The 228,059-nt window shown below is 54.7% G+C and carries 242 protein-coding genes, 10 tRNA genes, 1 other RNA gene, 1 pseudogene, 2 riboswitches and 2 other annotated features (2 of these 258 cut by a window edge); of the genes and pseudogenes, 214 read left to right on the forward strand and 40 right to left on the reverse strand.

Going from position 1 to position 228,059, the window contains the following annotated elements:
* A protein-coding gene (locus KP626_RS00765) for an MFS transporter (RefSeq protein WP_395977392.1) crosses the window boundary here: on the reverse strand, positions 1–28 show its 5' portion. 1,226 nt of this gene lie to the left of the window's left edge; only the first 28 of its 1,254 coding nucleotides appear in the window; it begins with the start codon at positions 26–28; its stop codon lies off the left edge, out of view.
* A gap of 208 nt (positions 29–236) precedes the next feature.
* Here KP626_RS00765 and KP626_RS00770 point away from each other — a divergent pair, with 208 nt between their 5' ends.
* The 5 genes from KP626_RS00770 to KP626_RS00790 are packed head-to-tail and all read left to right on the forward strand — an operon-like array spanning position 237 to position 2,980.
* A complete protein-coding gene (locus KP626_RS00770; protein ID WP_395977394.1) occupies positions 237–1,250 on the forward strand; it encodes an FAD:protein FMN transferase in 1,014 nt (337 codons plus the stop codon).
* The gene (locus KP626_RS00775) at positions 1,247–1,603 is read left to right on the forward strand and encodes a NusG domain II-containing protein (protein ID WP_395977396.1); all 357 of its coding nucleotides are present in this window, start codon (positions 1,247–1,249) and stop codon (positions 1,601–1,603) included. The genes KP626_RS00770 and KP626_RS00775 overlap by 4 nt, the downstream gene beginning before the upstream one ends.
* Positions 1,604–1,609: 6 nt before the next feature.
* Complete coding sequence (locus tag KP626_RS00780) at positions 1,610–2,125, forward strand: Gx transporter family protein (RefSeq protein WP_395977398.1); 516 nt, start codon at positions 1,610–1,612, stop codon at positions 2,123–2,125.
* A gap of 19 nt (positions 2,126–2,144) precedes the next feature.
* Positions 2,145–2,606, forward strand: a complete 462-nt coding sequence (gene tadA / locus KP626_RS00785; protein WP_395977400.1) for a tRNA adenosine(34) deaminase TadA — start codon at positions 2,145–2,147, stop codon at positions 2,604–2,606.
* On the forward strand, positions 2,603–2,980 hold the full coding sequence (locus tag KP626_RS00790; RefSeq protein WP_395977402.1) for a RidA family protein: 378 nt from the start codon (positions 2,603–2,605) through the stop codon (positions 2,978–2,980). The genes tadA and KP626_RS00790 overlap by 4 nt, the downstream gene beginning before the upstream one ends.
* A gap of 52 nt (positions 2,981–3,032) precedes the next feature.
* On the opposite strand, the gene KP626_RS00795 is transcribed toward KP626_RS00790, so the two are convergent.
* The gene (locus KP626_RS00795) at positions 3,033–4,145 is read right to left on the reverse strand and encodes a M15 family metallopeptidase (RefSeq protein ID WP_395977404.1); all 1,113 of its coding nucleotides are present in this window, start codon (positions 4,143–4,145) and stop codon (positions 3,033–3,035) included.
* A gap of 379 nt (positions 4,146–4,524) precedes the next feature.
* Between KP626_RS00795 and KP626_RS00800 the strand changes: the two genes are divergently transcribed.
* A tRNA-Ser gene (locus KP626_RS00800) sits at positions 4,525–4,613 on the forward strand.
* A 116-nt stretch (positions 4,614–4,729) separates the two neighbouring features.
* Here the strand turns inward: KP626_RS00800 and KP626_RS00805 are convergent.
* A pseudogene (locus tag KP626_RS00805) lies at positions 4,730–4,948 on the reverse strand (tyrosine-type recombinase/integrase); the annotation flags it as partial.
* A gap of 12 nt (positions 4,949–4,960) precedes the next feature.
* Here KP626_RS00805 and KP626_RS00810 point away from each other — a divergent pair.
* Genes KP626_RS00810 through KP626_RS00820 form a run of 3 tightly spaced genes read left to right on the forward strand, consistent with a single transcriptional unit; the run spans position 4,961 to position 6,778 of the window.
* On the forward strand, positions 4,961–5,428 hold the full coding sequence (locus KP626_RS00810; RefSeq protein ID WP_395977406.1) for a hypothetical protein: 468 nt from the start codon (positions 4,961–4,963) through the stop codon (positions 5,426–5,428).
* A 13-nt stretch (positions 5,429–5,441) separates the two neighbouring features.
* On the forward strand, positions 5,442–6,326 hold the full coding sequence (locus tag KP626_RS00815) for a hypothetical protein (RefSeq protein ID WP_395977408.1): 885 nt from the start codon (positions 5,442–5,444) through the stop codon (positions 6,324–6,326).
* The gene (locus KP626_RS00820; protein ID WP_395977410.1) at positions 6,323–6,778 is read left to right on the forward strand and encodes a hypothetical protein; all 456 of its coding nucleotides are present in this window, start codon (positions 6,323–6,325) and stop codon (positions 6,776–6,778) included. Before KP626_RS00815 ends, KP626_RS00820 begins: the two co-directional genes overlap by 4 nt.
* 100 nt (positions 6,779–6,878) lie before the next feature.
* Here KP626_RS00820 and KP626_RS00825 read toward each other — a convergent pair whose 3' ends face one another.
* The 3 genes from KP626_RS00825 to KP626_RS00835 form a co-directional block, all read right to left on the reverse strand.
* Positions 6,879–8,567: an FAD-dependent oxidoreductase gene (locus KP626_RS00825; protein WP_395977412.1), complete on the reverse strand. Its 1,689-nt coding sequence runs from the start codon at positions 8,565–8,567 to the stop codon at positions 6,879–6,881.
* Between the two features lie 97 nt (positions 8,568–8,664).
* Positions 8,665–8,970, reverse strand: a complete 306-nt coding sequence (gene trxA / locus KP626_RS00830) for a thioredoxin (protein ID WP_395977414.1) — start codon at positions 8,968–8,970, stop codon at positions 8,665–8,667.
* A gap of 112 nt (positions 8,971–9,082) precedes the next feature.
* Entirely contained in the window at positions 9,083–9,745 is a 663-nt protein-coding gene (locus KP626_RS00835; protein ID WP_395977416.1) for a Crp/Fnr family transcriptional regulator, read from the reverse strand.
* A 276-nt stretch (positions 9,746–10,021) separates the two neighbouring features.
* Here KP626_RS00835 and KP626_RS00840 point away from each other — a divergent pair, with 276 nt between their 5' ends.
* From KP626_RS00840 to KP626_RS00910, 15 genes are all read left to right on the forward strand, one after another.
* Entirely contained in the window at positions 10,022–10,903 is an 882-nt protein-coding gene (locus KP626_RS00840; protein WP_395977418.1) for an aminoglycoside phosphotransferase family protein, read from the forward strand.
* A 221-nt stretch (positions 10,904–11,124) separates the two neighbouring features.
* Positions 11,125–11,565 carry a MarR family winged helix-turn-helix transcriptional regulator gene (locus KP626_RS00845; RefSeq protein WP_395977420.1) on the forward strand — a complete coding sequence of 147 codons (441 nt, stop codon included), beginning with the start codon at positions 11,125–11,127 and terminating at the stop codon, positions 11,563–11,565.
* A 65-nt stretch (positions 11,566–11,630) separates the two neighbouring features.
* Positions 11,631–13,391 (forward strand): ABC transporter ATP-binding protein, encoded by a 1,761-nt coding sequence (locus KP626_RS00850; protein WP_395977422.1) that lies wholly within the window; start codon positions 11,631–11,633, stop codon positions 13,389–13,391.
* On the forward strand, positions 13,388–15,244 hold the full coding sequence (locus tag KP626_RS00855; RefSeq protein WP_395977424.1) for an ABC transporter ATP-binding protein: 1,857 nt from the start codon (positions 13,388–13,390) through the stop codon (positions 15,242–15,244). The genes KP626_RS00850 and KP626_RS00855 overlap by 4 nt, the downstream gene beginning before the upstream one ends.
* Before the next feature lie 122 nt (positions 15,245–15,366).
* Positions 15,367–16,563: an MFS transporter gene (locus tag KP626_RS00860; protein ID WP_395977426.1), complete on the forward strand. Its 1,197-nt coding sequence runs from the start codon at positions 15,367–15,369 to the stop codon at positions 16,561–16,563.
* Positions 16,564–16,731: 168 nt separating this feature from the next.
* Entirely contained in the window at positions 16,732–17,022 is a 291-nt protein-coding gene (locus KP626_RS00865; protein WP_395977428.1) for a hypothetical protein, read from the forward strand.
* The gene (locus tag KP626_RS00870) at positions 17,012–17,914 is read left to right on the forward strand and encodes a F0F1 ATP synthase subunit A (RefSeq protein ID WP_395977430.1); all 903 of its coding nucleotides are present in this window, start codon (positions 17,012–17,014) and stop codon (positions 17,912–17,914) included. The genes KP626_RS00865 and KP626_RS00870 overlap by 11 nt, the downstream gene beginning before the upstream one ends.
* Positions 17,915–17,947: 33 nt before the next feature.
* Entirely contained in the window at positions 17,948–18,178 is a 231-nt protein-coding gene (gene atpE / locus KP626_RS00875; RefSeq protein WP_395977432.1) for an ATP synthase F0 subunit C, read from the forward strand.
* A gap of 18 nt (positions 18,179–18,196) precedes the next feature.
* On the forward strand, positions 18,197–18,673 hold the full coding sequence (atpF, locus tag KP626_RS00880; protein ID WP_395977434.1) for a F0F1 ATP synthase subunit B: 477 nt from the start codon (positions 18,197–18,199) through the stop codon (positions 18,671–18,673).
* A 4-nt stretch (positions 18,674–18,677) separates the two neighbouring features.
* Positions 18,678–18,896, forward strand: a complete 219-nt coding sequence (locus KP626_RS00885; protein ID WP_395977436.1) for a F0F1 ATP synthase subunit delta — start codon at positions 18,678–18,680, stop codon at positions 18,894–18,896.
* Positions 18,897–18,912: 16 nt separating this feature from the next.
* A complete protein-coding gene (atpA, locus tag KP626_RS00890) occupies positions 18,913–20,433 on the forward strand; it encodes a F0F1 ATP synthase subunit alpha (RefSeq protein WP_395978903.1) in 1,521 nt (506 codons plus the stop codon).
* Positions 20,426–21,307, forward strand: coding sequence for an ATP synthase F1 subunit gamma (atpG, locus tag KP626_RS00895; protein ID WP_395977438.1), 882 nt, complete (start codon positions 20,426–20,428; stop codon positions 21,305–21,307). Before atpA ends, atpG begins: the two co-directional genes overlap by 8 nt.
* 4 nt (positions 21,308–21,311) lie before the next feature.
* Positions 21,312–22,685, forward strand: coding sequence for a F0F1 ATP synthase subunit beta (atpD, locus tag KP626_RS00900; protein WP_395978905.1), 1,374 nt, complete (start codon positions 21,312–21,314; stop codon positions 22,683–22,685).
* 3 nt (positions 22,686–22,688) lie between these two features.
* Entirely contained in the window at positions 22,689–23,105 is a 417-nt protein-coding gene (gene atpC / locus KP626_RS00905) for an ATP synthase F1 subunit epsilon (RefSeq protein ID WP_395977440.1), read from the forward strand.
* 190 nt (positions 23,106–23,295) lie between these two features.
* Positions 23,296–23,907: a superoxide dismutase gene (locus KP626_RS00910; protein WP_395977442.1), complete on the forward strand. Its 612-nt coding sequence runs from the start codon at positions 23,296–23,298 to the stop codon at positions 23,905–23,907.
* Between the two features lie 52 nt (positions 23,908–23,959).
* Here KP626_RS00910 and KP626_RS00915 read toward each other — a convergent pair whose 3' ends face one another.
* Positions 23,960–24,682, reverse strand: coding sequence for a hypothetical protein (locus KP626_RS00915; RefSeq protein WP_395977444.1), 723 nt, complete (start codon positions 24,680–24,682; stop codon positions 23,960–23,962).
* 115 nt (positions 24,683–24,797) lie between these two features.
* Here KP626_RS00915 and KP626_RS00920 point away from each other — a divergent pair, with 115 nt between their 5' ends.
* The 5 genes from KP626_RS00920 to KP626_RS00940 all read left to right on the forward strand — a co-directional run bounded on the left by KP626_RS00920 (position 24,798) and on the right by KP626_RS00940 (position 29,423).
* Positions 24,798–25,151 (forward strand): arsenate reductase family protein, encoded by a 354-nt coding sequence (locus KP626_RS00920; protein WP_395977446.1) that lies wholly within the window; start codon positions 24,798–24,800, stop codon positions 25,149–25,151.
* 53 nt (positions 25,152–25,204) lie between these two features.
* Positions 25,205–26,968 carry a DUF885 domain-containing protein gene (locus KP626_RS00925; RefSeq protein ID WP_395977448.1) on the forward strand — a complete coding sequence of 588 codons (1,764 nt, stop codon included), beginning with the start codon at positions 25,205–25,207 and terminating at the stop codon, positions 26,966–26,968.
* A 116-nt stretch (positions 26,969–27,084) separates the two neighbouring features.
* Positions 27,085–27,717 (forward strand): CpXC domain-containing protein, encoded by a 633-nt coding sequence (locus KP626_RS00930; RefSeq protein WP_395977450.1) that lies wholly within the window; start codon positions 27,085–27,087, stop codon positions 27,715–27,717.
* Positions 27,718–27,729: 12 nt separating this feature from the next.
* Positions 27,730–28,722 (forward strand): helix-turn-helix transcriptional regulator, encoded by a 993-nt coding sequence (locus tag KP626_RS00935; RefSeq protein WP_395977452.1) that lies wholly within the window; start codon positions 27,730–27,732, stop codon positions 28,720–28,722.
* A 71-nt stretch (positions 28,723–28,793) separates the two neighbouring features.
* Positions 28,794–29,423 (forward strand): flavin reductase, encoded by a 630-nt coding sequence (locus tag KP626_RS00940; RefSeq protein ID WP_395977454.1) that lies wholly within the window; start codon positions 28,794–28,796, stop codon positions 29,421–29,423.
* Positions 29,424–29,479: 56 nt separating this feature from the next.
* Here KP626_RS00940 and KP626_RS00945 read toward each other — a convergent pair whose 3' ends face one another.
* The 5 genes from KP626_RS00945 to KP626_RS00965 all read right to left on the reverse strand — a co-directional run bounded on the left by KP626_RS00945 (position 29,480) and on the right by KP626_RS00965 (position 35,147).
* The gene (locus KP626_RS00945; RefSeq protein ID WP_395977456.1) at positions 29,480–30,124 is read right to left on the reverse strand and encodes an ECF transporter S component; all 645 of its coding nucleotides are present in this window, start codon (positions 30,122–30,124) and stop codon (positions 29,480–29,482) included.
* A gap of 97 nt (positions 30,125–30,221) precedes the next feature.
* Positions 30,222–30,336, reverse strand: a riboswitch (FMN riboswitch).
* Positions 30,337–30,422: 86 nt separating this feature from the next.
* Positions 30,423–32,780, reverse strand: coding sequence for a cation-translocating P-type ATPase (locus KP626_RS00950; protein ID WP_395977458.1), 2,358 nt, complete (start codon positions 32,778–32,780; stop codon positions 30,423–30,425).
* 132 nt (positions 32,781–32,912) lie between these two features.
* The gene (locus tag KP626_RS00955; protein WP_395977460.1) at positions 32,913–33,989 is read right to left on the reverse strand and encodes a folate family ECF transporter S component; all 1,077 of its coding nucleotides are present in this window, start codon (positions 33,987–33,989) and stop codon (positions 32,913–32,915) included.
* 67 nt (positions 33,990–34,056) lie between these two features.
* Positions 34,057–34,155: riboswitch (THF riboswitch) on the reverse strand.
* Between the two features lie 354 nt (positions 34,156–34,509).
* On the reverse strand, positions 34,510–34,725 hold the full coding sequence (locus KP626_RS00960) for a hypothetical protein (RefSeq protein ID WP_395977462.1): 216 nt from the start codon (positions 34,723–34,725) through the stop codon (positions 34,510–34,512).
* A gap of 11 nt (positions 34,726–34,736) precedes the next feature.
* Complete coding sequence (locus tag KP626_RS00965; protein ID WP_395977464.1) at positions 34,737–35,147, reverse strand: hypothetical protein; 411 nt, start codon at positions 35,145–35,147, stop codon at positions 34,737–34,739.
* A 190-nt stretch (positions 35,148–35,337) separates the two neighbouring features.
* Here KP626_RS00965 and KP626_RS00970 point away from each other — a divergent pair, with 190 nt between their 5' ends.
* The 3 genes from KP626_RS00970 (at position 35,338) to KP626_RS00980 (ending at position 37,471) form a co-directional block, all read left to right on the forward strand.
* Positions 35,338–35,673, forward strand: a complete 336-nt coding sequence (locus KP626_RS00970; protein WP_395977466.1) for a helix-turn-helix domain-containing protein — start codon at positions 35,338–35,340, stop codon at positions 35,671–35,673.
* 140 nt (positions 35,674–35,813) lie between these two features.
* Complete coding sequence (locus KP626_RS00975) at positions 35,814–36,548, forward strand: ABC transporter ATP-binding protein (RefSeq protein WP_395978907.1); 735 nt, start codon at positions 35,814–35,816, stop codon at positions 36,546–36,548.
* Positions 36,545–37,471, forward strand: a complete 927-nt coding sequence (locus KP626_RS00980) for a SufB/SufD family protein (RefSeq protein WP_395977468.1) — start codon at positions 36,545–36,547, stop codon at positions 37,469–37,471. The genes KP626_RS00975 and KP626_RS00980 overlap by 4 nt, the downstream gene beginning before the upstream one ends.
* A 42-nt stretch (positions 37,472–37,513) precedes the next feature.
* Here KP626_RS00980 and KP626_RS00985 read toward each other — a convergent pair whose 3' ends face one another.
* Positions 37,514–38,512: an aldo/keto reductase gene (locus KP626_RS00985; protein WP_395977470.1), complete on the reverse strand. Its 999-nt coding sequence runs from the start codon at positions 38,510–38,512 to the stop codon at positions 37,514–37,516.
* 252 nt (positions 38,513–38,764) lie between these two features.
* Here KP626_RS00985 and KP626_RS00990 point away from each other — a divergent pair, with 252 nt between their 5' ends.
* The gene (locus KP626_RS00990) at positions 38,765–40,666 is read left to right on the forward strand and encodes an ABC-F family ATP-binding cassette domain-containing protein (RefSeq protein WP_395977472.1); all 1,902 of its coding nucleotides are present in this window, start codon (positions 38,765–38,767) and stop codon (positions 40,664–40,666) included.
* 34 nt (positions 40,667–40,700) lie between these two features.
* Positions 40,701–41,048: a TIGR04076 family protein gene (locus KP626_RS00995; RefSeq protein WP_395977474.1), complete on the forward strand. Its 348-nt coding sequence runs from the start codon at positions 40,701–40,703 to the stop codon at positions 41,046–41,048.
* 74 nt (positions 41,049–41,122) lie between these two features.
* Here KP626_RS00995 and KP626_RS01000 read toward each other — a convergent pair whose 3' ends face one another.
* Together KP626_RS01000 and KP626_RS01005 are read right to left on the reverse strand one after the other, a co-directional pair.
* A complete protein-coding gene (locus tag KP626_RS01000) occupies positions 41,123–41,581 on the reverse strand; it encodes an ImmA/IrrE family metallo-endopeptidase (RefSeq protein ID WP_395977476.1) in 459 nt (152 codons plus the stop codon).
* A gap of 294 nt (positions 41,582–41,875) precedes the next feature.
* Entirely contained in the window at positions 41,876–43,000 is a 1,125-nt protein-coding gene (locus KP626_RS01005; RefSeq protein WP_395977478.1) for a DUF4203 domain-containing protein, read from the reverse strand.
* 158 nt (positions 43,001–43,158) lie between these two features.
* Here KP626_RS01005 and rsxC point away from each other — a divergent pair, with 158 nt between their 5' ends.
* The 28 genes from rsxC (at position 43,159) to purD (ending at position 70,752) form a co-directional block, all read left to right on the forward strand.
* The gene (gene rsxC, locus KP626_RS01010; protein WP_395977480.1) at positions 43,159–44,496 is read left to right on the forward strand and encodes an electron transport complex subunit RsxC; all 1,338 of its coding nucleotides are present in this window, start codon (positions 43,159–43,161) and stop codon (positions 44,494–44,496) included.
* Between the two features lie 3 nt (positions 44,497–44,499).
* Positions 44,500–45,465, forward strand: coding sequence for an RnfABCDGE type electron transport complex subunit D (locus KP626_RS01015; protein WP_395977482.1), 966 nt, complete (start codon positions 44,500–44,502; stop codon positions 45,463–45,465).
* On the forward strand, positions 45,458–46,060 hold the full coding sequence (locus KP626_RS01020) for an RnfABCDGE type electron transport complex subunit G (RefSeq protein ID WP_395977484.1): 603 nt from the start codon (positions 45,458–45,460) through the stop codon (positions 46,058–46,060). Before KP626_RS01015 ends, KP626_RS01020 begins: the two co-directional genes overlap by 8 nt.
* Complete coding sequence (rsxE, locus tag KP626_RS01025; RefSeq protein WP_395977486.1) at positions 46,057–46,671, forward strand: electron transport complex subunit RsxE; 615 nt, start codon at positions 46,057–46,059, stop codon at positions 46,669–46,671. The genes KP626_RS01020 and rsxE overlap by 4 nt, the downstream gene beginning before the upstream one ends.
* Positions 46,672–46,674: 3 nt before the next feature.
* Positions 46,675–47,268 (forward strand): electron transport complex subunit RsxA, encoded by a 594-nt coding sequence (rsxA, locus tag KP626_RS01030; protein WP_395977488.1) that lies wholly within the window; start codon positions 46,675–46,677, stop codon positions 47,266–47,268.
* 15 nt (positions 47,269–47,283) lie between these two features.
* The gene (locus tag KP626_RS01035) at positions 47,284–48,099 is read left to right on the forward strand and encodes an RnfABCDGE type electron transport complex subunit B (RefSeq protein WP_395977491.1); all 816 of its coding nucleotides are present in this window, start codon (positions 47,284–47,286) and stop codon (positions 48,097–48,099) included.
* An 86-nt stretch (positions 48,100–48,185) separates the two neighbouring features.
* Entirely contained in the window at positions 48,186–48,755 is a 570-nt protein-coding gene (locus KP626_RS01040; RefSeq protein WP_395977493.1) for a Maf family protein, read from the forward strand.
* 26 nt (positions 48,756–48,781) lie between these two features.
* Positions 48,782–49,480, forward strand: a complete 699-nt coding sequence (locus tag KP626_RS01045) for a YitT family protein (RefSeq protein WP_395977495.1) — start codon at positions 48,782–48,784, stop codon at positions 49,478–49,480.
* A 488-nt stretch (positions 49,481–49,968) separates the two neighbouring features.
* Positions 49,969–50,991, forward strand: a complete 1,023-nt coding sequence (locus tag KP626_RS01050) for a rod shape-determining protein (protein WP_395977497.1) — start codon at positions 49,969–49,971, stop codon at positions 50,989–50,991.
* 102 nt (positions 50,992–51,093) lie between these two features.
* Positions 51,094–51,948 (forward strand): rod shape-determining protein MreC, encoded by an 855-nt coding sequence (mreC, locus tag KP626_RS01055; protein WP_395977499.1) that lies wholly within the window; start codon positions 51,094–51,096, stop codon positions 51,946–51,948.
* The gene (gene mreD, locus KP626_RS01060) at positions 51,945–52,460 is read left to right on the forward strand and encodes a rod shape-determining protein MreD (protein ID WP_395977501.1); all 516 of its coding nucleotides are present in this window, start codon (positions 51,945–51,947) and stop codon (positions 52,458–52,460) included. Before mreC ends, mreD begins: the two co-directional genes overlap by 4 nt.
* 27 nt (positions 52,461–52,487) lie before the next feature.
* Complete coding sequence (locus tag KP626_RS01065) at positions 52,488–54,950, forward strand: penicillin-binding transpeptidase domain-containing protein (RefSeq protein ID WP_395977503.1); 2,463 nt, start codon at positions 52,488–52,490, stop codon at positions 54,948–54,950.
* Between the two features lie 17 nt (positions 54,951–54,967).
* Positions 54,968–56,125, forward strand: coding sequence for a rod shape-determining protein RodA (gene rodA, locus KP626_RS01070; protein ID WP_395977505.1), 1,158 nt, complete (start codon positions 54,968–54,970; stop codon positions 56,123–56,125).
* A gap of 103 nt (positions 56,126–56,228) precedes the next feature.
* Positions 56,229–56,954 (forward strand): peptidoglycan DD-metalloendopeptidase family protein, encoded by a 726-nt coding sequence (locus KP626_RS01075; protein WP_395977507.1) that lies wholly within the window; start codon positions 56,229–56,231, stop codon positions 56,952–56,954.
* Entirely contained in the window at positions 56,955–57,833 is an 879-nt protein-coding gene (locus tag KP626_RS01080; RefSeq protein ID WP_395977509.1) for a M50 family metallopeptidase, read from the forward strand. It abuts the gene before it with no gap.
* 68 nt (positions 57,834–57,901) lie between these two features.
* Positions 57,902–59,728, forward strand: a complete 1,827-nt coding sequence (locus KP626_RS01085; protein WP_395977511.1) for a TIGR03960 family B12-binding radical SAM protein — start codon at positions 57,902–57,904, stop codon at positions 59,726–59,728.
* Positions 59,725–60,387, forward strand: a complete 663-nt coding sequence (locus KP626_RS01090; protein WP_395977513.1) for a TIGR03936 family radical SAM-associated protein — start codon at positions 59,725–59,727, stop codon at positions 60,385–60,387. The genes KP626_RS01085 and KP626_RS01090 overlap by 4 nt, the downstream gene beginning before the upstream one ends.
* Positions 60,388–60,418: 31 nt before the next feature.
* Positions 60,419–61,948, forward strand: a complete 1,530-nt coding sequence (locus tag KP626_RS01095; RefSeq protein ID WP_395977515.1) for a ribonuclease E/G — start codon at positions 60,419–60,421, stop codon at positions 61,946–61,948.
* A gap of 41 nt (positions 61,949–61,989) precedes the next feature.
* Positions 61,990–62,062: a sequence feature (ribosomal protein L21 leader region), on the forward strand.
* A 19-nt stretch (positions 62,063–62,081) separates the two neighbouring features.
* Positions 62,082–62,387 (forward strand): 50S ribosomal protein L21, encoded by a 306-nt coding sequence (rplU, locus tag KP626_RS01100; RefSeq protein WP_395977517.1) that lies wholly within the window; start codon positions 62,082–62,084, stop codon positions 62,385–62,387.
* Between the two features lie 29 nt (positions 62,388–62,416).
* The gene (rpmA, locus tag KP626_RS01105; protein ID WP_395977519.1) at positions 62,417–62,686 is read left to right on the forward strand and encodes a 50S ribosomal protein L27; all 270 of its coding nucleotides are present in this window, start codon (positions 62,417–62,419) and stop codon (positions 62,684–62,686) included.
* A gap of 68 nt (positions 62,687–62,754) precedes the next feature.
* On the forward strand, positions 62,755–63,135 hold the full coding sequence (locus KP626_RS01110) for a cytidine deaminase family protein (RefSeq protein ID WP_395977521.1): 381 nt from the start codon (positions 62,755–62,757) through the stop codon (positions 63,133–63,135).
* 95 nt (positions 63,136–63,230) lie between these two features.
* The gene (locus tag KP626_RS01115; protein ID WP_395977523.1) at positions 63,231–64,127 is read left to right on the forward strand and encodes a DNA-3-methyladenine glycosylase family protein; all 897 of its coding nucleotides are present in this window, start codon (positions 63,231–63,233) and stop codon (positions 64,125–64,127) included.
* A gap of 127 nt (positions 64,128–64,254) precedes the next feature.
* Positions 64,255–65,706, forward strand: a complete 1,452-nt coding sequence (guaB, locus tag KP626_RS01120) for an IMP dehydrogenase (RefSeq protein WP_395977525.1) — start codon at positions 64,255–64,257, stop codon at positions 65,704–65,706.
* A gap of 63 nt (positions 65,707–65,769) precedes the next feature.
* Positions 65,770–66,267, forward strand: coding sequence for a 5-(carboxyamino)imidazole ribonucleotide mutase (purE, locus tag KP626_RS01125; RefSeq protein ID WP_395977528.1), 498 nt, complete (start codon positions 65,770–65,772; stop codon positions 66,265–66,267).
* 10 nt (positions 66,268–66,277) lie between these two features.
* On the forward strand, positions 66,278–67,309 hold the full coding sequence (purM, locus tag KP626_RS01130; protein WP_395977530.1) for a phosphoribosylformylglycinamidine cyclo-ligase: 1,032 nt from the start codon (positions 66,278–66,280) through the stop codon (positions 67,307–67,309).
* Positions 67,306–67,935: a phosphoribosylglycinamide formyltransferase gene (purN, locus tag KP626_RS01135; RefSeq protein WP_395977532.1), complete on the forward strand. Its 630-nt coding sequence runs from the start codon at positions 67,306–67,308 to the stop codon at positions 67,933–67,935. The genes purM and purN overlap by 4 nt, the downstream gene beginning before the upstream one ends.
* Before the next feature lies 1 nt (position 67,936).
* On the forward strand, positions 67,937–69,481 hold the full coding sequence (gene purH / locus KP626_RS01140; RefSeq protein WP_395977534.1) for a bifunctional phosphoribosylaminoimidazolecarboxamide formyltransferase/IMP cyclohydrolase: 1,545 nt from the start codon (positions 67,937–67,939) through the stop codon (positions 69,479–69,481).
* A gap of 17 nt (positions 69,482–69,498) precedes the next feature.
* Positions 69,499–70,752 carry a phosphoribosylamine--glycine ligase gene (gene purD, locus KP626_RS01145; RefSeq protein ID WP_395977536.1) on the forward strand — a complete coding sequence of 418 codons (1,254 nt, stop codon included), beginning with the start codon at positions 69,499–69,501 and terminating at the stop codon, positions 70,750–70,752.
* Between the two features lie 81 nt (positions 70,753–70,833).
* On the opposite strand, the gene KP626_RS01150 is transcribed toward purD, so the two are convergent.
* The gene (locus KP626_RS01150) at positions 70,834–71,361 is read right to left on the reverse strand and encodes a DUF4364 family protein (RefSeq protein WP_395977538.1); all 528 of its coding nucleotides are present in this window, start codon (positions 71,359–71,361) and stop codon (positions 70,834–70,836) included.
* Positions 71,362–71,502: 141 nt separating this feature from the next.
* Between KP626_RS01150 and KP626_RS01155 the strand changes: the two genes are divergently transcribed.
* The 14 genes from KP626_RS01155 (at position 71,503) to spoIVA (ending at position 85,259) form a co-directional block, all read left to right on the forward strand.
* Positions 71,503–71,578 (forward strand) — tRNA-Val (locus tag KP626_RS01155).
* A gap of 366 nt (positions 71,579–71,944) precedes the next feature.
* Positions 71,945–72,126, forward strand: a non-coding RNA gene (gene ssrS / locus KP626_RS01160) — 6S RNA.
* 14 nt (positions 72,127–72,140) lie between these two features.
* Positions 72,141–72,214 (forward strand) — tRNA-Gln (locus tag KP626_RS01165).
* A gap of 415 nt (positions 72,215–72,629) precedes the next feature.
* A complete protein-coding gene (locus KP626_RS01170) occupies positions 72,630–74,930 on the forward strand; it encodes a hypothetical protein (protein WP_395977540.1) in 2,301 nt (766 codons plus the stop codon).
* Positions 74,931–74,996: 66 nt separating this feature from the next.
* On the forward strand, positions 74,997–75,413 hold the full coding sequence (locus KP626_RS01175) for a nucleoside recognition domain-containing protein (RefSeq protein WP_395977542.1): 417 nt from the start codon (positions 74,997–74,999) through the stop codon (positions 75,411–75,413).
* A 12-nt stretch (positions 75,414–75,425) separates the two neighbouring features.
* On the forward strand, positions 75,426–75,908 hold the full coding sequence (locus KP626_RS01180; protein WP_395977544.1) for a nucleoside recognition domain-containing protein: 483 nt from the start codon (positions 75,426–75,428) through the stop codon (positions 75,906–75,908).
* Positions 75,909–76,034: 126 nt separating this feature from the next.
* Complete coding sequence (tig, locus tag KP626_RS01185) at positions 76,035–77,357, forward strand: trigger factor (RefSeq protein ID WP_395977546.1); 1,323 nt, start codon at positions 76,035–76,037, stop codon at positions 77,355–77,357.
* A 62-nt stretch (positions 77,358–77,419) separates the two neighbouring features.
* Positions 77,420–78,004, forward strand: a complete 585-nt coding sequence (gene clpP, locus KP626_RS01190) for an ATP-dependent Clp endopeptidase proteolytic subunit ClpP (RefSeq protein ID WP_395977548.1) — start codon at positions 77,420–77,422, stop codon at positions 78,002–78,004.
* Between the two features lie 13 nt (positions 78,005–78,017).
* Entirely contained in the window at positions 78,018–79,298 is a 1,281-nt protein-coding gene (gene clpX, locus KP626_RS01195) for an ATP-dependent Clp protease ATP-binding subunit ClpX (RefSeq protein ID WP_395977550.1), read from the forward strand.
* 154 nt (positions 79,299–79,452) lie between these two features.
* Positions 79,453–81,762, forward strand: a complete 2,310-nt coding sequence (gene lon, locus KP626_RS01200; RefSeq protein ID WP_395977552.1) for an endopeptidase La — start codon at positions 79,453–79,455, stop codon at positions 81,760–81,762.
* A gap of 12 nt (positions 81,763–81,774) precedes the next feature.
* Positions 81,775–82,392 (forward strand): ribosome biogenesis GTP-binding protein YihA/YsxC, encoded by a 618-nt coding sequence (yihA, locus tag KP626_RS01205; protein ID WP_395977554.1) that lies wholly within the window; start codon positions 81,775–81,777, stop codon positions 82,390–82,392.
* A gap of 56 nt (positions 82,393–82,448) precedes the next feature.
* Positions 82,449–82,898: a hypothetical protein gene (locus tag KP626_RS01210; RefSeq protein WP_395977556.1), complete on the forward strand. Its 450-nt coding sequence runs from the start codon at positions 82,449–82,451 to the stop codon at positions 82,896–82,898.
* Positions 82,899–82,912: 14 nt separating this feature from the next.
* Positions 82,913–83,611, forward strand: coding sequence for a metallophosphoesterase (locus KP626_RS01215; RefSeq protein WP_395977558.1), 699 nt, complete (start codon positions 82,913–82,915; stop codon positions 83,609–83,611).
* Positions 83,612–83,780: 169 nt separating this feature from the next.
* Positions 83,781–85,259: a stage IV sporulation protein A gene (gene spoIVA / locus KP626_RS01220; protein WP_395977560.1), complete on the forward strand. Its 1,479-nt coding sequence runs from the start codon at positions 83,781–83,783 to the stop codon at positions 85,257–85,259.
* 32 nt (positions 85,260–85,291) lie between these two features.
* Here the strand turns inward: spoIVA and msrA are convergent, their stop codons facing one another.
* The 3 genes from msrA to KP626_RS01235 all read right to left on the reverse strand — a co-directional run bounded on the left by msrA (position 85,292) and on the right by KP626_RS01235 (position 86,876).
* Positions 85,292–85,807 carry a peptide-methionine (S)-S-oxide reductase MsrA gene (msrA, locus tag KP626_RS01225; protein WP_395977562.1) on the reverse strand — a complete coding sequence of 172 codons (516 nt, stop codon included), beginning with the start codon at positions 85,805–85,807 and terminating at the stop codon, positions 85,292–85,294.
* A 154-nt stretch (positions 85,808–85,961) separates the two neighbouring features.
* Positions 85,962–86,038, reverse strand: a tRNA-Pro gene (locus tag KP626_RS01230).
* Between the two features lie 136 nt (positions 86,039–86,174).
* Positions 86,175–86,876 carry an SGNH/GDSL hydrolase family protein gene (locus tag KP626_RS01235; protein ID WP_395977564.1) on the reverse strand — a complete coding sequence of 234 codons (702 nt, stop codon included), beginning with the start codon at positions 86,874–86,876 and terminating at the stop codon, positions 86,175–86,177.
* Positions 86,877–87,052: 176 nt separating this feature from the next.
* Here KP626_RS01235 and KP626_RS01240 point away from each other — a divergent pair, with 176 nt between their 5' ends.
* A complete protein-coding gene (locus KP626_RS01240) occupies positions 87,053–87,625 on the forward strand; it encodes a DUF1836 domain-containing protein (RefSeq protein ID WP_395977566.1) in 573 nt (190 codons plus the stop codon).
* A 52-nt stretch (positions 87,626–87,677) separates the two neighbouring features.
* On the opposite strand, the gene KP626_RS01245 is transcribed toward KP626_RS01240, so the two are convergent.
* Positions 87,678–88,511, reverse strand: a complete 834-nt coding sequence (locus KP626_RS01245) for a DegV family protein (RefSeq protein ID WP_395977568.1) — start codon at positions 88,509–88,511, stop codon at positions 87,678–87,680.
* Between the two features lie 137 nt (positions 88,512–88,648).
* Between KP626_RS01245 and KP626_RS01250 the strand changes: the two genes are divergently transcribed.
* The gene (locus KP626_RS01250) at positions 88,649–89,254 is read left to right on the forward strand and encodes a DUF1836 domain-containing protein (RefSeq protein ID WP_395977570.1); all 606 of its coding nucleotides are present in this window, start codon (positions 88,649–88,651) and stop codon (positions 89,252–89,254) included.
* A 69-nt stretch (positions 89,255–89,323) separates the two neighbouring features.
* Here KP626_RS01250 and KP626_RS01255 read toward each other — a convergent pair whose 3' ends face one another.
* From KP626_RS01255 to KP626_RS01275, 5 genes are all read right to left on the reverse strand, one after another.
* Positions 89,324–90,241 (reverse strand): CorA family divalent cation transporter, encoded by a 918-nt coding sequence (locus tag KP626_RS01255; RefSeq protein WP_395977572.1) that lies wholly within the window; start codon positions 90,239–90,241, stop codon positions 89,324–89,326.
* A gap of 12 nt (positions 90,242–90,253) precedes the next feature.
* Entirely contained in the window at positions 90,254–91,525 is a 1,272-nt protein-coding gene (locus KP626_RS01260) for a hemolysin family protein (RefSeq protein WP_395977574.1), read from the reverse strand.
* Positions 91,515–92,837 carry a hemolysin family protein gene (locus KP626_RS01265; RefSeq protein WP_395977576.1) on the reverse strand — a complete coding sequence of 441 codons (1,323 nt, stop codon included), beginning with the start codon at positions 92,835–92,837 and terminating at the stop codon, positions 91,515–91,517. The genes KP626_RS01260 and KP626_RS01265 overlap by 11 nt, the downstream gene beginning before the upstream one ends.
* A gap of 221 nt (positions 92,838–93,058) precedes the next feature.
* Positions 93,059–94,663, reverse strand: a complete 1,605-nt coding sequence (locus KP626_RS01270; RefSeq protein ID WP_395977578.1) for a potassium/proton antiporter — start codon at positions 94,661–94,663, stop codon at positions 93,059–93,061.
* A 146-nt stretch (positions 94,664–94,809) separates the two neighbouring features.
* Positions 94,810–94,884 (reverse strand) — tRNA-Glu (locus tag KP626_RS01275).
* A 436-nt stretch (positions 94,885–95,320) separates the two neighbouring features.
* Here KP626_RS01275 and mgtE point away from each other — a divergent pair.
* Positions 95,321–96,661, forward strand: a complete 1,341-nt coding sequence (mgtE, locus tag KP626_RS01280; RefSeq protein ID WP_395977580.1) for a magnesium transporter — start codon at positions 95,321–95,323, stop codon at positions 96,659–96,661.
* Between the two features lie 40 nt (positions 96,662–96,701).
* On the opposite strand, the gene KP626_RS01285 is transcribed toward mgtE, so the two are convergent.
* Positions 96,702–97,622, reverse strand: a complete 921-nt coding sequence (locus KP626_RS01285) for a hypothetical protein (RefSeq protein WP_395977582.1) — start codon at positions 97,620–97,622, stop codon at positions 96,702–96,704.
* Between the two features lie 140 nt (positions 97,623–97,762).
* Positions 97,763–97,995 (forward strand) — a binding site (T-box leader).
* A 47-nt stretch (positions 97,996–98,042) separates the two neighbouring features.
* On the opposite strand from KP626_RS01285, the gene KP626_RS01290 reads away from it, so the two are divergent.
* Positions 98,043–99,722, forward strand: coding sequence for an AMP-binding protein (locus tag KP626_RS01290; RefSeq protein WP_395977584.1), 1,680 nt, complete (start codon positions 98,043–98,045; stop codon positions 99,720–99,722).
* A gap of 123 nt (positions 99,723–99,845) precedes the next feature.
* On the opposite strand, the gene KP626_RS01295 is transcribed toward KP626_RS01290, so the two are convergent.
* The gene (locus tag KP626_RS01295) at positions 99,846–100,379 is read right to left on the reverse strand and encodes a GNAT family N-acetyltransferase (RefSeq protein WP_395977586.1); all 534 of its coding nucleotides are present in this window, start codon (positions 100,377–100,379) and stop codon (positions 99,846–99,848) included.
* Positions 100,380–100,389: 10 nt separating this feature from the next.
* Positions 100,390–101,352, reverse strand: a complete 963-nt coding sequence (locus KP626_RS01300; RefSeq protein ID WP_395977588.1) for an NAD(P)H-dependent glycerol-3-phosphate dehydrogenase — start codon at positions 101,350–101,352, stop codon at positions 100,390–100,392.
* A gap of 197 nt (positions 101,353–101,549) precedes the next feature.
* Here KP626_RS01300 and lgt point away from each other — a divergent pair, with 197 nt between their 5' ends.
* The 5 genes from lgt to KP626_RS01325 are packed head-to-tail and all read left to right on the forward strand — an operon-like array spanning position 101,550 to position 105,803.
* Positions 101,550–102,395, forward strand: a complete 846-nt coding sequence (gene lgt, locus KP626_RS01305) for a prolipoprotein diacylglyceryl transferase (protein WP_395977590.1) — start codon at positions 101,550–101,552, stop codon at positions 102,393–102,395.
* Positions 102,396–102,430: 35 nt separating this feature from the next.
* Complete coding sequence (locus tag KP626_RS01310; protein ID WP_395977592.1) at positions 102,431–103,876, forward strand: nicotinate phosphoribosyltransferase; 1,446 nt, start codon at positions 102,431–102,433, stop codon at positions 103,874–103,876.
* A gap of 1 nt (position 103,877) precedes the next feature.
* Positions 103,878–104,450, forward strand: coding sequence for a hypothetical protein (locus KP626_RS01315; RefSeq protein ID WP_395977594.1), 573 nt, complete (start codon positions 103,878–103,880; stop codon positions 104,448–104,450).
* 1 nt (position 104,451) lies between these two features.
* A complete protein-coding gene (sfsA, locus tag KP626_RS01320; RefSeq protein WP_395977596.1) occupies positions 104,452–105,180 on the forward strand; it encodes a DNA/RNA nuclease SfsA in 729 nt (242 codons plus the stop codon).
* On the forward strand, positions 105,177–105,803 hold the full coding sequence (locus KP626_RS01325; RefSeq protein WP_395977598.1) for a flavodoxin family protein: 627 nt from the start codon (positions 105,177–105,179) through the stop codon (positions 105,801–105,803). Before sfsA ends, KP626_RS01325 begins: the two co-directional genes overlap by 4 nt.
* Before the next feature lie 80 nt (positions 105,804–105,883).
* Here the strand turns inward: KP626_RS01325 and KP626_RS01330 are convergent, their stop codons facing one another.
* Positions 105,884–106,867, reverse strand: a complete 984-nt coding sequence (locus KP626_RS01330) for a Gfo/Idh/MocA family protein (RefSeq protein WP_395977600.1) — start codon at positions 106,865–106,867, stop codon at positions 105,884–105,886.
* Positions 106,868–106,890: 23 nt separating this feature from the next.
* Positions 106,891–107,856, reverse strand: coding sequence for a D-2-hydroxyacid dehydrogenase (locus KP626_RS01335; protein WP_395977602.1), 966 nt, complete (start codon positions 107,854–107,856; stop codon positions 106,891–106,893).
* Between the two features lie 229 nt (positions 107,857–108,085).
* Between KP626_RS01335 and KP626_RS01340 the strand changes: the two genes are divergently transcribed.
* Entirely contained in the window at positions 108,086–108,652 is a 567-nt protein-coding gene (locus KP626_RS01340; RefSeq protein ID WP_395977604.1) for a YbjQ family protein, read from the forward strand.
* Between the two features lie 38 nt (positions 108,653–108,690).
* Here the strand turns inward: KP626_RS01340 and groL are convergent, their stop codons facing one another.
* The gene (gene groL / locus KP626_RS01345) at positions 108,691–110,313 is read right to left on the reverse strand and encodes a chaperonin GroEL (RefSeq protein WP_395977606.1); all 1,623 of its coding nucleotides are present in this window, start codon (positions 110,311–110,313) and stop codon (positions 108,691–108,693) included.
* Between the two features lie 14 nt (positions 110,314–110,327).
* Positions 110,328–110,615, reverse strand: a complete 288-nt coding sequence (locus tag KP626_RS01350) for a co-chaperone GroES (RefSeq protein ID WP_395977608.1) — start codon at positions 110,613–110,615, stop codon at positions 110,328–110,330.
* A 287-nt stretch (positions 110,616–110,902) separates the two neighbouring features.
* On the opposite strand from KP626_RS01350, the gene KP626_RS01355 reads away from it, so the two are divergent.
* The 16 genes from KP626_RS01355 (at position 110,903) to KP626_RS01430 (ending at position 126,072) form a co-directional block, all read left to right on the forward strand.
* Positions 110,903–111,154, forward strand: coding sequence for a kinase to dihydroxyacetone kinase (locus KP626_RS01355; protein ID WP_395977610.1), 252 nt, complete (start codon positions 110,903–110,905; stop codon positions 111,152–111,154).
* A gap of 50 nt (positions 111,155–111,204) precedes the next feature.
* Positions 111,205–111,660 carry a deoxycytidylate deaminase gene (locus tag KP626_RS01360; RefSeq protein WP_395977612.1) on the forward strand — a complete coding sequence of 152 codons (456 nt, stop codon included), beginning with the start codon at positions 111,205–111,207 and terminating at the stop codon, positions 111,658–111,660.
* 134 nt (positions 111,661–111,794) lie between these two features.
* A complete protein-coding gene (locus KP626_RS01365; RefSeq protein WP_395977614.1) occupies positions 111,795–112,646 on the forward strand; it encodes an SPOR domain-containing protein in 852 nt (283 codons plus the stop codon).
* Positions 112,647–112,704: 58 nt separating this feature from the next.
* Positions 112,705–113,076, forward strand: a complete 372-nt coding sequence (locus KP626_RS01370) for a DRTGG domain-containing protein (RefSeq protein ID WP_395977616.1) — start codon at positions 112,705–112,707, stop codon at positions 113,074–113,076.
* Positions 113,069–113,497, forward strand: coding sequence for an ATP-binding protein (locus tag KP626_RS01375; RefSeq protein WP_395977618.1), 429 nt, complete (start codon positions 113,069–113,071; stop codon positions 113,495–113,497). The genes KP626_RS01370 and KP626_RS01375 overlap by 8 nt, the downstream gene beginning before the upstream one ends.
* Before the next feature lie 66 nt (positions 113,498–113,563).
* Positions 113,564–114,868, forward strand: coding sequence for a [Fe-Fe] hydrogenase large subunit C-terminal domain-containing protein (locus KP626_RS01380; protein ID WP_395977620.1), 1,305 nt, complete (start codon positions 113,564–113,566; stop codon positions 114,866–114,868).
* 29 nt (positions 114,869–114,897) lie between these two features.
* Positions 114,898–115,245 carry an AraC family transcriptional regulator gene (locus KP626_RS01385; protein ID WP_395977622.1) on the forward strand — a complete coding sequence of 116 codons (348 nt, stop codon included), beginning with the start codon at positions 114,898–114,900 and terminating at the stop codon, positions 115,243–115,245.
* The gene (locus KP626_RS01390; RefSeq protein WP_395977624.1) at positions 115,242–115,943 is read left to right on the forward strand and encodes a PHP domain-containing protein; all 702 of its coding nucleotides are present in this window, start codon (positions 115,242–115,244) and stop codon (positions 115,941–115,943) included. The genes KP626_RS01385 and KP626_RS01390 overlap by 4 nt, the downstream gene beginning before the upstream one ends.
* 224 nt (positions 115,944–116,167) lie before the next feature.
* Positions 116,168–116,647 carry an NADH-quinone oxidoreductase subunit NuoE gene (gene nuoE / locus KP626_RS01395; protein ID WP_395977626.1) on the forward strand — a complete coding sequence of 160 codons (480 nt, stop codon included), beginning with the start codon at positions 116,168–116,170 and terminating at the stop codon, positions 116,645–116,647.
* A gap of 33 nt (positions 116,648–116,680) precedes the next feature.
* Positions 116,681–117,208: an ATP-binding protein gene (locus tag KP626_RS01400; protein WP_395978909.1), complete on the forward strand. Its 528-nt coding sequence runs from the start codon at positions 116,681–116,683 to the stop codon at positions 117,206–117,208.
* 1 nt (position 117,209) lies between these two features.
* The gene (locus KP626_RS01405; RefSeq protein WP_395977628.1) at positions 117,210–117,590 is read left to right on the forward strand and encodes a (2Fe-2S) ferredoxin domain-containing protein; all 381 of its coding nucleotides are present in this window, start codon (positions 117,210–117,212) and stop codon (positions 117,588–117,590) included.
* Between the two features lie 41 nt (positions 117,591–117,631).
* Positions 117,632–119,428, forward strand: a complete 1,797-nt coding sequence (gene nuoF / locus KP626_RS01410; RefSeq protein WP_395977630.1) for an NADH-quinone oxidoreductase subunit NuoF — start codon at positions 117,632–117,634, stop codon at positions 119,426–119,428.
* A gap of 204 nt (positions 119,429–119,632) precedes the next feature.
* Positions 119,633–120,151 (forward strand): hypothetical protein, encoded by a 519-nt coding sequence (locus tag KP626_RS01415; RefSeq protein ID WP_395977632.1) that lies wholly within the window; start codon positions 119,633–119,635, stop codon positions 120,149–120,151.
* A gap of 7 nt (positions 120,152–120,158) precedes the next feature.
* Positions 120,159–122,138 (forward strand): type IIA DNA topoisomerase subunit B, encoded by a 1,980-nt coding sequence (locus KP626_RS01420; protein WP_395977634.1) that lies wholly within the window; start codon positions 120,159–120,161, stop codon positions 122,136–122,138.
* A complete protein-coding gene (locus tag KP626_RS01425) occupies positions 122,128–124,557 on the forward strand; it encodes a DNA topoisomerase (ATP-hydrolyzing) subunit A (protein ID WP_395977636.1) in 2,430 nt (809 codons plus the stop codon). Before KP626_RS01420 ends, KP626_RS01425 begins: the two co-directional genes overlap by 11 nt.
* A 75-nt stretch (positions 124,558–124,632) precedes the next feature.
* Positions 124,633–126,072, forward strand: a complete 1,440-nt coding sequence (locus KP626_RS01430) for a polysaccharide deacetylase family protein (RefSeq protein ID WP_395977638.1) — start codon at positions 124,633–124,635, stop codon at positions 126,070–126,072.
* Between the two features lie 38 nt (positions 126,073–126,110).
* On the opposite strand, the gene KP626_RS01435 is transcribed toward KP626_RS01430, so the two are convergent.
* Positions 126,111–127,241, reverse strand: a complete 1,131-nt coding sequence (locus KP626_RS01435; RefSeq protein ID WP_395977640.1) for an N-acetylglucosamine-6-phosphate deacetylase — start codon at positions 127,239–127,241, stop codon at positions 126,111–126,113.
* Between the two features lie 194 nt (positions 127,242–127,435).
* Here KP626_RS01435 and KP626_RS01440 point away from each other — a divergent pair, with 194 nt between their 5' ends.
* The 16 genes from KP626_RS01440 to KP626_RS01515 all read left to right on the forward strand — a co-directional run bounded on the left by KP626_RS01440 (position 127,436) and on the right by KP626_RS01515 (position 140,648).
* Positions 127,436–128,647: an HlyD family efflux transporter periplasmic adaptor subunit gene (locus KP626_RS01440; protein WP_395977642.1), complete on the forward strand. Its 1,212-nt coding sequence runs from the start codon at positions 127,436–127,438 to the stop codon at positions 128,645–128,647.
* Positions 128,644–129,330, forward strand: a complete 687-nt coding sequence (locus tag KP626_RS01445) for a YggS family pyridoxal phosphate-dependent enzyme (RefSeq protein WP_395977644.1) — start codon at positions 128,644–128,646, stop codon at positions 129,328–129,330. Before KP626_RS01440 ends, KP626_RS01445 begins: the two co-directional genes overlap by 4 nt.
* A gap of 24 nt (positions 129,331–129,354) precedes the next feature.
* On the forward strand, positions 129,355–130,002 hold the full coding sequence (locus KP626_RS01450; RefSeq protein ID WP_395977646.1) for a cell division protein SepF: 648 nt from the start codon (positions 129,355–129,357) through the stop codon (positions 130,000–130,002).
* A gap of 76 nt (positions 130,003–130,078) precedes the next feature.
* Complete coding sequence (locus KP626_RS01455) at positions 130,079–130,663, forward strand: DivIVA domain-containing protein (protein WP_395977648.1); 585 nt, start codon at positions 130,079–130,081, stop codon at positions 130,661–130,663.
* A gap of 124 nt (positions 130,664–130,787) precedes the next feature.
* Positions 130,788–132,029 (forward strand): M24 family metallopeptidase, encoded by a 1,242-nt coding sequence (locus KP626_RS01460; protein ID WP_395977650.1) that lies wholly within the window; start codon positions 130,788–130,790, stop codon positions 132,027–132,029.
* A gap of 70 nt (positions 132,030–132,099) precedes the next feature.
* Positions 132,100–132,420: a DUF3784 domain-containing protein gene (locus KP626_RS01465; protein ID WP_395977652.1), complete on the forward strand. Its 321-nt coding sequence runs from the start codon at positions 132,100–132,102 to the stop codon at positions 132,418–132,420.
* A 70-nt stretch (positions 132,421–132,490) separates the two neighbouring features.
* The gene (locus KP626_RS01470; protein ID WP_395977654.1) at positions 132,491–132,835 is read left to right on the forward strand and encodes a DUF5665 domain-containing protein; all 345 of its coding nucleotides are present in this window, start codon (positions 132,491–132,493) and stop codon (positions 132,833–132,835) included.
* A 63-nt stretch (positions 132,836–132,898) separates the two neighbouring features.
* Positions 132,899–133,366: a signal peptidase II gene (gene lspA, locus KP626_RS01475; RefSeq protein WP_395977656.1), complete on the forward strand. Its 468-nt coding sequence runs from the start codon at positions 132,899–132,901 to the stop codon at positions 133,364–133,366.
* Entirely contained in the window at positions 133,359–134,312 is a 954-nt protein-coding gene (locus KP626_RS01480) for an RluA family pseudouridine synthase (RefSeq protein WP_395977658.1), read from the forward strand. The genes lspA and KP626_RS01480 overlap by 8 nt, the downstream gene beginning before the upstream one ends.
* Positions 134,313–134,457: 145 nt before the next feature.
* Positions 134,458–135,390, forward strand: coding sequence for an aspartate carbamoyltransferase catalytic subunit (locus KP626_RS01485; protein WP_395977660.1), 933 nt, complete (start codon positions 134,458–134,460; stop codon positions 135,388–135,390).
* A complete protein-coding gene (locus KP626_RS01490) occupies positions 135,387–136,676 on the forward strand; it encodes a dihydroorotase (RefSeq protein WP_395977662.1) in 1,290 nt (429 codons plus the stop codon). Before KP626_RS01485 ends, KP626_RS01490 begins: the two co-directional genes overlap by 4 nt.
* Positions 136,673–137,596, forward strand: coding sequence for an orotidine-5'-phosphate decarboxylase (pyrF, locus tag KP626_RS01495; RefSeq protein ID WP_395977664.1), 924 nt, complete (start codon positions 136,673–136,675; stop codon positions 137,594–137,596). The genes KP626_RS01490 and pyrF overlap by 4 nt, the downstream gene beginning before the upstream one ends.
* A 12-nt stretch (positions 137,597–137,608) precedes the next feature.
* Positions 137,609–138,397: a dihydroorotate dehydrogenase electron transfer subunit gene (locus KP626_RS01500; RefSeq protein ID WP_395977666.1), complete on the forward strand. Its 789-nt coding sequence runs from the start codon at positions 137,609–137,611 to the stop codon at positions 138,395–138,397.
* Positions 138,390–139,298: a dihydroorotate dehydrogenase gene (locus KP626_RS01505; protein WP_395977668.1), complete on the forward strand. Its 909-nt coding sequence runs from the start codon at positions 138,390–138,392 to the stop codon at positions 139,296–139,298. Before KP626_RS01500 ends, KP626_RS01505 begins: the two co-directional genes overlap by 8 nt.
* A gap of 17 nt (positions 139,299–139,315) precedes the next feature.
* Complete coding sequence (pyrE, locus tag KP626_RS01510; RefSeq protein ID WP_395977670.1) at positions 139,316–139,897, forward strand: orotate phosphoribosyltransferase; 582 nt, start codon at positions 139,316–139,318, stop codon at positions 139,895–139,897.
* Between the two features lie 196 nt (positions 139,898–140,093).
* The gene (locus KP626_RS01515; RefSeq protein ID WP_395977672.1) at positions 140,094–140,648 is read left to right on the forward strand and encodes a biotin transporter BioY; all 555 of its coding nucleotides are present in this window, start codon (positions 140,094–140,096) and stop codon (positions 140,646–140,648) included.
* Positions 140,649–140,676: 28 nt separating this feature from the next.
* On the opposite strand, the gene KP626_RS01520 is transcribed toward KP626_RS01515, so the two are convergent.
* On the reverse strand, positions 140,677–142,425 hold the full coding sequence (locus KP626_RS01520) for an NFACT family protein (protein WP_395977674.1): 1,749 nt from the start codon (positions 142,423–142,425) through the stop codon (positions 140,677–140,679).
* An 83-nt stretch (positions 142,426–142,508) separates the two neighbouring features.
* Between KP626_RS01520 and rph the strand changes: the two genes are divergently transcribed.
* The 7 genes from rph (at position 142,509) to KP626_RS01555 (ending at position 144,768) form a co-directional block, all read left to right on the forward strand.
* Positions 142,509–143,222 carry a ribonuclease PH gene (rph, locus tag KP626_RS01525; RefSeq protein ID WP_395977676.1) on the forward strand — a complete coding sequence of 238 codons (714 nt, stop codon included), beginning with the start codon at positions 142,509–142,511 and terminating at the stop codon, positions 143,220–143,222.
* On the forward strand, positions 143,219–143,803 hold the full coding sequence (gene rdgB, locus KP626_RS01530; protein WP_395977678.1) for an RdgB/HAM1 family non-canonical purine NTP pyrophosphatase: 585 nt from the start codon (positions 143,219–143,221) through the stop codon (positions 143,801–143,803). Before rph ends, rdgB begins: the two co-directional genes overlap by 4 nt.
* Complete coding sequence (locus tag KP626_RS01535; protein WP_395977680.1) at positions 143,803–144,303, forward strand: metallophosphoesterase family protein; 501 nt, start codon at positions 143,803–143,805, stop codon at positions 144,301–144,303. Before rdgB ends, KP626_RS01535 begins: the two co-directional genes overlap by 1 nt.
* A 58-nt stretch (positions 144,304–144,361) precedes the next feature.
* A tRNA-Arg gene (locus tag KP626_RS01540) sits at positions 144,362–144,437 on the forward strand.
* A gap of 11 nt (positions 144,438–144,448) precedes the next feature.
* Positions 144,449–144,525: transfer RNA gene (locus KP626_RS01545), tRNA-His, on the forward strand.
* An 89-nt stretch (positions 144,526–144,614) separates the two neighbouring features.
* Positions 144,615–144,689 (forward strand) — tRNA-Gln (locus tag KP626_RS01550).
* Between the two features lie 3 nt (positions 144,690–144,692).
* Positions 144,693–144,768: transfer RNA gene (locus tag KP626_RS01555), tRNA-Lys, on the forward strand.
* A 114-nt stretch (positions 144,769–144,882) separates the two neighbouring features.
* Here the strand turns inward: KP626_RS01555 and KP626_RS01560 are convergent.
* Positions 144,883–146,043, reverse strand: coding sequence for a tyrosine-type recombinase/integrase (locus KP626_RS01560; protein ID WP_395977682.1), 1,161 nt, complete (start codon positions 146,041–146,043; stop codon positions 144,883–144,885).
* A 117-nt stretch (positions 146,044–146,160) separates the two neighbouring features.
* Positions 146,161–146,691, reverse strand: a complete 531-nt coding sequence (locus KP626_RS01565; protein WP_395977684.1) for a hypothetical protein — start codon at positions 146,689–146,691, stop codon at positions 146,161–146,163.
* Positions 146,692–146,693: 2 nt separating this feature from the next.
* Here KP626_RS01565 and KP626_RS01570 point away from each other — a divergent pair, with 2 nt between their 5' ends.
* The 14 genes from KP626_RS01570 (at position 146,694) to KP626_RS01635 (ending at position 154,241) form a co-directional block, all read left to right on the forward strand.
* Positions 146,694–147,356 carry a DUF2800 domain-containing protein gene (locus tag KP626_RS01570; protein ID WP_395977686.1) on the forward strand — a complete coding sequence of 221 codons (663 nt, stop codon included), beginning with the start codon at positions 146,694–146,696 and terminating at the stop codon, positions 147,354–147,356.
* Positions 147,357–147,545: 189 nt separating this feature from the next.
* Complete coding sequence (locus tag KP626_RS01575; RefSeq protein ID WP_395977688.1) at positions 147,546–148,142, forward strand: DUF2815 family protein; 597 nt, start codon at positions 147,546–147,548, stop codon at positions 148,140–148,142.
* Positions 148,120–148,494, forward strand: coding sequence for a hypothetical protein (locus tag KP626_RS01580; protein ID WP_395977690.1), 375 nt, complete (start codon positions 148,120–148,122; stop codon positions 148,492–148,494). Before KP626_RS01575 ends, KP626_RS01580 begins: the two co-directional genes overlap by 23 nt.
* Positions 148,495–148,500: 6 nt before the next feature.
* The gene (locus KP626_RS01585) at positions 148,501–148,677 is read left to right on the forward strand and encodes a hypothetical protein (protein ID WP_395977692.1); all 177 of its coding nucleotides are present in this window, start codon (positions 148,501–148,503) and stop codon (positions 148,675–148,677) included.
* Positions 148,662–149,480, forward strand: a complete 819-nt coding sequence (locus tag KP626_RS01590; protein WP_395977694.1) for an N-acetylmuramoyl-L-alanine amidase family protein — start codon at positions 148,662–148,664, stop codon at positions 149,478–149,480. The genes KP626_RS01585 and KP626_RS01590 overlap by 16 nt, the downstream gene beginning before the upstream one ends.
* Positions 149,481–149,493: 13 nt before the next feature.
* The gene (locus tag KP626_RS01595) at positions 149,494–149,841 is read left to right on the forward strand and encodes a hypothetical protein (RefSeq protein ID WP_395977696.1); all 348 of its coding nucleotides are present in this window, start codon (positions 149,494–149,496) and stop codon (positions 149,839–149,841) included.
* Between the two features lie 13 nt (positions 149,842–149,854).
* Complete coding sequence (locus tag KP626_RS01600; RefSeq protein WP_395977698.1) at positions 149,855–150,118, forward strand: phage holin family protein; 264 nt, start codon at positions 149,855–149,857, stop codon at positions 150,116–150,118.
* A gap of 131 nt (positions 150,119–150,249) precedes the next feature.
* A complete protein-coding gene (locus tag KP626_RS01605) occupies positions 150,250–150,438 on the forward strand; it encodes a type II toxin-antitoxin system HicA family toxin (RefSeq protein WP_395977700.1) in 189 nt (62 codons plus the stop codon).
* Between the two features lie 39 nt (positions 150,439–150,477).
* Complete coding sequence (locus KP626_RS01610) at positions 150,478–150,894, forward strand: type II toxin-antitoxin system HicB family antitoxin (RefSeq protein WP_395977702.1); 417 nt, start codon at positions 150,478–150,480, stop codon at positions 150,892–150,894.
* A 335-nt stretch (positions 150,895–151,229) separates the two neighbouring features.
* Positions 151,230–152,324: a DUF5780 domain-containing protein gene (locus KP626_RS01615; RefSeq protein WP_395977704.1), complete on the forward strand. Its 1,095-nt coding sequence runs from the start codon at positions 151,230–151,232 to the stop codon at positions 152,322–152,324.
* Positions 152,325–152,364: 40 nt separating this feature from the next.
* Positions 152,365–152,451 (forward strand) — tRNA-Leu (locus KP626_RS01620).
* A gap of 464 nt (positions 152,452–152,915) precedes the next feature.
* Positions 152,916–153,440, forward strand: a complete 525-nt coding sequence (locus tag KP626_RS01625) for a DNA topology modulation protein (RefSeq protein WP_395977706.1) — start codon at positions 152,916–152,918, stop codon at positions 153,438–153,440.
* Entirely contained in the window at positions 153,397–153,813 is a 417-nt protein-coding gene (locus tag KP626_RS01630; protein WP_395977708.1) for a DUF2752 domain-containing protein, read from the forward strand. Before KP626_RS01625 ends, KP626_RS01630 begins: the two co-directional genes overlap by 44 nt.
* Before the next feature lie 92 nt (positions 153,814–153,905).
* The gene (locus tag KP626_RS01635) at positions 153,906–154,241 is read left to right on the forward strand and encodes a TM2 domain-containing protein (RefSeq protein WP_395977710.1); all 336 of its coding nucleotides are present in this window, start codon (positions 153,906–153,908) and stop codon (positions 154,239–154,241) included.
* A gap of 32 nt (positions 154,242–154,273) precedes the next feature.
* Here KP626_RS01635 and KP626_RS01640 read toward each other — a convergent pair whose 3' ends face one another.
* Positions 154,274–155,122 carry a phosphorylcholine transferase LicD gene (locus KP626_RS01640; protein WP_395977711.1) on the reverse strand — a complete coding sequence of 283 codons (849 nt, stop codon included), beginning with the start codon at positions 155,120–155,122 and terminating at the stop codon, positions 154,274–154,276.
* Between the two features lie 183 nt (positions 155,123–155,305).
* Here KP626_RS01640 and KP626_RS01645 point away from each other — a divergent pair, with 183 nt between their 5' ends.
* From KP626_RS01645 to KP626_RS01700, 12 genes are all read left to right on the forward strand, one after another.
* Entirely contained in the window at positions 155,306–156,247 is a 942-nt protein-coding gene (locus tag KP626_RS01645) for a DUF2156 domain-containing protein (protein WP_395977713.1), read from the forward strand.
* Positions 156,222–157,334: an enhanced intracellular survival protein Eis gene (gene eis, locus KP626_RS01650; protein WP_395977715.1), complete on the forward strand. Its 1,113-nt coding sequence runs from the start codon at positions 156,222–156,224 to the stop codon at positions 157,332–157,334. Before KP626_RS01645 ends, eis begins: the two co-directional genes overlap by 26 nt.
* Before the next feature lie 117 nt (positions 157,335–157,451).
* The gene (locus KP626_RS01655) at positions 157,452–158,756 is read left to right on the forward strand and encodes a phenylacetate--CoA ligase family protein (protein ID WP_395977717.1); all 1,305 of its coding nucleotides are present in this window, start codon (positions 157,452–157,454) and stop codon (positions 158,754–158,756) included.
* A gap of 2 nt (positions 158,757–158,758) precedes the next feature.
* Entirely contained in the window at positions 158,759–160,480 is a 1,722-nt protein-coding gene (gene iorA / locus KP626_RS01660; protein WP_395977719.1) for an indolepyruvate ferredoxin oxidoreductase subunit alpha, read from the forward strand.
* 1 nt (position 160,481) lies between these two features.
* Complete coding sequence (locus KP626_RS01665; protein ID WP_395977721.1) at positions 160,482–161,054, forward strand: indolepyruvate oxidoreductase subunit beta; 573 nt, start codon at positions 160,482–160,484, stop codon at positions 161,052–161,054.
* Between the two features lie 23 nt (positions 161,055–161,077).
* Positions 161,078–162,373, forward strand: a complete 1,296-nt coding sequence (locus KP626_RS01670) for a phenylacetate--CoA ligase family protein (RefSeq protein WP_395977723.1) — start codon at positions 161,078–161,080, stop codon at positions 162,371–162,373.
* A 14-nt stretch (positions 162,374–162,387) separates the two neighbouring features.
* The gene (locus tag KP626_RS01675) at positions 162,388–162,831 is read left to right on the forward strand and encodes an ACT domain-containing protein (protein ID WP_395977725.1); all 444 of its coding nucleotides are present in this window, start codon (positions 162,388–162,390) and stop codon (positions 162,829–162,831) included.
* The gene (gene alr / locus KP626_RS01680; protein ID WP_395977727.1) at positions 162,828–163,952 is read left to right on the forward strand and encodes an alanine racemase; all 1,125 of its coding nucleotides are present in this window, start codon (positions 162,828–162,830) and stop codon (positions 163,950–163,952) included. Before KP626_RS01675 ends, alr begins: the two co-directional genes overlap by 4 nt.
* The gene (locus KP626_RS01685; protein ID WP_395977729.1) at positions 163,942–164,529 is read left to right on the forward strand and encodes a 5-formyltetrahydrofolate cyclo-ligase; all 588 of its coding nucleotides are present in this window, start codon (positions 163,942–163,944) and stop codon (positions 164,527–164,529) included. The genes alr and KP626_RS01685 overlap by 11 nt, the downstream gene beginning before the upstream one ends.
* A 21-nt stretch (positions 164,530–164,550) precedes the next feature.
* Positions 164,551–165,099 carry a 16S rRNA (guanine(966)-N(2))-methyltransferase RsmD gene (gene rsmD, locus KP626_RS01690; RefSeq protein ID WP_395977731.1) on the forward strand — a complete coding sequence of 183 codons (549 nt, stop codon included), beginning with the start codon at positions 164,551–164,553 and terminating at the stop codon, positions 165,097–165,099.
* A complete protein-coding gene (gene coaD, locus KP626_RS01695) occupies positions 165,100–165,594 on the forward strand; it encodes a pantetheine-phosphate adenylyltransferase (RefSeq protein ID WP_395977733.1) in 495 nt (164 codons plus the stop codon).
* Positions 165,591–166,160 carry an ATPase gene (locus tag KP626_RS01700; protein WP_395977735.1) on the forward strand — a complete coding sequence of 190 codons (570 nt, stop codon included), beginning with the start codon at positions 165,591–165,593 and terminating at the stop codon, positions 166,158–166,160. The genes coaD and KP626_RS01700 overlap by 4 nt, the downstream gene beginning before the upstream one ends.
* 128 nt (positions 166,161–166,288) lie before the next feature.
* On the opposite strand, the gene KP626_RS01705 is transcribed toward KP626_RS01700, so the two are convergent.
* The gene (locus tag KP626_RS01705; RefSeq protein ID WP_395977737.1) at positions 166,289–167,443 is read right to left on the reverse strand and encodes a nucleoside recognition domain-containing protein; all 1,155 of its coding nucleotides are present in this window, start codon (positions 167,441–167,443) and stop codon (positions 166,289–166,291) included.
* A 49-nt stretch (positions 167,444–167,492) separates the two neighbouring features.
* On the opposite strand from KP626_RS01705, the gene KP626_RS01710 reads away from it, so the two are divergent.
* The gene (locus KP626_RS01710) at positions 167,493–168,293 is read left to right on the forward strand and encodes a patatin-like phospholipase family protein (protein ID WP_395977739.1); all 801 of its coding nucleotides are present in this window, start codon (positions 167,493–167,495) and stop codon (positions 168,291–168,293) included.
* Here the strand turns inward: KP626_RS01710 and KP626_RS01715 are convergent.
* Positions 168,283–169,410, reverse strand: coding sequence for a nucleotidyltransferase family protein (locus KP626_RS01715; protein WP_395977741.1), 1,128 nt, complete (start codon positions 169,408–169,410; stop codon positions 168,283–168,285). The two genes, KP626_RS01710 and KP626_RS01715, sit on opposite strands and share 11 nt — an antisense overlap.
* A 155-nt stretch (positions 169,411–169,565) precedes the next feature.
* Here KP626_RS01715 and pta point away from each other — a divergent pair, with 155 nt between their 5' ends.
* The 38 genes from pta to KP626_RS01905 all read left to right on the forward strand — a co-directional run bounded on the left by pta (position 169,566) and on the right by KP626_RS01905 (position 208,532).
* Positions 169,566–170,561 (forward strand): phosphate acetyltransferase, encoded by a 996-nt coding sequence (pta, locus tag KP626_RS01720; protein ID WP_395977743.1) that lies wholly within the window; start codon positions 169,566–169,568, stop codon positions 170,559–170,561.
* A gap of 13 nt (positions 170,562–170,574) precedes the next feature.
* The gene (locus KP626_RS01725) at positions 170,575–171,765 is read left to right on the forward strand and encodes an acetate/propionate family kinase (RefSeq protein WP_395977745.1); all 1,191 of its coding nucleotides are present in this window, start codon (positions 170,575–170,577) and stop codon (positions 171,763–171,765) included.
* A gap of 10 nt (positions 171,766–171,775) precedes the next feature.
* On the forward strand, positions 171,776–172,690 hold the full coding sequence (locus KP626_RS01730) for a sugar phosphate isomerase/epimerase family protein (RefSeq protein ID WP_395977747.1): 915 nt from the start codon (positions 171,776–171,778) through the stop codon (positions 172,688–172,690).
* Between the two features lie 60 nt (positions 172,691–172,750).
* Entirely contained in the window at positions 172,751–173,218 is a 468-nt protein-coding gene (locus KP626_RS01735) for a YceD family protein (RefSeq protein WP_395977749.1), read from the forward strand.
* 28 nt (positions 173,219–173,246) lie between these two features.
* Positions 173,247–173,450: a 50S ribosomal protein L32 gene (rpmF, locus tag KP626_RS01740; RefSeq protein WP_395977751.1), complete on the forward strand. Its 204-nt coding sequence runs from the start codon at positions 173,247–173,249 to the stop codon at positions 173,448–173,450.
* Between the two features lie 71 nt (positions 173,451–173,521).
* Complete coding sequence (locus KP626_RS01745; protein WP_395977753.1) at positions 173,522–174,202, forward strand: gamma-glutamyl-gamma-aminobutyrate hydrolase family protein; 681 nt, start codon at positions 173,522–173,524, stop codon at positions 174,200–174,202.
* 60 nt (positions 174,203–174,262) lie between these two features.
* Positions 174,263–175,294, forward strand: a complete 1,032-nt coding sequence (plsX, locus tag KP626_RS01750; protein WP_395977755.1) for a phosphate acyltransferase PlsX — start codon at positions 174,263–174,265, stop codon at positions 175,292–175,294.
* A 45-nt stretch (positions 175,295–175,339) separates the two neighbouring features.
* Positions 175,340–176,032, forward strand: coding sequence for a ribonuclease III (gene rnc / locus KP626_RS01755; RefSeq protein WP_395977757.1), 693 nt, complete (start codon positions 175,340–175,342; stop codon positions 176,030–176,032).
* A 43-nt stretch (positions 176,033–176,075) separates the two neighbouring features.
* Entirely contained in the window at positions 176,076–176,405 is a 330-nt protein-coding gene (locus tag KP626_RS01760; protein ID WP_395977759.1) for a hypothetical protein, read from the forward strand.
* Between the two features lie 55 nt (positions 176,406–176,460).
* A complete protein-coding gene (smc, locus tag KP626_RS01765) occupies positions 176,461–179,991 on the forward strand; it encodes a chromosome segregation protein SMC (RefSeq protein WP_395977761.1) in 3,531 nt (1,176 codons plus the stop codon).
* A gap of 11 nt (positions 179,992–180,002) precedes the next feature.
* Positions 180,003–180,872, forward strand: coding sequence for a signal recognition particle-docking protein FtsY (gene ftsY, locus KP626_RS01770; RefSeq protein ID WP_395977763.1), 870 nt, complete (start codon positions 180,003–180,005; stop codon positions 180,870–180,872).
* Positions 180,873–180,985: 113 nt separating this feature from the next.
* Complete coding sequence (locus tag KP626_RS01775) at positions 180,986–181,312, forward strand: sigma factor-like helix-turn-helix DNA-binding protein (protein ID WP_395977765.1); 327 nt, start codon at positions 180,986–180,988, stop codon at positions 181,310–181,312.
* Positions 181,312–182,631, forward strand: a complete 1,320-nt coding sequence (gene ffh, locus KP626_RS01780; RefSeq protein ID WP_395977767.1) for a signal recognition particle protein — start codon at positions 181,312–181,314, stop codon at positions 182,629–182,631. Before KP626_RS01775 ends, ffh begins: the two co-directional genes overlap by 1 nt.
* A gap of 49 nt (positions 182,632–182,680) precedes the next feature.
* Positions 182,681–182,926 carry a 30S ribosomal protein S16 gene (rpsP, locus tag KP626_RS01785; protein WP_395977769.1) on the forward strand — a complete coding sequence of 82 codons (246 nt, stop codon included), beginning with the start codon at positions 182,681–182,683 and terminating at the stop codon, positions 182,924–182,926.
* A 10-nt stretch (positions 182,927–182,936) separates the two neighbouring features.
* Complete coding sequence (locus KP626_RS01790) at positions 182,937–183,170, forward strand: KH domain-containing protein (protein ID WP_395977771.1); 234 nt, start codon at positions 182,937–182,939, stop codon at positions 183,168–183,170.
* On the forward strand, positions 183,154–183,690 hold the full coding sequence (gene rimM, locus KP626_RS01795; protein ID WP_395977773.1) for a ribosome maturation factor RimM: 537 nt from the start codon (positions 183,154–183,156) through the stop codon (positions 183,688–183,690). Before KP626_RS01790 ends, rimM begins: the two co-directional genes overlap by 17 nt.
* Entirely contained in the window at positions 183,680–184,435 is a 756-nt protein-coding gene (trmD, locus tag KP626_RS01800) for a tRNA (guanosine(37)-N1)-methyltransferase TrmD (RefSeq protein WP_395977775.1), read from the forward strand. The genes rimM and trmD overlap by 11 nt, the downstream gene beginning before the upstream one ends.
* Before the next feature lie 42 nt (positions 184,436–184,477).
* Positions 184,478–184,819 carry a 50S ribosomal protein L19 gene (gene rplS, locus KP626_RS01805; RefSeq protein ID WP_395977777.1) on the forward strand — a complete coding sequence of 114 codons (342 nt, stop codon included), beginning with the start codon at positions 184,478–184,480 and terminating at the stop codon, positions 184,817–184,819.
* Between the two features lie 160 nt (positions 184,820–184,979).
* Entirely contained in the window at positions 184,980–185,837 is an 858-nt protein-coding gene (ylqF, locus tag KP626_RS01810) for a ribosome biogenesis GTPase YlqF (RefSeq protein ID WP_395977779.1), read from the forward strand.
* A complete protein-coding gene (locus tag KP626_RS01815) occupies positions 185,834–186,466 on the forward strand; it encodes a ribonuclease HII (protein WP_395977781.1) in 633 nt (210 codons plus the stop codon). Before ylqF ends, KP626_RS01815 begins: the two co-directional genes overlap by 4 nt.
* On the forward strand, positions 186,459–186,815 hold the full coding sequence (locus KP626_RS01820; protein WP_395977783.1) for a YraN family protein: 357 nt from the start codon (positions 186,459–186,461) through the stop codon (positions 186,813–186,815). The genes KP626_RS01815 and KP626_RS01820 overlap by 8 nt, the downstream gene beginning before the upstream one ends.
* A gap of 61 nt (positions 186,816–186,876) precedes the next feature.
* Complete coding sequence (locus KP626_RS01825; protein WP_395977785.1) at positions 186,877–190,647, forward strand: glycosyltransferase family 39 protein; 3,771 nt, start codon at positions 186,877–186,879, stop codon at positions 190,645–190,647.
* An 18-nt stretch (positions 190,648–190,665) separates the two neighbouring features.
* Positions 190,666–192,195, forward strand: a complete 1,530-nt coding sequence (locus tag KP626_RS01830; protein ID WP_395977787.1) for a YifB family Mg chelatase-like AAA ATPase — start codon at positions 190,666–190,668, stop codon at positions 192,193–192,195.
* Positions 192,196–192,198: 3 nt separating this feature from the next.
* Positions 192,199–193,302 carry a DNA-processing protein DprA gene (dprA, locus tag KP626_RS01835; RefSeq protein ID WP_395977789.1) on the forward strand — a complete coding sequence of 368 codons (1,104 nt, stop codon included), beginning with the start codon at positions 192,199–192,201 and terminating at the stop codon, positions 193,300–193,302.
* 15 nt (positions 193,303–193,317) lie between these two features.
* The gene (topA, locus tag KP626_RS01840; protein ID WP_395977791.1) at positions 193,318–195,570 is read left to right on the forward strand and encodes a type I DNA topoisomerase; all 2,253 of its coding nucleotides are present in this window, start codon (positions 193,318–193,320) and stop codon (positions 195,568–195,570) included.
* Positions 195,563–196,873: a methylenetetrahydrofolate--tRNA-(uracil(54)-C(5))-methyltransferase (FADH(2)-oxidizing) TrmFO gene (gene trmFO, locus KP626_RS01845; protein WP_395977793.1), complete on the forward strand. Its 1,311-nt coding sequence runs from the start codon at positions 195,563–195,565 to the stop codon at positions 196,871–196,873. Before topA ends, trmFO begins: the two co-directional genes overlap by 8 nt.
* Before the next feature lie 13 nt (positions 196,874–196,886).
* Complete coding sequence (gene hslV / locus KP626_RS01850) at positions 196,887–197,417, forward strand: ATP-dependent protease subunit HslV (protein WP_395977795.1); 531 nt, start codon at positions 196,887–196,889, stop codon at positions 197,415–197,417.
* A gap of 2 nt (positions 197,418–197,419) precedes the next feature.
* Complete coding sequence (gene hslU, locus KP626_RS01855; RefSeq protein WP_395977797.1) at positions 197,420–198,850, forward strand: ATP-dependent protease ATPase subunit HslU; 1,431 nt, start codon at positions 197,420–197,422, stop codon at positions 198,848–198,850.
* Positions 198,851–199,335: 485 nt separating this feature from the next.
* Positions 199,336–200,991, forward strand: a complete 1,656-nt coding sequence (locus tag KP626_RS01860; protein WP_395978911.1) for a ribonuclease J — start codon at positions 199,336–199,338, stop codon at positions 200,989–200,991.
* A complete protein-coding gene (locus KP626_RS01865) occupies positions 200,988–201,335 on the forward strand; it encodes a YlbF family regulator (RefSeq protein WP_395977799.1) in 348 nt (115 codons plus the stop codon). Before KP626_RS01860 ends, KP626_RS01865 begins: the two co-directional genes overlap by 4 nt.
* Before the next feature lie 27 nt (positions 201,336–201,362).
* The gene (gene mltG / locus KP626_RS01870; RefSeq protein ID WP_395977801.1) at positions 201,363–202,568 is read left to right on the forward strand and encodes an endolytic transglycosylase MltG; all 1,206 of its coding nucleotides are present in this window, start codon (positions 201,363–201,365) and stop codon (positions 202,566–202,568) included.
* A 298-nt stretch (positions 202,569–202,866) separates the two neighbouring features.
* Positions 202,867–203,592, forward strand: coding sequence for a WecB/TagA/CpsF family glycosyltransferase (locus KP626_RS01875; RefSeq protein WP_395977803.1), 726 nt, complete (start codon positions 202,867–202,869; stop codon positions 203,590–203,592).
* The gene (gene wecB, locus KP626_RS01880; RefSeq protein WP_395978913.1) at positions 203,592–204,701 is read left to right on the forward strand and encodes a non-hydrolyzing UDP-N-acetylglucosamine 2-epimerase; all 1,110 of its coding nucleotides are present in this window, start codon (positions 203,592–203,594) and stop codon (positions 204,699–204,701) included. Before KP626_RS01875 ends, wecB begins: the two co-directional genes overlap by 1 nt.
* Before the next feature lie 135 nt (positions 204,702–204,836).
* The gene (sigK, locus tag KP626_RS01885; protein ID WP_395977805.1) at positions 204,837–205,520 is read left to right on the forward strand and encodes an RNA polymerase sporulation sigma factor SigK; all 684 of its coding nucleotides are present in this window, start codon (positions 204,837–204,839) and stop codon (positions 205,518–205,520) included.
* Between the two features lie 61 nt (positions 205,521–205,581).
* Positions 205,582–206,439, forward strand: a complete 858-nt coding sequence (locus tag KP626_RS01890; RefSeq protein WP_395977807.1) for a TIM barrel protein — start codon at positions 205,582–205,584, stop codon at positions 206,437–206,439.
* Positions 206,436–207,506 (forward strand): M24 family metallopeptidase, encoded by a 1,071-nt coding sequence (locus KP626_RS01895; protein ID WP_395977809.1) that lies wholly within the window; start codon positions 206,436–206,438, stop codon positions 207,504–207,506. Before KP626_RS01890 ends, KP626_RS01895 begins: the two co-directional genes overlap by 4 nt.
* A gap of 42 nt (positions 207,507–207,548) precedes the next feature.
* On the forward strand, positions 207,549–208,106 hold the full coding sequence (gene efp, locus KP626_RS01900) for an elongation factor P (RefSeq protein WP_395977811.1): 558 nt from the start codon (positions 207,549–207,551) through the stop codon (positions 208,104–208,106).
* A gap of 39 nt (positions 208,107–208,145) precedes the next feature.
* On the forward strand, positions 208,146–208,532 hold the full coding sequence (locus KP626_RS01905) for a CD1247 N-terminal domain-containing protein (protein WP_395977813.1): 387 nt from the start codon (positions 208,146–208,148) through the stop codon (positions 208,530–208,532).
* 44 nt (positions 208,533–208,576) lie between these two features.
* Here the strand turns inward: KP626_RS01905 and KP626_RS01910 are convergent, their stop codons facing one another.
* Complete coding sequence (locus KP626_RS01910) at positions 208,577–209,341, reverse strand: MerR family transcriptional regulator (RefSeq protein WP_395977815.1); 765 nt, start codon at positions 209,339–209,341, stop codon at positions 208,577–208,579.
* Positions 209,342–209,487: 146 nt separating this feature from the next.
* Here KP626_RS01910 and spoIIIAA point away from each other — a divergent pair, with 146 nt between their 5' ends.
* The 24 genes from spoIIIAA to KP626_RS02030 form a co-directional block, all read left to right on the forward strand.
* Complete coding sequence (gene spoIIIAA / locus KP626_RS01915; RefSeq protein WP_395977817.1) at positions 209,488–210,456, forward strand: stage III sporulation protein AA; 969 nt, start codon at positions 209,488–209,490, stop codon at positions 210,454–210,456.
* On the forward strand, positions 210,453–210,965 hold the full coding sequence (locus KP626_RS01920; RefSeq protein ID WP_395977819.1) for a hypothetical protein: 513 nt from the start codon (positions 210,453–210,455) through the stop codon (positions 210,963–210,965). Before spoIIIAA ends, KP626_RS01920 begins: the two co-directional genes overlap by 4 nt.
* A 13-nt stretch (positions 210,966–210,978) precedes the next feature.
* A complete protein-coding gene (gene spoIIIAC / locus KP626_RS01925) occupies positions 210,979–211,176 on the forward strand; it encodes a stage III sporulation protein AC (RefSeq protein WP_395977821.1) in 198 nt (65 codons plus the stop codon).
* A 12-nt stretch (positions 211,177–211,188) separates the two neighbouring features.
* Complete coding sequence (locus KP626_RS01930; protein ID WP_395977823.1) at positions 211,189–211,572, forward strand: SpoIIIAC/SpoIIIAD family protein; 384 nt, start codon at positions 211,189–211,191, stop codon at positions 211,570–211,572.
* Entirely contained in the window at positions 211,569–212,771 is a 1,203-nt protein-coding gene (gene spoIIIAE, locus KP626_RS01935; protein ID WP_395977825.1) for a stage III sporulation protein AE, read from the forward strand. The genes KP626_RS01930 and spoIIIAE overlap by 4 nt, the downstream gene beginning before the upstream one ends.
* A gap of 3 nt (positions 212,772–212,774) precedes the next feature.
* Positions 212,775–212,948 carry a stage III sporulation protein AF gene (locus KP626_RS01940; RefSeq protein ID WP_395977827.1) on the forward strand — a complete coding sequence of 58 codons (174 nt, stop codon included), beginning with the start codon at positions 212,775–212,777 and terminating at the stop codon, positions 212,946–212,948.
* A 48-nt stretch (positions 212,949–212,996) separates the two neighbouring features.
* On the forward strand, positions 212,997–213,572 hold the full coding sequence (locus tag KP626_RS01945) for a hypothetical protein (RefSeq protein ID WP_395977829.1): 576 nt from the start codon (positions 212,997–212,999) through the stop codon (positions 213,570–213,572).
* Positions 213,573–213,589: 17 nt separating this feature from the next.
* Positions 213,590–214,141, forward strand: a complete 552-nt coding sequence (locus tag KP626_RS01950) for a SpoIIIAH-like family protein (protein WP_395977831.1) — start codon at positions 213,590–213,592, stop codon at positions 214,139–214,141.
* Between the two features lie 73 nt (positions 214,142–214,214).
* Positions 214,215–214,640 carry an Asp23/Gls24 family envelope stress response protein gene (locus KP626_RS01955; protein WP_395977833.1) on the forward strand — a complete coding sequence of 142 codons (426 nt, stop codon included), beginning with the start codon at positions 214,215–214,217 and terminating at the stop codon, positions 214,638–214,640.
* A gap of 69 nt (positions 214,641–214,709) precedes the next feature.
* The gene (locus tag KP626_RS01960) at positions 214,710–215,264 is read left to right on the forward strand and encodes a hypothetical protein (protein WP_395977835.1); all 555 of its coding nucleotides are present in this window, start codon (positions 214,710–214,712) and stop codon (positions 215,262–215,264) included.
* 18 nt (positions 215,265–215,282) lie between these two features.
* Positions 215,283–215,510 carry a DUF2273 domain-containing protein gene (locus KP626_RS01965; RefSeq protein ID WP_395977837.1) on the forward strand — a complete coding sequence of 76 codons (228 nt, stop codon included), beginning with the start codon at positions 215,283–215,285 and terminating at the stop codon, positions 215,508–215,510.
* 2 nt (positions 215,511–215,512) lie between these two features.
* Entirely contained in the window at positions 215,513–215,950 is a 438-nt protein-coding gene (nusB, locus tag KP626_RS01970; protein WP_395977839.1) for a transcription antitermination factor NusB, read from the forward strand.
* Positions 215,928–216,869 carry an O-sialoglycoprotein endopeptidase gene (locus KP626_RS01975; protein WP_395977841.1) on the forward strand — a complete coding sequence of 314 codons (942 nt, stop codon included), beginning with the start codon at positions 215,928–215,930 and terminating at the stop codon, positions 216,867–216,869. Before nusB ends, KP626_RS01975 begins: the two co-directional genes overlap by 23 nt.
* The gene (gene xseA, locus KP626_RS01980) at positions 216,854–218,080 is read left to right on the forward strand and encodes an exodeoxyribonuclease VII large subunit (protein ID WP_395977843.1); all 1,227 of its coding nucleotides are present in this window, start codon (positions 216,854–216,856) and stop codon (positions 218,078–218,080) included. The genes KP626_RS01975 and xseA overlap by 16 nt, the downstream gene beginning before the upstream one ends.
* 121 nt (positions 218,081–218,201) lie before the next feature.
* Positions 218,202–218,426 carry an exodeoxyribonuclease VII small subunit gene (gene xseB, locus KP626_RS01985; RefSeq protein ID WP_395977845.1) on the forward strand — a complete coding sequence of 75 codons (225 nt, stop codon included), beginning with the start codon at positions 218,202–218,204 and terminating at the stop codon, positions 218,424–218,426.
* Positions 218,407–219,300 carry a polyprenyl synthetase family protein gene (locus KP626_RS01990; protein ID WP_395977847.1) on the forward strand — a complete coding sequence of 298 codons (894 nt, stop codon included), beginning with the start codon at positions 218,407–218,409 and terminating at the stop codon, positions 219,298–219,300. Before xseB ends, KP626_RS01990 begins: the two co-directional genes overlap by 20 nt.
* A 126-nt stretch (positions 219,301–219,426) precedes the next feature.
* On the forward strand, positions 219,427–221,286 hold the full coding sequence (gene dxs, locus KP626_RS01995; protein ID WP_395977849.1) for a 1-deoxy-D-xylulose-5-phosphate synthase: 1,860 nt from the start codon (positions 219,427–219,429) through the stop codon (positions 221,284–221,286).
* Complete coding sequence (locus KP626_RS02000; RefSeq protein ID WP_395977851.1) at positions 221,283–222,080, forward strand: TlyA family RNA methyltransferase; 798 nt, start codon at positions 221,283–221,285, stop codon at positions 222,078–222,080. The genes dxs and KP626_RS02000 overlap by 4 nt, the downstream gene beginning before the upstream one ends.
* 96 nt (positions 222,081–222,176) lie before the next feature.
* A complete protein-coding gene (locus KP626_RS02005; RefSeq protein ID WP_395977853.1) occupies positions 222,177–223,031 on the forward strand; it encodes an NAD(+)/NADH kinase in 855 nt (284 codons plus the stop codon).
* Between the two features lie 9 nt (positions 223,032–223,040).
* Entirely contained in the window at positions 223,041–223,490 is a 450-nt protein-coding gene (gene argR, locus KP626_RS02010) for an arginine repressor (protein WP_395977855.1), read from the forward strand.
* Positions 223,491–223,493: 3 nt separating this feature from the next.
* Positions 223,494–225,218: a DNA repair protein RecN gene (gene recN / locus KP626_RS02015; RefSeq protein ID WP_395977857.1), complete on the forward strand. Its 1,725-nt coding sequence runs from the start codon at positions 223,494–223,496 to the stop codon at positions 225,216–225,218.
* 124 nt (positions 225,219–225,342) lie between these two features.
* The gene (gene spoIVB / locus KP626_RS02020; protein WP_395977859.1) at positions 225,343–226,629 is read left to right on the forward strand and encodes a SpoIVB peptidase; all 1,287 of its coding nucleotides are present in this window, start codon (positions 225,343–225,345) and stop codon (positions 226,627–226,629) included.
* Positions 226,630–226,724: 95 nt separating this feature from the next.
* Positions 226,725–227,486, forward strand: a complete 762-nt coding sequence (locus KP626_RS02025) for a sporulation initiation factor Spo0A C-terminal domain-containing protein (RefSeq protein WP_395977861.1) — start codon at positions 226,725–226,727, stop codon at positions 227,484–227,486.
* A 63-nt stretch (positions 227,487–227,549) separates the two neighbouring features.
* Positions 227,550–228,059, forward strand: partial view of a stage II sporulation protein M gene (locus tag KP626_RS02030; RefSeq protein WP_395977863.1) — the 5' portion only. The gene runs 96 nt beyond the window's last position; only the first 510 of its 606 coding nucleotides appear in the window; it begins with the start codon at positions 227,550–227,552; the stop codon falls past the right edge of the window.

A 228,059-nucleotide genomic window follows, 5' to 3' on the forward strand; every position in this document is an offset into this window, starting at 1 on the left:
TGCGCAGGTCCATAGACTGGATTTCCATGGGTACTCCTGACTCTCCGCCAAGACGGAATAAAAATTTTGTTGAAAACAGTATATCGCCCCCCGAGAGAGGGAGGCAAGGGAAGAAACACTTTTTTTCCATAGAACCGGAAATAGAAACGCTTTTTGCGGAGAAATGCCGGATGGGGCCTTTTACTTGCGGGGCGGTATCCCTTGTGATAGAGTAATAACATCTAAAGGAGTATGCCATGAGACGGTACTTTGCCGCCCTTGCGGGGGCTTTATTATTGATGGGATCCCTTGGAGGCTGTGGAAACGGCCGGCAGGAGCGGGTGGATCAATCCCACTTTGCGATGGATACCTATATCAACATCAGCGTATATCGAGCCGAGGATAAGGCCGCTGCCGCTGCCTGCTTTGATTTGATGGATCGATGGGATCAAATGCTTTCCGTCACCAGTGAAACAGGGGAGATTGCAGTTCTCAATCGGGATGGACATGCCCGGCTTTCCCATGATACCATCGCTTTGGTGGAAAAGGCCTTGGAATGTGCCGATCTGACCAACGGCGCCTTTGATCCCACGCTCCTGCCTTTGAAGAACCTATGGCGTATCGGTGAGCGAAGCGCAGATGAGCCGCTTCCCTCTCGGGAGGAGATCGCTGCTGCCCAAGGGGCTACCGGTTACGGAAAGGTTGCGCTTTCGGGGGATGCTATCACCCTGTCCCCTGGGATGGGATTGGATCTAGGCGCCATTGCCAAGGGGTATGTGGCGGATCTCTGCGCCCAGTATCTTTTGGATCATGGGGTTAGCATGGGCATCATCAACATGGGAGGCAACGTACGTCTGCTGGGTGGCAAGGACTACAACGTTGGGGTTCGGGATCCGCGGGGAAGCGAAAACCAACTGCTTCTCACCATCAATACCCGGGATTGCAGCATCGTGACTTCGGGGGACTATGAGCGGTATTTTGAAAAGGACGGAGTTCGATATCACCACATTTTTGATCCCAAACGGGGTTATCCGGCCGATACGGATCTTATGGCCGTGACGGTGATTGGTTCCGATGGCGCCCTGTGCGACGCGTTGTCCACCGCCTTCTTTGTCATCGGGCTGGATGGCAGCGTGACGCTCATGGAGCATAAAGGCCTGGATGTGGATGTGATTTTTGTTACAACCGATCAACGGGTTTTGGTTACCCCGGGGATTCGGGACCGGATTACTATGGTGAACAACACCTATACCCTGGAGACCCTTCCATGAAGAAGTTGGACTATCTGGCCCTGGCATTGATCCTTCTTGTGGGGATTGGAAGCATTCTTGTTTTTACCCTGGGTAGGGAACCGGGAAGCAGGGCCCTCATTGTTACCCGGGAAGGGGAATGGGAGGTCTCCCTTTCTCAAAATCTGACTATCCGGATGGAAACCGGAGAAGGATACAATCTGGTCGAGATAATGGATGGAGGAATCCGGGTATTGGAGGCCGATTGTCGGGATCAGCTCTGTGTGCATCAAGGGGAGGCAAGAGACGCTGGCCAAACCATCGTTTGCTTGCCCCATGAGCTGGTGATCCGAGTTCAGGGTACGGCGGGGGATGTGGACACCATTGCGGAGTAAAGGACGATGAAAGAGGATACCAAACGGCTGGCGACCCTGGCTATGATTGTAGCCATGGCATCGGCAGTGCATTATCTGGAGGGGCTGCTGCCCCCTATCCTGCCTGCGGTACCGGGCACCAAGCTGGGATTGGCCAATATCTTCAGTCTATTTGCGCTTGTCACCATGGGGGTAAAGGAAGGCTATGCCGTGGTGGTGCTCCGCTGCTTGGTGGGGACGCTGATCGGCGGGTCGGTGACGGGTCTCCTTTATGCTGTTTCCGGCGGGCTGCTTAGCTACACCGTTATGGCTCTATGCCGCCGCTTGCTGAAGGGCCGTTTGAGCCTTTATGGCCTCAGCGCCATGGGAGCCTTCTTTCATAATCTGGGTCAAATTTTGGCCGCTTGCCTTGTGATGGGCAACACCTATGTGCTGTACTATTTTCCCTATCTTGCCCTAGTGGCGATCCCAACTGGACTGTTGACGGGATTTGCCACAAACCTATGTATCAAGAGTCTAAAAAGGGGAGGGGTGCTCCATTAACCGATCCGATCAATTTTATATGGCGAAAGCCCTATGCCAGGCCCAGGCTGCGGCGCGGAAGGGAGAAGTGCCGGTAGGAGCCGTGGTAGTTCGGGAAGGAAGTATTGTTGCCCGAGCGCATAATTTGCGGGAGACCCGGAGAGATCCCGCTGCGCATGCGGAACTCATCGCTCTGCAGCGGGCGGCAAAAAAACTGGGGGGATGGCGCCTTATGGACTGTACGGTTTACGTTACTTTGGAACCCTGCCCTATGTGCGCAGGAGCCATGATCAATGCCCGGGTAGCCCGGGTGGTGTTTGGGGCTTTTGATCCCAAGGCGGGTTGCTGTGGCACCCTATACCAGTTGATTCAAGATGGGCGATTTAATCATACGTGCCCGGTTACAGGCGGTGTTTTAGAGGCGGAGTGCGCCGGAATTTTAAAAGAGTTTTTCGCACGGAAGCGGAGAAACAATAGAGATACGAGGAGAGATGATCCATGAAGCAGATTGTACACACTGAAAAAGCCCCTGGAGCCATCGGCCCTTATTCCCAGGCCAACTGCGGCAACGGCATGGTCTTTGTTTCGGGCCAGCTTGGTCTGGATCCTGCCTCCGGTGAGCTGGCAGAAGGGGTGGAGAAACAGGCCGTTCAGGCGTTGGAGAATCTGAAAGCCATTCTTACAGAGGCTGGCAGTTCCCTGGAGCGCGTGGTAAAAACGGTGGTATACCTTCAGAGCATGGAGGATTTTGCCGCTGTTAATCAGGTATATGCCACGTATTTTACGCAAAATTATCCCGCCCGTTCCTGCTTTGCTGTAGCGGGATTGCCCAAAGGCGGCTTGGTGGAAATTGAGGCTATCGCCCTCCAAGACTGATCAAAACAATCCCCCGGAGCAATAGCTTCGGGGGATTGTTTTTCCGGGGAAATTATTCCGTTATCGTAACGATATATCCGTCCACGTTGTTTCCTGAGACGGCGTAGCCTTTTCCATTGGGGATGGGGATGCCGTTTTTTGCAACATCCTCTTTTATAAAATAAACTTGATAGGTTTTACCATCGCTGGCGGAATAAACAAGGGGATTCTCGGGAGAGAAGCTTCTCAGGGAATCGATATATTCCTCTAAGCAGTATCCCTTTTCCACCATGATCTCTGCGTGGGGAAGGCCCACATAGCGAAAATGCCAGGGTTCATGGTTCACGTTGGTGATGTTGGCTTTGTCCTCAGGATATCGGACCACAAAACCGTACTTCTGGCAATTCTGGTTGATCCAACTATAAATTCCCGTGCCGTCATAATCATCTGATAGGCCGGTATCCACATAAAAGATGGTGAAATCCAGGGCGAGCCCGGTGTGGTGTTCGCTATAACCCGGCCGACTTACCCACATGGCGCCGGCGCTGCCCAAAGCCGCTATTTCATCCTTATAGAGCTGGTTTTGCTTGATTAGATCCCGATAGGCGCTAGCGATCAGAAGATCGCTGGGCCCCTTGGCGCGATGAAAATCCTGGAGCATTTGGTTGAGTAGATCCACGATGCGTTTTTCGATGGTAAGGTTTTTATCCTTTACATTATAGGAATCCTGTTTGTAATCATAAAGGCTTACCAGGTTTTGGTTGGGATCCTCCTGATAGGGGGCCTCTCGATTGACCAATACCAGATCCCCCTGATGAATGGTAATATCGGGAATGATGGTATTGCCATCCTGGGCGACGGGCGCTCCAGCCTGTATCGACGGGTTGTCCGCTTTGGTAGGGCCATCATGATGAAATAGGAACTTGAATCCAACGCAGCCTAGGGCAAAGATGGCACAAAGAAAAAATATGGCGCGCCCAAGCCCTCTTTTTCTAGCTGGGCTGCCATAATATCCTGATCTTCCTTGAAAAGGCTGTCGTTGATTGACGGCTGGTCGGTTCGTTGAGCGAATGGTTTGCCTGTTCTGATTCTGAATAGGCTGTCTCCTTTGTGTGGAGGCTCTGCCTTTCTGGGGCGCAAACCCGCCCTTTCTGTTGGTAGAATATTTAGAATTGCGATACCGCATATAAGCAGCTCCCTTTACGCTCATCGATTTTTCTTAGCTTATACAAAAACATAGCAAAATATAATTGCGATTCAATGACTATATTATTACAATTATATAATATTCTAGCATAAAAGCCCCTCTTGTACAACCTGGGAAAATAGGCTATACTACCCTCACAAGCCAGCTAGCCTTCACTTGGAGTGGTATCGAAGTGGTCATAACGGGGCGCACTCGAAATCTTGCGGGGAGTTGTCCGTTTCGTCCAGCCGGAACCTTGTAACCATGCGGGTTTTACCCGGTTCGAAAATTGAATAAGTTTGCTGTTCTTTCCGTCAGTTCTTTCCAAAGCCCTTTTTCACCGGAAAAAGGCGGGAAAAAACGACGGCTGAGCATATAGGGAGCGGTATCGAAGTGGTCATAACGGGCCTGACTCGAAATCAGGTAGTCCTCACGGGCTCGTGGGTTCGAATCCCACCCGCTCCGCCATCGAAAAATCCAGTAACCATGCGGGTTTCTGGATTTTTTCTTTTTTGTACCCGCTCTAAAAATCACCCGGTTTTAGGCTGTTCTTTCCATAATTTTGGAAAGAACAGCTTTTTGCTTTATTCCCCGCTTTTTTCTGCGCTTTGCTCCCATCTGCTGCCGAAATCTCCCGCTTCGGGAAGGGGCATACCGCTCACCATCGCCTGCGCCGAGGAGAGTTTCGAACTGTAATCCAGATGGGCGTAAATGTTTGCCGTGGTGGAAAAATCCGAATGCCCCAGCCAGTCCTGAATCTGCTTAAGCGGTACGCCGTTGGCAAGCAAGAGGGAGGCGCAGCTAAGAGTAGCCGTTTGGAACAATGGGGATTTATTGCGGAGGTCGAACAAAGTGGCAGATTGCGCACATATGCAAAATCACAGGAATATAGCGGAGATAGCTTTGAAGCACAGAGTGATATAATAGATCAAAGACGGGATGACTATGAAGAAGATCTGAATAGGAATGGCTATAAAGTAGTGGGCATGGCCTTCTACCATACCCATATTTCCGATGAGATAGGAGGAATCTGTGCCATTTGTGGGCAGCCAATCTATCCCTCCAAAAAGGACGCAGGATTTTACTACGACCATAGAAAGACGTATTCAACCCAGTATGTTATCATTCCGAATGGGGGAAGGGTGCTTGTACAGAGGGCAGATATGTCCACCTATGCAGGAGGAAAAGCGACCTATAAGGAAAGCACCGATCCAGATTATCAAACCAATGAGGACATCTATTTGGGTGAGTTTGGACACCATGTTCAAACGATTATGAAGTAAAGGGGTGAAGACCATGAAAAAATGGATGCTGATGATTCTATTGCTGCTTTTAGTCCTGCCATTCCAGATGGCGTATGCTGCACCAGTCAATGAAGAGGAAGATCTACCTTTGATCTTATACGAGATAGAAATGGCAATCGTGGCACGAACGGCGGAGATGCATGGGCAATATGTCTCTGTTGCAGGAACTGCAAACGAACTCACGAAAGAAGGCATGTGCCTATACTTTGATAACCCTGACTTTATCTTTGATATTAAGGAGAACGCGGTTTGGCTGGACAGGTCCTTTATCGACGCTGGGGGAGTGGACGTCCCAATTTCAGAAGGAGAAGAGACGCTTTCCAGGACATTTTTAGCAGAAGGCTATGTGAACCTAAATAACCGAGGGCCAGGAGGAAGATATGCTGCAACGATTCAAGCGGAGCCTGTAACGGAGCCGTTTCTGGGCGACGCCACCAGAACAGGAGGATTGGGAGGAGACCAACGGGAGGATGCGGTGGAGGTTTCCATCTTCCGTCTGATGGCAAATATATGGGAATACCAGGGGAAGTGGGTTAAAACACAGGGAATATGGCGACTAAGTTCACAATCAACGGAAAGTTATGATGTTACGTATTGTTTCAAGCCCTTTATTAGCTCTGGGGTCCCGAGCATAGAGTTTTTACGAGATACCCAGGAAAGCACGCCCATTTTCTATGATCTGCTTCCCTTTATAGAGAACCGTGATGAGCGCCTGATGTCAAAGATAGCCCCTATTGCGGCGGAGGTAACTGGGAAAGTGGTATTGGCAGAGTATCCTTGGAAAAAGCAAATAGAATTTGAAGAAATCATGAGGATCCGGCTGCATCCATTGCGGAAGCAGGAGTTACAGCAAGAGAAAAAAGGAGGCGTCCAATGAAACAGAAAACGCTGATTTTGATTATTATAGCGGTATTCTGCGGGTGCCTTGCGGGGTGTACGGTGGAACCGGTTAAGTTGGAGGCAACGCCGGTTTCGTTTGTCGAAGTGATTGCGCATCCTGAGCGGCATTCGGGAGAGAGTATTGCGGTAAAAGGAGTGTTGAGGAAAGAAGCCGGAGGATATTGTTTGTACTATTCCAGATTAAGCGCGAAGTACAGCAACCCCTTGGATGGTATTTGGCTGGGAGATCTCTCGGATATTGCAACACCAGAAGAATTAGAGGCATGGGATACCTGGTATGTAGAAGTAATAGGAATTGCGGATCATCAAGAACAGGGGCCTGACGGAGTCTATAGCAGTGGAATTCGAGTGAATAAGGTGGACAAACTAGAGCAGATAAACAAAGTAAATTATGAGAATCCCTTAGGGGAGGACATTGTGTTTGAATAAAGAAGTGAGTGCACCGTTTTATAAGCCAAAGTATCCTGTCACTCACCCAGTGACAGGATACTTTGGCTTATATAGACCCTACAATCTAACTTCTCTTTTTTTATATTCCGCAGTCTGTACAGCAATGCTCGTTAAAACGATCTTCATGAACGCTCTCATAAAAGCGATAGCCGCCTGCAAAGTTATAGCATTGAAATCCCTCTTGGGTAAGAATACGACAGGCGAGGTAACTGCGAAGGCCGGATTGACACATGACATAGATGGGTTTTTCCCGATCCAACTCCCCAATCCGCTCCCGCAAATCGTCTAGGGGGATGTGGGTGGTAAAGCCCTGAGCGTGGCCGGATTGATATTCCCAATCGGTGCGGGTGTCCAAAAGGATGACGCTTCCGTCCTGGGGAAGGCCATCGATATCCTCGTAGAAAAACTGCCGAACCTTTCCGCTCAGTACGTTTTCCGCGATAAACCCAGCCATATTGACCGGATCCTTGGCGGAAGAATAGGGCGGCGCATAGGCGAGATCCAAGTCCCGCAAGTCCGTCACCTTCATGCCGGCCTGCATGGCGGTGGAGATGACGTCCAGCCGTTTGTCCACCCCATCAAAGCCAACGATCTGCGCTCCTAGGATTTGCTCGCTTTGCGGATTAAACAACAGTTTTATGGTCATCACCCTGCCGCCGGGATAGTAGGAGGCATGGGAAGCGGGGGAAAGGATGACCTTATCATAGGCGAGCCCCGCTGCTTGAGCTCCTTGCTCGTTGATACCAACAAAAGCGGCAGTCATATCAAAGACCTTCAAAACGGAAGCGCCGGGGGAACCCTTATAACGGCTAGGGATTCCCGCAATGTTGTCAGCCGCGATTCGGCCCTGCTTGTTGGCGGGCCCTGCTAGAGCAATGACCGCCTTATGCTCCGTTACAAGATTGGAGATGGATACCGCATCTCCAACGGCGTAGATGTCCGGATCAGAGGTCTGCATGTGTTCGTTTACCATAATGCTTCCCTTCACGCCAAGCTCCAGCCCTGCTTCCTTTGCCAGAGTGGATTCCGGCAGAACGCCTACCGCGAGAATTCCCATATCCACCTCTATGGGTTCTTGGCCGCTCAAGAGGATCCTGAGCCCATCCGCCGTTTCTTCAAATCCCGCTACATCCTTTTGCAGCAGCAACTCTACGCCGTTTGCCCGCATATGTGCGTGTAAAAAGCTGGCCATATCCCTATCCATAGGAGGGAGGATATGATCCCCTCGTTGGATAAGGTGCACCTGGATACCAAGCTCCCGGAGGTTTTCTGCGGCTTCCACGCCAATGAATCCTCCGCCAATGACGGCTGCCGATTTGACATTTTCCTTGACCGCTTCTTCCCGGATGCGAAGGGTATCCTCCACCGTACGGAGGGTGTGGATTTTGCGGCAATCGATACCGGGCAGGCTGGGCTTTATTGGCAGGGCCCCGGGAGAGAGAAGAAGCTTGTCGTAGCTCTCCTCATAAACGCGCTGAGAGGCAAGGTCTCGGACGGTGACCGTTTTTCGATCCCGGTTGACGGCGGTGACCTCATGGCGCACGCGGGCGTCAATGCGAAAACGCTCCCAGAATCCTTGGGGGGATTGGAGCGTTAAGCTGTTTTTATCCTCTATAACGCCGCCGATATAATAGGGAAGGCCGCAGTTGGCGTAGGAGATATATCCGGAACGCTCAAAGATGATGATCTGCGCCTTTTCATCAAGTCTACGGAGCCTTGCGGCTGCGGTAGCGCCGCCTGCCACTCCGCCAACGATAACAACTTTCATCTGGGGAACCACCTTTCCAATTTCATTTGCCGCAGCGATCCACCTTTTTCCATGCTTTTCAACCAATGGAACCGCCTGCGCTTTCAAAAAGTATGGGCTAACCCTCCAGCATGGCGGTGATCTGCTCTTTGGGTCTGTAACCTACGCTGGCTTTGACCACCTTGCCGCCCTGGACTACCATCACAGACGGGATGCTGACCACCCGGAAAGCCGATGCCAATTCCGGCTCCTCCTCCACATTGATTTTACCAACCTTTGCCTTGCCTTCATATTCCTTTTCGATTTCTTCAATAATGGGGGAAAGCATGCGGCAGGGTCCGCACCAGGCCGCCCAGAAATCCAATAGTACGGGCAGATCAGACTGCAATACTTCCGCTTCAAAATTCTGCTTTGTAATTTTCATATGGTTTCTCCTTTCAAGTACCTTGTACCGATATCATAGGGGAAACGCAGGGTCTTTACCGTGACCAAGTCACAATTCAAAAAGTTTTTGGATGAAGAGTGTAAGGAAGAGATCAGATGTTCCGTAACCCGTCTATATCCTTCAGTAGAACGGAACCCCGCTTGGACTGCACCAGGCCATCGGCGGAAAAACGTTTCAGCATTCGAGCGACGACCTCCCGGGCGGAATTGATCCGTATGGCGATCTGCTCGTGCGTCATGGGAACTTCCAATTTCCCCGTTCGGTCATATTCGCTTAATAGGAAGCGGGAAAGTCGCTGATCCATCTTTGCGAATAGGATCTGTTGCATCGTCCACATCACCGAGGAAAAGCGTTCCGTAGCAAGCTCATAGAGAAAACACCTAACATGAATATTTTCCTGGACCATCTGATGAAACATGGCGGAGTGAATGACCAGAAGATCGCAATCACTTTCCGCCACCATCTGGGTATCAAAGGTAATCTGACGGATGACGCAGGAAGCTGAGAGAACACAGAGTTCCCCCTGGGTTAGTCGGAACAGCGTGATCTCCCGTCCCTCCTCTGAGAGCAAATAGGTCCGAATATCCCCCGCAAGGAGAAGCACCATTCCAAGACAGGCACTTTCGCTGCCAAAGATGACGGCGCCCTTTTGGTAGTGAAGGACAACAGCGCTGTTGGATAGACACTCCTTTTGATCTGGATCGAGATGCTCCCAAAATGGGAGCTTTAAAAGGTGGCTCTTTACGTCGTGCATGGCGTCACTTCCTTACCGATTGTTGTCCTCCGTAAAGCGGCGACGAAACCGCTCGCCGCCACATGGAGATACTGGTTAAACTATTTAAAGAATATTATATATCAAATTATACACCAAAACTCTTTCCGCAAGAATAGGCGTGCCAAGGATGCAACTGGGCGTGGGAAGGGAAACCCAGCATAGAAAAAAACCACCGATCGCTTGTATTTGCTAAAGATAGGCAATATAATGCCGCTCAGAATGGATGGATGTGTGTCGATTCGCGGGGAGGACAGAATGAAGCCAGAAAGACAGACGACGAGCGAACAGAAGGAGCAGGAGAATGCCGCCATTTATGCGAGGCGATGGGAACTGGATCTTTTGGGAAGGGTAACCTATGCTTCCCAGGTGGGTAGTTTGTTTTGGTGCCGGTCTCCCCGATATGGGGAATGTGTGCTGAAAATCGGCAAGGCTCCCGAGGAAACATGGACGGAATACTATGCCCTTTCGGCGGACCGGGAAGGGATCTTCTGCCGGGTATATGAGGCGGATTGTCCCAATGGAGCGCTGCTTTTAGAGCGTATCTCGCCGGGAACACCCCTACGACAGGAGCCGGATCCTTGCCGGCGGATGGATCGCTACTGCACGCTGATCTCCTCTTTGCACCGCCCCTGCAGGCATCCGGAGCGCTTCCCGACCTATACCCAATGGATCCGGCGAGCAGCCCGATCCATAGAGCGGATCAAGGAGTATGGGGAACTGTCCCACCACATGCGGATGGCTCGAGCGCACTATCTGGGGCTGCGGCGGCGATACCGAAGAAACCTTTTGCTGCACGGCGATCTGCACCACGACAACATCCTTCTTGGGGAGAGCGGCTATCGGCTCATCGATCCCAAAGGCGTGATAGGGGATCCGATTTTTGAGATCGGACGGTTTTTGATCAACGAGCCCTATTCGCCATCCGCCGATCCTACCGGGGAAGCTCTGCGGCTGGTTCAGGGCATATCCCGCCGGCTGGCCATTCCTGCCGTCCACGTCCTGGAGGTGTTTTATGTGGAGCTTTGCATGACTACCTGCTGGTTTGTGGAGGACGGCCAAACGCAACAATACGAGGAACGTCTGAAACACATCGATTTTTTGCGGTCCCTTTTGGACGGCCAAAGTAACTGGTCCTAAAGGCTAAGTTGCCTTAAATGGAGCAGAACCATTGCCCCGGTGGAAAGAAGGGAATGGGAGGTTCCTCAACACCATGCTTTGATCAAAGCATGGTGTTTTTTATGAAATCCCCAGGGGAGCTACATATTAATTTATTATTAATTCATAAAATTTCTGTTGACAAAACTATGAGGGACGACTATTCTACTAACAATATTAGCAAAATGCCTAGGAGGTAGGGGATGGAGTATACGGAGCTGGCCGCTCAATTCATGGAGCAGATGGCTGTGCTGGGGCCGGGCCGGCCTCATAAACGGATCAACGAATCCATGCGGGGAGAAGCCTTTGTTTTGCAGTATCTGGATACCCACCAGGGCCCCATTCCGCCTGGGGAGATCAGCGGCGCTATGGGCATCAGTTCAGCTCGGATGGCCACCGCCCTCAATAGCTTGGAACGAAAGGAACTGGTGATCCGAAAGGAGGATCCCAGGGATCGCAGGAGGATCCTGGTGTATATGACGGCCAAGGGGAAAGCTCTTGCGGAGGAACGGTATCGGGAGGTTCTGCAGCTTACGGCGGAGATGCTTTCCCTTTTGGGTGAGGAGGACGCCAAAGAGCTGGTGCGTATTATGGGCAGACTGGTAAACCTTTTGCCGCTGCCCGGAAAGGAAGGGCGTTTTTGATGGGAATCTGGTAATCCTATTTTTACGCCCTGTCTTTCACCGGTCATGAATGGAGGAAATTTGATATGCTAAAAATTCTAAAGCGCCTAAACGCAAAGGAATGGGCGCAGGTGGGGATCAGTTTGATCTTCATCGTTCTGCAGGTCTGGCTGGATCTGAAGCTGCCGGACTATATGTCTGAGATCACCCAGTTAACCCAAACCCCGGGCAGCGCCCTAGGGGAGATCTGGACGGCGGGAGGCAAGATGCTGCTATGCGCCTTAGGGAGCCTAGCTTCGGCCATTGCCGTGGGATTTCTCGCTTCCCGGATCGCGGCGTCCCTGTCCCGACGGCTGCGGAGCATGCTGTTCAATCAGGTGGATTCCTTCTCCATGGAGGAGATCAACCGGTTTTCCACCGCCAGCCTCATCACCCGCTCCACCAATGATGTCACCCAGATTCAGATGCTGGTAACCCTGGGCCTTCAGATGATCGTAAAGGCCCCCATCATGGCGGTTTGGGCGGTGACCAAGATCGCTGGCAAAGGGATGGAGTGGACCATCACCACCGGAATCACCCTGGCGCTTTTAATGGGGCTTATCGCGCTTGTGATGATCTTCGTGATGCCAAAATTTCGGAAGATGCAGGTCTTGACCGACAACCTCAACCGGGTAACCCGGGAAAACCTCACCGGGCTGCGGGTGGTCCACGCCTACAACGCCGAGGGCTACCAGGAGGAAAAGTTTGAAAAGGCCAATCAGGAGTTGACCGCCACCCATCTGTTCACCAGCCGGGGAATGGCTATCCTGATGCCGGTGATGACCACCATGATGAGCGGCCTGTCCCTGGCCATCGACTGGATCGGCGCCTATCTCATCAACGCGGCGGCTATGACCGAGAAACTGACTCTGTTTTCCAACATGGTGGTGTTCTCCTCCTATGCCATGCAGGTGATTATGGCCTTTGTGATGATGGTGATGATCTTCATTATGCTGCCCCGGGCCGCGGTATCCGCCCGCCGGATCAACGAGGTTTTGGATACCGAGCCCACCATCCGGGATGGCCATGCAACGGAGGGCAAACCGGGGATGGAGGGGGAGATCGCTTTTCGCCATGTGAGCTTCCGGTACCCAGGCGCGGCGGACTATGTTCTCCACGATGTGAGCTTTCAGGTTCATCAAGGGGAGACGGTGGCCTTCATCGGCTCTACCGGCAGCGGAAAAAGCACCCTTATCAACCTGGTACCCCGATTCTTTGACGTTACCGAGGGCGAAGTTCTTGTGGATGGTGTAAACGTTAAGGACTATAAGGAAGAAGCCCTATACAATAAGATTGGCTATGTACCGCAGAAGGCGGTGCTGTTCAAAGGAACGGTTGCATCCAATGTTGGTTATGGAGACAATGGCCGGGAGGAGCCCACGGAGGAGGATATCCGCACCGCGGTGCGGATCGCACAGGGCGCGGACTTTGTAGAAAAGATGGAGGGCCAGTATCACGCAGATATCTCCCAGGGAGGCACCAACGTGTCGGGCGGGCAGAAGCAACGCCTGGCCATCGCCCGGGCGGTCTGCCGAAAGCCGGAAATCTATATCTTTGACGATAGCTTTTCCGCTCTGGATTATAAGACCGACCGGATCCTGCGCTCGGTTTTAAAGCAGGAAACCGCCGGAGTTACCAGCATGATCGTGGCCCAGCGTATCGGAACGATTATGGATGCCGATCAGATTATCGTGCTGGATGAAGGCAGGGTAGTGGGAAAGGGGACCCATCGGGAGCTGCTGGATACCTGCGATGTCTATCGGGAGATTGCCATGTCCCAGCTAAGCGAGGAGGAACTTGTATCATGAGCGAGCGGAAAGAAAGACGGCATGGAAGGGGACCCATGGGCGGAGGGCCGCCCCATATGCGGGGACCTGGAGAAAAGCCGAAGAATTTTAAGAAAACAATGGGGAAATTGATCCGCCACTGCAGAAAATACCTTCCAGCCATGCTGATCGCACTGGTGGCGGCCGCTGCGGGCACGGTGCTGCAGATCATTGGTCCCGACTGGATTAAGAGCCTGACCAATGAGATCAGCAAGGGATTACCGGCTTTGGTGAACGGCGTACCGGTGGCAAACAGCATCGATATGACCGCCGTGGCCAATATCTGCTGGACGCTAGTGTTCTTCTATGCTGGCGCTATGTTGCTAAACTTTATCCAGAGTTTTATCATGGCGACGGTGACCCAGAAGGTAAGCCGTGGTCTGCGCACCGACATCTCCAAGAAGATCAACAGATTGCCCCTTCGGTACTTTGATCAAACCAGCTACGGTGACGTGCTGAGCCGTGTGACCAACGACGTGGACACCATCGGCCAGACCATGAACCAGAGCGTCAGTACCCTGGTGACCTCCGTTACCATGTTCTTTGGCGCCCTCTTTATGATGTTCTACAATAGCTGGATTCTGGCGCTGACGGCGGTGGGAGCCAGCCTCATTGGATTCGTGCTGATGATGATCATCATGCGGAGGTCTCAGAAGTACTTTGTGGCACAGCAAAACGAGTTGGGGAACATCAACGGCCATATAGAGGAAATCTACTCCGGGCACAGCGTGGTTAAGGTATACAACGGCAGCAGAGAGGCCCGGAAGACCTTTGAGGAGATCAACAGCAAACTCTATAACAGCGCTTGGAAGTCCCAGTTCCTATCCGGCCTTATGATGCCTCTGATGAACTTCGTAGGCAATTTGGGATATGTGGCGGTATGTGTGGTGGGTGCGACCTTGGCTATGAACGGAGCCATCTCCTTTGGCGTGATCGTAGCGTTTATGATCTATATCCGCCTGTTCACCCAGCCTTTGAGCCAGATCGCCCAAGCCTTCAACAACCTGCAGCGGACGGCCGCCGCCGGCGAGCGGGTATTTGCCTTTTTAGGAGAGGAGGAACTATCGGACGAGAGCGGCAAGGCCCAGCGGCTAACGGACGTAAAGGGCGCCGTGGAATTCCGCCACATGAAGTTTGGATACACCCCTTATAAGACCGTAATCCACGACTTCTCCGCCAAGGTGGAGCCCGGCCAGAAGATCGCCATCGTGGGGCCCACCGGAGCCGGAAAGACCACCATTGTCAACCTGTTGATGCGGTTTTATGAACTGGACGACGGCGAGATTCTCCTGGATGGGGTTCCCACCAACCGAGTCCCAAGGGAGAACGTGCATGAGCAGTTCGGCATGGTGCTTCAGGATACCTGGTTGTTTGAAGGAACCATCCGGGAGAACATCGTCTACTGCAAACCCGGTGTAACCGATCAAGAGGTGGAGGATGCCTGCAAGACGGTTGGATTGCATCATTTCATCATGACCCTGCCCGACGGCTATGACACTGTTCTAAACGACAAGGCCAGCCTATCCGAGGGACAGAAACAGCTCATTACCATTGCGCGTGCCATGATCCAGAACGCCCCCCTTCTGATCCTGGATGAAGCCACCAGCTCGGTAGATACCCGGACGGAGCGGATCGTTCAGGCGGCCATGGATCAGTTGACGGTTGGACGCACCTCCTTTGTTATCGCGCACCGGCTGTCCACCATTAAAAACGCCGATTTGATCCTGGTCATGCGGGATGGCGATATCATCGAGAGCGGCAGCCATGAGGAACTGCTGCAAAAGGGCGGCTTCTATGCCGAACTCTATAACAGTCAATTTGAGGACGCGGCATAACGGCCGTTCAGCAAACGAAAAGCCACGGGTTATAGGGCCGTGGCTTTTTCCATTTTCCCCGCTGTACATATTTCTTCTCCTGGGATAGACACTAGCAAAAACGAGATTCCAAGGAGTGTAATATGGAGCAAAAGCAATCCCTGTACCGCTACGCGGTGCTGGCGGGCAGTTTCTTTCTTATGGCGGTGCCCTTCAGTATTGTAAACACCATCCACAGCCTGTTTATCGTTCCGGTCACCGAGGCCATGGGCATTTCCACGGGGACGTTTTCCCTGCTGTTTACCATCGGCTCTTTGACGGTAGCGGCAACCTCTCCCTTCATCGGGAAACTGCTGGACCGAGTCAATGTGAAGCTGATCATGGGAGCGGGCGCCCTTTTTACCGGTCTGGGCTTTCTGGGCTACGGATACGCCGTGGCCTTATGGCAGATCTATCTTCTTTCGGCGGTCATCGCCCTGGGGCTGACGGCGCTTACCACCATTCCAATTTCCACCCTGTTGACGGACTGGTTTCCCGAAAAGCGGGGAACCGCCATGGGATTCGCTTTTTCGGGAGCGGGGACCGGCACCTTCCTTTGGATGCAGATGGTAAGCCGGATGTTGAGCGGCAGAGGATACCGGTACAGCTATATCACCCTGGGAATCATTATTCTGGCGGTTTCCCTTCCCATTGCCATCCTACTGATGAAACGACGCAGGGGGAATCTGACCAATTCCAAGCTTATGCCGGATCGAAAAGGCGTCCGAAGCATATTTCAGGACCAAACCTTTTTTCGGTTTTCGCTGGGCCTGTTACTGCTGGGGCTGACCATAGCGGGTACCCAGATCCATATCCAGCCCTATCTGTCGGCCAGCGGCTATCCCCTGTCATATAACGCCAACGTAGGTTCCGCTCTGGCCGCCTTTGCGCTGATGGGCAGCCTTGTGGGAGGATTTCTGTTCGACAAGCTGAAGAGCGCCAAGTCGGTGCTCATATTGGGAGGGCTCGCCATAATCAGCTATGTCCTGCTGATGGTATTCCATATCCCGTATGTACCCTTTCTTTTTGCCGGAGTTTACGGTCTCTGTCTGTGCATGCCCTCCCTGCTGCCCTCCTATGGGGTAGGAGAGCTGTATGGCCAGGAGGCATACGCCCAGCGGCTGGGGATGGTCAACCTGGTCTTCACCCTGGGTGGGGCGGGGGGGCCTTTGCTATCGGGGGTTTTAGCGGACAATCTGGGTTACTCCGCGGTATGGATTGTGTATCTGATCCTGGCCGCCGCGTATCTTTTCCTCTTCCAAAGGGCCTTTGAAGGAAATGCAGGAAAAACTGCAAGTTGATTGCAGGATCGGGCAAAAAACCGGAAAAATCCCTGGGACAAGGGGATGATTTTTTTGTTTCATGTAGGATGAAAAATATAAAATTGCAAAAGGCTGTTGCATTCTATGTGGAAGAGGACTAGAATACATATTTAGACCGGGACGCAGTCCAGAAAAGGAGGGAGCAATATGCTGGGATTTGCCATGGGTTTGGTTTGCGGCGTGATAGAATTCCTCCTTCTCCGGCGGTTTGTAGCCGGGATCTCCCAAGGCACGATGCCTCTGTCTTTGATTGCGTACAAATTATTGGTCCTCGCGGTGACGCTGACGGCCTGTGTGCTGCTGGCTCGGGATCAGTTGATCTGGGCGGCCTGCGGAATCGCGGCGCCTTTGATCATCGGCTCCATCGGTCAGATGGTGGTGTCCATTGCGAGCAAGAAAAAAGAGGACCTGGAAAGGGATGTAGAACATGACGGGTAGCGAAACCGTGACCCTGGCCATTGTGCTGGGGTCCCTTGTATTGGCGGTTCTGTGCTTTTTCTGGCGGCGGAAGCTGGTACAAAAGCTGAATGCCCAAGAGGAACCCGATAAGAAGACCAAGCGGAAGAAGCTGTGGGCCACCATTCTGATGGTAGCCATGGGTTGGCTGTTTGCCACCCAGCTCTTGACCTTCCTGTTTGGTCCCGCCGAGGGCGAAGGACTCCATGTGGAGATCGCCGCCAGCCGGGTGGAATTGTTGGGTTTTAGCGTCAGCTCTACGGTAATCACCACTTGGATTGCCATGGGCGGTATTCTGTTGGGGGCGCTGGCCATTCGGCTATTCCTGATTCCACGGATGAAGGATCAGCCTCGGGGACTCCAAAATGTGCTGGAGATCGCCGTGGAAAGCGTGTCCAAATATACCGATGAAAAGAGCGGTCATCTGGGGGAAAACCTGGCTGCCTATATCTTCTCGGTAGCGACGCTGATGATCGGTTGTGCCGTCATCGAGCTCTTTGGCGTGCGGGCACCCACGGCGGATATCACCATGACTTTCGCCATGGCTCTGATTACCTTTATTCTCATCAACTATTACGGCATCAAGAAGAAGGGGGTAGGCGGCCGGATCAAGAGCCTGGCGGATCCCACGCCGGTGGTATTGCCCCTGCGGATGATTTCGGACATCGCGGTGCCGGTTTCTCTGGCTTGCCGGCTGTTTGGCAACATGCTGGGCGGCATGATCGTCATGGATCTGCTGTACAGCGCCATGGGCAATTTGGCGGTGGGCGTTCCCAGCCTGGTTGGGCTGTATTTTAACGCCTTCCACCCTCTGATTCAGGCCTATATCTTTGTTACCCTCACCCTCACATTTATCAATGAGGCTGTGGAATAAAACCATTGAAATTTATTTTAGGAGGCATTTGATATGAATATTGGACTTGTTGCCATCGGAGCCGCTCTCTGTCTGCTTTCCTGCGCCGCCGCCGGTCTTTCCATGGGTCTGGCTACCGGTAAAGCGGTGGATGCCGTTGCTCGCCAGCCGGAAGCGTCCGGCAAGATCAACTCCATCCTTCTGCTGGGCTTGGCGTTGACGGAATCCACCGCCATCTACGGCTTTGTAAGCGCGTTGATCATGATGTTTACCCTGGGCGCATAACCCGAAGGAGTTGTTATAATGGATATTAACCCTGTGGATATTCTCATCCATATCATCAATATCCTGGTGCTGTTTGTGCTGCTTCGGCTTTTGATCTATAAGCCGGTGAAGAAGTTCATGGACGAGAGAAGCCAGCGGATCCAGAAGGAGATGGACCACGCCAGCGAGATCTCCGCCCAGGCCGAGGAGCTTCACGCCCAGTACCAGGCGGATCTTGCTGACGCCGACGCCACCGCGCAGCAGGTGGTGCGGGAGGCCGCTCAGAAGGCCAACGAAACGGCCCAGGAAATCCTTCGCGATGCGAAAGCCCAGGCTGGGCAGATGGTGGAGGACGCCCGGGTAAAGGCCGAGGCCGAGCGCGCCCGTGCCCTTTCGGATATGGAGGACCAGATCGCCGACCTGGCGGTGGATATGGCCGGCCACATTCTGCAGCGTGAGGTCAAGCTGGAGGACAACAAGGCCGTTGTCAAGGATTTCTTCCAGAAGGTAGGGTGATGGTATGCTGACTGGAACCCTGAAAATCGCGCCGCCCTATGATGAGGCGGAGCTCCAGTCCATCCAGGAGGGTTTTGAAACGCTCCTGGGGACGGCCATCCAATTCCGGGTGGTGGAGGATCCATCCTTGATCGGCGGGTTCTCCGCGTTTATCGACGGCAAGGTGTACGATGGCAGCCTGTCCGCCCAGCTGGGCGGCATGCGCCGGCATCTGGCCCACTGAGGACGGTGAAACTATGCTGGATTTTAATCCCGGTTCCATCGGCTCCTTTTTGAAGGAGCGGATCGACCGGTTTGAGGTTGCGCCCCAGATTTACGAATATGGCACGGTAAACCGCAGCGCGGACGGCGTCGTCCACGTGGACGGCCTAAGCCATAGCCGTTACGGGGAGTTGCTTGAGTTTGAGAACAACGCCTATGGTCTGGCTTTGGATCTGGATCTAAACGGCGTGGCGGCGGTATTGCTGTCGGGGAGCACCGGGGTTACGGCAGGCTCCACGGTAAAGGGTACCGGCCATGTGGTGGATATCTGCGTGGGCCCGGAACTACTGGGCCGGGTGGTGGATCCCATCGGCCGTCCCCTGGACGGTAAACCGCTGGACGTGAAGAAATTCCGCCCGGTGGAAAACCATGCTCCGGCCATCATGGACCGGGCTCCCGTGAACCAGCCCTTGGCCACTGGCGTGCTGTCCATCGATGGCATGATTCCCATCGGCCGGGGCCAGCGGGAATTGATCATCGGGGATCGGCAGACGGGGAAGACCGCCATCGCTCTGTCCGCCATGCTGAACCAGAAGGATACCGGTGTAATCTGCGTTTACTGCGCCATCGGCCAGAAGGCGTCCACCATAGCACAGCTGGTGGAGACCCTGACGGAAAACAACGCTATGGAGCATTCGGTGGTGGTGGCTTCCACCGCCAGCGATTGTGCCGCCATGCAGTATATCGCCCCCTATGCCGCCTGTTCCATTGCCGAGGAGTTCATGTATGCTGGCAAGGACGTTTTGGTGGTGTACGATGATCTCAGCAAGCATGCGGTGGCCTATCGAGCCATGTCTTTGCTGCTTCGGCGGCCGCCGGGACGGGAAGCGTACCCGGGCGACGTGTTCTACCTCCACAGCCGTTTGCTGGAGCGGGCCGCTAAGCTGAGCCCCGAGCTGGGAGGAGGCTCTATGACGGCGCTGCCCATCGTGGAGACCATGGCAGGGGACATCTCCGCCTATATTCCCACCAACGTGATCTCCATCACCGATGGTCAGATCTATCTGGAGTCCGAATTGTTCCATGCCGGCGTACGTCCTGCGGTTAACGTGGGCCTGTCGGTATCCCGCGTGGGTCGGAGCGCCCAGCACGATGCCATGAAAAAGGTATCGGGCAGCCTTCGTTTGGAGCTGGCCCAGTACCGGGAGATGGCGGTATTTGCCCAATTTGGGTCGGATATCGATGCCTCTACCGCGGCTCAGCTTCGCCGGGGCGAGCGGCTTACCGAGCTGCTCAAACAGACCCAGAGCAATATCATGCCTCTATCCCGTGAGGTGGCTACCCTGATCGCCTTCCTGGACGACGCGTTCCTCAATATTCCGGTGGGGAGGATTCGGGAGTGCAGAAACCGGATGCTGGAATACCTTTCGGCAAATGCCGGGGCCACCATGGCCAGTATCGATAACACCGGCAAGCTGATGGATGGAGACCGGGAGGAGCTTTCGGCCTGTATTCAGCGCTTTGTGCGTCAGGAATGCGGTGAATTGACAAATGGCTAACGTAGCTGAGATCCGCCAACACATCCGCGCGGTGGATCAAACCCGGAAGATTACCCATGCCATGCATCTGGTGGCCAGCAGCCGTATGAGCCGGGTGATGAGCCATATCGAGTATAACAACGCCTATTTTTCCAGGGTACAGTCCACCATGAAGGACATCCTTCTGGGCTCCGAGGCCATCTCCCATCCCTATCTGACCGAGCGCCAGGGGGATCGGAGAACCTTTGTCGTGGTATCGGGGGATAAGGGCATGGCGGGAGGCTATAACAACAACCTTACCCGTTTTGCCATGGAGCAGATTCGAGGGCATGAGAATTACCACCTGATCACGGTAGGGATGGTGGCCAGCCATTTCTTTCTGGAAAATGGCATCAAACCGGATATCGAGCTGGCGGGAGCCTCCCAGGATCCATCCTTGGTCAACGCCCGGGAGCTGGCCTTTGATATTTTCGACCTCTTTAACGAAGATGAGACCAATGACGTCTACATCATCTATACCAGCTTTTTGGGCGATACCAAGGCTCAGCCGGTGATGCGGCGGCTGCTGCCCATCCATTTGGATGATTACGATCATGTGGAGCCAGGGGATCCTAGCCGGGAGATTCTATATGAGCCCTCCCCCCAGGAGGTGTTCAACGTCCTGGTACCCCAGTATACCAGCGGCATCATCTTTGGCGCCTTGATGCAGGCCTATGCCAGCGAGCATTATGCACGGATGAACGCCATGGAGAGCGCGACCCGCAACGCCGATGAGATGCTGAAGAAGCTCCAAACCCAATACAACATCGCCCGTCAAGCCGCGATTACCCAGGAGATCACCGAGATCGCCGGCGCGGCGGAAGTTCTGCTTGGAGATACCGACTATGCAAAATGACATCATATCCCATGGGATTATCATCAAAATCAATGGTCCAGTGCTGGACGTCCGGTTTGAGGAAAATGAACCGGAAATCAACCACCTTCTGGTAACGGACGACGGCGTCCATATGGAGGTGGCGGCCCACAGCGCCCCCGGAGTGGTGCGCTGTATTGCCCTGGAATCCACCGACGGCCTCTGTTGCGGTACCCATGTGACGGGTACCGGCCATGGCATCCAGGTAACGGTGGGGAAAAACGCCCTGGGACGCGTGGTGGATGTTCTGGGCCGCCCCATCGACGGCCTGGGCCCCATCGAGGGGGAAAAGTGGGAAATCCACCGGGATCCTCCGGCACTGAGCCAGGTGCACCCCGCTACCCAGCTGTTTGAAACGGGAATCAAGGTTATCGACCTTCTGGCCCCCTATGCCAAGGGCGGTAAAATCGGCCTGTTTGGCGGCGCTGGCGTGGGTAAGACGGTGCTGATCATGGAGCTGATCCACAACATCGCCGTGAACCACGGCGGCTATTCGGTGTTTACCGGTGTGGGCGAGCGAAGCCGTGAGGGAAACGACCTGATGCACGATATGCAGGAGTCTGGCGCCATCGAGAAAACGGCCCTGGCCTTTGGCCAGATGAACGAGCCTCCGGGAAGCCGGATGCGGGTGGCGCTTACGGGGCTGACTATGGCGGAATACCTTCGGGACGAGAGCCATCAGGACGTTCTGCTGTTCATCGATAACATCTACCGATACGTTCAAGCGGGCAACGAGGTATCGGCCCTTTTGGGGCGGATGCCCTCTGCGGTGGGCTATCAACCCACTCTGGCCACCGAACTGGGAGAGCTTCAGGAGCGGATCACCTCCACCGAGAAGGGCTCCATCACCTCGGTTCAGGCCATCTACGTCCCCGCGGACGATCTGACCGACCCGGCCCCCGCCACCATCTTCTCCCATCTGGACGCCACAACGGTGCTGTCCCGTCAGATTTCCGAAATGGGCATCTATCCAGCGGTGGATCCCCTGGGCTCCTCCAGCCGGATCCTGGATCCCCAAATCGTGGGGGAGGACCATTACAACACCGCCCGCCAGGTGCAGGAGTGCCTCCAGCGGTATAGCGAGCTGCGGGATATCATCGCCATTTTAGGCATGGATGAGCTGACCGAGGAGGATAAACTCATCGTACTGCGAGCCCGGAGGATCCAGCGGTTTTTGTCCCAGCCTCTCCATGTAGCAGAGGCCTTCACCGGTATGCCGGGCCGCTTTGTTCCCATCGGGGAGACCATTGAGAGCTTCAAAGCCATCGTAAACGGAGAAGTGGACGATCTGCCTGAAAGCGCCTTCTTTATGGTGGGAAATATTGAGGAGGCCCGGAAACAGGCGAAGGAGATGAACTAGCCCATGGCCAAAACCTTTCAACTGGATGTGCTGACCCCTGAGCGGCTGTTCTATTCCGGTCCCGCGGAGGCCATCACCATCCAGGGGCTCAACGGAGAACTGACGGTTCTGGCGGATCATATCCATATGGTGGCTCCCCTTCAGGTAGGCTCAATCCGCATCAAGAAGGATGGAGCATGGCGGGAGGCCTTCAACTCCGAGGGGTTCCTGGAGGTTATGAAGCAGGGCGTTGTGGTATATGTCCAGGCCTGCGAGTGGCCGGAGGATATCGATGTGGTCCGGGCAGAAGCCGCCCTTCGCCGGGCAGAGGAACGCCTTCGCCAGAGGCGGAGCATCAACGAATATAAGGGAAGCAGGATCGCCGTGGCTCGCGCCATGGCGCGTCTGCGGGTGACTCACCAAAAACTCAACTTGGATTGAAAAACCGTCCGCTCACGCGGACGGTTTTTTCCTAGGCGTGACCTTTCCCATTGCCGGGTCATATGATGTACCGAGATCGTTCAGCCTGCCTGTTACCGGTGGGGATGAAGAAGGGAAGGGAAGAAACTTGGAAATTTTGGAGAAACACTACCCATTTCAGTGCGATGAGCTATCCTTTGGATACATAGATATGGAACCCCATTTGGATGCCGATACCATGTATATCCACCATCAGCAGGTTTATCAGAGGGAATGCGAGGCCCTCAATGCCCTTTTGGACGATTGGGAGAAGCTGCAGAGCTTTACCCTTTTAGACTTGATTCAGAAGGATCTTCAGGTCCCCACGGTTCAGGAGCAATGGATCAAACATAGTGCGGGAGGCGTCTTCAGCCATTCCGCCTACTTTGCCGGTATGGGGATACCGGGGCAGCGGCTGCCGGATGGTCCGCTGGGCCAGGTGATTCAGGCTACTTACGGGAGCTTGGAAAACTTCATGAACTTATTTACCCAGGCCTGTCAGAGCGTAAAGGGCGTGGGCTGGGTTTGGTTGGTGGCAGATCCCGAGGGCGGCGTCCACATGGTGATGACCAAGGATAACCAGGTCCCCCGCCTAGAGCTGGTGAGGCCGCTATTGGTAAATGATCTTTGGGAGCATAGTTATTTTCTCAAATACGGGGTGGATGTGGTTCAGTATTGCAAAAACTGGTTTCAGCTGGTGGACTGGGCCGGCGCAGAGCGGCGATACCGGGAATATTTGATCCATGGAACGGAACTGCCCCACCAGGGAAGCTCCCGTGAATAGAGCGTGGAAAGAAAAACGCCCCCGCAACAGTGGGAGCGTTTTTTATGTTGCTTTATGCCGGTTCCGTTTGATTCGCTTTGCCCATTTCCAAGCGCCTGTGCTGCCTTTTCAGCGCGATATACCCGATGACCGATACCACGAGAGCGCCTAAAGCGTCCACAATCAGATCCTTCATGGTGTCATAGAGAGCCGCCCGGCCCATGAGCGGGGTACCGTCCACCAGATGGTAGTGCTGCATATTGAGGCCCATGAGGCCGTCCAGGGTGTATTCATAGATTTCCCAGATAGCGCCAGCGGCCAGGGCAAAGCACATGGAGAACATGGCGATGAAGAAAGGGCTCAGGGTCATGGGAACCTTCTCGTTGTCGTTTAGGATGCTCACCAGGGAGAACCCCATGGCGCCCAGCATACCGCCGCTGAAGGTGTGAAGATAGGTATCCCAGTGGGGTACCACAAAATAAAACCGGCGAATTTCCCCCAGGTAAATGGCGCAGTATAGGAAAATAAAGTAGGTGATGTAGGCGTAGTTGGGAATATCAATTCGCCAACGACGCTCCAGGAAAGAGGGGACAAACATGACGATCACGCCGCCAATGCATTGGATCAGCATGAGGGTGTAGTCGCTCTTCACCCGTTGAAACTCCACCACGGCCTCCCCTTCGGAAGGCGCGGTAAAGAGGCTTACAGCGGAATAGACGATGGAAAGGATTAGGGTGACAAACAGAATCACGCCAATGATCTGCTTCCAGCTATACCGTTTTTTTTCTTTACGCATAGGAGTAGATCCTCCAAACTTTGATGAATCCATTATAGCAATTTCTGATGGTTTTGTGTAGTATTGGAAGAAAGAGAGGGGTTTTATTCCCATTATGGAGAAAGGAGCGGTAGCCATGAGCGTCAAATTCATCTGCTATCCCAAGTGTTCCACCTGTAAAAAAGCCAGAGAATGGCTGGTGCAAAATAACGTATCCTTTGAAGAGCGGGATATCGTAACGGATCGTCCATCCGCCCAGGAGCTGGCGCAGTGGTATCGGCAAAGCGGTCTTCCCTTAAAGCGGTTCTTCAATACCAGCGGACTTGCTTACCGAGGCCTGGGGCTCAAGGATAAGCTTCCCGGCATGGCAGAGGAGGAACAGCTAGCGCTGCTGGCGACCGACGGCATGTTGGTCAAACGTCCCATCCTCGTTACGGAAAAGGGAGTCTGCCCCGGATTCCAGACCAAGGTTTGGGAAACCCTGTTATAGTCCCATGACTTCCGGCGCAGGCACAGCCCTCGCCGGCCAAAGAGAGGTGCTTTATGAAATACTGGAGAAAAGGGCTATCCCTAGCCATGGCTTTCGCTGTCTGCCTATCCCTTGCCGCCTGCCAGACAGAGGCCCCTCAAAGCGAGTCCCAGGCATTTGACGCCTTTTTGGATCGCCTCTTTGTGGAGGAGATGTCCAATACGGATCTCCTATCCCAACACTATAAACTTAAGGATCCAGAAGCCCTGGGCATTACGCCGTCGGAACCCACCCTTGGAACCATCAGCCTTGCTCAGATGGAGGAGGATGGCGAGGAGATTGCACAGACCTTGGCGGAGCTGGAGGCCTTCCAATACGATAGCCTAACGGAGACCCAGCAGGAGACCTACGATATTCTGAAATGGTATTTGGAGCTGGGGATCCAAGGCAACCGGTTTGATCTGTACGCCGAACCAAATAGTCCCACCCTGGGGGTTCAGAGCCAGCTACCCACTACCCTCATGGAATATGCCTTCTACGATGAGACGGATATCCAGGAGTATCTCGCTCTTGTGAACGACGTAGGCCGTTATCTGGATCAATGCTTGGCTTTTCAGCGGGAGAAATCCAAGGCGGGCTTCTTTATGCCGGATAGCCTTGCGCAGCAGGTCATCGATAATTGCAAGACCTTTGTGGAGAACCCCGAGAGCAACTATATGCTGGAGGTGTTCGACGATAAGCTGGAGGGTATCGCCTGGCTGACCCCGGAAAAACGGGAGGAGTACAGCGCTCAAAATAGAAAAGCGGTGCTGGATTCCATGGTTCCGGGCTACCAGCGGTTTATCCAGGGCTTTGAGGAGCTGCTGGGCACCGGACGGGCCCGGGGCGGGGCGTGCGATCTGCCGGACGGCCAGGAGTACTATGCTTACCTGGCCAAATCCGCCACGGGATCGGAAAAAACGCCTTTGGAGATGGCTCAGGCCATCGACGATAGAATCGACGACATCTGGCGGGGGCTGATCAGCCTGGCTCTTATGGACGAAGATATTCTGGACCGGGTCTATGATTCCAGCAACGCTCCCGATGTAACGGAGCCGGAGGCCATTCTTACCGCGCTATCCCAGCGGATTCAGACGGATTATCCTGCCATCGGTCAGGTGGCGTATCAGATCAACTACGTCCACGAATCCCTTCAGGAGAGCATGAGCCCCGCTTTTTACTTTATTCCGCCCATCGACGCGGCCAATGAAAACAAAATCTATCTGAATCCCGCCCATATGGACGATCCCATCTATGTCTTTACCACTCTGGCCCATGAGGGGTATCCTGGGCATCTCTATCAGACCAACTATGCCCTGGGGCTGGATCTTCCCAATATCCGCAGGATTCTCAGCTTTAACGGCTATTCCGAGGGCTGGGCCACCTATGTGGAATACGATTCCTATTCCATGACGGGCTTGGATGGCAACCTGGCTGCCGCCATCCGTCTGCTCAATGAACTAAGCCTAGCCGTCCAGGCCCGGGTGGATATCGGTATCAACTATGAGGGCTGGAATGATGAGAAGACCGGCGTCTTCCTCTCGGAGTTTTTCCAGGTGGACGACGACCTGATCAACAGCGTTACCGACAGCGTCACCGCAGATCCCGCCAACGCCCTGTCCTACTACATCGGGTATCTGGAATTCCAGGAGCTTCGGGAGTATGCTGAGGAGGAATTGGGGGACGCCTTTTCCGCCCAAGCGTTCCACAAAGCGGTTTTGGATGTAGGCGAAGCCCCATTCCAGGTGGTGCGCGAGGCGGTGGAAGCCTACGCTGGAGGCCAGGAAAAGGATCGGTAGAAGGGGGAGGGGATGCTCCCCCTTCCTTTTATAGGAGAACGGGGGAGCATTGTACGGACAAAGGTACAGCGGTGCCGGTATAATGGGGACGAACCAAGAAAAAGGGGGTATGGATCGTGTCCAAAACCGTGATTGCCGCCGTCACCTGTCCCCACTGTGGCGGGACGGGACGGATGGAGGTGTGGGAGAGCATCAACACCACTATGAGTCCCGAAGCCCGGGAACGGATGCTCCGCGGAACCCTGTTTTCCCACCGGTGCCAGGCTTGTGGCCGTTCGTTTCAGGTGCTTTATGAGTGCCTGTATCATGATATGGAGCGGCAGTTCATGGCATTTTTTCTGCCGGAGCGGCCGGAGGATCCCTTTGCCATGCTGGAACGCCGGGTGGGGGAACCCATTTTGGCGGGGTATCAGACCCGGATCGTCCACGATGTTCCGTCCTTGATCGAAAAGGTGCGGATTCAGGAGGATGGCCGGGACGACCGGGCCATTGAGCTGTGCAAATACGTTCTGCGCTGCCAGATGGGCCGCCCGGATGGCGGGGAGGAGCTGCGCTACCTGTGCGCCCAGGAGGGCGGGCTTCAATTCTATCTTCGGTCGGAAGGTGAGAGCAGCCGTCTTGCCGCGCGGGAGGGGCTTTACCGGGATGTCCTCGCCCGGGCGGGGGACAGGCTCTCGGCTTTGGGGGAGTGCCGCCGGGTGGACCGGAGCTGGGCGGAGGCTGTGATCGCCGATGGGATTCTTGCATAGGGGGAAAGAATCATGAACCAATCCAAGCTGAAGCTGCTGTATCTCCTGGAGATCCTTTGGAAAGATACCGATGAGGAGCATACCCTTACGGTACCGCAGCTCATCAGTCGCCTGGAGCAGAGGGGTATTTCGGCAGAGCGGCGCAGCGTCTATGACGACATCCAGAGCCTGCGGGACTGGGGTTTGGATATTCTGGAGCGCAGAACCCGTACCCACGGCTACTATCTGGCCAGCCGCACCTTTGAACTGCCGGAACTCAAGCTTCTGGTGGATGCGGTCCAATCCAGCCGGTTCATCACTGTAAAAAAATCCCAGCAGCTGATCAAAAAGATTGGGAGCTTGACAAGTCGGCAGGAGGCGGGGCAGCTGTCCCGTCAGGTGTATGTGGCCAACCGGGTCAAAACCGGTAATGAGGGGATTTACTATAACGTGGATGAAATCCACAAGGCCATCTCCCAGAACCGCCAAATCTCCTTTCAATACGCCGAGTATACCCTTACAAAGGGGGTTCGGCACCGCCGAGGCGGCGAGCGGTATCTGGTCAGCCCCTATATCCTCTCCTGGGACGATGAGAACTACTACCTAATCGCCTATCATCCAAGGTATGAGGGCCTTGCCCATTTTCGGGTGGATAAGATGGTTGGTATCAAGGTGGAGGAAGAGGAAAGGGTACCTCTTGACAGCCGCCTGGATCCCGCTGATTACGCAAAGCGCACCTTTGGCATGTTTGCTGGCCAGGTGGCTCGGGTGCAGATGCGGTTTCACCGCTCCCTGTTGGATGCTGTAATCGATCGGTTCGGCCGGGAGGTATCGATTGCGCCCCAGGGGGAAGAATGGTTTACGGCGAACCTCAGCGTGGCGGTGAGCCCCGCCTTTCTGTCCTGGGTGTTCCAGTTTGGAGAAAAGGCGGAGATCCTGGGTCCCGCCCAGGTGCGGGAGGGCATGGCAAAGCATCTTAGCCGGGTAGCGGCCTATTATGGGAGGAATGGGGAAGAAAATGGTTGACATCTCCCTCATTCCGATGTAAACTAATTCCATAAATGAGAATAATTCTCAATCAAAAGGAGATGGAGCACATGAATCCAGCGGCACTGTTTCAATTGAGCTATGGCTTGTATATCCTCACAGCTCGGGAGGGAGAGAAACGGGGCGGGTGCGTGGTCAATACCCTGAGCCAGGTCACTTCCGATCCCCAGCGGCTGTCGGTAGCCGTCAATAAGGACAACTACACCTGCGGGATGATTCAGCGCTCCGGCCGGTTTTCAGCAACGGTACTGACCCAGGAGGCGCCTATGGAGCTGATCCGTGCCTTTGGGTTCCAGTCCAGCAAGGACGTGGATAAATTCCTGGGCTTTGAGGCCGCCCAGGATGGGGCAGGGGTGGACTACGTTGCCCAGTACGCCGCCGCCCGGTTTAGCTGTGCGGTGGAGCAGACTCTGGATTTGGGCAGTCATATGCTGTTCATCGGCAGGCTGGAGGAGGCCGAGGTGCTGGATGACGCCCACGAGGTTATGACGTATAGCTATTACCACCAGGTAAAGAAGGGGAGCACTCCCAAGAATGCTCCCTCCTACCAAGCAAAAACCGAGAAAAAAGGATTCCGGTGCACTATCTGCGGCTATATCGCGGAGATGGATGAACTGCCGGAGGACTTTATCTGCCCTGTCTGTGGTGCGTCGGCTACCGCCTTTGAACCCATTGGATAATAGCACGGCATATAAAAAAGACGCGGATTTCCGCGTCTTTTTTATATGCCCATTGGTTAAATGACCCCTTGCATGGCCAACACCAGCAGAATGCAGGTAGCCAGCAGAAGAGCGGCAACGAGGGCGATGCCCACAAAGTGTCCCTTATTTGTGCTTTCCTCTCGGGGTACCAGTCCGGACTTTTGCAGCGCTCCTGAGAGAGGCCGGTACAGGAGGAAGGTTCCGGCGGCGTTGAGACCGCCCTTGAGGAGGTTGAAGGGCAGGAACGCCGGCAGCAGCAGGGCCGCCACCGCTTCCCGGGGATAGCCCATGTACAGGGGCGTGATGAGGTAATTCCAGAGAAGCATCACCCCAGTCATGACAAGACAGCCCACCAGCAGTCCCATGAACGCGCCCATAGGGGTGCGCTTTTTGCGGTACAGATAGGAAGCTACACATACAAAGCTGCAGGTGGAAAGGATGTTCATAATGCAGCCGATGAATCCGGTGCCGCTGACGGTAACCATCTCCAGAAGGGAGACCACCACCGAGATGCCCATGGCCGAAAGCGGTCCGTAGAGAAATCCGCCAATGGCGATGATGATGTCCTTGGGGTCGTAGCTTAAAAACAGTACCACCGGAATCCGTCCGATGGCCATGACGACATAGGCCGCCGCGGCCAGCATGGCGCAGACCGTCAGTCTTTTTGTGGTTTGGTTCATAGAAATCCCTCCGAAAAAAATGTAACACCTGAAAGGGTATGATCCGTCTTTCAGGTGTTAAAATCGAAGGCTCGCATCCAATATGGGATGGATTCTAACACGTCTTCTTTCATCCAGACTATCACTGTTGGTCCTGGAATCACACCAGATCTGCGCGCGCGCTCGCGGACTTTACCGCCAATCGGGAATTACACCCTGCCCTGAAGACATCTCATGATTCAGTTGTTCTCCATCATTTTACACCAGGTGTCCTCCGGTGTCAAAGAAAAATCCCCCGCCATAGCGGGGGATTTTTTTGCTAGTTCAGTCCAAGCTTTCGCCGGATGAAGGGAAGCTTTAGCATCAGCTTCTGGACGGCCCAGATAAAGGGAACGGAGGCCGCTCCTAGGATCAGGAATAGGGGAAGGGTACCGCTGGTCAGATATCCCAGGCTCAGGATGTCAGGGAACAGGAGAAAGCTTAGGAACAGCCCCGCCGTCATGGTCAGCCATAGACCCAGGCGCAAAGGCGTCAGAGGCAGGCATACTTTCAGAAGCAGCTGAACCCAGATAAAGCTGGTGAGGTATACCGTAAGGGTAGAAATATCCAGCGCGCCCAGGCCTGCGCCGGGGGCAATGAGGTCGATGGCCAGAATGGCTACGGTGATGGCCAAAGCCGTGGGCAGAGCCTGAACCATAACCCGGGATAAAAAGCCCTTTTTCACCCGGTTGGTATTGGGCTCAAAGGTCAGGAAGAAGGAGGGAATGCCCTCCACCATTGTGGAGATGACGCTGAGCTGAATGGGGATAAAAGGATAGGGCATGGCAAAGAACAGCGCCATAAAGGACAGGAGAAAGGAGAAAATGGTCTTTACCAAATACAGTGCTGCCGTCCGGGTGATATTGTTGATGACCCGCCTCCCTTCCATCACCACATGGGGCAGCGCGGAGAAATTGTTGTTTAAAAGCACCAGCTGAGCGATTTGCTTGGCGGCGTCGCTGCCGGCGGCCATGGCAATGCTGCAATCGGCGTCTTTCAGAGCCAACACATCGTTGACCCCATCGCCCACCATGGCCACGGTATGATCCCGTTTCTGGAGCGCCGCCACCATTTTCTGCTTTTGCTGGGGGGTGACCCGTCCAAAGACGGAGTAGCGTTCCATGGCCTCCTCAAGGGCCTCGTCGGTGGTAAGGGTGGAAGCGTCGATATAGGAGCAGTCCATCAGGCCTGCCCGGCGTGCAATGGCGGAAACCGTGGCAGGGTTATCCCCTGAGATGATCTTCAAGCTCAGTCCTTGGTCGCGGAAGAAATCCAAGATTTCACGAGCGTCCGGCCGGATGGGATCCAGAAGAACCAGAGCGCAAAGGGGAGTGATCTTCTGGGGCAGCTCCCCCCGGACCTCCTCTTGGCTGTGGGCCAATAGAACCACCCGGGCGCCCTGTCGTTCCTCCTCCAAAACTTCTGGAGGAAGCTGGATGTCCCGACCCCGCAGCAGAATATCTGGAGCGCCTAAAAGTACGGTGCCCTTTTCACCAAAGGAGGCGGAACTCCATTTCCGCTCCGAGGAGAAGGGGGTAAGGGCGGTATATAGGGGGTTCTCCGCCGCGCCAAAGAAATCCTTTAGCGCTAGGAAGGTGGAGTTGTTTTCCATGAGGGCTCCCACAAAAGCGGATCCCGCCTCCATGATGCGCGCTTCCTCCACAAAGGGGATCATGTGGTCCACCCGCATGTTGCCCTGGGTGATGGTGCCGGTTTTATCCAGGCACAGCACATCCACCCGAGAGAGGGTTTCAATGCAAAACAGCTCCTGAACCAGAGTCCGTTCCTTGGCCAGTTTGATGACCCCCACCACCAGGGATAGGGTGGTGAGGAGTACCAGCCCCTTGGGCATCATACCAAGGAGGGCGGCGGCAACCGAAATGATGGCCTCTTCCATGGGAACATGGAGCAGAAAGATAGAGTTTAAAAATAGGAGCGCGCCCAGAGGCAGGATGAAGATGCTGGTGAACTTGACGATCCGGTCCAGGGAGGATAACAGCTCGGAGTGGACCTTTTTAAAGCGGCGGGCAGCCGCGGCGATTCCGGAAGCGTAGTTGTCGGCGCCCACATGCTCCACCCGGGCCATGCATCGGCCGCTGACCACAAAGCTGCCGGAGAGCAGTGCGTCTCCTGGATGCTTCTGCACCGGCTCGGATTCCCCGGTCAAAAGGGATTCGTTGACCTCAATCTCTCCCTCCAGCACCGTGGCGTCGGCGCAGATCTGCTGGCCGGGAAGCAATACTGAAACGTCGTCCAGCACCAGTTTTTCAGGGGAAATCTCCAGGGCAACGCCGTCCCGGATGACCCGGGCTTTGGGGGCGGAGATCAGGGACAGCTCCTCCACCATTTTCTTGCTGCGAAACTCCTGTACGATCCCGATCACCATATTGCTGATGATGATGCAGAGATAGAGAAGGTTTTCGTAGGCTCCCACCGAGGCGATGGCCACGCCCACGCCAAAGTTGAAGGCGTTAAAGAGGGTAAAGACGTTGTCCCGAATGATCTGCCAGGAGGATTTGGTGATGGGATCGGGCTGTGTATTGCCCAGCCCCGCCCGCGTCCGTTCCTTTACCTGCTCTGCGGTGAGGCCTATCGATGGGTCGGGTTCAAACCGTTGGATGTTCTCATAGTCAGCCATGGAGTTACCTGCCTTTAAAAAGTAACGGTATCATACCGCAAAAATCTTAAGAAGCAATAAATTATAGCATACGAAATCCATAATTGTCCTCTTACGCAGGGATTTCCATGGAAAATGCCGCCGTTAAACCACCTATCCCCGATGGCGCCGCCGAAGCTGCCGCCATACCCAAAGGGCGTCCAGTAGCCCCAGGACGGCGGCCCCCAGGATGGGATGGAGTGGAATGGCCTGTCCGCTTGCCCGTAGAAATCCCATCAGGGAGAACAGCGCCACCAGGATCAGGCAGAACAGAAAAAGCCCGGTGCGCAGGTCTCGAACGGCATTTTCTCGTCCCTTTTCCGGTATCTTGGCCAGGGTCTTTGCGGGTAGGAAGAGGGAAAGGGTGATCCCAAGCTCCAGAAAGATCACCGAAAGAAGGGGAAACAGCAGAAGGGAAAACCGGCTGAAGTAGCGCCCGCCAATAAACAACCGCTCCGGGATGCCGTTCCAGCCAAAGGCCAGGTGTATCATGGAGGCCAGCAGCACAAGTGCGGTGATCCCCAGAATGCCAAGCTGGGGCTTGGTATAGGGTACTCGAGCCTTTCCTCCCAGGCCGACGAGGGGAATCACCCCCTGAGGCTGTTTGACCGCCAGGCCGGTGGTCTCTAAAATGGGCAGCGTCATGCGGAAAAACAGCACGATGAGCACCACCTCCGGAACCAGAAGCAGGAGGTTTTTCCCCAGGCTTCTGGCCAGATAGAAGAGGTATCCCTTGCCGTATAGGATGGCGCTCCAAAGAGATCCCAGCCCCACGTTGATCAAAAGGTTGATGGAAAGCTTACAAAAAAAGATGCGGAGCACCGAGAGCTTTGCCCGGTAAAGAAACAGGGCAAAAAACAGGGATCCCAGCATGGTGGATAGGGTATAGCCTGGAAAGAAAGCACCGCTGGGGAATAGCAAGTACCCCAGGATATCGCTGGCGAATCCAGAGATCAGCGCCAGAATGGGGCCTGAGATGTAGCAGGATAGGGCGTTGATGAAAAAACTAAAGTAGATGCGCAGGTTTTCCCCCACCGGGATGAACAGGGCGGCTAGAACCACCCGAAGCCCTACAAACAGGGCGGTAAGGGCCAGAACCCGCAGGTTTTTCAGCTCCCCTGCGGCACAGCGCCAGTAGGCGGGGGAAAAAGGCGTTTGGAACAGGACGGGGCTGTTCTCTTTTTGAGACATAAAAAAGACCTCCTCAAAGACAACGGGCACCACACATGCAGATACATCGAGAAGGACTTGACGTATGAACAGCGGGATGCGGACTCTGCACCGCAAGCGGTTGCTTTTCGTCCTCCGGGCAACTCCCCGTCCCAGAGGCACTTTACGCGCAGAATCCTACTCTGTGTTGTAAGATGCATTCAGTATACGGCGGCCTATGGCCGGTGTCAATCCTTCCAGAACAAATCAAAAGCGCCGGTTTTCCGGCGCTAGGGCAATGGATGGAGACGGTCCGCCAAGAGGTATAGTCGGCCTTGGCGGACGCCGTCTTGGTCGTATTCCGTCCAGGTACAGAGGCTTCCCCAAACCCGGACCCATAGCCCCCGTTCCGGACGGCTTTTTTCCACGATGGAAAGGGGAAGGGCCAGGGGCAGATGATCCGTCCTTCCCCAGCGGCCCGCGGTGCAGGGCCGGGGGATCGAAAGGGTACAGGCGAGGATCGGGCCAAGGGGGGAACCCCTGGGGAAAAGGGGGGAGGAGATCACCCCCTGGTAGAACCCGACGTTGCGGGGGCCTCCTCCTGGGGCCGGCGGTTTGGGAGCATACGGTATAGCGTGGCGCTGCGCTGACATTCCAGGAGGCAAAGCTTGTGCCACTGCTCCTCCCGGAAGCGGGATCGGGTGAGATCCTCTTTTAAAAGCAAAACCTGGTGCTCTAGCTCCCGTACTCGCTGCTGAAGATCGGAAAATTCCTTCATGCCGCCGCCTCCTATTGGACATCCTGGGCAGCCTTCCGATCCAAGCGATCCGCCCGGCGTCGGGCGGCCGAGAGCCGGGCCTTGCTGGCGGGGGTACCCATATATGGATCAAAGACCCGGATATCGATTCCAGCGGCCGTGAGGGCATTGTCCAAAGAGGTCAGCGCCGCGTCCCGCCAGCGTCCCAGGGTATTGGGAGAGATGAACAGCCGCTGGCTGGCGTTCTCCCAAGAGAGATGATAGCGGTAAAGGCAGGTTAGGGCTTTGCCCTTAGGGCCCAGTTCCTCTAAGGTTTCGTCGATGAAATCCAGATGTCGAAGAAGGGACTGGGTTTCCTGGGTGGGGGAAACAAACTCCAAAGTGCGGCGAATGCGCTTGCTTTCCCGGAGAAATTCGGCGATCATTTTCTTGTTTTTCGTCATTGGTAGGCGCTCCTTTTGTATAATATTGTCAAATTTGGAAAGAATCACCATACCTTGATCAAGGATTTTTTGTTGTTCATAGGACACCGGTGTGATATATTGATAATAACTGATTCTATGGACATTATATTTTAGATAATTCTAAAAGTCAAGTATTATTTTAAGAATTATCCAATAAGGCGGTGGTGTAATGGGGACCAGCGAAATCCTGTATCATCGGATTAAGGGAATGGTGGCGGAGCGTCATACCTCCATCAATAAGATGCTTAACGCATGCGGGCTGAATACCAGCTTGATGACGGATGTCAAGAACAAGGGGACCATCCCCTCGGCTGAAAAGATTGGCAAGATGGCAGACTACCTGGGCGTATCGGTGGATTATCTTTTGGGCCGTACTGAGGATAAGGACGGGTTTACCGTGGTGGCCGCTCATCCCAATGGTTATGACTTCGGCCCTCTTACCCCGGAGGAGATGGAGGAGATGAACCAATATCTCCGGCAGCTGCGCAAGGAGCGCAGGGAGTAATCCGGCACCGAGCGGCGTGGAATCCACGCCGCTTTTTTATTCTTCGCGGAATATGGGAAATCATCTGGAATGTTAGCGTCTGGTGGTGGTATAATTCCCCTATGATAATCATCACCCCCTTTGGGGAGTGGGAGGAAAATATGCTGGAACTTCGCAATATCAGTTTCCAGGTGCAGGAGGCAGGCGGCAGCAAGGAGATTGTGGACGACGTCAGCTTTACCCTGGAAGATGGCAAATTGATGGTGGTTACCGGCCCCAACGGCGGGGGAAAATCCACCATCGCCCGGTTGATTATGGGCATTGAAACACCCAGCCGGGGACAAATTCTATTGGATGGACAGGATGTTACCGGCCTTTCGGTATCGGAGCGGGCCAAGCTGGGAATCGGCTATGCCTTTCAGCAGCCTCCCCGGTTCAAGGGCCTGACGGTCTACCGTCTGCTGTGCCTGGCCAAGGGCAGCCCGATGAATCGGGAGACCTGCTGCGAATACCTGACGGGGGTGGGCCTCTGCGCCCGGGATTATTTGGATCGCGAGGTGGACGCTTCCCTGTCGGGGGGCGAGATGAAGCGCATCGAGATTGCCTCCCTTATGGTGCGGAATCCCAAGGTATCCATCTATGACGAACCCGAGGCGGGCATCGATCTGTGGAGCTTTTCCATGCTGGTGGACAGCTTCAACAAGATGATCCGAGGCCGTCATGAAAGCATGCTGATCATCTCCCACCAGGAGCGGATCATGGAGCTGGCGGATGAGATCATGGTGGTGGCCGGAGGCAAAATCACCCAGCGGGGCAGCCGGGAGGAGATTCTGCCCGGCCTCCTTCGGAACTTTCAGTCGGGATGCGCGTATCGGAGAGGGGAGGCGGCGTTATGAGCGGTAAGGAATCTGCGGAGCGGGAGCTGCTCCGAGCGGTAGCGGATCTCGATTCCCTTCCTCAGGGCGCGTATAGCTTGCGCCGCAACGGGGCGGGGGCTGCCCTTCACTCCTCGGAATGCGTCACCATCACCCGGAAGGAGGACAAGCCCGGTATCGATATCCATGTTCGTTCTGCCGCCCGCGGGGAGAAGGTCTATATCCCGGTGGTGATTACCGATACCGGCGTGGAGGACTTGGTCTACAACGATTTCTATATTGAGGCAGGCGCTCAGGTGGAGATCATTGCCGGCTGTGGGATTCACAATGATGGCGGCCGGGAAAGCCGCCACGACGGCATCCATACCTTCCATGTGGGAAAGGACGCCAGTCTGATCTACACCGAAAAGCATTACGGTCAAGGGGACGGCAATGGGAAGCGGGTACTGAATCCCACCACCGTGCTGCATTTGGAGGAAGGAGCCCAGTGTACCCTGGACACCACTCAGATCAAGGGGGTGGACTCCACCATCCGCAAGACCGAGGCTTATCTGCATAAGAACGCCAAGTTGATGGTGTTGGAGAAACTCATGACCCATGGCCAGCAAACCGCCCATTCCGATATGGACGTGTTTTTGGAGGGGGAGAACGCCGTAGCTCAGATCATCTCCCGTTCCGTGGCTCGAGAGGATTCCATCCAGGTATTCCACCCCAGAGCCATCGGCAGCGCGGCCTGTAAAGCCCATATCCAATGTGATTCCATTATTATGGACCGGGCCCAGGTGCGTTCCATTCCGGAGATCGGCGCTCTGCATGTGGATGCCCAGATCATCCACGAAGCAGCCATCGGCAGAATCAACAACGACCAGCTCATCAAACTCATGACCTTCGGCCTCAGCGAGGAGGAAGCCGAAGAGGTGATCATCAACACCTTTTTACAATGATAAAAAAAACCCGGAAATTCCGGGTTTTTTTTATTGTCCTTTCTATTCGTCGATGATCGCCCCTTCGGGGATGGGCCCCACCGGTGGAAAGATGGCATCGATGCGGCGGAGTGCCTCTTCGTCCAATTCCACCTCCACCGACTGAAGGGCACTGTGGAGCTGCTCCAGGGTGCGAGGTCCCGTGATGGGGCAGGTGACGGACTTCTGATGCATCAACCAGCTAAGGCCCACATCGGCTTCCCCATGTCCCAGCTCCCTGCAAAGAGCGGCGTAATCGGTGAGTTGGCGGCGTAGTTCCTCTGTAAGAGGAGCGGCTTGGCCGGTGCGGCTCCGCGCTTCCGCCCGAGCAAGAGCACCACCGCCCAGCATCCCACCTGCAAGGGGACTCCAGCAGATGATGCCGATGCCCAGCTCCTCACAAGCGGGAAGAAGCTGGCTTTCACACCCCCGATATAGGAGGTTGTATCGGTGTTGCTCTGATACCATCCCCAAGAAATTTCGTTTGTCGGCAGCCCATTGAGCCTTAGCCAGATCGTAGGGCTGGAAATTGCTGGCCCCGATATACCCCAGCTTTCCCTGGTTTACCGCATTTTCGAATGCACCCCAAAGCTCCACCCAAGAGGTACGCCGTTCGGCCCGGTGCATCTGATATAGATCGATATGATCGGTCTGCAGCCGTCGGAGGGATCCTTCCAAATTAACCCGGATTTTGTGGGCGGACAGGCCGTTTTCATCGTTGGGGCCAAGGCCCTTGTCGTTCATGGGCAGGTATAGCTTGGTGGCTAGGATAACCCGCTCCCGGCGTCCGCCGCCCTGGCGGAACCATCTGCCGATGATCTCCTCGGTCCAGCCGTGATGGCCGTTGTCGCAAAGGAAGGAACCATACATATCGGCGGTATCAAAGAAGTTGATCCCCGCGTCCAAGGCCTCATCCATAATGCGGAAGGCGTCCGTTTCATCGGTGAGGGGTCCAAAGTTCATGGTACCCAAGCAAAGACGGCTTACCTTCAGGCCGGTGCGCCCCAAGTAGGTATATTTCATAAAACGTCTCCTTTCAAAATTCAAGACAAAGCGAGTGGTGATGACTGGAGAATTTCATCGGCAAAACGGAAAACCATCCATTCTGCTCATTTTCCATCTTTTACCCTTTGAACTGTACCATAGCAGAGAGAAAGAAACAAGCAAAATGAGTAAAAACACATTAATAATTGTTTCTTCTCCTGAAAACAGCCGGAAGATTGAAGAAAAAAGAAAAATTTGCTATGATGCTGGGGTTAAGAAACGGAGGAATCCATGAACCTATTGTCGGCACGGGATCTTGCGAAATCCTACGGAGAGCGGAGCCTGTTTACAAATGTGGGATTCACCATAGAGGAAGGGGAAAAGGTGGGCCTTGTTGGCGTCAACGGCTGCGGCAAGACCACCTTATTCCGTATCATCGCAGGGATGGAACGGGCGGACAGCGGCACGGTATCGGTCAACCGTCTGACCACCATCGGCTATATGGAGCAGCATGGCTTTGACGATCTCTCCCGAGGCCTCTATGAGGAGGTTCACCGGGTATTTGCCCATCTTACCCGGATGGAGGCGGAACTGGAGGACATCGCCCGCCGGATCGAGGAAGGAGAGCTGGATCTGATCCATCGCCAGCACACGCTGAATGAAGCCTATTTGGAGGGAGGCGGGCTCACCACCCGCAGCCGGACCCGAGCGGCCCTGCTGGGATTCGGCTTCCGGGAGGAGGACTTTTCCCTTCCGCTGTCCGCCCTGTCTGGAGGGCAGCGGGCAAAGGCGCAGCTTGCAAAGCTGATCCTCAGCGGCCCCAGCCTTTTGATGCTGGATGAGCCCACCAACCATCTGGACATTGAGGCCGCCACCTGGCTGGAGGATTACCTGCGGGATTACCGGGGCGCGGTGCTGGTTATCTCCCATGACCGCTATTTTCTGGATCGGGTAACTGGCCGTACCCTGGAGCTGGAGCATGGGAAACTCACCTCCTATCAGGGAGGCTACTCCCAGTACATGGATAAAAAGGAGGAGGATGGCCTCATTGCCCAGCGGCACTATGCCAATGTGCGCCGGGAAGCCAAGCGTATCGAAGGGATCATCGCTCAGCAGAAGCAATGGAACCGGGAGCGGAACATCCGCACCGCCGAGAGTAAGCAAAAGCAGCTGGACCGGCTGCTTTCCGGAGTAACGCCCCCCGATAAAGCCCCTCAGCGGCTGCGGTTTCACTTTGACACCGCGCCCTTTGGAGGCCAGGATGTATTGGTAGCCAAGGGCCTGTCCAAGAGCTATCCCGAAAAGCCTCTGTTTCGGGAGTTGGATCTGACCATCCGTAAGGGGGAAAAAGTGGCGGTGCTAGGTCCGAATAGCGCGGGCAAAACCACCTTGCTCAACATCATTATGGGAAAGCTCCTACCCGATACCGGCATGGTGATGCTGGGGGCCAACATCAAAACGGCCTATTACGATCAGACCCAGTCCACCCTTCATCCGCAGAACACCATCCTGCAAGAACTGCAAAACGCCTTTCCCCGGATGACCGATACCCAGCTTCGCACTGCGCTTGGGGTATTTCTGTTCCGGGGGGACGATGTATTCGCCACCATCGATCGACTGAGCGGCGGGGAGAAAGCCCGGGTTGCGCTTTTAAAGATGATGCTGTCGGGAGCCAATTTCCTTCTGTTGGATGAGCCCACCAACCACCTGGACATCGCTTCTCGGGAGGCATTGGAACAGGCCCTATTGGATTACGACGGCACCATCCTTATGGTGTCCCATGACCGATATTTCGTGAACCGGTTGGCGGATCGAGTGTTGGCGTTCACCCCAAAGGGAGTGACCTCCATCCTGGGAGGCTATGATGATTACCTGGCCGCCCTGGAGGCCGGGGAAGCCGCTCCGCAAAAAGGGGAGCGGCCGGAGCGGGGCGCCGATTACCGGGCCAAAAAGGAGGAGGACCGGGCAAGGCGCAAGCTGCAAAACCGCGTAACCCGGTTGGAGGAGAGCATCGGTCGGATGGAGGAGTGCATCGAGGCGCTGCGACAGGAGCTGGCCGACCCTCAGGTGGCCACCCAATACCAGCGGGCTATGGAGCTTAGCGACGTCCTGCGGGAAAAGGAAGCGGAGCTGCAGCGTCTGTACCAGGAATGGGAGGAGGCCAGCACGTTCCTTATTGAGATGGAGAAATGACCTTCGCAAGAGCCGGCGCGTATGGAGGAGAAGGATGAAAAAATGGTATGCGGAAGAATACGAATGGGAAATTGAGGTAATTGGGTTCCTCCGTGGCTCCAGTACGGAACGGTATTGTAGAAACGGCGAGGAGATCGGGGATCGATATACCTGTACCTATGGATGTCCGGTTAATGCCGACGGGCAGGGGATCTGCTCCAAGACCATGCTGATGATGTTCCCGGCCATGGAAGCCGTCCGAAGCGGCGGGGATCTTGAGAATGTGGGCGGAGATGGCAGATACAGCAAAACCATTGTGTGTCCGGACGGCAACGTGATCTTTAAAATGACGGCAAAAAAGCGCCACAACGGGAATTTCTATAAGGACAAGTCTTTCGATTGAGTGGACCTATGCCTCCTATGGATTCATAAAAGAAAAGCGTCTCACCTGTTCCAAGGGTGAGGCGCTTTCGCTTTTTATGGGATACTGTGCCGGTAGGCGAACCGCTTCAGCCGGGCCAGCTCCTGGGGCGCGGTATGCTGGTAGTAATCCATTGCCTGGCCCATCATCTCCTCTGTGATGCCAAAGTATTCGGCACAGTCCCAAGGGGTCCAGATATGGGCCCGCACGGCCTTTTCCAGTCCGCGAAAAGGCACCAGCCACTGGATGGCCCGTTCCATGGCCAGCCGCTCCTGGAATGCGATCTGATAGCGGCTGCAGTACCGCATATCCATGGTGGCGGTCTCAAAGTGGCCGATCTCCTCCGCCAGCACACAGAGCTTCTCCCGGCCATCCATATCGGGCCGCAGGATAATCAAAGGCTGCTTTTCGTCCCAGAGGTAAAGGCCTTTTACCGACCGGGGAAGCCGGCGATCCTCCAATACTACAACCTGCTTATCCTCCATCTGCTGCAGCATTTCCTCCAGTTTGGTCATGATGTGTCCTCCCAATAGAAAAGAAATACGAACTTGTGTTCGTATTATTAGTATACACCCAACGGCAGAAATAGGAAAGATATGGATGAAAATAAGCGCATATCATCTTGGTAAACCAGAAAGAAGAAAAAAATTGCCGTTAACATACGAGAACGGCGGTTTTTTCCTGCAATTTGGAAAGACTGATAGAGACGCCATTCTCCTAGGCAGACTGGTCGGGGAAAGGCAAAATCCAATTTTGCGCTTGCTGCTAAAACCATATGAAAAAGCTCCCCCAAGTGGGGGAGCTCTGGATCAGCGCTTGGATTTGCGCGCCACCTCCGATAGGGACCGGCGGCGGGGAAAGGGAGATGCATTCTCCTCCTGGGTTCCATGGAAACTGGGCGTCTCGGTGGGCCGATCCCCCCAGCTGGGAGCCTGCGGCGTGGAATCGCTGGACTGCTGCTCCAGGGTGGAACTGCGGGGCGGGGCGTATTCCTGCCCGTCCGGCCGTTGATAATGGGAGACGGGGGACGGAGCGCCATAATCCATCTCCTCTCGGTGGCTGGAACGCTCGCCAGCGCTCAAACTCCGGCTGTAGCTGGCGGCAAAATCGTCATAGGTTTCCTGGCGGCGAGGCCGTTCTCCGCGCTCCTGTCCCCTAGGCCGTGGTTCCCGGCTGCCGCTCTCCCTGCGAACCCGTTCCGGCCGCTGTGCGGGCCTGCGCGCCGGACTACCGGCTTTCGGGGCCTCCCGGAGGCCGCCTTTCGCTGCGGCCTGCTTGGAGCGGAATTCGGATTGCAAAAGGGTGAACAGCAGGCCCATAAAGAGACAGATGGCCAGGATCAAAAGCTGAATGATGGTATTAAACCCGATAAAGGCGTCCTTGATGGAGGTGATCCACCCAGAGAAGGAGGCGAAGGGGGAGACGATCTCAATGGTCCCGCCGCTGCTTCCCACCAAAATGGCCATCATCACGGAGATCGCCACCAGGTATCCTCCAACAAAGGAAGTGGACAAAAGTAGTGCCATTCTATTTTTGAAGGAGAAAAGGGCCGCAAATATGGCCATTGCAAGGAAGCAGGCTATTGAAATGCCGATGGGTGGTATGGCATAATGTAGCAAAACATTTACAATATGTAATACTGTGATGCCAACAATGCCGCCAAAGACCAAGCCGCTGGCCCCATAGGCCAAACGCCGGATCTTAAGAGCGGCCATTCCCGCAATGAGTCCAATTGCGATGGAAGCGTATAGGATGATGCCGGAGGAGCGGGGCAGGTTAAAAAGATAACCGATCCACAGCACCACGGCGGAGCCGGCCATGAGGCCTAAGAACCCCAGGGCAAGCTTTCCGCTCCTGTGGCCCAAAAGGCCGATGAGCGCTCCTATGATGGCAACGATGGCAAACACGACGATGGTAATGGTGGTTCCGCTCAATAGAATACACCTCGTATCTTAGCTTGTGGAAAAACCGTTATCTACAATATTACACAAAAAGCGACATAGAAGCAATAAGGAGTACCCATTGCAATGGACGCTTTTTGCCAATGGATTTCATTTTTCACCCCATTTGGGGCAAGATTGGAGGATGGGCATTGCAACTCTATCGATTCAAGCGGGGCGGGGTTACCCCTCTGCACCGGCGCCATGAGGGCAAGACCCTGTCGTCGGGCGCGTCCATTGAACGGATGCCTGCGCCCGAGAAGGTCTGTATCTCCATGGTGCAGGGTGCTGGGGCTCCCGCGAAGCCCGTAGTAAAACCGTCGGATCTGGTGACGGTGGGCCAGCTAATCGCGGAGCCGGCCGGGTTTATCGGCACCCGGATTCACGCCAGCGTCAGCGGCGTGGTTAAGGGCATCGTGGAGATGCCGACGGTGGCGGGGGGCGTAGCGCCCCATATCGTCATCGAGAACGATGGCCAGGATACCGGCTATGATTTTCCCGAGACGGGACGCCGTCTTACCGGCCCGGAAATCCTGTCCGCCATCCAGGAGGCGGGCCTCGCCGGCATGGGCGGGGCAGGCTTTCCCACCCATGTTAAGATGACCATCCCCGAGGGCAAGCGGTGCGAGCTGCTCCTCATCAACGGTGCTGAGTGCGAGCCCTTCTTGACGGCGGATCAGCGCCTGATGGAGGAGGATCCTGATCGGATTCTCCGAGGCGTGGGCTACGCCATGGAGGCTCTTGGGGTAAAGGAAGCTCGGGTGGGAATTGAAAACAACAAGCCCGCCGCCATTGCCGCCATGGAGAAATCCGCTCAGGGATTTGCCGGCGTATCGATTTGCCCCATGCGGACCCGTTACCCTCAGGGATCGGAAAAACAGTTGATCCAAGCCCTGGCGCGTCTGGAGGTGCCCCAGGGGGGGCTTCCCATCGACTGCGGGGTGGTGGTGCTCAACGTAGGCACCTGTGCTGCCATCGCGGACGCCGTGGAGCGGAACAAGCCGCTGATCGAGCGGGTGGTGACCGTCACCGGCGCCGTGGGTCGGCCATCCAACCTGCTGTGCCGCATCGGAACCAGCTTTGCCGACGCCGTAGCGTATTGCGGCGGCTATGGCGATCACATCGAAAAGCTCATCTCCGGCGGCCCCATGATGGGCTTTGCCCAGTTTACCGATGAAGTTACGGTAGGGAAGGGCACCTCGGGGATCCTGGCCCTGGATCACGATCACGCCAAGCAGTTTGAGGAGTGGCCCTGCACCCATTGCGGCAAATGCGTCCAAGTGTGTCCCGTGGGCTTGATGCCTTTGATGATCGACGCCTATTCCAGGGCCGGAAAGATGGATATGGCTGACGAATACAACGCCATGGACTGCATGGAATGCGGCTGTTGTTCCTATATCTGCCCCAGCCGCCGGCATCTAACCCAGTCCATCCGGGCCGCCAAGCGGGAGATCCTCGCCGCCCGGAATGCCAAGAAGGGAGGGAAATAAGCCGTGATTGAAGGATTAAGAGCCAGTTCCTCCCCCCATCTCCGACAGCCCCGGTCCATCTCCGGCATCATGGTGGACGTATGTATCGCCCTTTTGCCCGCCGCTCTGTATGGAGTGTTTCAGTTTGGTTGGAATGCCGCCATGGTGATGGCGGTATCGGTGTTTACCGCCGTGGCCACCGAGGTGGCCATCGAGCTGATTTTCCACAAGCCCCGGACCATCCACGATTTCTCCGCCGTGGTTACCGGCATGCTGGTGGGCATGAGCTGCCCGCCCACCGTCCCCTTTTGGATTCCCATGATCGGTAGCTTTTTTGCCATCGCCGTGGTAAAGATGCTGTTCGGAGGGTTGGGCTATAACTTTATGAACCCTGCGGTTACCGCTCGGGCGGTGCTGCTGGCCTCCTGGCCGGGACTCATGACCAACTGGCAGTTTTTGACCCCTGCAGAGGCAGTGGCTTCCGCTACCACCACCAGCCAGGCCACCCCCATCGCCGCCCTTCATTACGGCACCGCCAGCACCTATGGCGATCTGTTCCTGGGGAATGTGGCGGGCTGCATCGGCGAGGTGAGCAAGCTGTTGCTGCTTCTGGGCGCCGCCTATCTTGTGATCCGGGGCGTGATTCGCCTCTATACCCCTGTGGCCCTGTTGGGGACCTTGTTCCTATTAACCTGGGCTTTTGGCGGCGACGCCGGCCTCTTTACCGGGGACGGCCTTTACGCCATCCTGTCGGGCTCCGCCATCATCTGCGCCTTTTTCATGGCGACCGATTACACCACCTCTCCCGTAACGGGAGCGGGGCAGGCCATCATGGGCTTTGGCGTGGGATTGATCATCTTCATTATCCGAACCTTCGGGGCCTACCCCGAAGGGGTAACCTACGCTCTGATGTTCATGAACATTCTGACGCCGCTCATCGACCGGTTCGTGCGGCCCAAAGTCTATGGGGAGGTGAAACAGCATGGGTGATAACACCGTAAAGATCGCCTTAAAGCTGCTCCTGATCACCCTTGTGGCCGGCCTGGCTCTGGGCCTTACCAACGCCGTTACAAAGGATCCCATCCAGGAGCAGGAATTGGCAGCGGCCGAGGCCGCCCGGCGAGAGGTGCTGACGGCGGATTCCTTTTATGAGGTGCCGCTGGATACCCTTAAAGCCAATTCCTCGATCCAATGGGCGGCCGGAAACGACACCGTTACCGCCGTCTACGGCGCCAAGGCCGCCGACGGTTCCTTTGCGGGCACGGTGGTGGAGATCACCGGCAAGGGCTACGGCGGCTCCATCGCCATCACGGTGGGGGTGGATCAGCACAAGCAGGTCAGCGGTGTGAAGATCGGAACCCATAGCGAGACGCCTGGCCTGGGCGCCAAAACTGCCAATCCCGATTTCTATGGCCAGTATGCTGGCATGGACGCCCAGAAGGAGATTGCCATCGGCGCCGGGGAAAACGGCGTGGTGGCCATATCCGGCGCTACCGTATCCAGTAAAGCGGTGACCAGCGCGGTGAACATCGCCGCGACGCTGGCTGTGGAATACCAAACCGTCATAGAGGAGGCGGCACAATGAACAAACTGTTAAAGCCGCTGAAGAACGGCATTCTAGATGAAAACCCCACCCTGCGGCTGGTGCTGGGCACCTGCCCTACCATCGCCATTACCACCGCTGTCTCCAACGGCGTCGGCATGGGCCTGGCGGCCACCTTCGTTCTGGTGGGCAGCAATCTTGTGATCTCCCTTTTGCGGAACTTCATTCCGGAAAAAGCCCGGATTCCCGCCTATGTGGTGGTCATTGCAACCTTTGTGACCATGGTGGATCTTCTGATGAAGGCCTATTTGCCCGCTCTCAACCAATCCTTGGGTATCTTCATCCCGCTTATCGTGGTAAACTGCATCATTCTGGCCAGGGCCGAGGCCTTTGCCAGCAAAAATGGCGTGATGCCCTCCATCATGGACGGTGTGGGCATGGGCCTGGGCTTTACCTTGGCCATCACCATCATCTCGGTATTCCGGGAGGTGCTGGGCAACGGAACCTTCCTGGGAACTCCCCTCTTTGGGGATGGCTTCCAGCCCGCCCTTATAATGGTGCTGGCCCCCGGCGGTTTCCTGACCTTCGGCCTGGTGCTGGGCGCGTTCAACCTTTTCAGCAACGCCCGGAAAAAGAGAAAGGGGGCCCGGTAAACCATGGGTAGCAATACGGTTTCCATTGCGGTCATTCTGCTGAACTCCATCCTGGTGCAGAACATCGTTCTGGGCAAGTTCCTGGGCATCTGTCCCTTTGTTGGGGTATCCAAAAAGCTGGACACCGCCTTGGGCATGGGGATGGCGGTCACCTTCGTTATCGCCCTCTCCAGCGTCATCACCTATCTGGTGCAGTACGCCATTCTGGTGCCGCTCCATATCGAGTATATGCAGACCATCGCCTTCATCCTGGTGATAGCGGGCCTGGTACAGCTGGTGGAGATGTTTATCCAGAAATCCAGCCCGGCGCTCTATCAGTCCCTGGGCATCTATCTGCCCCTCATTACCACCAACTGCGCGGTGCTGGGGGCGGCGATTCTCAACATCACCAGCAACTATAACCTGATACAGACCTTGGTCAACGGCATCGCTACCGGCCTGTCCTTCACCTTTGCCATCGTGCTGTTTGCCGGTGTGCGGGAACGGATGGCGCTGGCGCCCATTCCCAAGTCCATGGACGGGTTCCCCATTGCACTGGTGTCGGCAGGCCTTATGGCCATGGCATTTCTGGGCTTTTCCGGCCTGGTGTCCATTTGATAGGGGGGCTGTGAGATGGATTGGTTGGCAATTATAAGCCCGGCTGCGGTGCTGGGCGTATTGGGAGTGCTCTTCGGCGGCCTCTTGGGGGTTGCATCCAAGAAGTTCGCCGTAGAGGTGGACGAAACGGTGGCAAATCTACGGCAGTATCTGCCGGGAGCAAATTGTAGCGGCTGCGGCTATCCCAGCTGCGACGCCTTTGCCGAGGCGGTGGTACATAACGGTGTGGATGTATCGGGCTGCGCCGTCATCAGCGCCGAGAACCTTGTAAAGGCGGGAAAGGCCGTGGGGCAGGAGGTCAAGGTCAGCGGCCAGAAGAAGGCAGTGGTTCTCTGCCAGGGCACCCGCGAGAACAGCCCGCCCCGCTATGAATACGAGGGGATTCATTCCTGTAAAGCCGCTGCCATGGTATCGGGCGGAAACAAGGGCTGCAGGTATGCCTGTCTGGGCAACGGGGACTGTATCTCCGCCTGCGCTTTTGGGGCCATCTCCATGGGTCCCGGCAACATCCCGGTCATCGATTTTGAAAAATGCACCGGTTGCGGCGCCTGTTCCAGAAAATGTCCCCGGAACGTCATCGGTATGGTACCTATGGAGGCCAAGGTAGTGGTGCTGTGCCGAACCCAGGAGCGGGGGCGGACGGTGCGCCAGGCCTGCAGCCGGGGATGCATCACCTGCCGCCTGTGCGAGCGGGCTTGTCCCACGGGAGCCATCAACTGCGACAGCGGCGTGGCGGTGGTGGATTATACAAAATGCATCGGCTGCCTGGAGTGTACCAAGAAGTGCCCCAGCCCCTGTATCGATCTGTTCGGGCCGGAGACCATCGTTTAAAGCTGAAAAAGAAAAGCCATCCCAGGGATGGCTTTTCTTTTTTTTCTCCCTTTGCTATATTGGTGCAGGAAAAGGAGAGAGATCCTATGAAACACATCGTATTGGCGTCAGCCTCCCCCCGGAGGCAGGAATATCTGGCTCTATTGGGCTATCCCTATACCTGTAAAGTGGCGGATGTGGACGAATCCAGCATTCAAAAGACGGAGCCCGCCTGCCTTGCCATGGCCACAGCCCGGCTGAAGGCACGGGCGGTGGCGGCGGAGGAACGGGATGCCATCATCATCGGTGCGGATACCGTGGTATCGGTGGAGGGAGCCATCTTGGGAAAGCCGCGGGACGCGGCCAATGCCCAACGGATGCTAGCTCTTCTGTCCGGCCGGGCGCACCAGGTCTATACCGGTCTCTGTCTCATTGACACTGAGAGCGGCCGGGAGATCTGCGACTACCGGGAAACCACCGTTTGGATGCAGCACATCTCCCGTGAGGAGATCGAGGCCTATGTGGCCACCCAGGAGCCCATGGACAAAGCGGGAGCCTATGCCATCCAGGGAGGCGCCAGCCGGTTTGTGGAAGCCATCGAGGGCTGTTATTTCAATGTTTTAGGGCTGCCCATCAATCTGCTGTACAACCTGCTTACGCCGATGCTGAAGGCTTGAGCTGCGCCAGCGGGGGGATTTTGATTGTGAACAACCGGAACGAAAAAACCGAAGGGACGTCTTTGGGCGCGACCTGCTGGAGAATCGGATACTATCTTGTGGGGCTCGTTCTCCTGGCAATCGGGCTGACCCTTAATACCAAAACTGGGCTAGGGGTTTCACCCATTATAGCGGTTCCATTTTCAATTTCTAATATCTGGAACCTTAACTTTGCACTGATGACCTTTTGCCTCTATACGCTGTTTGTGTTTTTGCAGATGCTGCTCGATGGAAAGGAGCGGCGGTGGAGCACCCTTCTGCAGATTCCCTTCAGCCTGGTGTTCAGCGTCCTTTTGGATTGGTTCGGCAGGCTGCCCATTGCCCTTTGCGCCCTATGGCAAAATCTGCTGCTGCTTCTGGCCGCCATGGTTCTTACCGCGGTAGGAGTAACCTTGATGGTCAATATGCGGCTGGTTCCAAATCCAGCGGACGGCATGGCTGACGCCCTGGGTAAGCGGCTCAATCGAGGGATGGGCTTTGGGAAAAACCTTCTGGATCTAACCTGTGTGGCCGTCACCTGCGTCATCAGCCTGGCATGCGGTGGAAGGATCACCGCCATCGGCCTCGGTACCCTCATCGCCATGGTCTGTGTGGGACGGCTCATTGCCCTTTGTCAGCGGCTATTCCAAAAGCCAATGCTCCGCCGGGCGGGTTTAACGGAGGCCTGCGTCGGCGAGGAGGAGTAGCTGGTCTGTCCATCATGAAAGGACGTCGAGATTTCCTCGAATCGCATACCTAAAAAACGAACCATCGTTTATTTGTAGGGAGAAAGGGAAGATTCCTCCTTTCTCTCTTTTTCTTTTTTCAGTTGTCCGCGCTGTTTCTCTCAATAAAGCGGGAAAGGATAGGCGCCTGGATAGGTCAATCATAAAAGGTGGGGTGCTCCCCGCCCTTTGCTTTGCCAAAATGGGGCAATGGCGGCCAAATCCGGCCAAAACGGGTATGAATTGGCCGGTCTGTACCACCCTTTCAGCGTCGGATTTCTTACGGCACAACATCAAATCCATCTCAGGTCATTCCCAAAGCGGCGGGGAAGAGATGATGCAAAAAAATACGCGTGGAGGATCAAAAACGGTGAGGATAAAAGAAAGATTTGTATGAAAATTGATGCCCTCGTCAATAATGAGGATACGAAGAAATGCCCAATACTTGGGGGAGGTAGAAGAATCTCATGATGTCAAGGGATTTAGGAATTGATTTGGGTACCGCCAATACGCTGGTATATATGCGGGGCAAGGGGATCGTCATCCGGGAGCCTTCCGTGGTAGCAGTACGGTCGGGGGACCGCCGTCAGGTGTTGGCGGTAGGTCAGGAGGCAAGGGAGATGATCGGCCGCACTCCCGGCAACATCGTGGCCATCCGGCCCATGAAGGACGGGGTCATCGCTGACTTCAACATCACCGAGGTGATGCTCAAGTATTTCATCCAAAAAGCGGTGCCGAAAGGAATTGGTTTTATGAATCCCCGGGTGGTGATCTGTGTGCCCTGCGGGATTACAGAGGTGGAAAAACGGGCGGTGGAGGAAGCCGCTAAAAGCGCCGGCGCTAAGGAAACCTTTCTCATGGAGGAGCCCATGGCGGCTGCCATTGGCGCGGGATTGCCTATCGAGGAGGCTCGGGGCTGCATGATCGTGGACATCGGCGGGGGAACCACCGAGGTGGCGGTGATCTCCCTAGGGGGAATCGTGGCCAGCCGGTCCGTCCGGGTGGGTGGAAACCACATTGACGATGCCATTATCGACTACATCAAACGGGAATATAATATGATGATCGGGGAGCGGACTGCGGAGGATATTAAGATTCAGATTGGATCGGTATTCGATGGAGAAGTGGACGGAGTGATGGATGTTCGGGGCAGGGATCTATTAAACGGTCTGCCCTGTACCGCTACCGTTACGGCACAAGAGATCACCGAAGCGCTCCGGGAACCTGCCGCCGCCATTGTTGGCGCGGTCCGCTACACGCTGGAGCGCACGCCTCCGGAGCTGGCGGGGGATATCATCCATAGCGGCATCGTCCTTTCGGGGGGTACCGCCGCCCTGCGCGGGCTGGATAAGCTCATCGCCCTAGAGACCGGCATGAGCGTCGCCGTGGCCCAGGACCCCTTGGATTGCGTGGTCAACGGGGCTAGTATGGCCCTGGAACAGATGGCGCCGGCCCGCCGCCGGGGATTTCGTCTGCGCCCTTCAGCCACATAATCTTCAGAATTGCGGGGCCCTTGGCCCGTGGCGCTGGAGAGGAATCTATGCTATAATATCGGGAATATAAAGGGATTCCCGATATTTTTTATGGAGTAGATCATGGGTTTTAGAAACAAGCCTCTTGTTATAGTAATCGCCATCGCGGTGCTGCTGGTGTCCCTGATGGTCTTCCTGCCGGGTACCGGTAAGGTGGACGGGCCCCAGGGCATCGTGGGGAATATCGTATCGGGAGCCACCGGGGTGTTTGACGCCATTGGGGGCTTCTTTTCCCGTCTGTTTACCAGCGTGTTCCGGCCGGGTACTTTGGAGGACGAAAACCAGGCCCTGAAGGAACAAATCGCTATATACGAGTATAAAATCAATGGTATGAGCGAGATGGAACAGGAGAATCAGCGCCTAAAGCAGATGCTCAATTATATCGAGCAGGCGCCGGAATACGATTATATCATCGGCCGGGTTATCATGAAAGAACCTGGCTATTGGTTCGATGTATTTGATATCAACGTTGGGATCAACCAGGGAGTGGAAGAGGGGGACGCCGTGATTACCCCCGATGGCCTTGCCGGCCGGGTACTGAAGGTTGGAGGCAATTACAGTACGGTGGTTGCCATCATCGACAGCCGGGTTTCGGTGAGCGCCGTGATCGAGCGGACCCGGGATAACGGCATCGTCAAAGGCGGCATGCAGCTTTCCGATGAAGGAGGGCTCTGCTCCATGTCCTTTTTGCCCCTGGACGCCGATCTTCAGGTGGGGGACCGAGTGGTCACCAGCGGTCTGGGCGGTGTGTTTCCCAAGGGGCTCTATGTGGGCCAGGTAAGTCAGGTGGGTACCGGTACCGATAAGCAGGTGGTGGTAAAGCCCGCCGTGGACTTCCTCCACTTGGAGGAAGTCATGGTGGTAAAGGAGAAAGCCGGATCCGCTGGAGGGGATACCGGAGCGGGGGATGGACAATGAAGCAGTTGCTATGCGGCGTCATGACGTTCCTTGCGATGGTGCTGGATTGCTCCTTTATGATTTGGGTGATGCCCTTTGGCATTCATCCGTCCCTCACCGTTTGTGTGGCGCTGGCCTTTGGTATTGCCGACGCCCCCTTTACTGGGGCCATGGCCGGATTGTTCGCCGGCTTGATGATGGACGTAATGTACGGCCCTGTATTTGGTTATTATTCCTTGATCTTTCTCATCACCGCCTATGGGGGCAGCGCCCTATACCGGCGGGCGTTCAGCGAGAATACCCTGTTTCCCGCCATATGTATGGCGGGAGCTTATGTGGTCAAGGAACTGCTTTCCTATCTCTTGGCCTTGACCATGGGGATCAAGACCGAAAATATCCTGTTGCTGCTGTTGAGATATATTCTGCCGTCAGCTCTTTTGACGGGTGTAATTGGGCTGTTTCTGTATGCCGGAATCCACCGGCTGTTCCGTTGCAGCTTTATGCAGGTTTCCCGGTATCGGGACCTGGATTAACCGATGTGATCGTTCAGGGGGAAAAACGTGAGAAAACTGACAATGGGCTCCTTGCGGCTGGTAGGGGTGTTCGCCCTTCTTCTTTTGGTACTGGCCGGGACGCTATTCAATATGACGGTGTTGCAGGGCAGCAAAAATGCCGACGAGGCCTCCAAGGTGACGGCGCGGACCATGAAGGTTACCAGCAAACGGGGGCAGATTTTAGATGTCAATGGCACGCCGCTGGCCTATGACCGGTCTAGCTATGATATCCAAATTTACCGGGATCCTACGCAGATTGGGGAAAAATGGCGGGCGCTCTATACGGAATCCATCATTAAAACGGTGGAGATTATTGAGCGCAATGGTGGAGAGGTAATCGATCCCTTTGTGATCAAACGGGATGAGCATGGCCGTATGTATTTTGACTTTGGCCAGGTGGACAATCCCGACATCAGCCAAAAAACCTTGGAAAGCCGCGAAAAGCTATGGCGGCAAAACCTGTATTTTGACGCCGATGTGGGCCCTCGCGACGCCTATAATGAGTTGCGGGTCCGCTATATGATCCCAGAGGAGATGGGGTATGAGGACGCGGTGAAGATTCTGGGAATCTGGCAGGAGATTCAGTATAACATGTATCGGTCTTATGCCTCTGTTACCATTTCCGAGGACGTGGATATGAACACCGTCTCCGAGATCGAAGCCAGCACCGATCTTCTGGGGGTAAACGCGGTGGAAAGCACCGTACGGGTGTATCCCAAGAACAGCACTGCCGCCCATATCATCGGCTATATGAGCAAGACATACGATGAAGATCGCCTCCAGTGGATGGAGGAAAACGGGTATAACAGCGAGGATAAAATCGGTGTCTATGGGGTGGAGGCCACCATGGAGGAGTATCTATCCGCTAATATTGGTTCCCGTGCGGGGAAGCGAGTGGTGGAGGTGAACAGCACCAGTAAGGTGGTGCGGGAGCTGGAGTATGAGGCGCCGGAGCCCGGATATAATGTGGTGCTTACCATCGATTATGACCTCCAGGTAAAGCTGGACGAAGCTCTTGAAAAGACCATACAGGAATGCTACGCTGCTCAGCAGGAAGAATACAGTAAAAATTATAGCAAGTATGCCGCCCTGGAGGCGGCTCGGGGCGGCACCAAGACCAAATTCGCCAAGACGGGCGCTGCGGTGGTTATCGATGTGCGGAATGGGGATATTCTGGCCATGAGCAGCTATCCCTCTTTCGATTTAAACCTTTTTACTGGAGGGATCAGCGAGGAGGACTACGCTGCCATCAACGATGAAGAGACTACGCCCATGTTCAACAAGGCCATCTCTTCCCGGGCAGAACCCGGCTCCACCTTTAAAATGGTGACGGGTTACGCCGCTCTTCAGGAGGGCGTGATCACCCCCAACACCACCATTAGCTGTGAAGGGGAATATCGGGAGAACGTGGTACGGGGCAAGGGCCCCAAATGCTGGACGAAAAACCCCAGCTCCCACAGCAACCAGACCGTTGTGGAAGGACTTAAGAACAGCTGCAACTATTTCTTCTACTATGTGGCCACCCGGCTGGGCATCGATGATCTCAACAAATGGGCGGATATGTTTGGCCTGAGTTCCAAAACAAATGTGGAGCTGACAGGGGAAGTTACCAGCCATGTGGCCAACCAAAAGGTGTTGTATGACAACACCAAGGATATCGACAGCGGACAGCTGACCTATAAGGCCTATCTGGTGAAAAAACAGATCATTGAGCAGCTGAAGTATTACGGCGTAGTCCGGAACGAGACCTACACGGATGAACAGCTGGATCGCTGCGCCAGCCAGATCATCGCGCTGGTGGGCAGCGGCGATGAATTGGGGGACGGGATCCGGGTGATAATGAGAAAAGAGCTGGGTATCCCCGAGAGCATCAGCTATGCGCGCCGCTGGGATTCCCAGATATCGGGGTATCTCTATGAGATCACCTGGAACTCCATTCAGACGGCTATTACCGGCATCGGCCAGAGCGTTACCGCCGTGACGCCCATCGCGTTGGCCCGGTATATTGCGGCCATCGCCAACGGCGGCACGGTATACGACTGCACCGTCATCGATAAGGTGGTGGACCAGGATGGCAATGTGGTGATGGATCAGGAGCCCAAGGTGTTTGGAACCATCACCGACGTCAACAACTACATGGATTATATTGTAGAAGGCATGCGGGAGGTGTTCTCTCTGGAGGACGGCGGAACAGGCGCAAACTCCCTCCGGGGGTTTAAGTACGCTGACGATATGGCGGGAAAGACCGGCACTGCCCAGGTATCCACCATCGGCTTGGAGGATACCGCCTGGCTGGTAACCTTTACCCCCATCGAGAACGCGGAGATCGCCATTGTGGTGTACATCCCCAACGGGTATCAGAGCGGATTGGCCGCTACCTGCGCCAAAGAGGTGATCCAGTTCTACCGAGATCGGCAGGCCGGCACCGATGAACCCGACATCACTGGCCCTGGCGGCCTGGTGCAGTAGGGTAGGGGAAGAGATATATGGATAGATTGATGGAAGCAAAACCCTGGAAAAAAGTGGACTGGTGGCTGCTAGGCGCGGTGGTCGCTCTATGTGTGGTGGGCTTTATTGCCATCACCTATGCTACTGCTGATCCCTTTACCGGGGGAGAAGCCACTTTCTCCGAAAAGCTTGCCAACTTGAACTTGGATACCGTGAAAAAGCAGGTGCTATGGTTCGGAGTAGGACTTGTGGCCATGGCCTTTATGGCACTGCTGGATTATACTGCGTTAAAGGATATATCCGTATGGATCTACGGCGTCAATGCTGTGATCCTGCTGGCGCTGTTTTCTTTGGCCACCGTGACCCGACAGACCGTGAGCTGGTATAAGTTTGGCAACATCGGGTTCCAGCCATCGGAGATCTGCAAGCTTTCTCTCATTTTATACCTGGGGAAAATCCTATGTGACAACATTCGGGGGGAACGGGGAATCCAATATTTTACCGACGCGCTAAAACCCCTGGTGGTGACCGGTATTGTGTTTGTCCTGGTGATGCTCCAGCCCGATATGGGAACCGCCGCGGTTTATGTGAGCATCTGCATCGGAATGATGTTTGTGGTGGGAGTCGGCTGGAAAATTGTGGCCACGCTGGGGGCATCCGCTCTTGCCATTGCGCCCCTTATGTGGTTTTTTGTGTTGGACGACCGCCAGCGAAACCGAATCATCACAACGCTGAATCCCAGCGCGGATATTGGTAACACCGGCTATAACGTGCATTATAGCAAGATGGCCATCGGCAGCGGCGGCGTTACCGGGAAGGGAATGTTCAGCGAGGGAGCCCTCAGCCAGTTAAACTGGGTGCCGGAAAAGCATACCGATTTTATCTTCTCCGCCATTGGAGAGGCCTTTGGGCTCATCGGCGGATTGACGGTTATCCTTTTGTATGGATTGCTGATTTGGCGGATTATCTATATTGGGATGAACGCCCAGAACCAATATGGAACCCTGATTTGCGCCGGCGTTGCCTCCATGTTTATGTTCCATATCTTTGAGAATATCGGCATGACCATGGGGATTATGCCCGTTACGGGCATTCCGTTGCCCTTCATCAGCTATGGTGGCAGCAGCATGCTTACCAATATGTTGGCCGTCGGCCTTGTGATGGGGGTAAAAGCGCGAACACGAAAAATCTATTGATTGAACACTTGGGGGATGCGAAGGCATCCCCCTTTTTGTTGGGATTTTTATGGACATCCACGCATATAGATAATCGAACAACTATGGGGTTGAGGTGGATGCCATGGATGAGGAAAAGGGCTTTGTGTCCAGGGAGATCAACAACGACTGGCACCGGCCGGATCGGCATAAGCGCAGTGGGAGGAAACGGCGGAACTACCGCTTTTATGGCGCTTCCCGGCAGCGCTCCCATTACCGCAGAAACGAGCCTCGGAGCGGAATGGCCTGGGGAAAACGGCTTGGGATCAAGACGGGGATTTGCGCGGGTCTGGTGGCTCTCTGCTTATTTTTAAAGTTTTCTGGCTTGCCGGCAGCTGAGAAAGCCATGGGATATTTAGAGGGCGTTATCACCTATGATATGGACTTTTCCCAACCCTTTGGCGAGCTGAAATTTGTGGAGAACATCTTTCCCCAGGCGGGAGAGGTGTTTGGCGGGGAGACCAAGACCTATGCCATGCCTTTCATTGGGGAGGTTGTCCAGGGATTTGGCCAAGAGAACTCCATGGGTTTGGTCATCGCATCGGGGATGGAAAAACAGCAGGTGACGGCTTGCGGGCCGGGTCAGGTGGCAAAGCGGGGGACCAGCAGCACCCTGGGGAATTACGTCCGTATTACCCATCCCGATGGAATGGAAACCAGTTACTATGGCCTGGCGGAATCCCCGTTAAAGGAAGGGGATACCGTGGAAAAAGGGGCCGTGGTGGGAACGCTTCAGGAAAAGGAGCTATACCTGGAATTTACCAAGAATTCCATTCCAAAGGATCCTATGAACTACATTGCGGTGGAATAGATGAAGCTGTTTGCCTTCCGTGGGATCCGCGTTTTGGTGGATCCCATTTTAATTGTATTGTTGGCAGTGGCCGCCCTTCTTGGAGTGGGAAGGGATATGGTGCTGATGTTTGCTTTTGTCTTTGGGCATGAGCTTTGCCATACCCTAATGGCCATAGCGCTTGGGGTGGAGATCGATGAGATTGAGCTGCTGCCCTTCGGCGGGGTAGCCCGGGCCAGGGGCATGGATCGGGTGGTGGGATGGCGGGAGGTTCTCATTGCTCTGGTAGGGCCGCTTTTTAACTTCTTATGCGCCTGGTGCTGTCTTATGGCAGCGAAGCTATGGCCGCAATTTGCACCCTCTCTTTTGACTCCGGTGTATCTTAATCTAACTATGGGCTGTTTTAACCTGCTGCCCGCTTTCCCGCTGGACGGCGGTCGGATCCTGCGCAGTCTGCTCAGCAGCTTTCTGGGCAGGGAACGGGCAACCGATGTTTGCGCCGTGATTGGAGTTGCCCTAGGGGCGGGGTTGAGCTGTTTTGGAATCTGGGGAGTGCTGTCTGTGGGCCGGGTAAATCCGCTTCTGATCTCCATTGGGGTATTTATCATCCTGAACGCCCTTCGGGAAAAACGACGCTGGGCCCTGGGCGCGGTGACCAACCTGGAGGAGAAACGGCAGATTATCCGGCGGGGCGCCATGGAGGAGAGCTGGATTACAGCGGGAAAGGAGGTCAGCCTATGGGAAATCGCACGGCGGTTTCATAAAAACCGGTACACCGTAGTCCGGGTGGTGGATGAAAGAATGCGGCCCTTAGGTACGGTGTATGAGGATCGCATCTTGGACTGTATCCTTCGCGGAGAGCGGGAAAAGACCCTGGGAGAGCTGGTGCGCAGCGGTTGAAATTTCTTCTGGTTTAGGGTACTATTGTCCAGATAAACTAGAAGAAACTTGAAAGAGGTAAAGCGTTTTTGACGAGAGATCTTTCCTGGCTGGCCCGAGTGGAAAAGCCCTCCCGGTACACCGGCGGCGAACTGAATATGATCCGAAAGGACCCTTCCAACAGGGTCCGTTTTGCGTTGTCCTTTCCCGATACCTACGAGATTGGCATGTCCCATATGGGGTCTCGAATCCTCTATCACATTTTGAACGATCGGGAGGATTGCTACTGCGAACGGTGCTATACTCCATGGCCCGACGCCATGGCAGAGCTGAAACATGCGGGGCAAAAGCTGTTTTCCCTGGAAACCTATACCGATTTGGATCAATTCGATATCGTGGGATTTTCCCTTCTATATGAATTGACCTACTCCAACGTCCTTGCGATGCTGAAGCTGGCGGGTATCCCCCTTTGTGGGAAAGACCGCGGGGAGGACATGCCCCTTATTGCTGCGGGAGGCCCCTGCGCCGTGAATCCGGAGCCCATGGCGGATTTTATCGATGTGTTCATGATCGGGGATGGGGAGGAGACTATCGGCATTTTGGTGGATGAATACAAACGAGCCAAGGCGGAAGGGGTGGATCGGAAGGAGCTGCTCCGTCGGCTCAGCCGGCTGGAGGGATTCTATGTGCCCTCCCTCTATGCGGTCTCCTATCTGCCCGACGGCCGGGTGGAGCGGGTCGCTCCCATGGATGGGGCGCCAGAGCGAGTGAAGAAGGCTATTGTCCGGAATTTGGATAAGGCGCCTTTTCCCACCTGTCCTCTAGTGCCCTATACCTCCATCATTCATGACCGGGCGGGGATTGAGCTGTTCCGGGGCTGCACCCGGGGCTGTCGCTTCTGCCAGGCGGGGTACCTTTACCGACCCATGCGTCTTCGGAAAAAGGAGACCCTATTGGAGCAGGCCAGGGAGACCATCCGCACCACCGGTTACGAGGAGGTTTCTTTGACCTCTCTTTCCTCGGGAGACTATCCTCAGCTCACGGAGCTGATCCATGAGCTGGATCGTGAGCTGCGCCCTCAAAGGGTAAGCCTTTCTTTGCCGTCTCTTAGGATCGACAGCTTTTTGAAGGATTACGCAGAGGGTACCGCCAGCGTACGGAAGAGTTCTCTTACCTTTGCTCCTGAGGCGGGGACCCAGCGGCTTCGGGATGTGATCAATAAGGGGGTTGACGAGGAAGACCTTATGAGCAGCGTCCGGGACGCCTTTTCCGAGGGGTACAGTAGCATCAAGCTGTATTTTATGCTGGGATTGCCCACCGAGACCGATGAGGATCTCCTGGGAATTGGGGAGCTGGCAAAGAAGGTGGTGGCGGAGTTCTACCGCCAGCCCAAGGAAAATCGGCCGAAACCCGTTTCCGTAACGGTATCCGCGTCCACCTTTGTTCCCAAGCCCTTTACTCCTTTTGGCTGGGCTCCCCAGATCCCCTTGGAGGAGATCGTGCGGCGGCAGAAACTGCTGCGTGACAGCTTGGCGGGGGAAAAGCGCATCCGGGTACAGACCCATGATCCCTATACCAGCGTGCTGGAGGCGGTGTTCTCCCGGGGGGACCGCCGTCTGGGGAAGGCCATTGCGCTGGCTTGTGAGCGGGGAGCTATGTTGGATGGATGGCGGGAATGGATGGACTATGATCGCTGGGTCCAGGCTATCCGGGACGCCGGCCTGGAGGTGGATTTCTATGCCCACCGCCAGCGGGAGCTGGCTGAGACGTTGCCCTACGACCATATTGACATCGGTGTGACCAAGGGGTACTTGGTTCGGGAACTCCATCGAGCGGAGGCAGCGGAAACCACCCCCTATTGCCAGGGGAATTGTCAGGGTTGCGGGCTAATGAAGGAATGTGGGGTGACGGCGTGAGGATTCTGGTACAGTTTGAAAAGACCGGCCCCGCCCGGTATATTTCCCATTTGGACCTGCTGCGCTGTGTTCAGCGAACCTTAAAGCTCATGGACGCTCCCATGGCCTATACCGCGGGATTCAACCCCCATCCCAAGCTTTCCTTTGCCCAGGCTCTGCCCATGTATATGGAGAGCATAGGGGAATACTTTGTGTTGGAATTGACCCAGCCGGTGGATTTTTCCTCCTTTGTTGAGGATTTTAACCGGCGAGGCTATGCGGGGATCAAGGCGGTGGCAGCCCGGGAAATGCCTCGGGAGGAGGGGAACCCCATGGCCATGGTGCGGGCGGCCCGGTATCTTTATCCTATGGCGGGGGATTCTGGGAAAATCCGACAGGCAGTTGCTGGCATTTTAGGGGAAAAAGAGGTATTATTTGATAAGAAGGGTAAGGGCGGCATCCGCCAAGTGAATCTGCGGGAGCGGATCTTTGAGCTTGCGTACCGGGACGGGGTTTTGCATTTGCTGTTGGGGTGCGGAGAACAGAATCTGGTTCCGGCGGAAGTGATCAACCGGCTGTATGAGCGGATGGGGGAGGAGACCCGCATCGAGAACCGGGATGTCCTACGGACCCAGCTCTACTATTATGATGAAGAAAAGGGGCTTGTACCCTTTCTATAAATTTATTCTATAAACTGGTGGATCAAATCGAATGAGAAGCAATATTTATTTGGACGCGAATCCCTATGAGGTGCGGGTTGCGGTGGTGGAGGATGGCAACCTGGCTGAACTCTATGTGGAACGCAAGGGCAGCGAACGCATCGTGGGGAATATTTACAAAGGCGTGGTAAAGAATGTCCTGCCCGGTATGCAGGCCGCCTTTGTGGATGTTGGCATCGAACGAAACGCCTTTCTTTATGCCGGGGACATCAGCGTGGACGCCGTGGACGAGGAGTTGCCCGAGGAGGATGAGAGGGCCAAGTGCATCCCCGACATCCGGAAGCTGGTTCGGGTGGGGCAGTCCATCATGGTACAGGTGTTAAAGGAGCCCTTTGGCACCAAAGGGGCCAGGGTTACCACCAATATCACCCTGCCGGGATACAAAGTGGTGCTGCTGCCCAAGGCCAATTATGTGGGCATCTCCCGGAAGATCGAGGACGAGGAGGAACGGACCCGGCTTAAGGCCATCCTGGAGGAGATCAAACCCAGCCACCGAGGGGTCATCGCCCGGACCAGCGCCCTGGGGGCTGACCGGGAGGAGCTGGCCCAGCAGATTCAGGCTCAGATGGATACCTACCAGGAGATTCACGCAATCTATGATTGCTGCAAGGCGCCGAAGCTGATCCATAGTGAGGAGAACATCTACTACCGTACCGTTCGGGATGCCTTCAACCAGGACATCAGCGGGTTTTATATCAGCGATCCTCAGGCATATGAGTACGTCCGGTCTTTGGTAGAAGCGGTAAACCCCGACCTGCTGGACCGGGTGAGCTTTTTTGATAAGCATTATGATATGTTTGAGTACCATGGGCTGGAGAGTAAGATTGATAAGGCGCTTGCTCGGAAGGTATGGCTGAAAAGCGGTGGGTATTTGATCTTTGATTCCGCCGAAGCCCTTACCGTTATCGATGTGAACACCGGAAAATTTGTGGGGACCAATTCCCTGCAGGATACCATCCTGAAGACCAATATAGAGGCGGCGGAGGAGATCGCCCGCCAGATTCGGCTTCGGGATATCTCTGGCATCATCGTGGTGGATTTCATCGATATGGAGGAGCCCTGTAACCGTCAGAAGATCCTGGATGTACTCCGGGAAGCCGTCAAGCGGGATCGGACTCGCACCATTATATTGGGCATTACGGATTTGGGCATCGTGGAGCTGACCCGAAAGAAAACCAAACAGTCCTTGGGATCGGTGTTCTATGCGCCCTGCCCTTATTGCGAGGGGGAGGGGATCATTCTGTCCTCTGAGTCCATGGCCATGAAAGCCCGAAAAGAGGTGCTGCACCGGTTTTATCGGGATGGGTATGACAACGTGGTGATCATGGCCCATCCGGCGGTCTGCATGGAGATCAACGCTAAAATGCGGCCCGGCGCCCAGCTGATTCCCAGCCCGCCGGGAAAGCGGGTGTTTTTGCTCTCCAACACCAATATGCACATCGAGCATATGGAGGTGGAAGGGGTAGAAAATCCCCAGGAGGCCTTGGAAATGGGAGCCGTCCCCCTGGAATGCCGGGGTTAAGGCATTGCTTCATTGACAAGCCCCTTCCGCTATGTTATCATCTATTGATGTTACCGCTCATAACGGGCTATAAGCGCAGAGATGCCGCCCGGGTTGGCGAGTCCCAATTATAATACGGGGAGGTGCAACAATCATGTATGCCATCATCAAAACCGGCGGCAAGCAGTACAAGGTGCAGGAAGGCGATACCATTTTTGTGGAGAAGCTGAATGTAGAAAACGGTGCCGAAGTGGAGTTTGACGCGTTGCTGGTCGGCGACGGGGAGTCCGTAAAGGTGGGCGCTCCTATCGTGGACGGCGTAAAGGTGAAGGCCAAGGTGGATTCCGTGGTCAAGGGCAAGAAGATCATCGTCTATAAGTTCAAGCCCAAGAAGAACTACCGGAAGAAGACCGGCCACAGGCAGCCCTATTCCAAGGTTGAGATCGTTTCCATTGGATAAGGCCAAGCGATTTTAGTAAAGAGAGGTGTTTGACTTTGGCACATAAAAAAGGTGTAGGTAGCTCTCGGAACGGCCGCGACAGCAACAGCAAGCGGCTGGGCGTAAAGCGGGGCGACGGCCAGTTTGTACTGGCGGGTAATATCCTGGTTCGGCAGCGGGGCACCAAGATCCATCCTGGCAACAACGTGGGCCGCGGCAGCGACGATACCCTCTTTGCCCTGGTGGACGGCAAGGTGAAGTTCGAGCGCAAGGGCAGGGATAAGAAATTGGTTTCCGTATATGAGGAGATCGCTCAGTAAATGAATGGAGGACCGCAGCAATGCTGCGGTCTTTTTGTTTTTTCAAAGCAGGAAAGGAGGCGAAAGCCTTGGAGTTTGCGGAGCTGCTTTATATGGCTCAGGAGGTATTGAACCCAAGAAACCTTTCAGAAAGCGCCGCGGCGGGATCGGTGGCAGCGGCTCTTTTTGCGGGGGATGGGAAGGTTTACCGAGGCGTATGCATCGACATGCCCTGTGGTATGGGATTCTGTGCCGAACATAGCGCGGCAGCAGCCATGGTCACTGCGGGGGAGAGCAGGGTGATTCAGATGGTAGCGGTTGGAGAGGATGGACGTGTGGTGCCTCCCTGTGGCCGGTGCCGGGAATTCATCCGACAGCTGCATCGGGAGAACGGCGAATGCCTGGTGCTGATAGGCGAAGGAGAGGTAAAATCCCTTTCCGAGCTGCTACCCTTTGGCTGGGAAGGGTGAGTTGCGCTTTTAATTCGCCTAGAAACCTTTTTGGACAAATGGACGTTGCTTTTTTTGTGTAGTATAATAAAACAAACTGAAAGGGTGATGGCGCCATGGTGCAGGCATGGGAATGGAGCGGGGGCGTGCGGTTCCGGCTGGACGAGCCTTTTTCCCTCCAGGATACCTTCACCTGCGGCCAGGCGTTTCGGTTTTATCCTGTGGAAGGCGGAGGATATGCCGGAATCGCGTTGGAGCGGGCCGTTGTCATTGCGCCCATGGAGGATGGAAGCTTTTTCCTTTCTCCCTGCACCCTGGGGGAGTTTCAAAATCTATGGCGGTCCTATTTGGATCTGGACCGGAGCTATGCGAAGATTATAGAGGCTTTATGGGGGGATCCCCATGTGCGGCGGGGGATGGAATACGCTCCGGGCATCCGCATTTTAAACCAGGATCCCTTTGAGACCACTATTTCCTTTGTCATATCTGCCAACAACAATATGAAGCGCATTATGTCCCTAATTGCGGCGTTGTCCCGCGGATGGGGCCGGGAGCTGTCTTATGGGGGGTATGCTTTTCCTACTCCCGAAGCGTTGGCATCCATAGACCCTATGGAGCTGAGGCGCATCGGTATGGGGTATCGGGCTGAATATATCGTGGGGACGGCCCGAATGGTGGCCGATGGGTTTGATCTACAGCGTTCGATGGGCATGGATCTTTCGGAAGCCCGGAAGCATCTCTGCCGTTTGCCGGGAGTGGGTCCCAAGGTGGCGGATTGTATTTTGATGTTTTCCCTACATCATCGGGATGCCTTCCCAGTGGATACCTGGGTAAAAAAAGTGCTTTTACGGCTATATCCGCAATGTGACCCACGGCACCCTTTGCCCTTTGCAAAGGCCCAATATGGAGCGTTAGCGGGTTATGCGAATCAATACCTCTTTCACTGCATTCGGTCTGTGGGGGAGGAGGTCTTCTGCGGGGCTTTGGCACATCCAGTGGGCAACGGGGGATGATGCCCCCATATCTGCTGTTTTTTTGCAGGCAAAGTTGCGGGATTTCCTTGACAGCGGAGGAAAACTGCCATATATTATGTCTAATTATATTTCTGAAAGTACAAAAAAGCGGAAGAGGGGGATGGAAATGGCAAAGATTTTGAAAGAGGGCCTGACCTTTGACGACGTCCTTTTGGTGCCTGCCAAAAGCGATGTAATTCCCAAGGACGTGAACCTCGGCGTGGAGTTGATCCCGGGCATCCGTCTGCTGACGCCCTTGATGAGCGCTGCCATGGATACCGTTACTGAGTCCCGTCTGGCCATTGCTATGGCCCGCGAAGGCGGCATGGGGGTTATCCACAAGAACATGAGCATTGAGCAGCAGGCACAAGAGGTGGATCGGGTAAAGCGCTCGGAGCATGGCGTGATCACGGATCCATTTTTTCTTTCTCCCGACCATACCATTGATGACGCCAACCGGCTAATGGCCCACTACCGGATTTCCGGTGTGCCCATCACTGTGGAGGGCAAGCTGGTGGGCATTCTCACCAACCGGGATTTGAGCTTTGAGGACGATTATTCCCAGAAGATTAGAGACGTGATGACCAAGGATCGCTTGGTGACTGCTCCCGAGGGAACCACTTTGGATCAGGCTCGGGAGATTCTCCGCAAGCATAAAGTGGAGAAGCTGCCAATCGTGGACGACAACTACATGCTCAAGGGCCTCATTACCAAGAAGGATATCGACAAGCTGCTGCAATATCCCAACAGCGCAAAGGACGATAAGGGCCGCCTGCTGGTGGCCGCAGCCGTAGGCATTGCCAAGGATACCCCCGACCGGGCGAAGGCCTTGGTGGAGGCTGGCGTGGATGTGTTGGTTATCGATACCGCACATGGCCATAGCCGCAACGTCATTGAAATGGTGAGAACCATTAAGGGGATGTTTGATATACCCGTCATTGCGGGGAATGTGGCTACTCCGGAAGCGGTACGGGATCTGGCGGCTGCCGGTGCAGACTGCGTCAAGGTGGGCATCGGACCCGGCTCCATTTGCACCACTCGCGTGGTGGCCGGCGTGGGGGTTCCCCAGGTGACCGCCATCATGGATTGCGCCGAGGAGGCCGATAAGCGGGGCATCCGGATCATTGCCGACGGCGGAATCAAGTATAGCGGCGATATCGTAAAATCCATTGCTGCCGGCGCCAGCGCCGTTATGCTGGGCAGCCTTTTGGCTGGAACCGAGGAGAGCCCTGGAGAGATGGAAATCTATCAGGGCCGCAGCTATAAAGTGTATCGGGGTATGGGCAGCCTGGGCGCCATGGCCAAGGGCAGCAGCGATCGGTATTTCCAGGACGCCAACCAGAAGTTTGTACCGGAGGGCGTAGAGGGGCGAGTACCCTTCCGAGGAGCTCTTTCCGAGACCATCTACCAGTTGGTGGGCGGCCTTCGTTCCGGCATGGGCTACTGCGGCGCTCCTGATATTGAGACTCTGCGTACCAAGAGCACCATGGTGAAGATCACCGGAGCGGGATTGCAGGAGAGCCATCCCCACGATGTGTATATCACCAAGGAAGCGCCCAATTATTCCACCAACCGCTAACGAGAAAACAAGCCTGCTTACCCAGGCTTGTTTTTCCTATTTTTTATTGAAGGGGGAACCAATATGACCAAAGTTGCGGTAATCATGGGAAGCGATTCGGACTGGTCCGTGATGGAAAAAGCCGTGTCCACTTTGAAATCCTTCGGCGTGGCCCCCACGGTGCGGGTGTTGTCCGCCCACCGTACTCCCGACGAGGCCGCAGCCTTTGCGGCATCAGCCCGGGAAGAGGGATACTGCGCTATTATTGCCGCCGCGGGCAAGGCTGCGCATCTGGCGGGAGCAATGGCCGCGCACAGCCAGCTACCTGTCATCGGCGTACCCATCGCATCTGGAGGCCTGGGAGGGCTGGACGCCCTCTTGTCTACCGTCCAGATGCCGCCGGGGCTGCCCGTAGCCACCGTGGCCATTGACGGCGCCGCCAACGCCGCCATCCTGGCGGTACAGATCGGCGCCTTGAGCGATCCACAGCTGGCGGAGCGCCTGTCCGTCTATCGCAAGGAGATGGGGGATAAGGTTTTACAGAAGGACGCGGCCATCGGGAAGTTGGCCGAGAAGCTATAAGGAGGACCCAATGGCAGAGCATTATAAGGATGCTGGCGTGGATGTTCACGCTGGATATGACACGGTCAGACGCATCAAAAGCCACACCGCCAGCACCTTTAACGAGGATGTGCTGAGCGGCATTGGCAGTTTTGGAGCCTTCTATTCCATTGGCCGGTATGGAGATATGAAGGAACCGGTTCTGATCTCTGGTACCGATGGCGTTGGTACCAAGCTGAAACTGGCAATGGAGCTGGATATCCATAACACCGTGGGCCAGGACTGCGTTGCCATGTGCGTCAACGACGTGGTGTGTCACGGAGCCAAGCCTCTATTTTTTCTGGATTATTTGGCGGTGGGTAAGCTGTTTCCACATGTGGCGGAGCAGATCGTTGCCGGAGTGGCCGCCGGCTGCCGTATGGCGGGTTGTGCCCTCATCGGCGGAGAGACCGCTGAGATGCCGGGCTTCTATCCCGTGGGGGAATACGATCTAGCTGGATTTACCGTGGGCATCGTGGATAGAAAACGGGTCATTGACGGTAGCGCCATCCAGGAGGGGGATGTGATTCTGGGATTGGCCTCCTCGGGGGTGCATAGCAATGGATTCAGTTTGGTACGGAAGATCATGGGGGATGATAAAGCCAGCCTTTCTGCCTATAGTCAGGAGCTGGGCGCCAGAGTGGGAGAGGCCTTGTTGACCCCGACCCGTATCTATGTGAAACCCGTTCTATCGGCCATTGAGAAGGTGGAGGTTCACGGCATTGCCCATATCACGGGCGGTGGGTTCATCGAGAATATTCCACGTGTGATTCCCGATGGGCTTTGCGCTAAGATCGATCTTAAGAGCATCCCCATGCCGCCTATTTTCCAGATTCTGCGGCGCAAGGGGGAGATTCCTCTGATGGAGATGTATAACATCTTTAACATGGGAGTGGGGATGGCAATGGTGCTTCCCCCGGATCAGGTCGATGGGGCCGTGGCGACTTTGTCCGAGAATGGCCAGGAGGCCTTCCCCGTGGGCGTTATCGCCCGAGGCCAGGAGAAGGTGGAGCTGCTTCCATGAAAAATATCGTGGTATTGATCTCGGGTGGAGGAACCAATCTCCAGGCCCTTTTGGACGCTGTGGCGGAGGGACGTCTTTTGGCCCGGATCAGTGGAGTGATCAGCAGCACTAAGCACGCCTATGGCCTGGTACGGGCTGAACATGCCGGTATCCCAACCCGGGTGATCAGCAAGCGGGCCTATCCCGACCCTGTGGAGCGGGACGCCGCCATGCTGACCGCCTTACGGGCTTTGGAAGCGGATTATATTGTGCTGGCGGGGTATATGTCCATTTTATCCCCTGAGATCATTGGTCTATATAAAAACCGGATTGTGAACATCCACCCCTCCTTGATCCCTTCCTTCTGCGGCAAGGGATACTATGGGTTGCATGTTCACGAAAAGGTGCTGGAATACGGCGCCAAGGTGACGGGTGCTACCGTGCATTTTGTGGATGAGGGGACGGATACCGGCCCCATTATCCTGCAAAAAGCGGTTTCCGTTTTGGACGACGATACCCCGGAGATCCTGCAGCAGCGGGTACTTCGGGTAGAACATGAATTGCTGCCGCTGGCGGTAGCCCACCTGGTGGAGGGCCGCATCCGCGTAGAGGGGCGCAAGGTTACCATGGAAAGGATGACGGACTGAGATGAAAAAGAGAGCGTTTTTGAGTGTATCCGATAAGACCGGAATCGTGGAATTCGCCAAAGATCTGGTGGACTTGGGCTATGAGGTCATCAGCACGGGGGGGACCCAGCGGGCCATTGGTGAGGCAGGGGTGCCTGTTACCAACGTCAGCGATATCACTGGTTTTCCGGAGTGCTTGGATGGCCGGGTTAAGACCCTGCATCCTGCCGTCCATGCGGGCATCCTGTTTATGCGGGACAACCCCAGCCATGTAAAGCAGATGGAGGAGCTGGGAATCGCGCCCATCGACATTGTGGCGGTAAATCTCTACCCCTTCCTGGAGACCATCAAAAAAACCGGGGTTTCGTTTGAAGAGGCCATTGAAAACATCGATATCGGAGGACCCACCATGCTTCGCGCTGCCGCGAAGAACCATAAGGATGTGGCGGTCATTGTGGATGCATCCGACTATGCCCGGGTGATCGGCTGTCTCCGGGAGGAGGGAGAGGTGTCCTATGAGGTAAAGCGGGATCTGTGCAAAAAGGTCTTTGAGCATACCGCCGCCTATGATGCGCTCATTGCCCAATACCTCCGCGGTGTGACCGGCGCGGGGCTGCCAGACGACTTTACCATGACCTATCAGAAGGTTCAGGAGATGCGCTACGGCGAGAATCCCCACCAATCCGCCGTGTTCTATAAGGAGCCACTGACTCCCGCTGGATCCCTTGCCATGGCAGAGCAGCTCAACGGCAAGGAGCTAAGCTTTAACAACATCAACGATACCAACGGCGCGCTGGATCTGCTCCGGGAGTTCCGGGAGGAGAAGAAGGCGGTTGTGGTGGCTGTAAAGCACGCGAATCCCTGCGGCGTGGGCATTCGGGATACCTTGGCTGACGCCTACAATACTGCTTATGAGGCGGATCCCGTGTCCATCTTTGGGGGCATTGTAGCCTGCAATAGGAAGGTAGACGCTGAGACGGCCGCTGCCATGGCAAAGACCTTTTTGGAGATCATCGTTGCGCCTGACTATGAGGAGGAAGCCCTTGGGATCCTGCGGAAGAAGAAGAACCTCCGGGTACTGAAGCTCCCGGCCATCTGCGATCCTCTTCCGGCTGGCGCTCTTGATATGAAGAAGGTGCTGGGAGGCCTTCTGGTGCAGGATATGGATCGGGAGCTGTATCCCGAGCTTAGGGTGGTTACCCGCCGCCAGCCTACGGAAAAAGAGTTGGCCGACCTGGAGCTGGCGTGGCGTATTGTGAAGCATACCAAGAGCAATGGCATTGCCATTGCCAAGGATGGCCAGAGCCTGGGCATTGGGCCTGGCCAGGTAAACCGGGTTTGGGCGGTGGAACAATCCATCCAGCGGAGTGGGGATAAGGTCAAAGGCGCCGCCTTGGCATCCGACGCCTATTTCCCCTTTGATGACAGCGTACGAGCCGCAGCCGCTGCGGGCATTACCGCCATCATCCAGCCTGGCGGAAGCATCCGGGACGAGGATAGCGTAAAAGCCTGTGACGAGCTGGGTATTGCCATGGTGTATACCGGCATGCGGCACTTTAAACACTGATCATCTGGAGGTCAGATATGAAGATATTGGTCATTGGCGGCGGGGGACGGGAACACGCCGTAGTGCGGCAGCTTTATGCGGAGGGGGGCCACGAGCTTTACTGTGCGCCGGGAAACGGCGGCATTGGGGCTCTGGCAACCTGCGTGGATATCGCTGCCACCGATGTGGACGCCATGGTGGCCTTTGCACAGGTAAAGGAAATGGATCTGGTGGTGGTCACGCCGGATGATCCCCTGGCGTTGGGTATGGTGGATCGATTGAATGCCGTTGGGATTAAGGCATTTGGCCCCACCCAGGCCGCCGCACGGATTGAATCCAGCAAAGCCTTTAGCAAGGCGCTGATGAAGAAATACGGCATTCCGACCGCCCAGTTCCGGGTATTTGACGAGCCTCAGGCCGCCAAGGACTATATCGGAGAGATGGGGGCGCCCATCGTGGTGAAGGCCGATGGCCTCGCTCTTGGAAAAGGGGTCTTTGTTTGCGGTACCGAAGAGGAGGCCGAGGATGCCGTAGACGAGATCATGGTGAAACGGGCCTTTGGCGCCTCCGGAAGCCGGGTGCTCATAGAGGAGTGCCTTTTCGGACCGGAAGCCTCCCTCCTATGTTTTACCGATGGCAAGGCAGTGGTCCCCATGCCGGCGGCTCAGGATCATAAGCGGGCCTACGATGGGGATCGTGGTCCCAATACCGGAGGGATGGGGGCCTTTGCGCCTACGCCAAAGATGACGCCCTCCCTTTTGGATCGGGTGATGCAGGAGATCGTTTATCCAACCGTCCAGGCCATGGCTGCGGAGGGATGTCCTTTTAAGGGCGTGCTGTACTTCGGCTTGATGCTGACGGAACGCGGCCCCATGGTCATCGAATACAACAGCCGGTTTGGGGATCCCGAAACCCAGGCGATCCTGCCGCTGTTGAAGACGCCGCTGTCGCAGGTGATGCTGGCTGTCATTGAGGAACGGTTGGGAGAGATGGAGGTCGCCTTTTCCCAGGAGAGCGCCGTCTGCGTGGTGCTGGCCTCGGGAGGGTATCCTGGGCCCTATGAAAAGGGAAAAACCATCCATGGAATCCAAGAGGCTTTGGCGGAAGGAGCCATCGTCTACCACGCAGGAACGGCTCTTTGCAAGGACGGATACGCTACCGCGGGAGGCCGGGTGCTGGGGGTTACGGCGGTGGAGCCCTCCCTGGAGCAGGCCATACACAGAGCCTATGAGTATGTGGATTTGATCTCCTTTGCGGGAATGGAATACCGAAAGGATATCGGTAGAAAATAGGTCCATAAAAAATATGCCCGGCATCTGCCGGGCATATTTTTTATGCAAATGGTTGAGATGATAAAAGCTACTCATGCCGCGTCAATGATTTAAGATGGGGGAGAGGATGGCGGAGTAGGCTGCGGAGGCGGCATTCTGCCAATTTTTGCAGACCACATCGGCTTGGGCGGAGCTGGCTAATTCGATCTCCACGCGGAAGATGGTATGTCCGTTTTCCACAATGGATAGCTCAGCCAGATAGCGGTCTTCACCAATCTTATGATAATCGGTGATGTATTCCGACTCCTTTCGGGCCATAAGACGAATGGAGTCACGAACGCTATCCAGATCCTGGCGCATGGAAAGAGGAATTTCCTTTTCAAAATGGGCGAGGGTACTAAGTCCGGTCTGGGAAATCTCATAGGTATTTCTGCCCTGCCCGTTAAGTTCCAGCACCAGACCGCTCTCTAGCAGATCAGAAAGGGCCTCTGAAAGGATAAACTGATTGATCCACGGAAGGACATCCAAGGCCAAAATCACTGCATCCCGGCTTAGGGGAAGAGCGACTGCCCGAAATAGATATAAGAGACAAAGCTTTGCGCGGGTGAGTTCGTCTACCACAAAGGGCATGGGTATTCCTCCATGTGGGAGCGCGTGGCGCGATCCCGGTAATCGATAGGAAAATGATACACCACCGGGAACCGGAACGCAAATCAAAGAAAAGTTAAACTTGCATTCTCCTTGGTTTTATGTATAATTAACTTTGCGTGCGGGCGGTTAGCTCAGTTGGTAGAGCATCACGTTGACATCGTGGAGGTCGCTGGTTCGAGTCCAGTATCGCCCACCAACGGCTGGAATCGCAACCCATTTTGAGGGTTGCGATTTTTTGTTGCCCGGAAGGCAGGGAATCCTAAGGGTGTCTGGGATGAGACCGCTGTTTAAATGGGCCCGTCTTGGGATTTATCCACAGCCGGGATATTTTTGGGATACTGCTTTTATCGGTTGAAAAATTTTTGTTATATTCTATTGGCGGTTGGATACAATAGGTTTTGTCGCCATAGGGGAGACGCACGTGGCGTCGGGGAAGCCGAGAACGTAAAACTGGCTTTTCAAAATCCGAGACTTTTCCAACGAAAATGGTGTTGACAAGAAAAGTCCCTTTGCATATACTAAGAGATGCTCAGCGGGAAATCGCTGGAGCATGGGTGAGTAAAAATTCCTTGGGTGTTTGTTACGCTCCTTTTTTAAACCCACATCGTTACATTGGGAGCCCGGAGTCCAGCCATCAAGTACGGCATGCGCGCTGCGAGCGTGAAGGCGGAACGAGGCGGCAGGGCACCCACCTGCCAGAGCGGCGGGTTGTAATCTGGGAGCGGACGGCACCTAGGGTATTTTATGAGGACAACCATAGCGGAATGGTGTAACGGTAGCACCTACGACTCTGACTCGTATTGTTAAGGTTCGAATCCTTATTCCGCTGCCATAGCGGCCAAGCGCCGCAGATTAATTCGCAAACTGCTGTTGCGGTTTGCGAATTTTTTTGTTTTCCATCCAACATTTTTCAAGGGTCATTCCATGTTCCTAAGCCATGCGTTGGTTGCGACAATCCTTTCGGATCCGTTTTACCAGGATATCTAGGGTACCGGGACTTCTGTATCCATCCGCAGATATGAGTAAATCTGCGGTCCTAGGAAAAAATAGGGATTGAAGGGTGGTGCGCCATGAATCGCAAAACTGCGGAAGTGAGGGAAAGAGAGGGTGAAACCAACGCAGGCTGTGGGGAGCGCGTGTCCAAAATGGTTTTTGTTAGTCTCTCCTTTGGGGTGTCGTTACGCAATGTACAGCGGCTGGTAAAAAAAATGCGGCGCGAAAACCGACGGATTACGATGGCAGAAGGGATGCTCTTTCGTAATGGTCCGGAATTGCTGTCAATTCTGCGGAAACAAAAGGGGGCGGGCAAGCGCCCGCTGCGTCGGATCGAAAGCGGCGAGGAAGCCGGAAAAATACGCATCCATGCCCTGACAGAACGATTGGTATCCGAAACGCCGGAGCTGACACAGGAGCGGGTGTTGGAATACTTTACAGCTTATATAAAACGGGGAGGCACGCTGGATTACTGGGAGTGGAGAAGCATCCCTATGGCATTGACCGCCGTATTGCTGGCCAGGATCGATTCAATGGCATCCCAGTTACAGCAGATCTCCGCCGAGGAACAAGCCATGAAGCTGGAGGAGCCCCTTCGGGTTCATCTGAGATCCCTTGCATGGGCGAACGGATGGGACGTTATTCCCATGATGGAGGCGCTTTATCGCGTAGCATGCCTCTATGAGACGGATATGATCTATCCTCGGATGGAACGGGATACCCGAATAAAATACCTGGAGATCACCGCTGAGATGGCGCGGTGGTCCGGCAGCTCGGAGGAGAAAGTGGCGGCCATGGCGCTGGAAGGAGGAAAGCTAGGGGACAGGTTGTTGGGAGAGGAGGCAAAGGATTTTTGCCGCCGTATTGGCTCCCCCTGGTGGCCCAACAGGCAGCGCAGGCGTTGGAATCTTGTCCTTGCGGTGGTTCCATTGCTCGGCCTGTGTTGTTCCGCGGTTCTGACTGGATACGCCATATGGAAAGGAGGAAACCTCCTTGAGGTGCTTGCCGCTTTTTTCCTAGGCGGCGTGCTCTTTTTCTGTCTCTTAAACCGCTTGGCCGGATGGATACAGTCCTTTGTGTTATCTCCAGCTTTTGTGCCAAGGATGGCGGAAGTAGCTCCCACCGCCCGGGACCGACTGTTGGTGGTGGTTCCAATCCAGGGGGAAACCCCGCAGGAGGCGGAACGGGGCTACCAAGCCCTTTGCAGTCACTACCACAGGCTGGGATCCCAGAATGTGGATTATCTCCTGCTATGGGACGTGCCGCCTGACGACCGGATTGTGACGGAACGGGATGAGGAGGCGTTTACCAGGGCGCTTGACGTCATGGAAGAATGCAACCAGAAATACAGCCCTTGCTTTTATCTTGCGGTACGGTACCGAGAATACAACCGGAGGGAAGCGCGATGGCAGTGCTTTGACGGCCGCTTAGGGGCGGTTTCCGACTTAAACCGGTATTTGTTGGGCGAGCGGCGAGAAGGGATCCGTTTATTGGGACCAAAGCTTTTGACGTCTCCCCGCTATGTGATGCTGCTGGAGTCTGATGTCCGTATGAAACGGGAGGGGTATCTGGCGCTTTATAATGCCATGAAGCATCCGGTCAATCAACGGATGGGATATTTGGTTGTAGAGCCGCGTATGGCGGCTCGAAATACCGAAAGAGGCCCCAGATTGGCTCGTATCCTAAGCGGAAAATCGATGCTTCCTTCCGCCGCTGGACGGGATATGGATCGGATGGGTCGAAGTTTGGAATTTTCCGGAAACGGCATCTATGACCTGGAAAAATTCCATGAAGCCACCTTTGGCGCCATCCGCCCCGATACCCTGATTAGCCCTCGTCTGGTCTATCCGCTTTTCTGTAAAACCGCGTTTCTTAGCGATGTGACGGCGTATGGCGGATTTCCTGGTCGGTATTCCCTTTGGCTCAACCGGCTCCACCGTAGGATGCGGGAAGCTTATTTACAGCTTCCCTATGTATTTGGAAGACGGGGCGCTCATCCCAATTTTGCTGTGAAAGCAAAAGCGGTTTGGGACGTGGCGGAAAGTCTTTTGCCATTGGCGGCTTCCCAGTTTTTTGTGGTTTCCACCTATTCGGCGGGGAATCCATGGCTATATGCCGCGGTCTCCTTTGCTCCTTACTGGATTCCGGCGCTGATTCAGGGGGTTAGCCTGCTGCTGTGGCCCTTCCTTTCCTGGAGAAATGGGAGCGGCTCCTCAAAAGGACTTTGGTATGGCATTCAGCGAGAGGGGATTGCTTTTATACTCTGCGCCTTTGAAACTGCGCTTTCTCTGGACGCTGCATGGCGAACGATCTATGGCATGGCAGTGCATAAACCGGGCACGGTACGCTGGATCACCTTGGAACAGGCGGGAAAAGGCAACGCTTTTACGCTGGGGGGATACTTCCGTCTGATGTGGGCTGGTATTGCCTTTAACGCTATCCTGGTGGTGGGAGCGCTGTATAATGGACGATTGTTTCCTGCCCTCACCGTGGCTATTTTATGGAGTTTTGCCCCCTTAGTAGCTATATATTTGGACGGCGGAGCAAAAGGATAGCTGGATTGCGGTGTTCGCATTGTGCTGGGGAGCATTCTCCTGTATAATCCAACCGGGGGTGTTTGGATGGTTACACTGCAAACGCTGCAGCGCGGCGGAATGGCCAGCTTAAAGTCCGTATTAAAGATGGCAAAATATCTGGTTCCTTCCATCTTTGTGGTTCGTTTGCTGGTAAATCTGGGCGGTATGGATTTGATCGCTCGGTTCATGTCCCCGGTGATGGGATTGTTTGGCATGCCGGGAGAAGCCGCTTTGGCGCTGATCTTGGGGCAGGTAAGCCTGGCCTCTGGCATTGGCGCGGCAGTGGGCATGGGCCTTACGGTAAAGCAGCTGACGGTGCTCAGCGTTTTTTATAGCTTTTGTCACAGCTTGATTATGGAAACCGGCGCGCTGGGAGGAACGGGCTGTAAACCCTGGATGATCGCCATCATTCGGGTGCTGACGGCTTCTATCATGGCGCTGTTGACCAATCTGATACTCTAGAAAGGGGAAGCGATGGAGATACTTTGGATCAGTCTTCAGGAAACCCTGACCATGTCAGTGAGCACCCTTTGGAAGGTTTCCATCATTTTGGTTCCTCTGACCATTGGTGTGGAGATCCTAAGAGACCTGGGATGGCTGCCCAAGATTGCAAAATGCCTGACTCCGGCCACCAAACTGCTGGATCTGCCGGGAGAGGCGGCCATCGGTATCCTGGTGGGCATGCTCAGCGGAGTGATTCATACCGCTTCCTTTGTGGACGCGCAGAAGGCCACGCTAAAGCTGTCTCAGGTGCAGGCCAATACCATCTTCATTTGGATGGGCTTAACCCATGCTCTATTTAACGAGGCCGCTTATTATACCGGATTGGGCATCAACATTCCCTATGTAATGATCCAACGTTTTTTGGTGGGGACCGCAATTGCTTATTGCTATATGCTGGTGATCCGCGTTCGGAAAAAACAGCGCATGGAGGAGCAGGAATCCACCGCGGCCTAAGGACCTTTATAAAAGGCGAACATAAGGCGAAAATCGGATGCGCAGGCCGCTTGCGAACCGGGAACAATTGTTATATAATACATTATTGTCTAAAATTGTATATAAAACTTGGAGGTATCGATAGATATGGCATCCACCGTTGAGAAATTGGCAAAGAGCCGCGTCCGCATTGAAGCTACCGTAGAAGCCCAGGATTTTATGAAGGCCATTGAGACGGCCTATCAGAAGACCAGAGGGCGTTATGCCGTGCAGGGGTTCCGTCGCGGCCGTGCCCCCAGGGCCATTATCGAGCGGTTCTACGGCAAAGAGGTGTTTTACGAGGACGCCATTGAGGAGCTTTGGCGGGATGCTTTTGAGAGCGCCATTGCGGAGCATGATTTGAGCGTTGTATCCGCTCCTACCGTCAATGTACGCCATGCGGTGGAGGGAGAACCCGTTACCCTCATCATGGAGTGCGCCGTCTATCCTGAAGTAAAACTGGGCCAGTATAAGGGCGTGGAGGTTGTGAACATCGTGCCCGAGGTTACCGATGAGCAGGTAGAAGCAGTCATTGAGCGGGAGCGAAACAACTTGGTTCGTTATATCGAGGCGGACAGGCCCATCGAAAACGGCGATCGGATCACCTTCGATTATAAGGGCCGGGTCGGAGAGGAATACTTCGAGGGCGGCGAAGCCAAAGGGGCTCAGCTGGACATTGGCTCCGGCCGGTTTATCCCCGGATTTGAGGAAGCGATGATTGGCATTCCCAAGGAGGAAGAGCGGGAGATCTCCGTTACATTCCCCGAGGAATATCATGCGGAGGATCTGGCGGGGAAAAAGGCGGTCTTTGAAGTTTTGGTTCACGAGATCCGGTATCCCGAATATCCTGATGTGGACGATGAATTCGCCAAAGATGTCAGCGATTTTGATACCCTGGCTGAATGGAAAGCCGATATTAAGGAAAACATGCTAAAGGACGCTCAGCGCCGTGCCACCGCGACCATGCAGAACGAGGCTTTGGGCAAGATCGCCGACGGCTGCGAGATGGAGATCCCCGAGATCATGATTGAGGGACAGATCGACCGCCTTTTAGAGAATCTGCAGAACCGGCTGGCCTATAACGGCCTGACCCTGGAGATGTACTGCCAGTACGCCGGCGTGACCCTGGATGATCTTCGGGAGCAGAACCGGGAGGAAGCCCAGCGCCGGGTGAAGAACCAGGTTGCTCTGGACGAGGTCACCAAGGTGGAGAACATCACCGCTACTCCCGAGGAGATCGCGGCCAAGACCGCGGAGTATGCCCAGTATGTGGGCAAGAGCGTAGAGGAGTTTGAAGCTTCCGCCAGCGAGGATGAGAAGAAGTACCTGGAGGAGGATGTAATCATCGATAAGACCCTGGATTTCATCCTGGAAAATGCCGTTAAGGTGGACGCTCCCCAGGAGCCCGTCCAGGAGGAAGACAAGAAATAAGTTCTCTGGTATAATCCATAGGTCAAAAATTTGATACTATATCATAAGGGAGGTACGGGGAAATGGCATACGTGCCCATCGTTGTGGAACAAACCAACCGGGGGGAGAGAAGCTACGACATCTACTCCCGCCTTTTACGGGATCGTATCGTATTTTTAGATGGAGAGATTGACGACCATGTGGCCAGCGTTATCGTAGCACAGCTGCTGTTCTTGGAAGCGGAGGATCCCGATAAGGACGTGATGCTGTACATCGATAGCCCCGGTGGATCGGTAACCGCCGGCATGGCCATCTACGATACCATGCAGTATCTGAAGTGCGATGTGTCCACCATCTGCATCGGCATGGCCGCCTCCATGGGGGCATTTCTTCTGGCGTCTGGCGCCAAAGGCAAGCGGAAGATCCTTCCCAATGCCGAGGTGATGATCCATCAGCCCCTGGGAGGGACCCAGGGCCAGACCACCGATATCGCGATCCACGCGGAGCGGATGATCCGGATTAAAAACCGCATGAATGAAATTTTAGCACAGCGTACCGGGCAGCCTTTGGAGAAGATCCAGTCCGATGTGGAGCGGGATCATTTCCTAGAGGCGGAAGAGGCCAAAGAATATGGCCTGGTGGATGAGATCATCCCCCCGCGGCGCTAAGGAGGATAAGGGATTGTCCAAAATCGAGGACGTAAACAAGATTAAATGCAGCTTCTGCGGAAAGGCCCAGGAGCAGGTGCGCCGGATTATCGCGGGACCAGGAGCCTACATCTGCGATGAATGCATTGAGCTTTGCGTGCAGATCATCAACGAGGACTTCGCGGATCACGTGGACTTTGATCTTACAGAGGTCATGAAGCCCAAAGAGATCCTGGAGCACCTGAATGAATATATCATTGGCCAGGACGCCGCCAAGAAGAGCCTCTCGGTGGCGGTTTATAACCATTATAAACGCATTGGCGCGGACACCGATAAGGACGTAGAGCTTCAAAAGAGCAACGTCATCATGCTGGGGCCCACCGGCTGCGGCAAAACCATGTTTGCGCAAACCCTGGCTCGTATTTTAAACGTACCCATCGCCATTGCCGATGCGACCAGCCTTACGGAAGCTGGCTATGTGGGTGAGGACGTGGAGAATATTCTGCTAAAGCTGATCCAGGCTGCCGATTACGATATCGAGCGGGCGGAGCGGGGAATTATTTATATCGATGAGATCGATAAGATCACCCGGAAATCCAGCAATCCCAGCATCACCCGGGATGTTTCCGGGGAGGGAGTACAGCAGGCTCTTTTGAAGATCCTGGAGGGTACCGTTGCCAGCGTACCGCCTCAAGGCGGGCGGAAGCATCCACATCAGGAGTTCATCCAAATTGATACCAGTAATATCCTGTTTATTTGCGGCGGCGCCTTTGACGGAATCGATACCATCATCGAGAACCGGCTAGGGAAAAAGACCATTGGCTTTGGAGCCGATGTGAAGTCTACCGAGAAAAAGGATATCGGCGAACTGCTGCGGCATATTCTACCGGAGGATCTGCTGAAATACGGGCTGATTCCCGAGTTTGTGGGCCGCTTGCCCGTCATCGTTACCCTGGATGCACTCTCGGAGGAGGCTTTGGTCGATATCCTTGTTAAGCCCAAGAATGCGCTTGTGAAGCAGTACAAGAAGCTTTTGGATATGGACGGTGTGCAGCTGTCCTTTGAGGATGACGCGCTGCCTGCCATTGCCCATATGGCCATGGAGCGGAAGACCGGTGCCCGGGGGTTGCGCGCCATCATGGAGAACATTATGATGGACGTGATGTTTGACATTCCCTCTCAGGAGGACATCGGGCAATGCATCATTACCAAGGATGTGGTGGATGGCAAGGGCAAACCCACCCTTTTGCCCAAAACTCATCAGGTTCGCCAGGCAGCTCTGCCCAAACGGGCGGTAGGAGACCTGGATTCCTAAGCTAACCTGTATAAAAAAGAGGCCAACGGGCCTCTTTTTCAGCGGATGTCATTCCAAGCCGCGGAGGGTCGCAGATTAATTCCTCCGCGCCCCAGGAATGACATTTTGATAGACGGCCGGTTTGACCGGAACCGAATTTTTCGGAGGTGAAAGAATGGAAGCGATCACCTATCCATTGATTCCATTGCGGGGAATCTGTATTTTTCCCCATATATCCGTTCCATTTGATGTGGGCCGGGAGAAGTCCCTGGCGGCCCTTAGTGATGTCATGGGTCGGGATCAGTACGTGGTCCTCTGTACCCAGAAGGATATTCGGGATATGGACCCGGGGCTGGACGATCTCTATGAAGTGGGCACCTTGGCGAAAATCATGCAGGTTCTGGCGTTGCCAGGAGACAATATCCGCGTTATGGCCGAGGGGATCAGCCGGGTACGGATCCAGCGCCTTGCGTCTGAGGAGCCTTTTCTAACCGCCGAGGTAACGTTACTGGAGGAAACCGACCGGGAACCGACTCTGGAGGAAGAGGCCATCATGCGCTCCATCACCGAGCAGGTCCAGGAATACAGCCGGGTTTCCAGCCGAGCCAATAACGATACCCTTTTGAATATGGCCGGCATTACTTCGCCGGGCTGGTTTGCGGATTTGATTGCCTATGACCTGATCCATCGGACGGAGGATAAGCAGGAGATTTTAGGGGAGTTGGACGTCCCTTCCCGGCTGATGCTGCTAATGGATATCCTCAAGCGGGAGACGGATATCCAGCGCATTGAAAAGCGGATCAGCAACCGGGTGCGGGGCCAGTTGGACCGTTCACAGAAGGAATACTATCTGCGGGAACAGATCAAGGCCATCCAGACGGAGCTCGGGGACAAGGACGCCGCCGGGGAGGTAGAGGAGCTGCGGGAACGGGCAAAGGCGCTGCCGCTTTCCGAGGAAGCCCAGAAAAAGGTGCAGAAGGAGCTGGATAAGCTAGCCCGGATGCAGCCCGGTTCCCCTGACGCTTCGGTGAGCCGCAACTATGTGGATTGGATCCTGGATCTGCCCTGGGGAAATTATACCCAGGACAATCTGGATCTGGGAAATGCCGAGGCCATCCTAAATGAGGATCATTTCGGCCTGGAGAAGGTGAAAAACAGGGTACTGGAATATCTGGCTGTACGCACCTTAAAGCAGGATATGAAAGGCCCTATTCTGTGCTTCGTGGGCCCGCCCGGCACCGGGAAGACCAGCATCGCCCGGAGCATTGCCCGGGCAATCGGCCGGGCATTTGTGCGGACCTCTTTGGGGGGACTCCGGGATGAAGCAGAGATTCGCGGTCATCGCCGTACCTATATCGGGGCGATTCCCGGGGCTATCATCTATAACATGAAACAAGCGGGGACCATGAATCCGGTCTTTCTCTTTGATGAGATTGATAAGATGAGTTCGGATTTTCGCGGCGATCCCGCCAGCGCTATGCTGGAGGTACTGGATCCGGAGCAGAACAGCACCTTCCGGGATCATTACCTGGAGCTGGAATTCGACCTCAGCAAGGTGATGTTCCTGGCCACCGCCAACAGCGTGGACACCATCCCGCGGCCCCTTTTGGATCGGATGGAGATCATCGAGGTCAGTAGTTATACCGAGGAGGAAAAGGTGGAGATCGCCCAGCGCCATCTGGTAAAAAAACAGTCGCAGGAGCACGGTATCCAGCCCGGTCAGCTGACCATCAGTAAAAAAGCTCTGACCGATATTGTGCGCTACTATACCGCTGAAAGCGGTGTGCGGAACTTGGAGCGGACCATTGCCCGAGTCTGTCGGAAGGCTGCTCGGGAGATTGTAGACGGCGCCGCAACCCCTGTTCGAGTTACCGGAAGAAACCTGGGGAACTATCTGGGCGTTCGCCGCTATCTTTCGGATGAGCAGAAGCGAAAGGCCGAAATCGGAGTCGCCACGGGTTTGGCTTGGACCAGCATCGGCGGTACGACGCTGTCCATCGAGGTGAGCGCCATCCCAGGGAGCGGGAAGCTTCAGCTCACGGGCCAGCTGGGCGGGGTAATGAAGGAATCCGCCCAGGCGGGCTTAAGCTATATCCGCTCCCGGACGGAAGAACTTGATTTGCCTCAGGATTTTGCTGAAAAGACCGATATTCATATTCATATTCCAGAGGGGGCGGTCCCCAAAGACGGCCCCAGTGCAGGTATCACCATGGTGACGGCGATGGTATCGGCTCTCAGCCGTCAGCCGGTTCGAGGGGATCTTGCCATGACAGGGGAGGTAACCCTCCGGGGTCGGGTGTTGCCGGTGGGCGGCATCAAAGAAAAGATGCTGGCCGCCCACCGTATGGGGATTGAGGACATCCTATTGCCCAAGGAAAACCTGAAGGATTTGGAGGAGTTGCCTGCCGCCATCCGGGATGCCATGTCCTTTACCGGAGTGGAGCATATGGATCAGGTGCTCAAGCGGGCCATCATAAGGCCATAGCGGGGGAAGAGTATGCGCATCACCAAAGCGAAGCTGGCGAAGACGGTCTATCAAACCAGTCAATACGAGGATTTTTCCATGGCGGAGATCGCTGTGGTGGGACGAAGCAATGCCGGAAAAAGCAGCCTCATCAATAAGCTTTGTAACAATGGCAAATTGGCACGGGTATCCTCGGAGCCCGGAAAGACCCGCAGCATCAACTTTTTTCTCATCAATGAGGAGCTGATGCTGGTGGATCTCCCGGGGTATGGATTTGCGCGCCGTAGCGCTGGGGAGCGTCAAAGCTGGCAGCAGCTGGTGGAAGGTTATTTTACGGTGACCCAGCGCTTGCGCCACCTTTTCCTGCTCTGTGATATCCGCCATGCACCCAGCGCTGGGGATCTTCAAATGGTGGAGTATTTGAGGTTTTATCGTATTCCCTTTACCTTGGTGGCCACCAAAGCCGATAAAATTGCCAAGAGCAAGCGCAAACAGGCGGCGCGAAGTGTGGCCTCTGCCATTGGCACGGAGGACTTTGTGGCATTCTCCGCAATGGATGGGTATGGGATGGAAGAGCTCTTGGATCGAATCGGGAAGATATCTGAAAATGAAACGGCTTTTTATGGCCTACAAAATACTGTTGACAAATAAGGAAAAAAAGCATATTTATTTAGAAGAATCTTCTTGCGGGAGTGTTGAAAAAGTCCATGAAATTGATGAGATGCCCCAGATGTGAGCTGAACTACATGCGCTCGGACGCCCAGTACTGTGATATCTGCCTTGCTGAGCTGAAAAGCCTTAAGAAAAAGACGGCAGTGGTGGAGGAGCCGACGGTGGAGATCTGCCCGGAGTGCAATGAGAATCCGGTGGTTCCTGGGCAGGAGCTTTGCAAGCTCTGTTTATTGGAGAAGAAACGTCTGGAGCTGGCGGAACGCCGCAAGGAGAAGGCTGCCGACGAGGATGCGGCTATGGAGGATGACGTCCTGGACGATGAGCTTATGGAGGAGGAGATTCCCGTTCCCGATGATGATCTTCCCCTGGATGAGGAGATGGAGGAAGAGCTGGAGTTTGATGAGGATGAGGACGAGGAATTTGAGGATGAGGAATTCGACGATGGATATGGAGAGGATGAGTTCGGCGAAGAAGAGCTGGACTGATCTCGTGCTGCGATATGGCTGTTTATGCGATCGCTGACCTGCATCTGTCGGATTCTATGGATAAGTCCATGGACATCTTCGGCAAGCATTGGGAGAACCATGCAGACAAAATCGAAGCGGCTTGGAGAGAGTTGATTTCCTCCCATGATACGGTTTTGATTCCGGGAGACATCAGTTGGGCCATGAAGCTGTCGGAGGCACAACCCGACCTGGACCGCATCGGCCGTCTACCGGGGGAAAAGTACATGATCCGCGGCAATCATGACTACTGGTGGAGCTCCATCAATAAAGTGCGGAGCGTCCTTGCGCCGGGGCTTCATGCTATTCAGAACGACAGCTTCCTTTTAGCGGATGGAACTGCCATCTGCGGTACCCGGGGATGGATTGTTCCGGGAGCGGCTGCCTATGAACAGGATGATGAGAAGATATATCTACGGGAGGTCGGACGGCTGAAGCTTTCCCTGGATCACGCAAGGGACCGGGGTGCAGAGCGGATTATTGCTATGACCCACTATCCGCCCTTTAACGACCGTCAGGAGCCCAATGAGTTTACTCGCCTTTTTACCCAGTATGGGGTGGAACAGGTGGTTTACGGCCATCTCCACGGCGTTGGGGGCGTGTCCTATCGCGTAAAGGAGTTGGATGGAGTTCAATATAAGCTGACCAGCTGCGACTATCTACGTTTCGTGCCGGCTTTAATTCGGGAAGAATAGATGGATATGAAAAAAGCCCAATCCTTAGGGATTGGGCTTTTTTCTTTTGCATAGATATAAAGTGGAGAATGCCCAGGAGAATCATTGGGATGAAAATACCGGCGTACATATTTTCTCTTCGGAGTACATAGATATCTACTGTTAGCCGGAGTTGAATGGAGGAATCATGATGGAACGATATGACATCTACAAGGATATTGCATCCCGGACCCAGGGCGATATCTATATCTCTGTGGTGGGTCCCGTGCGCACCGGCAAGAGTACCTTTATCAAGCGGTTTATGGAGTTGATGGTGTTGCCCAAGGTGGATAATACCTTCATCCGCCAACGGGTGACCGATGAAATGCCCCAGTCGGGCGCAGGAAAAACCATCATGACCACCCAGCCCAACTTTGTGCCCAATGAAGCGGTGGAGCTGGAACTGGCCGACGGGGGTACCGCCAAGGTGCGTCTGGTGGATTGCGTGGGCTATATGGTGGAGGGCGCTATGGGTCATATGGAAAACGATGCTGTCCGTATGGTACGCACTCCCTGGCTGGATTATGATATTCCCTTTGAGGAAGCCGCGGAGATTGGCACCCGAAAGGTGATTACCGAACACAGCACCATCGGTATTGTAATGACCACCGACGGCAGCATTACCGAGATTCCCCGGGAGAATTATCTTCCTATGGAGGAACGGGTGGTCAAGGAGCTGCAGGAACTGGGCAAACCCTTTGTGGTGGTGCTCAACACCAAGGCGCCTCGGGCGGCGGAGACCCAGACCCTGTGCCGAGAGCTCACCGACCAATATGGCGTACCGGTAATGCCATACGACGTTCTCAACATGGATGAAGGGGAAATTGAGGATTTATTGAAAAGCGTCCTATATGAATTTCCGCTTCGCGAGGTTCATCTGGATATTCCCGACTGGATTCTGGCTTTGTCGGGGGATCATTGGCTTATGGAAAGCATCATCCAGAATGTCCAGGAGGGCTGCAAGGACGTCCATAAGGTGTCCGATTATCGAATGGTTCTGGAGAAGCTTGCGGAAAACGAGTTCATGGAAGAGGTCCGCAGGGGACAGATCGACTTGGGCACCGGCCGGGCGGTTATCAAGGCGGCGCCGCGGCAGGAGCTGTTCTATCAGATCATCGGGGACGAGTGTGGATATCCCATCGAAGGGGAGTATCATCTGGTCTCCATCTTAAAGGAATTGGTGGCGGCGAAGAAGGAGTACGACCGGGTAAAGGACGCTCTGGATAGCGTCAGGGCGACCGGCTATGGTATGGTGAAGCCTACCATGGATGAGCTGGATCTGGAAGCCCCCGAAATCGTAAGACAGGGGAACCGGTATGGCGTGAAGCTCAAAGCAAGCGCACCCAGTTTGCATTTGCTGCGGGTGGATATCGAAACCGAGGTATCACCCATTGTGGGTTCAGAAAAACAGAGCGAAGAGCTGCTCAACTACCTGCTGTCGGAGTTTGAGAACGATCCTGCTGAGATCTGGAATACCAACATATTTGGGAAATCCCTTAACGATTTGGTAAAGGAAGGGCTTTCCAATAAATTGACCCGGATGCCCGACGAGATTCAGAATAAGGTTCAAATGACGCTTCAGAGGATCATCAATGAAGGGCGCCATAATCTAATCTGCATTGTATTCTAGGAATAGAAAGAACCCGGAATGCCGGGTTCTTTTTATTCCTCTTGCTCCCCTGAGCGTTTTGCATAGTCAAAATGGACTTGGGTGAGGCGGCAATGACCGCCGGGATTCTTTTCCAGATAGTTTTGTTGATATTCTCGAGCAGGCACAAAATACCGGATCGGTCCGTATTCGATGGCCAGAGGTGCCTCATACTGTTTTTGTAGTTCTGCCAGGGAGTTAAAAACCGTCTTCTCTATGGCGGCATCCTCATATAAGATGCAGGAACGGTATTGAACGCCGATATCCGGCCCCTGTCCGTCGCTTTTGGTAGGGTCTATAACGGCAAAGTACATCTCTAAAAGATGCGGAAGTGCAAGGACCTGGGGATCATAGGCGACTCTAACCGCTTCCGCGGCGCCCACCGCTTCCGCTTCTGCGCCTCGATCGCTTCTCATAGCCTCTCTGCCGTTGGCATATCCCACTGTGGTTTCCACTACGCCGGGAATGCAAGAAAAATATTTTTCCATGCCCCAGAAGCAACCGCCTGAAAGATATATGATCTGATTCATAAGTGACCTCCTATTCGACTCCATTCTATCCCGATTTTTGCCAGCTTACAAGGTAATTACGAATCCGCCGATTTATTTGTTGATATTCACCCAATTTATATTAGAAGAGAAATAAAAAAACCACCGAAAACATTTTGTTTTCAGTGGTTTTTCCTGGTCTGGGTGAGAGGATTCGAACCTCCGGCCTCTTGAACCCCATTCAAGCACGCTACCAAACTGCGCCACACCCAGACGCCTATGCACAAGCGATATGTTACCATCTTCGGGTTAAAATGTCAACAAAAAAACCGATGCGAAAGGCGGGGGATTTCAGCGGGGAAAGCTGAATTTATAAGGAAGCTACAAAAGGGTTGACGCATCCTGTTGCCTATGCGATCTGCTGCGTGTCTTGGGAAAAGAACCGTTGAAGCCACTGTTTGACCTCGCTTGTGATGAGCTGGTGTCCCTCTTCGTTGGGATGGATACCATCATCGCAGAGATATTGGCGATAATCCTGTTTTTGTAGGAAGAGCCGACGCAAATCCAGAACCGGACAGCCCATCTCCTTGGCCACTTGGTAGGACAATTGGGAGTAAAGCTCCTGCCAAGTGTAGATACGGTGTTCCGTTACCAGAAAGGAGAGAATAGCAGCCTGGTCCAGCCCCCGGCTGATCCACTGAAAATAGCGGTGGGCGTCGATGGGGGGAAGGGTACAGATGATGGGGGAAACGTTACGGCTGCGCAAATATTCCACCGCCTGACGATAAAGCGATAGGAACCGTTCCGGCGGAACTTTGCACTTTTGCGTTTTAAAGTCCGGGTTGCTGGCTACCTGATCCCAGAAAAAGTCGCAATCGTTTCCGCCATACTCCAAAATGGCGTATCCTTCCTGGGAGGTTTTTTGACGCATGATGGATAGCCCTTTTTCAATGGTAAGGCCGAGCTTGCTGCAATTTACAATGTTGTACTGGCAGTCTGTGGCAAGCGAGGAAGAAAAACTGGCTTTGGTAAGACGGTATTTTCCGGTAGCTTTATCGAGAACTACGCCACGTGTTAGGGAATCGCCAAACAAATAGAGTGTTTTATCCATGAATATCCCTCCAACCGTAATATCTATACTCTATTATATAGTTTTTAATACTAGTTTATACAACATGATAATAACATCGTCGGATTTATTTGTAAAGTATAACAGGAGGGGAACCTATGCAATTTTTTTGTTTTGTGCTATTATGATGCTCAAATGGACGGGATGGAGGGATGATAATGGAAATCTATCATGAGGTTGCCCCCTTGCTGGAAGAATTCTCCCGAATGGGGTTGGGGGATTCCAAAGAGCTGCCTCAGATCGATCTATATATGGATCAGGTAATCACCCTTTTGGAACGGAATCTCAAGGATTTCCGTCGCGGCGAGAAGGATCCCCTTATCACCGGAACCATGGTCAATAACTATGCAAAGGCAAAGCTGCTGCCGGCTCATAATAAAAAGAAATATACCGGGGATCATGTGCTATATCTCCAGGTGATTTATTTGCTCAAGCAGGTATTGTCCACAAAGGACATCGGAGTTCTGATGGGACAGGTGGAACGGGAGACCTTTGAGGGCTTATATGAGGCCACAAGAAAAGTTCAGCATCGGGCCTTTGTCCAACTGGAGGATGAGGTGCGGGATCTTTGCCAGCAGATGGAGGAGGATTCAGAGAGGGATCCGATGCTGATGTTGATCCTGGGCTTGGCTTCCGAGGCTTGGGCGCGCAAGCTATTGATTGAGCGACTATTGGATTCCCACTATGCATCGGCTGAAGGGGAAAAAGAGAAAGAGAATACGAAAAGATGATAAAACCCGGCGGGAAAAGAGATTCCCGCCGGGTTTTTGATCTTTGCATCGGCTATTTTTTTATGGATTGAACGGCAACGCAGCCCGGGCCACCATGGGTAATAAAAAGAGGGCTTAGGGCCAGCACTTCCAATTCTGCATCGGGGAAGTGCTGGGAGAGAAGGGATAAGGCCTCCTGGGCCTTCTCGGGTGCACAGGCATGGCTGATGGAGATACGGTAGCCAGAACCGCCTTTTGGGAGGCTGAGTGCTCCTACGATGGCCTTGAGCGCTCCTTGATAGGTGCGCTTGATACCAAATTTCTCCAGGGTTAGCCCATCCAAGCTATGGCATACCAATGGAACCACGTGGAGCATTCCGCCCAAGGTTGCAGAGACCGAGCTGATGCGTCCCCCCCGCTTAAGAAATCCAAAGTCCTGGGGAATAAGAAAGGAACGAGCACTGTTTTGGCTCGCCTGGAGGGCCTGAATGATCTCTAAGGGGCTTTTTCCGTGCTGTGCTAGTACTATGGCCTTTTCCACCAAATAACGCTGTGGGCCGCATAAAGTGCGAGAATTTAAGATATGGATGGCGTCGGGACACTCCATCATCTTCCGGGCAGCGCGAGCGTTCTGATAGGTACCGGAGATGCCATCCGCCATGGTGATATAAAAGATCTCCTCATGAGCATATTTTTGAAATACCTCCAGAGTTTCTCCTACCGATGGTTGGGAGGTGGTGGGGAAGTGTCCTTGGTTGATGATCTCGATTAAGGAAGGCCCATCCAGCTCTTCCAGATCCAGGTAGCTGTGCCCGTTGACGATAACGCTTAGAGGAATCACATCCACCCCCATGGTAATGCCCTCCTGGCGGCTTAAGAGGGCTGCACTATCGGTGATAATCTGCATGGTAATAAGCTCCTTTTAATCTAGTAATAAATACTAAATTATCATGTTATAAAATCAATGTCAACCATTTAATGATGATAGGTTGTTTGACTTTAAAAGCGAATTATGGTATCTTTTTTCATTGAGGAGGCGTTATTATGGAAGAGGGCCTGGAGAAGAAAGGTCTGGCGTTTGGAGGGGAAGTGCTGGCGTTTCACTGTCCCCGCTGGTCGGAGTTGCCCGATTTAGACCTCTATATGGATCAGGTGGTAACCTTTTTAGAACAGAGCCTTTCGGTGTTTTCCGAGGGAGAAAAGCCCATTACCGCTACGATGATCAACAACTATGTGAAGCAGCGAGTGGTGACGCCGCCGGTACGAAAGCGGTATGCGCGGGAGCATGTGGCTTATCTGATGGTGGTATTTCTGCTGAAAAAAGTGCTGAGCATTCCGGAAATCATCCAGTTGATCTCCATGCAAAGCCACGCCTATGATACGGAACTCGCCTATGATTACTTCTGCGAGGAGTTGGAGCGGGCTTTGCGGACGATGTTTTGGCAGAGTGATGATTTTCTTATCTCCACTGCTAGCAAAACGACTTATGAATCCGAAACACTGCGAGCCGCGGTACTGGCTTTTGCCAGCAAGGTTTATATTCAGAAATCCATTGCCTATGTAGAGCGTATCCGGGAAGAAGGGGTGGAAACGCCGTTGGCGTTTCCGTTGGAGAGTAAGGACTCCGGTACGGACGGATATTCTAGATAAGAGGCGTATAGGAGAAATACAATATTAAAAAGGGCTTTGACAAAATCGTCAAAGCCCTTTTTGATGCTCTTAAAACCAGTCGCGTTTTTTAAAATAACGGATGCAGCCGATGACCACCACAAGACAAAGCAGAATCACTGCTGGATAGCCCAAAGTCCAGTGGTATTCCGGCATCTGAAGATTCATCCCATACCAGCCTACGATAAGGGTCAGGGGCAGAAATATGATATTGATGACGGTTAACACCTTCATAATGCCATTGAGCCGAATATCCACCTGGGATTGATAGGCCTCTCGTAGTTCGGCGACATACTCCATAATGCTGGACACCTTGGAATACAGGCGATCCAGCCGTCCCAGAAGAATGCGGATGGATCGAACCGCCTGCCGGTCTAAAAAACCGTTTTCATTGCGTTCCATATCCTGAAAAACATCAATGCCCTTCTCGTAATACTGTTTGATGGCTCTTAGATTTTTCCGAAGGGATACGATCTGCCGGGTGTAGTCCCGGCGTGTCTTTCCCTCTAGGATGTCGTCCTCGATGCTGGCGATCCCATTTTCCAGGTCGTTTAGCGACTGATAATCTCCATCGTAAAGGCCGGCAACCAGAGCATAGAGGAAGCGGTCAAAGCTACGATCAAGAATATCGTCCTGGGCCAAGGATTGGATCAATGCTTCCACTGGTTCCAGATGGTCGGTAAATACCTGAATCCGGTCTTTTTGTAAAAAAAGATGAACCCGATAGCTGGAGAAGGGCAGCTCCGCCCTTTTGTCCCAGACCTCCAGGCAGATAACATCCAGCCCCTCCCGGCTCTCAAACCGGGTGGCGGGATTGGCCAGGGATTTTTCAAACAGGTCCGAAGGCAGGGAGCAGGGGAAGAGGGGAGAGGAAGCCTCCAAACTGCCCAATCCAATATAGCGCCCATCGGGGGCGAGAGGAGCTTCCCCATGGGGCAGTATTTTACCATCCTGTAATCGGTAAATCATAGAGCGCATCCTTTAATCCTCGTCCTCTTGGACCGGTGGCCGCGCCTGAACCTTGAGCTTAGTGATTCGCAGGTCGTCCATCTCGGTAACGGTCACGGTGAGATTCTGATAGTCGAAGGCGTCTCCCACCTGGGGATATCCGCCCAACTGATCGATAGCCCAGCCGCCAACGGTGGTGTATTCGCCATCAAAACGATCCTCATCGATGTCCAAATACTCGAACAGATCATAGATGCTCAAATCACCGCTGACCTCATAGAGATCGGGGCCAACGCTGACAAACTCATTTTTGATCTCATCGGTTTCATCCCAGATTTCGCCTACAAGCTGCTCTAAGACGTCTTCCATGGTAAGGATGCCCATGGTGCCTCCGTATTCATCGGTGACCACTGCCAGATGAAGCTTTCGGCGTTTTAGCTCCGCCAGCACCGCGGGAAGCTTCATGGTTTTATGGATGAAACAAACCTCCATAAGCAGGGGACGAATGTTGAGGTCATGCTGATCCACCACCTGCTTTAGGAAATGGTTTAGATAGAGAACACCGATAATATTATCGATACTGTCCTCGTAGACGGGGATGCGGGAATAGGGGGATCCCAGCGCCAGCTCGATGATAGCATCCATGCTGTCGTCGATGTCGATGGCCAGCATATCCACCCGAGGCGTTAAGACCTCCTGAGCTGCGATATCGCTGAATTCCAGGGCGGACTGTAAAAGCTCGCTGCGCTCTTCGTCAATAACCCCCTCGTCCTCAACGGTTTCAATGATGGCGGCAAGCTCCTCCTCGGTCATGGAGGGGGATTGCGCGTCGCCACGGCTCCACAACCGGGAGATCAAATTCACAAACCCCATGATAACGATGACCAGAGGCTTTGTCAGATACATCAAAAAGCGGAGGGGAAGAGCAACCGCACGGGAAAATCCATCGCAGTTTTCCTTGGCCACGATCTTGGGCATAATCTCCCCAAAGGTGAGAATCAATACCGTCATGATGGCGGTAGCGTATCCCACTGCGCTCTCGCCGCCTAGGTTAATGGCGATGACGGTGGCCACCGAAGAGGCGGCGATGTTTACCAAGTTGTTGCCTATTAAAATGGTGGAGAGAGCGCTCGCGTAGTTTTCATAGATAAAATAGGCGATTTTATCCTTGGCGCGGCCGGATTCCGCTGCTTTTTTCAGCCGCATTTTATTGGCGGAAGCGTAGGCGATTTCAGATCCGGAAAAAAAGGCGGAAAGGGCAATGAGAACGATGATAAACACATATGGCCAGTAACTACTGCCCATGCTTCAAATCAACTCCAATTAAGTTTGCTTTTATGGATTCCTGGGGCTCCGGGGAGACGGGCGGTGTCCATTTGATCAGCAGCTTTACGATGCGTTGATGGTCCATTTTGGTGATGGTGACCATGAGGTCGTTGTAGACAAAGTGGTCTCCTTCATGGGGAATAAACTCAAAATGATCCAAAGCCCAGCCGCCCATGGTCTTGTGGGAAAAGGCCTCTTCATCGTAATTTTCATATTCCATTTCCTCGAAGGCGTCCTCCACCAGAAGATCACCGGACACTTCAAAGCGATTGCCTCCGATTTTGACGAATTCCTCCACCACTTCGTCATCCTCATCCCAGATCTCGCCTACCAGCTCCTCAAGAATATCCTCTACGGTAACGATCCCCATGGTTCCGCCGTAGTCGTCCGTCACGATGGCTAGATGCAGCTTTTTACGGCTCATCTCCTCCAAAAGATCGTCGATGCGGGTGGATTTATGGACAAAATGGGGTTCATCCAATAGATCTTTCAGATGGACATTCCCTTGAAAGCGCACATAGTTTTTTAGGTATTTACGGATCTGAAGAATGCCGATGATATTATCGATGGTGTCCTCATACACCGGCAAGCGAGAGTACTTCTGGGCTTTGATGAGGGAGAGGATTTCTCCTTCCGCCATATCCGCGTCGATGGAGACAAGGTCCACCCGGGAGGTCAGCACATCCTGAACCGTGATATCCGCAAACTCCAAGGCTGAGCGTACCAGATCGCTCTTATCCTCGCTAAGGCTGCCTTCCTCCTCGATGGTATCGATGATTTCATAGAGCTCCTCCTCGGTGACGGTGGGCTCGCTCTTCTTTCCAAAGAGCTTGCTTGCAAGCTTGCTGATGGAGGTGAAAAGGAAGGTGATGGGGGTGAGGATTTTCATTAAAAAGTATAGGGAACCGGAAACCGAAAGGGCAAACCGTTCGCTATACGCTTTGGCAAAGCTCTTGGGAATCATCTCGCTGATCAAAAAAACAACCACCGTGATGACAACGGTGGAATAGGCCACCGCGCCAACACCCCAAAGGCGGGTGGCAATCAAAGTGGCCAAAGAAGCGCATCCAATATGCATGAGATTGTTCCCAATCAAGAGGGTGGTCAGCGCTTTATCGAAATGATTGGAGATGTAAAGAGCTTTTTTTGCCCGGCGATCCCCGCCCTCGGCATAGTTGCGTAGGCGTATCTTGTTGAAGGATGCAAAGGATATTTCCGCACCGGCGAAGTATCCTCCGCCAAGAATCAATAGGACCAAAAGAATGTATGGCAACCAACTGCCACCGTCCATCCGGACACCAACTCCTTACATACAAAAAAATGGCCAGAGCCATATAAAGATATAACAATGATACCCGATTTTTCAGGAATTATCAAGGAACCAAACGCTTCTCCGGCTTCTTCCAGGCGTTTGACACAGAATCACAGCAAGAGTGGAAGGGGAGTTCGCTTTATTTCGGCTCATTTGGGCAAAACCGCCGGAATTCCCGGGTTTTCTGCATCTGTTTTAAATTATGGTGTCCCGGAGAGATTAACTACCAATAGATCGTTTTCCTCGATGACGGTATCCCCTTTGGGAATAATGGTTTGATCCCCGCGGATCACCATGATGACCAGCTCTCCGGATTTCGGGGAAAAATCGTGGACGGTCTTTCCGATCCATTTGCTTTCCGGTAAAATGCGATGCTCCTGAAGGGAGATTGCGCTGCCTCCTTGGTATTCATGGGCGCTTAAAACCGCCACATCTCCCTCGTGGAGGAGGGTACCGCCATGGGGGATCATGGGGATATCCTTTTGAATTACCAGTATCATGAGGGTATCCGGCGGCAAAACAATATCCTGTATGGCATGGCCTGCCCAAGGATGCCCCTCACGGATGGTGAGCTTCATCAGGTGTAGATCGGTTTCATCGGTGTAATCACTGAAGGTGCGCATAACATCGATATCTTTGTCGCTCATGCCCAGCCATCTTGCAAAGGGGGATAGTAGAGAGCCTTGAAAGAGGATGGAAAGCAGAACAATGCAGAAAACAATGTGAAAAAGATCGTTATTCTGAGTGGTCTCTCCGGCTACCGCCATGATGGCAAATACGATGGATGCGGCGCCCCGAAGACCTGCAAAGGATACCAGAATCGTTTGCCGGAGACGGCACCGGAAGGGGGAAAGGCAGGCAAAAACCGCAATGGGACGCGCTGCCAGGGTGAGGAACAGCATGACCCCCAAAGCAGGCAATAAAATCTGTGGGATGCGGGAAGGGGTGGCCAATAGACCCAGCAAAAAGAAGATAAGCATTTGCATTAAGCTGGTAATGCCGTTGAAAAAATGGACCAGGGCCTTTTTGTTTTGAAACCGCGCGTTTCCTAGAATGATGCCGCAAAGATAGGTGCTTAGATAACCATTGCCCCCCAGCACCGCCGCCAGGGAATAGGAGATTAGCGCTACGCCGATGACGAAAGCCATGTCAAATCCAGCTACGGAAAAGGAGGCTCGTTTGAGAATCCACACGGCAATCAGCGCTACCAGAACGACCACCAGTATGCTGAAAAAGAACTGGGAGAATACCATGGCTAGGATGGAACCCGCTGAGGTTTTGCCCTCCATAATGGACAACACGATTACGGTAAGCATGTAGGAGCAGGGATCGTTGCTGCCGCTCTCCAGCTCCAGCATGGAGTCGGTATGGTATCGGAGGCCCATTTTATTTGAGCGAAGGATGGCAAACACCGATGCGGCGTCGGTGGAGCTGATTACTGCGCCGATAAGGAGGCTTTCCAGCAGCTCCATTCCGAGAATAAAATAACAGAATAATCCCGTAAGGGCGGCGGTGAGCGCCACGCCCAGGGTGGATAGTAAAGCGGATTTTATGGCGACCGGCCGCGCCTGGCTCCAGTTGGTACCAAAACCGCCGTAGAACATGATGAAAATCAGCGCTACAGAACAGATCTGCTCAGCAAAACGATAGTTTTCAAATGGAATTTTCAGAATGCCATCGGTGCCAAAAGCCACACCCAGCAGGATAAACGTAAGCAGCATAGGAATCCCGATTCTCTGAGATAGCCGGTTTAGCAGGACGCAAAACAGGATTACGATGGAAACAATCAGGATACCAAACGCCATATCATTTCTCCTATGGTTATGAATCTATAAAATAGTATACGGGAAACGCTGATAGAATGCAAAATGATGAACAAGGAATGTGGGGGGAGGCTGACTCTCCAATGGAAATTAAAAAAATTCGCAAACCATTTGGTTTGCGAATTCTTTGGTAGCCCGTAGGGGAATCGAACCCCTGTTACCGCCTTGAGAGGGCGATGTCTTAACCGCTTGACCAACGGGCCACGTGATTGCTTGTATATTCTATCCGATAAGCTGAGATTTTTCAACCCCTTTTTTCAAGAAAAATACGGAAGAAAGAAACCGGGAAAAAAGACGGCATTGGCCACTGTTATGGACGAATTTATTGAAAAGAGCCAGCGCATCAGAACCGCTGCGAGAAAGCAGGGAATTGCCATGATTATAAAACCATATAAAATAGAATGAATTTCACTGGAAAAGAGGATATTTGCGGATATTTCGGGAAAAAGCGGTTGCAACCACGGGGGAAAAGCAATATACTGTGTTAGGATAAAAAGGAGGTGCAGACGTGGATAGCGACAGTTACGGTACCATGGACCATATACCAATAAGAACCGCCAGGGTATCTGGACTGCTGCGCTGCGCCTTTTAGCATAGTGCTCCACCTGCCTTGGCACCATAGTCAAGGGAGGGATTCCAATGAATGTAGAACTCTTGCGCGAACTTCTAGCGGAAAAGCGCTATTTGGAGTTAAAATCCGCACTTACCCATCTGCCCGAGATTGACATCGCTGAGTTTATCGATGAGCTGGAGGAGGAGCGGCACGTTTTGATCGTGTTCCGGCTTCTATCCAAGGAGATTGCGGCCGATGTGTTCTCCAACCTTTCGGTAGAAAAACAAACCATCATCTGCGACCTGATCCAGGATGAGGAGCTGGAGGAGATTCTCAGCGACCTCTATTTTGACGATATGATTGACCTTCTGGAGGAGGTTCCGGCCTATCTGGTCAAGCGGATTATGAAACATCGTGGCGAGAAAGAGCGCCGCTTGATCAACCAATTCCTGAATTATAAAGAGAATAGCGCTGGGAGCTTGATGACCATCGAATTCGTGGATCTACACCGAGACATGACGGTGCAGGAGGCCATGATGCGCATCCGGCGGGACGCAGAGGACAAGGAGACCATCTATACCTGCTATGTCATTGATGACGCCCGGCGGCTGGATGGCATTGTGTCCTTAAAGGATATCGTACTGGCCCAGCCAGAGGATATCATCGAGGACATCATGGAGGATGAGTTCGTATTTGTCACCACCGATGAGGACCAGGAGGAGGTAGCAGATCTGTTCCATCGGTATGATTTGCTTGCTCTGCCGGTGGTGGACCGGGAAAAGCGCCTAGTGGGCATCATCACCGTCGACGATATTATGGATGTTTTGGAGGAAGAGAGCACCGAGGATATCCTGGTTATGGGCGCTGTTACGCCCAGTACCGAGCCCTATATGGAGCAAGGCGTTTGGGCTCTGGCCAAAAAGCGCGCTCCATGGCTGTTGATCCTCATGATCTCCGCTACCCTTTCTGGCTTGATCATCCGGGCCTTTGAGGCTACGCTGGCCACCTATGTGGTGCTGACGGCCTTTGTGCCCATGCTAATGGATACCGGAGGAAACGCGGGATCTCAGTCCTCTACCACGGTTATTCGGGCAATCACCCTGGGGGAGATCGAATTCAAAGATATCCTGAAAGTGGTGTTTAAGGAGATGCGTGTCAGCCTTTTGGTGGGCCTGATGCTGGCGGGAATCAACTTTCTTCGGATCGTGTTTCTGGAGCATTATTCCGTCTCTGTGGCTCTTGTGGTTTGCGGCACCCTGATCTTTACCGTGATCTTCGCAAAGACCCTGGGGGGCTTTCTGCCCTTATTGGCTAAGAAGATTGGGTTTGATCCGGCGCTGATGGCCAGCCCCATGATCACTACCATCGTGGACGCGGTGTCCCTGGTAATCTACTTCAGTATGGCGACCTGCATCCTGGGCCTATAAAAAAACCGGCGGAAGTTCCGCCGGTTTTTTTATCGTAATCTTACATGCCGCTCAGATTGTTTGCCATGGAGAGGATGCTCATAAGTCCCTGCATGAGGGGCATTTTTTCCATGATTTCCTCTTCATCAGTGAGGGGAGTGGCGTTGGCGGTACCGGCGGGAAGGGAAATGTCTTTCTCGTCGTAATGTACGGTTGCATCCACGGAAAGGTTGATTCCGTCTACCATGGCCAGGTTCTCCTCGTCAGCGCCTTGAGCTACCATAAAGGCTTTGTAGGCTTCCTTATCCAGCGTAACGCTTGTTCCGGCAAAACGGGAGGTATCGGCCTCTACATAGATATGAATTTTGATCATATCCATCACCTGCTGCACGGCCTCCGCAGCTTCGTTAAGATCCTCTTGATCCAGGCCCTCCATATCGATGCCGCTCAAAGAACCCTCCAACATTTTGTTGCCGTCTAGAACCAGCTGGATCTTATAGACGCTGCGGCCGTCAAGGGTCTCCTTGCCAATGGTTTTGATCTCGGAGCATAGGGAAGGGAACATGCTGAGCATCTGGCTGTTGCCCATGGCGCTGAGACTGTTGAGGCTGCTCAAGCTATCCTCCATTTCTCCCTCGATGGAGTACCAGGCGCCGTCGGTGCCCTCAAAATAGATCTGAGGGCTGGTGGCGCTAACATCCATATAAAGGGTGTCCTTAGCCGAAGAGCCCAGGAGATTGAAATCACAGTCGAGGATCATGGTATTTTCGGTGCCCTGTCCCTCCATGAGCATGGCCATGCCCAAGCCAGTGCCGGTGAGATCCTCGATGGAAAGATCCATCTTCATCGTGGTATAGGTAACGGGATCGGTGTTGGCAGCCGCTTTTTTCAAAAGCTCTTTTCCATCAGGGTTGCCGCCACAGGCGGTGAGGGCCAGGAGCGTTAGGATAGCCGTCAGCCCCGCAAAAATACGTTTTTTCATTGAAAGAAACCTCCAATCTAATTCGCTGCACATAGCAACATCATTATATCATAAGGGGGGAAAAGTAAAAGCCAACTTTTTTTAAAAAGGTGGTTGACAAAGCTTGGGAAGGGACATATAATATCAAAAAATAAAGCACCGCAAAGACTGCGATGGGGAATAAGTACCGTAGAGCGCAACTTTAGAGAGCCGTTGGGTGGTGAAAAACGGCGTTGCAGCAACGGGAAACTCGCCCCGGAGTTCCTGGCTGAAAGCATGCGAGTAGGTTCAGGCGGAGGCCCACCGTTACAGGGGTAAGGCGTGTTGGCGCCTGTAGAGGGGGAGCGCAAGCTCAACCAAGGTGGTACCGCGGATGATTCGATCCGTCCTTGATAAGAGGACGGATCTTTTTATTTATTCTGAGAGTTGGAGGAACGTACAATGCCGGATTTGATCAACGTGACGCTGGGACAGTTGCTGGAAGAACAGGCACGGGTCAACCCCGATGTGGAGGCGGTGGTCTCGCCTTACCGTAACGTGCGGTATACCTACCGGGAGTTTAACGCCATCTGCGATCAGGTAGCAAAGGGATTTATGGCTATGGGCGTCCAGAAAGGGGATCATGTGGCGATGTGGGCGACCAACTATCCCCAGTGGGTGATCTCCATGTTTGCCGCCGCTAAAATCGGCGCGGCCCTGGTGACGGTTAATACCAACTATAAGAAATTTGAGCTGGAATACCTGATGAAGCAGTCGGATTCCATGACCCTTATTATGATCGACGGCTATAAAGACTGCGATTATGTGGCCTATATCCAGGAGCTGTGTCCTGAAATCTACCAGTGTGCGCCGGGACAGCTTAAGAGCGAGGCGTTCCCGTATCTTAAGAATGTCATCTATATCCATGACGACAACGATGACCGCAAGGAGGGAATGTATAACTGGGAGGATCTCTATACCTTGGGCGATATGGTGTCCGATCGGGCGCTCCAGGCGAGGAAGGACCAGTGCGATCCTGACGACGTGGTGATGATGCAGTATACCTCGGGCACCACCGGATTCCCCAAGGGCGTTATGCTGACCCACTATAATATTGTCAATAACGGCCGCGCCATTGGGGAATGCATGCGGTTGTCTGAAAAGGATCGTCTGCTGATCCATGTTCCCCTGTTCCACTGCTTTGGTTGTGTGCTAGGGGTCATGGCCTGCGTTAACTTCTCTACTTCTATGATTTTCTTGGATTATTTTCATCCCATTCGTTCCATGCAGATCCTACAGGACGAGAACTGCACCGCCGTCCATGGGGTTCCCACCATGTTTATCGCCATGCTGGAACATGAGCGGTTCCCAGAGTTTTCCTTCCCCCATCTGCGAACGGGGATTATGGCGGGTTCGCCATGTCCCATTGAAATCATGAAGCGTGTGGTCAATGAAATGGGCATGAAGGAGATCACCATTTCCTATGGTCAAACGGAATCCTCCCCCGTGATTACCATGACCCGGGCGGATGATCCGTTGAATCTGCGGGTATCCACGGTGGGCCGCTGTCAGCCTCATATGGAGGTCAAGATCGTGGATATGGAGACCGGTGAAGACGTCCCCTGCGGCGTTCAGGGAGAGATCGTGACCCGAGGCTATCAGGTGATGAAGGGCTACTATAAGATGCCGGAGGCCACCGCCGCCGCCATCGATAGCGAAGGCTGGCTGCATACCGGAGACCTGGGTACCATGGATAAAAACGGCTATTTTAAGGTGACGGGACGCCTTAAGGATATGATCATCCGGGGTGGAGAAAACATCTATCCCCGGGAGATCGAGGAGTATCTCTACACCCACCCCAGCGTACAGGATGTCCAGGTGATCGGCGTACCCGATCTGCGCTATGGTGAGGAGGTAGCCGCCTATATCATTCTGAAGGAAGGGGAGTCCGGTAAAGTGACGGGGGAGGATATGATCACCTATGTCAGAGAAGGGCTGTCCCGCTTTAAGACCCCGCGGTATGTGGTGTTTGTGGATAGTTTCCCCATGACCACCAGCGGAAAGATTCAGAAGTTTAAGATGCGGGAAATGGCCATCGAGGATCTGGGACTCCAGGATGCCGCCAACGTGGCCACGGCATAAGTAAAATAACCGGCGGAGGTGTGGATCCGCCGTTTCAATAGAGAAGCGGTTCTTCCCATGTGTGGTAGGAAGAACCGCTTTTTGCGATAAAGGGCCGGCCTAGTAATAGGAAAGAAGTAGCAGTTATAGCAGAATTTCATACCGCTCTTCCTCAAGAATTTTTCCACGTGCCGTTATGATTTCTTTGGGGCCGGATACCAGCTTTCCCCCATAATAAAGCGGAATCTTTTTGCTGGGGGTATTCCTGCGGTCTACGGGATAGCACAGCCTTTTGATTCCCATGCTCCTTGCGAGATGGAGGATCCCGCCTATGGCCTCTCTGCCAAAATGATTTCCGTGATAGGGGGCCGCAATCCAGATGCCCAATTCTGGAATTGGATCCGGGATATGGTCCAGGCTCGCGATTCCCATGAACGCTCCATGGAGCGTTCCGGTAACGGCATAAACATAATTGGCACCGCATTCCCGCTGTGTGATAAACCGCTGGACTACGGCGGCTGTTTCATCGATCCCGGCAGCGGCTAGCGGTACCATATAGCGGGCGATTTCCGGTGTAAAATGATGGAAAATATCCTGAATATGGGCTTGTGAAACGGGGATTAGGTTTAGCCGCTCCGTTTCAACCGAGCGATCCTTCCATGACGCGATACGATGCATTTTTGATCCTCTAGAACTCCTCTTTGATGCTGCGCATAAAGAGATTAGAGAGCACCGTACCGGCGTCTTCTTTTCGCTGCAGGATCTGATAGACGCCGGTACAGATGGGCAGATCCACTCCGTACCGCTGGGCGAGAAGCACCATAGCGGCGGAAGTGGAAACGCCTTCAGCCAGCTCATGGTAAGGCTCCCGCCGGATGAACTTTTCCCCGAATGCCCGATTGTGGCTGTATGGAGAGAATACGGTGGCAGCATAATCCCCCAGGTGTCCCAGACCATAGGCGGTTATCGGGTTTCCGCCCATTGCACCGATGAGACGGGAGATCTCCCGAGTGCCCCGGGAAATGAGAGCGCCTTTCAGAGAGGTCAGATTGGCTCCGTCCAGCATCCCGGCGGCAATGCCGATGACGTTTTTGCTGGCGGCGCCCACCTCGTTGCCCAAAAGGTCGCTGCCGTAATAAAAACGGATGAGATCGCCGCCAAAAGCGTCCACCAACCGGTATTTCAGGCATCGGTCTTTGGAATCGATGACCATACAGTTGGGAATACCCGCTGTAAAATCCTGGACGTGGCCAGGACCCACCCAGACGGCTACCGGAGCTTCTGGGCCCAATACCGCTTCTACCACCTGGCTGAGCCGGAGCCCCGTGTCCTCCTCGATTCCCTTCATACAGAGGATCAAGGGAATGGTGTGGGGGAGCTGTGCGGATTTGAGTTCTGCTAAAAGAGAACGGAGGCCCTGGGCGCCGATGGAGATGACCAATACCTCTCCGTGCTGAACGGCATCGGATAGCTGGGTGGACAAGCGGACGCTGTCGGGCAGATGAACCATGCCGTTGGTACGGCTGGATTGGAAAGCAGCCATGGAGCGGCTGGAAGGCCGCCCGTAGAGTGTGATATCGTGGCCGATGTGATCAAGATACCAGGCGATAAAGGAGCCCCATCGGCCGCAGCCCAATACAGAAATCCGCATACTGAACTTCCCCTCTCAGTCTTGGCGAGGTTCGCCAATCGCTGCCATCAGTATAACATGGAACGGGCAGGAGACAAGCCATCCTCTTTCCATAATAGAATTGATGGACCACTCTCCACGATTGACACCCAATTTCCTTGGGGACTATAATAAAACGATTGCAAAAAATACCGGAAAAGAGAGAATGTTGGAATAAGATGGATAGCAATATCGCTTTTACCATATTTGGCGTCCATATCTATTGGTATAGCCTGATTATCATGAGTGGGGTTCTCCTGGGATTTTGGATTTCCACCAGATTGACCCGAAGACGGGGGTATAACAGCAATCTCATCATGGATGTGCTGCTGCTGGGTATTCCTTTGGGAATCATCGGGGCCCGGCTGTACTTTGTAGCGTTTTCCTGGGATATGTTCAAAAATAATCTGGATCAGATTTTTACCCTTCAAATGGAGGGGTTGGCCATCTATGGCGCTGTCATTGGCGGTCTTTTGGCCGTGTTTATCCTATCTAAATGGAAGAAGATCAGTTTCTGGGATGTAACCGATGCCGCCGTACCCTCTTTGATCCTGGCCCAAGCTCTGGGGCGGTGGGGAAACTTTTTTAACCAGGAGGTCTATGGCGCGGCATTGACCAGCGTTGGAGGACAGGTGGGGAGCCATCTTGCCCTGTTTCCGCCGGCGGTGTTCATCGATGCCACCCAAACCTGGCATGTGGCTTTGTTCCTATATGAATCGGTGTTTAACCTATGCATTTTTGGGGTTTTACTGGCTTTTTACCTAAAAAAGCCCAATTATCGCGGTTGTACCACCTGGCTGTATTTTACCCTTTATTGCTTGGTGCGAGCCATTTTGGAGGGAATGCGGCTGCCGGAATATATCCTGTATTTCCTGGGGATTCCCGTATCCCAGCTGGTCAGCGGGATCATGTGCGTCATCGCCTTTATCTGCTTCTGGCGGGCGTACCGAAAGGGAGGATATGCTGCGAAAGAGATCCCCAGCAGCTATCGCTTAAAGCCGGCGGCTGATGGGGAAGAGGCATAATAAAGACTTCATTTTAACCGATGGGAGATAGAAAAATGGAACGTAATTTGACTATGATGACCGACCTATACCAGCTTACCATGATGTATGGCTACTACAAGAACAACATGACGGGCGAAGCGGTATTTGACCTTTTTTACCGTAAGCCAACCGACAACATCTCCTACGCCATTATGGCGGGGCTGGAGCAGGCGGTCGAGTACATTCAAAACCTGGGATTTACCGACGAGGACATCGAGTACCTGCGCTCCCTATCCCTTTTCGACGAAGGCTTCTTGAAGATGCTTCGGGATTTCAAGTTCACGGGGGATATCTATGCGATTAAAGAGGGACGTCCGGTGTTTCCCGGGGAACCGTTGCTGCGGGTAAAAGCGCCCATTATGGAGGCGCAGCTGGTGGAGACCACGCTCTTAACCATTGTCAACCATCAGACGCTTATCGCAACCAAGGCCAACCGCATCTGCCAAGCCGCGGGGAGCGGGGATGTGGTGATGGAGTTTGGGTTGCGTCGGGCCCAGGGGCCGGATGCCGGCATCTATGGCGCTCGAGCGGCGATCATCGGCGGATGTGTGGGTACCAGCAATGTATTGACCGGCAAGCTGTATGAGATTCCCGTTAAGGGCACGCACAGCCATAGCTGGGTTATGAGCTTCCCCACTGAAATAGACGCTTTTAGAGCCTATGCCGATGCTTTTCCGGATGCCTGCTTACTGCTGGTGGATACCTATGATACCCTCAACAGCGGTATGCCCAATGCCATTACCGTATTTCAGGAACTGCGGTCCCGGGGGCATGAGCCCCTTGGCATCCGTCTGGACTCCGGGGATTTGGCCTATTTGAGCAAACAGTGCCGCCAGATGTTGGATGACGCGGGGTTCCCCAACGCCAAGATCACTGCCTCTGGGGATTTGGATGAGACGCTGATTGCCGATCTGATCCACCAGGGGGCTAGAATCGATAATTGGGGCGTAGGCACCAAGCTGATCACCAGCGAGGACGCTCCCTCCTTGGGCGGCGTGTATAAGATGTCCGCTATGGAGGAGGATGGGGTGCTGGTGCCGAAAATCAAGGTGTCTGACAACCCTGCTAAAGTGACCAATCCCGGTTATAAAAAGGTAGTTCGTATTTACAATAAGCACAAGCATCGCGCCCTTGCGGATCTCATTATGCTAGAGGATGAGGTCATCGATACCACCAAGCCCTTGACCATCTTTGATCCCAACGCTACCTGGAAGCGGATGACCATCACCTCCTTTGAATTGGAGGAGCTGTTGATACCGGTGTTCTTGCGGGGGAAATTGGTCTATGACCTTCCCAGCCTCAGCGAAATCAAGGAGTTCGCCGAGCAGCAGATGGAGACCCTTTGGGATGAATACACCCGTCCGCGGAACCCCCAAATTTATAAGGTGGATCTCTCCCAGAAGCTCTATGATCTCAAGGGCGAAATGATTGCAAAGTTCCGCCCATCCGCCGAGGTATAAGATGAGGAAAAAACGGTTTCGTACCGCGCTGTTCGGCTATAACAAACGAGAGGTAGAGGCCCATGTCCTGACCATGGAGATGGAGATGCAAAAGCGCTCCGACGTGGAGGACCGCCTGGAGACCCTGGCTAAGGAGAACGTAAACCTGGCGGTGGAGCTAAAGATTGCCCGCTCGGGATTTGTGGACGCCGCTGAATTGATGCAGGCGGCCAATGATAAGGTCCGGGATCTGGAGGGAGAACTGAAACAGAGCCAGGAGCGGATGAGCGAGCTATCCCTGAAGTTGGAGGAAGCGCTGGCAGCACAGCCTCAGGATCCTGCTACCGTGGAACTGATGGAGTTGCTTAACCGACAAATTGAGGCCTTGGGAGGAGAGAGCTTATCCATCCTCCGCAAGGTATTGGGGGATGCGGATCTTTTGCGCAGAGCAGCGGAGGGAGAACCGGTTCAAGGTGGAGAGGAAATGGGCTTTCGGTTTCCGGAGGGCTTTAGCCGGGAGTTGGAAACCCAGGTGGACAGCGCTCGGAGCTTGATGCACAAGATCTATCTTCTGCGGCAGCAGGAGTCGGAATAAAATGGAGTATCGGCAGGTGGTGGCGGGGAAGTTCCTTCGCCGCCCCAATCGTTTTGTGGCCTTTTGTGCGGTGGAAGGGCAGGAGGTTAAGTGCCATGTGCCCAATACCGGACGCTGTCGTGAACTCCTAATTCCTGGCCGAAGGGTTTATCTGGCGGTTTCGGACAATCCCAACCGGGCAACCAGGTATTCCTTGGTCGCGGTGGATAAGGAAGGGCTGCTGGTGAACATGGATTCCGGTGCCCCCAACCGCGCGGTGGAGGAGACAATCCTAAGCCTTGCGCTACCAGGGATGGCGCCTTTGGCAGGTTATCGGAGGGAGGCTCGGTTCCGTCAGAGCAGATTCGATTTTTTTCTGTGGGATGAAGCGGGTAGAGAAGCATATCTTGAGGTTAAGGGCGTTACCTTGTTTGAAGGCGCCGCCGCTCGGTTTCCCGATGCGCCCACAGAGCGGGGAATCCGTCATATCCATGAGCTGATGGCAGCCAGGGAAGAAGGTTATCAGGCCTATTTGCTCTTTGTAGTCCAAGCGCGGGGACTGGAGTACGTTGCGCCCAATGATCCGGGTGGCACGGAGTTTGGGGACGCGCTTCGCTTGGGCGTGGCCCATGGCGTTGTTCCGCTAGCCTATGACTGCACCGTTGCACCCCAGGGCATGTGGCTTCACGAACCCCTTCCTGTGTGCTTGATAGAAAGGGATTTGAATCTAGAAGGAGGTTGTGAACATTGAAAGTAGTTGCAGTAAACGGAAGTCCTAGATTCCAGGGAAACACCTATACGGCTATTCGTATGATGACCGATGTGCTGGAGAGCCAGGGAATTGAGACGGAAATCCTCCAGCTGGGCAATCAGCCCATCAGCGGCTGCACCGTATGCGGCGGTTGCCGGAAAGATCCGGAGGGGATGTGCGTGCTGCCGGGGGATCACCTTCGGGATTATGTGAAAAAGATGCTGGAAGCGGATGGCATTATTCTAGGGTCTCCGGTGTATTACGGTGCCATTGCCGGCGGGATGAAGTGCTTTTTGGATCGCGCGTTCTATGCGAGCGCCGGTCAGTTCCGACATAAGGTGGGATATGCGGTTACCGCCGTGCGCCGGGCGGGAGGAGTTGCTGCTTTCCAGCAGCTCTGCAGCTATTTCAACCTTGCAGAAATGATCATTGCGCCCACTACCTATTGGGGAATTGGTTATGGAGCTTTGCCTGGCCAGGTTCAGCAGGATACCGAAGGCGAGGATACTATGAGGTTAGCTGCCATGAATATGGCATGGCTCCTTCGCATGCAGGAAACCACTCGGGATTCCCTCCCTGCCCCTCAAAGAATTGATAAACGGGGAATGAATTTTATTCGTTAAGAAATACCCTCCAGGGCTGCTGCTCTGGAGGGTATGTTTTTTGTTGCTTCCATGAGCCGATGGAATGTCTCCGTTTTTAATCAACGGGCATCATCGGCAGGGAAATGGATTCCTGTTTGCTGCCGGGCTTCCTCCATGACAGCGGCTTCGTCCAGGGATGCTTGGTCGGATTTTGCTGTATCCAGTCGGCCTGCGATGGCGTCCAAAAATGCTCTTACCTGGTGATACATGCCGTCCTCTTCCTGGGGAATGGGCAAGGGCTCCTGGGTGCCATCATTGTATTGGATGTAGGATCCGGCTAAGCGGGTAATATGGGGCATGATGATGGAACCTTTCTCGCCCTGGATTTCACTGGGGAGGGCCGAGTTGACAATCTTGCTGTATAGCGCCACTCCCTGCTTGTCGCGGTAGTTCAATATCACCGTTCCCGCGCCCTCAAATCCGGTATGAAGAAGGGTACTGGTCGCCGTTACGGAATCCGGCATGCCCAGAAGTTTTACCATCGGATGGATGCAGTATACGCCGATATCCATCAAAGCGCTATTGGAGAGTTCGGTACGGAAGGCATTTAGCAGAGTGCCATTCTTGTAGGCGTCATACCGGGAGGAGTACTTACAATAGATCGCCACCATCCGGCGCACGGCGCCGATCTTATGAAGGTTGTTTCGGATGATCTCATACCCTGGCTGATAGACGTTTCGGATGGCTTCCATGAAGATCAGGCCATGGGATTTTGCGGTATCCACCATGGCCCGTACCTCCCGCAGATTGGAACCGGCAGGTTTTTCCACCAGGACATGTTTGCCTCCTGACAGCATGGTTAAGGCCTGGGGTGCGTGAACGTAGTTGGTGCTGCCGATATAGATGGCGTCCACCTGGGGGCAGGCGGCCAACTCTTTCAGACTGTCAAAAAGCAGAGGAGCTCCATAGGCTTGGTTGAATGCCTGCGCCTTTTCTACGGAACGAGAGTAAACGGCTTGTAGTCGAAATTCCGGATGCTTCGCAGCCGCGGATAGAAATTCATGGGTGATGATGTTGGTTCCGATGGTGGCAAACCGTACCATGTTGTTACGCCTCCTTGGTTGGTCTAACGGGATGCCCGGTAGCCGGTGGAACGATCCACACCCTGGATGGGTTCCCCGGCAAGATAGCGGCGGAAGTTTTCAGCGCAGATATCAAAGAGACGCGCCTTGGATTCCGCGGTGCTGCCACCGGTATTATGGGGGGTGATGGTTAGGTTTTCAAAATCCCAAAGGGGATGATCCGGGGGCAAAGGTTCTGGATCGGTAACGTCCAGGGCAGCGCCGCCCATGGGTCCGTTTTTCAAGGCTGCCATAAGATCATCGGTGACTACGGCACTCCCGCGCCCCACATTGATCAGAAGGGAATCCGGCGCCATAAGCGCCAAGCGCCGGCCGTCCATGATCCCGGTGGTCGCTGGGGTGTTGGGAAGGGAGAGCGCGACGACATTGGCGCGAGGAATCTGCGCATCCAGGTGCTCCATGGAATAGAGTTCGTCAAAGCAATCGGGCTTGTCGTTGGGGCCGGAGGTCCGCCGGATCCCGATGGTATGGCTGCCCAGAGCCTTCATGCGCCGGGCGTAGTTCCCGCCAATGTCCCCAGCGCCTACCACCAAAATGGTGGCGCTTTCCGCCGACTGGCTTCGGCCAAGGTTGTTCCAGAGATGAGCCTTTTGCTGGTCCCGGTAAAAATGGAGCTTTCGGAAGTGCATGAGGGTTACGGCAACCATGTATTCCCCGATGCTGGGACCATAGGTGCCGGTGGCGTTGGCCAAAATGATACGTTCGCTTAAAACGCCATCCTTAACATAGTTTTCACATCCTGCGCTGGATAGCTGTAGGAATTCCAGATTTTCCGAGCCCTTTACCGCTTCACTGCTTGGATTGCCGATGATCGCCTGAGCCCATCGAACTTCCTCCAACGACACTTCCTCCCGGCTGGAAAACCGAAATTCCCCCTGGGGATCTAGATCCATCAGATCTTTTTTCTGTTTATCGGTAACGGGGAGGAGCACTAACACGCGTTTTGCCATTTCACATCCATCCTTTCCAATTGTTAAGGGTAATTTTGGAAAATTTCTATCTTCATTGTAACTGATCCTTTCAGGCTATGCAAAGTGTAAAAATTTGTATAACATATAGTAGATGTTGTAAAGATGCAATATGGAAAGGGTGGAACCGATTATTATGCAAAGCTGCTGTATCTGTGGAAACGTGATTCGGGACAGCGGGACGAAGATCATCAGAGAGGCGCCCCAGTATGTGGTTTGTAAATCATGTGTGCGCCCACTGAAAACCCTGATGGATCCTGAGGCTGCCAGTGAACGCTTTGAAAACGCCATGGGAAACTTGAAGGAACGCGCAATGGAAACGCTGGAGCCGGAGGTAAAAGCTCTTTTAAAACAAAGATTTCAAACGGCTCGCGAGATCATCGCGCAAAGGGAAGCCGAGCACCTTAACCGGCTGGACTATGCAAAAAAGATACTGGAGGAGTATCGCAATAACCGCTTCTTAATGACAACGGGATTTGAGTTTCAGGGATACCGTATTTTACAATATCACAAGGTGGTCTGTGCGGAAGTCGTCCTTGGCACGGGATTTTTCAGCGAATACTTAGCCGGCTGGTCCGATACGATGGGGGAGAAGAGCGGGGCTTTTTCCAACAAAATGCGGGAAGCACGGGAAGAGGTTATGGCAGACTTGGTGAAAGAGTGCGGTATTCTTGGAGGAAACGGGATCATAGGAATCGCTTTCAACTATGCTATGTTTGCCAATAACATGATTGGCGTTGTAGCTTCTGGAACCGCGGTTACAGTTGAAAAGGCGTAAGAAAAAGGCCCGGCATTTGCCGGGCCTTTTTTAGCCTCTTAATACATCATATCGGGATTGCCGGCGGCGACGGGAGCCGGAGGCTCGGGGATATCGCAAACCAGGCTTTCGGTGGTGAGAAGCATCGCGGCGATGCTGGAGGCGTTCTGCAGGGCAGAGCGGGCAACCTTGGTGGGATCCAGTACGCCGATATCAGCCATCATGCAGTACTCGTCGCTATAAGCGTTGTAACCGTAGCCGACCTTGCCCTCGCGGAGGATCTTCTCCACAACCACGGAGCCCTCTACGCCGGCATTGGTAGCGATCTGGCGAATCGGCTCTTCCATGGCGCGGGCTACGATCATCATGCCGGTGCGCTTGTCACCCTCCTCTTTTTCAGCGGCGGTTTTCACGGCGCCGATAGTGGACAGAAGGGCGGTACCGCCGCCAGGAACGATGCCCTCTTCCACGGCGGCGCGGGTGGCGTTAAGCGCATCCTCGATGCGAAGCTTGGCTTCCTTCATCTCCACCTCGGTAGCGGCGCCCACCTGGATGACGGCCACGCCGCCAGACAGTTTGGCGAGCCGCTCCTGGAGCTTCTCGATGTCATACTCGGAGATGGTATCCTCAATGGTAGCCTTGATGGACCGGCAACGAGCGTCGATTTCCTCGGGGGAACCAGCGCCATCCACGATGGTGGTGTTCTCCTTGTCGACCTTTACCTGACGAGCCTCGCCCAGCATGGAAAGATCAGCTTCCTTGAGATCCATGCCCAGCTCGTCGCTGATGACAACACCGCCAGTCAGGGTGGCGATATCGCCCAGGATGGCCTTCCTCCGATCGCCAAAGCCAGGAGCCTTTACGGCAACGCAGGTGAAGGCGCCACGGAGCTTGTTGACCACCAAAGCGGCCAGGGCTTCGCCATCCACATCCTCGGCGATGATCAGAAGTTTCCGGCCCTGCTGTGCGACCTTCTCCAGAATGGGAAGAATGTCGGCCAGCATGCTGATCTTCTTCTCGGTGATGAGGATCAGGGGGTTATCCAGAACGGCCTCCATCTTATCGGTATCGGTGACCATGTAAGCGGAAAGGAAGCCGCGGTCAAACTGCATGCCTTCCACGAAGTTGAGCTCGGTCTTCATGGTCCGGGACTCTTCCACGGTGATGACGCCGTCGTTGCCCACTTTCTCCATAGCGTCGGCGATCAATTCGCCGATGGATTCATCCCCAGCGGAGATGGCGGCCACGTTGGCGATGGATTTCCGGCCCTCGATGGGGTTGCTGATGCCACGAAGGGAATCCACAGCCACTTCCACGGCGGACTCGATACCCCGTTTAATCAGCATGGGGTTGGCGCCGGCGGCTACGTTCTTAAGGCCCTCCCGGATCATGGCCTGAGCCAGCACGGTAGCGGTGGTGGTGCCGTCGCCAGCCACATCGTTGGTCTTGGTGGCCACTTCCTTCACCAGCTGGGCGCCCATGTTCTCAAAGGGATCTTCCAAAGAAATCTCCTTTGCGATGGTCACGCCGTCGTTGGTGATGAGGGGAGCGCCGTACTGCTTCTCCAAAACCACGTTGCGGCCCTTGGGTCCAAGGGTGATTTTAACGGTATCGGCCAGGGCGTTTACGCCGCGCTCCAGGGAACGGCGGGCTTCCTCGCCATATTTCAGCTGTTTTGCCATGATAAACTACCTCCTTAATTCTCGACGATGCCGATGATGTCGCTCTGACGGACCAGGATCAGGTCCTCATTCTCAAACTTGATATCGGTGCCGGCGTAGCGGCGATAGATCACCTCATCGCCCTCTTTGACGCACATCACGATTTCCTTGCCGTCCACATTGCCGCCAGGGCCCGCGGCGATGACGGTGCCAAACATGGGCTTTTCCTTAGCGGTGTCGGGGATGATGATCCCGCCAACGCTCTTTCTTTCCTGGTCCTTGGCTTTGAGCAAAACCATGTCACCAATGGGTTTGATTTTCATGTTGGATCCTCCTTGTAAATAAGATGCTTTTGATGTCTAAACTGGGTGTTAGCACTCGTCGAGATCGAGTGCTAACACCATTTAATATAGTCAAATCTACCAAAATAGGCAAATCGGTTTATGCATAAAATTACTGAAATCAGCCCAATTATCCATTGTTTTGATTTAAAATCTTTTGTTATCTATTGTTTTCGCTTATTTTCTTTGATTAAAGCTGATATGCAAAGTGCAGCACGATTCCTATAATATTGAATAGGACATGGCGTCCGGAAAGGAAAGGTGGATCCATGCTGGAATTCAAATATGACGTGCAGATGCTGCTTGAGGGAAAAGGCTTGGACGAGGACCAGATCAACGCTTATTTTCGGGAGAATCTCGAAGGAGACAGCCTTCTTGCGGTGGGCGATGATACGCTGATCAAAATCCATTTTCATACCAACGAGCCCTGGGATGTTTTGGCGTATTGCGCTTCACTGGGGGAGATCTATGATATTGTTGTAGAGGATATGGATCGGCAGTCCAGGGGGCTTCAAGGATAAGGCTTCTGAGGGAACTCTCTGGCGCCAACAGAATCGGAGGAATATGACCAATGGAATTTACAAAATGGGATCATCGTTTTATGGAGATGGCAAAGCTTGTGGCCACCTGGTCCTCCTGCTTTAAGCAGGATCGAAAGGTGGGGGCGGTTATCGTTCGGGACAAGCGCGTTTTGACCACCGGCTATAATGGCGCTCCTGCCAATACCCCTACCTGTATGGAAAAGGGAGAGTGCTTGCGGCAAAAACTGGGGATTGAGAGCGGTACCCGGCAGGAGATCTGCTATGCAATTCACGCGGAACAAAACGCGATCATCCAGGCGGCTAAGATTGGAGTTAGCATCGAGGGAGCCACTCTTTATTGCACCCACCAGCCCTGTGTCATCTGCGCTAAGATGATCGTCAATAGCGGCATCCGGCGAGTGATCTATGGAGAAGGATATCCGGATGATTTTTCCCTGGAGTTTTTCAAGGTATCGGGAGTGGAATTAATCCGATACCACGGTTGATGTCAGAACCGTCTCGTTTAAATGCGCCGCCCTGCGGGGCGGCTTTTTTGATGCCGCTTTTTGTGTAGCTGTCATAGCCATCCTTCCATGCTCATAGAGTAAGAGAGAAACCGAGGAAGGGGGGGAAAGGGTTGATGAAGCGAAAAAAACGGCCCATGGGGCGGGGATACGTCAGGGGAACGGGTCTGAAAAGCGCCCGAAGCGCCCTTGCGACCCTTTTGCTGGCGGCGCTGTTGTTCTTTACAGCCGCGGGCTTTACCGGATCGTTTCTGGCAAAAAACGTAGTAGTGCCCGTCATGGGCTTTTTGGGGGTATACGAGATGCCGTCGCCCAGCCCTGGGGGTGGGGCAGCCGCGTTGCCCGAGGGAGAGACGGTGGCCGTCACTCTGCCGGGATATAGCGTTCATTATCTACAGACCGGCGCCTATGGGGTGGAAGCCAACGCCGCAGAGGCTGCGGGCCGGGTGGTCAAAGTGGGGGGAGCGGGATATACGCTGAAAGATGGCAGCACGATCCGGGTGATTCTTCAGGCCTACACCGATGAAGAGTCAGCCAAAAGCGTGCAGGCTCGTCTGCGTGAGGAGCAGGAGATGGATTCCAGCGTCTTCAGCGAAAGCAAACCGGAAACCACCGTAAACGTACAGGGGGAGGAGCCCCAGAAAGAAGCTATGGATGCGGCGGTATCCGCCATCCTGGAAGGCCAGGCGCTTTTGAACCAGGCGGTTCTGGCTGATGATGAGGATGCCGCCCGGGAAGGACTCGCTCAGGGGATGGAGAAGCTTGTCGCTGCACGCCAGGCCCTGGAGGAGGGGTTTGGCACCCCGGAGGATGGAACTCCGCCTGGGAAGCTGTATACCTATCTAAATGATTGTATCCTTCAGTGCCAAGGTGCCGACAAGGAATCGGGTACGGTCTTTCTAAGCAAGCTGCGGTATGCTCAGGTGATGTTATATCACGGATACGGTACATTTTTGTCCTCCCTATGATTGCGGGGGAAAGCATGTTATAATAAGTAACAAATATTGACATGGGAGCGTGGCGTTCATGACCTTAAGGGAGATTCAATCCTGCCTAGAGGCCCAGGTTTGCTGTTGCGAGGATTCCCTGGATCGCAAGGTTTGCAGCGGCTGCGGAGCCGACCTAATGAGCGATGTACTGGCCTTCGTCAAAGACGATACCCTTCTGCTATCCGGCATGAACAACACCCATGTGGTGCGGACCGCCGAGATGTTGGACGTGCCCTGCATCGTTATGGTTCGGGGGAAGGTGCCCCACGAGGACGTGTTGGAGATGGCCCGGGAGGCGGGGGTGGTCATCATGTATACCCAGCTTTCCATGTTTACTGCTTGCGGTATTCTCTACGAAAAAGGGCTCCGGGGCTGCGCTCCGGCGGAATCCGGGGGAAGCCATGGATAATCACATTTTTTCTGGGTGCTTTCCCATCGAAAAGGGGGATTTTGTCCGGGCGGGGGAGGCCAGCAGCGCCATTAAGCGCACCCTTCGGCAGCTGGGCGTCAGCAGTAGCATTATGCGGCGAGTGGCGGTAGCAGCCTATGAGGCGGAGATGAACCTCATCATTCATAGCCTGGGAGGCCAGATGGAGTTCCAGGTATCCCAGGACGGGGTATTGCTGGTATCCCGAGATGTGGGGCCGGGCATTCCCGACATCTCCATGGCCATGAAGGAGGGCTATTCCACCGCCAGTGAGGAGATTCGTATGATGGGCTTTGGCGCCGGTATGGGCCTACCCAATATGCAGCGCAACTGCGACCGTTTTGATATTCAAAGCAGGATGGGGGAGGGGACCGTCATCTCCATGGAGTTTAAGCTTCAGTAGGGAAATAGGGTGCCTCTTTGCCATGGATATAGAATAGAAATGATGTTTACTGGGGGGTTGATTGATTTGGACGAGTATACCCATTCGGTGCGTTTGGAGCGGGATAACTGCAAGGGATGCACCAACTGTATCAAAAACTGCCCCACCGAAGCCATCCGTGTGCGGGATGGCAAAGCGTGGATCAATAGCCAGCGCTGCATTGATTGCGGCGAGTGCATCCGCAAATGTCCGTATTTTGCAAAGGTGGCGGTGACGGATTCCCTGGAGGATCTAAAGAGATTCCGCTATCGCATTGCGGTGCCTGCGCCCACCCTTTATGGCCAGTATAAGAACATCCGGAGCCTGCCCGCTTTACTGGGGGCGCTTCGTGCCGTAGGGTTCGATGACGTGTTTGACGTAGCCCGCGCAGCCGATGTAATTACCCGGACTTCCCGGGATTATTTGCTCCGCCATGAGATGCCAAAACCCATCATTAGCAGCGCATGTCCAGCGGTGGTGCGCCTGATTCAGGTGCGCTTCCCAGAGCTCTTGGACCATGTCTTGCCGGTGATTCCGCCTAACGAGGCGGCGGCGCGAATCGCAAAGGACGAGTTTTCGCGGATAAACGGCGTGCCCAAAGAGGAGATCGGGGTATTCTTCATTACGCCCTGTGCCGCCAAGATGACCGCCAAGATGAATCCGATTGGATTTGAAAAAAGCGCCATTGACGGCTGTATTTCCATGATCGACCTCTATGGAGAGATCAACCGCAATCTGGGGGAGGCTGGTTCCGAGGGCTTTTCCCCCGATAAGATGGCCAGCAAATACGGCATCGGCTGGTCGGTGACGGGCGGCGAGGCCATCGCTATGGGCAAGGAGAGCTATCTTGCGGTAGACGGAATTGCCAACGTCATCCAGGTATTGGAGGAGATCGAGAACGGCAAGTTTACCGATCTAGAATTTTTTGAAGGCCTATCCTGTATTGGCGGATGCGTGGGCGGCCCATTGACCTTTGAAAACAAATATGTGGCAAAGGATCGAATCCGACGGATTACCGAGTCCATGGAGGAACCCAAGGAGAGCCCGGAGGATGTAAAGCGCTGGGCCCGCCGCCATGACCTCTACTTTACCCGGGAGCTGGAACCCAAGAGCGTTTTACAGCTGGACGACGATATCGCCGAAGCCATCCGGAAGATGGAAGAGATGGAGGAAATCTATGAAAGGCTGCCGGATCTGGACTGCGGCTCCTGTGGCGCTCCCACCTGTCATGCTCTGGCGGAGGACATCGTCCAGGGTGAGGCATCGGAGATGGATTGTATTTTCATTTTACGGGATCGCCTACGCCAGGTGGCCCAGGATCTGGTAAACATTGCGGATAACAACAGCCGCTAATGCGAAAAGAGAGAAAGGACTGTAACCAAATGACGGTAGGAGAGATTAGCCGGGAACTGAATCTAACCCCTCTTACAAAGGGAGACCCCGACGCTCCGGTACTGGGAGGCTGTTGCTGCGATCTTCTCAGCTGGGTCATGGCCCACGGCGTTCACCAGGGGGCTTGGATTACCGTGCAGACCCATATGAATACCATCGCCGTGGCCACCCTATTGGATTTAAGCTGTCTGATCATTCCGGAGAGCATTCCCGTGGAGGAGGATGTTCTGAATAAAGCGGAGGAGGAGGGCATCGCCGTGCTGCAAAGTCCCATGACGGCCTATGAGATCTGTGGCCGGTTGTATCGCTTAGGGATTGGCGCCTCCGCCCGGACATGAAGATTGCCGCCGATCTCCACATCCATTCCTGCGCCTCTCCCTGCGGGGATGACGATATGACGCCCAATAACATCGCGGGTATGGCGGCAGTAAAGGGATTGGAGATGATTGCGGTCGCGGACCACAACACGGCGGCCAATTTGCCGGCGCTGGCCTCCTGCTGTCTCCAATATGGCATTACCTTGGTACCGGCCCTGGAGGTGCAGACCATCGAGGACGTCCATATTCTCTGCTATCTTCCAAATTTGGAGGCGGCCCATCGGTTGGACCGGGAGGTGTATGGGCGGCTGCCGGATATCCCCAACAATAGGGAGATCTTTGGCAATCAGTGGATCCTGGATCAGCAGGATCAAAAAATAGGGGAGATTGAAAAGCTTCTGCTGCAGAGTACCCAGATGGATATCGAGGAACTCTATGATTTGGTTTGGGAGATGGAGGGCATTTGCGTGCCCGCCCATATCAACCGCAATGCCAACGGTATGCTCTACTCCTTGGGGTTTATGCCCATAAAGCCATCGTTTCCATCGGTGGAAATCTATCGGTACTGCGCGGCGCCGGAGCTGGATACCTCCGGCTATCATGTGTTGTATAGTTCGGACGCCCATTATTTGTGGGATATCTTTGAACGGGATAGCTTTATTGATCTTAGGGAGAATACACCGCAGGCTTTGATCCAAAAACTGCGGACTAGAAAATAGGGCGGTACCCTTCCGTATTTTCCAGATATAGGTATACAATAGACCCAAGGAAATCAAATCCCGAAAAAAAGCGGGAAATGAGAAAAAATAAGATGCAAATTACCGACATGTGTGCTAAAATCTTGTAGGATATTGACAAAAAAATAACGATACATTCCGTGCGTTTCTGTGTAAACAAAGGGATGATCATACAACTTCTTTAGAACAATGGAGGGGGTTTTATTATGTCCAACAACGAGTTGTCCCAGGAGAAGTTCGAGGAGCTGCGTGGGTTTATTCAGGCCCATAAGGATGATAAGGGCGCTTTGATGCCCATCATGCAGAAGGCTCAGGAGATCTTCGGCTACCTCGGCGAGCCCATTCAGCAGTTTATCGCGGATGAAATGGGCATTCTGGTGTCCGAAGTCTACGGTGTTTCCACGTTCTACTCCCAGTTTGCCTTGGAGCCCAAGGGTCAGCACATCGTCAGCGTTTGCCTGGGAACCGCCTGCTATGTGCGCGGCGCTCAGAAGGTGCTGGATAAGCTGGCGGAGGAACTGGATATCGAGCCCGGCCGCACCACGCCTGACGGTCTCTTTACCCTGCAGGCCACCCGTTGTCTGGGTTGCTGCGGCTTAGCCCCGGTGATGACCATCGGCGAGGAGGTCTATGGCCGCCTTACTGAAAATGAAATCCCCGGCATCGTGGCCAAATATCGCGCGTAACCTCCGGCCATGAAGGATATTTCCCTCCATGTGATGGACATTCTCCAAAACAGCATTGCGGCAAAAGCCAGGCTGATGGAGATATGCGTCCTGGCGGATACTTCGGCTAATTGGCTGACGGTTTCCATCCGGGATGATGGTAAGGGCATGGATGCGGAACTGGTACGGCGGGTTACCAGCCCCTTTACCACCAGCCGGACTACCCGGAAGGTGGGACTAGGGATTCCGCTCTTTCAAGCGGGAGCGGAGCAGACCGGCGGCAGCTTTTCCATCCAGAGCCAGGTGGGAAAGGGCACTTTGGTGAAAGCCGTCTATGTGATGGATTCCATCGACCGTCCCCCTAGGGGGGATATTGCCGGCGTGGTGTATACCGCTATCATCTGCAACCCTGAGCTGGATTTCATCTACCGGGTCGGGAAGGATGGAAGGGAATTTATCGCGGATACAAGGGAATTGAAGGCCGTTTTAAACGGCGTTCCCCTTGACGATATCGAAGTCGGCCCCTGGCTGGCCGAATACCTCAAACAAGGCGAAAATGATGTAATTGGAGGGGTTTTATAAAATGAAGTCGCTAAAAGAATTGGAAGAGATCAGAAACAGGGCTATGAGTCGTGTAAACATGCGGCATGACCGGGATACCGGAACCCGTATCGTGGTGGGCATGGCTACCTGTGGCATTGCTGCCGGCGCTCGTCCCGTGCTGAACGCCTTTGTGGAAGAGGTTCAGAAGCGGGGCCTCAGCGATGTAGTGGTGTCCCAGACGGGTTGTATTGGCGTATGCCGCCTGGAGCCCATGGCTGAGGTGTACACTCCCGGCAATGAGAAGGTTACCTATGTGAAGCTTACTGCGGACATGGTTCCCAATATCATTAACCAGCACATCGTAAACGGCCAGCCTGTGATTGAGCAGACCATCGGCTATTACGAAGAGCATAACAAATAAAATCACATCGTTTACTTGGGTTTATTGAGGAGGAAATCGACATGAATTTTTATCGCTCCCATGTGCTGGTCTGCGGTGGTACGGGCTGTACCTCTTCCGGATCCGCACAGATCATCGAGGAATTTAATAAGCAGATTCAGGCTGCTGGCCTGGAGAAAGAGGTTCAGGTTGTCCGTACCGGTTGTTTTGGACTGTGCGAGCTGGGCCCCGTGGTCATCGTTTATCCCGAAGGCTCCTTTTATAGCCGGGTAAAGGTAGAAGATGTAGCGGAGATCACCACCGAGCATCTGCTCAAAGGCCGCATTGTCCGCAGACTGCTCTATTCCGAGAGCGTAGTGGATGAGAACACCATCAAGAGCCTGGATAATGTGGACTTCTATAAAAAGCAGGAGCGGGTAGCCCTTCGGAACTGCGGCGTCATCGACCCTGAAAACATCGAAGAGTACATTGCTTTTGACGGCTACAAGGCCCTGGGTACCGTTTTGACCGAGAAGACCCCCCAGGAGGTTATCGACACCATCAAAGCCAGCGGCCTCCGCGGCCGGGGCGGTGCCGGATTCCCCACCGGCCTTAAGTGGCAGTTCGCGTCCGGCTACCAGGACGATCAGAAATATGTCCTTTGTAACGCTGATGAGGGCGATCCCGGCGCGTTCATGGATCGTTCCATCTTGGAAGGCGATCCCCATGTGGTCATCGAGGCCATGGCTATCGCAGGCTACGCCATCGGCGCCACCCAAGGCTATATCTACGTTCGGGCAGAGTATCCCATCGCGGTGCACCGCCTGGAGGTTGCCATCGGCCAGGCTCGGGAATACGGCATGCTGGGCAAGAACATCTTTGGCAGCGGGTTCGATTTCGATCTGGAGATCCGTCTGGGCGCCGGCGCTTTCGTGTGTGGCGAGGAAACCGCTCTGATGCGCTCGGTAGAGGGCAAGCGGGGCGAACCTACCCCTCGGCCTCCTTTCCCGGCGGAGAAGGGCCTTTTTGCCAAGCCTTCGGTTTTGAACAACGTTGAGACCTATGCCAACGTACCCCGCATCATCCTCAATGGGCCCGAGTGGTTCTCCGCTATGGGCACCGAGAAGAGCAAGGGCACCAAGGTATTTGCGCTGGGCGGCAAGATCAACAATACTGGATTGGTTGAGGTTCCCATGGGCACTACCCTCCGGGAGATCATCTACGAAATCGGCGGAGGCATTCCCAACGGCAAAAAGTTTAAGGCTGCTCAGACTGGTGGTCCTTCCGGCGGATGTATCCCTGCGGAGCACCTGGACACCCCCATCGACTACGATAACCTTATGGCCATCGGCAGCATGATGGGTTCCGGCGGTTTGATCGTTATGGACGAGGACAACTGCATGGTGGACATTGCCCGGTTCTTCCTGGACTTCATCGTGGATGAGAGCTGCGGCAAATGCACCCCCTGCCGGGTTGGCACCAAGAAAATGATGGAGATCCTGGACCGTATCGTCGCTGGCAAGGGTGAGGAAGGGGACATCGAGCGCCTAGAGGAACTGGGCAATGAGATCAAAGCAACCGCCTTGTGCGGCCTTGGCCAGACTGCGCCAAACCCTGTGCTGTCCACCATCCATTATTTCCGGGATGAGTATGAAGCCCATATCAAGGAAAAGCGGTGTCCCGCTGGGCATTGCCGGTCTTTGCTTTCCTATAAGATCGATCCTGAAAAGTGCAAAGGCTGCAGCCTTTGCGCCCGTAACTGCCCTGCTGATGCCATCTCCGGCACCGTGGGCAAGCCGTACAGTATCGATACCACCAAGTGCATCAAGTGCGGAGCTTGTGAGAGCGCCTGTAAGTTCAGCGCAATCTCCAAATCCTAACAAACCGTTTTTAAAAAAGGTCTGGCAGATGCCGGGCCTTTTTTTGTGTCTGCCACGGTATCCATGTGCCGGTGCGAATAGGAACTCTATGTGGGTGCAAGCTTAAAAGGGGAATTTTGGACAATACCAAGTATTGGGTGTTTCTTTACAATTCCCAAATAATTGATAGAATATATAGTATTACCAGAAAAGGAAGGTAACACGATGCCTTTTTCCAATCCAATGCTTTGGGGTGTTCTAGTCCTGATGCTTTTGCCCATCATCGGCACCATCCTTTGGCTGCTGAAGCGGGTGCTGAAACTATCTTTCTCCGTAGGGAAGATTCTTCTATTGCTGTTTGCCATCTGGTTTGTCTTTACGGCTGTAACTGGCGGGCTGAGCGATGTGTTTGGGAATATCAGCAAACCGAAGATCAGCCAGGAGGACGGAAAGCTGACCTATATCTCCGCCTTTTCTAAAACCAATCTGGATCTTGCGGACTATCAGGAACAAAACCAAGAATACAGCGTTAACACCGCTTTTGGCTCGGTAACGGTAACGGTGCCACAGGGGACTGTGGTTAAGCTGACCGTCCAGGGCTTTGCCTCCACCATCCACGATGGGGAGGATAAGACGACCCTAGCCTTTGGGGAAAAAGAATTGGTGGTCGGTAGTGGGAGCAACATCGTGGAGATGCGGGTCAACGCCGCCTTTATGCGGTTGAATTTCATACGAGGGGAATAGGGAAGCTATGGCCAAGACGACATACGGAGCCAGTGAGATCAGGGTGTTGGAGGGACTGGAAGCGGTACGAGTCCGCCCCGGCATGTATATTGGCACCACTGAAACCAGGGGATTGCACCATCTTTTATGGGAGATCGTGGACAACGCAATCGATGAAGCTGCCAACGGCTTTGCCGACCGGGTTTCCATCACCCTTAACCGGGATGGCTCCGCTACGGTGGAGGACAACGGCAGGGGCATTCCAGTGGACGAGCATCCTCAGCTGAAGGTGCCTGCTGTCCAGGTTGTATTTACCCAGCTTCATGCAGGCGGTAAGTTCGATAATAAGAGCTATCAGTACTCCGGCGGTCTTCACGGGGTGGGAGCCAGCGTGGTCAACGCTCTTTCCCGCAAACTTACGGTGGAGGTCGCGGTAGGAGGGATGCTCTACCGCCAGGAATACGCGTCGGAGTATGATGATGCCCAGAAGAAGGTCATTGCTGGGAAGCCGGTTACCGACCTCATGGAACTGGGGCGTACCCGGCGAAAGGGAAGTCGGATCACCTTTTGGCCCGATGACCGAATCTTTGACGACATTCGCTTCAACCGAGAGGTCATCGCCCGTCGCGTCCGAGAACTGGCATTTTTGAACCCCGGGATCACCTTGATCCTTACCGACGACCGCCTCAACCGAGAGGATGAGAACCGGGAGGTATCCTTCTGCTACCATGGCGGAATCGCCGACTACGTCAAATACGTCAATAGCGATAAAACCGTCCTGTTTGATAGCCCTATTTACTTGAAGGGAAAGCAGGATGGTGTTCTCATCGAGATTGCCATTCAGTACAACGATACCGATGGGGAAAACATCTATTCCTTTGTTAACAATATTCCCACTCCGGAAGGCGGTACCCACGAGATGGGATTCAAGGCCGCCTATACCAAGTGCTTCAACGACTATTCCCGAAGGGCTGGCATCTTAAAAGAGAAGGAAGCAAACCGGGCGGGAGAGGATTACCGTGCCGGCATGAGCGCCATTATCTCCATCAAGATGCAAAACGCACAGTTTGAGGGACAGACCAAGAGCAAGCTGGGAAATACCGAAGCGCGGACGGCGGTGGACGGGTTTGTCAGCGAGCATCTGCCGGATTTTCTTTCCGATCTGCGGAACGCCAAGGTGGTATCGGCCATTGCGGAAAAGGCGGCTCAGGCAGCTCGGGAGCGGGAAGCCGCGAAAAAGGCAAAAACCCTTGCCCGGGAAAGAAGTAAGCTGGAAAGCGCGCCACTGGTAGGGAAGTTGGCTAGCTGCACGGGCAGAAACCCCAAAGAAAACGAATTGTTTCTGGTGGAAGGTGATTCCGCCGGCGGTACGGCCAAACAGGGCCGAGACCGGCGGTTCCAGGCGATCTTGCCTCTCCGCGGCAAGCCCCTCAACAGCGAAAAGCGCAAGATCGACCAGGTGCTGGCCAACGAGGAGATTCGCACCATCATCACGGCCCTAGGCACCGGGATCGACAACAACTTCGATCTTTCCAGCCTCAAGTACGACAGGGTCATCATCCTCTCGGATGCGGATCAGGACGGCGCCCATATTCGTGCCATTCTTTTGACCTTTTTCTTCCGGTTTATGCGGCCTCTTATCAACGAGGGACACGTCTATATCGGCATGCCCCCCCTGTATAAGATCACAAAGGGAAATAAATCGGAGTATGCCTATGACGATGAGACCATGGAGCGGATGGTGAAGAAGCTGGAGCGCAACTATACCCTTCAGCGCTATAAGGGATTGGGAGAGATGAATCCAGAACAGCTGTGGGACACCACGCTAAACCCCGAGACCCGGACCATGATGCGGGTATCGGTGGAGGACGCTATTGAGGCGGATCGCCGTATTTCGGTGCTGATGGGGGATAAGGCGGAGCCCCGGCGGGATTATATCTACCAATACGCCAATTTCAACAAAGAGGACGCCCTCTATAAGATGGAGGTGAACCGCATTGGCCAGTAAAAAGCAGTCTGCCGCACCCAAAACGCTGGGACGGATCATCGAGCGTCCCTTGGAGGAGGTGATGCACACCTCCATGATTCCCTACGCGGAGTATGTCATTTTGGAGCGGGCTCTGCCTCGGGTGGAGGATGGGCTAAAGCCGGTGCAAAGGCGCATCCTCTATTCCATGATGGAGTTGGGCATTACCCCCGATAAACCCCACCGCAAATGCGCTCGGATTGTAGGGGATACCCTGGGAAAATACCATCCCCATGGGGATTCCTCGGTATACAACGCCCTGGTTCGTATGGCCCAGGATTTTAATATGAGCGTGCCCCTGGTGGATGGTCACGGCAATTTTGGCAGCATCGACGGAGATCCTGCTGCCGCTATGCGGTATACCGAGGCCCGCCTTACCCCAGCTGCTTTGGAACTGCTACGGGATATTGAAAAGGAGACGGTCTCCTTCTCTTTAAATTTTGATGACAGCCAGAAGGAGCCGGATATGCTCCCTGGCCGTTTTCCCAATCTCTTGGTCAATGGAGCCCAGGGGATCGCTGTGGGCCTCAGCACCAGTATTCCGCCCCACAACATGGGGGAGGCCATTGACGGCGTCATTGCCATGCTGCGCAAGCCTAGGATTTCCCTGGATGAGTTAATGGAGCATATCAAGGGCCCGGATTTCCCGACGGGGGGCTTTTGTACCTGTGGGGATGACCTGAAAAAGGCCTATGAGACCGGCAAAGGATCGGTAAGCCTTCGGGCCAAGACTGAGATTGAACGGGATAAGAACGGGAAAAGCAGAATCGTCATAACGGAATTGCCCTATCAGGTGGAAAAAGCGGGCCTTTTGGGCAAAATATTGAAGCTGTGTGAGGATAGAAAGGGCATCCTCTCTGCAATTTCCGACATCCGGGACGAATCCGATAAAACCGGTATGCGGGCTGTTATCGAGATCAAAAAGGACGGGGACGCCGATAAAATCCTCAACTACCTCTATAAGCACAGCGATCTCCAGATTAACTTTAGTTTCAATATGGTGGCCATTGTAGCCGGCAAGCCCCGGCTATTAGGGCTTATGGAGATGTGCCGCCATTATGCGGACTACCAGAAGGAGATCCTCTTAAAGCGTACCAACTATGAGCTTTTTGAGGCGGAACGGCGGGAGCATATCCTGTCGGGATTGATCCTGGCGGCCCTTAACATCGATGAGGTAATCCGCATCATTCGGGCCAGCGAGAACGCCCAAGCCGCCCGAATCGCTCTGATGGACATCTTTGCGCTCACCAGCGAACAGGCCCAGGCCATCCTGGACATGCGCCTGCGCCGGCTTACCTCACTGGAGGTTATTGCGCTTCGCAAAGAGCATGCTGAGGTAACGGCTCTCATTGAGGAGCTGCGGGGCATTGTAGAGGATGAGCGGAAGCTGGTCAATCTTCTGGTCAAGGAACTGCGGGAGATCAAATCCAAATATGCCGGACCCCGCCGGACGGTGCTTCAGGAAAAGCTGGCCATTCGTACGGTGGAGGTAAAGGAGGCGGCTGCAAGCGAGCCATGCGATGTGATCTATACCCGGAAGGGTTACCTCAAACGCATGGATAAGCGGATCGCCCAGAAAGCCGATGAATCCTATGCCGAGGACGCCTTTGTCATTCCAACTCGAACCGATGATAAACTGCTGCTGTTTACCAATTTAGGGAATATGTTGGTGCTGCCGGTATCCGCGGTGCCTCAGGGAAAGCTGCGGGATCGGGGCAGCAGCGTACATTCTTTGGTCTCTGGTATGGAGAAGGAGGAGTCCCCGGTGGCCATTCTACCCCAGGGAGATGGGCAGGGCGAGCTTCTTTTCCTAACCCGGATGGGAATGGTAAAACGCACGGCTATGGCGGAATACCGCACCAGCCGCAACAGGCTTGCGGCCTGTGGCCTCAAGGGTGAGGATAGGCTGTTTACCGTACTGCCTGCGGGGGAAGGGGACCTGACCCTCATCAGCCGCAATGGGTTTGCTATTCGCTTTGATGCCGCATCGGTGCCCACGCAGGGACGGACGGCAGGTGGTGTGAAGTGCATCAATTTGGCGCCTGGAGACGCCGTCCTGTCGGCAGGCCAATGGCTGGGAGAGGAAACCTTGATCCTGGTGAGCGACCGGGGCTATGGAAAGCGGATGCAGGTACAGGAGATCGAGGTTCAAAACCGTAACGGAAAGGGCCAGAGGATCTTTGGGTTTGACCGGGAGGGTGTATACGGAGCCATACTTGCGGGGGCGGAGATTGCAGAGCTTGGAGAAACCGTTTTGCTACACCAGGAGGGGGGAGAAACCACCCCGGTTGCGGTATCCGAGATGCCCCTTGAGACCAAGCAGGGGAAAGGGGTCCCCCTGGTGTTGGCCCTGTTCGATAATATTGTGAATAAAATATCAAAACAACTATTGAATCAGTAAAAATAAAGGATATAATGGAACCGAAATACGGTAAATATCGTCTTATTTCGCAAACGACAGATCCTTGGTGAAGACATGAAAAAAATGCTGCAAAAAATATCGATATTGGGAATGGCCCTTCTTTTGATGCTCTGCGTTGCCTGCGGTGGGAACAACGCTCGCGTATTTACGGTAGAGTCCATGGCAAAGGACTTTCAGGCGGTTGGGGAAAACACGACTCAGACAATCGAAGGCCCCTTGGGATATCTTGCTTCCGTTACCTCCACGGAGCGGAGCGATAACCATGAGATCCACCTGTCCTATCCCAAAAGTGAAAACGAGTATTTCAATCGCAGCATGCGGCAATTGGCCTCCCAGGAGATGAAGATGTTCCATGCCTTTCGGAAGGACAAAGAGGGAAAGTTCACCTTGACGATGAATTATCAGGTGGCCAATCTGGATGACAGCGTGCTCAGCATTTTGCTGCTTTCCAATATGTCCTGGCCGGACGGTTCCTATCTGCACCTGTCCTCTCGGAACTTCAGTGTGAAAACGGGATACCCTTTGGTGCTGGACGATCTTTTCCTGGCGGACAGCGGCTACGATGAAGCGCTTGCCCAGCTGGTGACTGGAGAACTGATGGCTATGAACGGCCGCGACCGGCTGGTGGCCAACGCCGGAAGCGCTGAGGAAGGAGCCCTCAGCGAGGGCTTTTCCCTTTCCCTTGCGGATCTATCCGATTTCTATCTTGAAGGGGACAGCGTCTGCTTTATTCTGGATCGAGACCGTGTGGCCGTAAAAGATGAAGGCGCTGTGGTGGTGAAGGTGGAGAAAGCCAAACTGGCCCAGTACTTGGCTGAACCGGGAGATGTTAACGGGGTGGAGCCTACGCCCATTCCCACGCCTGTTCCGACCCCTGCGCCCCATGATCCCCAGAAAAAGTACGTGGCCCTAACCTTTGATGATGGCCCCAACCCAAAAACGACCCCGATGTTGCTGGATATTCTAAAGGAGAAGAACGTGAAAGCCACCTTCTTCTGCCTGGGCAGCAATGTGGACAAGTACCCCGAAATTGCGAAACGCGCGGCCGACGAAGGGCATCTGGTGTGCAGCCATACCTATTCCCACAAGAACCTCAATAAGCTTTCCGCCGACGAAATCAAAAACGAAATGGAGCGCGCAGATCAGGCTATCCAAGCGGCTACGGGTCAGCGTCCTAAATACATTCGGCCGCCCTATGGCAACGCGAACGATACCGTAAAGCAGACCATAGACCGGCCGTTGGTAAACTGGTCGGTGGATCCTGAGGATTGGAAGATCCGCAATGCCGCCCAGATCACCAGCCGGGTGGTAGCGGCGACGGAGGAGGGGGATATCATCCTCAGCCACGATATTTATAGCGAAACGGTCAACTCCGTGGCGGGCACCATCGATCAGCTTCGGGCCCAAGGCTATGAATTTGTGACGGTAGATCAGCTCTTTGCCATCTATGAGACTAATCCCCAGCCCGGAAACAAGGTATTTGAGGCAAAATAAATAAAAAGGCGGCAGCAGCCGCCTTTTTTGTTTTGGTCTTATTTCGCCTCGTAGAAAATCTGTCCGTCTATGATGGTCTTTTCCACGTGGAGCCCCTCATCCATGATGACGATATCGCCCTTCCTGCCCAGGGCGATTTTTCCTCGGTCGGTAATCCCCATGGAGATGGCGGGATTCTCCGCATACATGCGGCCAACCTCTTCCAAGGTCAGCCCCATGGAAAGCGCGGTCCGCATAACGGAATCAAAGGTATGGGTTCCCGCAAGAAGCATGCCGGTAAGATCCCGCGCCATGCCGTCCTTGATCTCGTACTCCTCGCCGGTTTTGCCGATATACCGTCCTTCGGGTTTGCCCATGTATTCCGAGCCGTCGGTGATGCCCAGCACATGGTCGATGCCCTTGTTTTTGATGGCAAGACGGATAAATGGGGGCAGTACATGGACGCCGTCTACCGTAAGCTGGGCATAAAGGCGATCCTCCAGCAAGCAACCTACCACGGCGCCGTCCACCCGGTGATTCATCTTGGGAAAGCCGTTGAACAGGTGGGAAATCTGAGTGGCTCCCCGGTCAGCTGCCTCCTTGATCTGGCCGCTGGTAGCAAGGGTATACCCCAGCTCAATGATGATCCCATGGCTCCGGGCCCAGGAAATATACTCCATGGCGCCGGGGAGTTCGGGAGCGACGCACACCATGGAGATGATGTCTAAATCCCCATCTACCATGGCGGTGGTATGCTCCGGAGAGGGATTTGTGGCGGCGGGCCCATAGTGGCTGGCATGGTTATGCGGGCTAAAATACGGCCCCTCAAAGTGGATGCCTACGATGTCCGTGCCGGGGCATCCCATCGCATCCTTGACCCCCTGTACGGATCTCTGCGCCATCTCCACATTATGTGGCGCCAGGGTAGGGAAAAAGGACGTAACGCCGTTCTCGGGATACCGGGCGCAGATTTTTCGCATGGCGTCAGCGCCGTCGCCGCAGGATACCTCAAAACCGCCATGGCAGTGCACGTCGATGAATCCGGGGAAGACCAGCTTGCCGGCAGCGTCGATCACCTGGCCGTCATAGGAAAGACCAAGGCCGATGGAGCGGATCTTGCCGTCCTCAAGGATCACGTCGGCGGAGCGAAATTGGCCGTCCATAAAGACCCTTCCATTTTTGATGAGCATAGGGCAGACCTCCTTATTATGAATTGTCCATTTTCTTCATTATAACAGGAGCGCCAGAAAAAGGAAGGAAAATGAAAAACCGCAAAATCGTGGACGAATTTGGAAGTCTGCCAAGAGGAAAATACCATTTTGCAGGGTTCGACAATATATGCTATAATTCACTAATAAACATCTAGATTGAATCGGGTGCAATGATGAATCGAGGACCAAGACGCAGAAGGGTACGGCGTAGGCCCACCAAGCGGTTTTATATTACCATAGGGATACTGGCGGCAGTTGTGGTACTGGTGCTGTTTTTTGCCCTGCGGCGTCCCAGCTATGGAGAGTTGCAGGAAGCCACCATGACCTTTGAGCAGACCTATCCCGTGGTGCTCATTCGGGATGAAACGGTATACAGCGCCACCAACTATGGACAGGCGGTGTTTTACGCTTCGGAAGGGGAGCGGGTCAGCAAAGGCAGCAAGATTGCCGAGGTTTACCGCTGGGGCTATAACGAAAGCCTTTTTAAAGACCTGATCGCCGTTCAGCAGCAGATACGGGATTACCAGGAGAATACCGTTTGGCGCGATGTGGTGGACACAGGGCTCAATACCTTAAATAGTCAGATTGCCACCAAATTGGAGGAAGTGGCCGCCGCTGTCTCGGGGGATTCCGCTACCGACGTCATTGCTCTGGAGCGGGGGCTCAGTGAGCTGCTTAACCAGAAGAGAAACTACCTGAAGAACAACGTCAAAGCCGACGATGAGCTGAATCGCCTGTATGCCAGTGAAACCCAATTGCAGGAAAAGCTTGCCTCCTGGCGTGAGGACGTCATGGCCGAGGAAGCGGGGATGGTTAGTTTTAATTTGGATGGGCATGAACAGACGCTCAATCCGCTCAACATGGATAAGCTCACCCGAAAGGACATTGAAAACGCCAAATCCGGCACCTCTACCATCGCCTATAACAAGGATAGCACCACGCGTGCCCTTTACCGGTTGGTGAATAACTATACCTGGTATTGCGTCATCTTAGCGGACGATTCCATCAAGGAGATGAAAAAGGACGAGAAGTTCATGATGACCTTTGAGGGTTACATGGATCGTCCCCATGAGGGAAAGATCATCGGTACCCGAAAGCCCGAAGATGGAGGAATTCTCTATTTCGTGGAGATTCAGGAGGATATTGGGCCTTTGATCAGCGTGCGGAATGCAGTTACCACCATGAAGAAGGATTATACCGGTATCAAGGTCAGCAAGAAGGCGTTGTTTACCGAGGATACCGTTCTTGGAATTAAGGTGGTTGAGGGCAACACCACCGAGTTTGTGCCGGTAACGGTGGTCTATGAGGACGGAACCGATGCCATCATCCAGGCTGCCGAGGAGGGAACCACCCTCATGGCAGGCTCCAAGGTGGTCTTAAAATGACGGAGATGGCACAAAGGCTCCAGGCTGTTCATGAGGCAATAGCCGATGCAGCCCGGAAAGCAGGCAGGGAAGAAAAGGAAATCGCGCTGTTATGCGTCAGCAAGAACTTCGGCCCGGAAGCCGTTCTGGAAGCGGCGAGCCTGGGAGAAACCTCCTTTGGGGAAAATAGGGTTGACGAATTCCTTACCAAGCGTGATAATATAAACTTAAGTGTCCAGTGGCACTTGATCGGTCAATTGCAGACCAATAAGGTAAAGAAGATCATTGGGAAAACCGCGCTCATTCAGTCGGTGGACAGGCCCTCGCTGGCGGAGGAATTAAGCCGTCGGAGCATGGCCGCAGGCGTTGTAACGGATGTATTGCTCCAGGTGGATCTCAAAAAGCGCGAGGGAAGGGGCGGCGCTACCGAGGAGGATGCCAAGGCCCTTTTGGATGGGGTGCTCTCCCTGCCCGGCATTCGGTTACGGGGATTGATGAACGTGGCGCCTCTGGGAGCTTCTTCTCGGGAGACCAGTGAGAACTTTGCCCGGATTAAAGAACTGTTTGACCGTTTTTCACAGGATGTGCGGTCCGCGGATTTTTCCATCCTCTCTATGGGGATGAGCGGCGATTTTGAGCTGGCCATCGCACAAGGGTCCACCATGGTGCGGATCGGCTCGGCGATCTTTGGGGCGAGGCGGTAGTTTTGCCCGTTTGGAGGTTACAGCGTGGCTGGTAAATTTTTTGGCAAGGTATTCGATTTTATTGGGCTGGAGGAGTCCACCCTGGACGAAGAGGAATACGGCTACGACGACGGCTATAACGATGGCTACGACGATTATGCCGACGATTATGACGACGGATATGATAATAGCCGTAGCCGCAGCGATTATTATGAGGACGACGGCTATGAGGACGACTATGAAGACGATTACGCTTCCTCTGGCAAGAAGTCCGGAAGATTGCAAGGTGGTAAGGTGAGAACCATAGGGAAGAAGCGGGATCGGGAGCCGGTGGCTGCTGCTCAGAACTTCGACAGCATGCGTGGACTCTCCGGCGCCAACAGCGGCAAAATGAAGATGGTTGTCTATCAGCCCATGACCTATGATGATACCCAGAGCATCATAGACAACCTGAAGAACCGCAAACCCATTGTGGTGAATCTGGAGAATCTGGAGATCGACATTGCCCAGCGGGTATTGGATTTCATGTCGGGCGCAGTCTATGCCCTGAACGGCAACATCCATAAGGTTACCAAAGGGATTTTCATCCTGGTGCCCACCAACGTGGACATTTCTGGAAACGTCCCTGATGAGCTTCAGGGCGCCGGCAGCTTCTATACCCTTGGCGGAAGCGGCAACCGGCGGCAGTATTAGGGCCAGGCCCGGGCCCCGAGGGCCGGGTTGTTAATAAAAAAGAAAATGATTTAGAAAGTTTAAGGGGGAATACGCAATGGTCACACCGAAGGACATACACGAGAAGAACTTTGGCGAGGAAAAGCGCGGCTATATCAAGGACGAGGTGGACGATTTTCTCGATGAAATCATCGTGGACTATGATAAAGTCCTTCGGGAGAACAAGGAGCTCCTTGCCCGGATTGACGCCCTAAACGCCCAAGTCGAGTCCTATCGGGGGATGGAAAATTCCTTGATGCACACCATGGTTACTGCCCATAAGGCTGCGGATGATATCACCGAAAAGGCCAAGCGGGAATCCGAGGAGATGATTGAGAACGCGCAAAAAGAGGCGTCCAACATCCTCAATACCGCTGATATCCGCGCTCGCGCCAAGATGGAAAACTATGAGAAAGAGATGGCCGATGTTGAGGGCAAGATCCTTGGCATCCGCAACGTGCTGAACGAGTTTAAGGCCACGGTTCTGGATTACTCCAAGGAGCTGGTGGAAGTGGTGGAGGACCTCTCCATCCCCGAGAGCGTTCGCCGTACCATTGATGAGCTGGAGCCTCAGGCTGCTGAGGAACCCGCTATGGAGGAAATTCCCGCTTTTTCCGGCAATGCTATTCCTCTTGAGGACTGATAGATGCCAAAAAGGGCCCCTGGGGCCCTTTTTTTGTGCCGTTTGATCCCAGGCTTTTGATGTTCCATCGCCCTTTTCCTGTGCTATACTAAAAAGGAAAAACTAGGAAAGCAGGAGAAGCGCTATGAGAACAGTGGTGCCGCTGAAAAAACAGATTGAAATCATAGACAACACCCTGGCGGCTCGGATCCCCGCCATTATCCCGGGAATCATGGCGGAGTATGGCTTTGATATGTGGATCATCCTTTGCCGGGAATACAACGAGGATCCCATCTATCCCACCATGGTACCTTATCTGTGCTTGACTGCCCGCCGCCTGTCCTGTCTGGTCTTTACCCTGGAAAAAGGGGTGTTCCATGCCTATCACTTTGGCCGCCCCGATAGCAAAATCGCCAGGCTTTATGAACAGGCCTATACGGATATCACCCGGGATCAACTCCAGGAGTTGGCGGATTTTATCCAGCGAAAAGATCCCCGGAAGATTGGAGTGAATCTTTCCAAACTTAGCGGCATGAGCGATGGCCTCAGCCACCAGCTTTATGAGGATCTCTGCGCCTGCCTTGCGCCGGGATATGCCGAACGGCTGGCATCGGCTTACGAGCTTTCCACCCATTGGATTGAGACCCGGCTGCCGGAGGAACTATCCCGTTATTATAGCGTCTATGCCCTCGCTATGGATATTTGCTTGGAGGCCTATTCCCGTAAGGTGATCATTCCGGGGGTAACCACCACCACCGAGGTCGAGGAGTGGATCGCACAGGAGATCAATCGGCTGGGCCTTACCTTCTGGTTTAGCCCTCATGTGGATGTGCAGCGCAAGGGCATTCATAAGACTGGAAGCACCGGCCTTGTGATCCAACAGGGGGATCTGCTCCATTACGATGTGGGAATCAAATACTTTGGCTTGTGTACCGATAGCCAGCGTATGGGCTATGTGCTCCGGGATGGAGAGCGGGAAGTGCCGGAGTACCTCCGAACAGCCTTTGCCAAGACCTGCCGCTTCCAGGATATTGTGGCGGAGGAGCATATCGCCGGCCGAACCGGTAACGATATCCTTCGTCGCTGTTTGGATCGGGCCAAAGCCGAAGGGATTCAAGCCGCTCTTTATAACCATCCCATTGGGTTTTTCGGCCATAGTGCTGGCACCATCGTAGGGTTATGGGATATGCAGGACGGTATCGGGCCCATGGGGGATTTTCCCCTGCATTACAACACCTGCTATGCCTTGGAACTCAATACCGAGAGCGAGCTCGCGGAGTGGGATGGCCAGCGGGTGCGCTTCTCCGCAGAGGAAAGCGTAGCTTTTACTCAGGATGGAAAGCTATCCTATCTGTTTCCAGGACGGGAGACAATCATTGCCATCTGATTTTATTAAGCGCTCCAGATTGGAGCGCTTAAATATTTGGGCATACTGTGTGATGAAAGGAGGGGATTCCATGGCAACTGTCAATTTGATTTGTGCGGGATTCTTCCTTGTCTTGGCCTATTTAATATGGCGTTTCCACCTGGTTTGGCTCATTGGTGGCCACTATATTCGGGATCAGGAGCAGCGGAAACAATATGATATGGAAGCTATTTTAAGGGAGGGAGCTCGGATCAAGCTTTATATGGCTTTGTGTCTTTTGGGATCCAGTCTCTTGATTTACTATGGCGGCATGAATCCCTTTCAAGGTGGAATGATTGGCTGGGGGCTGGCGGGAACGGTATCCTCCCTGGGCGCCCTTCGCTTTCGGGACTGGAGCCGCTATCGAAAATAGCTTCGGCATGGATTGCTTCCATCGGATAGTTTTCCCATTCATAGGGGCATGATAGTAGAAAATGGGTCATATGAAAAGGGAAGAGGTGGTCGCCATGTTGGAGGAGGAGAAAAAGCGGGAGGAATATCTGCTGGAAGAACGGCTCACCCTCTTAGAACGGCAGATAGAGCGGTTGAGCCAGAGCCTGGAGCGGACCCGGTTCTATGATTATGTGGAGCATCTTGACAGCCCCCGGCGTATGCTATGGGGTAATCTAATGGGCGGGATTGCGAAAGGATTGGGGATGGCGGTAGGCTTTGCGGTACTGGGCGCCCTTTTGATGGCGCTTCTTACCTGGCTTGCAAATGCGAATTTGCCCATCATCGGCCAGTTTATCGCCAACATTGTGGAGATGGTTAAGGTATACAGCCAATAAAGCCGCTGACGGAAGGCAAAGTATGCTATAATAAACTGATATTTTTTCTTAAAGGGGTAGGGTATGCTGGAAATACTGCTAGCAGGCGGCGCAATCCTATTGGATCGGATCTCCAAACTCTGGTGCCTGGGATCTCTTAAGCAGATGCCTGGAATGAAGATGGACGTGATTCCGGGAATTGTGGAATTTCGCTATGTCGAGAACCGGGGCGCGGCCTTTTCCATTCTATCGGGACGCACAGGACTTTTAACGGTGGTCACCGCGCTCATCATCGCGGGATTGATATTCTATCTGGTGAAATATGGCCGGACAGAATCCCTTTTGGTCCGGATTCTATTGTCCCTGATCATCGGAGGCGCGTTGGGCAACTTCATCGATAGGATTGTCTATGGTTTTGTCATCGACTTTATCAATCCCACCTTTATTCGGTTTGCGGTGTTCAATGTGGCCGATATTTTCGTTACCTGCGGCGCCATTCTGCTGGTGTTTGCGGTACTGTTCCTTCGGCCTAGCAAGAAACAAAATGGATGACTTGATTCTTACCATATCAAATACCCTTCATGGAAAACGCCTGGATGCGGCATTGAGTCAGCTTGCAGCCCTTTCTCGCTCCCAGATCGCGCAGCTGCTGTCCCAGGGCTGCGTTACATCCAACGGCGTTATGGTGGACAAGCCCAGTCGGAAAGTGAAGGAAGGCGAGACCTACATCCTCCGGCTGCCGGAGCCTAAAGTTGCGGACGCTGTACCGCAGAATCTGCCTCTTCCCATCCTGTATCAGGATGAAGATCTGGCGGTGGTCAATAAGCCAAGAGGTATGGCGGTACATCCTTCCCACGGCATTCCAGACGGCACGGTGGTCAATGCCTGCCTCTACCACCTGGACCATCTTTCCGCCATAGGGGATACCATCCGCCCAGGGATCGTACACCGGTTGGATAAGGACACTACCGGACTGCTGGTGGTGGCTAAGAACAACGCCGCCCATGAAAACCTGTCGGCTCAGCTCAAGGCCCGTACGGTAAAGCGCACCTATCTTGCCCTGGTTCAAGGGAATATAAAGGAGGACGAGGGAGAGATAGAAGCTCCCATCGGCCGGCATCCGGTTCATCGAAAGAAGATGGCGGTGGTACGGGAAGGAGGCCGGTATGCAAAAACGCTCTATCGGGTGGTGGCTAGGCTCAACGGAAAAACCCTTGTGCGCTGCTCTCTTACCACCGGCCGTACCCATCAGATTCGGGTACATATGGCTTTTATCGGTCATCCTGTGGTGGGCGATCCGCTCTATGGCGTTCGGAAGGATCCGGGAAGGGGGCAAATGCTCCACGCCTATCGGCTGAGCCTTATCCATCCCAGAACCGGGATGCCCCTGTCTTTTTATGCGCCTCCGCCAGAGGATTTCATCAAAGCCGTCCGCGCGGCCGGCGGAGAGATGAAATTGCAAAAAAATGGTGTACAGATAGGGGATGTTATGCTATAATATCAAAAATTTGTGAGAAGGGGGCCGGCGCGATGAAATACCGTGAGATGATCCACGCTGAGGGCCGTCCCGCTACCGCTGTTTTTGTTTCAGGAAGCTGAACGCTTCCTTTTTTTATGCCCGTACCCACGGAAGGAGTGAGGCCATGTTTTCCAATCAACACAAGGATCTGCTGGGCCTGCGTACCGCCACTCGGGAGGAGATTACCCGGGTGCTGGACCTGGCGGAGGAGATGCGCCAGGTGCTTTTGAGCGATCATAAAAAAACATCGGATCTAGCAGGTAAAAGCGTGGTAACCCTATTCTACGAGAACAGCACCAGGACCCGCATGTCCTTTGAGCTTGCCAGCAAATATATGGGGGCCAGCAGCGCCAATATGACGGCGACTGCCAGCAGCGTGCAAAAGGGGGAGACCCTTTTGGATACCGGCGCTACCCTGGATCAGATGGGGGTGGATGTTATCATCATCCGCCACGCCATGAGCGGCGCGCCCCATCTACTGGCGAAGCATGTCAAGGCTTCTGTGATCAATGCGGGGGACGGGGTTAACGAGCACCCCACGCAGGCCCTGCTTGATCTCTTTACTTTGCGCCGCCACCTGGGGGATTTATCGGGCAAGAAGGTGGCCATCGTGGGGGATGTCCTCCATAGCCGTGTGGCTCGGAGCAATGCCTATGGACTCCATGCCATGGGAGCCCAGGTGGTGTTTGCCGGTCCTACCACCCTGATGCCTGGCGAGGATCTGAGCCCACTTCATGCCCAAGTGGCCGGAAGCGTAGAGGAGGCCGTCCGAGATGCCGACGCCGTCATGGGACTGCGCATTCAGCGGGAGCGTCAGCACGCAGGATTATTTCCCTCGGTGCGGGAGTATAGCCGTTTCTTTGGCGTAGGGGAGGAAGTCCTTTCCTTAGCCAAGCCCGGCGCGCTTCTGATGCATCCCGGACCGGTCAACCGAGGGGTGGAACTGACCACCCAGGTGGCTGACGGGGAACAGAGCGTGATTCGGGAGCAGGTGCAAAACGGCGTTGCTGTTCGGATGGCGCTCTTACAGCTATTGATTCGGAGGGAAGCCCTATGAGAACCATCATCCAAAATGGAACCATCGTAAATCCCCTTGGGAAAAGCGGTAGATTGGATCTTGTGATCCGGGATGGAAAGGTGGAAGCCATTGCTCCCAGCGTCCAATCCCAGGCCGGGGACGAATTGATCGACGCTGCGGGTAAGCTGGTATTTCCCGGTTTTGTGGACATGCACTGCCATCTTCGGGATCCTGGCTTCGAATATAAGGAGGATTTGACCTCTGGCACCCGCTCGGCGGTCATGGGAGGGTTTACATCGGTGGCCTGTATGCCCAATACCGACCCGGTCCTGGATCATCCCGCTCTCATACGGGACCTAATTGCTCGCAGCCGGGAGCTGGGATATGCCAAGGTCTATCCCATCGCCAGCGTCACCAAGGGGCAGAAGGGAAAGGAGCTCAGCGAGTTCGGCTTGCTACAGGAGGCGGGAGCAGTGGCTTTTTCGGATGACGGCCGGCCGGTATCCAGCAGCCTCACCATGCGAAACGCCCTCAACTACGCCAAGAACTTCGGCGCCCTTCTCATCTGCCATGAGGAGGATCTGGATCTCTTGGAGGAGGGGGTCATGAACCAGGGGGCCGTCAGTGTGGCCTGCGGATTGAAGGGGATTCCCGCCTCGGCGGAGGAGATCATGTTGATCCGGGATATCATTCTGGCCCGGGAACTCCATACCAAGGTACATATCGCCCATGTGTCCACCGCCCTGGGAGTGGAACTGGTACGGTTTGGCAAAGGCCTGGGCGTGGAGGTCACTGCGGAAACCTGCCCCCAGTACTTTTCCCTGACGGACGAACTCCTTATGGATTACGATACCAACGCCAAGATCAACCCTCCCCTGCGGACCCAGGCTGATGTAGACGCGATCATCGAAGGGCTTCGGGACGGCACGCTAGACGCCATCGTTACCGATCATGCGCCCCATCATGTGGATGATAAGGCGGTGGAGTTCAACCTGGCGGCAAACGGTATGTCGGGATTTGAGACGGCCCTCCCCTTGATTCAAAAAAATCTAGTGGAGCCGGGGTACCTTTGCTGGGAGGATGTGGTTCGGGCGATGTCCGTCGCTCCCGCCAAGCTTCTGGGAATTCCGGGCGGCGTATTGCAGCCGGGCGTTGCAGCCGATGTGGTGGTGTACGACCCTAAGATGCCATGGACCGTCACGGCGGATCGGCTATACACCAAGGGAAAGAATACCCCTCTTCTGGGAAGAGAGCTCGTAGGCCGGGTGGCCTGCGCCTTTACCGATGGCCGGAAAAATGTATGGGAATATGAGGTGGCAAGATGATCATAGACCGTTTGAACCGCCGTGTGGCGGAATTGCGCAACCCCTCCATCGTAGGATTGGATACTCATCTAATGCTGTTGCCCGCCGCTATGGCGGAGCGGGTGGATCATGCGGATCCTATGGGCTCCGCTGCCGCGCTGATTCTGGAATTCAACAAAGGCCTTGTGGATGCCATCGCTGACATCGTGCCCTGTGTTAAGGTTCAGGTGGCCTATTACGAGCAATATGGCTGGCAGGGGATGAAAGCCTTTTGCGAAACTCTCGCCTATGCCAGGCAAAAAGGTCTGATTACCATCGCGGACTGTAAGCGAAACGACATCGGTAGCACCGCATCGGCTTATGCCAACGCCTATTTGGGTCGTACGCCTTTCCCCCAAGGGAAAATCGCTTCCATGGATGCGGATTTTCTTACGGTAAATGGATATTTGGGCTCTGACGGTGTTCTTCCCTTTGTGGAGGCGTGTAAAGCCTATGATAAAGGTATCTTTGTCCTAGTAAAGACCAGCAATCCTGGATCTGGAGAGCTTCAGGACCGTTCTTTGGGAGAGACCACCGTCTTTGAAACCATGGGTGATCTGGTCCAGGCTTGGGGCCGCGAGACGCTTGGAGAGACGGGCTACGCCGCTGTGGGAGCAGTGGTGGGGGCGACCCATCCCAAGCAGGGGGAGATCCTTCGAAAACGCCTTCCGGAGGTGCCTTTCCTGGTGCCGGGCTACGGCGCGCAGGGAGCTACGGCGGCAGACCTTTCCGGCCTGTTTGACGCCCGTGGCTTTGGAGCCTATGTGAACTCCAGCCGGGGCATCATTGGCGCCCACAAGAAGAGTGGTCTGCCCTATGCTGATGCTGCCCGTGATGCGGCCCTTGCCATGGCGGAGGATCTGCGGGGCGCCCTTTCCGCTGTCGGCCGGATGGACTATTAGGAGGGAGATCATATGATGCAGCAGGGAAGCTATCCAGTGGTCTTCAACCATGGGGTTGCCCAGGATACCATGCATATGGGCCTTTTGGTGGGTAAAAATCTGGGGGAGGAGATTACCCCCGGTCGGTTTGTGAACCTAAAAGCTCCTGGCCGTCCGGATTTGATCCTCCGTCGGCCCATCAGCGTCAATAATTATGACGGTGAAACCGGTATTCTGGAGTTGGTTTACCAGGTAAAGGGCCAGGGGACTCAGGCTCTTGCTGGATGCCGAGAGGGTGAACTCGTGGATGCCTTGGGGCCTTTGGGCCATGGTTTTACTCCAAAGGGGGAGCGGAACATCTGGCTGGTGGGAGGCGGCATCGGCGTGGCGCCTCTGCGATATCTGCCCCTATACTATAAAACCGTTCGGTTTTCCGGGATCTTTGGCTATCGCACGAAGGATTGCATCTACCAACAGGATGATTTATCCGCGTCCCTGGCCTTTGCCGATTTCTATACCGATGATGGCAGCAATGGAAACCAGGGATTTGTGACCCAGGGCCTTATAAAGCGGCTGGAAAGCCAGCCCGCTCCCGACGCCATCTACGCTTGTGGCCCGGTTCCCATGCTGCGGGCCCTAAAGGAACTGGTCTTGCCCACCAACATTCCCTGTATGGTATCCATGGAGGAACGGATGGGGTGTGGCACGGGAGTCTGTGTTGCCTGTACCTGTCTCATTCAAAAAGATGGGCTGGAAACCCGAAAACGGGTCTGTACTGACGGCCCTGTATTTGGCATTGAGGAGGTGGCGCTCCATGGCTGACCTTTCCGTAAATCTTTGCGGCGTTTCCTTGAAGAATCCCATCATCGCCGCCTCTGGAACCTTCGGGTTTGGCCGGGAGATGGCGGGATATTTCGATCTTTCCCGTATGGGAGGGATCAGTAGCAAAGGGATTACCCGCCAGCCCCGTCTGGGGAATCCTACGCCTCGCATAGCGGAAACCCCCAGCGGGTGCATCAATAGCGTAGGGCTGGAGAATCCTGGGGTGGAGGCGTTTTTGAGGAAAGAGCTTCCCTATATGAAAACCCTTCAAACCGCCGTCATCGTTAACGTTTCCGGCAGCAGCCTTGGGGAATACCGGGAGACGGTGGCCATGGTATCGGAGGCCGGCGCCGATATGATCGAACTAAATATCTCTTGCCCCAATATCAAGGGGGGAGGGATGGCTTTTGGCACCACGCCCCAATCCGCCGCCGAGGTGGTGCGGGAAGTGCGACCCCTTTGTAAGACGCCCCTGATGGTGAAACTGAGCCCGAATGTGGCGGACATCGCCGCCATTGCCCGAGCGGTGGAAGGGGAGGGGGCGGACGCTATTTCCCTTATCAACACCCTTTCGGCCATGGCGGTGGATCCCTATACCCGCCGGCCTATTCTGGCTAGCGTCATGGGGGGACTGTCCGGTCCGGCAGTCAAACCGATTGCCCTTCGGATGGTATATCAGGTAAGCCAAGCGGTTTCCATACCCGTTGTAGGGTTGGGAGGCGTAACCACCGGCTTGGATGCGGCAGAATTTATGCTTTGTGGAGCCACTGCGGTGATGGTTGGAACGGCAAGCTTGATGGATCCGTATTCTTGCGATAGAATAATAGCTGAGCTGAACGATTATCTGGATGGGATGGGCATCGCCACGGCGGCGGAGCTCACCGGCAGCCTGATGGTCTAAAGAAGGAGGTAAGGACGATGAATATCGAACGGGTTTTTGAGATTTTCCGGGAGACGGGTGTGATGCTGGACGGCCACTTCCTGTTTACCAGCGGCCGGCATGGGGATAAATATATGCAGTGCGCCCAGCTATTCCGGTTTCCCCAATACACCGATGAGATTCTAGAGGATCTTGCAAAGCGGTTTGAAGGGGAGCAGATTGATCTTGTGATCGGGCCCGCCGTTGGCGCTGTTCAGATGTCCTTTGCCATGGCCAGGATTCTGGGGTGCGAGAACATCTTTGCCGAGCGTGAAAACGGAGTGATGACCCTGCGCCGTGGATTCCACATTGAGCCGGGCCAGAAGGTGCTGGTGGTGGAGGATGTAGTGACCACCGGCGGCAGCGTTCAGGAGGTCTTGGAGCTGGTCCACAAGGCTGGCGGAGATGTGGTAGGGGTCTGCGTGGTGGTGGATCGTACCAACGGCCAGATTGATCTTGGGGAGCGCCTAGAGAGCGTGGTTTCCCTGGATCTGAAGTCCTATGCTCCCGATGAGTGCCCTCTTTGCAAGGAAGGGATCCCCTTGGTAAAGCCGGGCAGCCGCAATTTGCCCATCAAATAGTAGGCCACCATTAGCCCGAATTGGCCGGATTTGGCCGGAAAGAGCCGGTTTGGGGCTGCAAAAAAGGCAATCAATGAAAAAAGCAGGGCGGACATCGCCCTGTTTTTTGTTTCTTAATTGTAAACCTAATTATAATATATATTGACAATTCTATTAAAGGCCGGTATTCTAAGAAAAACTGGGAAGGGGAATCAACATGCGACATGAAACCATCCGTAGTCTGGTCCTCTGCGGTCTCTTCGCCGCCCTCTGCTGCGTCGGCGGCTGGATCACCCTGCCGCTGCCCCAGTTATCCATCACCTTGCAGACCCTCTTTACCACCCTGAGCGGCCTTGCACTTGGAGGGAAGAGAGGAGCCGCGTCGGTAGCGGCGTACGTGGCGCTGGGCCTTGCGGGTTTGCCGGTGTTTTCCGGAGGAGGGGGAGGCGTGGCCTATGTCATGAGACCTTCCTTTGGCTATTTGCTTGGAATGATCCTAGGGGCCTATGTGGCAGGCAGCCTCTATTCTCGCTGGCGGCTTCGTCCCTGGGGCCCGGCCGCGGCCAGTGGATTGGGATTCCTAGCGGTTTATCTACCGGGCCTGCCATACTTCTGGCTGATGAGCCGGGCTGTGGGCATACCCATGACGGCGGACGCCGCTCTGATGACGGGATGCCTCCTTACATTACCGGGCGATATTGTGAAATGGGCGCTCTGTCTGGTGGCGGAACGGGGGCTGCGGCGGATTCTAGAAAACGAAAGGACGGCATAGCGCCGTCCTTTTTGCTGTGTTGTGGATGCTATTCCTGTCGATCCGCTAAAAGGGATTTCACCAGCTTTTCATCGGGGGTGATGAAATAGGTCTTTTGTTGGGTAAAGATCACATAGCCCGGCTTGCTGCCCGCCGGCTTGCGAACGTTTTTGATGGCGGTTACATCCACCGGCACGTTGCTGGAATTCCGCCCCCTGCTGTAGTAGGCGGCGATGTTGAGGGCCGCCACCATGGTATCGCTGGGGAGAGGCGCCCGATGGCGAACCACCACATGGCTTCCCGGCATTCCCTGGACGTGAAGCCAGATGTCGGTGCTCCGGGCGATACGTGTGGCCAGAAGATCGTTCTGGCGGTTGTTGCGTCCCACCAGGATTTCGATCCCATCGGGGGAGCGAAAGCGTACCGGCTGGGACTGCTGCTGTTTTTCCCCTTTCTTGCTGCCGGGGGATTGGCGGAGATAGCCTGCCTCCCGCAGCTCCTCCCGAATCTCTCCCAGCTCAGTGGAGGTACCCGCGGTGTCGATGGAAAGCAGCACCGACTGGAGATACGCCACCTGGGGCTCGATCTCCCCCTTCTGGGCTTGGGCCGCCTTGGCGGCGGCCTTCTTCCGGGCGGAACGCTTAAAGTACCGCTGGGCGTTCTCCTGGGGGGTCTGAGTAGGGTCCAGTTTCAATGCTCGATCCTCCCCCGTCAGGTAATCGTTTACCACCCATCGATCCGCTCCCCGGGGAATCTCGTGCAGATAGGCCAGAATCAATTCCCCAAGGTGCTGCTCCTCCTCTTGGTTTTGGGAGGAGAGCAGAACATCGTTTTGGATGGATAGGCGTTTATAGAGCCGGTCCAGATGGTCGGATACCGAAGCGGTGAGCGCGGCTTTGGAGGAAACAAGCTGCTTTTGGGCCAAGCATTGGGTATAATAGGCGTCATAGGCCTGGCTTAAGGTGGGATAGGGAAGAAAACCGTAGTCTGGCACCGGCTGGGGAAATACCGCCAGCCATTCCTCCCCGTGAGTTAGGATGCCAGGTTCCAGTTGGCTCTCCCGAAGACGGGAGAAGAAGGCTGTGCAAGCGGCAGAAAGGGCGCCGGCATCCCCGGGGGAAAGGGGAAGGGAGGCATCGGGCGACAGGCCGGCCAGCTGGCAAAGCATCCGGGCGGTGTGTGGGGATACCCCTAGGCAGCCGGCGGTTAAGGCTGCTGCGGCCCGCTTGCCCCATTGGGAATGCGCTGCCAGGTAGGCGGAGAAGTCCAGGGTGAGGGGAGAGTCCTTCTCCTGAGAGGGCGGGGGCAGGTAATCGTCCCCCGGGAGCACCGTCCGTACCCGGGACATATCGGCGTAGACCCGTTTTGCGGCGTCGATGACCGTTCCCTTCTCGTCCACCAGGATGAGATTGCTGTGCTTGCCCATCACCTCTAAAATCAGACGATATGGGCAGAGGTCTCCCAGCTCGTTGGCGGAAAGCACCTCAAGCGTGACCACCCGGTCCAGGGTGTCCATGGCGATGGAGGTGATCCGTCCTTTGGCCAGATGCTTGCGGAGCAGCATCAAAAAGGGCGGAGGCGTTTGCTCCCGGTTTTCCGCTCCTTTTTCGGTGAGATGAAGCCGGGCGGATTCGGGATCGGCGGAAAGCAGCAGCCGATGATTTTTGTTGTTGGCCCGAACCACCAGGGTATACTCGTATTTGCCGGAGCGGGAGATGCGTTCGATCCGGCCGTTGTCCAGGGTCTTCATCAGCTCCTGGGTCATGGCGTAGAGAGCTACGCCGTCCATATGGGTCATAGGATTCCTCCAAAGAAAAGCATTGCCTTGTATTCCACATGGATTATAATATAAGAATCACAAAAAAACAAAAGAATGGGAGAATGCTCGTGGAAGCCTTACAGATGCGTCCAATCGCCTTTACCATGGATTACCTGAAAAACGCCCACGCCAGCTGCCTGGCGTCCTTTGGGAATACCCGGGTTCTGGTGTCCGCCATGGCGGAAGAGGGAGTCCCGGAGTTTCGGATGGGAAAGGGCGGATGGATCACGGCGGAATACGCCATGCTGCCCGCTTCCACCCCTCGGCGCAAGCAGCGGGATGGCCTGCGCAAGGACGGACGGGGCGTGGAGATCTCCCGGCTCATCGGCCGGAGCCTTCGGAGTGGATTTGACCTTTCCGCTTTGGGGGAGTATACCATCCGGGTGGACTGCGACGTTTTGGACGCCGACGGCGGCACCCGCACCGCAGCCATATCGGGGGCCTATTGCGCCGTGTATGATCTTTTGCGGAAGCTTCATGAGGCGGACAAGCTGCCTCTGCCGCCCAACGACCGGAACATTGGAGCCGTCAGCGTTGGGATGGTGCAAGGCGGTTATGTTTTGGATCTCTGCTACGCGGAGGACAGCAACGCTGAGGTGGACCTTAACGTGGTTATGACCCGGGACGGGGGGATTGCGGAGGTTCAGGGGACAGGGGAGCAGCATCCCTTTACCTTTGTGCAGATGACCGAGATGCTAGCCCTTGCTAAGGGCGGCATCTTTGAGATTTTTGAAGCCCAGGACCGCGCGCTGGGCAAAGTGGGGGGAGCAAAATGAGAAAAATATTCATAGCCAGCAACAATCAGGGCAAAATAAGGGAGATCAAAGCCATACTGGGTGATTTTTACGATGAGTTCTACACCCCACGGGATATGGATCATCCCTTTGAAGTGGTGGAGGATGGGGATACCTTCGAGGCCAACGCCGTCAAAAAGGCGGTGGCGGGCCGCATGTCTTTTGGCATGGACGCCCTCGCCGATGACTCCGGCCTCTGCGTGGACGCCCTGGACGGGGCGCCTGGGGTGTATTCCGCCCGGTATTCCGAGGAGGGTACCGATGAAGCGAACAACAAAAAACTACTGGAAGCTCTTGAACGCGTACCTGTCGACCAACGTCAGGCTCGGTTTGTTTCGGCAGTGGCTCTCGCGCAAAAGGGAGGACGATTGATCGTGGTACGGGGAGAGTCCCCCGGCGTCATCCTGACGGAGCCCCGGGGAGCGGGCGGTTTTGGGTACGATCCCCTTTTCTATGATGAAACCTACCGGCAGACCTATGGCGAAATGGACGAGGAGACCAAAAACGCCATTAGCCACCGGAGCCGCGCGCTTCTAGCTCTGCGCGAGGAGCTGATGAAATAATGGGAGCTACCTACGGGGTTGTCCTGGTTTCCGATAGCCACGGAGATGAAAAAGCCCTGCAAAAGCTGTTATCCCGCATCGCCGAGATGGAGCGCCGGCCTGACGCTATCTTTCACATGGGGGATTTTGTTACCGATGGCCGTTATTTGGAGGAGGAAAGCGGCATCCCCGTCGTTTCTGTCCGGGGGAACTGCGATCTTTGGGCTGCCGAAGAACCGGAGGACCGGCTTTTGAACATCAACGGATGCCGCGTGTTTTTAACCCATGGACATCGCTATCGGGTGAAGGCCGGGTACCTTCAGCTGACCCTGGCGGCCCAGGAGCGGGAAGCGCGGGTCTGCTGTTTTGGCCATACCCATCGCGCGGATTGCTTTGTTGACGGCGGCTGTCTGTTTTTGAATCCCGGCAGCCTTTTATCCCCCCGGCAGGGGAATCCCGGCTATCTTTTGCTGACGGTGGACCGGGAGGGAAACCCATCCGCGGATTTTTATGAGATATAGCCCATAAATTTCATTGACAGGTTACCGGGTTTGTTTTATACTAACGTGCGTAGCTTGTGCGCCTGTAGCTCAGTGGATAGAGCAACGGCCTTCTAAGCCGTGGGTCCGGGGTTCAAATCCCTGCAGGCGCGCCAATTTGCACATGGTGGGTATAGCTCAGCTGGTTAGAGTGCCAGGTTGTGGCCCTGGAGGTCGTGGGTTCGAACCCCACTACTCACCCCATTTTTTCTTTGGCAGACAAGCTTCCAAGATGTGCCGCTGGTGGCGGGTATCTCTTGAAACCCCAGGCCGCTAGAATCCTTCCCTCACCGTGGGGTGTAGCCAAGCGGTAAGGCACGGGACTTTGACTCCCGCATGCGTTGGTTCGAATCCAGCCACCCCAGCCATGGGATCCATTAGCTCAGTTGGTAGAGCACCTGACTTTTAATCAGGGTGTCCGGGGTTCGAGTCCCCGATGGATCACCACCCCAAAACCCCCGAGAATAAAGGCTTCTCGGGGTTTTTTTGTTTTTAATTTTAGGAACAGAAATATCATAAAATATTGTAAAATCTTATTCCATTACACCCCGTGTTACACTCTCAAAGGGCGTCAGTGATGCGTCGCAGATCGGAGAGGGAGACGTCCTGGTAATACCGCAGCATCTCCTCCGAGGTATGCCCGATAAGTTCCAGTTTATCCCGATCGGGAGCGGACACGGATTTCAAAAGAGTGGCGAAGGTGTGCCGGCAGGAGTGGGGCGTGATCCTGTGTCGCCCGTATTCGTCCGTAGGATTCGATATGCCGATTTGTTCAAGGGCCTCATAGAAATACCCGCGGTACTCCTTCAAAGCCAACTGGGAGCCGTCTGGAGCGCAGAACAGGGGCCCTGCAATCCTATCGCAGGTCAGGCGGTCGATGATAGGCTGGATTTTGGGGGATATGGTCACAGTACGGTTGATGCCGGCCTCGGTTTTGATCCCCCCTGTAATGGCTTTTTCTTTCCGGTTGTAGTTGGCTACATCCAACTTGAGGAAGGCGCTAGGGCGGAAACCCAGGTAGCAGGCGCAATAGATATAGTCCGCATAGGGGACCCGGTCTATGTTGGCTTTTATTTGCTCCAACTCTTTGCTGTTGAATCCCACTTTTGTGGAGGTCTCCCCGGTCCTCACCTTGAGGAATTTTGCAAGGTTAGCTTCTCCAGCCAGATTGGCGGGGACATAACCCCGGGGGATACCGTATTTATACACCAGGCCAAGGCAGGTTTTTGCGATCTGTCGGGTGCGTTTGCCCGATGTTCCTTTCTTGGGCGCGAAATCATCCAGGCACTCCTGGAGGTCGTCTATGTCCATGTTCTCCATGCTGTTCTGCCAGATAGGCTTGAACACCGAGAACGCCGCCCGGTATCCCTCCAGCGTTTTAGGGGAAGCCTGGTGCGTGGGCAGCCATAGGTCGTAAAGCTCTTTGAGAGGAATCTGGGTGGACTTTCGCCGTATGGGTTTTAGGATGCGCGGGTCCTGGAGTTTTGGAAGGTACTCCAGGGCTTCTCTTTTGGTTTTAAAGCCAGCCTTTTTTGCCATGACCCGGCCCGTGGGGGTATAACCGAAGGTCCGCTCGCAACACCAGCTCGCTCCCCGTTTATAGACGGTGCCTTCGCCGTTTCCACGCCGGCGTTTCTGCCGGACCGGCTCTTGCCGGACGCCGCAGGCGAAACAGAAGACCGCCTTCGGGGGCAGCTCGACACCACATTTCTTACAAACCATTGTGTTTTCACCCCTAAATATGCTATATTCAGGGTATAGCAAAGCTCACCCGCCCAAAGGTGCTTTTGCTATACCCTGACCGTTCTCCTGTTGCAGCAGGAGGCGGTCCCTTTTTTTTCAGTTCAAATACATAGAGACCATAGTCGCTGTAGACAAGGGTGTGATGATAATCGTCGCCTCGTCCCAATCAATAGAACAAATTGGGGAGCAATCCATATTTTCCCTGTATGCGAGTATGTATGATAAAAGATCAGCTTCTTCGAGTGTATTACTTTTAGTCCAACCGGGATACCTCATACTAACTTCATAATTACCAAAATGATCAGCGGTTGCCTCAATAATTTCCATACAATAAAAAGCGGTTTCGCTTGCGCTTTCATCCGAGCAGAGAACAGAGTATCCGGCGCGGGCTATTTCGTGACCATCTAATGCGATTATGGCGTTTCCGGGTTTTTCAAAATATGTGACCGTGCCATCATAGTATAGATATTCCGGGTCGTCCTCAACAAATTTGGAGTTAAACTTCTTAACCTCGTTAATACTCATGTCAGATACATTATTGGACAAGAAACCAAGCGGGTCGATGTCTGCGTACTTGTTAACCGCAGTTGAAGCTCCTCCTGAACACCCAACACCGAGCAGAACCAACAGTGAGACTACGAGCGCAGCAAATCTATCAGCCCCGTATGAACAACATCAGCGTGTATGAGTTGCCCGCTGCGGAGCTGTTGAGTTGGGCGGAGAAGACCGTTAAACCAACCGCGGCTAAGGCCGCTAAGGGTAAGGGGGCTTATAAAGAGGGGGAGCATTGCCGGTTTTGTCCACATGCTGGGCGATGCCGGAAACTAACCAAGGCCTGTACTGAGTATGTGCGTACCTACACCGGGAGGTTAGGGGTAAAGGTGCTGGCGCCGTATGAGGTAGCAGACATTCTTGCCATGGAGCCCATGATCACCCTCTGGCTGAAACGGGTCAAAGCCCAGGCTATGGATACTCTGATCCAGGGCGGCGAGATTCCGGGGTACAAGGTGGTAGAGGGCAAGATGGGCAACCGTAAATGGTCCGACGAGTTGGCCGTGGCTGAGAAGCTGAAGGCCGAAGGGTACAGCCTGGAGGACTACACCGAGACCAAACTGCTGAGCCCTGCTGCACTGGACAAGGCGATTGGAAAGAAAAAGACCGCGGAGCTGTTAGCCGATCTAGTTACCCGGACACCAGGATCACCGATTATTGCACCTGAGACTGATAAACGGCCCGCATATAACCGGGTGGCCGAAGCAGTAAAAGACTTTGAGGAGGAGACCAAGCGGTGATCAATCTAAAAGATTTCACGGAGGGATCTTTAATACGCCTAAAAAAATAGGTGCCAAAGAACCCTGTGATCTGATTTTGCTTTCAACTACAAAAGAAGCTATAGACCTCATCCGTGACTTACTCCACGCAAATGCGTATCAAATAACCCCAGAACCACTTTGGACTACAAATAAAGGAGACAACGAATAATGGCAACTAAAGTAGTGACCGGAAAAGTTAGGTTTTCGTATGTACAGATTTTTGAGCCCAAGGAGCCTATCTCCGGAGGTGATCCTAAGTATAGTATTACCCTCTTAATTCCCAAAAGTGACACTGCCACTGTTGGCAAGATCAAAGAAGCGATGAAGGAGGCCAGGGAGAACTTCTGTAAGCGTAACGGGGCTAACGCCCTACCCATGAACCCGGTAAATCCATTGCACGATGGCGATGGGGTGAAAGACAATGGCGATCCCTACGGCCCCGAATGCGCCGGGTGTTGGGTGCTTTCGGCTTCTGCCCGGGAAACTCAGAGGCCTGTTATTGTTGATGCCTTCCGCAACGAAATCACTGATCCTGGGGAGGTGTACAGCGGATGCTATGGCCGGGCAGCCATTAACTTCTACGGATACAGCAACGTGAAAAAGGGTATCGGTTGTGGCCTGTTGTCTGTACAAAAGCTCCATGACGGAGAGCCGTTTGGCACTGTGGGTAGTGCGTCCGATTTTAACCTCTTTGATCGAACAGACAGCCGAAGCAATCCGGACAGAAGTCTCCGAGAGCGCTGTGACCCAAGATCAGGTAACTGAGCTTGTCAGCACCAGTATGACCCAGCTTTCGGATAGCTTCACCTTTCAGTTTACGGAGCTGCGGGCTATGGTGGACGCCAATGACGCGGATACGCGGGAACAGTTTCAACTCTTTGAGGAATACATCCGGTTTGAAAACGGCAATATCATTCTGGGTGAGAAGGGAAGCGAGCTGGTTCTACGGCAAGAGAATGACCGAATCAGTTTTCTGGATGGAGGCGCCGAGGTAGCCTATTTCTCCAACAAACAGCTAGTGGTCCTTGACGGCCATTTTCTGCACTCTCTGCGGATAGGGCCCGTGGCCTTTATCCCGCGGGAAAATGGCAATATTTCTTTGACGAAGGTGGGGTGAGTAGCGATGGCAACGATTACAGGCAGTACGTCTAGTAGTGTCTGGACCCACAGGCTGGTGGTAACGGAGGGTTCTGCCGATATCGCGAACAACACCAGTCCACTGACGGTGGAGGTTTATATCGGCCGAGTATCCTCCAGTGGGTCGTATATGTACGGCGCCAAGATATGCAGGGCAACCTAAAGCTGGGGGGATTCCACGCTGCTGTTGACGACAAGGAGATCATCCGATGTTCACCTTTTGACCGCAACACCTGGAACGCCACCGATGGGAATGGCCCGGGGAACCGGCAGGGAATTGCCATTGAAATCTGTTATAGCAAGAGCGGCGGCGAACGGTTCATCCAAGCGGAGAAGAACGCAGCGGAGTATATTGCCAAATTACTGAAAGAGCGCAACTGGGGCCTTGATAGGGTGACACGGCACTATGATTACTTCCCGGAGAAGGGATGCCCGCACCGTACTATGGCCATGGGCTGGCAGCGATTCCTGGACATGGTAGCTGCATATATGGGGGGAGAAGCTCCCCGGCCTGTCCCTACTCCTGTCCCCAGTACAAAGGAGATTGATGCATTCTATCGGGTCCGCACCCGAAAGCATGGCTGGCTACCGGAGGTATGTAACCTTGCAGACTACGCTGGGTGGGAGGATAGTCCCATTACCGATGTGGCCATCGGGGTGTCCCATGGGTCGGTAAAGTACCGGGTGCATGTGATGGGTGGCGACTGGCTCCCCTGGGTAACTGGATACAACATCAACGATATCGTGAACGGTTACGCCGGGAATGGAAAGGTGATCGACGCCATCCAAGTGTATTTCTATACCCCCGATGATATTCGACCCTTTAAAAAAGCCGAGTACCGGGTGGCTCCTGTGGGCGGCGGGTATTATTCCTTCCAGCATGACAACGAGACTACGAATGGCCAGGATGGATATGCTGGGCTGTTTGGCAAGGCCATTGGCAAATTCCAGCTAACCATCGAATAGGGGGTGATTAGATGTGGAAGTAGCGTTGTCGATTCTCTCGGTTCTTGGGATCAATGGTATTTTGCTGTTCTTCATCAAGCGGTTCTTTGATAAAAAGGACGGCGAGGCGAAGGAGGAAAAAGCAGACAGGGACGCACTGATCAAAGAGGTGCGGACAGGCCTTGGCACCATTCGATTATTGGCTTATGCCAGGCTATCCGAGGAAATCGAGAGGTTGTTGAACAAGGGATACGCCACCCCATCGGAGCGGCGGATTCTGGAAGAGATGTATTTGAATTACAAGGCCCATGGGTGGAATGGAGATATGGATTCTAGGATAGAGAAGGTTCATACCCTCCCCACCAAGGACTTGAAACATTAAGGAGGAATTTGTGATGGAAATTCTGAACGACTACATTGTGGTATTGGTAATGGCGATCTGCCTGGCGGTAGGATATATCATCAAGCATTTCCTGCCTATGGACAACAAATGGATTCCCCTTATTATGGGGTGTCTAGGGGTACTAATCAATGTGTGGGTGAACACCTGGGTATTTACCCCCGAGGTTCTTCTGGGCGGCCTAGCAAGTGGCCTGGCCGCAACTGGTGCCTTTGAGATGGTGCGGAACCTTGTAGGCAATGAAAATATGGACGTATAACCTATAGGTTATATCAATGAAAGCCCCTGGTTTATCCGGGGGCTTTTTTATTATACGTGTAAAAAATACGTAAAAAAATATTGACATACGTGCGTTATACACGTATAATATAAGCGTAAGGAGGGAACGATGTGAAATACCGGGAAGTAATGAAACTACTCCGTGATGATGGCTGGAGGGAGATTCCAGAGCGAACGAGAGGATCACATATCCAGCTAAGGCATCCGACCAAGCCCGGAAAGGTTACGGTGCCAAGTCACACGGGGGATATCCCACCTGGAACATTGAACTCCATCCTAAAGCAGGCAGGGCTCAAATGAGAGCCCTTTGCCTGATATGACAAGAAAGGGGATAAGGATATGCGAAAAGCGACCTATTTTGCAGTGTTTGAGCCTTCCGAAGATGGCGGGTATAGCGTTTACTTTCCGGACCTCCCGGGCTGCGTAAGCTTTGGGGAGGATTTCAAAGCAGCCATGAAAGGGGCGGAGGAGGCCTTGGGGCTTCATTTGTATGGAATGGAGAAGGACGGGGAAGAAATACCGGTTCCCGCCGAGGCGCCTATGGTTGATCCCGATACGGCAGCGGGATACCTGGTAGCGCCTGTCTCAGTATTTCCTGATATGGTAAAGGATGAGCTGGATAATAAGAGGGTAAAGACAACCCTCACCCTCCCGGCATGGCTCAAAGAAGCGGCGGAGCATAGCGCCATGGGGATCAATTATTCTAGGGTACTTGAAACAGCTCTAAAGGATATCTTAGGGATTGCTCAGAGGTAGTATAACGTAAAAAAATAAAACACTACTACATCCCCGTTACTCTCCAGAGGCCCTAAAACCTTTATTTAAGGGGATTTAGAGCCCGAAAAATACCGACTTTTAATCAGGGTGTCCGGGGTTCGAGTCCCCGATGGATCACCAGCGGCAACTTGCCGCTCCCAATTCGCAAACCGCTTTTTTGCGGTTTGCGAATTTTTTTCGGTGGGAAGGAAGGACGGCATTCCGTGAAAAGGGCTGCCAGAGGGATTGGATTTACAATGGGGCTTTTCTTTTTCATAATGTATGATAAAATAAAGTGATATTTTTGCCAAATGAGTTGGGAGATTTTCAATCGGATGAAATGCCCGCAATGTAAGCAAAAAGTGCCCAAAGACGTGGATCGGTGTCCCGGCTGCGGTGCTGAAATAGTGAAAAAGTCCCATTTACGGAAGTTTATCGTTTTGGGCGTTGTGCTGACGCTGTTGGTGGCCGGCGTTATTTTGATCACCTCTTTGGACAATCCTGTGGACGCCTGTATGGATGCTTTTTTAAACAATCGCTTTGAAGAGGCTACGGCCATCTATCAGCGGGATATTGAGAAGAGCAGCCGGCGGGTAAACGAAATTACGCCGTTGATCCAGCAGCGCCTGGAGGAGCTTGTTTCCGCCTATCGCACGGATGAAACCAGGTATGAGGAGATCAAAACCATTTTGTCTGACATGCAGGGATTTCCACTGTTGAATGATCAGATTCAGCAGGCCCTTTATTTTGTGGAGTCTCTCCACAGCTCTCGCGCAGCTTATACCGAGGCGCAGACCCTGTATGGGGAAGGATATTATGCTTTAGCGATTCTGGAACTGCAGAAGATGATTCCCGAGGACGAGAATTATCAGCAGGCCCAGAAGGATGTTGCTGACTACCAGGAGAAGCAAAACCAGTATGAGGCGGAAGCTGCCGCCGCGGCGGAGCAGCAGCTGGCTGCCGTTACGGACGCGTTGATCGTGACTCCTGATGAGGAGAGCGCGGGGCCGGTTCTGCGGATCGTTTGCAAAAATCAGGATCCTGAACGGACCATCCAGGCTGTGACGTTTGCATATACTTTGACCGACGAGAAGGACGCCAATATGAAGTTCGTGGATGGGGTGGGCCCGGTCTATTTCAACAGCCGGGAATGTGTGCTGGAACCGGAAGATTCCTGCGGCGATGATATGGATATTCCGCTGAACAAGGATGTAACGGGCGCATATCCCCTAAAGGCCAAGGGATGCGTGGTTAAGGCGACGTTTTCGGATGGAACCGTCTGGGAGAACCCCTATTACAGCTATTGGCTTAAGGATTCTCTAACCCGGGAAGAATATAAGAGCTATCAGGAAAGCCAGCAGAAGGATCACGGCGACGGCGGCGCCACTGGCACGCCTGCGCCCACCCCTTCTCCCAGTCCCGCGCCTTAATAAAATCGGGCGCGAAGCGGGATGCTTGCTATCATAATGCGCCGCTGTGGTGGAATCGGCAGACACAAGGGACTTAAAATCCCTCGGGGGCGACCCCGTATCGGTTCAAGTCCGATCAGCGGCACCAGCAGGCTGAGCCTGCACTCAATATCGCGAATCATCTTTGGATGGTTCGCGATATTTTTGTATTCAAATCCAAGTTTGTTGTTATGAGATTCGTACCAGGCTGAGCCTGGACGCAATTTGCGCTCAAGGTTCAGCTATTTGTCTGTTCCTTGCGTTTAGTGGAGGTGTCTTTTTCGTCAACGCTTCTCAGAGGCAAGTTGCTGCGCCCGATATGGCAATTCCTCAAAGTGGAGTGCCATATTTTGATGTCTGCGCGAAAGGGCGGGCGTCTTTTTGCATAGCATCGCTAGGTGGAACCTGTGTCCGCTTTTGGGGCGCGCCTTGCTTTGTTAAGCTAAGCGGAACATGCTTTGCGTGCCTGGTGATAATGGGAATCGCCCTCCTATTTGACTGTGTGGGAAGGGGCTGTTATGATGAGATTCTCTGTAAAGTGGATGTGGAAACGAAAAAGGAGGAAGGCGGAGGATGCGGATTGCGATAATCGGGTATAGCGGAAGCGGAAAGTCCACCTTGGCCGCTTTTCTGGGCAATCGTTTTGGCATCCCGGTACTCTATCTGGATACGGTTCAGTTTGAGGCCAACTGGAAGGAGCGAAATCGGGAAGAGGGCGTTGCTATGGCTGCGCGCTTTATGGAGCAACCGGAATGGGTGATCGATGGAAACTACCGTCAGTTCCTGCAGGAGGAGCGGCTGGCACAGGCGGATTGGATCATCTTCCTTCGATTTTCCCGCTGGAGCTGTTTTCGGCGGGCCTGGTCCCGGTATTGCCGGTACCGCAACACCACCCGGGAAAGTATGGCGCCTGGTTGTCAGGAGAAGTTTGACCTTGCCTTTGCTTGGTGGATCCTGTATCGGGGGCGGGATAGGGCTGCCCGGGCCCATTATGACGAGATTCTGGAACGATATGGCGAAAAGACCGTGGTGTTAAAAAATCAGGGGGAGCTGGATGCGTTTATGCGAGCACCCTTTGACAGGGGGGACCCCCTTTGAGATCAATAAGGTGATGGTAGCAAAACGGAAAGTACAAGGATCCAGGCTATTTTATCGGCATTTGGGCTATTTTGCCGTTCTTGCGCTGGCTTTTTATCTATTGAAGGTTATGGGAATCGGTTGTCCGTTCCGGCGCGTTCTGGGGATTCCTTGTCCCGCCTGCGGTATGACCCGATCCCTTGGAGCGTTGCTGCGGCTGGACTTTGCCGCGTCCTTTGCGTATCATCCGCTGACCCTTCCATTGCTAGCCGTCCTTTGGCTGGGGTTTCATCAAGGGCTGTTTCCGCGTTATCAGCGGGCTATCCACTGGGGAATGGGATTTGTGGCGGCCCTGATGATCCTCGTCTACATTCTGCGGCTGCTCCAGCTATAACTTTATGAATACTTAATGGTTGCTAGACAGCGCTTATGTTATGCTATTAACGGCGATAGGAAACGCCGAAGCTGGAGGAGGGAGTTCTGTCCTTGGATAAGCAAAAAGTCGATTTGTATTTGATGATGAACCAAAAGTATTTTCCGGCGGAGCGGATCATGTTTCTGCGTGAACGGCTGCTTCAGATGGATGACGATACCTTTATGCGGATGTCCATGGTTCAGTTGAAGGATCCCACCGTAATTTTGATCGTATCGCTGTTCGTGGGAACGCTGGGTATCGATCGGTTTATGTTGGAGGAGCCCGCCATGGGAGTGCTGAAGTTGCTGACTGCCGGCGGATGCGGTGTTTGGGCCATTGTGGATTTATTTCTAGTGATGAACAAGACCAGGGAATTGAATTTTAGCAAAATAATCGCCCTGTTATAGGGATAAAATAAAGGAGAGGCGTTGCCTCTCCTTTATTTTATATATGCTGTATATGGCGTTGTACAATCGATTATTTCGCAACTATGCTGGGGAATGCGCTTGGATTTAGGCGGATACTGCATGTAATCCCCATAGATGTGTTTCAGCAACAATTCAACTTTTTCCGGAACGCGAATTGTGATGCTTTCAAAGTTGATTTCTCTACCGTTTCCATAATACTCTTTTGGGACCACTTCTCTTTTATATATGGAATCGTATAGGCTTCCTACGGCGGCACAGGCATCATACCCGTACTTTTGTATCATAGCCTCTAGGCGATAAGCGGCTTTCTTCGGAGTCATTGTTCTTGAAAAGAGCTTCATAATCTTTCCAACCAATTCGGTTTTTAAAGGACGTTTTTCTGGTGCGGTACGATGATAGAATCCTTCGTCAATTCTATCTTCAAACATGATTTTTTTAAATTTGAATAAGATTTCGTCAAATTTTGAATAATTATATCCATCCAGAGGAAAAACATCGATGTATATTCCATGGTTCATGTGTAGCTTCATTGCGGCAGTTTCTATAAAAGTGGTATTGGAATTGCGTATTTTACTAAAACCTCTGAGGTAGTCTGGATCTGTATCCAAGGTCTGAAGAAAATAATGTTTGGGTAAAAGCTCCTGTGCATGCTTGAGAAAGATTTCATAATCTGCACGCGGGAGAGCAACGTCGATGTCATCATCCCAGGGGATAAATCCCCCATGCCTGACAGCGCCTAAAGCAGTACCATCAATAGCAAAATAACGCAAATGAAGGAGTTCGCAAATTCGGATAAACTCCTTTAAGATATCCAACTCAATTTTCTTCACTTCATCCAATTGGTAGTCACTTTTTTTCATACCACACCTCAGCAGAAATAATGCAGAAATAGTTTATATGAAATAGGTCAAAATATCCAGTAGGGAATTAATCCCTAGAAACAATTCTTACATCAGGGAGTGAATTCTCCGGTATTTGCTATGATTTGACTGCGATGGTATAATTTGATCAAAAGTTTTGAATTTGAATAAGGAGCGATTTTTGTGGAATTTAAGGAAATCACCCTGGCTGATCGGGAGGTCTTGGGGGAGTATCTTGGCATGTGGTCCATGGATAATGCGGAGCATTCCTTTGCCAACCTCTATATGTGGCGAAAGGCCTATCAGATCAAGTTCTGCATCAAGGACGAGGTCTTGTACATCCGGTTTCAACATGAGATCGGCAATAAACCGCCTATTCTGTTTTCCCCGCTACCCAAGAATTGTGAAATCGACTATTGCAGGGTGATGCAGGATACCATTGCTTACTGTCACAGGGAGGGAATCGAGTTCAAACTGCAGAGCGTGGTTCAGAAGATGGTGGACTATATCCGGCTTAATTGCATGGATATTTTTGAAATCTCTCTTGATCGGGATTATAGCGAATACGTTTATAACGTATCCGACTTGGTGAACCTATCGGGGAAGAAATATCACAAGAAAAGGAACCACATCGCCCGATTCTTGGACAACAATCCCAACCATGAATTCGCCCCTATTACCCCCGATGATATCGACGATTGCAAGGCGATGTATCAGGAGTGGCGCGCGGCTCGGGAGTCCGAGGGCATGGAGGATTTGGACTTGGAGCAGTTTGCCATGTATGAGGCCCTGGACAACATGGAGGCCCTGAACCTCACGGGCGGACTGGTTCGCATTGACGGCAAGGTGGAAGCCTTTACCCTGGGGGAGCGCATCTCGGAGAAGACGGTGTTGATCCATATTGAGAAAGCGAACCAGGATATCCAGGGGCTGTATCCCTTCATTAACCGGGAGTTTTTGCGGCACTTTTACGCCGACATGCAGTTCGTGAACCGGGAGGAGGATATGGGGCTGCCTGGGCTCCGTCGGGCAAAGGAAAGCTATTACCCCGCCTTTATGATCGACAAATATATGGTTACCCTGAAGGAGGGCATCACCTATGAGACTTTGCACCCTGAGGGATGAGGCGGATTTAAGGGAGATTTGGCGGGTTTGCTTCGGCGACCCGCCTACCTATATCGATTACTTTTTTGAAAACCGGTTTGATCCCCAGAACACGGTATGCCTGGAGGAACATGGCCGGATTCCTGCCGCCATGCACATCGTTCCCTATGAAGTGGATGTTCGGGGCGGGGAATTTCCCACCGCCTATTTGGTAGGGGTGGCCACAATGCCGGAGGATCGGATGCGGGGTCTGAGCAAGGAGTTGATCCGGGAGGGCTTGCGCCTTTGCCGGCAGCGGGGATACCGGTTTTCCCATCTCTATCCCTTTTTGCACTCCTTTTACGCCCGGCTGGGGTATGGCGTTGCCAATCGCCGGAAGCTGGCCTCTTTGCGTGCAAGCCAGGCAATTCTGCTGCCCCAGCCCCATAAGGTGCGGCCCATGGACGGGGACGACGCCAGCGCGGCCCTTGCCTGCTATCGGAGATTTATGGAGGGAAAAAACGGCTATGTTATCCGATCCTCCATGGAGGGGCGGCTAAAGGAGCATCTGCTGGAAAGCCCGGCCGTAGCGGCGTTGTATCCCAACGGGGATATGGCGGGCTATTGCCTATGCTATTTTGAAAATGGCGTTTTGATTGCCGATGAGATGGTCTATGATTCCCCAGAGGCGCTGGAGAGTTTGGCTGCTGCCATGGGATCCCTGCAAAAGCCGGAGGGGGAGATCCGCTTTACCCTGCCAGAGTGGGAGGCTTTGCCGGAGAACTGGGGGGGCAGCGCCCAGACGGAGGATTATGCCATGGCGCGGATCATCCACCTGGACGGACTTACCGTTCCGGCGCCGGAATCGGCCACGGGGGACGTTGTCCTGCGGGTTTTTGACGACTTTCTCCCGGAGCAGACGGGGATATACCGGGCCATCGCAACGGACGGCCAAGTGACCTTTACCCGGTATGAAAAGGGAGCGCCCCAGTGCGAGATGGACATTCGCCCGCTTTCTCAGATGGTCTGCGGCAACCTGCCGCCGGAGGTTCGGCCAGGCGGGGAAGGGGAGAAAGCCCTTTTCCAGATGTTGCCGGCTCTGCCCTGCCTTCTCTTTGAAAAGTACTGACACACCTTGGTTTTTCGCGCTTGATATGGTATATTAAGCAGTAAATAATTTGTAATGGTGAAACGGTAATACGGTAGCCCTTTTCCTTTCTCCATTTCTTGATCGAGGTGTGAGTTTATGATCTTTTCCCCATCCATCGAATGCGCCGATCGTGAGGAGATTCAGCGCATTCAACTCCAGGGCCTTATTAGCACGGTAAAGCGGGTTTACGAAAAGGTCCCCTATTACAAGGAAAAATTGGACGCGGCAGGCGTGAAACCGGAGGATATCAAGAGCCTTTCCGACATCACCCGGCTGCCCTTTACCACCAAGGCGGATATGCGGGCGAATTTCCCCTACCGCCTTTTTGCCGTCCCCATGCGGGATATCGTGCGAATCCACGCCAGCAGCGGAACCACCGGTACCGCCACCGTGGTGGGCTATACCAAGAACGACCTGGATAACTGGGCGGAGTGCGTGGCCCGGGTGGTATGCCAGGCAGGCGGAACCCCCGACGATATTGCTCAGATCTCCTTTGGCTATGGGTTGTTTACCGGCGCCCTTGGGCTCCACTACGGCTTGGAAAAGCTGGGCGCCAGCGTGATCCCGGTATCCGCCGGCAATACCCGGCGGCAGATTCAGATCATGGAGCAGTACGGTACCACCCTTTTGGTAGGGACCCCTTCCTATGCTCTTTACATGGGGGAGACCGCCCGGGAGATGGGCGTGGATCTTCACAAGCTGCCCATCCGCCTGGGGGTGTTGGGCGCCGAAGGCCATACCAACGAGATGCGAAAAGCCATCGAGGATCTGTACGGCATGGAGGTCACCGAGAATTACGGGCTCAGCGAGGTCATGGGCCCCGGTGTGGCAGGGGAATGCCAGGAGCATCGGGGCATGCACATCGCGGAGGATCACTTTATTGTGGAGATCATCGATCCTGAAACCGGAGAGCCGAAGGCGCCTGGGGAGATGGGAGAGGTGGTTATCACCACCATCCGGAAGGAGGGCCAGCCCCTTATCCGGTACCGGACCCGGGATATCAGCAGCATCACTTACGAGCCCTGCGCCTGCGGACGCACCAGCGCCCGGATGCAGAAGGTCCTGGGCCGCAGCGACGATATGCTGATCATCCGGGGGGTTAACGTGTTCCCAAGCCAGATCGAGAGCGTGATCCTCTCGGTGCCGGGGGCCGGGCCCAATTATGAGATCATCGTAACCCGGGAGAACCATATGGATCGGCTGGAGGTTCTGGTGGAGGTGGGAAGCGCGGAGCTTCTCAACAAGTTTGCCGAGTTGGAACGCATCAGCCGCAGCATCAAAGCAAAGCTGAAGGAGGAGATCCTCCTTGACGTGAAGGTGAGCCTGGTGAATCCCATGAGTCTGAAGCGCTTTGAGGGGAAGGCCAAGCGGGTCACCGATCTGAGAGATGGGAATGAGTGAGAATGAGTATGATTTTATTGGGGAATGAGGCCGTTGCTCACGGGGCAAGGGACGCTGGCGCAAGGGTGGTTTCCTCCTATCCCGGTACGCCTAGTACCGAAATTACCGAAACCATAGCGGCGCTGGGAGGACTGTACGCCGAGTGGGCCGCCAACGAAAAGGTTGCCGCCGAGGTGGCCATGGGAGCCGCTGTGGCTGGGGCCCGCGCCATGTGCTGTATGAAGCATGTGGGCCTCAATGTGGCCAGCGAGGTGCTGTTTACCGGCGCTTATTCCGGCATCAACGCCGGACTGGTGTTTGTAGTGGCGGATGATCCTGGCATGCACAGCAGCCAGAACGAGCAGGATACCCGGTTCTACGCCATGAGCGCCCATGTTCCCATTCTGGAGCCCTCTACGGCCCAGGAGGCCTACGATTACATCCGTCTGGCTTTTGAAATGAGCGAGGCCTGCGATTTGCCGGTGATTCTGCGGATGACCACCCGCATCGCCCATACCAGGGGAATCGTTGCTCCTCGGGAGGCGGACCATCCGGAGCTTCGGCCCTATGAGAAACGGCCCGACAAGTATGTGATGATGCCGGGATTTGCGCGTCCCCGTAAGCACGCCATGATGGCTAACCTGGATAAGGCCCGGGCCTTTGCAAAGGAACGGGGGATCAATCGTGTGGAGCTGGGCAGCAAACAGGGATTTCTCTGTGCCGGCGGGGTTTACCAGTATGTAAAGGAGGCCATGCCGGGGGCCAGCGTCTATAAGGTCGGCATGCCATATCCGCTGCTAGAGGAGGAGATTAAGCCCTTTGCCAGCGGTGTGGAAACCCTCTATGTGGTAGAGGAGCTGGAGCCCGTTATGGAGCTGCAGTTAAACTCCTTTGGCCTCTTCCCCAAGGGAAAGGATACCTTTGGAAAGTTTGGAGAGTATACCGCAGAAACGGTTGCTTGCGCCGTAAAGGGCGTTCCCGTGCCGGAGGATACCGTCAGCGATTTGCCTGGACGGCCACCGGTGCTTTGCCCCGGCTGCCCCCATAGAGGCGCCTTTACCGCCATCAAGCGGCTGAAGCTCAACGCCTTTGGGGACATCGGCTGCTACACTCTTGGAGCGGCGGCCCCTCTGTCCGCTATGGATACCACCATTTGTATGGGGGCCAGCATCGGCATGGCCCATGGCGCCGCTCTGGCCCAGGGGGAGGATATGGCCAGAAAGTCGGTGGCGGTCATCGGGGACTCCACCTTCTTCCACAGCGGCTTGGACGGCCTGGCCAGCGCCTGCTATAACCAGTCCGATATCACCGTTCTGGTGCTGGACAACGGCACCACCGGCATGACGGGCCATCAGGATAACCCCAGCACCGGCATGACCCTAGCGAGGCAGAAGGTATCGCCCATCTCCATCGAAGAGACGGCCCGGGCCTTTGGAGTGAAGAACATCTATATCGCCGATCCTTTGAATCTGCCAGAGATGGAGCAGGCGCTCCGCGACGCCTTAGCGGCTCCCGGCGTAAGCTTGGTGGTGGCCCGCCATAAGTGCGTCCTCATCGATGGGGAGAAAAAGCCTGTTTATAAGGTAAATCCGGAGGTGTGCATCGGCTGCGGCGTCTGTTTACAGTCTGGATGCCCTGCTCTGCGGAAGCAGGACGGCAAGGTGTCCATCGAACCCACCATGTGCAAAGGGTGCAATCTTTGCGCACATCTGTGCCCCACGGGGGCCATCGAGGGAGGACGCTAGGATGAAGCTGGATGTATTGATTTCGGGCGTAGGAGGGCAGGGAATCCTCCTATGCGGTAAGATATTGGGGAATTATGCTACCCGCAAGGGATTGGACGTGAAGGTTTCCGAGGTGCATGGCATGGCCCAGCGAGGCGGCTGTGTGGTGACCCACGTGCGTATGTCACAGCGGGTATATTCCCCTTTGATCCACCGGGGGGAGGCGGATGCCATCCTGGCCTTTGAGCCCATGGAAGCCCTTCGGTACATGGATTTTATCCGGGAGGACGGCGTGGTGATCACCGCCGCCGACCGGGTGCTGCCCATCTCGGTGGCCATGGGCCAGGGGACGTATCCGGAGGACATCATGGAACGCGTCCATGCCCGGTGCAGCCGGGTGCTGACGGTGGACGGCGCCGCCCTTGCCAAGGAGGCCGGCAGCCTTATGACCCTGAACATCGTGCTGCTGGGAGCTTTTACCGCCATGCTGAACCTGGATCGGGAGGCGATGGAGGCCGCCGTGGCCGATAGTGTAAAGCCTCAGTTTGTGGAGATGAATCGGATTGCATTTGGCCTGGGTTACGGCCTTGTATAAGCTTTTTTAGGGAGATGGAACGGATGATTTGGGACCGAGAGCATGAATGTATGGAGCGGGGGGAGCTGGAAGCCCTTCAGTTGAGCCGTCTGCAGGAGATGGTAGAGCGCATTTACAACCACGTGCCTTTTTATAAGGAAAAGCTGGATGAGGCGGACATGTCGCCCGAGAAGATCACCTGCCTTTCCGATCTGCAGCGGCTGCCCTTTACCACCAAAACAGACCTTCGTGACCACTATCCCTTTGGGATGTTCTCCAGCCCTATGGAGGACATCGTGCGGATCCATGCCAGCAGCGGCACCACCGGAAAGCCTACCGTGGTGGGATATACCGAGGGGGATTTGGATATCTGGCGGGAGGTCATGGCCCGTACCCTGACCAGCGCCGGCATGGGAAAAAAGGATATCGTACAGGTGGCATTTGGCTATGGGCTGTTCACCGGGGGCCTAGGCGCCCACTACGGTGTGGAAAAGATCGGCGCTAGCGTGGTGCCCATGAGTACCGGCAATACCAAGCGTCAGCTGATGCTCATGGAGGATTTTGGCGTCACCGGCATCTGCTGCACTCCCTCCTATGCCCTGTTCCTGTCGGAAGCGATGGACGAGATAGGCGTGGATAAGAGCAAGCTGAAGCTGAAATACGGCGTGTTTGGCGCGGAGCCCTGGACCACGGAGATGCGGGATACCATTGAACGGAACCTAGGCATCCGCAGTACCGATATCTATGGACTCAGCGAGATCATCGGACCCGGCGTATCCTTTGAATGCGAAGCCCGGTGCGGGATGCATGTCAATGAGGATCTGTTTATCCCGGAAATCATCGACCCCGTTACCATGGAGGTTCTGCCTGACGGGGAGCAGGGGGAGTTGGTCATCACCACCATTACAAAGAAGGGAATGCCCCTTTTGCGGTACCGGACCCGGGATATTACCCGGCTGCACCGGGAACCCTGTTCCTGCGGACGTACCCTGGTTCGAATGGAGAAGGTGGTTGGCCGCAGCGACGATATGCTGATCATCCGCGGGGTCAACGTATTCCCCAGCCAAATTGAGAGCGTGCTGATGAACCTGGGCATGGCGCCCCATTACCTCCTGGTGGTGGACCGGGTGGATAACCTCGATACCCTGGAGGTGCAGGTGGAGGTGGCTCGCGAGCTGGCCTCCGATACCATCCGGAACATCGAAGCCCTGCAGCGGAAGCTGGAGGGGGAGATTCGCTCCACATTGAATATCGGCGTGAAGGTACGGCTGGTGGAACCCCGGACCATCCAGCGCAGCGAAGGAAAGGCCGTCCGGGTCCTGGATAAGCGGAAGCAGTAGAAGGAGGAGACAGCATGTTAAGACAGATATCGGTTTTTCTGGAAAACAAAAAGGGAAGGCTCGCCATCGCCACCAAGCTCCTCGGGGACAGGGGCATTGATCTCGTCGCCCTATCCATCGCGGATACCACCGATTTTGGCATCATGCGGTGCCTGGTGGATCGTCCGGACGAGGCCATTGCGGTGCTGTCCGAGAATGGCTTTACCGCCAGTACCACCGAGGTATTGGCCGTACAGGTGCCGGATGTACCCGGCGGCCTTGCCCATGTGCTGCAGATCATCGACGACGCGGGGATTAACGTGGAATACCTGTATTCCTTTGTTCGCACCCCTAACGACAACGCGTTGATCCTGTTCCGGGTAGACGATACCGAAAAATGCCAGAAGCTCTTCGCGGAAAATGGTATCGTTACCCTTACCGACGAGCAGGTGTATGGCGGGGGCTGCAAGGCCCAATGAGATACCGTCCCACAGTGGCGGAAATCAACGGGTATGCCCTGGCCCATAATGTAAAGGAATTTGTCCGTTTGGCGGGGAACGCCAAGCTCATGGCGGTGGTGAAAGCCGACGCCTATGGGCATGGCGCTCCCATGTGCGCTCGGATTGCCCTTGCCAATGGAGCGGCAGCAGTGGCGGTAGCCACGGCGGAGGAGGCGCTGGAGCTTCGGAGAAACGCCGTTACCGGGGAGATCCTGGTGCTGGGGGCCGTCCTGGGCCGCGAGGCCATGGAGGCGCTCATCAAGGACGAGGTGGCTTTTCCCGTCTACTCCATGGATCAGCTGGAGGAGGCAGAGGGAGCGGCGGAACGAGTGGGAAAGCCCGCGCTTTTGCACATCAAGCTGGAGACGGGCTTCAATCGCATCGGGATGGATCTTGCGGATCTAGACGCTTTCTTATGCCGGGCGAAGGAGTGCTCCCATGTAGAGCTACAGGGTATGTTTACCCATTTTGCCACGGCGGATGAGGCGGACGACAGCTTTGTGGATCGGCAATACCGGCACATGCTGGAGGCGGAGGCCATATGCGGGGCTCAGGGCGTGCATCCCATGATCCATGTTTCCAACAGCGCCGCCATCACCCGGTATCCCGACTATCGGCGGGATATGGTTCGCTTGGGCATTTCTCTCTACGGCTGCCCGCCCTCCGATCTCTTGGCGGGCGCGGCGGATCTCTGGCCGGTCATGTCCCTGAAAAGCGCCATTGTGCGCCTGCGGGAAGCGGCTCCCGGGGAAGCGGTGGGATATGGCTGCACCTACCGCGTGAAGCGACCTACGCTGGTGGCCACCCTGCCTATCGGATATGCCGATGGATACCCGAGGCTGCTCTCCAACCGGGGACAGGTTCTGGTGGGCGGAAAGCGGTGCCCCGTCATTGGGCGGGTTTGTATGGATCAGATGATGGTGGACGTGTCCGGAATCACGGCTCACGTGGGGGATCCGGTGGTTCTTTTGGGAAAACAGGGATCGGAGCGCATCACCGCCGATGAACTGGCGGAGCTGTGCGGCACCATATCCCATGAAATCTTGACGGGGATCAGCGGACGGGTCCCGAGGGAGTTTGTATTCGACTTTGAAAAATAGATTGCGGAAACGGTATAGGAAGTATCTGGATTCTATGAGCCAAGAGGAGCGGCAGCGGGACAGCGCCCAGGCGGTAAGGCTGCTGGCCTCCATGGAATGGATCAAGAAGGCGGGCCGCGTTCTGCTTTATCATTCGATTGGAACGGAACTGAATGTTCTGCCACTGGCGGATTTTCTTTGGGAGCGGGGGAAGGAGGTCTATTTGCCTAAGGTGGTGGGAAAACACCTCCTTTGTCTGCACTATACGGCCGATACCCGCTTGGCGACCGGCGCCTATGGCATCCTGGAGCCGGATCATCGGGACGCCTTAATTAGCGAGGATATCGACGCGGTTTTGGTGCCGGGGCTGGCCTTTACCAGAAGAGGACTGCGCCTGGGCCGGGGCGCCGGCTTTTTTGACCGTTTTCTGGCCAGCACCGAGGCCAAGCGAATCGGGGTTTGCTTCAGCTGTCAGATTGCGCCGTGGCTGCCCATCGATGAGTGGGATATGAGGATGGATGCCGTGGTCTGCCCCGATGAAATAATCTATACCGACCGTCAAGAACGGTCTTTTAATGATGACCCCCATATGGTATAATCCAAATATTAGGAGTGGATGATGCGTATTACCGGAGGTACCTACCGATCCCGTCAAATCCAGGCGCCCAAGGGCAACGAGACCCGTCCTACCTCGTCGGTGGTACGGGAGGCTGTGTGCAATCGTTTGGGGCAGCGGATTCCCGGGGCCATGGTACTGGACCTTTTTTGTGGAAGCGGAATCCTATCCTTAGAGGCCGTCAGCCGCGGCGCTCAGGGAGCCATTTTGGTGGATGTAAACCGGGAGGCCGCAGCGGTTGCCCGGCGCAATGTACAAGCCTTGGGTTTGGGCGATGTTTGCCGGGTGTATCAATCGGATTATCTCCGTGCGTTGTCCCTTTTTAAGCGGGATGGCCTTGGGTTTGATCTTGGCTTTTTTGATCCGCCCTACCGGAGCGGTTTTTATCAACGAGCGCTGGACCTTTCCTTTGACGGTGTGTTCAAAGAGGACGCCGTATGTGTCTGTGAGTTTGGCACCAAGGACGGTTTCCCCTATACGGGAAATGGCTGGGAGGTTACCGATATTCGCCGATATGGCAGCCGGTCCGTGGCGTTTATAAGGAGCAAATAGATGAAGATTGCGATCTATCCCGGGAGCTTTGATCCCGTAACCAGCGGCCATATGGATGTTATTTCGCGGTCTTCCCGCATTTTTGACCGCCTGATTGTAGCGGTACTGGAGAACAAACGCAAAACCCCTTCCTTTACGGTGGAAGAGCGGATGGAGATGATCCGCAAAGCGACCCTAACATTGGACAACGTAGAGGTTGGAACCTTTTCCGGATTAACGGTGGAGTATGCCCGCATGATGGGCGCTACTGCTATCGTCCGGGGCCTCCGTGCCATCTCGGACTTCGAGTCGGAGCTGGCTATGGCGGCTATGAACAAGCGCATGGCCCCCGAGCTGGACACGGTGATCCTATTTACCAGCTCGGAGTGGAGCTTCATTTCCAGCAGTTTAATCAAGGAGATGTGCTCCTTTGGCGGTGATATTCATGGGCTGGTGCCCGATTGTATCGCAAAAGAAGTTCAGAATAAACTGCAAGGGTGTGGAGGTATCAAATGAATATCTTTGAACTGATGGATCTTTTGGAAGATGAACTGGAAAACAGCCCGAACATTCCGCTATCCAGCAAAAAGCGGGTGGATGTGGAACGGTTTTACAGCATCCTGGATGAGATGCGGGAAGAGCTTCCAGAAGAGATCCGTAAATCCGAACTCCTTTTGCGGGAAAAACAGTTTATTCTGGATGACGCCAGGGTCCAGGCGGACGCTACCGTTCGGGAGGCGGAGCGCCGGGCCAAGCAGATGGTAGAGGAAAACGAGATCACCCAGATGGCTCAGCGCAACGCAGAAGAGATCATCGCGGCGGCCCAGCGCAACAGCAAGGAGATCCGTCTCAGCGCTCGGTCCTATGCCGACGACGTGCTCTCCGATCTGGAGTCCTATGTGAAGGAATACTATGATCTGATCCGCAAGAACCGGGATTCGCTTTCGGTGAAGGCTCGGGATAACGCCCAGAGGGAGCCCATCCGGGAGACGCGGGAGGTTAAGGAGCCGGAACGTCAGGAGCAGCGCCGGCGGGGCCGGGATCGTGATCGGGATCAGGAGCCCGATTGGGATTATGAATAAGGCCGGTTTAGGGCAGTTAGCTAGGTTTAAAAAACAAAAGCACCGTTATTGAAACGGTGCTTTTTTTGTGGAAAGTCCCTGCAGTTTTCCATCACTATGTTTTTGTGGGAGGAGGCGAAAAATGGCCTCTATTGTTTTCCCTTTGTGGGCTTTTTTCGTTGATTGCGCATGTTATAAAGGGACATGGCTGCTCCGATGAAAGAAAGAAACACCACGCCGGCGATCAAGAGGGTGGCGTTGGCGCCCATCACCTGTTGAAAGGATAGGATGGGAGCCGTGGTTTCCACATCCAGGGGAACGAGGGAAAGAAGGATGCTGGCAAATAGCACGGATAGTATTCCGCCCGACAGCTTTGCTAGAAGAAAAGTGGAAAGGCGGACGCCGGTTTTCCGCAGATAAAAAAGGCTCTGCCCAGCGACGCTTAGCCCTCCGAAAGTGATGATAAAGGTGCAGGCCAGCACTTTGGAGGAAAGGGGCGCAAGGGCGGAAGCAGCGTCTACGCAGCCGCCCGTCATTTCGATGGCGCCACTGAGGATAGCGGGCGCCAGATTGGGGGAGATCCCCAGGAGCCGGAAGGCAGGCGCAAGAACATTTCCCAGGGTTGAAAGAATCCCAAAGGAGTTGATGATGGAGATCAGCGCCGAGAAAAAGATGAGATAGGATCCCACCGACCAGAGGGCTACCGCAGAAGAGGCGATGGAATCCATCACGATCCCTGTAAGAGAGGGATGCTCCTGTTTTTTTTGCTTGGGTGGCTCCCGCCGGGAGGGCTGGGGGCTTAAAGTGAGGAAAGGGCGGTAGAAGATGCCTATGGTGATCATGGCGAGGTAATGGGCACAGGCAATGATGAGTCCCGCGCTTGGGGAGAGCAGCATGCCGGCGGCTACAGCTCCCACCATAAAGCTGGGGCCACAGCAGGAGGAAAGGATGGCGGTTCCCACCGCCTGCGGCCGGGTAAGGCGTCCCGCCTCATAGAGCTCCGCGGTGAGCCGTGCGCCCATGGGATATCCTGAGATAGCGGCCATAAAGAAGGCGAAGGCGCTTTCGCCGGGGAGCCCAAACAGGGGTTTCATGAGAAAGGATAGGTATTTGGTGATTCTTGAGGCCATTCCACTCTTTACAAGGATGGAGGTTCCAACATAAAATGGCAAAAGAGCGGGGAGAACGTTTTGTAAAAATGCGTTCAGTCCGCTGCGAGCTCCGACAAGGGCCCGTCCGGGGAATGCCGCCAGAAGGACCAGAAAGGCTATGCACAGGAAATAAAAGGCTTTTCGCTTGGTCATGGCAATCCCCCTCACATGTGATCATATTTATTCTGTGGAGTTGATTGATATGAACGCCGAGACCGAGAGAAAAAAAGTGGGCCTGGCCCTGGGGGGCGGCGCCGGCCGGGGATTTGCCCACATTGGGGTGTTGGATGAGTTTGTAAAGGCGGGGATTCCCATTGATTGCATCTGCGGGTGCAGCATGGGCGCCTTTATCGGCTCCATCTTTGCCGCGGGTACGGATCTGTCCATGCTGGCGCGGCTCAGCATCGAACTGACCGACAAGGACTTTTTCGACATCACCCTGCCCCGCAGCGGCCTCATCCGTGGGGAGCGCTTTCGCCAGCTATCCCGACTGCTTACCAAGGACAAGTGTTTTGAGGAGCTGGAGATCCCGTTTTCCTGCGTTGCATGCGACCTTTCCGCGGTGAAGACCGTGGTATTAAACCAGGGAAAGGTGTACGATGCCGTTCGGGCCAGCATCAGCATGCCCGGGATCTTTCAGCCCCATTTTATCGATGGGGTACTGTATGTGGACGGCGGCGTTTTGGACGTGGTGCCCATCCAGCAAACCCGGGATATGGGGGCGGATTACGTTATCGCTGTGGATGTAAGCTCCCCCTGCCTGCCTCGGGAGGTAAAGCCCAAAGTGTTTGATATTCTGATGCGAGCCTATGATATGGTGGGATATTATTACAAGCAGACCAAGATCTATGCGGGAGATATTTTGCTCCAGCCCAAGCTGGATGAGATCAACCCATACAGCAATTCCGACGCCGAGGAAGCCATTGCAAGCGGCAGGGAAGCGGCTAGGACGGCAATTCCGAAGATCCTGGAGGACCTTCGGGGACTGGGCGTTATAGGGTAATCAGCGGCGTGGTAAGCTCCAGGGCGGCGGGCCGTCCGGTGGCGATGGCATAGAGCTCGGTGGCCAGCATTTCCTTTTGAAAGATGGGATGCTCCGAAAGGGCTGCGGGTTTTGTGAATAGGGGCAGCGATCCCTCCTCCGAGAGCCGGGAAACCAGGGAGACGCTTTCCCGGCGGAACCCCAATAGACGCAGATAGGGCGGATTCTGGCGGTAGGAAGCCAGGTCCGCTTTTTTGATGTCCAGAAGCAGGCAGCAGAGAATGCGCCGGATGCGAGCGTGGGTATAGCGACGGGTAGCGGCCAGTTCGATGGTCTCTTCAAGGGTGTTAGCCCGCTGCCCCGCGGATAGCAAACGGTTTTCCAGTCCCTCGGTTACGTCTTCTAAAGCCGCGAGGCCCTCGCGAGGGGCGGTGCGGAGCCGATAGCAAATGAGCTGGCTCAGCTGTTCCAGAGCCGCCGGAGCGTGGCTGCCGGCCTCCAGCGCCACGTCCTCCGGCAGCCACGGGGGGAGCTCTCCCTGAAAAAGCGCCCGGCGGCATTGGGTGGCGGAAGCCGAATGGGATTCCCGATGGAAGGGGAGGACCTGCGGGCGCCACTCTTGTTCCAAAAGAGCTTTTTGATATTCCACGCCCAAAAGACTGTTGGCGGTAAAAGCCGTATCCGGAAGATCTGGAAGAAGCCCGCGCGTAGCTCGTTCCATGGCCACGGGATAGGGGAGACCGCGGTCAAGGGCGTCCCGCAGCAGGGCACGGTAAGCTGGCGGCTCCTCTGCCTGCAAGGCGGCTACCGACTGAAGGGCAAACGGACTGCGGCACTCCGTTCCGAAGCAAAGAGTGTCCACGACGCCAGTGGAACGGAGGACGGCGACAGCGCCTCTGGCAAAGCCCTGGGCCGACTGAAGCGTGTGGATGACCGGCAGCTCCAAAACAAGGTCGGCACCATGCCGAAGGGCCCAGCGGGCCCGGGTCCATTTATCGTAGATGGCCAGGTCCCCGCGCTGAACGAAGGAACCGGACATCAGACAGACCACCGAATGCCCCTGTTCCTTAAGTGATTGGATTTGCCGGGCGTGTCCCTGATGAAATGGGTTGTATTCACAGATAATGCCGCAGACCATAGGTAGCCTCCTGCCGGGGTTTGGTTGCTTTATTATAGCATTGCAGGCGGAAGATGGCCCAACTTTTTGGGAAATCGCCTTGAACCGGGCAATCCAATGGTATAATATAGGGACGGAATCAAAAAATGCCAAAGATTGAAAGGAGAAATTCACCAATGGCTTTTTCAGATAGGATCCTAGAACGGGCCAAAGCGGACAAGCGCACCATCGTGCTGGCGGAGGGCTTTGACAAGCGGGTGGTCCAGGCTGCTGGCATGGCCCAGGCAGCGGGCATCGCAGACATCATCCTCCTGGGCAACGAGGAGGAGGTTAAGGAGCTGGCCGGGGATGTAAGCCTTGAGGGCGTACGGGTCATCGACATCGCCAAATCCGACAAGATCGAGGAGTACGCTTCCGCTCTGTACGAGCTCCGCAAGGAGAAGGGCGTTACCATGGAGAAGGCCACGGAGCTGGTCAAAAATCCCCTTTACTACGGCGTGATGATGATCAAACGAAAGGAGGCCGAGGGCATGGTGGCCGGCGCTGCTCACGCCACCAGCGATGTGCTGCGGCCCGCTCTGCAGATCATCAAGGCCAAGAAGGGCACCCGGACGGTTTCCGCCTTCTTTGTTATGACGGTGCCCGACGCTAGCTTTGGACACAACGGCACCTTTATCTTTGCTGACAGCGGTATGGTGATGAACCCCAACGCCGAAGAACTGGCCGCCATCGCCCTTAGCAGCGCTGAGACCGCAGAGTTCTTGTGCGAGATGGATCCCGTTATTGCCATGCTTTCCTTCTCCACCAAGGGCAGCGCCAAGAGCCCCGAGGTGGATAAGGTCATCGAGGCCACTCGCATCGCCAAGGAGGCTGCGCCCCATCTGAAGCTGGACGGCGAGCTGCAGGCCGATGCCGCCATCGTTCCCTCGGTGTGTGCCAGCAAGGCCCCTGGCAGCCCTGTGGCGGGCAAAGCCAACGTATTGATCTTCCCCGACCTGGGCGCAGGCAACATTGGATACAAGCTGGTACAGCGCCTTGCCAAAGCCGAGGCCCTGGGCCCCATCGTGCAGGGACTGGCACAGCCGGTAAACGATCTTTCCCGCGGGTGCAGCGCCGAGGACGTCATGAAGGTCATTGGCATCACCGTGGTGCAGGCTCAGGCCATCAAATAAGGAGGATCATTCCATGAAAATTCTGGTGATCAATGCTGGGAGCTCCAGCCTTAAATATCAGCTCATCGACATGGATGGGGAGAAGGTGCTGGCCAAGGGATTGGCGGAGCGCATCGGCATCCCCGGCAGCCTGTTAAAGCACAAGGGCATCAATGGCGAGGTGGAGATCCAGCGGGATATGCGGGACCACAACGACGCCATCCATATGGTGTTGGAAGCCCTTTTGAACCGGGCGCACGGCGTGGTGAGCGATCTCAGCGAGATCGGCGCCGTGGGGCACCGGGTGGTGCACGGCGGGGAGAGCTTCTCCGCCTCGGTGCTGATCGATGTATCCGCTCTGGTGGCCATCGAGAACAACATCGATTTGGCCCCCCTCCACAACCCCGCCAACATCATGGGCATCAAAGCCTGCGTAGCGGCCATGCCCGGCACCCCTCAGGTTGCGGTATTCGACACCGCTTTCCATGCCAAGATGCCGGAAAAGGCCTATCTCTACGGCCTGCCCTATGAGGCCTATACCGACTACAAGGTCCGGCGCTATGGCTTCCACGGAACCTCCCATCTGTTTGTATCCAAGCGGGCTGCGGAGCTCATGGGACGGGATATCAAGGATCTGAAGATCATCACCTGCCATCTGGGCAACGGCAGCAGCATCGCTGCGGTGGACGGAGGGGTATCGGTGGATACCAGCATGGGCCTGACCCCCTTAGAGGGCGTTATCATGGGTACCCGGTGTGGCGATATGGATCCGGCCATTGTCAAATATTTGATGGATAAGACCGGGATGACCATCGACGAGATGGACAATTATCTCAACAAAAAGAGCGGTATGCTGGGCATATCCGGCGTTTCCAGCGACTTCCGCGATATCGCTGCTGCTGCAAAGGACGGCAACAAGCGGGCCGCTATCGCTCTTGAGGCGTTTGCCTATCGGGTCAAAAAGTATATCGGCTCCTATGCCGCTGCCATGGGCGGCGTGGACTGCATCGTGTTTACCGCCGGCGTAGGGGAGAACGATGGCGGCGTGCGTCAGAACGTCCTTTCTGGCCTGGAGTGGATGGGCGTCGAGATTGATGAGACCGTCAATGCCACCAAGCGGGGCGAGATTGAGATTTCTACCCCCGACAGCAAGGTTAAGGTTTTTGTGATCCCCACCAACGAGGAACTGGTCATCGCCCGGGATACCCTGGCCCTAGCCAGATAGGGGGAACGCCATGCGAATTGGAACCACCGCGGTGGTATATACCCTGCGGTATCCCATCGAGCAGGTGATGGAACGGATCGCGGCAGCCGGCTTTGACAGCGTGGATCTGAATCTCTATTCCTTCTGTGGAAAGGATCACAACGCCATGGACTCCTTTCCCATGGCGGAGGATGGCTGGCGGGATTGGGCAAGATATGTGGGGGAGTGCGCGGAAAAGGCCGGCGTGGTCGTCGGCCAGGCCCACGCCCCCCAGTTTTGCATGATGCCTCAGGACGGCTCCTACCGGGAGCCGGAGGAGATCTTCTATCGAGCCATCGAGGCATGCAAGCTCATGGGGACTCCCCACCTGGTGTTTCATCCCATCTTCTATCGGGCTCGAATCCGGTCGGAAAGCCTGCTGGATGAGATCATGGCCTATAACATCCGCTGGTTTTCCACCCTGAAATCCACGGCAAGGGAATTTGGGGTAAAGGTGGCTCTGGAAAACTCCTTTGATTTCCCCAAATGCCAGGAGCCGGGGGATCCCCGCTATAATTTCACCACGGCGGAGGATATGCTGAACCTCTTATACGGGGTGGACAGCGAGATGTTCTGCTTCTGTTTGGATACCGGGCATGCCAATCTAGCGGGGCAGAATGTGCCGGAAATGGTTCGGGCATTTGGCGAAAATCTGGAGGTTCTCCACCTCAACGATAATTATGGGATGATCTCTCCCATCTATTCCGATGTTCATACGCTATTGGGATTGGCAAGCCTGGATGTGCCATCCATCTTTCAGGCGCTTCAGGAAATCGAGTATGGGGGAATCTACAATCTGGAATGCCGGGCCAACATGGCGAAGATGCCGGACGGGATCCTTGATCTGACCATGTCCTATGCCGCCCAGGCCCTCAAACGGTATGCCCAAGAGGCGGGGATCGTCTGATCCAAACGGGATTGTTGACAAACCCCCAAACCACGGATATAATCTATTGATGTTGAAATTATGAAGGATTTTGTACTGGACATTCGAGAGGCCTTGGCAAGGCCGGAGGACGCCATCGCTTTTCAGCTCTGCGGAAGGGTGGATTTGCCGCCTGACTGTGGAGTGGAAGGGGATGCCCATCTTGGCGGAACCTGCCAGTGCATCGGTAAGAATCTCATGCTGGTGGAGGGCAGCCTCCGCTACCATGCCGCTGGACAGTGTGCCCGGTGCCTGGAGCCGGCTAAGCTGCCGGTGGAAACCCCCTTTGAGGAGCGGTTTTCCAGAACGCCCGATGATGAGGAGATCTTTCCCTTCACCGGGGATGTGATCGATCTAGGGGAGGCGGTACGCCAAGCCTTGATCCTGTCCTATCCCGACAAAATCCTTTGTAAAGAGGACTGCAAGGGGATCTGTCCCGTTTGCGGGCAGGTTCTGAATGTAAGAGACTGCGGCTGCACCGCCATGGGCAGCGATCTCGAAGAAGACTAACCGGTTCGGTCCGAGGAGGTGTATGGAGTTGGCAGTACCCAAGAGAAGAGTTTCCAGTACGAGAAGGGACAAGAGAAGGACCCACGACAGGCTCACCCCCCCCACGGTGGTGACCTGCCCTCAGTGCAAGGCCCCCGTTTTGCCCCACACCGCCTGCAAGAGCTGCGGTTACTATGATGGCGTCAAGGTGATGCGCACCCGTGAGGAAATCAAAGCCGCAAACGCCGAATAATATCGACCTGAAATTGGCAGCATTGTCTGCCTTTTTCTTTTATCAAAAAGTATATTCAGGGGTGAACCACTATGAAACCCGTAGTTGGGCTATCCTGTTCTTTTGAAGAGAACCGCTATTTTCTAAAACACCAGTACGCCGACGCCGTATTTGCCGCCGGGGCCATCCCCGTCATCCTGCCCTATGTTCCGGAGGAGGAGATCGCGCCGACTTTGGATCGGCTGGACGGCCTTTTGCTCACGGGCGGGGACGATGTTTCTCCCGCTTGTTATGGCGAGGAGCCTCATCCCAGGACTGAGGCTACCACGCCGCGGCGGGATCGGTTTGAGCTGTTGGCGTTGGAGGAAGCGTTTGGACGCTCCATGCCCGTTTTTGGCATCTGCCGGGGGCTGCAGATCCTCAACGTATATTTGGGAGGCAGTCTTTTTCAGGATATTCCGGAGACTTTTGGGGCGCACCATGAGGACGGGGTATTCCATCCAGTGTTGGTGGAGAAAGGGAGCGATCTTTATGGGCTGTCTGGTCCCCAGTACCATAGCAACAGCTTTCACCATCAGGCGTTGAACCGGCTGGGCAGGGGAATCACCCCCATCGCCTACAGCCACGAGGGGATCGTGGAGGCGATATCCCATGAGAGGGAAAACGTCTTTGGTGTACAGTGGCATCCCGAACGCAGCGATGACACGGTTTCCCATGGGTTGTTTCGGCGATTTGTAACCTTTGCGGAAGCCTATCGCCGGGGCAACGGTTGAAGGAACCGGCTTAATTCAGTATAATAATACTGTTTATCCGTATAATTTGGAGTGATCCGTATGATAAAATTAGCCATCGACGTGATGGGTGGAGACAACGCGCCCCAGGCGATTCTTGAGGGGTGCCTTCAGGCCCTGGAACAGAGTCCATCGCTTTTCCTGTATGCCTGTGGAGAGGAGAATGCCATTCGCAGCTTTCTTTCCGGCAGGCGCTATGATACAAGCCGTTTGGAGATCGTGCCGGCCAGTGAAGTGATCTATAACGAGGAGCATCCCGTGGAGGCGGTTCGGAAAAAGAAGGATTCCTCCGCGGTGGTAGCCTTGACTCTGGTTAAGGATGGCAAGGCCCAGGGGGCGGTTTCCGCCGGTAGTACCGGCGCGTGGCTGGCCGGCAGCACCTTTATCGTCCGGAGGATTGCCGGCATTCAGCGTCCGGCCCTGGCCCCCCTGCTGCCCACGTTGGATGGGAGACAAACCCTTTTGATTGACTGCGGCGCCAATGTGGACTGCCGTCCTCAGTACCTGGCTCAATTTGCCGTAATGGGATCCGCCTATATGGAACGGGTGGTGGGCGTTCAAAATCCCCGGGTCGGCCTTCTCAACAACGGAGCTGAGGAGGGAAAGGGCAACGAATTGACCAAGGCGGCTTATCCGCTTTTACGGGCGACCGGCGTCAACTTCGTGGGCAACGCCGAAGCTCGGGATATGCTGTCTGGGCAATTTGACGTCATCGTATGCGACGGATTTGCGGGAAACGTAGCCCTGAAGACCTCGGAAGGGGTAGGGCAGATGCTCTTTTCCCTCATCAAGCGGGAGCTGACCCGCAACCTGCGGAGTAAACTTGGCGCCCTTCTTTTGAAGCCTGCGCTCCGCAATATCGTAAAAAGCACGGATTATTCCTCCTATGGAGGAGCCATCCTATTAGGGGTCAACGCCCCGGTGGTGAAGGGCCATGGCAGCAGCAATGCCAAGGCTTTTTCCGTAGCGATCCTCCAGACGGCCTATATGGTAAAGCAGGACGTGGTAGGTACCATTCGGACGGCGATGGAGGAGCGTAAAGCCCAGGAGGAGGCGGTTTCCGCCACGGAATAAGGCCTGGGCTATCATTCCTATTGAATTTGGAGTTGGTAGACGCATATGTCTCAAAAAGGATACGAGCGGCTGCAGGAAAAGCTGGGATACCGTTTTTCCGATGTGGAGACCCTGAAGCGGGCATTGACCCACAGCAGCTTTGACGGCGATAAGTTTCATAATAACCAGCGTTTGGAGTACCTGGGAGACGCGGTACTCCAGTTGATCATCAGCGACGAGCTTTTTAAGGTGGAAACCTTTTCCGAGGGACAAATGACCCGCTTGCGGTCTTTGATCGTCCGGGAGGAGGCGCTGTACGCCGCGGCCAAGGAGTTTGGCCTTGGGAACATGCTGATCCTGGGCAAAGGCGAGGAGCTTTCGGGGGGGAGGGACAAGCCCTCCATCCTGGCTGACGCCATGGAGGCGGTCATCGGCGCCGTGTACTTTGACGGCGGTCTGGAGGCCGCCAAGGAGGCCGTTCTGCTGCTGATGGACAATGCCATTGAATCCGCGCTCATGGCGGAAACCGACGTGGACGATAAGACCCTTCTGCAGCATCTGTGCGCTACTACCTTTGGAGAGGACGTCCACTACGAGACCATTGCCAGCGAAGGACCGCCCCACCGGCGGCTGTTTACCGTTTTGGCCAAGGTGGGGGAGCGAAAGCTTGCTACCGGCCATGGATACAGTAAAAAGCGAGGCGAGATGGAGGCCGCGCATAGGAGCCTGGCGTTGCTAAAGGAACAGGGAATAGGATAATCCGTAGCTTATAATGGGGGGGATCGCGATGCGGAGTGGGAAATTGCTTGGCGTAATGTTGGGGTTACTGCTCCTGCTCGCTGGCTGCGGCGCTTCTCGGACAGAACACAGCGGTTTGACGCTGAGCCGAGTTCGGGAACTGGCGCAAAAGGAGGCGGCGCCTACTTGGTCGGATTTTTCCGAATACCAGGGACAGGAGACGGGTTCCGGCCTCTATATCATGGTGTATCCGCTGGACGACGCGGACTATTCCGTTTGGGTCGGCGGCGCTAATTCGGAGGAAGCGCCCATGTATGTCCGCCTGGTGCGCGACGATGATTTGGACGATTACATCGACCTTGGCTGCGGAGACATGGATGAATTTTTGAACTAGGCTGCCTGCCCGGCATCAACCGGGCGGTGGGCTGTTGATTTGTGGAGGTTCGGGTTTGCATCTAAAAGGGATCGAAATTCAGGGCTTTAAGTCCTTTGGGGACAAGGCCCACATCGAGTTCAGCCCCGGCATTACCGCCATTGTGGGGCCCAACGGCAGCGGCAAGAGCAATGTGGCCGATGCCGTTCGCTGGGTTTTGGGGGAACAATCCGCCCGGGCACTGCGGGGCGCCAAGATGGAAGATATCATCTTCTCCGGCACTAAGGAGCGCAAGCCCCTCTCCTTTTGCGAGGTAGTACTCACCTTTGACAACGCCGATGGCGGCCTGCCCCTAGAGTATACCGAGGTGGCGGTTTCCCGGCGGCTGTATCGCAGTGGGGAAAGCGAATACGCGATCAATCGTTCTCCCTGTCGGATGCGGGATATCCTGTCCCTGTTCTATGACACTGGAGTGGGCCGGGATGGGTACAGCATCATCGGTCAGGGCAAGATCGAGGAGATCCTTTCCCAGAAAGGGGAGGAGCGCCGAGCCGCCTTTGAGGAAGCGGCGGGCGTCATGAAATACAAGGTCAACAAGCAGGAAGCGCAGCGGAAGCTGGCCAATGTGGAAAACAGCATGGTGCGGGTGGCGGATATCATGGCCGAGCTGGAAGGCAATTTAGAGCCCCTTTTTCAGCAGTCCCAAGCCGCCCGTGAGTTTTTAGAGCTGCAAAGCCGGCTTCGTGAACTGGATATCACTTTGTTTGCGGATCAATATGAGCGCAATACCGGACGGGTGCGGAAGCTGGAGGAGGAAATTCAAAGTCTTGAGCGTCTGGGCGCAGAGGCCAAGGATCGGGAAACCGCGCTCCGGGAGGAGGAGGATCTCCACCGGGAAAAGCTTGCTCTGATGGACGGCCTGTTGGAGACCGCCCAGGAGAAGCGGTTTCAGCTGGCCCAAGCGGCCAGCGCCGCTCAGCGGGAGCAGGAGCTTGCCGCTCAGCGGCACGCGACATTGGAGGAGACCCTCAACCGCTTGGAGGGAGAAGCGGAGCGGGATCGCCTGCTCTTGGAGGGGGTAGAACAGGCGCTGGGGGCTCTATCCGGCACCAAGGAAGCCGATACCCAGGGACTTCAGACCCAGTTGGACGCCCTTATTTTGCAGCGTGAGGAGATCCGCAACCGGCTATCGGACCTGGAGGCGCGCCTGGATCGGGAAAAACAGGCTCATTTGGACGCCCTTGCGAAGGAAGGGGAAAAGAAATCCATTCTGGCACGCCAGGCCGCCATTTTAGAGCAGGCGGGCGTTCGCTTGGCGCAGATCAACCAGGCCTTGGATCAGCAGGATGCGGAGCGAAATCAGCTTATGGAGGAGCAAAGCGGCGTCCGGTGGGAGCGAGAGGCTGCCGGAGCGGAATTGGAGCGGCTCCGCTCTGCCCGGGAGGCTTTGGTCAGCCGGGAAGCCGCGCTGCGGGAGCGGCTCCAGACGGCGGACACGGCCATCGCCCAGGAGGCGGAAAAAGCCCGGGCGGCGGACCACCGGGCGACCATTCAACGGGATCTCAAACGCAATTATGAGGGATACAGCCAGACGGTACGGCTACTCATGCAGGACGTCAAAGAAAAGGGACAACCGGTTTCCCGAGGGGTCTATGGCCCGGTAGGGGATTTGATCAAAACTGAGGCTCAGTATGAAAAGGCCATCGGACAGGCGTTATCCGCCGCCGCTCAGAATATCGTGGCGGAGGACGAGGCCACCGGCAAGGCATTGATCGCTCATCTACGGCGTATGGATTATGGCCGGGCTACCTTCCTGCCCCTAGCGGCTCTCAGGCCGCGAACCTTTGGTGGGGAGATCTCCCGCTATCTGTCCATGGACGGAGCCATCGGCCCTGCTATGGATCTGGTACGGTTTGATCCCGCTATCGTTCGAGCGGTAGAATACCTTTTGGGCCGGACCCTCATCGTACGGGATATGGACGCTGGCATTGCCATTGCCCGGGCGGCGGGAAATAGCTTTCGATGTGTCACCCTGCTGGGGGATATTCTGAACCCAGGCGGCACCATGACGGGGGGCAGCAATCGGGATCGAGGATTTCTTTCCCGGGACCGTCTCATCGCAGAGGCGGAACAGCAGCGGGACGAATGTCTTTATCGTGTGGAAAGCTATCAGGCAAAGCGACAGGAGCTGGCTGCGGAACAGCACAAGGCCGCTCAGGAATTGGAAGCCCTTTCCGCAGGGCTGCAGGACGGCCGAGTCCTGGAAGCACAGATCTTGGAGAAGGCCGACGCCATTGCCTATCAATTGGAACGGGTGGATCAGGAAACGGCCCGGCTGGCTACGGAGCGCCAGCGGATTGCTGTGATGATGGAGGAAGCGGCTCCCAAGGAGGAACAGGATCACCGAGATGTGGAGGCTCTGGCCCAAGAGGTTTTGGAACTGACACGGCAGGTAGCGGCGCTTCGCCAGGAGGCCGAAGGGGTGGAAGGCGAAATCGTTACCCGGCAGGTAAATCTTTCTGCGCTCTTGGGAGAGCGCTCCGCCGCTGAAAAGGAGCGGGGAAGGCTCACCCGGGAAAGGGATCGTTTGGTCTCCGCCATCGCGGCAGGCCGGGAGTCCCTAAAGGTGGCGAAACAGGAGCTTGCTCTCTTGGAGGAAAGGACCGCGGATCGGCAGAGGGCCAAGGACAGCGCCAACACCCAGATGTCGGAAAATGACGCTGCTTTGGAGCAGCTGAGCCGGGAGCGCCAGCGGCTGGATATTTTGATCCGAGAGGCTTTGGCCCATCGCGAGGAGATCGCTGGAGCCGCCGCAGAAAACCGGGATCGCCGGTATCGGATGGGAAATCAGCGGGAACGTCTGCTGGCGGAAACAGAGGCTTTGGAGACCCGCATGTGGAACGATTACCAAATAACCTTTGCCATGGCTCAGGAGAGCCGGCTGGAGATCAAGACATCGGCGGCGGTGGCAGAGGCCGGCTCCATCCGTAACCGCATGGCGGAGATGGGGACGGTGAATCCCGGCGCCATTGAGGAGTACAACCGGGTGCGGGAACGGTACGATTTTCTCACTGAGCAGAATGCAGACCTTCTCAAGGCCAAGGAGGATCTGCAGCGTCTTATTGATGATCTCATGGGGGAGATGCAGGAACGGTTTATCGGCCAGTTCCAGATCATCAACCAGAACTTCCAGCGCACATTCCAGGCTCTTTTTAAGGGTGGAGAAGCCCGTTTGGAGCTATCCGATGAAAACAACGCTATGGAGTGCAACATCGAGATCATCGCTCAGCCGCCGGGAAAGCGGCTTCAGAACATCTCCCTTTTGTCGGGTGGGGAGCGGGCGCTGACGGCCATTGCCATCCTGTTTGCCATGCTGGACTTAAAGGCCACGCCCTTCTGTATCCTGGATGAGATCGAGACCGCCCTGGATGATGAAAATCTCCGGCTGTTCGCCGATTACCTGGGCAATTACGCGCAGAAAACCCAGTTTATTGCCATCACCCACCGGCGGCCTACCATGGAGGCCGCAAGCGCCCTTTACGGGGTTACCATGGAGGAAAAGGGCGTCAGCAAGTTGGTATCCGTCCGCTTTGAGGACGTGGGATAGGAGGAACGCATATGCTGCAAAACACCAAGTCCGGGTTATTGAAGCGCCTGGCCCGTTTCTTCACGGGGGCGCTATCCGACGATTTCTATGATGAGCTGGAGGAGGCGCTGATCCTCTGCGACGTGGGAGCTGAAACCACCATCCATGTGGTGGATACCCTGCGGGAGCGGGTCAAGGAAAAGGGCATCAAGGACGCCCAGAAGGCCAAGGAGGAACTGGTGGAGATCATCACCGAGGTGCTGACCCCTGCGGGCGCTGATCCCAATTTCCACTACCCCCTATTATTGCTGGTGGTTGGAGTGAATGGAGCGGGGAAGACCACCGCCATCGGCCGTCTGGCCCACCGGTTTACCCAGCAGGGAAAGCGGGTTTTACTTTGCGCGGGGGATACCTTCCGGGCTGCCGCCATCGAGCAACTCGACATGTGGGCCGGACGCGCAGGAGTACAGATCATCAAAAGCACCATGGGAGCGGATCCTGCGGCGGTGGTGTATGATTCCATCATGGCGGCCAAGGCCAGGGGCACCGATGTAATCCTCTGCGATACCGCCGGCCGGCTGCAGAACAAGAAAAACCTGATGGATGAGTTGGGGAAGATCACCCGGGTGGCGAAGCGAGAGTTTGAGGGGGAAATCAAGACCCTTCTGGTGCTGGACGCCAACACCGGTCAGAATGGGATTTCCCAGGCAAAGGAGTTTGGTCAAGTAGCCCAGGTGGACGGCATGATGATTACCAAACTGGATGGCACCGCTAAGGGAGGCGTAGCCTTGGCTGTGGCCCATGAGCTCAAGTATCCGGTGTGGTATTGCGGCATAGGGGAACGGATGGAGGACATGGAGGCCTTTGATCCCCGGAAGTTCGCCCGGGAAATGATTGGATAACGCCAAGAATCCAATAAAGGCGCGGGTTTCCGCGCCTTTTTCTATTGACAAAGCCGCTGGCGAATGGTAGACTTCACAAGGTGTAAAGCACAATCCCTTTACAGGAAGGCAAGATGGAAGAACGTATTTGGACCGGCTTATTGTTGGATTTTTATGGCGGGCTCTTGACGGAGCATCAGCGCAGCACCCTGGAATTATACCTCATGGAGGATCTTTCTTTGGGGGAGATTGGGGAACAGCTGGGCATCACCCGCCAGGGAGTCCGGGACGCCATCGTGCGGGGGGAAGCGGCTTTGCGAAAGGCGGAAGAAAACGCCGGTATCGTGGCGCGGTACCTCACCTTCCGGGAGCGGATGGAGGAGGTTCGGCGTTTGGCCCAGGGGCAGGAAACGCTGCTTCGGGAACTGGACGCAGCGATGGAAATTTGGGAGGGTGACTGATGGCCTTTGAAGGATTGTCCGAAAAACTATCCAAAGTCTTTAAAAAGCTCTCCAACCGGGGCATGCTCCGGGAATCCGACGTCAAAGAGGCTATGCGGGAGGTTCGCCTGGCCCTTTTGGAGGCGGATGTAAACTTTAAGATCGCCAAGGAGTTTGTGGCTAAGGTATCCGAAAAGGCGGTGGGAGAGGAGGTTCTCCGCAGCCTGACCCCAGGACAGCAGGTGGTGAAGATCGTCCATGAGGAGCTCACCTCCATGATGGGCGGGGAAAACGCTAAACTGGCGGTCGCAAGCAAGCCCCCCACGATCATCGTGTTGTGCGGTCTCCAGGGCGCTGGCAAAACCACCTTTGCGGCAAAGCTGGCTTTGTACCTGAAAAAGCGGGGGAAAAAGCCTTTGTTGGCCGCTTGCGATATCTACCGCCCGGCGGCGGTGGAGCAGCTGATGACCGTGGGAAAGGCGGCCGAGGTGCCGGTATACTCCATTGAGGGGGGAAAACCGGTGCAGATCGCCCAGGGCGCTGTGAAACACGCCCGGGACGAGCTCTTGGATACCGTGATCGTGGATACCGCGGGCCGGACCCATATTGACGCGGATATGATGGAGGAGATCCAAGCCGTATGCTCCGCCCTCAATCCCGCTGAGGTACTGCTGGTGGTGGACGCTATGACGGGCCAGGAGGCGGTAAATATCGCCTCTTCCTTTGATCAGTCGGTGGCTCTAAGCGGAATCGTGCTTACCAAGCTGGACGGCGACACCCGGGGCGGAGCGGCCCTCTCCATGCGGGCGGTGACGGGAAAACCCATCAAGTTTGCCAGCGTTGGAGAGAAGCTGGAGGATGTGGAGGTGTTCCATCCCGACCGGATGGCATCCCGGATCCTGGGCATGGGGGATGTCCTGTCCCTCATCGAAAAGGCCCAAGAGTCCTTCGACATGGAGCAGGCGAAAAAGCTGGAGGAAAAGCTCCGTAAGAATGAATTTACCCTCAATGATTTTCTGGACCAGATGGCTCAGATTCGCAATATGGGCGGCGCCGAGCAGATCATGAGCATGATGCCCGGTATGGGCAAAATGAAGGTGCCCAACCAGGAGCTGGATCAAAAACGCATGGCCCGCATGGAGGCGGTGGTTCGCTCCATGACGGAGCAGGAGCGGCTCCGGCCCGAGATCATCAACGCTTCTCGCAAACGGCGGATTGCCAGAGGCTGCGGCCAACAGGTCAGCGATGTAAACCGGCTGCTCAACCAGTATGAGTCCATCCGCAAGATGGTTCGGATGATGAAGGGCGGCAGAAAAGGCGGTTTTAAACTGCCCTTCTAGGGCGGTTTGACATAATTCAACCAAGGAACAACGATAAGGAGGAACTAGTATGGCAGTCAAAATAAGGCTAAAGAGGATGGGCGCAAAGAAAGCTCCTTTCTACCGGGTTGTGGTGGCGGACAGCCGCACCCCCAGGGATGGCCGGTTCATCGAAGAAATTGGGTATTATAACCCTCTCACCGATCCCGCCGACATCAAGATCGACGTGGAGCGGGCCCAGTATTGGGTGAAGAACGGCGCGCAGCCCTCCGACACCGTTCGGGCCATTCTGAAGAAGAGCGGCGCCATCAGCTAAGGGGCACACTATGGAAGAATTAATCACCTTTATCGCCCAGAACCTGGTGGATCATCCTGAGGATGTGAAAACCGTGGTCAAGGGAACGGAGAACGATGTAACCATCGAACTCTCGGTGCATCCCGACGATATGGGCAAGATCATCGGCAAGCAGGGCCGCATGGCCAAGGCGCTGCGGACCATCGTGAAGGCGGCGGCCGTCAAGGAAGGAAAGCAGATCCATTACAATGTCGAGATCATTTAACGACGATTACGTCCGCATCGGGCTGATCCTAAAGCCCAAGGGGATCAAGGGAGAGCTGAAGGTACAACCCTTAACCGATGATCCGGAGCGGTACCGTGGGCTTACGGAGGGATACTTGGAGCACAATGGGATCATGGATCCCGTGAAGGTTTCGGTAAACCGCATTGAGCCCGACGCCGTCTATCTTTATATTGGCGGGGTGTATACCATGTCCGCGGCGGAGGAACTCCGAAACGCCTATCTGTGCGTATCCAGGGAAAACGCCGTTCAGCTGCCCGAGGGCACCTGGTTTATCCGGGACCTGACCGGCATGGCGGTCTATGTGGAGGCGGAACGCGTGGGTACCTTGACCGAGGTGCTCCAGACCGGCGGCGTGGATGTATACGTGGTGGAGAAAATCGAGGGAGGCCGGATGCTGTTTCCCGCTCTGCGCCGGGTGATTCACCGGGTAGACGTAGAGGAGAAGCGCATGGTTTTACTGCGGGAGCCTCTTCTTGAGGTGGCGGTCCATGAGGATTAGCGTACTGACCTTGTTCCCCGATATGATCCGGAGCGTGGTAAACGAGAGTCTCATCGGGCGGGCCATCAAGAACGGCATTCTGGAGATTGCCGTGTACGATATCCGGGACTATGCCCAGAATAAGCACCGGCATACCGATGATTACCCCTTTGGCGGCGGCAGCGGCATGCTGATGACCCCGCAGCCCCTGTTCGATTGTATGGAAGCAGCTATGGCGGCCTGTAAGGCGAAGCCTCATCGCATCTTCCCATCCCCCCGGGGGAAGGTGTTTGACAATGACACCGCCAAGCGGCTGGCTGGCATGGAGGAGATCATTCTCCTGTGCGGCCACTATGAAGGGGTGGATGAGCGCGTGGTGGATGCCTTAATTGACGAGGAGATTTCCCTGGGGGATTTTATCCTGACGGGAGGGGAAATCCCGGCCCTGGCCATCATCGACAGCACCGCTCGGTATGTGGAAGGGGTTTTGGGCAACGCGGCATCCACCCAGGAGGAGTCCTTTAACATGGGCCTTCTGGAGCATCCCCAATACACCCGTCCCGCCAACTTCCGGGGTATGGAGGTGCCTGAGGTGCTTCTATCGGGAAACCATAAGGAGATTCAGCGGTGGTGCCGGGAGCGGTCGTTGGAATTGACCTACCGTCTCCGACCCGATCTTCTGGAAAAGGCGGAACTGAGCCCGGCAGACCGGGCGTACTTGAATCAATTAGAAGAATATTGTCCACGGGAGGATGGCATGCTATAATGCAGAGGCCGGACTTGTGGGAAAGTTTGGAGGAATAGGCAAATGAATGAAGTCATCAAGAGCATCGAGAAGAAACAGCTGAAGGAGAACGTGCCCGAAATTGCCATTGGGGACACCGTCCGGGTGTTCGTAAAGGTAGTTGAGGGAAACCGGGAGCGGCTTCAGGCCTTTGAAGGAGTCGTCATCGCCCGGAAGGGCGGCGGACTCTCCGAGACCTTTACCGTGCGCCGGGTTAGCTACGGTATCGGTGTGGAGCGTACCTTCCCTGTGCACAGCCAGCGCGTGGATCGGGTAGAGGTGGTCCGCCATGGCCGTGTTCGCCGGGCTAAGCTCTACTATCTCCGGGATCGTGTGGGCAAAGCCAGCAAGCTCAAGGAGCGGTAAAGCCTGTGGGGGCAAGCCCCTGTTTCAGTTTAGCTTTTGTACCTTTATTTACCACAGGATAGCCTTTCTATCCTGTGGTAAATTTTTATCCTGGGTAGATTTTATGATATACTGTTGGTAAATTCAGGGGTTTATCCTTATTTCCATTGGAGGAAGCGATTTGCAGATCAACTGGTATCCGGGCCATATGGCCAAGGCAAAGCGGGAAATGGAGGCCAACATTGGCCTCATCGACTGCGCGGTGGAGCTCCTGGACGCCCGCGCGCCTTTGGCCAGCCGAAACCCGGATTTAAAGCAGATGCTGGGCAACAAGCCCAAGATCACGGTACTCAACAAATCCGATTTGGCGGATCCCGACCTAACCAAGGCTTGGCTATCCTATTTTGCCGATGAGGGAGAACGGGCGGTGGCCTTTTGCGCCAGCCGTTCCGGCGGCAGAAAAGAGGTGCTGGGCGCCATCGAAGGGGCTACGGCTGAGATCGTGGAGCGGTGGCGAAAGCGGGGGGCCAAGAAAACCCTCCGGGTGATGGTATGCGGCATTCCCAACGTGGGGAAGAGCAGCCTCATCAATAATCTTTCGGGCGCTGGACGAACCAAGACCGGTTCAAGGCCCGGGGTGACCCGAGGCAAGCAGTGGGTGCGGCTGACCCCTTATCTGGAGCTCATGGATACCCCCGGCGTTCTATGGCCCAAGCTGACCGATTTGGAGGGGGCTAAACGATTGGCCTACCTCAACGCCATCAACGACGACGTGATCTCCTATTATGAACTGGCGGTAGAGCTTTCCAACCTCTTGTATGAACAAAAGCCTAGGCAACTGGCGGAGAAATACGGTATGCCTCAGGGGGAGGACGCGGAAGCCATCCTTCGGGCAGTGGCCAGAACCAGGGGGTTTTTGCAGAAGGGACAGGACTTCGATCTGGAGAAAGCCGCTCGGGTTTTGATGGAAGAGTTTCGGAGCGGCAAGCTGGGACGGTTTACTCTGGAGACTCCGCCCCAGGAGGAGGCGCCTTCATGAAGCCTACTCAGAAACAATTGGAGCGCATTGGACGTATGACCGCCCATGATCAGGAATACATCGATCTCTATGGCGCCGTCTGCGGCATGGATGAGGCGGGCAGGGGCCCCTTAGCGGGGCCGGTCTGTGCTGCCTGCGTCCGCATGCCCTTGGAGGATTTGATCTATATCGTCAATGATTCTAAAAAGCTGTCGGAGGCCCGGCGCATCCAGGCCAGTGCAATGATCCGCGAGCGAGCGCTCTGCTATGGCATCGCTTTCGCTACGGTGGAGGAGATTGAGACCCATAACATTTTAAACGCCACCCGTTTGGCCATGCATCGGGCCTATGAGGCCATGGGAGCGGACGCATACCTCTTGTGCGATGCTGTGGAGCCCGCTTCCTTGGGGTTGACGGGAAAAGGAATTATCAAGGGAGATGGGCTCTCCTACCATATCGCCGCCGCATCCATTTTGGCGAAGGTGGAGCGGGACGGCCTCATGGCCCGCTTAGCGGAGGAATATCCTCAATACGGCTTTGAACGGCACAAGGGGTATGGCACTGGCGAGCATGTAGCTGCCATTCGGACCTACGGGCCCATTCCCGGCGTTCACCGAATGAGTTTTTTAACCCGGATTCTCCATGGATAATCAGTCAAAGGGCAAGCGGGGGGAGGCCCTGGCCGAAGCTTATCTGGTAGAACATGGATATTGGATCTTGGCTCGGCGGTACCGTTGCCAGCGCGGGGAGAACGACTTGATCGCGCAAAGGGGGAATACCCTCTGTTTTTGTGAGGTCAAGGCGCGTTCTGGCCTTCGGTATGGATCGGGGGCTGAGGCGGTCACCAGGACAAAGCGGTTTGCCGCCACGCAAGCGGCTATGCATTATCTGATGGAGCATCCCCATCAGGGGCCTCTGCGGTTTGACGTACTGGAGGTGGATCTATCCACCGGCCAGGTGCAGCATATTCCCTCTGCTTTTGAAGCAGTGCTGGACTAGAGCAGGGGGACATCAGATAAGATATGCTATACTATACAAAAAACGGCAAGGGAGCGGCCAGGTGAAAAAGAGGTTCTTGATCCTTCTTCTTTTGGGATGTCTTTTGGTATGCAGCGGCTATACTATGGGCAACCAAATACCGGAGGACGCATATGGCAATGGCACGGAGGACGCATATTGGACAAGCCAGGGGACGGAAGGCTTTTCCTTTGAAACCAACAGCACGGAGGGCAGCCAGGGCATCCGCCTGGCCCTTTCGGAGGCGGGCTATGGCAGCGCCTCCTGTACCGTGCCGGTGGCGCCTGGAGCCATCTACCGTATCTCCTACTATGTAAAGATCGTGGGGCAGGGGAAGGTCTACTGCATTCCTCAACAGCTGGAAAGCAGCCGATCCCCTGTTTCCGTGAGCCAGGAGGGGGAGTTTGTAGAGTTTTACGGGCTTACCGCGCCCGATCAATCCACGCTAACCCTTTCCTTCCATCTGGGGGATGAAGCCGCCACCGCCCAGGGCAGTGCGTCCATAACGCAGATCCGGGTGGAGGAAAGCGATTCGGTGCCGGAGGGCGCTTTATACGTCTGGCTCTACGACAATGTTGCCTGGGAAGCCCAGAATACCGCTACCGCCACCTTGGAAACCGAGGATACCGCGTCAAAAAACGGCGGTGTTCTTGGGGTGGTTCTGGTGGTCCTGGCGTTTTTGCTTGCGGCAGCGCTGATGATCCGCTTTCGGGTGTTTGACAGCCCCCTGCTGCGGCCTGCGTCCGGCCGGCGGGTATGGATTCCCATTGGCATCGGTGTGGCCATATCCCTTATCCTGGGAGCCGTCACCTTTGGCCATCCCACAGATATGGTCAACTTCTCCTCCTGGGCTCTTCACGCCGGAAAGGTGGGACTGCCCAATTTCTATATCTCCGGCATGTGGGCGGACTATCCGCCGGGATATATCTATGTCCTGTACGTAATCGGTCTGATCGGGAACCTATTTCAGCTTCAGGTGGGATCTGTGGGACTGAACTTTTTGATCAAGCTGCCCTCCATTCTCTGCGACGCCGCCTGCGGCTATTTTATCTATCGTTTGGCCAGAAAATCCCTTGGAGAGCGGAATGCGGTACGCCTCTGCGCCTTCTATGTGCTAAACCCTTTGATCCTCTTTAACAGCGCCGTTTGGGGCCAGATGGACGGGGTGCTGGCTCTTTTGACGGTGCTGATGCTATACGCCTATTTACAGGAGAAAAAGCCCCTCTGCGCCGTGTTCTTTGTGCTGGGAGTTCTGGTAAAGCCTCAAATGCTGATGTTCGGGCCCATCATGTTGGTGGCCTTTCTGCGGGATGTGGTTCATCGCCCCAAGCAGGAGCTGCTGGCTACCCTATACAGCATCCTAGCGGGAGCTGCCACCCTCGTGCTGGTGGCCCTGCCCTTTACTCTAAAACAGAATCCTCTCTGGCTATGGGAAAAATACGCGGGAGCCGCGGGACTATACCCTTACGCTACCGTCAACGCTTTCAACCTTTACGCCTTGGTGGGAGCCAACTGGGCGCCCGATACCGGGATCTTCTTCTTAGGGCTTTCCTACCGAACCCTGGGGATTGCCTGCATCGCTCTGATCTGTATTCTGGCAGGAGTCTTCCATGTATTGAGCCGAGATAAGCGAACCCTCGTGCCGGTGGCCGCCTTTTTGGTGTGGGGGATCTTTGCTCTGGGCCACAATATGCACGAGCGCTATCTATTCCCGGCGGTCTTGTTGTTGGTTTGGGCCTTCTTGCTCTTCCGGGACCGCCGAATGCTCTATGGAGCGGCGATCGCCTCAGCGGTGACCCTTCTCAACGCAGGTTTGATCCTCCTCTACCCGGCGGGAAATATTTCCCAGGGGATCGTTGCGGCCATCAGTGGTCTCAATCTTGCTGGCTTTGTATACTGTGCCGTGGCGGTAATAGGGCTCTGCTTCACATGCAGGAGGGGGGAGCCCACAGAATCCTCATTGACGGAGGAGCCTACGGCGGAAGAGCGGGCTGCCGCTGGGGAGGCGGAGGCCATTGCCAAAGCGCGAAATACCATCGCCTGGGGGATTCCCAACGTGGAGGCCAGGCGACATGGCCGAATGAGAAAGTGGGATTACCTCATCGTTCTGGCCATCGCGCTGGTCTACGGCTGTTTGTCGCTTTACAACCTGGGCTCTACCAACGTACCGGAATCCTATTGGCGGGAGCGGGAAGCGGACGTCTCCTATGTGGTGGATCTGGGAGAGGAACGGGATCTGGGATATCTCTATTACTACCCTGGCATTGGCGGCGGCACCATGGAAATCGCCTTTTCCCTGGACGGGATAAGTTATGATAATGCCCTATCCATCGTCACCAAGGAGGGGGATATGTACACCTGGCAGCGGGTGGACGCTCCTTACCGGGCCCGGTACCTGCGCTTTACCGTGATCCGTCCCGAGATTTTCCTCAACGAGATGGGAATTTATGACGCAGCGGGCAACCTGCTTCCCGTCCAGGCAGAGGGAAAAATCGCCAAACTCTTTGATGAACAAGACCGCATCGATGAGAATCCCGGCCTTTTGACGGAGATGTATTTCGATGAAATCTACCATGCCCGGACAGCCTATGAGCATATCCTGGGGATGAAACCCTACGAGAACTCCCATCCACCGCTGGGCAAGCTGTTCATCTCCCTGGGTATTTTGGCCTTTGGCATGAATCCCTTTGGTTGGCGCATTGTAGGAGCCCTCTTTGGGGTGGCGATTTTGCCTTTGTTCTATGTTCTGGCCAAACGGATCTTTAAACGAACCTCTTTTGCGGCTTTTTCTACCCTTTTGTTGGCCCTGGATGGGATGCTGTTTGTCCAAAGCCGCATTGCCACCATTGATACCTACGGCGTATTCTTCATTCTGGCCATGTGCTATTTTATGTACGTATACTGGGAGATGAATTTCTTTGTCGATAAGCTCTCCCGCACGTTGATTCCCTTGGGGTTATCGGGAATCATGTTCGGCCTTGGCACCGCCAGTAAGTGGATCGGCATCTATGCTGGAGGCGGTTTGGCAGTGGCCTTCTTTACCACCCTATATAAGCGATACCGGGAGTATCGAGCGGCAAAGCTGCTGCTTTCCAGCGGGGAAGGGGCGGCGCCGCATCTGCGCATACTGGAGACCTTCTGGCCCAATACCATCAAAACCCTCTTGTTCTGCTGCGTCTTTTTCATCCTAATCCCGGTGGCCATCTACCTTGCCTCCTATCTGCCCTATTTCCTGTGTGCTGAAGCGCCTTATGATCTCAAGGGGGTCATAGGCGTACAGGAATTTATGCTCAGCTATCACAGCGGCCTGACGGCGACCCATCCTTATCAGAGCCCCTGGTATCAATGGCCCGTGGTCTACCGGCCCATCTGGTTTTACAGCGGAACCAACGTAGGTGAGGGAATGATGAGCAGCATTGCCAGCTTTGGCAATCCCCTGATCTGGTGGGGTGGCCTGCTGTTTACCATTTACAGCATTATCACCTATCATCGGCGGACCCGTGGGGAGAAGCGGGCGCTGTCCTTCCTCTTCATTTGTCTGGGCGCAGCGTTCCTCCCCTGGACCCTCATCACACGGGCCACGTTTATCTATCATTACTTCGCTTCGGTGCCCTTCATCATTCTACTGACCGGATTTGGCTTCCGATGGCTGGAAAAGCGCTTCTCCCAGGGCTGGTTTAAATGGGTCTATCTTTGCATATGCCTGGGCGTGTTCTGCCTTTTCTATCCCGTGTGGTCGGGAATGGAGATCGGCGCCCAGTGGGCCATGGATCACCTGCAATGGTTCCCGTCCTGGTGGTTCTTCCGATTATAAAATAGGGGGATGAGGCCGATGCTGGCCAAGGTCAACAGCTATGGCATATTGGGCATTACTGGATATCCCGTTACCGTGGAGGTGGACGTGGCAAACGGCCTTCCCATGTTTGACATCGTGGGACTTCCGGACGCCTCGGTAAAGGAATCCCGGGAGCGGGTGCGCAGCGCGCTCCGTAACGGGGGATTTGAGATGCCAAATCTTCGGATTACGGTGAATCTGGCTCCAGCCGATATCAAAAAGGAAGGCGCGCTCTACGATCTTCCCATTGCCCTCGGCCTTCTGGTGGCCTCGGGACAGTTGGATGCCGATGCCCTTTTAGGCTATACCGTCATTGGCGAACTTTCCCTGGACGGCACCGTGCGGAGGATTCACGGGGTATTGCCCATGGCAATCGACGCCCGGCAACGAAATGTGCCGGCTATGCTGGTTCCCATGGAAAACGCCGAAGAGGCCGCTTATATTCAAGGCATCGGCGTCTACGGCGCAGAAAGCCTCTCCCAAGCGGTAGGACACTTAAGAGGAGAGGCTCCCATTGCGCCCTTGATTGGCCGGGAGTGGAGGCCAGGAAGAGAGGACGCTCCAGTACCGGATTTTGCCGATATCCGAGGCCAGGAGGGCGCAAAACGAGCCATGGAGATCGCTGCGGCGGGAGGACACAATCTTCTGCTGATCGGCCCCCCGGGATCGGGTAAGACCATGTTGGCGCGAAGCCTTGTGGGGATCCTACCGGACCTCAGCTTTGAAGAGGCTTTGGAGATCACCAAGATCCATTCGGTGAGCGGTGCTTTGAAAAACGGGCAGGGCGGCATCCTATCCATCCGCCCTTTCCGGGCGCCCCATCATTCTGCCTCTACCGCCGCTTTGACGGGCGGCGGCACCCGGGCCAAGCCCGGGGAGGTGAGTCTAAGCCACCTTGGGGTGCTTTTCCTGGATGAACTGCCCGAGTTCCGCCGGGATGCCTTGGAAGCATTGCGCCAGCCTCTGGAGGACGGCTCCGTTACCGTCTCCCGGGTGACGGCTTCCATGACCTATCCCGCTGATTTCATGCTGGTTGCCGCCATGAACCCCTGTCCCTGCGGTCATTATGGTACCGAGCAATGCCGCTGTACCCCCCTGCAGATCCAGCGGTATTTGGGCAGGATCAGCGGCCCGCTTTTGGATCGCATCGATGTGCATGTGGAGATGGGGCCGGTAACCTATTCCGAACTGACAGAAGGGCCAAGTGGGGAACCCTCCAGCGCTGTGCGGGAACGGGTAAACGCTGCTCGGCGGACGCAGGCGGAGCGCTTTTCCCGTAAAGGCATCTACTGCAATGCCCAGTTGGATGCAGCGGGGCTCAAGAGACACTGCCAGACCGACGCCTTGGGAGACCGGATCTTACGACAGGCTTTCGGCGGGATGGATCTATCGGCCCGAGCCTATACCCGAATTCTAAAGGTGGCTCGAACCATCGCGGATCTGGATGGCAGCCAAGAGATTCTGGGCCGTCATGTGGCCGAGGCAGTACAATACCGCAGCCTTGACAGAAAATATTGGGGGGTGTAGTATATGTCAAATTCCAAGTTGATCTATGCGGTCTGGCTCAATGCCATCGAGGGAATCGGGGCCAGGCGGTACGATGAGATATGCCGGCGTTTTGGCTCTCCTCAAGAGGTATTTGAAAACGCTACCCGACAAGAGCTGCTGAAAATCCCCTCGCTGGGGGAACGAATCGCGGAATCCATTCTGGAGCATAGAACCCAACAGGCCCTGGATTCCATTGAAAAGGATTTGATGGAACAGGACGCGCGGGTTTACCTGCGTGAGGATGAGGGCTATCCCGCCATCCTCCGGGAGATTGCCGATCCGCCGCCCATCCTTTATGTAAGGGGCAATCTTTCCTTTGAAGGTCTTCGGATGCTTGCCATGGTTGGGACCCGGCATCCTACCCGCTATGGAAGGGACATGGCCTACCGGCTTGCTCAGGAGTTGGGAGAACAGGGGATCACGGTGGTTTCCGGTCTTGCCCGGGGGATTGACGCCTGCTGCCATGCTGGAGCCCTTGCGGGAGACGGAACCACCATTGCGGTGCTAGGCTGCGGGGTGGATGTTGTCTATCCCGCCGAAAACCGACGGCTGTATCAGCAGATCCAGGAGAGGGGACTGGTGATCTCCGATTATCACTTTGGCACCAAGCCCATCGGCGCCCATTTTCCCGCCCGAAACCGGATCATCAGCGGCTTATCCCGGGGAACCGTAGTGGTGGAAAGCAAGATAAAGGGCGGTAGCCTCATCACCGCCGCCTATGCGCTGGAGCAGAATCGGGATGTGTTTGCGGTGCCGGGAAATATCAATCAGGAGACCGCAAAGGGCACCAATGCGCTTATCGCAGACGGTGCTAAGATGGTTCAGGGAGCCCACTCCATCCTGGAGGAGTACCCCGATTGGGGCAGGGCATTCCAGCCCAAAGCTGGATCAAAGATGCCGGATCTCCAGCAGCTGGAGCCGGATGAACGGCGGATTGTCCAATTATTATTGGAGGGGGAACTCCCCTTTGATTCGCTCATGGGACAGATGGGGATGACCGCAGGCAGCCTGGGGGCTGTCTTGACAATCTTGGAGATAAAAGGAATAATAAAACAGTTGCCGGGACGCATTTACTGCATTAGCTGACCGGCGGAGGAATCTATGGAGCAAGAAACCACCAAGAAGACCACGACCAAAAAGAGTACTGCGGCTTCCGCCACGGCAAAGAAAACGGCGGCCAAGGCCGGTTCTAAAAAGACAACTAAAAAAACCACCGCTTCTAAGGCAAAAAAGACCAAGGGAGACCATACCCTGGTGATCGTTGAGTCCCCGGCCAAGGCTCATACCATCGGCAAATTTGTAGGTAAGGATTATAAAGTGATTGCCAGCCAAGGCCATGTGCGGGATCTTCCTGCAAAGCAGCTTGGGGTGGATGTGGAAAACGGATTTACCCCCAAGTATGTCAACCTTACCGGGCGCAGCAAGATCATCACCAACATCAAAGCCGAGGCCAAGGAGAGCAAAAGTGTTCTTCTGGCCACCGACCCGGACCGGGAGGGAGAGGCCATCAGCTGGCACATTGCCCAGGTGCTCGGCCTCAGCGAGAACGATCCCTGTCGGATCGAGTTCAACGAAATCACCGAGGGAGCGGTAAAAAGCGCTCTGAGCCATCCCCGCACCATCGATATGGGACGGGTCAACGCCCAACAGGCCCGGCGAATTCTAGATCGATTGGTGGGTTATCAAATCAGCCCCATCCTATGGCGTAAGGTGAAGAAAGGCCTTTCTGCTGGACGGGTGCAGAGCGTTGCCGTTAAGATCATCTGTGAGCGGGACCGGGAGATCGAAAAATTTAAACCCGAGGAGTACTGGAGCATCACCGGCGCTTTTACCGAGCTGCTCCATAACCAGCAGTTTTTAGCCAAGCTGGAGCGAATCAAGGGAAAGAAAGCCGCCATCCATAACGAGGAGGAGGCCAAGGCGCTGGTGGAAGCCGCAAAGGGCGCGGCGTTTACCATTGCCACCGTAAAAAAGGGCCAGCGGATGCGCCGGGCCCAGCCTCCCTTTACCACCAGCACCATGCAGCAGGAGGCCAGCCGCAAGCTTAACATGACCCCGTCCGTCACCATGCGGGTTGCTCAGAGCCTGTATGAAGGCGTGGACATCCCCGGCCAGGGGGCGGTGGGCCTGATTACCTATATCCGTACCGACAGCATGCGCATCAGCGCCGAGGCAGCCGCGGAGGCCCGGGAATATATCGCCGGCCGGTTCGGCAGCAACTATCTGCCCGCAAAGCCCAACGTATACCGGAACCGCAAGAGCGCCCAAGACGCCCATGAGGCCATTCGTCCCACCTCCCTTCAACGGACGCCCCAGAGCCTTTCCGGAACCTTGAACCGGGACCAGCTGCGGTTATACGAACTGGTTTATAATCGGTTTGTCGCCAGCCAGATGGCCCCCGAGGTATCCGATACCGTCACCGCTGATATTGTCGGCGGCGACTTGACGTTCCGTTCCACCGGTTCCATCGTCCGGTTTGATGGCTATCGGGCCATCTACACCGAGGGCCGGGACGAGGAGGAGGAAAAGGATCAGCGGCTCCCAGAGCTCATCGAGGGAACGGCCTGCCGGATGGAAAAGGCCGATCCCAAACAGCACTTTACCCAGCCTCCGCCCAAGTACACCGAGGCTACGCTGGTCAAAGCGCTTGAGGAGCGGGGAATCGGACGTCCCAGCACCTACGCTACCATCATCTCCACCATCCTGGACAGGGAGTACGTGGAGCGCCAGAGCCGGCAGCTTTCCGCTACGCCCCTGGGATTTTTGATTACGGATATTTTGGAGCAGTACTTTACCAACATTGTGGATGAGGAATTTACCGCAGGCATGGAAAATACCCTGGATGAGATCGAGGAAGGGGAGGACTGGCAGCAGGCGGTAGGTGCGTTCTATGGGCCTTTTAAGGAAAGCCTGGACAACGCTGAAAAGAATATGGAACGGGTGAAGCTTCCCGAGGAGGTCACAGACGAGCCCTGTCCCAACTGCGGCGCTATGATGGTCATCAAGAGCGGTCGATTCGGCAAGTTTTTGGCCTGCCCCAACTATCCCGAATGCAAGACCACCAAGCCCCTCATTGAAAAGACGGGAACCAAGTGCCCTAAATGCGGCGGCGATGTGGTAAAGAAGAAAAGTAAAAAGGGCAAGGTGTTTTACGGCTGCGCCAACTATCCCAACTGTGATTTTGTTTCCTGGGATATGCCCTTGGATGAAAAATGCGAAAAATGCGGCGCCTATATGGTGCAGCGGTGGGGCAAAAATAAGCGCCCCTATAAGCAGTGTTCCAACCCTGAGTGTCAGAATCGGGTGTTTGGGAACGGGAAGGAAAAGAAGGAAACGGAAGGACAGGATGAATAGCGTATCGGTAGTGGGCGGCGGCCTGGCAGGATGCGAGGCAGCCCTCCAGTTGGCCCGCCGGGGTGTGGACGTCACGCTGTATGAAATGAAACCCGCCCGGTTTTCGCCCGCCCATCGCTCCCCAATGTTTGCGGAATTGGTGTGCAGCAACTCCCTCAAAAGCATGAAGGAGGACAGCGCCCCATACCTATTGAAATGGGAGATGGAACAGCTGGGCTCCATTGTGATGGAGAGCGCCCGCCGCTGCGCCGTTCCGGCGGGTGGGGCGCTTTCAGTGGATCGGGAAGCCTTTTCCGGCTATATCACGGAGCGGATTGAACATCACCCTCACATTCGGGTGATCCGCGAGGAGCTAACCCATCTGCCGAAGGAGGAGCGCGCCATCATCGCTACCGGCCCGCTGACTTCCGCCGGGTTATACCGGGAGATCACCGATCTTGTAGGGGAATCCCTCTATTTTTATGACGCAGCAGCCCCCATCGTGGACGGCGCTACCATTGATCTTTCCCGGGCATACTTTCAGGGACGGTACGACCAAGACGCAGACTATCTCAACTGTCCCATGACAAAGGAAGAGTACGACGCCTTCTATGACGCGCTGGTTTCCGCTCAAACGGCGCCCCTTTCGGAGGAGGATCAGAAGGTCGTCCATTTTGAGGGATGCATGCCCATTGAGGCCATGGCAAAGCGGGGAAGGCAGACTCCGCTGTTTGGTCCCATGAGCCCTAAGGGGATCTATGACCCCGTCACCGATAAACGGCCCTACGCCGTGGTGCAGCTTCGCCGGGAGGATCAGGAGGGTACCATGTTCAACCTGGTGGGCTTCCAAACCAATTTGACCTTTCCGGAACAGCGCAGGGTATTTCGGATGATTCCCGCTCTTTCTGAGGCTACTTTTTTCCGCTATGGAGTAATGCACCGAAACACCTTTCTCCATTCCCCCAGCCTTTTGGATGAACGGCTACGGCTGAAATGCCGGCCAAACCTTTCCTTTGCGGGACAGATCACCGGCGTTGAGGGCTATGTGGAGTCGGCTGCCTGCGGCATTTTAGCGGGGATTTTTGCCGCCCATGAGGTTTTGGGAAAGTTCCAGCCGGAGTTTCCCCATACCACTGGCCATGGCGCGCTTTTGCGCTATGTAACGGCCTACGGCGGTTCGGATTTTCAGCCCATGAACATGAACTTTGGAATTCTTCCCCCTATAACGGGAATAAAGGGAAAGCGGGAGCGGCACCAGGCCGCCGTCCAGCGGGGGAAAGAGGATTTGCTTGCTACCATGGAACGCTATCAACTATGGGTTTAAGGAGGAATGACTTTTGTTTGAAGGAACCACCATCGTCGCGGTCAAGCGGGAGGGCGTCTGCGCCATTGCCGGGGACGGTCAAGTGACCATGGGTCAAAATACGGTGATGAAGAACACCGCCCAGAAGGTACGGCGGCTTTATAAGGATCGGGTGGTGATCGGCTTTGCAGGAAGCGTAGCCGACGCCTTTACCCTTTCGGAGCGGTTTGAAAACAAGTTGGAGCAGTTTTCCGGCAATCTACGCCGCGCGGCAGTTGAATTGGCCAAGGAATGGCGGGGGGATAAGATGCTCCGCAACCTGGAAGCCCTGATGCTGGCGGCTGATAAAGACGATCTGCTTTTGATCTCCGGCAATGGAGAGGTCATCGATCCCGATGACGGTGTGGCGGCCATCGGCAGTGGCGGAAACTTCGCTCTGGCGGCGGCGCGCGCCCTTCGGCAAAACACGGAGCTGTCCGCTTCCGAGATCGCCCGAAAATCCATCGAGATCGCCGCGGATATCTGTATCTTTACCAACCGTAACATCACGGTTATGGAGGTGTAACTATGTCGGATTTGGTACCTGTAGCGGCCCATCCGGGCTCCCAGCGGGAAGCGGAACTGACCCCCAGGGAGATTGTGCGGGAGCTGGATAAATACATCATTGGCCAGGCAAACGCAAAGCGGGCAGTCGCTGTGGCGCTTCGTAACCGTTACCGCCGCAGTATGCTCCCCCCCGAGATACAGGGGGAAATCACGCCCAAGAACATCTTGATGATGGGACCTACCGGCGTTGGAAAGACCGAGATCGCCCGCAGACTGGCCAAACTGGTCAATGCTCCCTTCATCAAGGTGGAGGCCACCAAATTTACCGAAGTGGGCTATGTAGGCCGAGACGTAGAATCCATGATCCGGGATCTCACCGAGGCAGCCATCCGCATTGTAAAGGAGGAGCGGCTGCAAAGCGTCCAGGAAAAGGCGGAACAAGCGGCTACCGAACGCTTGGTTGACCTATTGATGCCCCAGAATCAGAAAAAACAACAGCCTTCCGGGGGAACCCCCCTTGCCTCCATCTTTGGCGCGGCCATTCCCAGCCCCCAGAAGTCCATGACAGAGGAGGAAAAGGACGAATACTATTCTACCCGAAGCTCCATTGCTTTTCAGCTTAATTCCGGACTCCTGGAGAACCAGATCGTGGAGCTGGAGGTGGAGGAATCCCAGAACAACATGAATATGTCGGCCATGGGGATCGATATGAATATGGGAGATCTCCTTGGACCTTTGATGCCCAAACGCAAAAAGCTTCGCAAGATGCCGGTTTCCGACGCCCGGCGGGTATTGACCGCCGAAGAGGCTGATAAGCTCATCGACATGGATGAGGTTACCCGGGAAGCGCTACTGCGAGCGGAAAACCACGGCATCGTGTTCATCGATGAGATCGATAAAATCGCTGGACGGCAGAATGCCGGCTCGGGGCCCGACGTATCCCGGGAAGGAGTTCAGCGGGACATTCTGCCCATCGTTGAGGGCAGCACCGTCATGACGAAGTATGGCCCCGTTAAGACCGATTACATGCTGTTTATCGCTGCGGGCGCCTTCCATGTGAGCAAAGTAGAGGATCTGATTCCAGAGCTGCAGGGACGCTTCCCGGTGGTGGTATCCCTGGATAGCCTCACCGCAGAGGATTTTGCCCGTATCCTGGTGGAGCCGGATAACGCCATCACCAAGCAATACGCCGCCCTTCTATCCACAGAAAATGTAGCCATCGACTTTACTCCGGACGGCGTCAGCGCCATCGCGGAATACGCCTTTAACGCCAACGAGACCTCGGAAAATCTGGGAGCTCGCCGGCTGTATACCATTATCGAGAATCTGCTGAACGATGAGATGTTCATGGCTGACGGCAGCGAAAAAACCGTTACCGTCAACAATGCCTATGTAACGGAACGGCTGAAGAGCGAATACGATCCCCAGGAGCTGAAAAAATATATTCTGTAAACGGCATTTGATCCACCGTGATCACCCGGACGGCTTCTGCCGTCCGGGCAGATCACTCTTTGTTTCGCGCCATTCGTTCGTGCGCACCCACCGGGAGTCCTTCCCATCCAACCAAGAAGAACAAGAGGCCAGGCGTCCTCTGAGACAACGCCGGTAACAATCCTACGAAAGAGGTTGAAACATTGGAAGCAAACACACAGAACCAACAAAACCAGAAAAAGCCTACCGGGCAGAACCGTAGGCGCCGACGTCCCGCTTCTCCCAAGGGAGAAGCGTCGGCCCAGCCGGCTGCAAAGACGGTAAAGGCCCCCCAGGGGGAGCCGCGGAAGAAGCAGTCCCAGGGTGAAAGTAAAAAAGCCGCTCCCAAAAGAACTGCGGCAGCCAAGACACAGCAGCCAACAAAGGAGCAGAGCGGCACCAGCCGTACCCGTAGAACCCAGCGAAAGCCCAAAGGGCAGGGGGGCAAGAGCCAGACGCCCCTTCGCATCATTCCCCTTGGCGGTCTTTCGGAGATCGGGAAGAACGTCACCGCTTTTGAGTACGGGAACGATATCATCGTGGTGGACTGCGGCTTTGCTTTCCCCAGTGACAGCATGTTGGGCATCGATTATGTGATCCCGGATTTTTCCTATCTTGTGAAGAACAAGGATAAGGTTCAAGGCATCCTAATCACCCATGGACACGAGGATCACATCGGCTCTTTGCCCTATCTGCTCAAGGAGGTAAAGGCTCCCATCTATGGAGGCGTGCTGACCCTTGGTTTGATCCAGTACAAGCTGGACGAGCACCGGATCCAGGGGGTGCATTTGCAGCGGATCAAGGATGGGGAAAGGGTAAAGCTGGGCTGCTTTGAGATTCAGTTTATGGCGGTGAACCACAGCATTGCCGATGCCTATGGTCTGCGGATCAAGACCCCGGTTGGAGATATCGTCCACACCGGTGATTTCAAAATCGACCACAGCCCCATCGATGGCAAAAAAATGAACCTCTCCGCCTTTGCGCGCGCAGGAGACGAAGGCGTTCTGCTGTTGATGAGCGATAGCACCAACGCCAACCGGCCAGGCTTTACGCCCAGCGAACAGCGGGTGGCGGAATCCCTGGATCGGTGCTTTGCCGACGCTACCGGCCGGGTTATCGTAGCCACCTTTAGCTCTAACGTAAGCCGGATACAGCAGGTCATCGACATCGCCGAAAAACGGGGAAGAAAAATCTATTTCGCGGGGCGCAGCATGTCTAAGATTGTGGAAATCGCCTCGGAGCTGGGATATATTCGATTGAAAAAAGGATCCCAGGTGGATGACCGGCGGCTGGACTATCTGGAGCCAGACCAGGTGGTGATCATCACCACCGGCAGCCAGGGGGAACCCATGAGCGGCCTGGTGCGGATGAGCCGGGACGAACACCGTTATGTGAGCCTTCGGGCCGGGGATATGGTGGTCATCTCCGCTTCCCCCATCCCAGGCAACGAGAAAGCGGTATCGGGAGTCATCGACCGCCTATACCGCAAAGGCGTTCATGTGGTGTATCATGACACCATGGAGGTGCACGTATCGGGCCATGCCCGACAGGAGGAGCAAAAGCTCATCATGGCCCTCACCAAGCCCAAGTTCTTTATGCCGGTCCATGGGGAATACCATCACCTGCTAAGCCACGCCCATACCGCTATGGCCTATGGCATTCCACAGGAGAATATTATGGTTGCCGAAAATGGCAACGTGTTGGAGCTGACCCAGGACTCCTTCCAGGTTGCCGGCGAGGTGCCGGCGGAGCCCATCCTGGTGGATGGCAGCGGAATCGGCGATGTAGGCAACGTGGTGCTGCGCGACCGGCAGGTACTAGCCTCTGAGGGGCTGTTCATCGTAGTGGCAGCGGTGGATAAAAACGGCAAGCTGGTGTCCGGTCCCGACGTAATCTCCCGAGGATTTGTATATGTCAAGGAGAGCGAAGCGCTCATGGATAAGGCCAAGGAAGTGGCCAAAAAGGCCATCGACGCGGTTACGGCGGGAGAGGAGCATGTGGAATGGGGGGCGCTGAAATCCGCCATCCGCAGTGCGGTGAAAAACTATCTATACAACCAGACCAAACGGAATCCCGTGATCCTGCCCATTATTGTTGAGGTTGATTCAGGAGGCAAAAAATGATAAGCTACGATAAAGCGTATGAACTCGCCCGGGAATTACAGTCCAGCGAGGAATACCAGACCTATATGGCGGCGAAGGAACAGGCCTTTGTCAATGAGATGAATAAGAACCTCTATAAAGAGATGAAGACCATCAGCTACGCCATGAACGCCGCCTACCTGGCGGGCCAGCAGCCCGATGCGGAGCTGACGGAAAAATACCAGAAGCTCATGGGAATTCTTAGCTTGAATCAGGAAGTTATGACCTTTATTCAGGCGGAGTACCGCATCAACCAGGTGATGGGGGATATTTTCAAAATCCTGTCCGAAGCGGTGGACATGCAGTTGGACTTCCTCTCGGAATAGGGATGCAGTTATAGGGGGCAACGACATATGAGCGAACGCGGACACGGCGCCCGGGACCGTCGGGACCGGAACCGGACGGCAGCAAACAATAGGAAACGGATGAACAACCGGATTAGGAGCTTTAATCTGGACGCCATTTTTTCCAGAATCTCCCGTTCCACCAAGATTTTTATCATTAGCTTGGTGATCGTGCTGTTGCTGTTTGTTGGCGTCTGGAAGTTTGTGGACAACAAATATTTTGCGCCGGTGGACTCCCGGTCCAAGGAATCGGTTGTTGTGGTCATCAAGACCGGCTCCGGCCCCTCCACCATCGCCAATCTGTTGGAGGAAAACGGTTTGATCCGCAATGCCAGCATCTATAAGCTGTATTTGGATATCAACGATAAGGCCAGCAAGCTGAAAGCCGGCACCTACGAGTTATCTCCATCCATGACCATGGCGGAGATTACTGAAAAACTGGTGATCGGCGGTTCAGCCAGTCAGGTGGTCAAACTGGTGCTAAAGGAAGGCCAGACGGTGGAGGATCTGGCGCAAACCCTTTTGGATATGGGGGTCATCCAGAGCAAAGAGGATTTCCTCAAGATTATGCAGACGGGAGAGGACTATAAAGGATATTCCTTTATCGACGCGGCATCCGGGGAACCGGGCCTCAAATATGTCATGGAAGGTTACATGTTCCCGGATACCTATGAGATTTACATCGATTCCGATCCGGATGTGATCATCAAGAAATTCTTGGATCGCTTTGAGAACATCTATTCTCCAGAATATGCCGCTCGGGCAGAGGAACTCAACATGACCACCCATGAGGTAATCACCATGGCTTCGGTCATCGAAAAGGAGGCACGGTCCGGCGACTTTAAAAAGGTCTCCGCAGTGTTCCATAACCGGCTGAACCAGAATATGAAGCTACAGTCCTGTCCTACGGCGCAATATGTCCTGGGAATCAAAAAGCTGCGGCTTACCGCCGAGGATGTGTCGGTGGATTCCCCCTATAACACCTATAAATACGCCGGGCTGCCGGCCGGCCCCATCTGCAGTCCAAGCAAGCTTGCCATTGAGGCCGCGCTTTGGCCGGATGAAGACTTTATGAACCAGGGCTATCTCTACTTCTGCAGCAAGGATCCCGCCAGTGGAGAGCTGGCTTTTGCCAAGACCCTGGAGGAGCACAATGCCAACAGCGCAAAGTACCAGGATGTTTGGGCGGAGTGGGACCGCAAGAACGGATATTGATTAACCACTACATGAAGAGAGAAAAGGGGCTTTGGGTTGAAAAGCCCCTTTTGTTCGAATATAATATAGATGCAATTTGGTAATATTTCTTAACAAATTGTATTAATTCTGAGGCTGGTATTGTCAATTAAGTATAAAGATTTTTTCAGAGCGCATTGTGCAGCTTTTAAGCGATTCATCTTTGAGACAGAAAATGGAGATGGCCGCAAAAAAGCGAGCAGAATATTTCTATGAAGATCGCGTGCTCCAGCAATGGCTTGCGCTCTTACAACAGTAAATCCAGTTGCACGAGGACATTATGTTAAAAGATTACTTCAAACATCTTTATTGCAAAAGCCAAATAGATTTTTTCAATGAAGTGTCGCGTGCTTTGGATGCTCAGGAAAAAATGTTTGTAGTTACAGCTAATCCGGAAACCATGATGATGGGGGAAGCACAGCCCGCTTTTGACGCGGTACTATGTAAAGAGGATGTTGTGATTATCCCTGATGGAATTGGTGTTGTCTGGGCCGCCAAAAGCCTTGGTCTGGAGTCCCACGGTCGATTGCCTGGCGTTGAACTAGCTGAGTATCTCATTGAATATGCCAGCAAAACAAGGAAAAGTCTCTTTTTATATGGTGCACAGGAGGAGTCCATTACAGCATTAGTCAAGAAAATTCAAATGGATCATCCGGATGTGGTCATTGCAGGTTATCGCAATGGCTATGACTATTCAGATGATGAGGTTTTCCAAGAAATTTTGACGTTACAGCCAGATATTGTTATGGTTGCGCTTGGCATTCCCCGGCAGGAATTGTTGATTGATCGTTGGTATCATCGTTTTCATAAAGGCGTTTTTGTAGGTGTTGGAGGTACCTTTGATGTGCTCAGTGGAACCAAGCGGCGGGCTCCAAAGTTTTTTCGCAGCTTGAACATGGAATGGCTTTATCGTATCTTACGGGAACCGAAACGGCTTGGCCGCTTTTATCGTAGTAACATACAGTTTTTGCGTCGGGTTCGAAAAATGAAAAAAATGGAGTTCTAATCATGGCAATCAAGGTGATGACGGTTTTTGGAACGCGGCCGGAAACAATAAAAATGGCTCCCGTCGTAAAGGAATTGGAATCCCGGTCAGGGATTGATTCCATCGTCTGCGTATCTGCTCAACACCGTGAGATGTTGGACCAGGTCCTTTCCGCGTTCGATATTGTTCCTGATTTTGATTTAAATATTATGACCCAAGGACAAACTCTTTCCGACATTACCACCCGCATTTTAAGAGGGCTTGAGGATGTCATAAAACAGGTTGCTCCCGACCTGATATTGGTTCATGGAGACACTACCACAACTTTTTCGGCCTCTTTGGCTGCTTTTTATCATCAGGTTGCAATTGGACATGTAGAGGCAGGCCTTCGAACCAATGATAAATATTCTCCCTTTCCAGAGGAAATGAACCGACAGATGGTCGGAATACTAGCCGATCTGCATTTTGCTCCTACAGAGCAGGCGAAACAAAATCTATTACGAGAAGGGAAACCATCTAGTCGGATTTTTGTGACCGGGAATACTGCAATCGACGCTCTACAGACGACGGTGCGGGAGGATTATCAGAATAATCTGCTGACCTGGGCGGAGGGGAGCCGGCTTTTAGTATTAACCGCCCATCGCCGGGAAAATTTAGGGGAGCCCATGTATCGAATGTTTCATGCCATTCGCCGCATTCTTGAGACACACTCCGACGTTAAAGTGATCTATCCTGTTCATCTCAATCCGATCGTCAGTCAAGCCGCCCAGGATGTGTTTGGAGATTGCGACCGTGTGCGTTTAGTGGCTCCGATGGAGGTCATTGATTTTCATAATCTGCTTCGCAGAGCGTACCTAGTGCTCACCGACAGCGGTGGAATCCAGGAAGAAGCACCTTCATTGGGCAAACCGGTTGTGGTTTTACGGGATACCACAGAACGCCCCGAGGGAATTGCAGCCGGTACTTTAAAGCTGGCAGGAACGGAAGAGGAGACCATCTTTCGTATTGTGGATGAACTGCTGTGTAATCAGGCAGAATATCAGCGTATGAGTCGAGCTTCAAATCCCTATGGAGATGGATATGCCAGTAAGCGAATCGTAGATGCTATTTTGGATCATTTTTGTCGATGATACTTTTCAAACCGCTCTTAATGGGCGGTTGTTTTTCCCTCGGAAATTCAACATTCCATCTCCTCCTGACGCATAAGGTAAAGGGAGCCCAGTCGTTGACTAGGCTCCCTTATTTGCATTGGGAGGTATAAAACCATGATTATGGAATGCCTGCATCTGCTGCTGGAATTGCTGCCTTTTGTGTCCTATATCTCGGGCGGGACGGCTTTCAAGAAGCCTCTTTCACCGGAGGAGGAGCGCGCATGCATCCAGCGCTATATGGAGGGAGATCAGGAGGCAAAAAATCAGCTCATCGAACACAATATGCGCTTGATTGCCCACATCGCGAAGAAATACATGGGCAATGGCCGGGATATGGATGATGTGATTTCCATCGGAACCATCGGGCTTATCAAGGCGGTAAACACCTATAATCCCGAGAGCGGAAAGTCCCTTGGAACCTATGCCGCCCGCTGTATTGAAAACGAGATTCTCATGTCGGTGCGAATGGAGCGGAAAACCCGGGGAGAAACGCCCATGGAGGAGGCCATTGGCGCTGATAAGCACGGGAATCAAGTGTTGTTAAGCGAGATTCTGGGAACGCCCCGGGATGATGTGGAAAAACGGGCGGAGCTGAGCCTTGAAGTGGAGCGGCTATACCAGGCGATTGAGACCAGCCTGACAAAGAGAGAGCGAACCATAGTCCAGCTTCGATATGGTCTTTATAACGGCCAGTGTATGACCCAGAGGGAGATCGCAACCCGGTTGGGGATCTCTCGTTCCTACGTGAGCCGCATTGAAAAAAAGGCTTTGGCTAAACTTTTAGAAGCCATCCAATAGCTGGAATACTTGTGAAAATTCGGGATACCCGATATACTGGGATGGTCAAGGATGTGATGAGTTGATACGTTTTGGCCCAGCGGGTAATTCCCAGAGCTTTTATGACGCGGGGCATAAATCCACCCTAGAACAGCCGGCATGGCTTTCTGAAATGGGATTGACCGCTTATGAATACAGTTTTGGGCACGGAGTGCGGCTTCGGGAGGACACCGCCCGAAAGCTAGGGGAGGAGTTTCGGAAATATGGAATTCTGCCCAGTTGTCATGCGCCCTACTATATTAATTTTGGCGCGCCCGAACCGGAAAAACAGGAGAACAGTTTGCGGCATTTGCGGGAAACGGCTATCCGGTGTGATTATATGGACGGCCGGAGAGTGGTGTTTCACCCAGGAGTAGCGGGGAAGGACCGCGCTGCTGCGGTGGAGCGAATCAAATTGGGCATAAAAGCGGCCCTTTCGGAGCTGGATCAGCTGGGCCTGGGGCATATTATCCTCTGTCCCGAGACCATGGGGAAGCTATCTCAGATCGGCGATCTTGATGAAACCCTATCATTCTGCCGCTTGGATGAGCGCCTGATCCCCTGTGTGGATTTCGGTCATCTGTACGCCCGCTCCCTGGGAACCGACCAGGGCGATGAAGCTACCGCCAGGATCATCCAGGAGATGATCGATGCAATCGGCCTGGAGCGCACCCGGATTATGCACGTTCATTTTTCCAATATCGAGTACACAAAGGCCGGGGAAAAGCGGCATCATAATTATGGAGTCACGGAATACGGGCCCGATTTTGGTCCCTTAGCCCGTCAGATTGTCAAATGGAATTTAACGCCTACCATCATCTGCGAATCGGCAGGCAGAATGGCGGAAGATGCCGCGCTATTTCAAGAAATCTATCGGAGAACAAAGGAGGAGTCCCTATGAATTCAAGAGTCAATCAGCTGTTGACCGCGCTAAGCGGCCAGGGCGTGGACGCCATGCTCATCGCCAGCTCCCAAAACCGCCGGTATTTGAGCGGGTTTTCCGGCAGCAACGGAATTCTTTTCATTCACCCGGAAAAGCGGCTTCTGGTAACGGATTTCCGCTATAAGGAACAAGCAGGCCGCCAAGCTCCCGATTACGAAGTCGTTATGACCTCCCAGTTTTTAAGCATGTTTGGCAGCATACGGGAGGCGGCGGAGGCTCTTGGGGTGAAACGAATCGGTTTCGAGTCCGACCGGATGACGGTGGACTGGGCGGCAGGTGCCAAACGGGATCTTCCCGGTATAGAGCTAATACCTTGCGGTGGATTGGTAGAGCGGATTCGTGCTAGTAAGGACGAGTATGAGATAAGCTGTATCGCTACGGCTCAGCGGACGGCGGAGTTGGCCTTCCAGGAGGTATTGGGCATCATTCGTCCTGGCATCTGTGAATATGATATCGCCGCGGAGATTGGATACCGCATGGCCAAGAGCGGCTGTATCACCTCCTTTAATACTATCGTAGCCAGCGGAGAAAACGGTAGCATGCCCCATGCGGTACTCAGCAACCGGGTCATCCAGCGGGGAGACTTTATCACCATGGATTTCGGATGCGTATACAACGGCTATTGCTCCGATATGACCCGCACTGTGGCGGTAGGACAGCCCAGCGAGGAGATGGCCGAGGTGTATCGCATCGTTTTGGAAGCCCAGCGCCGTGCCCTGGATCTGATCGCGCCCGGGGTAAATTGCTTTGATGTGGATACTGCCGCTCGGGGCTATATCAGCGATATGGGCTATGGAGAATACTTTGGCCATGGGCTGGGCCATAGTTTTGGCCTGGAGGTGCATGAGGAGCCTCGGTTTAGTCCCCAATGCCACGAAAACCTTGTGCCCGGCATTTGTATCAGCGTGGAGCCAGGCATCTATTTGCCCGGAAAATTCGGCGTGCGCATCGAGGATACCGTATGTATAACGGAAGATGGATATCGGAACTTTACGAGTACGCCAAAAGAGCTTATAATACTGTGATAGAGTTACAACCAGTTTCAAAACCCAAGTTGGAGGTAAACAATGATATCAGCAGGCGAGTTTCGTAAAGGCATCACCGTGGAAATCGATGACGGCGTATGGGTGATCGTGGATTTCCAGCATGTGAAGCCCGGCAAAGGGGCGGCTTTTGTACGCACCAAGATCAAAAACGTGGTTACCGGCAACGTGCTCGAGCGCACCTTTAACCCCACCGAGCGGATGCCCCGCGCCCATGTGGAAAGCAAGGACATGCAGTATCTATATGCCGATGGGGATCTTTACTACTTCATGGACAACGAAACCTATGAGCAGCTGCCCCTGTCCAAGGATTTGGTGGAGGACGCGTTGAAGTTCATCAAGGAGAACATGGACGTTCAGGTGAAGTTCTTTAAAGGTAGTGCTTTTTCGGTGGAACCCCCGAACTTCGTGGAGCTGGAGGTCACCCAGACCGATCCCGGCTTCAAGGGTGATACCGCTACCGCCGGCACCAAGCCCGCTACCCTGGAAACCGGAGCTGTGGTACAGGTGCCCATGTTTATCGACCAGGGCGAGATCATCCGGGTGGATACCCGCACCGGGGAGTACATGAGCCGGGCGTAACGCCTAGCGCCATGGATCCCACCAGAGGAGGATACGAAAATGAGCTATGTATCGGAAAAGGTTGCCTATCTGAATGGTTTGATGGAGGGCCTGGGCATCGGCGATGCCACCCCCGAGGGCAAGATGATCGGCAAGATCGTGGAGGTTTTAGAGGACATGGCCCAGGCCATGGACGAAATGGATGAAATGGTCGCTGAGCTGGACGAGCGTGTGGATGAGCTCGACATCGATCTAAGCGAGGTAGAGGACGAGCTCTACGGCGAGGACGAGTGCGATTGCGGCTGTGAGGATGAGGATTTCCTGGAAATCGTCTGTCCCCATTGCAATGAGACCATCTATTTTGATCAGGACGCCATCATCGATGGGGAACTGGTCTGTCCCGTTTGCAATCAGGAAATTTTCCCTGATACCGAGGAAGAGGAATAAAACAAATCGTAAAAGGCCCCAGCTTTTGCTGGGGCCTTTTTGTTTTAGATCACCTGGATGTGAAAACGGATGGCATCCCGCAGAAACACAGCGCACCCCGGCTGATCTTCGTCGTAGTATGCGGTAAACCGCGGATCGCACACATATCCCTCCGCCAAAGCTACGTGTGCTTCCCGCTCGTAACGGGGCCACATGGCTCCCAACCACTGCTTGTGAAGCGCGGCAATCTCCATGCCTTCCTGGCCGTCCGGGGAAAGGCCCTGCCGGACAGCTGCCGTAAGACGGCGATTGATCTCTTTGCCAAGATCCTGTAGGCGCGCGTATTCCTCCAAGGTTAGATTCATCATCTTGGCGTTGCTCTCTTCCATCGCATGGCTCCCATATCGTTCTCGAACCTCCGCCCCGTAGGCCTTCTCATTCTCCTGTATCATCTTTTTCTTAAACCCTTCAAACTTTTCAATGTCGCTCATTGTGCTTTCTCCCTTCTCCTTTGAAATGGTCCGTTCCACCGTAGCGATCATTCGGTCAAGAGCGTCCCGCTTTTCTTTGAGCCCAGCCAAATGCCCCTGAAGCGCCCGCAAGCGGCAGTACTGCGGGTCATCCAGGGCCGCCTTGATCTCCTTTAGCTCCAGCCCCAAAGCTCGGTAAAACAGAATCTGCTGTAGCCGGTCCACCTGACTTTCGCCATAAAGGCGGTATCCCGCTTCCGTGGTTTTCTGGGGCGGCAGCAAACCGATGCCGTCGTAATAGCGCAGGGTTCGAGTACTGATCCCCGCCAACTCTGCCAACTCCTTTACGGTATATGTCATGCTGCTTTCCCTCCCATCGGTTGCATTGTAAACCTTTCCGTAACGTTCAAGTCAAGGAAAACTTACTTGTCCCATTTTTTCTTCTTCCTGTGATAATTCACATTTGCCCTTCATATACATGGAACAAACAAAGGAGGGACAAGGGGATGCTTACCAAAGAAAGACTGCGCGCAATTCTGGAGCTGCTGCCTCCCCGCATCTCCGTTCTCTTGGAAAACACGGGGGATGAGATCATTCGGCGGGTGGATGAGATACGGCTTCGGGCGCAGCGGCCCATTGCTTTTACTATGGCGCAGGGGGACGTGTTTTTGAGCAGGGATGGAGGATTTCAAAGCCTGCCCAAGGATGCCGTAATTATTGAGGCCCAGGAACTACGAGAAACCTTTTTGGGGCTGTGCCGGCATTCCATCTACGCCTATGAGGAGGAGCTACGGAGCGGATATCTCACCCTTCCCGGTGGAAACCGAGTTGGGGTTGGAGGCCGCACAGTGGTGCGGGGCGGAGAAATTGCCTCCATGGCAGAATGTTCCTCCCTGTGCATTCGGATCGCGCGGGAGGTCAAGGGCTGCGGAGACTTTGCCTTGGCCTACCTCCATGATGGAACGGATGTCCACAGCAGCCTAATTATCTCTCCACCCATGATGGGGAAGACCACAATGCTCCGGGACATCGCCCGGCAGGTAAGCGATGGAATCTTTGGCGCGGGCGGAAAACGGGTCTGTGTGGTGGATGAACGCTGTGAGATCGCTTCCTGCCATCAAGGGGTCCCACAGATGGATGTGGGACAGCGCACCGATGTTCTGGACGGATGCCCTAAATCCCAGGGAATGACCATGGCGCTTCGCTCCCTCTCTCCCCAGGTGATCGTTACCGATGAGTTGGGCGGTGCGGCGGACAGCGCTGCCGTGATGAACGCCTTGTTTTCCGGTGTGAAAGTCATCGCCTCGGCGCATGGAACGGATATCGACGATGTCTTACGGCGAAGCGACATTCGAGCTCTGGTGGAGCAGGGAGCTTTCAGCCGGTATTTTATTCTGGGAGATCGGCCAGGAACCGTTAAGGAAGTCCTAAACGAAAGCCTCAATCTCATCTATTCCAAGGACGCCTACCGATGATGAAACTTCTTGCGCTTATTTTGATCTTTGCGGCCTGCTGTCTGGGCGGGTATTGCCTAGCTGCGCCCTATAAAAGGCGTCCGCTCCTGCTCAATCAGCTTCATTCCGGCATTTTGGGCCTTGAAAACCGGCTTATCTATTACGGAGAACCGCTGCATCTCGCCCTCGTTCATTTAGGAGCTGGACATGACGACGCAGTATCCTGCCTTTTTTATGGGATGGGAAAATCCATGGAGAAGGATCCTAGGCTTTCCCCGCGGCAAGCGGCAGAGCAGGAGCTGAACGCGCCAAACTATGCTAGCCTAACCGCCATGGACCGGGAAATCCTCCTTGAGATCTTCGAGGGTATGGGCAGGGATCAGCAGGGACAGAAGAGCGCTCTAAGCCATGGCAGGGACCGGCTACGAGACGCCGCGGCTTCGGCTCAGGAACAAAAGGAAAAGAACGCAAAGCTATACCAGTCCATGGGGCTTCTCTTGGGCGCCGCCGCCGTGGTACTGCTTGTATAAGGGGAGGATACCAATGAGCATCGATCTTGTGTTTCGCTTGGCGGCCATCGGCATCATCGTGGCCATCCTAAACCAGCTCCTTACCCGGGCCGGACGGGACGATATGGCCACCATGGTAACCATTGCCGGCCTGATCTTGGCACTGTTTATGGTGATGGATCTGATCAGCGACCTATTTGAAAGCGTCAAACGCATCTTTGATATCTACTAAGGAGAGCCCTCCATGTTAAAAATTATCGCCATCGGTATTCTGGGCACCGTGCTGGCCATGGTCCTAAAACAGGTCAAGCCCGAATTAGCCCTGCCGGTCTCCCTGGCCACCGGCGCCATCATCCTTATCATGGCCATCCCTCAGGCACTGGAGCTGATGGATGGGCTCAAAACAATGGCCGGACAGTTCGGCATGGATGGGGACATGCTAAAAACGGTGTTTAAGATCACCGCCATGGCCTATATCAGCGAATTTGGCGTGGCCACCTGTAAGGACGCAGGGGAAGCCAGCATCGCAAAGAAGATCGAGCTTTTTGGCAAAATCTCCATCTTCCTTTTGTGCGTTCCCATTATTGGCCAGATCATCAGCGTACTCCATGGGATGGTACAGCTATGAAGCGGCTATGGGTCTTTCTCCTGGCGTGCATTTTGATGCTGGGATGTCCTGCCTTTGCCGTGCTTGCCCAGGAGGATGAGGAGGAGACGGATCTGGCCGCTCGGGAGGAATGGGACCGAGTATATGGAGACGTATTAAACGGATTGGATTTTTCCCAAATGGATTCCGCTTTGAACGGGCTGGGAGAACCGGGATACCAGCTTCTGGGCGCCAGCGTCCGGGAAGCGGTAATGAAGGCCTCTCAGGGAGAGCTGAAGCTGGACATCTGGGGCATTTTAAAGCTGATCTTCGCCTCGGCGGTGGATGCCTTCCGCAAGAACGCCGGCATTCTGCTCCGAATTCTGCTCCTGGCGGTGATCAGCGCCATACTGGGAGTGTTGAAACCCTCCTTTTCCTCACAGGGGGTGGCGGATGCCGCGGGTATGGTGTCCTATCTATTGATCATCGCAATCCTAGCTCAGCTTCTCTATTCGGTGGTAGGGGTGGCCCGGGACGCCATCGACGCCATGAGTGGCGTCATCAGCGCGGTGTTTCCCATCCTGCTGCTGCTTCTTACCGCGATGGGCGGAAGTATGTCAGGGGCAGTATTTTCACCGGCCATGGCGGTGCTTACCGGCGGTATAGGGTTGTTCATTAAAAATGCCATCCTACCCATGGTACTCATCAGCGGAGTCATGATCATGGTCAGCAATATCAGCGAGCGGGTGCAGATTGGCAAAATGGCCGCCTTTGTAAAAAAGATCGCCGGATGGAGCATCAGCGTGGTGTTTGTGGTATTCCTGGGGGTTACCGCCCTCCAGGGAATGGCTGGCTCCACCATCGATGGCGTCACTCTCCGCACCGCAAAGTTTGCCATCGACAAATTCGTACCCATCGTAGGCGGCATGTTTTCCGATACGGTGGATACCCTCATCGGTTGTTCTCTGGTGATTAAAAATGGGATCGGCATCGTGGGCACCCTGATGATCGCAGTCAGCGTACTGTCTCCGGTTCTGACCATCGCATCCCTCTCTCTGATGATGAACCTGGCAGCTGCCATCATCGAACCCTTTGGGGAAAAGCGTATCTATAAATGCCTTTCGGATATCTCCGGGGTTATGACCCTCTTGTACGTTAGCATTCTGGCCCTGGGGGCGATGATGTTCATTCTAGTGTCTCTGGTCGTAGGCGCCAGCAACGTCAACATCATGATGAGGTGAGCTATGAAAGCCATATTGGAATGGGGATTTCACATCGCACTGGTCGCGGTGATCGTCACCCTATGCGAAGGCATCCTGCCCAGTGGAAGCATCAAGAAATTCGCCCGGGTAGGCCTGGGCCTGGCCCTCGTGCTGGAGATGCTGAGCCCGCTTATAAAATTAGTGCAACAAATATGAATTTATTGTCCCAGAGGGAAATAGAAATAGGTGTAGGGGGTAGAAACAGTGGAGAACCAAGGGAAAAAGCGTCCGGAGATCAAGGGCAAGCTGTTGGGCAGCCTGGACCGGAAAAAGATGGAGGTGGTCATTGGAGTCATCATCATCCTGGCCATGGTACTACTCTATCTATCCACCTTTTCAGGAAACGGAGAGAAAAATGAGAGCCCGGCTGTGGATTCTTCCAGCCAGGAGGCCGCCGTTTATAACTATCTGGACGAGGAAGACAGACTGCGCAATATCCTCAGCAGGATCAGCGGGGTAGGGGAGGTGCAGGTGATGATCACCTATGCCGGCGGCAGCGAGTTGGTTCCCGCTTACAACAGCGATTCCAGCGTACAGAGTTCCGAGGAAACCAGCGTTTCCGGCACCACGCGGACCACGAGAAATGAGTCGGAATCCAAAAACCCAGTGACCCAGCAGGATGGCACCGTTCTACTCTCTGAAAAACGCCCCGAGGTGGTAGGGGTCATCATCGTGGCCCAGGGAGCCCAAAACGTTGAGGTTAGGATGGCCCTGATCAAAGCGGCTCAAACGGCGCTAAACGTGCCTTTGAATAAAGTGGAAGTATTTGAAATGAATTGACGGGGAGGAAACGGAACATGAAAGTACACTTCAAGAAAATCAGGTTGGAAAAACGGCATTGGGTATTCCTGGGGCTGGTGGCTGCCCTGTGCCTCACCGGCATCATCAATATGCGGCTCAACAGCATCACGGGGGAAACGCAACCCATTGCCCTAAAGCCCTCTGAAACGCCCACCCAGGAGCAGCAGTCCGAGGAAGGAGCCGCCACCTCGGCCAGCGCCAACTTCTTTACCAACTATCGTGCGGAACGAACCGCCACCCGGGATAAGGAAATGACCTACTTAAACGAGATCATCGGCAGCGAGAAAACCGACGCCGAAACCCTCAAGGACGCCCAGGAGCAGAAGATGGCCCTCACCACCGCCATGGAAAAGGAATTGCTGGTAGAGGGACTCATCAAAGCCAAGGGCTTTACCGATTGCATTGTAACCGTGCAGAACAACAGCGTCAATGTGGTGGTGAATAACACCGAAGCCCTTACTTCAGCCCAGGCCTCCCAGATTATGGAAATCGTCCGCAGGGAGACCGGCGTCGCGGCGGAAGACATTAAGATACTCCCGAAAAATTAGTTTTCTGGGGGAAACCTTGTTAATAAATTCCCGTGATGGTATAATACCTATGAAAAATTGAACGGAGGTGCTGATGATGTCAGAGAAAGATATGGAATTTGCAATCCAGGAGGAACAGTCCGGTAAGGTTACGTTTAATACCGACGTGATCGCTACCATCGCCGGCCTTGCCACCGTGGAAGTTCCTGGCGTCGCGGGCATGAGCGGCGGTATCGTCAGCGGCATGGCAGAGCTCTTGGGGAGAAGAAACCTTACCAAGGGCGTTAAGGTGGCCATCAACGAGCAGGAGTGCGAGGTGGATCTTAACATCGTCGTTACCTATGGCGTGAAGATCCCCGAGGTAACCGCTAAAATTCAGGGCGATGTGAAGAGCAGCATCGAGACCATGACGGGGCTTACCGTAAAATCGGTGGACATTCATGTCCAGGGAGTGGACCTTGAAAAAAAGAAGGAAGATCAGTCCGTTGAGGGCGATTCCGTCCAGATTCCCGTCCAGTAAAACCGGTGGATTTTGCCCCCTGCCATTCAGCGGGGGGCTTTTGCCATACATCCCTTTGGAGGTTTACCAATGAAAGCAATCGACCGCGTGTTCATGACGCTTCTGATGTTACTCATCATGGCGTTAAGCGTCTTTGTTATCCTATTTTGCTTAGGCGTTCTTCCCATGCTGGATCTTGCGTCGGCAATCATCACCATCGAAAGCAACGTAGTATTGAAAATCGTGGCTGTTGTGGCGTCCATTTTCTTGTTCATCCTGGCCGTTAAGGTGCTCTTTGCCCGGACCGGGGGAGCCGCCGGCATGGACTCCGCCCACGCCAGCAGCTTGCGGCCCAGCACGGAAGCCCGTACCCTGATCGAGATCGCTCCCAACGTGCGGATCACCACCGAAGCCATAAACGACATTGTGCAGAAAGCCGCCCAGAACAGTGCCAGCATCACCGGCGCCAACTGCAGTGTGCTCAAACAGGCGGAAGGCCCTTATCAGGTACGGATCGGTGCAACGGTGGCCGACGGCGTCAGCATTCCCGAAGCTGCCGCTGAGATGGAGGCCCGGATAAAGGAAACCCTCTCCTATGCTTGCGGCATCGGGGAAATCAATACCGATATCGTCATCGGGAAATAAGCGATCGAAGGAGCACCCATGGACAACAACAACTTCTGGCAGTTCTATAACCAGCACCGCGGTAAAATCATCGGCGGGCTGTGTGGGTTGGTTTTGGCCCTGTTTATCATCAACTACGGCTTTTTTACCACCCTTTTGATCGCCGCTTTCGTAGCCGTGGGCGCCTATTTTGGCTCCCGTCGGGAGAACCGTGAGCGGGTCTATGAGTTCATCAAAAATCTTGTCGAAGGCGGGAAAGAGAAGTAATTATGAGCCGAACCACAGCAAGGGATACCGCCGTATGCATGGTATACGCCTGGCAGCAGGGAGGCAGTGCCGCCCCTGGGGACCAGTGCTTTTTGGAGGTGGAGCTGGATTCCGCCGATAGGGGCTTTGCGGACATGCTATTTTCCGGCGTCACAGAAAATATTGCCGCCCTGGATCGGTTGATTGAGGAAAACAGCAAGGATTGGCGGCTGGAGCGCATCGCCAAGACCGATCTTGCGGCTTTACGCACCGCCACCTTTGAGCTGCTCCATGGCGCCTCCACCAAAACGCCCCCCAAGGTGGCTATCAATGAAGCCATTGAGATCGCCAAAAAATACGGGGATGAAAATTCTGGACGATATGTCAACGGCGTTTTAGGCGGGGTATACCGTCAGATACAGGAGCGAGAAAAAACGGATGAAAGCGTACCTGGGCTTTGATACCAGCTGCTATACCACGTCGGCAGCAGCTGCATTGGAGGACGGCGGGATCCTGGATTTTCGCACGCCCATCCCGGTGGCCCAGGGAGCGGTGGGCATAAGGCAGCAGGAGGCTGTCTTTTTGCATGTAAAAGCCCTTTCCCAACTGGTTTCCCAGTTGATGGAGGCCCTTCATCAACTGGGAGGAGCGGCGATTGCCGGGGTGGGGTACAGCTATGCGCCCACCACTCAAGAGGGCTCCTATATGCCGGTATTCTTGCCGGGAACCAGCATGGGGCGCTCCCTGGCCGCGGCCCTAGACTGTCCTTCTTTTGGATTTTCCCATCAGCAGGGGCATGTCCGAGCGGCGGAGTATGGCAGCGATTTGCCCGATGAATATCTGGCTCTCCATGTATCGGGAGGCACCACCGAGATTCTCCGCATCAAAAAACCCGGCTATCTGGTGGATGTACTGGGAGGTACCAGCGACATCAGCGCAGGGCAGACCATCGATCGGGTAGGCGTTGCTCTGGGGCTGCCCTTTCCTGCAGGCCCCCATCTGGAGGCCCTGGCCCAATCTGTGTCCAATTCTTCCTATGAATTCCGCAGCCGGGATATGGGGACGCGGTTTAGCTTTTCCGGCATGGAAACCGCCGCTCAGCGGCATATCCGCCAAGGAGCCGATCCGGGAGAATTGTCCCTCGGGCTGTTCCGCTCCATCGGAAAAGTCCTGTGCCGGAGTATCCGTCACTGTGTGGAGGATACCGGCCTGAATACCGTATTGTTCTCGGGAGGAGTCTGCTCCAACACCATTCTCCGTAAGGTGATCGGGGAGGAACTGGCCGGCTGCACCATCCTGTTTGGCCAACCCAAACTATGCAGCGACAACGGGGTGGGAATCGCCCTATTGTGTAAGGAGGCAGTATGCTCAAAGACCTGATGGAACAGATGTGTCTTTCGGTAACACAGCTCAATGATTACGTTGCCGGGCTTTTTCAGCGGGATGAAGCGCTAAATGGCCTCCTCATCGCAGGCGAGGTCAGCAGCTTTCGTCCCAACGCCTCGGGACACTTGTATTTTACCCTAAAGGATGAAAACGCTGCCGTTCGCTGCGTAATGTTCCGCTCCTATGCCGCCGGAATCGGCTTTAAGCTGGAAAACGGTATGAAGGTTCGGTGTTTCGGCAGCGTTACCCTCTATAAAAAAGATGGCCAGTACCAGCTCAACCTGCGCTCTATGGAAAAGATCGATGATAGGGGAGAGCTCTATCAGCGGTATCTGGAGATCAAGGAACGATTGGAACAAGAAGGGCTATTTGATCCCTCAAAGAAACGCCCGCTTCCCCAATATCCTCGACGCATCGGCGTGGTCACCTCTCCAACGGGGGCGGTGATTCGGGATATCATTACCGTATCCCGTCGTCGGAATCCAGGGGTGGACATCCTCCTATATCCCGCCAAGGTACAGGGCGCAGGATCAGCCCAGGAGATCATTCGGGGCATCCAATGGCTCAATGAACGGGACGGAGTGGATGTGCTCATCGTAGGCCGGGGAGGCGGCAGCATGGAGGATCTCTTTGAATTCAACGATGAAGCCCTAGCGCGAACCATTCGAGCAAGCAAGATCCCCGTGGTGTCAGCGGTAGGCCATGAGACCGACTTTACCATTGCCGATTTTGCCGCCGACGTCCGCGCCGCGACTCCCAGCGCAGCTGCCGAGCTTTGCAGTCCCGATATGGCGGCCATCCTCCGTATGGTGCGTATGGAGATGAACAAGGCCCGGCGGCTGGTCTCGGGACGATTGGAGGAAATGTCCCGCCGTACCGATGCGCTGACCCGCTCGGCGGCTATGCACCGGTCGGAATCCCTATTAAGCGAATACACCCAGCGGATGGACTATGCGCAGCGCTCCCTGGGGAAGGACACCTTGACGGTTTTAAGTCGAGCCAGCGCCCAGGTGGACTCCCTCATAAAGCGTCTATCCGGCCTCAGTCCCCAAGAGGTGCTGAGCCGTGGATACGCCGCCATTTTGGATGAAGCGCAACAGCCCATTCTATCGGCAAAAGAGGTTACCATGGGACAGAGCGCCAAAGTGGTGTTTGCGGATGGCCGCGCTGAGGCCATGTTTACCGGAAGCATCCTGGAGAACTAGATCGTCTATCAACACTTTTTCCACAATAGATCCACAGTTTATCAACATAGCAGCGACAAGATAGCTGGGACGGAAAATGCAATCCATAAATTCTCTTGTTTTTTGAAAGGAGCCAGCGGGAATGGATCAGGAAAAACAGCCTCTATTGGAGGATCGCTTGAAGGAATTGGAAGCCATGGTGGAGAAGCTGGAAGCCGGAAAAACCGGCATTGACGAATCCGTAGCCATCTACGAAGCCGGCATGGCCCTTGCCAAGGATTTGCAAAAACAGCTATCCGCCCTAAGCAGCCGCATTTCCGTGGCGTCCGGGGAGGAGGAAATCCCCTTTGCAAACGCCGATGAGTGACTATCAAAACCGCTATGACGCCTATCGCCTTCGGGTCGAGGAATACCTGCACGCCTCCCTTATGGGGCTCCCCGAGGGGGAGCTGCGGGACGCCATGGCATATAGTCTATTTGGCGGCGGCAAGCTGCTGCGGCCCGTTCTCACCTTAGCCGCTTGTGATTTGGCGGATGGCGTCATCGGCGATGCGTTACCCTTCGCCGGCGCTGTGGAGATGATCCATACGTATAGCCTAATCCACGATGACCTCCCCTGTATGGACAACGATTCCCTTCGCCGCGGACGGCCCACCAACCACGTAGTTTACGGGGAGGATATGGCGGTGCTGGCGGGAGACGGCCTTTTGTCCTGGGCCTTTGAGACCATGCTCATCGCTTGTTCCACCCTGGAGGATCCCAGGCCCGGCTTGCTGGCCACCCAAGCCATTGCCCATGGTTGCGGCGCCCTAGGGATGGTATACGGCCAATCCCTGGATATCAAAAATGAAGGACGGCCCCTAGGGGAGCAGGAGCTCCGGATGGTTCATCGCAACAAGACCGGCGCCCTCATCAAGGGCGCGCTTCTAGCCGGCGCCCATTTCGGCTTTACCGATGCCCTTTCCCTTCATGCAGTCCGTACCTATGGGGAGAACCTGGGCGTTGCATTCCAAATCGCCGACGATGTACTGGATGCCACCCAAAGCGCCGAGGTTCTGGGAAAGACTCCTCATAAGGATCAAGAGGCCCATAAGACCACCTATGTTACCCTTTATGGCGTAGAAGGTGCCCGGCAGCTCTGTCAGGAATACACCGATCGAGCGGTGGAAGCCCTCGCTCCCTTTCCCAAAAGCGGATTTCTGATTCAGCTTGCCCAGGCATATGCCAAAAGGGTTCGGTAATTGGACGTTCAACCCTATGGTTCTATGGTATAATAAAAAATCCAACATAGAACAACGCTGGGATTCATGCAGAATCACGGCCTATTTTCTGTTGCAATGGAAGGAAACCCAAGGGACAACACCGCCATGCAGAAATTGCTGAACCAAATCCATAGTCCCGCGGATCTGCGGGCACTGAACAAACAGGAAACCGAGTCCCTGTGCCAGGAGATTCGGGAATGCATCGTGTCCACCGTCATGCAGAACGGCGGACACATGGCCTCCAATCTTGGAGTGGTGGAATTGACCATCGCTCTGCACAAGGCGTTTGACGCCCCTTCCGACCAGATCGTCTTCGACGTAGGGCATCAATGCTATACCCATAAGCTTCTGACCGGCCGGGCGGACCGGTTCTGTACCCTCCGCATCCGGGACGGCATCAGTGGATTTCCCAATTGCACGGAAAGCCCCTACGATGCTTTCCAGACCGGCCACAGCTCCACCTCCATTTCAGCGGCGGTGGGCATGGCCCGTGCCCGGGATCTGGCAGGCCAGACCCATAGTGTAGTAGCTGTGATCGGGGATGGCGCGCTCACTGGGGGCATGAGCTACGAGGCGCTAAACGACGGCGCCGATTTAGGCAGCTCCCTTATCGTCATCCTCAACGACAACGAAATGTCCATCAGTAAAAACGTAGGAGGTATGACGGAATACCTCAATAAAATTCGCTCCAGCCCCAGGTACCATAGCTTTAAACGGCGCTTTAAGGGGTTTCTGCGTTCCATTCCTCTCATCGGAGGGGGACTGTACCGGGTGGTGGACTGGACCAAGGATTGCGTTAAGCGGATCTTTCTCCAGCCGGTGTTCTTTGAGGAGATCGGCTATGTATATCTGGGGCCCATCGATGGCCATGACGTCGACGCCATGGTCTCGGTATTCTCCCAAGCCAAGGAACTGGACCGGCCCGTGTTCATCCATGTAATCACCCAAAAAGGCAGGGGATACCGCCCTGCCGCCAAGGACCCGGAGAAGTTTCACGGCGTTTCTCCCTTTGTGGTGGAGAAAAACGGAAACGGCGGTGAAACCTGCTCTCATCTATTGGGACGCAAACTCATCGAACTATCGGAAAAGGATCGCCGGATCACAGCTGTCACCGCCGCGATGCCCACCGGCACCGGGCTTTCCGCCTATCAGGAACGGTTCCCAAAGCGTTGCTTTGACGTGGGCATCGCTGAGGAACACGGGGTGACCATGTCCGCCGGTATGGCAAAAGCGGGCATGCGTCCCTATTTTGCCGTTTACGCCTCCTTTTTGCAGCGGGCATATGACCAGATCCTTACGGACGTCTGCATTCAGGGCCTTCCCGTCACCCTTTGTGTGGATCGGGCTGGCATCGTGGGGGAGGATGGGGAGACCCATCACGGGGTGTTCGATCTTTCCATGATGATGCCCATGCCGGGACTCACCATCATGGAGCCCGCCACTCCCAGCGAGATGGAGGAAATGCTGGAGATGACCCTCACCCTAAACGGCCCCTGCGCCATCCGCTACCCCAAGGGAAGCCTCTGGGCCGGTTCTTCCAAAAAGGAACCCGTGGTCTACGGCAAGGCACAGGAACTTCTTCCCATCTCCCGGATTACTGTGGTAACGGCGGGAAGTATGGTGGGCTGCGCCTATGAGGCTATCTCCCAGCTTGCCCAAAAGGAGATAGAGGCCATCGGCCTTGTCAATCTGAGGTTTTTAAAGCCCTTGGATGGAAAGCTGCTTCGGCGGCTGGAGGAAGAGGCCCAGGTGCTTCTGGTGGTGGAGGAAAATAGCGTCCATGGAGGGATTGGTGACGCCCTCGCAGGGTATTTTTCCGCCCGTTCCAGCATTCGGATTGAGAAGCTAGGTGTGGGGGACGCCTTTGTCAAGCATGGCCAACGAGCCCAGCTTCTGCATGAACTGGGTCTGGATCGGGATGGGATCGCCAGCCGCCTGGAAACCATTTTGGAGGAGTCGCGATGAAAGGGGAACGTCTGGACGCTGCTATGGTGGCGCGGGGCCTAGCTCCCAGCAGAAATGCCGCCCAGGGGATCATTCTTGCGGGCGATGTCCTGGTCAACGGTGAACCCGCTCAAAAAGCGGCTCAGCCGGTGACTGATCTGGATGCGATTGAAGTGGGAAGCCAGCGAAAGTATGTAAGCCGGGGCGGCTATAAGCTGGAAAAAGCCCTATCGGTGTTTCCCGTGGATCTCACGGGTAAAACCTGTCTGGATATCGGCGCCAGCACCGGAGGCTTCACCCATTGTATGCTGCAAAATGGCGCTGCCAAATGCTATGCCATCGATGTTGGCTATGGCCAGCTGGATTATACGCTGCGGAACGATAACCGAGTGGTTTCTATGGAACGATACAATGCCCGGAATCTCCGCAAGGAGGACGTAGGTGGTGAGGCGGATTTTGCCTCCATCGATGTATCCTTCATTTCGCTCAAGCTGATTCTGCCGCCCTTGTTCTTCTGTCTGCGGGATGGGGGAGAGGCGGTGGCCCTCATCAAACCCCAGTTCGAGGCCGGAAAGGAACAGGTGGGGAAAAACGGCGTCGTGCGCTCTGCTACTGTTCATAAGGCAGTCTGTCTCTCCGTTTTAACCTTTGCCCAGGAGCACGGCTTTGGAGTGTCCGGCCTGGATTATTCCCCCATCAAGGGGCCCAAGGGCAATGTGGAGTTTCTTGCGTATCTCATCAAAAACGGTGCGTCTTTGGGAGAATCCCAATTATCCACCCTGATAGATGGAGTTCTTTCCTCCGTCAGTTTCTAAAAAACGTAGCCGCGGACAGCGGCCGTGTAGTCGCATCTTCTTGATTGTATAATATGCATTTCTCGTGTATAATACGGGTTATAAGCGGTGATGTCTATGAAACAGGCGTGCATCTACGCCAATTCCGATAAGGATACCTATTTCAACCTGGCCCGCGGAGTAGCGGGTTATCTGTTGTCTGCCGGGTATCAAGTATACTGCCAGGACGATATGACGGATACCCTGGGCTGTCCTCCGGCAACGGACAGCCAAGGGCCCATGGATCTGGCCTTTATTCTGGGCGGGGACGGCACCGTACTGACCGCCCTCTTTACCGGAAACCTCTATGATGTGCCCATGTGCTGTATCAACATGGGTACCCTAGGCTTTTTGTTGGAGCACAACAGCCGGGAGTTCCCCGTCTTTATGGATCAGATTCTTGCGGGGGACTATGAAATCGAGTCCCGGGAGATGCTGTCCGCCACCGTCCGCTCCCAGGACGGCCGCCAACAGCCCATCCGCTACGCGTTAAATGACGTCAACGTGGTCCGGAGCAGTCTGGGCGGCGTCATGCGGTGCAACGTATGGGTAGGGGAAGAGATGGTTTCGGAGTATGCTGCAGACGGCATCCTGGTAGCCACCCCCACCGGCTCCACCGCCTACTCTCTTTCGGCGGGAGGCCCCATCGTCGCTCCCGACGTAGCTTGTTTCATCATCACACCGGTCTGTGCCCATTCCCTCTACACCCGTCCTCTGGTGGTGAAGGATACCCAGACCATTCGGATTCTGCCTCAGCGGGGCCCCCTTTCCCTGGTGCTGGACGGCCAGCGCGAGTTTCCCATCGAAACCGGGGATGAGGTGATCATCAAAAAGGCCGGAGTATCGGCCAAATTCATCACCACCCAGGGCCGCAGCTTTTTTTCGCTACTGCGCACAAAGATGGGCGAATGGAACGTTCCCCGATTGAAATAAGGAGTCCCAATGAAGAACAAGAGACAACACGCCATCAAGGAGATCATCGAGGCTAACGATGTGGAGACCCAGGGGGAGCTCGCCGACCTGTTGCTGGAAAGCGGATTCAAGGTGACCCAAGCCACCGTATCCCGCGACATCAAAGATCTGCGCCTAGTAAAGGTTCTCACCGAGCGCGGAACCTATAAATACGCGTCGGGAGAGCAGAAGGACGCGCGGGAAAGCGGCGTGCCCATTCGGGTATTTACCGACACCGTGGTCTCCATCGATTCTGCGGGGAGCATTGTGGTGGTTCATACCCTTTCGGGCAGCGCCAACGCCGCAGCTGAAGCTCTGGATTCCCAACGGTATCCTGAGATCGCCGGCACTATCGCCGGAGACAATACCATCTTTATCGCCGTAAAGGATGGCGCCCAGAGTTCGGAATTGATCAAGAAACTCAGAAAGCTGGCAAAATAACGGATGCTCAGGAGTATCAACATTCGGAATATCGCCCTCATCGAGTCCCTGTCTTTGGAGTTCGGCCGGGGGCTTAATGTGCTTTCCGGAGAAACCGGTGCCGGCAAATCCATCCTCATCGATGCTGTAAACTTGGTGCTAGGGGACCGCGCCGACCGGGAGTTGATTCGCCGCGGCGCCGATCGGGCGGTGGTAGAGGCCTTCTTCTCCACCCAGGATCCGCGGGTGATGGATGTTCTCCGGCAGGCGGGTCTGGAACCCGAGGAGGAGGTGATCCTCAGTCGGGAGCTTACCGCCGCCGGACGCAACGTGGCCCGTATCAATGGAACCCTGGTCAATAACGCGGCGTTAAAAGCCGTCAGTGCTCTTCTCATCGACATCCACGGCCAACACCAGCATCAGTCCCTCTTTAACCCCAAGGCCCATCTGGGACTCTTGGACGCCTATTGTGGGGATAGAATCGACGTTCCTCTCAAAGCGTATCGCGAGGCGCTTTCCCGTCTTCGCCGCATTGGTGAAGAGCTGCAGGGCCTGGGCGGCGATCCCGGAGAGCGGGAGCGTCGCAAGGATATGCTTCAGTTTGCCATTGAGGAGATCTCCCGGGAGAATATCACGCCGGGAGAGGAAGCCCGCCTGGAGCAGGAACAGCGGGTGATGGCCAACGCCGAGCGGATCTCCAGCGCCCTTACAAGCGCCTATGAAAGTCTATATGGGGTAGAGGATACCCCCGGCGCTATGGAGCTCTTCAGCGGAGCGGCTCGGGACCTGGTCTCCATTGGAGAATATGGCAGGGAATACGCCGACGTGGCCGAGGAGCTAAACACCCTGTACTACCAGGCCGAAGGCGTAGTAGAGACCGTTCGGGAGCTGCAATATCGCTTTTTCTACGATCCAGCCGCCCTGGAGGCGGTAGAAAAACGGCTGGCCGACCTACAGCGACTGGCACGAAAATACGGTGGCTCCGTAGACAGCGCGCTGGAATACCTCTCCTCCTGCGAGGAGGAACTCTACCAATTGGAGCACTCCGAGGAGCGCATTGCCGCCCTGATGGCAGAACGCGCAAAAACGATTTCCGCTGCCTATCAAGCCGGTACTGCTCTATCCAAGCTGCGACATGAGGCAGCTGCGGCCTTTACCCAGGAGATACAGGTTCAGCTGAAGGATCTGGGCATGGGAGGAGGCGGCTTTCTGGTGCACTTTTTAGAAATTCCTCCCGAGGACGCCTATCAGACGGACGAGGCTCGCTTTGGCAGCCGTGGGCTGGATCAAGCGGAATTCCTTTTCTCCGCCAATCGCGGAGAACCGCCCCGACCCCTGGCCAGGATCGCCTCCGGGGGCGAGGCCAGTCGAATCATGCTGGCGCTTAAGAATATCTTTGCCCGGATCGACGGCATCGATTGCCTGATCTTCGATGAAATCGATACCGGCATCAGCGGAGCCATGGCCCATGTTGTGGCCGAAAAAATGGCGCGGATCAGCCGAGAGCGGCAGGTTCTCTGCGTTTCCCATCTGGCTCAGCTGGCGGCCATGGCGGATCACAACTATCTGATTGAAAAGCGGGAGGAGGGGGAAAAGACCCTGACCCACGTACATCTTTTAAGCGATGAAGAACGCATCCAAGAGATCGCCCGGTTGGCCGGCGGCAGAGAGGGGGACGCTTCCGCTCTGTCCCATGCGAGAGAGCTTCGGCAGCACGCCCAGGAGATCAAAAAACGTTTTTTACAATAAATCATCAGAAAAAAGCCATCCCGTGGGACGGCTTTTTTGATTTTTTCTTCTCGGGCGTCTCCAGCTTTATTTCACGGGGAATTGGGCAACCTACTCCATGATAAAAAAATGGAGGCCATGGGATTTGAAACACAAGTTTTTCTCCGCCATAAGCTATGTCCTGTGCGGATTGTTTTTTGCGTTCAACTTCATTCTTCCCCAAAACACCGGCGCTTTTCTGCCAGACCGTATCTATGTAGACGTGGGCAAACAGGCCCAAGTGGAATTCACCCTGCCCATCTGGGCCAGCCTCTCCACCAGCGATGGCACGGAGCTATCGGTCAACGGCAGCCCGGTATCCCAGGGGAAAACCATCTCGTTAAACCAAGGGCTCACCATCGCTTCCGATAAAGCGGTGGACACCGAGCTTGTCATCAAACTGGGCAATCTCTTTACCCTCAAGCGAATCCAGGTTACCGCCAGCGATGATATTATGCTCTATCCGGGCGGACAGAGCATCGGGGTTGCCATGTATACAAAAGGCGCGCTGGTGGTGGCCACCGGAGAATTCACCAATCAAAATGGGGAAGTGGTTTCCCCCGGAAAGGAGGCCGGCCTCCTGCCGGGGGATATCGTTCTCATGGCCGATGGCAAGGAGGTTAAAGGGGCGGATATGCTCTCCAGCATCATCAGTAACCGCAAGGAAGCACTCTCGTTGCGCATCATCCGCCAGGGAGAGGAGCAGGAGATATCCATCCTGCCCCAGATGGATGCCAGCGACAACCGCTATAAGATGGGCCTCTGGGTTCGGGACAGCACGGCGGGCATCGGAACCATGACCTTTATCGATCCCAAAACCATGGGATTCGGCAGCCTGGGTCATGCCATTACCGATGTGGATCTGCGGGAGGTGCTGCTTTTGCGCACGGGGGAAATCATCCCCGCCACGGTATTCGATGTGATTCCCGGCCAGGTAGGGAAGCCGGGGGAACTGTGCGGTACCTTTATGGAGGACGAAAAATCCGCAGGCACCATCAGCAAAAACACAGATTTTGGAATCTTTGGAACCGCTAACCGGATCCTGGGCAACGATGCTTACGATCAGCCCCTGCCCATCGCTTTTCAGTCCGAAATCCGCACCGGGCCCTGCACCATCCTCTCCACCATCGATGACGGGGGAGTGAAAGAATACGACTGTGAAATCGTCCGAATCAACCGGCAGAAGAACAAATCCACCAAAGGATTGGTCATCAAGGTCACCGATCCCCGCCTCCTGGAGACCACCGGAGGCATCGTCCAGGGCATGAGCGGCAGTCCAATTCTCCAGAACGGCAAAATCGTAGGCGCCGTAACCCATGTATTTATCAATGATCCCCAACGAGGCTATGGGGTTTTTATCGAGTGGATGCTGGAGGAACTACAAAATCCCTAAAAACATAATTGCAGAATTTGGGAATTTTCGATACTATAATATTATGAAGTTTCCATTCGGCATATCATCATTCTTTTAGGAATGCGGGGGCAGACATGAACGAAACCATCACCGTTGTAATTGGAGATACCAATGCGGAGTACGCCCAGGCCATACGGCATGGGCTGGAAGCCCATGGCTATACCGTCCTTAAGGTGGCGGAGGACGGTATTACCCTGATCGATGCCATCAAACGGATGCGGCCCGGCCTTGTGATCATGGATGTCATCCTCAGTAGGCTGGACGGATTCGCCGTCATGGAGGAACTGCATCAGCTGCCCTCCTTGGAATGGCCCAAGATTCTGGTACACACGGCTCTAAACCAGGAGAACATCATGCTCAGAATCTATTCCATGGGCGCCGACTATCTCAGCAAACCCGCCCCTATAAGCCAGGTGGTCCGCCGGGTAGACGCCATGTTTGCTGGCAACTACCGGCAGGGGGTGGAGAGCGCTATCTATCAATCTATGCAGAACGACGAGCTGCGGCAAAAGGTTTCCGTATGTCTCAAACGGCTGGGCATCTCTCCCAGGCTGAGGGGATACCGGTATTTGGTGGAGGGGATTTTGCTGGTGATGCGGGACATTTCCATCCTGGACCGCTGCACCAGCGTTCTGTATCCCTATCTAGGCAAAATCTTTCATTCCACCCCCGAGCGGGTGGAACGGTGTATGCGATACAGCATCGAGACCGCGTTTGAGCGAGGCAATCTTAGCGACATCGAGCAGGTATTCGGCTACACCGTAGACGTCAGCAAGGGAAAGCCCACCAACTCGCAGTTTATGGCCATGGTGGCGGACCATCTGCTATTAAACTAGATATCAGCTTACATATTTACTTTTGTCCCAGCATAACATGAAGCAAAGGAAGGTGCGGGTGTTATGCTGGGACGTTTTTTTCGGAATTGGTGGCGGGATGTAGAGGAAAAGCCCCTTTCCTACCTCTTGGCCCTATTCGCCCTCTGTACCGGCATCGCCTGCGGCTTGTTCTTTCCACGGTTCCTAAGGGAAGCGGATCAGGAGGCCATGGTGGGCTACGCCAGCTCCGCGGTAAAGATGGCCACGGTGGTGGTGCCATCTTTTTTTCAACTTTTCCTCAGCGCCCTATGGACCAATTTCCGGATTGCTGGCGCGTCAGCCCTCTCGGGGTTTACCCGATTGGGCGCTCCCGTCGCCCTTATTTCCCAGGGAATCAAGGGGTTTGGCATGGGCGTTTTTCTATATGCAGTCACCAAATGCTTCGGGACTCCAGGAACCATCAGCGGTATTCTGTATCTTTTGCCGCAGTCTCTTTTCTACATTCCCGCATACACCACGCTTTCCGCCCGGGCAATGCACCGTTCCGCTCTATGTATGAGAAGAATGGCCGGGCCGCCTCGGCTGTACATGCGG

The organism is Christensenella sp. MSJ-20 (assembly GCF_044357945.1).
In the GTDB taxonomy this organism is placed as follows: domain Bacteria; phylum Bacillota; class Clostridia; order Christensenellales; family QAND01; genus QAND01.

Coding starts and splice junctions, on each gene's coding strand:
- rsmD (WP_395977731.1), top strand. CDS start 164,551: ATGCGTATTACCGGAGGTACCTACCGATCCCGTCAAATCCAGGCGCCC.
- argR (WP_395977855.1), top strand. CDS start 223,041: ATGAAGAACAAGAGACAACACGCCATCAAGGAGATCATCGAGGCTAAC.
- tadA (WP_395977400.1), top strand. CDS start 2,145: ATGGCGAAAGCCCTATGCCAGGCCCAGGCTGCGGCGCGGAAGGGAGAA.
- KP626_RS01265 (WP_395977576.1), bottom strand. CDS start 92,837: ATGGACGGTGGCAGTTGGTTGCCATACATTCTTTTGGTCCTATTGATT.
- rplU (WP_395977517.1), top strand. CDS start 62,082: ATGTATGCCATCATCAAAACCGGCGGCAAGCAGTACAAGGTGCAGGAA.
- groL (WP_395977606.1), bottom strand. CDS start 110,313: ATGGCAAAACAGCTGAAATATGGCGAGGAAGCCCGCCGTTCCCTGGAG.
- KP626_RS00770 (WP_395977394.1), top strand. CDS start 237: ATGAGACGGTACTTTGCCGCCCTTGCGGGGGCTTTATTATTGATGGGA.
- msrA (WP_395977562.1), bottom strand. CDS start 85,807: ATGAATCAGATCATATATCTTTCAGGCGGTTGCTTCTGGGGCATGGAA.
- KP626_RS01175 (WP_395977542.1), top strand. CDS start 74,997: ATGGTTACACTGCAAACGCTGCAGCGCGGCGGAATGGCCAGCTTAAAG.
- KP626_RS00780 (WP_395977398.1), top strand. CDS start 1,610: ATGAAAGAGGATACCAAACGGCTGGCGACCCTGGCTATGATTGTAGCC.
- mreD (WP_395977501.1), top strand. CDS start 51,945: ATGAAGCAGTTGCTATGCGGCGTCATGACGTTCCTTGCGATGGTGCTG.
- KP626_RS00970 (WP_395977466.1), top strand. CDS start 35,338: ATGGGGACCAGCGAAATCCTGTATCATCGGATTAAGGGAATGGTGGCG.
- KP626_RS01625 (WP_395977706.1), top strand. CDS start 152,916: ATGCGGATTGCGATAATCGGGTATAGCGGAAGCGGAAAGTCCACCTTG.
- KP626_RS00940 (WP_395977454.1), top strand. CDS start 28,794: ATGAATCCAGCGGCACTGTTTCAATTGAGCTATGGCTTGTATATCCTC.
- KP626_RS01585 (WP_395977692.1), top strand. CDS start 148,501: ATGGCAACGATTACAGGCAGTACGTCTAGTAGTGTCTGGACCCACAGG.
- KP626_RS00955 (WP_395977460.1), bottom strand. CDS start 33,989: ATGTCTCAAAAAGAGAACAGCCCCGTCCTGTTCCAAACGCCTTTTTCC.
- KP626_RS01965 (WP_395977837.1), top strand. CDS start 215,283: ATGGACAACAACAACTTCTGGCAGTTCTATAACCAGCACCGCGGTAAA.
- KP626_RS01910 (WP_395977815.1), bottom strand. CDS start 209,341: ATGACATATACCGTAAAGGAGTTGGCAGAGTTGGCGGGGATCAGTACT.
- topA (WP_395977791.1), top strand. CDS start 193,318: ATGGAGCAAGAAACCACCAAGAAGACCACGACCAAAAAGAGTACTGCG.
- KP626_RS00870 (WP_395977430.1), top strand. CDS start 17,012: ATGACGGGTAGCGAAACCGTGACCCTGGCCATTGTGCTGGGGTCCCTT.
- KP626_RS01815 (WP_395977781.1), top strand. CDS start 185,834: ATGAAGCCTACTCAGAAACAATTGGAGCGCATTGGACGTATGACCGCC.
- KP626_RS01330 (WP_395977600.1), bottom strand. CDS start 106,867: ATGGTACGGTTTGCCACCATCGGAACCAACATCATCACCCATGAATTT.
- KP626_RS01790 (WP_395977771.1), top strand. CDS start 182,937: ATGGAAGAATTAATCACCTTTATCGCCCAGAACCTGGTGGATCATCCT.
- KP626_RS01520 (WP_395977674.1), bottom strand. CDS start 142,425: ATGACCCATATGGACGGCGTAGCTCTCTACGCCATGACCCAGGAGCTG.
- KP626_RS01405 (WP_395977628.1), top strand. CDS start 117,210: ATGAAGTCGCTAAAAGAATTGGAAGAGATCAGAAACAGGGCTATGAGT.
- KP626_RS01365 (WP_395977614.1), top strand. CDS start 111,795: ATGAAGCGAAAAAAACGGCCCATGGGGCGGGGATACGTCAGGGGAACG.
- KP626_RS01290 (WP_395977584.1), top strand. CDS start 98,043: ATGCCGGATTTGATCAACGTGACGCTGGGACAGTTGCTGGAAGAACAG.
- efp (WP_395977811.1), top strand. CDS start 207,549: ATGATATCAGCAGGCGAGTTTCGTAAAGGCATCACCGTGGAAATCGAT.
- trmD (WP_395977775.1), top strand. CDS start 183,680: ATGAGGATTAGCGTACTGACCTTGTTCCCCGATATGATCCGGAGCGTG.
- KP626_RS01500 (WP_395977666.1), top strand. CDS start 137,609: ATGATGCAGCAGGGAAGCTATCCAGTGGTCTTCAACCATGGGGTTGCC.
- KP626_RS01350 (WP_395977608.1), bottom strand. CDS start 110,615: ATGAAAATCAAACCCATTGGTGACATGGTTTTGCTCAAAGCCAAGGAC.
- pyrE (WP_395977670.1), top strand. CDS start 139,316: ATGAATATCGAACGGGTTTTTGAGATTTTCCGGGAGACGGGTGTGATG.
- KP626_RS01485 (WP_395977660.1), top strand. CDS start 134,458: ATGTTTTCCAATCAACACAAGGATCTGCTGGGCCTGCGTACCGCCACT.
- KP626_RS01240 (WP_395977566.1), top strand. CDS start 87,053: ATGGAAATCTATCATGAGGTTGCCCCCTTGCTGGAAGAATTCTCCCGA.
- KP626_RS00845 (WP_395977420.1), top strand. CDS start 11,125: ATGGAGTATACGGAGCTGGCCGCTCAATTCATGGAGCAGATGGCTGTG.
- KP626_RS01150 (WP_395977538.1), bottom strand. CDS start 71,361: ATGCCCTTTGTGGTAGACGAACTCACCCGCGCAAAGCTTTGTCTCTTA.
- KP626_RS01700 (WP_395977735.1), top strand. CDS start 165,591: ATGAATATCTTTGAACTGATGGATCTTTTGGAAGATGAACTGGAAAAC.
- KP626_RS01245 (WP_395977568.1), bottom strand. CDS start 88,511: ATGCAGATTATCACCGATAGTGCAGCCCTCTTAAGCCGCCAGGAGGGC.
- KP626_RS00825 (WP_395977412.1), bottom strand. CDS start 8,567: ATGAAAGTTGTTATCGTTGGCGGAGTGGCAGGCGGCGCTACCGCAGCC.
- KP626_RS01975 (WP_395977841.1), top strand. CDS start 215,928: ATGAAAGCGTACCTGGGCTTTGATACCAGCTGCTATACCACGTCGGCA.
- KP626_RS01460 (WP_395977650.1), top strand. CDS start 130,788: ATGAGAACAGTGGTGCCGCTGAAAAAACAGATTGAAATCATAGACAAC.
- KP626_RS01560 (WP_395977682.1), bottom strand. CDS start 146,043: ATGGTTTGTAAGAAATGTGGTGTCGAGCTGCCCCCGAAGGCGGTCTTC.
- KP626_RS01440 (WP_395977642.1), top strand. CDS start 127,436: ATGAATCGAGGACCAAGACGCAGAAGGGTACGGCGTAGGCCCACCAAG.
- KP626_RS01435 (WP_395977640.1), bottom strand. CDS start 127,241: ATGCTCATCAAAAATGGAAGGGTCTTTATGGACGGCCAATTTCGCTCC.
- KP626_RS00850 (WP_395977422.1), top strand. CDS start 11,631: ATGCTAAAAATTCTAAAGCGCCTAAACGCAAAGGAATGGGCGCAGGTG.
- KP626_RS00980 (WP_395977468.1), top strand. CDS start 36,545: ATGAGCGGTAAGGAATCTGCGGAGCGGGAGCTGCTCCGAGCGGTAGCG.
- sfsA (WP_395977596.1), top strand. CDS start 104,452: ATGGAGTATCGGCAGGTGGTGGCGGGGAAGTTCCTTCGCCGCCCCAAT.
- tig (WP_395977546.1), top strand. CDS start 76,035: ATGGCATCCACCGTTGAGAAATTGGCAAAGAGCCGCGTCCGCATTGAA.
- KP626_RS00820 (WP_395977410.1), top strand. CDS start 6,323: ATGAAACAGAAAACGCTGATTTTGATTATTATAGCGGTATTCTGCGGG.
- KP626_RS01575 (WP_395977688.1), top strand. CDS start 147,546: ATGGCAACTAAAGTAGTGACCGGAAAAGTTAGGTTTTCGTATGTACAG.
- KP626_RS00995 (WP_395977474.1), top strand. CDS start 40,701: ATGAAAAAATGGTATGCGGAAGAATACGAATGGGAAATTGAGGTAATT.
- KP626_RS01355 (WP_395977610.1), top strand. CDS start 110,903: ATGCTGGAATTCAAATATGACGTGCAGATGCTGCTTGAGGGAAAAGGC.
- mreC (WP_395977499.1), top strand. CDS start 51,094: ATGGGTTTTAGAAACAAGCCTCTTGTTATAGTAATCGCCATCGCGGTG.
- KP626_RS00950 (WP_395977458.1), bottom strand. CDS start 32,780: ATGGCTGACTATGAGAACATCCAACGGTTTGAACCCGACCCATCGATA.
- nuoF (WP_395977630.1), top strand. CDS start 117,632: ATGAATTTTTATCGCTCCCATGTGCTGGTCTGCGGTGGTACGGGCTGT.
- plsX (WP_395977755.1), top strand. CDS start 174,263: ATGATAAAATTAGCCATCGACGTGATGGGTGGAGACAACGCGCCCCAG.
- KP626_RS01675 (WP_395977725.1), top strand. CDS start 162,388: ATGTTAAGACAGATATCGGTTTTTCTGGAAAACAAAAAGGGAAGGCTC.
- yihA (WP_395977554.1), top strand. CDS start 81,775: ATGCGCATCACCAAAGCGAAGCTGGCGAAGACGGTCTATCAAACCAGT.
- rimM (WP_395977773.1), top strand. CDS start 183,154: ATGTCGAGATCATTTAACGACGATTACGTCCGCATCGGGCTGATCCTA.
- guaB (WP_395977525.1), top strand. CDS start 64,255: ATGGCAAAGATTTTGAAAGAGGGCCTGACCTTTGACGACGTCCTTTTG.
- eis (WP_395977715.1), top strand. CDS start 156,222: ATGAGACTTTGCACCCTGAGGGATGAGGCGGATTTAAGGGAGATTTGG.
- KP626_RS01260 (WP_395977574.1), bottom strand. CDS start 91,525: ATGGGCAGTAGTTACTGGCCATATGTGTTTATCATCGTTCTCATTGCC.
- KP626_RS01610 (WP_395977702.1), top strand. CDS start 150,478: ATGCGAAAAGCGACCTATTTTGCAGTGTTTGAGCCTTCCGAAGATGGC.
- KP626_RS01390 (WP_395977624.1), top strand. CDS start 115,242: ATGAAGATTGCCGCCGATCTCCACATCCATTCCTGCGCCTCTCCCTGC.
- KP626_RS01515 (WP_395977672.1), top strand. CDS start 140,094: ATGCGACATGAAACCATCCGTAGTCTGGTCCTCTGCGGTCTCTTCGCC.
- KP626_RS01710 (WP_395977739.1), top strand. CDS start 167,493: ATGAACGCCGAGACCGAGAGAAAAAAAGTGGGCCTGGCCCTGGGGGGC.
- mltG (WP_395977801.1), top strand. CDS start 201,363: ATGAGCGAACGCGGACACGGCGCCCGGGACCGTCGGGACCGGAACCGG.
- rdgB (WP_395977678.1), top strand. CDS start 143,219: ATGAGAAAAATATTCATAGCCAGCAACAATCAGGGCAAAATAAGGGAG.
- KP626_RS01950 (WP_395977831.1), top strand. CDS start 213,590: ATGAAAGTACACTTCAAGAAAATCAGGTTGGAAAAACGGCATTGGGTA.
- KP626_RS01865 (WP_395977799.1), top strand. CDS start 200,988: ATGATAAGCTACGATAAAGCGTATGAACTCGCCCGGGAATTACAGTCC.
- xseA (WP_395977843.1), top strand. CDS start 216,854: ATGCTCAAAGACCTGATGGAACAGATGTGTCTTTCGGTAACACAGCTC.
- KP626_RS01040 (WP_395977493.1), top strand. CDS start 48,186: ATGAAACACATCGTATTGGCGTCAGCCTCCCCCCGGAGGCAGGAATAT.
- KP626_RS01600 (WP_395977698.1), top strand. CDS start 149,855: ATGGAAATTCTGAACGACTACATTGTGGTATTGGTAATGGCGATCTGC.
- KP626_RS00840 (WP_395977418.1), top strand. CDS start 10,022: ATGAAGCCAGAAAGACAGACGACGAGCGAACAGAAGGAGCAGGAGAAT.
- KP626_RS01215 (WP_395977558.1), top strand. CDS start 82,913: ATGGCTGTTTATGCGATCGCTGACCTGCATCTGTCGGATTCTATGGAT.
- KP626_RS00990 (WP_395977472.1), top strand. CDS start 38,765: ATGAACCTATTGTCGGCACGGGATCTTGCGAAATCCTACGGAGAGCGG.
- KP626_RS00860 (WP_395977426.1), top strand. CDS start 15,367: ATGGAGCAAAAGCAATCCCTGTACCGCTACGCGGTGCTGGCGGGCAGT.
- KP626_RS01415 (WP_395977632.1), top strand. CDS start 119,633: ATGCCTTTTTCCAATCCAATGCTTTGGGGTGTTCTAGTCCTGATGCTT.
- lgt (WP_395977590.1), top strand. CDS start 101,550: ATGGATAGCAATATCGCTTTTACCATATTTGGCGTCCATATCTATTGG.
- clpP (WP_395977548.1), top strand. CDS start 77,420: ATGGCATACGTGCCCATCGTTGTGGAACAAACCAACCGGGGGGAGAGA.
- spoIIIAE (WP_395977825.1), top strand. CDS start 211,569: ATGAAGCGGCTATGGGTCTTTCTCCTGGCGTGCATTTTGATGCTGGGA.
- KP626_RS01250 (WP_395977570.1), top strand. CDS start 88,649: ATGGAAGAGGGCCTGGAGAAGAAAGGTCTGGCGTTTGGAGGGGAAGTG.
- KP626_RS00865 (WP_395977428.1), top strand. CDS start 16,732: ATGCTGGGATTTGCCATGGGTTTGGTTTGCGGCGTGATAGAATTCCTC.
- KP626_RS01655 (WP_395977717.1), top strand. CDS start 157,452: ATGATCTTTTCCCCATCCATCGAATGCGCCGATCGTGAGGAGATTCAG.
- rplS (WP_395977777.1), top strand. CDS start 184,478: ATGAATGAAGTCATCAAGAGCATCGAGAAGAAACAGCTGAAGGAGAAC.
- alr (WP_395977727.1), top strand. CDS start 162,828: ATGAGATACCGTCCCACAGTGGCGGAAATCAACGGGTATGCCCTGGCC.
- sigK (WP_395977805.1), top strand. CDS start 204,837: ATGATTATGGAATGCCTGCATCTGCTGCTGGAATTGCTGCCTTTTGTG.
- KP626_RS00915 (WP_395977444.1), bottom strand. CDS start 24,682: ATGCGTAAAGAAAAAAAACGGTATAGCTGGAAGCAGATCATTGGCGTG.
- KP626_RS00925 (WP_395977448.1), top strand. CDS start 25,205: ATGAAATACTGGAGAAAAGGGCTATCCCTAGCCATGGCTTTCGCTGTC.
- purE (WP_395977528.1), top strand. CDS start 65,770: ATGACCAAAGTTGCGGTAATCATGGGAAGCGATTCGGACTGGTCCGTG.
- KP626_RS01115 (WP_395977523.1), top strand. CDS start 63,231: ATGGTGCAGGCATGGGAATGGAGCGGGGGCGTGCGGTTCCGGCTGGAC.
- nusB (WP_395977839.1), top strand. CDS start 215,513: ATGAGCCGAACCACAGCAAGGGATACCGCCGTATGCATGGTATACGCC.
- KP626_RS01465 (WP_395977652.1), top strand. CDS start 132,100: ATGGCAACTGTCAATTTGATTTGTGCGGGATTCTTCCTTGTCTTGGCC.
- dxs (WP_395977849.1), top strand. CDS start 219,427: ATGCAGAAATTGCTGAACCAAATCCATAGTCCCGCGGATCTGCGGGCA.
- KP626_RS01905 (WP_395977813.1), top strand. CDS start 208,146: ATGAGCTATGTATCGGAAAAGGTTGCCTATCTGAATGGTTTGATGGAG.
- KP626_RS00790 (WP_395977402.1), top strand. CDS start 2,603: ATGAAGCAGATTGTACACACTGAAAAAGCCCCTGGAGCCATCGGCCCT.
- KP626_RS00920 (WP_395977446.1), top strand. CDS start 24,798: ATGAGCGTCAAATTCATCTGCTATCCCAAGTGTTCCACCTGTAAAAAA.
- KP626_RS01385 (WP_395977622.1), top strand. CDS start 114,898: ATGACGGTAGGAGAGATTAGCCGGGAACTGAATCTAACCCCTCTTACA.
- KP626_RS00835 (WP_395977416.1), bottom strand. CDS start 9,745: ATGCACGACGTAAAGAGCCACCTTTTAAAGCTCCCATTTTGGGAGCAT.
- KP626_RS01370 (WP_395977616.1), top strand. CDS start 112,705: ATGACCTTAAGGGAGATTCAATCCTGCCTAGAGGCCCAGGTTTGCTGT.
- spoIIIAC (WP_395977821.1), top strand. CDS start 210,979: ATGAGCATCGATCTTGTGTTTCGCTTGGCGGCCATCGGCATCATCGTG.
- spoIVA (WP_395977560.1), top strand. CDS start 83,781: ATGGAACGATATGACATCTACAAGGATATTGCATCCCGGACCCAGGGC.
- KP626_RS01300 (WP_395977588.1), bottom strand. CDS start 101,352: ATGCGGATTTCTGTATTGGGCTGCGGCCGATGGGGCTCCTTTATCGCC.
- KP626_RS00775 (WP_395977396.1), top strand. CDS start 1,247: ATGAAGAAGTTGGACTATCTGGCCCTGGCATTGATCCTTCTTGTGGGG.
- rnc (WP_395977757.1), top strand. CDS start 175,340: ATGTCTCAAAAAGGATACGAGCGGCTGCAGGAAAAGCTGGGATACCGT.
- KP626_RS01670 (WP_395977723.1), top strand. CDS start 161,078: ATGATTTGGGACCGAGAGCATGAATGTATGGAGCGGGGGGAGCTGGAA.
- recN (WP_395977857.1), top strand. CDS start 223,494: ATGCTCAGGAGTATCAACATTCGGAATATCGCCCTCATCGAGTCCCTG.
- purN (WP_395977532.1), top strand. CDS start 67,306: ATGAAAAATATCGTGGTATTGATCTCGGGTGGAGGAACCAATCTCCAG.
- KP626_RS00885 (WP_395977436.1), top strand. CDS start 18,678: ATGCTGACTGGAACCCTGAAAATCGCGCCGCCCTATGATGAGGCGGAG.
- KP626_RS01775 (WP_395977765.1), top strand. CDS start 180,986: ATGGAAGAACGTATTTGGACCGGCTTATTGTTGGATTTTTATGGCGGG.
- KP626_RS00855 (WP_395977424.1), top strand. CDS start 13,388: ATGAGCGAGCGGAAAGAAAGACGGCATGGAAGGGGACCCATGGGCGGA.
- KP626_RS01490 (WP_395977662.1), top strand. CDS start 135,387: ATGAGAACCATCATCCAAAATGGAACCATCGTAAATCCCCTTGGGAAA.
- KP626_RS01075 (WP_395977507.1), top strand. CDS start 56,229: ATGGATGAGGAAAAGGGCTTTGTGTCCAGGGAGATCAACAACGACTGG.
- lspA (WP_395977656.1), top strand. CDS start 132,899: ATGCTGGAAATACTGCTAGCAGGCGGCGCAATCCTATTGGATCGGATC.
- KP626_RS01535 (WP_395977680.1), top strand. CDS start 143,803: ATGGGAGCTACCTACGGGGTTGTCCTGGTTTCCGATAGCCACGGAGAT.
- KP626_RS01665 (WP_395977721.1), top strand. CDS start 160,482: ATGAAGCTGGATGTATTGATTTCGGGCGTAGGAGGGCAGGGAATCCTC.
- KP626_RS01730 (WP_395977747.1), top strand. CDS start 171,776: ATGCGAATTGGAACCACCGCGGTGGTATATACCCTGCGGTATCCCATC.
- purH (WP_395977534.1), top strand. CDS start 67,937: ATGAAAAAGAGAGCGTTTTTGAGTGTATCCGATAAGACCGGAATCGTG.
- lon (WP_395977552.1), top strand. CDS start 79,453: ATGGAAGCGATCACCTATCCATTGATTCCATTGCGGGGAATCTGTATT.
- KP626_RS01210 (WP_395977556.1), top strand. CDS start 82,449: ATGAAATTGATGAGATGCCCCAGATGTGAGCTGAACTACATGCGCTCG.
- KP626_RS01360 (WP_395977612.1), top strand. CDS start 111,205: ATGGAATTTACAAAATGGGATCATCGTTTTATGGAGATGGCAAAGCTT.
- KP626_RS00975 (WP_395978907.1), top strand. CDS start 35,814: ATGCTGGAACTTCGCAATATCAGTTTCCAGGTGCAGGAGGCAGGCGGC.
- KP626_RS01920 (WP_395977819.1), top strand. CDS start 210,453: ATGATGAAACTTCTTGCGCTTATTTTGATCTTTGCGGCCTGCTGTCTG.
- purM (WP_395977530.1), top strand. CDS start 66,278: ATGGCAGAGCATTATAAGGATGCTGGCGTGGATGTTCACGCTGGATAT.
- KP626_RS01590 (WP_395977694.1), top strand. CDS start 148,662: ATGCAGGGCAACCTAAAGCTGGGGGGATTCCACGCTGCTGTTGACGAC.
- KP626_RS01705 (WP_395977737.1), bottom strand. CDS start 167,443: ATGACCAAGCGAAAAGCCTTTTATTTCCTGTGCATAGCCTTTCTGGTC.
- rodA (WP_395977505.1), top strand. CDS start 54,968: ATGGATAGATTGATGGAAGCAAAACCCTGGAAAAAAGTGGACTGGTGG.
- xseB (WP_395977845.1), top strand. CDS start 218,202: ATGGATCAGGAAAAACAGCCTCTATTGGAGGATCGCTTGAAGGAATTG.
- atpC (WP_395977440.1), top strand. CDS start 22,689: ATGGCCAAAACCTTTCAACTGGATGTGCTGACCCCTGAGCGGCTGTTC.
- nuoE (WP_395977626.1), top strand. CDS start 116,168: ATGTCCAACAACGAGTTGTCCCAGGAGAAGTTCGAGGAGCTGCGTGGG.
- pyrF (WP_395977664.1), top strand. CDS start 136,673: ATGATCATAGACCGTTTGAACCGCCGTGTGGCGGAATTGCGCAACCCC.
- KP626_RS01630 (WP_395977708.1), top strand. CDS start 153,397: ATGCGTTTATGCGAGCACCCTTTGACAGGGGGGACCCCCTTTGAGATC.
- KP626_RS01020 (WP_395977484.1), top strand. CDS start 45,458: ATGGGTGATAACACCGTAAAGATCGCCTTAAAGCTGCTCCTGATCACC.
- KP626_RS00795 (WP_395977404.1), bottom strand. CDS start 4,145: ATGCGGTATCGCAATTCTAAATATTCTACCAACAGAAAGGGCGGGTTT.
- KP626_RS00910 (WP_395977442.1), top strand. CDS start 23,296: ATGGAACCCCATTTGGATGCCGATACCATGTATATCCACCATCAGCAG.
- KP626_RS01445 (WP_395977644.1), top strand. CDS start 128,644: ATGACGGAGATGGCACAAAGGCTCCAGGCTGTTCATGAGGCAATAGCC.
- KP626_RS00960 (WP_395977462.1), bottom strand. CDS start 34,725: ATGAAGGAATTTTCCGATCTTCAGCAGCGAGTACGGGAGCTAGAGCAC.
- rpsP (WP_395977769.1), top strand. CDS start 182,681: ATGGCAGTCAAAATAAGGCTAAAGAGGATGGGCGCAAAGAAAGCTCCT.
- KP626_RS01080 (WP_395977509.1), top strand. CDS start 56,955: ATGAAGCTGTTTGCCTTCCGTGGGATCCGCGTTTTGGTGGATCCCATT.
- KP626_RS01170 (WP_395977540.1), top strand. CDS start 72,630: ATGCTCTTTCGTAATGGTCCGGAATTGCTGTCAATTCTGCGGAAACAA.
- coaD (WP_395977733.1), top strand. CDS start 165,100: ATGAAGATTGCGATCTATCCCGGGAGCTTTGATCCCGTAACCAGCGGC.
- KP626_RS01895 (WP_395977809.1), top strand. CDS start 206,436: ATGAATTCAAGAGTCAATCAGCTGTTGACCGCGCTAAGCGGCCAGGGC.
- pta (WP_395977743.1), top strand. CDS start 169,566: ATGGCTTTTTCAGATAGGATCCTAGAACGGGCCAAAGCGGACAAGCGC.
- KP626_RS01430 (WP_395977638.1), top strand. CDS start 124,633: ATGAAAAAAATGCTGCAAAAAATATCGATATTGGGAATGGCCCTTCTT.
- KP626_RS01615 (WP_395977704.1), top strand. CDS start 151,230: ATGAAATGCCCGCAATGTAAGCAAAAAGTGCCCAAAGACGTGGATCGG.
- KP626_RS01285 (WP_395977582.1), bottom strand. CDS start 97,622: ATGAAAAAACGTATTTTTGCGGGGCTGACGGCTATCCTAACGCTCCTG.
- ffh (WP_395977767.1), top strand. CDS start 181,312: ATGGCCTTTGAAGGATTGTCCGAAAAACTATCCAAAGTCTTTAAAAAG.
- KP626_RS01035 (WP_395977491.1), top strand. CDS start 47,284: ATGGATTGGTTGGCAATTATAAGCCCGGCTGCGGTGCTGGGCGTATTG.
- KP626_RS01960 (WP_395977835.1), top strand. CDS start 214,710: ATGAAAGCAATCGACCGCGTGTTCATGACGCTTCTGATGTTACTCATC.
- KP626_RS01470 (WP_395977654.1), top strand. CDS start 132,491: ATGAAAAGGGAAGAGGTGGTCGCCATGTTGGAGGAGGAGAAAAAGCGG.
- KP626_RS00815 (WP_395977408.1), top strand. CDS start 5,442: ATGAAAAAATGGATGCTGATGATTCTATTGCTGCTTTTAGTCCTGCCA.
- KP626_RS01640 (WP_395977711.1), bottom strand. CDS start 155,122: ATGAAAAAAAGTGACTACCAATTGGATGAAGTGAAGAAAATTGAGTTG.
- KP626_RS01050 (WP_395977497.1), top strand. CDS start 49,969: ATGTCAAGGGATTTAGGAATTGATTTGGGTACCGCCAATACGCTGGTA.
- KP626_RS00945 (WP_395977456.1), bottom strand. CDS start 30,124: ATGAACCAAACCACAAAAAGACTGACGGTCTGCGCCATGCTGGCCGCG.
- KP626_RS00935 (WP_395977452.1), top strand. CDS start 27,730: ATGAACCAATCCAAGCTGAAGCTGCTGTATCTCCTGGAGATCCTTTGG.
- KP626_RS01745 (WP_395977753.1), top strand. CDS start 173,522: ATGAAACCCGTAGTTGGGCTATCCTGTTCTTTTGAAGAGAACCGCTAT.
- KP626_RS01375 (WP_395977618.1), top strand. CDS start 113,069: ATGGATAATCACATTTTTTCTGGGTGCTTTCCCATCGAAAAGGGGGAT.
- trmFO (WP_395977793.1), top strand. CDS start 195,563: ATGAATAGCGTATCGGTAGTGGGCGGCGGCCTGGCAGGATGCGAGGCA.
- KP626_RS00985 (WP_395977470.1), bottom strand. CDS start 38,512: ATGAAATATACCTACTTGGGGCGCACCGGCCTGAAGGTAAGCCGTCTT.
- KP626_RS02025 (WP_395977861.1), top strand. CDS start 226,725: ATGAACGAAACCATCACCGTTGTAATTGGAGATACCAATGCGGAGTAC.
- spoIIIAA (WP_395977817.1), top strand. CDS start 209,488: ATGCTTACCAAAGAAAGACTGCGCGCAATTCTGGAGCTGCTGCCTCCC.
- purD (WP_395977536.1), top strand. CDS start 69,499: ATGAAGATATTGGTCATTGGCGGCGGGGGACGGGAACACGCCGTAGTG.
- KP626_RS01480 (WP_395977658.1), top strand. CDS start 133,359: ATGGATGACTTGATTCTTACCATATCAAATACCCTTCATGGAAAACGC.
- hslU (WP_395977797.1), top strand. CDS start 197,420: ATGTCGGATTTGGTACCTGTAGCGGCCCATCCGGGCTCCCAGCGGGAA.
- KP626_RS01955 (WP_395977833.1), top strand. CDS start 214,215: ATGATGTCAGAGAAAGATATGGAATTTGCAATCCAGGAGGAACAGTCC.
- KP626_RS01455 (WP_395977648.1), top strand. CDS start 130,079: ATGGTCACACCGAAGGACATACACGAGAAGAACTTTGGCGAGGAAAAG.
- KP626_RS01095 (WP_395977515.1), top strand. CDS start 60,419: ATGAGAAGCAATATTTATTTGGACGCGAATCCCTATGAGGTGCGGGTT.
- rph (WP_395977676.1), top strand. CDS start 142,509: ATGCTCGTGGAAGCCTTACAGATGCGTCCAATCGCCTTTACCATGGAT.
- KP626_RS01940 (WP_395977827.1), top strand. CDS start 212,775: ATGAAAGCCATATTGGAATGGGGATTTCACATCGCACTGGTCGCGGTG.
- KP626_RS01235 (WP_395977564.1), bottom strand. CDS start 86,876: ATGGATAAAACACTCTATTTGTTTGGCGATTCCCTAACACGTGGCGTA.
- trxA (WP_395977414.1), bottom strand. CDS start 8,970: ATGAAAATTACAAAGCAGAATTTTGAAGCGGAAGTATTGCAGTCTGAT.
- iorA (WP_395977719.1), top strand. CDS start 158,759: ATGAGTATGATTTTATTGGGGAATGAGGCCGTTGCTCACGGGGCAAGG.
- KP626_RS01000 (WP_395977476.1), bottom strand. CDS start 41,581: ATGACCAAACTGGAGGAAATGCTGCAGCAGATGGAGGATAAGCAGGTT.
- atpG (WP_395977438.1), top strand. CDS start 20,426: ATGGCTAACGTAGCTGAGATCCGCCAACACATCCGCGCGGTGGATCAA.
- atpE (WP_395977432.1), top strand. CDS start 17,948: ATGAATATTGGACTTGTTGCCATCGGAGCCGCTCTCTGTCTGCTTTCC.
- KP626_RS01505 (WP_395977668.1), top strand. CDS start 138,390: ATGGCTGACCTTTCCGTAAATCTTTGCGGCGTTTCCTTGAAGAATCCC.
- KP626_RS02000 (WP_395977851.1), top strand. CDS start 221,283: ATGAAAGGGGAACGTCTGGACGCTGCTATGGTGGCGCGGGGCCTAGCT.
- KP626_RS01725 (WP_395977745.1), top strand. CDS start 170,575: ATGAAAATTCTGGTGATCAATGCTGGGAGCTCCAGCCTTAAATATCAG.
- KP626_RS01875 (WP_395977803.1), top strand. CDS start 202,867: ATGTTAAAAGATTACTTCAAACATCTTTATTGCAAAAGCCAAATAGAT.
- mgtE (WP_395977580.1), top strand. CDS start 95,321: ATGAATGTAGAACTCTTGCGCGAACTTCTAGCGGAAAAGCGCTATTTG.
- KP626_RS01715 (WP_395977741.1), bottom strand. CDS start 169,410: ATGGTCTGCGGCATTATCTGTGAATACAACCCATTTCATCAGGGACAC.
- KP626_RS01930 (WP_395977823.1), top strand. CDS start 211,189: ATGTTAAAAATTATCGCCATCGGTATTCTGGGCACCGTGCTGGCCATG.
- KP626_RS01400 (WP_395978909.1), top strand. CDS start 116,681: ATGGACATTCTCCAAAACAGCATTGCGGCAAAAGCCAGGCTGATGGAG.
- KP626_RS01335 (WP_395977602.1), bottom strand. CDS start 107,856: ATGGCAAAACGCGTGTTAGTGCTCCTCCCCGTTACCGATAAACAGAAA.
- rsxE (WP_395977486.1), top strand. CDS start 46,057: ATGAACAAACTGTTAAAGCCGCTGAAGAACGGCATTCTAGATGAAAAC.
- KP626_RS01180 (WP_395977544.1), top strand. CDS start 75,426: ATGGAGATACTTTGGATCAGTCTTCAGGAAACCCTGACCATGTCAGTG.
- ftsY (WP_395977763.1), top strand. CDS start 180,003: ATGCTGCAAAACACCAAGTCCGGGTTATTGAAGCGCCTGGCCCGTTTC.
- rsxA (WP_395977488.1), top strand. CDS start 46,675: ATGGGTAGCAATACGGTTTCCATTGCGGTCATTCTGCTGAACTCCATC.
- KP626_RS01315 (WP_395977594.1), top strand. CDS start 103,878: ATGAGGAAAAAACGGTTTCGTACCGCGCTGTTCGGCTATAACAAACGA.
- KP626_RS01310 (WP_395977592.1), top strand. CDS start 102,431: ATGGAACGTAATTTGACTATGATGACCGACCTATACCAGCTTACCATG.
- KP626_RS01830 (WP_395977787.1), top strand. CDS start 190,666: ATGCTGGCCAAGGTCAACAGCTATGGCATATTGGGCATTACTGGATAT.
- KP626_RS00965 (WP_395977464.1), bottom strand. CDS start 35,147: ATGACGAAAAACAAGAAAATGATCGCCGAATTTCTCCGGGAAAGCAAG.
- KP626_RS01735 (WP_395977749.1), top strand. CDS start 172,751: ATGAAGGATTTTGTACTGGACATTCGAGAGGCCTTGGCAAGGCCGGAG.
- atpF (WP_395977434.1), top strand. CDS start 18,197: ATGGATATTAACCCTGTGGATATTCTCATCCATATCATCAATATCCTG.
- KP626_RS01420 (WP_395977634.1), top strand. CDS start 120,159: ATGGCCAAGACGACATACGGAGCCAGTGAGATCAGGGTGTTGGAGGGA.
- KP626_RS01270 (WP_395977578.1), bottom strand. CDS start 94,663: ATGGCGTTTGGTATCCTGATTGTTTCCATCGTAATCCTGTTTTGCGTC.
- KP626_RS01255 (WP_395977572.1), bottom strand. CDS start 90,241: ATGATTTACCGATTACAGGATGGTAAAATACTGCCCCATGGGGAAGCT.
- dprA (WP_395977789.1), top strand. CDS start 192,199: ATGTCAAATTCCAAGTTGATCTATGCGGTCTGGCTCAATGCCATCGAG.
- KP626_RS01820 (WP_395977783.1), top strand. CDS start 186,459: ATGGATAATCAGTCAAAGGGCAAGCGGGGGGAGGCCCTGGCCGAAGCT.
- KP626_RS02005 (WP_395977853.1), top strand. CDS start 222,177: ATGAAACAGGCGTGCATCTACGCCAATTCCGATAAGGATACCTATTTC.
- KP626_RS01295 (WP_395977586.1), bottom strand. CDS start 100,379: ATGCATCGTATCGCGTCATGGAAGGATCGCTCGGTTGAAACGGAGCGG.